The organism is Cyanobium gracile UHCC 0139 (assembly GCF_034931325.1).
Lineage (GTDB): Bacteria > Cyanobacteriota > Cyanobacteriia > PCC-6307 > Cyanobiaceae > Cyanobium > Cyanobium gracile_B.
Genome location: NZ_JAYGHX010000003.1, coordinates 1 through 219,977 on the forward strand (window position 1 = coordinate 1; position 219,977 = coordinate 219,977).

Annotated in this window: 227 protein-coding genes, 5 tRNA genes and 4 pseudogenes (1 of these 236 running past the window's edge); 130 read left to right on the forward strand and 106 right to left on the reverse strand. The window is 70.0% G+C overall.

What is annotated here, in order from left to right:
- Positions 1–130 precede the first annotated feature (130 nt).
- From mtnC to VB738_RS06095, 4 genes and pseudogenes are all read right to left on the reverse strand, one after another.
- Positions 131–838, reverse strand: a complete 708-nt coding sequence (gene mtnC / locus VB738_RS16430; protein ID WP_416233161.1) for an acireductone synthase — start codon at positions 836–838, stop codon at positions 131–133.
- 54 nt (positions 839–892) lie between these two features.
- Positions 893–1,480, reverse strand: a pseudogene (mtnB, locus tag VB738_RS16435) (methylthioribulose 1-phosphate dehydratase); the annotation flags it as partial.
- A 43-nt stretch (positions 1,481–1,523) separates the two neighbouring features.
- The gene (locus tag VB738_RS06090; RefSeq protein WP_323304918.1) at positions 1,524–2,372 is read right to left on the reverse strand and encodes a DNA-formamidopyrimidine glycosylase; all 849 of its coding nucleotides are present in this window, start codon (positions 2,370–2,372) and stop codon (positions 1,524–1,526) included.
- Between the two features lie 43 nt (positions 2,373–2,415).
- Positions 2,416–2,625: a photosystem I reaction center subunit IV gene (locus VB738_RS06095; protein WP_106220233.1), complete on the reverse strand. Its 210-nt coding sequence runs from the start codon at positions 2,623–2,625 to the stop codon at positions 2,416–2,418.
- A gap of 128 nt (positions 2,626–2,753) precedes the next feature.
- On the opposite strand from VB738_RS06095, the gene VB738_RS06100 reads away from it, so the two are divergent.
- Complete coding sequence (locus VB738_RS06100) at positions 2,754–3,797, forward strand: hypothetical protein (protein WP_323304919.1); 1,044 nt, start codon at positions 2,754–2,756, stop codon at positions 3,795–3,797.
- Positions 3,798–3,888: 91 nt separating this feature from the next.
- Positions 3,889–5,385 (forward strand): ATP-dependent DNA helicase RecQ, encoded by a 1,497-nt coding sequence (locus VB738_RS06105; RefSeq protein ID WP_323304920.1) that lies wholly within the window; start codon positions 3,889–3,891, stop codon positions 5,383–5,385.
- Positions 5,386–5,407: 22 nt separating this feature from the next.
- On the opposite strand, the gene VB738_RS06110 is transcribed toward VB738_RS06105, so the two are convergent.
- From VB738_RS06110 to VB738_RS06135, 6 genes are all read right to left on the reverse strand, one after another.
- Complete coding sequence (locus VB738_RS06110) at positions 5,408–6,421, reverse strand: LysM peptidoglycan-binding domain-containing protein (protein WP_323304921.1); 1,014 nt, start codon at positions 6,419–6,421, stop codon at positions 5,408–5,410.
- Positions 6,422–6,479: 58 nt separating this feature from the next.
- Positions 6,480–7,883, reverse strand: coding sequence for an aldehyde dehydrogenase family protein (locus VB738_RS06115; protein ID WP_323304922.1), 1,404 nt, complete (start codon positions 7,881–7,883; stop codon positions 6,480–6,482).
- A gap of 57 nt (positions 7,884–7,940) precedes the next feature.
- Positions 7,941–8,525, reverse strand: coding sequence for a hypothetical protein (locus VB738_RS06120; RefSeq protein ID WP_323304923.1), 585 nt, complete (start codon positions 8,523–8,525; stop codon positions 7,941–7,943).
- 47 nt (positions 8,526–8,572) lie between these two features.
- Complete coding sequence (locus tag VB738_RS06125) at positions 8,573–9,310, reverse strand: GAP family protein (RefSeq protein ID WP_323304924.1); 738 nt, start codon at positions 9,308–9,310, stop codon at positions 8,573–8,575.
- 114 nt (positions 9,311–9,424) lie between these two features.
- A tRNA-Thr gene (locus tag VB738_RS06130) sits at positions 9,425–9,496 on the reverse strand.
- A 10-nt stretch (positions 9,497–9,506) separates the two neighbouring features.
- Positions 9,507–9,588 (reverse strand) — tRNA-Tyr (locus tag VB738_RS06135).
- Positions 9,589–9,659: 71 nt separating this feature from the next.
- Here VB738_RS06135 and aroQ point away from each other — a divergent pair.
- Together aroQ and VB738_RS06145 are read left to right on the forward strand one after the other, a co-directional pair.
- Positions 9,660–10,115, forward strand: a complete 456-nt coding sequence (gene aroQ, locus VB738_RS06140; RefSeq protein WP_323304925.1) for a type II 3-dehydroquinate dehydratase — start codon at positions 9,660–9,662, stop codon at positions 10,113–10,115.
- Positions 10,112–10,720: a tRNA-(ms[2]io[6]A)-hydroxylase gene (locus tag VB738_RS06145; RefSeq protein WP_323304926.1), complete on the forward strand. Its 609-nt coding sequence runs from the start codon at positions 10,112–10,114 to the stop codon at positions 10,718–10,720. Before aroQ ends, VB738_RS06145 begins: the two co-directional genes overlap by 4 nt.
- A gap of 33 nt (positions 10,721–10,753) precedes the next feature.
- On the opposite strand, the gene VB738_RS06150 is transcribed toward VB738_RS06145, so the two are convergent.
- The gene (locus tag VB738_RS06150; RefSeq protein WP_323304927.1) at positions 10,754–11,323 is read right to left on the reverse strand and encodes an acireductone dioxygenase; all 570 of its coding nucleotides are present in this window, start codon (positions 11,321–11,323) and stop codon (positions 10,754–10,756) included.
- A 99-nt stretch (positions 11,324–11,422) separates the two neighbouring features.
- On the opposite strand from VB738_RS06150, the gene VB738_RS06155 reads away from it, so the two are divergent.
- Positions 11,423–12,133, forward strand: coding sequence for a precorrin-2 C(20)-methyltransferase (locus tag VB738_RS06155; protein WP_323305174.1), 711 nt, complete (start codon positions 11,423–11,425; stop codon positions 12,131–12,133).
- A 43-nt stretch (positions 12,134–12,176) separates the two neighbouring features.
- Entirely contained in the window at positions 12,177–12,824 is a 648-nt protein-coding gene (locus tag VB738_RS06160) for a DUF4079 domain-containing protein (RefSeq protein WP_323304928.1), read from the forward strand.
- Here the strand turns inward: VB738_RS06160 and dusB are convergent.
- Entirely contained in the window at positions 12,781–13,836 is a 1,056-nt protein-coding gene (dusB, locus tag VB738_RS06165) for a tRNA dihydrouridine synthase DusB (protein ID WP_323304929.1), read from the reverse strand. The two genes, VB738_RS06160 and dusB, sit on opposite strands and share 44 nt — an antisense overlap.
- 17 nt (positions 13,837–13,853) lie before the next feature.
- Here dusB and VB738_RS06170 point away from each other — a divergent pair, with 17 nt between their 5' ends.
- The 7 genes and pseudogenes from VB738_RS06170 to proC all read left to right on the forward strand — a co-directional run bounded on the left by VB738_RS06170 (position 13,854) and on the right by proC (position 19,212).
- Positions 13,854–14,363 (forward strand): DUF1823 family protein, encoded by a 510-nt coding sequence (locus VB738_RS06170; protein WP_323304930.1) that lies wholly within the window; start codon positions 13,854–13,856, stop codon positions 14,361–14,363.
- A 57-nt stretch (positions 14,364–14,420) separates the two neighbouring features.
- Positions 14,421–15,785 carry a ribosome biogenesis GTPase Der gene (gene der / locus VB738_RS06175; RefSeq protein WP_323304931.1) on the forward strand — a complete coding sequence of 455 codons (1,365 nt, stop codon included), beginning with the start codon at positions 14,421–14,423 and terminating at the stop codon, positions 15,783–15,785.
- Between the two features lie 50 nt (positions 15,786–15,835).
- Positions 15,836–16,789 (forward strand): CbiQ family ECF transporter T component, encoded by a 954-nt coding sequence (locus tag VB738_RS06180; RefSeq protein WP_323304932.1) that lies wholly within the window; start codon positions 15,836–15,838, stop codon positions 16,787–16,789.
- 22 nt (positions 16,790–16,811) lie between these two features.
- A complete protein-coding gene (locus VB738_RS06185; RefSeq protein ID WP_015110514.1) occupies positions 16,812–17,078 on the forward strand; it encodes a PipX family protein in 267 nt (88 codons plus the stop codon).
- Positions 17,078–17,763 (forward strand): annotated as a pseudogene (locus VB738_RS06190) (YggS family pyridoxal phosphate-dependent enzyme). Before VB738_RS06185 ends, VB738_RS06190 begins: the two are co-directional and overlap by 1 nt.
- A 74-nt stretch (positions 17,764–17,837) precedes the next feature.
- Positions 17,838–18,407 carry a cell division protein SepF gene (locus VB738_RS06195; protein ID WP_323304933.1) on the forward strand — a complete coding sequence of 190 codons (570 nt, stop codon included), beginning with the start codon at positions 17,838–17,840 and terminating at the stop codon, positions 18,405–18,407.
- On the forward strand, positions 18,394–19,212 hold the full coding sequence (proC, locus tag VB738_RS06200) for a pyrroline-5-carboxylate reductase (protein WP_323304934.1): 819 nt from the start codon (positions 18,394–18,396) through the stop codon (positions 19,210–19,212). Before VB738_RS06195 ends, proC begins: the two co-directional genes overlap by 14 nt.
- Before the next feature lie 35 nt (positions 19,213–19,247).
- On the opposite strand, the gene plsY is transcribed toward proC, so the two are convergent.
- Genes plsY through VB738_RS06225 form a run of 5 tightly spaced genes read right to left on the reverse strand, consistent with a single transcriptional unit; the run spans position 19,248 to position 23,549 of the window.
- Positions 19,248–19,883, reverse strand: coding sequence for a glycerol-3-phosphate 1-O-acyltransferase PlsY (plsY, locus tag VB738_RS06205; RefSeq protein ID WP_323304935.1), 636 nt, complete (start codon positions 19,881–19,883; stop codon positions 19,248–19,250).
- A 20-nt stretch (positions 19,884–19,903) separates the two neighbouring features.
- Entirely contained in the window at positions 19,904–20,854 is a 951-nt protein-coding gene (locus VB738_RS06210) for a DUF3086 domain-containing protein (RefSeq protein WP_323304936.1), read from the reverse strand.
- 39 nt (positions 20,855–20,893) lie between these two features.
- Complete coding sequence (locus VB738_RS06215) at positions 20,894–21,367, reverse strand: DUF3119 family protein (RefSeq protein WP_323304937.1); 474 nt, start codon at positions 21,365–21,367, stop codon at positions 20,894–20,896.
- A complete protein-coding gene (locus tag VB738_RS06220) occupies positions 21,364–22,113 on the reverse strand; it encodes an ABC transporter permease (RefSeq protein ID WP_323304938.1) in 750 nt (249 codons plus the stop codon). Before VB738_RS06220 ends, VB738_RS06215 begins: the two co-directional genes overlap by 4 nt.
- The gene (locus tag VB738_RS06225) at positions 22,110–23,549 is read right to left on the reverse strand and encodes an MFS transporter (protein ID WP_323304939.1); all 1,440 of its coding nucleotides are present in this window, start codon (positions 23,547–23,549) and stop codon (positions 22,110–22,112) included. Before VB738_RS06225 ends, VB738_RS06220 begins: the two co-directional genes overlap by 4 nt.
- A gap of 119 nt (positions 23,550–23,668) precedes the next feature.
- Here VB738_RS06225 and VB738_RS06230 point away from each other — a divergent pair.
- Positions 23,669–23,739, forward strand: a tRNA-Gly gene (locus VB738_RS06230).
- On the opposite strand, the gene VB738_RS06235 is transcribed toward VB738_RS06230, so the two are convergent.
- Entirely contained in the window at positions 23,694–25,868 is a 2,175-nt protein-coding gene (locus VB738_RS06235; RefSeq protein ID WP_323305175.1) for an isoamylase, read from the reverse strand. The genes VB738_RS06230 and VB738_RS06235 overlap by 46 nt on opposite strands.
- A gap of 70 nt (positions 25,869–25,938) precedes the next feature.
- Between VB738_RS06235 and VB738_RS06240 the strand changes: the two genes are divergently transcribed.
- From VB738_RS06240 to VB738_RS06265, 6 genes are all read left to right on the forward strand, one after another.
- Positions 25,939–26,742: an MBL fold metallo-hydrolase gene (locus VB738_RS06240; RefSeq protein ID WP_323304940.1), complete on the forward strand. Its 804-nt coding sequence runs from the start codon at positions 25,939–25,941 to the stop codon at positions 26,740–26,742.
- Between the two features lie 148 nt (positions 26,743–26,890).
- Positions 26,891–27,166 (forward strand): HU family DNA-binding protein, encoded by a 276-nt coding sequence (locus VB738_RS06245; protein ID WP_015110525.1) that lies wholly within the window; start codon positions 26,891–26,893, stop codon positions 27,164–27,166.
- 23 nt (positions 27,167–27,189) lie between these two features.
- Positions 27,190–28,188 carry a tRNA glutamyl-Q(34) synthetase GluQRS gene (gluQRS, locus tag VB738_RS06250; protein ID WP_323304941.1) on the forward strand — a complete coding sequence of 333 codons (999 nt, stop codon included), beginning with the start codon at positions 27,190–27,192 and terminating at the stop codon, positions 28,186–28,188.
- Positions 28,189–28,607: 419 nt separating this feature from the next.
- On the forward strand, positions 28,608–28,913 hold the full coding sequence (locus VB738_RS06255) for a lactate dehydrogenase (RefSeq protein WP_323304942.1): 306 nt from the start codon (positions 28,608–28,610) through the stop codon (positions 28,911–28,913).
- 96 nt (positions 28,914–29,009) lie between these two features.
- Positions 29,010–29,273 (forward strand): hypothetical protein, encoded by a 264-nt coding sequence (locus VB738_RS06260; RefSeq protein WP_323304943.1) that lies wholly within the window; start codon positions 29,010–29,012, stop codon positions 29,271–29,273.
- Positions 29,274–29,441: 168 nt separating this feature from the next.
- Positions 29,442–29,810, forward strand: a complete 369-nt coding sequence (locus VB738_RS06265; RefSeq protein WP_094587220.1) for an AbrB family transcriptional regulator — start codon at positions 29,442–29,444, stop codon at positions 29,808–29,810.
- Positions 29,811–29,814: 4 nt separating this feature from the next.
- Here VB738_RS06265 and VB738_RS06270 read toward each other — a convergent pair whose 3' ends face one another.
- Positions 29,815–30,306: a hypothetical protein gene (locus tag VB738_RS06270; protein ID WP_323304944.1), complete on the reverse strand. Its 492-nt coding sequence runs from the start codon at positions 30,304–30,306 to the stop codon at positions 29,815–29,817.
- A 95-nt stretch (positions 30,307–30,401) separates the two neighbouring features.
- Positions 30,402–30,473, reverse strand: a tRNA-Thr gene (locus VB738_RS06275).
- A gap of 52 nt (positions 30,474–30,525) precedes the next feature.
- Between VB738_RS06275 and VB738_RS06280 the strand changes: the two genes are divergently transcribed.
- Positions 30,526–30,783, forward strand: a complete 258-nt coding sequence (locus VB738_RS06280; protein WP_323304945.1) for a DUF3493 domain-containing protein — start codon at positions 30,526–30,528, stop codon at positions 30,781–30,783.
- Here VB738_RS06280 and VB738_RS06285 read toward each other — a convergent pair.
- The 6 genes and pseudogenes from VB738_RS06285 to VB738_RS06310 form a co-directional block, all read right to left on the reverse strand.
- Positions 30,700–31,434, reverse strand: a complete 735-nt coding sequence (locus tag VB738_RS06285) for a low-complexity tail membrane protein (RefSeq protein WP_323304946.1) — start codon at positions 31,432–31,434, stop codon at positions 30,700–30,702. The two genes, VB738_RS06280 and VB738_RS06285, sit on opposite strands and share 84 nt — an antisense overlap.
- A gap of 4 nt (positions 31,435–31,438) precedes the next feature.
- Positions 31,439–34,795 (reverse strand): translation initiation factor IF-2, encoded by a 3,357-nt coding sequence (gene infB, locus VB738_RS06290; protein ID WP_323304947.1) that lies wholly within the window; start codon positions 34,793–34,795, stop codon positions 31,439–31,441.
- A gap of 101 nt (positions 34,796–34,896) precedes the next feature.
- Positions 34,897–35,148: pseudogene (locus VB738_RS06295) on the reverse strand (YlxR family protein); the annotation flags it as partial.
- Positions 35,145–36,572, reverse strand: a complete 1,428-nt coding sequence (gene nusA, locus VB738_RS06300) for a transcription termination factor NusA (RefSeq protein WP_323304948.1) — start codon at positions 36,570–36,572, stop codon at positions 35,145–35,147. The pseudogene VB738_RS06295 and the gene nusA, both read right to left, overlap by 4 nt.
- Positions 36,573–36,622: 50 nt before the next feature.
- On the reverse strand, positions 36,623–37,096 hold the full coding sequence (locus VB738_RS06305; protein WP_323304949.1) for a ribosome assembly cofactor RimP: 474 nt from the start codon (positions 37,094–37,096) through the stop codon (positions 36,623–36,625).
- A 141-nt stretch (positions 37,097–37,237) separates the two neighbouring features.
- The gene (locus VB738_RS06310; protein WP_323304950.1) at positions 37,238–37,522 is read right to left on the reverse strand and encodes a hypothetical protein; all 285 of its coding nucleotides are present in this window, start codon (positions 37,520–37,522) and stop codon (positions 37,238–37,240) included.
- An 80-nt stretch (positions 37,523–37,602) separates the two neighbouring features.
- On the opposite strand from VB738_RS06310, the gene VB738_RS06315 reads away from it, so the two are divergent.
- The 4 genes from VB738_RS06315 (at position 37,603) to VB738_RS06330 (ending at position 42,221) form a co-directional block, all read left to right on the forward strand.
- Positions 37,603–38,400 (forward strand): metallophosphoesterase, encoded by a 798-nt coding sequence (locus VB738_RS06315; protein WP_323304951.1) that lies wholly within the window; start codon positions 37,603–37,605, stop codon positions 38,398–38,400.
- Positions 38,400–39,548, forward strand: coding sequence for a trypsin-like peptidase domain-containing protein (locus VB738_RS06320; protein WP_323304952.1), 1,149 nt, complete (start codon positions 38,400–38,402; stop codon positions 39,546–39,548). Before VB738_RS06315 ends, VB738_RS06320 begins: the two co-directional genes overlap by 1 nt.
- Positions 39,549–39,588: 40 nt before the next feature.
- On the forward strand, positions 39,589–40,302 hold the full coding sequence (gene rpiA / locus VB738_RS06325) for a ribose-5-phosphate isomerase RpiA (protein ID WP_323304953.1): 714 nt from the start codon (positions 39,589–39,591) through the stop codon (positions 40,300–40,302).
- A gap of 71 nt (positions 40,303–40,373) precedes the next feature.
- Positions 40,374–42,221 (forward strand): putative bifunctional diguanylate cyclase/phosphodiesterase, encoded by a 1,848-nt coding sequence (locus tag VB738_RS06330; RefSeq protein ID WP_323304954.1) that lies wholly within the window; start codon positions 40,374–40,376, stop codon positions 42,219–42,221.
- Between the two features lie 12 nt (positions 42,222–42,233).
- On the opposite strand, the gene hisD is transcribed toward VB738_RS06330, so the two are convergent.
- Positions 42,234–43,535 (reverse strand): histidinol dehydrogenase, encoded by a 1,302-nt coding sequence (hisD, locus tag VB738_RS06335; protein ID WP_323305176.1) that lies wholly within the window; start codon positions 43,533–43,535, stop codon positions 42,234–42,236.
- Positions 43,536–43,740: 205 nt separating this feature from the next.
- Here hisD and rpsT point away from each other — a divergent pair, with 205 nt between their 5' ends.
- The 8 genes from rpsT to VB738_RS06375 all read left to right on the forward strand — a co-directional run bounded on the left by rpsT (position 43,741) and on the right by VB738_RS06375 (position 56,639).
- The gene (gene rpsT / locus VB738_RS06340) at positions 43,741–44,055 is read left to right on the forward strand and encodes a 30S ribosomal protein S20 (RefSeq protein ID WP_323304955.1); all 315 of its coding nucleotides are present in this window, start codon (positions 43,741–43,743) and stop codon (positions 44,053–44,055) included.
- A gap of 10 nt (positions 44,056–44,065) precedes the next feature.
- Positions 44,066–44,881 carry a TatD family hydrolase gene (locus VB738_RS06345; RefSeq protein ID WP_323304956.1) on the forward strand — a complete coding sequence of 272 codons (816 nt, stop codon included), beginning with the start codon at positions 44,066–44,068 and terminating at the stop codon, positions 44,879–44,881.
- 216 nt (positions 44,882–45,097) lie between these two features.
- Positions 45,098–48,388, forward strand: a complete 3,291-nt coding sequence (rpoB, locus tag VB738_RS06350) for a DNA-directed RNA polymerase subunit beta (RefSeq protein WP_254948498.1) — start codon at positions 45,098–45,100, stop codon at positions 48,386–48,388.
- Between the two features lie 58 nt (positions 48,389–48,446).
- Positions 48,447–50,351, forward strand: coding sequence for a DNA-directed RNA polymerase subunit gamma (locus VB738_RS06355; protein WP_323304957.1), 1,905 nt, complete (start codon positions 48,447–48,449; stop codon positions 50,349–50,351).
- 73 nt (positions 50,352–50,424) lie between these two features.
- Positions 50,425–54,540: a DNA-directed RNA polymerase subunit beta' gene (locus VB738_RS06360; RefSeq protein ID WP_323304958.1), complete on the forward strand. Its 4,116-nt coding sequence runs from the start codon at positions 50,425–50,427 to the stop codon at positions 54,538–54,540.
- Positions 54,533–54,721: a high light inducible protein gene (locus VB738_RS06365; protein ID WP_254976342.1), complete on the forward strand. Its 189-nt coding sequence runs from the start codon at positions 54,533–54,535 to the stop codon at positions 54,719–54,721. The genes VB738_RS06360 and VB738_RS06365 overlap by 8 nt, the downstream gene beginning before the upstream one ends.
- A complete protein-coding gene (rlmN, locus tag VB738_RS06370; RefSeq protein ID WP_323304959.1) occupies positions 54,721–55,779 on the forward strand; it encodes a 23S rRNA (adenine(2503)-C(2))-methyltransferase RlmN in 1,059 nt (352 codons plus the stop codon). Before VB738_RS06365 ends, rlmN begins: the two co-directional genes overlap by 1 nt.
- On the forward strand, positions 55,776–56,639 hold the full coding sequence (locus VB738_RS06375; protein ID WP_323304960.1) for an alpha/beta hydrolase: 864 nt from the start codon (positions 55,776–55,778) through the stop codon (positions 56,637–56,639). Before rlmN ends, VB738_RS06375 begins: the two co-directional genes overlap by 4 nt.
- On the opposite strand, the gene VB738_RS06380 is transcribed toward VB738_RS06375, so the two are convergent.
- Positions 56,612–57,892, reverse strand: coding sequence for an AmpG family muropeptide MFS transporter (locus VB738_RS06380; RefSeq protein WP_323304961.1), 1,281 nt, complete (start codon positions 57,890–57,892; stop codon positions 56,612–56,614). The genes VB738_RS06375 and VB738_RS06380 overlap by 28 nt on opposite strands.
- 78 nt (positions 57,893–57,970) lie before the next feature.
- Here VB738_RS06380 and VB738_RS06385 point away from each other — a divergent pair, with 78 nt between their 5' ends.
- The 6 genes from VB738_RS06385 (at position 57,971) to VB738_RS06410 (ending at position 61,336) form a co-directional block, all read left to right on the forward strand.
- Positions 57,971–58,096 carry a hypothetical protein gene (locus tag VB738_RS06385; RefSeq protein ID WP_254944288.1) on the forward strand — a complete coding sequence of 42 codons (126 nt, stop codon included), beginning with the start codon at positions 57,971–57,973 and terminating at the stop codon, positions 58,094–58,096.
- Positions 58,097–58,160: 64 nt separating this feature from the next.
- Positions 58,161–58,961, forward strand: coding sequence for a HEAT repeat domain-containing protein (locus tag VB738_RS06390; RefSeq protein ID WP_323304962.1), 801 nt, complete (start codon positions 58,161–58,163; stop codon positions 58,959–58,961).
- Between the two features lie 85 nt (positions 58,962–59,046).
- Positions 59,047–59,262 carry a DUF2997 domain-containing protein gene (locus VB738_RS06395; protein ID WP_323304963.1) on the forward strand — a complete coding sequence of 72 codons (216 nt, stop codon included), beginning with the start codon at positions 59,047–59,049 and terminating at the stop codon, positions 59,260–59,262.
- Positions 59,263–59,290: 28 nt separating this feature from the next.
- Positions 59,291–59,683, forward strand: a complete 393-nt coding sequence (locus VB738_RS06400; protein ID WP_323304964.1) for a DUF1257 domain-containing protein — start codon at positions 59,291–59,293, stop codon at positions 59,681–59,683.
- A gap of 4 nt (positions 59,684–59,687) precedes the next feature.
- Positions 59,688–60,110: a ferredoxin gene (locus tag VB738_RS06405; RefSeq protein WP_323304965.1), complete on the forward strand. Its 423-nt coding sequence runs from the start codon at positions 59,688–59,690 to the stop codon at positions 60,108–60,110.
- Between the two features lie 38 nt (positions 60,111–60,148).
- Positions 60,149–61,336, forward strand: a complete 1,188-nt coding sequence (locus VB738_RS06410) for an aldo/keto reductase (RefSeq protein WP_323305177.1) — start codon at positions 60,149–60,151, stop codon at positions 61,334–61,336.
- Here the strand turns inward: VB738_RS06410 and VB738_RS06415 are convergent.
- Positions 61,333–62,109: a 16S rRNA (guanine(527)-N(7))-methyltransferase RsmG gene (locus VB738_RS06415; RefSeq protein ID WP_323304966.1), complete on the reverse strand. Its 777-nt coding sequence runs from the start codon at positions 62,107–62,109 to the stop codon at positions 61,333–61,335. The genes VB738_RS06410 and VB738_RS06415 overlap by 4 nt on opposite strands.
- 71 nt (positions 62,110–62,180) lie before the next feature.
- On the opposite strand from VB738_RS06415, the gene VB738_RS06420 reads away from it, so the two are divergent.
- Together VB738_RS06420 and VB738_RS06425 are read left to right on the forward strand one after the other, a co-directional pair.
- Positions 62,181–62,720 carry a J domain-containing protein gene (locus VB738_RS06420; protein ID WP_323304967.1) on the forward strand — a complete coding sequence of 180 codons (540 nt, stop codon included), beginning with the start codon at positions 62,181–62,183 and terminating at the stop codon, positions 62,718–62,720.
- A 23-nt stretch (positions 62,721–62,743) separates the two neighbouring features.
- Positions 62,744–63,013, forward strand: a complete 270-nt coding sequence (locus tag VB738_RS06425) for a DUF3143 domain-containing protein (protein WP_190610764.1) — start codon at positions 62,744–62,746, stop codon at positions 63,011–63,013.
- A gap of 56 nt (positions 63,014–63,069) precedes the next feature.
- Here the strand turns inward: VB738_RS06425 and bioA are convergent, their stop codons facing one another.
- From bioA to VB738_RS06455, 6 genes are read right to left on the reverse strand one after another with little or no spacing between them, the layout of a single operon-like run.
- Positions 63,070–64,344 (reverse strand): adenosylmethionine--8-amino-7-oxononanoate transaminase, encoded by a 1,275-nt coding sequence (gene bioA, locus VB738_RS06430; RefSeq protein WP_323304968.1) that lies wholly within the window; start codon positions 64,342–64,344, stop codon positions 63,070–63,072.
- 11 nt (positions 64,345–64,355) lie between these two features.
- Positions 64,356–64,511 (reverse strand): hypothetical protein, encoded by a 156-nt coding sequence (locus VB738_RS06435; RefSeq protein WP_216905996.1) that lies wholly within the window; start codon positions 64,509–64,511, stop codon positions 64,356–64,358.
- Positions 64,508–65,131: a dethiobiotin synthase gene (gene bioD, locus VB738_RS06440; RefSeq protein WP_323304969.1), complete on the reverse strand. Its 624-nt coding sequence runs from the start codon at positions 65,129–65,131 to the stop codon at positions 64,508–64,510. Before bioD ends, VB738_RS06435 begins: the two co-directional genes overlap by 4 nt.
- On the reverse strand, positions 65,128–65,901 hold the full coding sequence (locus VB738_RS06445) for a methyltransferase domain-containing protein (protein ID WP_323304970.1): 774 nt from the start codon (positions 65,899–65,901) through the stop codon (positions 65,128–65,130). Before VB738_RS06445 ends, bioD begins: the two co-directional genes overlap by 4 nt.
- Positions 65,898–66,644, reverse strand: coding sequence for an alpha/beta hydrolase (locus tag VB738_RS06450; RefSeq protein WP_323304971.1), 747 nt, complete (start codon positions 66,642–66,644; stop codon positions 65,898–65,900). Before VB738_RS06450 ends, VB738_RS06445 begins: the two co-directional genes overlap by 4 nt.
- Entirely contained in the window at positions 66,628–67,824 is a 1,197-nt protein-coding gene (locus tag VB738_RS06455) for an aminotransferase class I/II-fold pyridoxal phosphate-dependent enzyme (protein WP_323305178.1), read from the reverse strand. The genes VB738_RS06450 and VB738_RS06455 overlap by 17 nt, the downstream gene beginning before the upstream one ends.
- Positions 67,825–68,476: 652 nt before the next feature.
- Between VB738_RS06455 and VB738_RS06460 the strand changes: the two genes are divergently transcribed.
- On the forward strand, positions 68,477–69,154 hold the full coding sequence (locus tag VB738_RS06460) for a hypothetical protein (protein ID WP_323304972.1): 678 nt from the start codon (positions 68,477–68,479) through the stop codon (positions 69,152–69,154).
- A gap of 279 nt (positions 69,155–69,433) precedes the next feature.
- Positions 69,434–70,390 (forward strand): Fic family protein, encoded by a 957-nt coding sequence (locus VB738_RS06465; RefSeq protein ID WP_323304973.1) that lies wholly within the window; start codon positions 69,434–69,436, stop codon positions 70,388–70,390.
- 130 nt (positions 70,391–70,520) lie between these two features.
- On the opposite strand, the gene VB738_RS06470 is transcribed toward VB738_RS06465, so the two are convergent.
- Positions 70,521–71,330 carry a pentapeptide repeat-containing protein gene (locus tag VB738_RS06470; RefSeq protein ID WP_323304974.1) on the reverse strand — a complete coding sequence of 270 codons (810 nt, stop codon included), beginning with the start codon at positions 71,328–71,330 and terminating at the stop codon, positions 70,521–70,523.
- Positions 71,331–72,157: 827 nt separating this feature from the next.
- Here VB738_RS06470 and VB738_RS06475 point away from each other — a divergent pair.
- Together VB738_RS06475 and VB738_RS06480 are read left to right on the forward strand one after the other, a co-directional pair.
- Positions 72,158–73,450 (forward strand): hypothetical protein, encoded by a 1,293-nt coding sequence (locus tag VB738_RS06475; protein ID WP_323304975.1) that lies wholly within the window; start codon positions 72,158–72,160, stop codon positions 73,448–73,450.
- Between the two features lie 167 nt (positions 73,451–73,617).
- Entirely contained in the window at positions 73,618–74,460 is an 843-nt protein-coding gene (locus VB738_RS06480) for a hypothetical protein (RefSeq protein WP_323304976.1), read from the forward strand.
- A 141-nt stretch (positions 74,461–74,601) separates the two neighbouring features.
- Here VB738_RS06480 and VB738_RS06485 read toward each other — a convergent pair whose 3' ends face one another.
- Positions 74,602–75,279: a hypothetical protein gene (locus tag VB738_RS06485; protein WP_323304977.1), complete on the reverse strand. Its 678-nt coding sequence runs from the start codon at positions 75,277–75,279 to the stop codon at positions 74,602–74,604.
- 264 nt (positions 75,280–75,543) lie between these two features.
- Between VB738_RS06485 and VB738_RS06490 the strand changes: the two genes are divergently transcribed.
- Both VB738_RS06490 and VB738_RS06495 read left to right on the forward strand, forming a co-directional pair.
- Positions 75,544–78,333 (forward strand): DEAD/DEAH box helicase, encoded by a 2,790-nt coding sequence (locus tag VB738_RS06490; protein ID WP_323304978.1) that lies wholly within the window; start codon positions 75,544–75,546, stop codon positions 78,331–78,333.
- 100 nt (positions 78,334–78,433) lie between these two features.
- A complete protein-coding gene (locus VB738_RS06495; RefSeq protein ID WP_323304979.1) occupies positions 78,434–79,708 on the forward strand; it encodes an ATP-binding protein in 1,275 nt (424 codons plus the stop codon).
- Between the two features lie 86 nt (positions 79,709–79,794).
- On the opposite strand, the gene purB is transcribed toward VB738_RS06495, so the two are convergent.
- Both purB and VB738_RS06505 read right to left on the reverse strand, forming a co-directional pair.
- Positions 79,795–81,090 (reverse strand): adenylosuccinate lyase, encoded by a 1,296-nt coding sequence (purB, locus tag VB738_RS06500; RefSeq protein WP_323304980.1) that lies wholly within the window; start codon positions 81,088–81,090, stop codon positions 79,795–79,797.
- Positions 81,091–81,141: 51 nt separating this feature from the next.
- The gene (locus VB738_RS06505) at positions 81,142–81,315 is read right to left on the reverse strand and encodes a hypothetical protein (protein ID WP_219904022.1); all 174 of its coding nucleotides are present in this window, start codon (positions 81,313–81,315) and stop codon (positions 81,142–81,144) included.
- Positions 81,316–81,513: 198 nt separating this feature from the next.
- Between VB738_RS06505 and VB738_RS06510 the strand changes: the two genes are divergently transcribed.
- Positions 81,514–82,374 (forward strand): TlyA family RNA methyltransferase, encoded by an 861-nt coding sequence (locus tag VB738_RS06510; RefSeq protein WP_323304981.1) that lies wholly within the window; start codon positions 81,514–81,516, stop codon positions 82,372–82,374.
- A gap of 39 nt (positions 82,375–82,413) precedes the next feature.
- Here VB738_RS06510 and VB738_RS06515 read toward each other — a convergent pair whose 3' ends face one another.
- Entirely contained in the window at positions 82,414–82,752 is a 339-nt protein-coding gene (locus tag VB738_RS06515) for a P-II family nitrogen regulator (RefSeq protein WP_015110582.1), read from the reverse strand.
- A gap of 215 nt (positions 82,753–82,967) precedes the next feature.
- Here VB738_RS06515 and queF point away from each other — a divergent pair, with 215 nt between their 5' ends.
- Positions 82,968–83,384, forward strand: coding sequence for a preQ(1) synthase (gene queF / locus VB738_RS06520; RefSeq protein ID WP_323304982.1), 417 nt, complete (start codon positions 82,968–82,970; stop codon positions 83,382–83,384).
- Positions 83,385–83,399: 15 nt separating this feature from the next.
- Here the strand turns inward: queF and VB738_RS06525 are convergent, their stop codons facing one another.
- The 7 genes from VB738_RS06525 to VB738_RS06555 all read right to left on the reverse strand — a co-directional run bounded on the left by VB738_RS06525 (position 83,400) and on the right by VB738_RS06555 (position 91,504).
- A complete protein-coding gene (locus VB738_RS06525; protein ID WP_323304983.1) occupies positions 83,400–84,719 on the reverse strand; it encodes a cytochrome c biogenesis protein ResB in 1,320 nt (439 codons plus the stop codon).
- A complete protein-coding gene (locus VB738_RS06530) occupies positions 84,716–85,441 on the reverse strand; it encodes a cytochrome c biogenesis CcdA family protein (RefSeq protein ID WP_323304984.1) in 726 nt (241 codons plus the stop codon). The genes VB738_RS06525 and VB738_RS06530 overlap by 4 nt, the downstream gene beginning before the upstream one ends.
- A 24-nt stretch (positions 85,442–85,465) precedes the next feature.
- Positions 85,466–86,692 (reverse strand): putative peptidoglycan glycosyltransferase FtsW, encoded by a 1,227-nt coding sequence (locus VB738_RS06535; RefSeq protein WP_323304985.1) that lies wholly within the window; start codon positions 86,690–86,692, stop codon positions 85,466–85,468.
- A gap of 140 nt (positions 86,693–86,832) precedes the next feature.
- A complete protein-coding gene (locus VB738_RS06540; RefSeq protein WP_106220298.1) occupies positions 86,833–87,033 on the reverse strand; it encodes a phycobilisome linker polypeptide in 201 nt (66 codons plus the stop codon).
- 46 nt (positions 87,034–87,079) lie between these two features.
- Positions 87,080–87,568, reverse strand: coding sequence for an allophycocyanin subunit beta (gene apcB, locus VB738_RS06545; RefSeq protein ID WP_015110588.1), 489 nt, complete (start codon positions 87,566–87,568; stop codon positions 87,080–87,082).
- Between the two features lie 43 nt (positions 87,569–87,611).
- The gene (locus tag VB738_RS06550) at positions 87,612–88,097 is read right to left on the reverse strand and encodes an allophycocyanin subunit alpha apoprotein (RefSeq protein WP_015110589.1); all 486 of its coding nucleotides are present in this window, start codon (positions 88,095–88,097) and stop codon (positions 87,612–87,614) included.
- A gap of 383 nt (positions 88,098–88,480) precedes the next feature.
- Positions 88,481–91,504: a phycobilisome rod-core linker polypeptide gene (locus VB738_RS06555; protein WP_323304986.1), complete on the reverse strand. Its 3,024-nt coding sequence runs from the start codon at positions 91,502–91,504 to the stop codon at positions 88,481–88,483.
- Positions 91,505–91,653: 149 nt separating this feature from the next.
- Here VB738_RS06555 and VB738_RS06560 point away from each other — a divergent pair, with 149 nt between their 5' ends.
- The 9 genes from VB738_RS06560 to VB738_RS06600 all read left to right on the forward strand — a co-directional run bounded on the left by VB738_RS06560 (position 91,654) and on the right by VB738_RS06600 (position 98,809).
- Entirely contained in the window at positions 91,654–92,889 is a 1,236-nt protein-coding gene (locus VB738_RS06560; RefSeq protein ID WP_323304987.1) for a class I SAM-dependent methyltransferase, read from the forward strand.
- A 184-nt stretch (positions 92,890–93,073) separates the two neighbouring features.
- Positions 93,074–93,409, forward strand: coding sequence for an ATP synthase subunit I (locus tag VB738_RS06565; protein WP_323304988.1), 336 nt, complete (start codon positions 93,074–93,076; stop codon positions 93,407–93,409).
- A gap of 74 nt (positions 93,410–93,483) precedes the next feature.
- Positions 93,484–94,212: a F0F1 ATP synthase subunit A gene (atpB, locus tag VB738_RS06570; protein ID WP_106220301.1), complete on the forward strand. Its 729-nt coding sequence runs from the start codon at positions 93,484–93,486 to the stop codon at positions 94,210–94,212.
- Between the two features lie 154 nt (positions 94,213–94,366).
- On the forward strand, positions 94,367–94,612 hold the full coding sequence (gene atpE, locus VB738_RS06575; RefSeq protein ID WP_015110594.1) for an ATP synthase F0 subunit C: 246 nt from the start codon (positions 94,367–94,369) through the stop codon (positions 94,610–94,612).
- 100 nt (positions 94,613–94,712) lie between these two features.
- Entirely contained in the window at positions 94,713–95,195 is a 483-nt protein-coding gene (locus tag VB738_RS06580) for a F0F1 ATP synthase subunit B' (RefSeq protein ID WP_323304989.1), read from the forward strand.
- Positions 95,192–95,719 (forward strand): F0F1 ATP synthase subunit B, encoded by a 528-nt coding sequence (locus VB738_RS06585; RefSeq protein WP_323304990.1) that lies wholly within the window; start codon positions 95,192–95,194, stop codon positions 95,717–95,719. The genes VB738_RS06580 and VB738_RS06585 overlap by 4 nt, the downstream gene beginning before the upstream one ends.
- The gene (atpH, locus tag VB738_RS06590; protein WP_323304991.1) at positions 95,719–96,267 is read left to right on the forward strand and encodes an ATP synthase F1 subunit delta; all 549 of its coding nucleotides are present in this window, start codon (positions 95,719–95,721) and stop codon (positions 96,265–96,267) included. The genes VB738_RS06585 and atpH overlap by 1 nt, the downstream gene beginning before the upstream one ends.
- 60 nt (positions 96,268–96,327) lie before the next feature.
- Entirely contained in the window at positions 96,328–97,845 is a 1,518-nt protein-coding gene (gene atpA / locus VB738_RS06595) for a F0F1 ATP synthase subunit alpha (RefSeq protein WP_323304992.1), read from the forward strand.
- Positions 97,846–97,858: 13 nt separating this feature from the next.
- The gene (locus VB738_RS06600) at positions 97,859–98,809 is read left to right on the forward strand and encodes a F0F1 ATP synthase subunit gamma (RefSeq protein WP_323304993.1); all 951 of its coding nucleotides are present in this window, start codon (positions 97,859–97,861) and stop codon (positions 98,807–98,809) included.
- Here the strand turns inward: VB738_RS06600 and VB738_RS06605 are convergent.
- The 9 genes from VB738_RS06605 to VB738_RS06640 form a co-directional block, all read right to left on the reverse strand.
- On the reverse strand, positions 98,760–99,191 hold the full coding sequence (locus VB738_RS06605; RefSeq protein ID WP_323304994.1) for a PPC domain-containing DNA-binding protein: 432 nt from the start codon (positions 99,189–99,191) through the stop codon (positions 98,760–98,762). The two genes, VB738_RS06600 and VB738_RS06605, sit on opposite strands and share 50 nt — an antisense overlap.
- Positions 99,192–99,211: 20 nt before the next feature.
- Positions 99,212–100,240, reverse strand: coding sequence for an HD-GYP domain-containing protein (locus VB738_RS06610; protein WP_323304995.1), 1,029 nt, complete (start codon positions 100,238–100,240; stop codon positions 99,212–99,214).
- 197 nt (positions 100,241–100,437) lie between these two features.
- Positions 100,438–100,845 (reverse strand): MGMT family protein, encoded by a 408-nt coding sequence (locus tag VB738_RS06615; RefSeq protein ID WP_323304996.1) that lies wholly within the window; start codon positions 100,843–100,845, stop codon positions 100,438–100,440.
- 6 nt (positions 100,846–100,851) lie between these two features.
- Positions 100,852–101,832, reverse strand: a complete 981-nt coding sequence (locus VB738_RS06620) for an NAD(P)-dependent alcohol dehydrogenase (RefSeq protein WP_323304997.1) — start codon at positions 101,830–101,832, stop codon at positions 100,852–100,854.
- Positions 101,829–102,545, reverse strand: coding sequence for a DUF4336 domain-containing protein (locus VB738_RS06625; protein ID WP_323304998.1), 717 nt, complete (start codon positions 102,543–102,545; stop codon positions 101,829–101,831). Before VB738_RS06625 ends, VB738_RS06620 begins: the two co-directional genes overlap by 4 nt.
- A 21-nt stretch (positions 102,546–102,566) precedes the next feature.
- Complete coding sequence (locus tag VB738_RS06630) at positions 102,567–103,187, reverse strand: glutathione S-transferase family protein (protein ID WP_323304999.1); 621 nt, start codon at positions 103,185–103,187, stop codon at positions 102,567–102,569.
- Between the two features lie 1,235 nt (positions 103,188–104,422).
- Positions 104,423–104,977 (reverse strand): type II toxin-antitoxin system RelE/ParE family toxin, encoded by a 555-nt coding sequence (locus tag VB738_RS16440; RefSeq protein WP_416233155.1) that lies wholly within the window; start codon positions 104,975–104,977, stop codon positions 104,423–104,425.
- Positions 104,922–105,233: a hypothetical protein gene (locus VB738_RS06635; RefSeq protein WP_323305000.1), complete on the reverse strand. Its 312-nt coding sequence runs from the start codon at positions 105,231–105,233 to the stop codon at positions 104,922–104,924. The genes VB738_RS16440 and VB738_RS06635 overlap by 56 nt, the downstream gene beginning before the upstream one ends.
- 103 nt (positions 105,234–105,336) lie before the next feature.
- Entirely contained in the window at positions 105,337–106,230 is an 894-nt protein-coding gene (locus VB738_RS06640; protein ID WP_323305001.1) for a sterol desaturase family protein, read from the reverse strand.
- A gap of 148 nt (positions 106,231–106,378) precedes the next feature.
- Between VB738_RS06640 and VB738_RS06645 the strand changes: the two genes are divergently transcribed.
- Positions 106,379–107,101 carry a response regulator gene (locus VB738_RS06645; protein WP_216909479.1) on the forward strand — a complete coding sequence of 241 codons (723 nt, stop codon included), beginning with the start codon at positions 106,379–106,381 and terminating at the stop codon, positions 107,099–107,101.
- Entirely contained in the window at positions 107,098–108,468 is a 1,371-nt protein-coding gene (locus VB738_RS06650) for a HAMP domain-containing sensor histidine kinase (RefSeq protein ID WP_323305002.1), read from the forward strand. The genes VB738_RS06645 and VB738_RS06650 overlap by 4 nt, the downstream gene beginning before the upstream one ends.
- 132 nt (positions 108,469–108,600) lie before the next feature.
- Here VB738_RS06650 and VB738_RS06655 read toward each other — a convergent pair whose 3' ends face one another.
- Positions 108,601–108,777 (reverse strand): hypothetical protein, encoded by a 177-nt coding sequence (locus tag VB738_RS06655; protein ID WP_323305003.1) that lies wholly within the window; start codon positions 108,775–108,777, stop codon positions 108,601–108,603.
- Positions 108,778–109,460: 683 nt separating this feature from the next.
- Positions 109,461–110,375 (reverse strand): annotated as a pseudogene (locus VB738_RS16445) (integron integrase).
- A gap of 97 nt (positions 110,376–110,472) precedes the next feature.
- On the opposite strand from VB738_RS16445, the gene VB738_RS06675 reads away from it, so the two are divergent.
- From VB738_RS06675 to VB738_RS06690, 4 genes are read left to right on the forward strand one after another with little or no spacing between them, the layout of a single operon-like run.
- Positions 110,473–111,210, forward strand: coding sequence for a TIGR02466 family protein (locus tag VB738_RS06675; protein WP_323305006.1), 738 nt, complete (start codon positions 110,473–110,475; stop codon positions 111,208–111,210).
- Positions 111,211–111,251: 41 nt separating this feature from the next.
- Entirely contained in the window at positions 111,252–111,605 is a 354-nt protein-coding gene (locus VB738_RS06680) for a 2Fe-2S iron-sulfur cluster-binding protein (RefSeq protein WP_323305007.1), read from the forward strand.
- A gap of 8 nt (positions 111,606–111,613) precedes the next feature.
- Positions 111,614–111,811, forward strand: coding sequence for a hypothetical protein (locus tag VB738_RS06685; protein WP_323305008.1), 198 nt, complete (start codon positions 111,614–111,616; stop codon positions 111,809–111,811).
- A complete protein-coding gene (locus VB738_RS06690) occupies positions 111,808–112,866 on the forward strand; it encodes a DUF3326 domain-containing protein (RefSeq protein ID WP_323305009.1) in 1,059 nt (352 codons plus the stop codon). The genes VB738_RS06685 and VB738_RS06690 overlap by 4 nt, the downstream gene beginning before the upstream one ends.
- A 6-nt stretch (positions 112,867–112,872) precedes the next feature.
- Here the strand turns inward: VB738_RS06690 and VB738_RS06695 are convergent, their stop codons facing one another.
- A complete protein-coding gene (locus VB738_RS06695) occupies positions 112,873–113,379 on the reverse strand; it encodes a DUF1993 domain-containing protein (protein ID WP_323305010.1) in 507 nt (168 codons plus the stop codon).
- Between the two features lie 182 nt (positions 113,380–113,561).
- On the opposite strand from VB738_RS06695, the gene VB738_RS06700 reads away from it, so the two are divergent.
- From VB738_RS06700 to VB738_RS06710, 3 genes are all read left to right on the forward strand, one after another.
- Complete coding sequence (locus tag VB738_RS06700; protein WP_323305011.1) at positions 113,562–114,134, forward strand: peroxiredoxin; 573 nt, start codon at positions 113,562–113,564, stop codon at positions 114,132–114,134.
- A gap of 127 nt (positions 114,135–114,261) precedes the next feature.
- A complete protein-coding gene (locus VB738_RS06705) occupies positions 114,262–115,521 on the forward strand; it encodes a hypothetical protein (protein ID WP_323305012.1) in 1,260 nt (419 codons plus the stop codon).
- A 339-nt stretch (positions 115,522–115,860) separates the two neighbouring features.
- Entirely contained in the window at positions 115,861–117,942 is a 2,082-nt protein-coding gene (locus tag VB738_RS06710) for a putative bifunctional diguanylate cyclase/phosphodiesterase (RefSeq protein WP_323305180.1), read from the forward strand.
- A gap of 1 nt (position 117,943) precedes the next feature.
- Here VB738_RS06710 and pyrF read toward each other — a convergent pair whose 3' ends face one another.
- The 4 genes from pyrF to VB738_RS06730 form a co-directional block, all read right to left on the reverse strand.
- On the reverse strand, positions 117,944–118,696 hold the full coding sequence (pyrF, locus tag VB738_RS06715; protein ID WP_323305013.1) for an orotidine-5'-phosphate decarboxylase: 753 nt from the start codon (positions 118,694–118,696) through the stop codon (positions 117,944–117,946).
- Positions 118,696–119,925 (reverse strand): tyrosine--tRNA ligase, encoded by a 1,230-nt coding sequence (gene tyrS, locus VB738_RS06720; RefSeq protein ID WP_323305181.1) that lies wholly within the window; start codon positions 119,923–119,925, stop codon positions 118,696–118,698. The genes pyrF and tyrS overlap by 1 nt, the downstream gene beginning before the upstream one ends.
- Before the next feature lie 154 nt (positions 119,926–120,079).
- The gene (locus VB738_RS06725) at positions 120,080–121,504 is read right to left on the reverse strand and encodes a flavin monoamine oxidase family protein (protein ID WP_323305014.1); all 1,425 of its coding nucleotides are present in this window, start codon (positions 121,502–121,504) and stop codon (positions 120,080–120,082) included.
- A 6-nt stretch (positions 121,505–121,510) separates the two neighbouring features.
- Positions 121,511–121,834 (reverse strand): DUF1825 family protein, encoded by a 324-nt coding sequence (locus tag VB738_RS06730; RefSeq protein ID WP_323305015.1) that lies wholly within the window; start codon positions 121,832–121,834, stop codon positions 121,511–121,513.
- Positions 121,835–121,968: 134 nt separating this feature from the next.
- On the opposite strand from VB738_RS06730, the gene VB738_RS06735 reads away from it, so the two are divergent.
- The 5 genes from VB738_RS06735 (at position 121,969) to VB738_RS06755 (ending at position 125,951) form a co-directional block, all read left to right on the forward strand.
- Positions 121,969–122,718, forward strand: coding sequence for a response regulator transcription factor (locus VB738_RS06735; protein ID WP_323305016.1), 750 nt, complete (start codon positions 121,969–121,971; stop codon positions 122,716–122,718).
- A gap of 33 nt (positions 122,719–122,751) precedes the next feature.
- Complete coding sequence (locus VB738_RS06740; protein ID WP_323305017.1) at positions 122,752–123,438, forward strand: hypothetical protein; 687 nt, start codon at positions 122,752–122,754, stop codon at positions 123,436–123,438.
- The gene (locus tag VB738_RS06745; protein WP_323305018.1) at positions 123,435–124,040 is read left to right on the forward strand and encodes a GIY-YIG nuclease family protein; all 606 of its coding nucleotides are present in this window, start codon (positions 123,435–123,437) and stop codon (positions 124,038–124,040) included. Before VB738_RS06740 ends, VB738_RS06745 begins: the two co-directional genes overlap by 4 nt.
- A gap of 48 nt (positions 124,041–124,088) precedes the next feature.
- On the forward strand, positions 124,089–125,591 hold the full coding sequence (locus VB738_RS06750) for a leucyl aminopeptidase (RefSeq protein ID WP_323305019.1): 1,503 nt from the start codon (positions 124,089–124,091) through the stop codon (positions 125,589–125,591).
- 84 nt (positions 125,592–125,675) lie between these two features.
- Positions 125,676–125,951, forward strand: coding sequence for a hypothetical protein (locus VB738_RS06755; protein WP_106220326.1), 276 nt, complete (start codon positions 125,676–125,678; stop codon positions 125,949–125,951).
- 8 nt (positions 125,952–125,959) lie between these two features.
- Here VB738_RS06755 and VB738_RS06760 read toward each other — a convergent pair whose 3' ends face one another.
- The 9 genes from VB738_RS06760 to VB738_RS06800 all read right to left on the reverse strand — a co-directional run bounded on the left by VB738_RS06760 (position 125,960) and on the right by VB738_RS06800 (position 134,579).
- On the reverse strand, positions 125,960–126,163 hold the full coding sequence (locus VB738_RS06760) for a hypothetical protein (RefSeq protein WP_323305020.1): 204 nt from the start codon (positions 126,161–126,163) through the stop codon (positions 125,960–125,962).
- A 113-nt stretch (positions 126,164–126,276) separates the two neighbouring features.
- A complete protein-coding gene (msrA, locus tag VB738_RS06765; RefSeq protein ID WP_323305021.1) occupies positions 126,277–126,903 on the reverse strand; it encodes a peptide-methionine (S)-S-oxide reductase MsrA in 627 nt (208 codons plus the stop codon).
- A complete protein-coding gene (lpxB, locus tag VB738_RS06770) occupies positions 126,894–128,093 on the reverse strand; it encodes a lipid-A-disaccharide synthase (protein ID WP_323305022.1) in 1,200 nt (399 codons plus the stop codon). The genes msrA and lpxB overlap by 10 nt, the downstream gene beginning before the upstream one ends.
- The gene (gene lpxA / locus VB738_RS06775) at positions 128,093–128,899 is read right to left on the reverse strand and encodes an acyl-ACP--UDP-N-acetylglucosamine O-acyltransferase (RefSeq protein ID WP_106220329.1); all 807 of its coding nucleotides are present in this window, start codon (positions 128,897–128,899) and stop codon (positions 128,093–128,095) included. Before lpxA ends, lpxB begins: the two co-directional genes overlap by 1 nt.
- Positions 128,900–128,918: 19 nt before the next feature.
- Positions 128,919–129,347 (reverse strand): 3-hydroxyacyl-ACP dehydratase FabZ, encoded by a 429-nt coding sequence (gene fabZ, locus VB738_RS06780; protein WP_323305182.1) that lies wholly within the window; start codon positions 129,345–129,347, stop codon positions 128,919–128,921.
- Between the two features lie 76 nt (positions 129,348–129,423).
- Positions 129,424–130,296: a UDP-3-O-acyl-N-acetylglucosamine deacetylase gene (gene lpxC, locus VB738_RS06785; RefSeq protein WP_323305023.1), complete on the reverse strand. Its 873-nt coding sequence runs from the start codon at positions 130,294–130,296 to the stop codon at positions 129,424–129,426.
- Positions 130,296–132,704: a BamA/TamA family outer membrane protein gene (locus tag VB738_RS06790; protein ID WP_323305024.1), complete on the reverse strand. Its 2,409-nt coding sequence runs from the start codon at positions 132,702–132,704 to the stop codon at positions 130,296–130,298. Before VB738_RS06790 ends, lpxC begins: the two co-directional genes overlap by 1 nt.
- 43 nt (positions 132,705–132,747) lie before the next feature.
- Positions 132,748–133,506, reverse strand: coding sequence for a phosphoribosylaminoimidazolesuccinocarboxamide synthase (gene purC / locus VB738_RS06795; protein ID WP_323305025.1), 759 nt, complete (start codon positions 133,504–133,506; stop codon positions 132,748–132,750).
- Positions 133,503–134,579, reverse strand: coding sequence for a hypothetical protein (locus VB738_RS06800; RefSeq protein ID WP_323305026.1), 1,077 nt, complete (start codon positions 134,577–134,579; stop codon positions 133,503–133,505). The genes purC and VB738_RS06800 overlap by 4 nt, the downstream gene beginning before the upstream one ends.
- A gap of 205 nt (positions 134,580–134,784) precedes the next feature.
- Here VB738_RS06800 and purD point away from each other — a divergent pair, with 205 nt between their 5' ends.
- From purD to VB738_RS06820, 4 genes are read left to right on the forward strand one after another with little or no spacing between them, the layout of a single operon-like run.
- Positions 134,785–136,143 carry a phosphoribosylamine--glycine ligase gene (purD, locus tag VB738_RS06805; protein ID WP_323305027.1) on the forward strand — a complete coding sequence of 453 codons (1,359 nt, stop codon included), beginning with the start codon at positions 134,785–134,787 and terminating at the stop codon, positions 136,141–136,143.
- Positions 136,140–138,194: an ATP-binding protein gene (locus VB738_RS06810; RefSeq protein ID WP_323305028.1), complete on the forward strand. Its 2,055-nt coding sequence runs from the start codon at positions 136,140–136,142 to the stop codon at positions 138,192–138,194. The genes purD and VB738_RS06810 overlap by 4 nt, the downstream gene beginning before the upstream one ends.
- A 35-nt stretch (positions 138,195–138,229) precedes the next feature.
- On the forward strand, positions 138,230–139,021 hold the full coding sequence (locus VB738_RS06815; RefSeq protein WP_323305029.1) for a hypothetical protein: 792 nt from the start codon (positions 138,230–138,232) through the stop codon (positions 139,019–139,021).
- Between the two features lie 52 nt (positions 139,022–139,073).
- Positions 139,074–139,826, forward strand: a complete 753-nt coding sequence (locus VB738_RS06820) for a hypothetical protein (protein ID WP_323305030.1) — start codon at positions 139,074–139,076, stop codon at positions 139,824–139,826.
- A 24-nt stretch (positions 139,827–139,850) separates the two neighbouring features.
- Here the strand turns inward: VB738_RS06820 and kaiC are convergent, their stop codons facing one another.
- From kaiC to VB738_RS06835, 3 genes are all read right to left on the reverse strand, one after another.
- Positions 139,851–141,395, reverse strand: coding sequence for a circadian clock protein KaiC (gene kaiC / locus VB738_RS06825; RefSeq protein WP_323305031.1), 1,545 nt, complete (start codon positions 141,393–141,395; stop codon positions 139,851–139,853).
- A gap of 92 nt (positions 141,396–141,487) precedes the next feature.
- On the reverse strand, positions 141,488–141,847 hold the full coding sequence (gene kaiB, locus VB738_RS06830; RefSeq protein ID WP_323305032.1) for a circadian clock protein KaiB: 360 nt from the start codon (positions 141,845–141,847) through the stop codon (positions 141,488–141,490).
- Positions 141,848–141,856: 9 nt separating this feature from the next.
- Complete coding sequence (locus tag VB738_RS06835) at positions 141,857–142,705, reverse strand: circadian clock protein KaiA (protein WP_323305033.1); 849 nt, start codon at positions 142,703–142,705, stop codon at positions 141,857–141,859.
- Positions 142,706–142,854: 149 nt separating this feature from the next.
- Here VB738_RS06835 and rplU point away from each other — a divergent pair, with 149 nt between their 5' ends.
- Positions 142,855–143,268, forward strand: coding sequence for a 50S ribosomal protein L21 (gene rplU / locus VB738_RS06840; protein WP_323305034.1), 414 nt, complete (start codon positions 142,855–142,857; stop codon positions 143,266–143,268).
- A gap of 53 nt (positions 143,269–143,321) precedes the next feature.
- The gene (rpmA, locus tag VB738_RS06845) at positions 143,322–143,588 is read left to right on the forward strand and encodes a 50S ribosomal protein L27 (protein ID WP_106220342.1); all 267 of its coding nucleotides are present in this window, start codon (positions 143,322–143,324) and stop codon (positions 143,586–143,588) included.
- Here rpmA and VB738_RS06850 read toward each other — a convergent pair.
- Complete coding sequence (locus VB738_RS06850; RefSeq protein ID WP_323305035.1) at positions 143,585–144,346, reverse strand: queuosine precursor transporter; 762 nt, start codon at positions 144,344–144,346, stop codon at positions 143,585–143,587. The two genes, rpmA and VB738_RS06850, sit on opposite strands and share 4 nt — an antisense overlap.
- 12 nt (positions 144,347–144,358) lie before the next feature.
- Between VB738_RS06850 and truB the strand changes: the two genes are divergently transcribed.
- Entirely contained in the window at positions 144,359–145,282 is a 924-nt protein-coding gene (gene truB / locus VB738_RS06855; RefSeq protein ID WP_323305036.1) for a tRNA pseudouridine(55) synthase TruB, read from the forward strand.
- A gap of 18 nt (positions 145,283–145,300) precedes the next feature.
- Positions 145,301–146,077, forward strand: coding sequence for a YebC/PmpR family DNA-binding transcriptional regulator (locus VB738_RS06860; RefSeq protein WP_323305037.1), 777 nt, complete (start codon positions 145,301–145,303; stop codon positions 146,075–146,077).
- A gap of 33 nt (positions 146,078–146,110) precedes the next feature.
- Here the strand turns inward: VB738_RS06860 and VB738_RS06865 are convergent, their stop codons facing one another.
- Both VB738_RS06865 and VB738_RS06870 read right to left on the reverse strand, forming a co-directional pair.
- A complete protein-coding gene (locus tag VB738_RS06865; RefSeq protein ID WP_416233156.1) occupies positions 146,111–146,884 on the reverse strand; it encodes a glucosamine-6-phosphate deaminase in 774 nt (257 codons plus the stop codon).
- Positions 146,881–148,182, reverse strand: a complete 1,302-nt coding sequence (locus tag VB738_RS06870; protein ID WP_416233157.1) for a SpoIID/LytB domain-containing protein — start codon at positions 148,180–148,182, stop codon at positions 146,881–146,883. The genes VB738_RS06865 and VB738_RS06870 overlap by 4 nt, the downstream gene beginning before the upstream one ends.
- A 146-nt stretch (positions 148,183–148,328) precedes the next feature.
- On the opposite strand from VB738_RS06870, the gene rnz reads away from it, so the two are divergent.
- Both rnz and psbV read left to right on the forward strand, forming a co-directional pair.
- Positions 148,329–149,276: a ribonuclease Z gene (gene rnz, locus VB738_RS06875; RefSeq protein ID WP_323305039.1), complete on the forward strand. Its 948-nt coding sequence runs from the start codon at positions 148,329–148,331 to the stop codon at positions 149,274–149,276.
- Between the two features lie 96 nt (positions 149,277–149,372).
- Positions 149,373–149,945, forward strand: coding sequence for a photosystem II cytochrome c-550 (gene psbV, locus VB738_RS06880; RefSeq protein ID WP_323305040.1), 573 nt, complete (start codon positions 149,373–149,375; stop codon positions 149,943–149,945).
- A gap of 91 nt (positions 149,946–150,036) precedes the next feature.
- On the opposite strand, the gene VB738_RS06885 is transcribed toward psbV, so the two are convergent.
- From VB738_RS06885 to serA, 4 genes are all read right to left on the reverse strand, one after another.
- The gene (locus tag VB738_RS06885) at positions 150,037–150,414 is read right to left on the reverse strand and encodes a hypothetical protein (protein WP_323305184.1); all 378 of its coding nucleotides are present in this window, start codon (positions 150,412–150,414) and stop codon (positions 150,037–150,039) included.
- A gap of 80 nt (positions 150,415–150,494) precedes the next feature.
- Positions 150,495–150,794, reverse strand: coding sequence for a ferredoxin (locus tag VB738_RS06890; protein WP_015110648.1), 300 nt, complete (start codon positions 150,792–150,794; stop codon positions 150,495–150,497).
- 142 nt (positions 150,795–150,936) lie between these two features.
- Positions 150,937–151,878, reverse strand: a complete 942-nt coding sequence (prmA, locus tag VB738_RS06895; RefSeq protein WP_323305041.1) for a 50S ribosomal protein L11 methyltransferase — start codon at positions 151,876–151,878, stop codon at positions 150,937–150,939.
- Complete coding sequence (gene serA, locus VB738_RS06900; protein ID WP_323305042.1) at positions 151,878–153,464, reverse strand: phosphoglycerate dehydrogenase; 1,587 nt, start codon at positions 153,462–153,464, stop codon at positions 151,878–151,880. The genes prmA and serA overlap by 1 nt, the downstream gene beginning before the upstream one ends.
- A gap of 87 nt (positions 153,465–153,551) precedes the next feature.
- Between serA and VB738_RS06905 the strand changes: the two genes are divergently transcribed.
- The 5 genes from VB738_RS06905 (at position 153,552) to VB738_RS06925 (ending at position 157,105) form a co-directional block, all read left to right on the forward strand.
- A complete protein-coding gene (locus VB738_RS06905; protein WP_323305043.1) occupies positions 153,552–154,055 on the forward strand; it encodes a hypothetical protein in 504 nt (167 codons plus the stop codon).
- A gap of 12 nt (positions 154,056–154,067) precedes the next feature.
- Positions 154,068–154,841 carry a photosystem II S4 domain protein gene (locus VB738_RS06910; protein WP_323305044.1) on the forward strand — a complete coding sequence of 258 codons (774 nt, stop codon included), beginning with the start codon at positions 154,068–154,070 and terminating at the stop codon, positions 154,839–154,841.
- Positions 154,842–155,040: 199 nt separating this feature from the next.
- Positions 155,041–155,112: transfer RNA gene (locus tag VB738_RS06915), tRNA-Val, on the forward strand.
- Positions 155,113–155,206: 94 nt separating this feature from the next.
- Positions 155,207–156,625: a UDP-N-acetylmuramoyl-L-alanine--D-glutamate ligase gene (gene murD / locus VB738_RS06920; RefSeq protein ID WP_323305045.1), complete on the forward strand. Its 1,419-nt coding sequence runs from the start codon at positions 155,207–155,209 to the stop codon at positions 156,623–156,625.
- Positions 156,626–156,637: 12 nt separating this feature from the next.
- Entirely contained in the window at positions 156,638–157,105 is a 468-nt protein-coding gene (locus VB738_RS06925) for an EVE domain-containing protein (protein WP_323305046.1), read from the forward strand.
- 10 nt (positions 157,106–157,115) lie between these two features.
- On the opposite strand, the gene VB738_RS06930 is transcribed toward VB738_RS06925, so the two are convergent.
- From VB738_RS06930 to VB738_RS06940, 3 genes are all read right to left on the reverse strand, one after another.
- On the reverse strand, positions 157,116–157,370 hold the full coding sequence (locus VB738_RS06930) for a DUF2811 domain-containing protein (RefSeq protein WP_323305047.1): 255 nt from the start codon (positions 157,368–157,370) through the stop codon (positions 157,116–157,118).
- 294 nt (positions 157,371–157,664) lie between these two features.
- On the reverse strand, positions 157,665–158,090 hold the full coding sequence (locus VB738_RS06935) for a DUF1818 family protein (RefSeq protein WP_323305048.1): 426 nt from the start codon (positions 158,088–158,090) through the stop codon (positions 157,665–157,667).
- 19 nt (positions 158,091–158,109) lie between these two features.
- Positions 158,110–158,337 carry a DNA-directed RNA polymerase subunit omega gene (locus tag VB738_RS06940; protein ID WP_015110657.1) on the reverse strand — a complete coding sequence of 76 codons (228 nt, stop codon included), beginning with the start codon at positions 158,335–158,337 and terminating at the stop codon, positions 158,110–158,112.
- Positions 158,338–158,450: 113 nt separating this feature from the next.
- On the opposite strand from VB738_RS06940, the gene VB738_RS06945 reads away from it, so the two are divergent.
- From VB738_RS06945 to VB738_RS06955, 3 genes are all read left to right on the forward strand, one after another.
- Complete coding sequence (locus tag VB738_RS06945; protein WP_323305049.1) at positions 158,451–160,004, forward strand: Hsp70 family protein; 1,554 nt, start codon at positions 158,451–158,453, stop codon at positions 160,002–160,004.
- Between the two features lie 122 nt (positions 160,005–160,126).
- Positions 160,127–160,954 (forward strand): hypothetical protein, encoded by an 828-nt coding sequence (locus VB738_RS06950; protein ID WP_323305050.1) that lies wholly within the window; start codon positions 160,127–160,129, stop codon positions 160,952–160,954.
- 40 nt (positions 160,955–160,994) lie between these two features.
- Entirely contained in the window at positions 160,995–161,213 is a 219-nt protein-coding gene (locus VB738_RS06955) for a ferredoxin-thioredoxin reductase variable chain (protein WP_323305051.1), read from the forward strand.
- A gap of 33 nt (positions 161,214–161,246) precedes the next feature.
- Here the strand turns inward: VB738_RS06955 and pyrR are convergent, their stop codons facing one another.
- On the reverse strand, positions 161,247–161,807 hold the full coding sequence (gene pyrR / locus VB738_RS06960; protein ID WP_323305052.1) for a bifunctional pyr operon transcriptional regulator/uracil phosphoribosyltransferase PyrR: 561 nt from the start codon (positions 161,805–161,807) through the stop codon (positions 161,247–161,249).
- A 193-nt stretch (positions 161,808–162,000) separates the two neighbouring features.
- On the opposite strand from pyrR, the gene gpmI reads away from it, so the two are divergent.
- The 3 genes from gpmI to msrB are packed head-to-tail and all read left to right on the forward strand — an operon-like array spanning position 162,001 to position 164,361.
- The gene (gpmI, locus tag VB738_RS06965) at positions 162,001–163,569 is read left to right on the forward strand and encodes a 2,3-bisphosphoglycerate-independent phosphoglycerate mutase (RefSeq protein WP_323305185.1); all 1,569 of its coding nucleotides are present in this window, start codon (positions 162,001–162,003) and stop codon (positions 163,567–163,569) included.
- A 52-nt stretch (positions 163,570–163,621) separates the two neighbouring features.
- Complete coding sequence (gene secG, locus VB738_RS06970) at positions 163,622–163,852, forward strand: preprotein translocase subunit SecG (protein ID WP_015110663.1); 231 nt, start codon at positions 163,622–163,624, stop codon at positions 163,850–163,852.
- A 5-nt stretch (positions 163,853–163,857) separates the two neighbouring features.
- Positions 163,858–164,361 carry a peptide-methionine (R)-S-oxide reductase MsrB gene (gene msrB / locus VB738_RS06975; protein ID WP_323305053.1) on the forward strand — a complete coding sequence of 168 codons (504 nt, stop codon included), beginning with the start codon at positions 163,858–163,860 and terminating at the stop codon, positions 164,359–164,361.
- Positions 164,362–165,020: 659 nt separating this feature from the next.
- Here the strand turns inward: msrB and groL are convergent.
- Together groL and groES are read right to left on the reverse strand one after the other, a co-directional pair.
- A complete protein-coding gene (gene groL / locus VB738_RS06980) occupies positions 165,021–166,658 on the reverse strand; it encodes a chaperonin GroEL (RefSeq protein ID WP_015110666.1) in 1,638 nt (545 codons plus the stop codon).
- 57 nt (positions 166,659–166,715) lie between these two features.
- Complete coding sequence (gene groES / locus VB738_RS06985; protein ID WP_015110667.1) at positions 166,716–167,027, reverse strand: co-chaperone GroES; 312 nt, start codon at positions 167,025–167,027, stop codon at positions 166,716–166,718.
- Positions 167,028–167,276: 249 nt separating this feature from the next.
- On the opposite strand from groES, the gene atpD reads away from it, so the two are divergent.
- From atpD to VB738_RS07000, 3 genes are read left to right on the forward strand one after another with little or no spacing between them, the layout of a single operon-like run.
- Positions 167,277–168,743 carry a F0F1 ATP synthase subunit beta gene (gene atpD / locus VB738_RS06990; protein WP_323305054.1) on the forward strand — a complete coding sequence of 489 codons (1,467 nt, stop codon included), beginning with the start codon at positions 167,277–167,279 and terminating at the stop codon, positions 168,741–168,743.
- Between the two features lie 16 nt (positions 168,744–168,759).
- On the forward strand, positions 168,760–169,167 hold the full coding sequence (atpC, locus tag VB738_RS06995; RefSeq protein WP_323305055.1) for an ATP synthase F1 subunit epsilon: 408 nt from the start codon (positions 168,760–168,762) through the stop codon (positions 169,165–169,167).
- A 32-nt stretch (positions 169,168–169,199) separates the two neighbouring features.
- Positions 169,200–170,303, forward strand: coding sequence for a rhomboid family intramembrane serine protease (locus VB738_RS07000; protein ID WP_323305056.1), 1,104 nt, complete (start codon positions 169,200–169,202; stop codon positions 170,301–170,303).
- Positions 170,304–170,321: 18 nt separating this feature from the next.
- Here VB738_RS07000 and VB738_RS07005 read toward each other — a convergent pair whose 3' ends face one another.
- A complete protein-coding gene (locus VB738_RS07005; protein ID WP_323305057.1) occupies positions 170,322–172,640 on the reverse strand; it encodes a transglycosylase domain-containing protein in 2,319 nt (772 codons plus the stop codon).
- 59 nt (positions 172,641–172,699) lie between these two features.
- On the opposite strand from VB738_RS07005, the gene VB738_RS07010 reads away from it, so the two are divergent.
- From VB738_RS07010 to VB738_RS07035, 6 genes are read left to right on the forward strand one after another with little or no spacing between them, the layout of a single operon-like run.
- On the forward strand, positions 172,700–172,984 hold the full coding sequence (locus VB738_RS07010) for a hypothetical protein (protein ID WP_323305058.1): 285 nt from the start codon (positions 172,700–172,702) through the stop codon (positions 172,982–172,984).
- A complete protein-coding gene (locus VB738_RS07015; protein ID WP_323305059.1) occupies positions 172,981–173,724 on the forward strand; it encodes an FHA domain-containing protein in 744 nt (247 codons plus the stop codon). The genes VB738_RS07010 and VB738_RS07015 overlap by 4 nt, the downstream gene beginning before the upstream one ends.
- Complete coding sequence (locus VB738_RS07020) at positions 173,721–175,076, forward strand: protein kinase domain-containing protein (protein ID WP_323305060.1); 1,356 nt, start codon at positions 173,721–173,723, stop codon at positions 175,074–175,076. Before VB738_RS07015 ends, VB738_RS07020 begins: the two co-directional genes overlap by 4 nt.
- A gap of 3 nt (positions 175,077–175,079) precedes the next feature.
- Positions 175,080–175,817: a vWA domain-containing protein gene (locus VB738_RS07025; RefSeq protein WP_323305061.1), complete on the forward strand. Its 738-nt coding sequence runs from the start codon at positions 175,080–175,082 to the stop codon at positions 175,815–175,817.
- Positions 175,814–177,190, forward strand: coding sequence for a protein phosphatase 2C domain-containing protein (locus tag VB738_RS07030; RefSeq protein ID WP_323305062.1), 1,377 nt, complete (start codon positions 175,814–175,816; stop codon positions 177,188–177,190). The genes VB738_RS07025 and VB738_RS07030 overlap by 4 nt, the downstream gene beginning before the upstream one ends.
- Before the next feature lie 5 nt (positions 177,191–177,195).
- Positions 177,196–177,858, forward strand: coding sequence for a transaldolase family protein (locus VB738_RS07035; RefSeq protein ID WP_323305063.1), 663 nt, complete (start codon positions 177,196–177,198; stop codon positions 177,856–177,858).
- An 11-nt stretch (positions 177,859–177,869) separates the two neighbouring features.
- Here VB738_RS07035 and VB738_RS07040 read toward each other — a convergent pair whose 3' ends face one another.
- The gene (locus VB738_RS07040; RefSeq protein WP_416233158.1) at positions 177,870–178,337 is read right to left on the reverse strand and encodes a 30S ribosomal protein PSRP-3; all 468 of its coding nucleotides are present in this window, start codon (positions 178,335–178,337) and stop codon (positions 177,870–177,872) included.
- Positions 178,338–178,400: 63 nt separating this feature from the next.
- Between VB738_RS07040 and VB738_RS07045 the strand changes: the two genes are divergently transcribed.
- Complete coding sequence (locus VB738_RS07045) at positions 178,401–179,198, forward strand: TIGR01548 family HAD-type hydrolase (RefSeq protein WP_323305187.1); 798 nt, start codon at positions 178,401–178,403, stop codon at positions 179,196–179,198.
- Here VB738_RS07045 and VB738_RS07050 read toward each other — a convergent pair.
- Positions 179,170–180,501, reverse strand: a complete 1,332-nt coding sequence (locus tag VB738_RS07050; protein ID WP_323305064.1) for an aminopeptidase P N-terminal domain-containing protein — start codon at positions 180,499–180,501, stop codon at positions 179,170–179,172. The two genes, VB738_RS07045 and VB738_RS07050, sit on opposite strands and share 29 nt — an antisense overlap.
- Positions 180,502–180,604: 103 nt before the next feature.
- Between VB738_RS07050 and VB738_RS07055 the strand changes: the two genes are divergently transcribed.
- Genes VB738_RS07055 through ald form a run of 5 tightly spaced genes read left to right on the forward strand, consistent with a single transcriptional unit; the run spans position 180,605 to position 186,422 of the window.
- On the forward strand, positions 180,605–181,618 hold the full coding sequence (locus VB738_RS07055) for a CNNM domain-containing protein (RefSeq protein ID WP_323305065.1): 1,014 nt from the start codon (positions 180,605–180,607) through the stop codon (positions 181,616–181,618).
- The gene (locus VB738_RS07060; RefSeq protein ID WP_323305066.1) at positions 181,615–182,961 is read left to right on the forward strand and encodes a GTP-binding protein; all 1,347 of its coding nucleotides are present in this window, start codon (positions 181,615–181,617) and stop codon (positions 182,959–182,961) included. The genes VB738_RS07055 and VB738_RS07060 overlap by 4 nt, the downstream gene beginning before the upstream one ends.
- Before the next feature lie 23 nt (positions 182,962–182,984).
- The gene (locus VB738_RS07065; RefSeq protein ID WP_323305067.1) at positions 182,985–183,554 is read left to right on the forward strand and encodes a nicotinate-nucleotide adenylyltransferase; all 570 of its coding nucleotides are present in this window, start codon (positions 182,985–182,987) and stop codon (positions 183,552–183,554) included.
- Positions 183,554–185,230, forward strand: coding sequence for an NAD+ synthase (locus VB738_RS07070; protein WP_323305068.1), 1,677 nt, complete (start codon positions 183,554–183,556; stop codon positions 185,228–185,230). Before VB738_RS07065 ends, VB738_RS07070 begins: the two co-directional genes overlap by 1 nt.
- Before the next feature lie 43 nt (positions 185,231–185,273).
- Complete coding sequence (ald, locus tag VB738_RS07075; RefSeq protein WP_323305069.1) at positions 185,274–186,422, forward strand: alanine dehydrogenase; 1,149 nt, start codon at positions 185,274–185,276, stop codon at positions 186,420–186,422.
- 48 nt (positions 186,423–186,470) lie between these two features.
- Here ald and VB738_RS07080 read toward each other — a convergent pair whose 3' ends face one another.
- Complete coding sequence (locus VB738_RS07080; RefSeq protein ID WP_323305070.1) at positions 186,471–187,199, reverse strand: class I SAM-dependent methyltransferase; 729 nt, start codon at positions 187,197–187,199, stop codon at positions 186,471–186,473.
- 209 nt (positions 187,200–187,408) lie between these two features.
- Positions 187,409–188,182 (reverse strand): hypothetical protein, encoded by a 774-nt coding sequence (locus tag VB738_RS07085; RefSeq protein WP_323305071.1) that lies wholly within the window; start codon positions 188,180–188,182, stop codon positions 187,409–187,411.
- 167 nt (positions 188,183–188,349) lie between these two features.
- Here VB738_RS07085 and VB738_RS07090 point away from each other — a divergent pair, with 167 nt between their 5' ends.
- Both VB738_RS07090 and VB738_RS07095 read left to right on the forward strand, forming a co-directional pair.
- Positions 188,350–189,870 (forward strand): adenylate/guanylate cyclase domain-containing protein, encoded by a 1,521-nt coding sequence (locus VB738_RS07090; RefSeq protein ID WP_323305072.1) that lies wholly within the window; start codon positions 188,350–188,352, stop codon positions 189,868–189,870.
- A 98-nt stretch (positions 189,871–189,968) separates the two neighbouring features.
- Complete coding sequence (locus tag VB738_RS07095; protein ID WP_323305073.1) at positions 189,969–190,115, forward strand: hypothetical protein; 147 nt, start codon at positions 189,969–189,971, stop codon at positions 190,113–190,115.
- Between the two features lie 29 nt (positions 190,116–190,144).
- Here VB738_RS07095 and VB738_RS07100 read toward each other — a convergent pair whose 3' ends face one another.
- Positions 190,145–190,759: a TetR/AcrR family transcriptional regulator gene (locus tag VB738_RS07100; RefSeq protein WP_323305074.1), complete on the reverse strand. Its 615-nt coding sequence runs from the start codon at positions 190,757–190,759 to the stop codon at positions 190,145–190,147.
- Between the two features lie 122 nt (positions 190,760–190,881).
- Here VB738_RS07100 and VB738_RS07105 point away from each other — a divergent pair, with 122 nt between their 5' ends.
- Together VB738_RS07105 and VB738_RS07110 are read left to right on the forward strand one after the other, a co-directional pair.
- The gene (locus tag VB738_RS07105; protein ID WP_323305075.1) at positions 190,882–191,487 is read left to right on the forward strand and encodes a glutathione S-transferase; all 606 of its coding nucleotides are present in this window, start codon (positions 190,882–190,884) and stop codon (positions 191,485–191,487) included.
- Positions 191,488–191,502: 15 nt separating this feature from the next.
- Entirely contained in the window at positions 191,503–192,108 is a 606-nt protein-coding gene (locus tag VB738_RS07110; protein WP_323305076.1) for a pyridoxamine 5'-phosphate oxidase family protein, read from the forward strand.
- Here the strand turns inward: VB738_RS07110 and VB738_RS07115 are convergent.
- Genes VB738_RS07115 through VB738_RS07125 form a run of 3 tightly spaced genes read right to left on the reverse strand, consistent with a single transcriptional unit; the run spans position 192,103 to position 194,089 of the window.
- Positions 192,103–192,483 (reverse strand): cupin domain-containing protein, encoded by a 381-nt coding sequence (locus VB738_RS07115; protein WP_323305077.1) that lies wholly within the window; start codon positions 192,481–192,483, stop codon positions 192,103–192,105. The two genes, VB738_RS07110 and VB738_RS07115, sit on opposite strands and share 6 nt — an antisense overlap.
- Positions 192,480–193,094, reverse strand: coding sequence for an alpha/beta fold hydrolase (locus VB738_RS07120; protein WP_323305078.1), 615 nt, complete (start codon positions 193,092–193,094; stop codon positions 192,480–192,482). Before VB738_RS07120 ends, VB738_RS07115 begins: the two co-directional genes overlap by 4 nt.
- On the reverse strand, positions 193,091–194,089 hold the full coding sequence (locus tag VB738_RS07125; protein WP_323305079.1) for an SDR family NAD(P)-dependent oxidoreductase: 999 nt from the start codon (positions 194,087–194,089) through the stop codon (positions 193,091–193,093). The genes VB738_RS07120 and VB738_RS07125 overlap by 4 nt, the downstream gene beginning before the upstream one ends.
- Positions 194,090–194,539: 450 nt before the next feature.
- Here VB738_RS07125 and VB738_RS07130 point away from each other — a divergent pair, with 450 nt between their 5' ends.
- Positions 194,540–195,061 carry a WbuC family cupin fold metalloprotein gene (locus tag VB738_RS07130; RefSeq protein WP_323305080.1) on the forward strand — a complete coding sequence of 174 codons (522 nt, stop codon included), beginning with the start codon at positions 194,540–194,542 and terminating at the stop codon, positions 195,059–195,061.
- 20 nt (positions 195,062–195,081) lie between these two features.
- On the opposite strand, the gene VB738_RS07135 is transcribed toward VB738_RS07130, so the two are convergent.
- Positions 195,082–195,657 carry a DUF721 domain-containing protein gene (locus VB738_RS07135; RefSeq protein WP_323305081.1) on the reverse strand — a complete coding sequence of 192 codons (576 nt, stop codon included), beginning with the start codon at positions 195,655–195,657 and terminating at the stop codon, positions 195,082–195,084.
- A 31-nt stretch (positions 195,658–195,688) separates the two neighbouring features.
- Here VB738_RS07135 and VB738_RS07140 point away from each other — a divergent pair, with 31 nt between their 5' ends.
- The 6 genes from VB738_RS07140 (at position 195,689) to VB738_RS07165 (ending at position 200,519) form a co-directional block, all read left to right on the forward strand.
- Positions 195,689–195,901, forward strand: coding sequence for a hypothetical protein (locus VB738_RS07140; protein ID WP_323305082.1), 213 nt, complete (start codon positions 195,689–195,691; stop codon positions 195,899–195,901).
- Positions 195,902–196,002: 101 nt separating this feature from the next.
- The gene (locus VB738_RS07145) at positions 196,003–196,776 is read left to right on the forward strand and encodes a PspA/IM30 family protein (RefSeq protein ID WP_323305083.1); all 774 of its coding nucleotides are present in this window, start codon (positions 196,003–196,005) and stop codon (positions 196,774–196,776) included.
- A gap of 35 nt (positions 196,777–196,811) precedes the next feature.
- Positions 196,812–197,162 carry a thioredoxin family protein gene (locus VB738_RS07150; protein WP_323305084.1) on the forward strand — a complete coding sequence of 117 codons (351 nt, stop codon included), beginning with the start codon at positions 196,812–196,814 and terminating at the stop codon, positions 197,160–197,162.
- Positions 197,149–198,360: an aminotransferase class I/II-fold pyridoxal phosphate-dependent enzyme gene (locus VB738_RS07155; protein WP_323305085.1), complete on the forward strand. Its 1,212-nt coding sequence runs from the start codon at positions 197,149–197,151 to the stop codon at positions 198,358–198,360. Before VB738_RS07150 ends, VB738_RS07155 begins: the two co-directional genes overlap by 14 nt.
- Positions 198,361–198,404: 44 nt before the next feature.
- Positions 198,405–199,181: a biotin--[acetyl-CoA-carboxylase] ligase gene (locus VB738_RS07160; RefSeq protein WP_323305086.1), complete on the forward strand. Its 777-nt coding sequence runs from the start codon at positions 198,405–198,407 to the stop codon at positions 199,179–199,181.
- Positions 199,182–199,259: 78 nt separating this feature from the next.
- Positions 199,260–200,519, forward strand: coding sequence for a M23 family metallopeptidase (locus VB738_RS07165; RefSeq protein ID WP_323305087.1), 1,260 nt, complete (start codon positions 199,260–199,262; stop codon positions 200,517–200,519).
- A 7-nt stretch (positions 200,520–200,526) separates the two neighbouring features.
- On the opposite strand, the gene VB738_RS07170 is transcribed toward VB738_RS07165, so the two are convergent.
- Positions 200,527–201,210 carry an ABC transporter ATP-binding protein gene (locus VB738_RS07170; protein ID WP_094587460.1) on the reverse strand — a complete coding sequence of 228 codons (684 nt, stop codon included), beginning with the start codon at positions 201,208–201,210 and terminating at the stop codon, positions 200,527–200,529.
- Between the two features lie 31 nt (positions 201,211–201,241).
- Positions 201,242–202,756 carry an NAD(P)H-quinone oxidoreductase subunit N gene (locus VB738_RS07175; RefSeq protein ID WP_323305188.1) on the reverse strand — a complete coding sequence of 505 codons (1,515 nt, stop codon included), beginning with the start codon at positions 202,754–202,756 and terminating at the stop codon, positions 201,242–201,244.
- 211 nt (positions 202,757–202,967) lie between these two features.
- Here VB738_RS07175 and topA point away from each other — a divergent pair, with 211 nt between their 5' ends.
- From topA to VB738_RS07200, 5 genes are read left to right on the forward strand one after another with little or no spacing between them, the layout of a single operon-like run.
- Entirely contained in the window at positions 202,968–205,712 is a 2,745-nt protein-coding gene (topA, locus tag VB738_RS07180; protein ID WP_323305088.1) for a type I DNA topoisomerase, read from the forward strand.
- Positions 205,712–206,236 (forward strand): hypothetical protein, encoded by a 525-nt coding sequence (locus VB738_RS07185; RefSeq protein ID WP_323305089.1) that lies wholly within the window; start codon positions 205,712–205,714, stop codon positions 206,234–206,236. The genes topA and VB738_RS07185 overlap by 1 nt, the downstream gene beginning before the upstream one ends.
- 4 nt (positions 206,237–206,240) lie before the next feature.
- A complete protein-coding gene (locus tag VB738_RS07190; protein WP_323305090.1) occupies positions 206,241–206,897 on the forward strand; it encodes a DUF2232 domain-containing protein in 657 nt (218 codons plus the stop codon).
- Between the two features lie 11 nt (positions 206,898–206,908).
- On the forward strand, positions 206,909–208,054 hold the full coding sequence (locus tag VB738_RS07195; RefSeq protein WP_323305091.1) for a TIGR00303 family protein: 1,146 nt from the start codon (positions 206,909–206,911) through the stop codon (positions 208,052–208,054).
- Positions 208,055–209,077, forward strand: coding sequence for a twin-arginine translocation pathway signal (locus VB738_RS07200; RefSeq protein WP_323305092.1), 1,023 nt, complete (start codon positions 208,055–208,057; stop codon positions 209,075–209,077). It abuts the gene before it with no gap.
- 15 nt (positions 209,078–209,092) lie between these two features.
- On the opposite strand, the gene VB738_RS07205 is transcribed toward VB738_RS07200, so the two are convergent.
- Together VB738_RS07205 and VB738_RS07210 are read right to left on the reverse strand one after the other, a co-directional pair.
- The gene (locus VB738_RS07205) at positions 209,093–210,253 is read right to left on the reverse strand and encodes an aldo/keto reductase (protein WP_323305189.1); all 1,161 of its coding nucleotides are present in this window, start codon (positions 210,251–210,253) and stop codon (positions 209,093–209,095) included.
- Positions 210,254–210,269: 16 nt separating this feature from the next.
- A complete protein-coding gene (locus VB738_RS07210; RefSeq protein ID WP_323305093.1) occupies positions 210,270–210,821 on the reverse strand; it encodes a bifunctional nuclease family protein in 552 nt (183 codons plus the stop codon).
- Between the two features lie 69 nt (positions 210,822–210,890).
- On the opposite strand from VB738_RS07210, the gene VB738_RS07215 reads away from it, so the two are divergent.
- Together VB738_RS07215 and VB738_RS07220 are read left to right on the forward strand one after the other, a co-directional pair.
- On the forward strand, positions 210,891–211,529 hold the full coding sequence (locus VB738_RS07215; protein WP_323305094.1) for a riboflavin synthase: 639 nt from the start codon (positions 210,891–210,893) through the stop codon (positions 211,527–211,529).
- A gap of 100 nt (positions 211,530–211,629) precedes the next feature.
- Positions 211,630–212,238 carry an HdeD family acid-resistance protein gene (locus VB738_RS07220; protein ID WP_323305095.1) on the forward strand — a complete coding sequence of 203 codons (609 nt, stop codon included), beginning with the start codon at positions 211,630–211,632 and terminating at the stop codon, positions 212,236–212,238.
- A 24-nt stretch (positions 212,239–212,262) separates the two neighbouring features.
- Here VB738_RS07220 and VB738_RS07225 read toward each other — a convergent pair whose 3' ends face one another.
- The 4 genes from VB738_RS07225 to VB738_RS07240 form a co-directional block, all read right to left on the reverse strand.
- Positions 212,263–212,637, reverse strand: coding sequence for an AbrB family transcriptional regulator (locus tag VB738_RS07225; protein WP_323305190.1), 375 nt, complete (start codon positions 212,635–212,637; stop codon positions 212,263–212,265).
- A gap of 121 nt (positions 212,638–212,758) precedes the next feature.
- On the reverse strand, positions 212,759–213,367 hold the full coding sequence (locus tag VB738_RS07230) for a cytochrome c oxidase subunit 3 (RefSeq protein WP_323305096.1): 609 nt from the start codon (positions 213,365–213,367) through the stop codon (positions 212,759–212,761).
- 44 nt (positions 213,368–213,411) lie between these two features.
- A complete protein-coding gene (gene ctaD, locus VB738_RS07235; protein ID WP_323305097.1) occupies positions 213,412–215,079 on the reverse strand; it encodes a cytochrome c oxidase subunit I in 1,668 nt (555 codons plus the stop codon).
- 44 nt (positions 215,080–215,123) lie between these two features.
- Positions 215,124–216,023: a cytochrome c oxidase subunit II gene (locus VB738_RS07240; RefSeq protein WP_323305098.1), complete on the reverse strand. Its 900-nt coding sequence runs from the start codon at positions 216,021–216,023 to the stop codon at positions 215,124–215,126.
- A 345-nt stretch (positions 216,024–216,368) separates the two neighbouring features.
- On the opposite strand from VB738_RS07240, the gene VB738_RS07245 reads away from it, so the two are divergent.
- The 4 genes from VB738_RS07245 to VB738_RS07260 all read left to right on the forward strand — a co-directional run.
- Positions 216,369–217,142 (forward strand): hypothetical protein, encoded by a 774-nt coding sequence (locus VB738_RS07245; RefSeq protein ID WP_323305099.1) that lies wholly within the window; start codon positions 216,369–216,371, stop codon positions 217,140–217,142.
- A 263-nt stretch (positions 217,143–217,405) separates the two neighbouring features.
- Positions 217,406–218,371, forward strand: a complete 966-nt coding sequence (locus VB738_RS07250; RefSeq protein ID WP_323305100.1) for a COX15/CtaA family protein — start codon at positions 217,406–217,408, stop codon at positions 218,369–218,371.
- On the forward strand, positions 218,364–219,359 hold the full coding sequence (locus tag VB738_RS07255) for a heme o synthase (protein WP_323305101.1): 996 nt from the start codon (positions 218,364–218,366) through the stop codon (positions 219,357–219,359). The genes VB738_RS07250 and VB738_RS07255 overlap by 8 nt, the downstream gene beginning before the upstream one ends.
- A gap of 38 nt (positions 219,360–219,397) precedes the next feature.
- Positions 219,398–219,977, forward strand: partial view of an ABC transporter ATP-binding protein gene (locus tag VB738_RS07260; protein WP_323305102.1) — the 5' portion only. 443 nt of this gene lie beyond the right edge of the window; the window shows 580 of its 1,023 coding nt (coding positions 1–580); it begins with the start codon at positions 219,398–219,400; its stop codon lies off the right edge, out of view.

Sequence of the window (219,977 nt, forward strand, 5' to 3'; positions counted from 1 at the left end):
AGGAGGGTGGCTTTTCTGTTGGCGTGTTTTGCGGGCAGCGATCCGAGGACCAGCGGCAGGGGTCAGGGGATAGGTCAAGCCCGCACGCTTGTTGCGGCCCAGTTCTGGATGGCTCTGTCGGTGAACAGAATCAGAGTTCGATCTCGGCAAGGCTCGTGATCGCCTCGAAGGAACCGGGGTCCTGTTCGGGGTTCTCCTGGCGCTGACTGAAACGTGTTGCCATGCCCGCGGTGCGGGCGGCTTCCAGCTCGGCCTTGACATCACTCACAAACAGGATCGCTCGGGTCTCAAGCCCCATGGCGGCGGCGATGGCCCGGTAGCTGGCGGCCTCGCCCTTGGCGCCGGTGGTTGTATCGAACCAATGGCTGAACAGGCCGCTCAGATCGCTGGCGTTGCTGTGCCGATAGAGAAGCTTCTGGGCCTTCACCGATCCAGAGGAGTAGACGGCCAGCTCTACCCCGGCGCCTCGCCAGGCCCGCAGGGCCGGAGCCACATCGTCGAACAGGGGGCAGCGCAGTTCGCCGCTGGCATACCCCTCGTCCCAGATCAGCCCCTGCAGCTCCTTCAGGGCCGGCAGCTTGCGGTCCTGATCGATCAGGCTCTGAAGGAAGCGAACTCTGCTGAGGTGGTTGACGGTCTCGCCTTGGATGCTGTTGCTGTCGGTGGCTGCCATGGCCGCATCGATCGCCGCAATCAGCGGGGCCAGCGCCGGATCGTTGGCCCCCTCCCGAAGAAAGGCATCGAGCCGCTCACGGGCATAGGGGAAAAGCACCTGGCTCACGAAGGGCACCGGGCAGGTGGTGCCTTCAATGTCGAGCAGCACGGCCTGGATGCCGATGGCCCTGGATGGCAACTGGCCCAGGGCCTCCAGCAGCAGCCGGCGCCAGCGCTGCTCCAGAAGCCACTCCAGGATCTCCAAGTGTCGACGGGCTTCGGCGAGGTCGCATCCCCAGGCGTAAAGACCGTGGCCGCCGATCAACAGGCCGTGGGGGGCGTCTCCCAGCAGCGGCCCGGCGCTGGCACTGAGCCGGGCCAGATCCTGGTCGTTGGCCAGCACCGGCAGCGCCACCCGTCGACGATGGCTGTCGATGCCCGCCAGTCCCTTGAGCATTTCCAGGTCCTGCAGCGGCAGATGGCCCGCGTCCCTCCCCTCCCCCAGACACCAGTCGGAAAGGATGGTGGCCGCGTGGGAATGGGTGTGCAGCACGGCACCGGCGCCGGTGCGAGCCACGATCTCCAGATGCAGAAGGGTCTCGGCACTGGCCCGACCCTCGCCCGCCACCACGTGCCCATCGGCGTCCACCTGGATCAGGGCTTCCGGAGCCACCGTGCCCTTGTCGACGCCGCTGGGGGCCATCAGCAGGATCAGAGGATCGCGCGCGAGAACGCAGCTGAAGTTGCCGCCGGTGCCGTCGCACCAGCCGCGCGCATGGATGGCCGCCATGGTCTGGCTGAGCTGTTCGGCGAGGGCGCTGGTCACGCGGGCTTGGGAACGAAGGGAAAGGCGGGGGCGGGCCCCCTGGTCAGCTCTGGCAGCGGGGGCACCAGTGGCTGCTGCGCCCCCCCAGCTTCTCGCGCAGGATCACCGTGCCGCAACGGCGGCAGGGGGACCCTGCGCGGCGATACACCCAGGCCTGGCCGCCGTAGTTGCCATTGGTGCCCTGCAGGTCCCGGAAATCACTGAAGGTGGTGCCACCAGCGCCGATGCTGGTCTCCAGCACCTCCACCAAGGCATCGCGCAGCCGCTCCAGGCGGCTCAGAGGCAGACGGCCGCTGGGCGTCTGGGGCAGAATCCCGGCCGCGAACAGGGATTCATCGGCGTAGATGTTGCCCACCCCCGCCACCAGCGACTGATCGAGCAGGGCGTTCTTGATCGGACGGCGTGAGCCCTGGAGCCGCTGCCGCAGGTGGGCCCCCGTGAACTCCTCCGCGAAGGGTTCGGGCCCCAGGTGTCGCAGGCCACCCATCACAACGTCAGCGTCCACCCCCGGGGGCACCCACCACATCTGACCGAAACTGCGGGTGTCGACAAAGCGCAGTTCTTCGCCGCCCCTGCTCCAGACCCGGACTCGGGTGTGGGAGCAGGGGGGACGGTCCTCCGCCAGCCACAGAAACTGGCCGGTCATGCGCAGATGGACCCCCCAGCGCCCTGCGGGGCTGCCGTCAGGGGCCAGGAGATCGGCCAGGAGGTACTTGCCACGGCGGTGCCACCGGCCCACACAAAGGCCCCGAAGCGCCCTGCAGAAATCGGCAGGGTCTTCGGGGCTGGCAATGGCGCGGGCTCGGAGCACGTCAACCCGGTCGATGACGAGACCGGACGTCTGATGCTCAAGCCCCCGGCGTACGGTTTCGACCTCCGGGAGCTCGGGCATGCCCGGGATCGTAGGGCTGGGCGTGGAGGGCCAGGAGCGAAGCTCAGGCCTTGACGAGTTCGCTTTCAGCGAAGTTGTTGGTGTTGATGCCGCCGTCGGAGCCGCTGTAGCCGTTGTAGTTCACTTTCTCGAAGCGAACCACGACCGGATAGCGGATGCCGGAGGTGTCAATCGAGGCCACCGTTCCCACTTCGTTGAACCAGTAGGACTCGGGACGCTTGATCCGTACTTTGTCGCCGCGGGAGATGGCCATCGCTGGGCTGGAAGGTCGGGTGGTCTGCGCAGCGACCCTACCGGCGATCAGGGGCCCGCGCCCGGACGATGTCACGGTTCGTTGCCGGCCCCGTGGCAGCATCCCCGCACCCACCGCCGGCTCCGCCGATGGTCCCGTCCATGGCCCTGCCCGAGGCCCCCCAGCTGCGCCTGGATCTGCCCGATCCGGAGAGCGACACCCTCAGCACGATGGAATTCCTGGCCCGCCTGGAGGAGGCCTGGGCGGTCTGCGACCGTTTCGATCTGCAGACCGAAATCTGGCGGGGCCGGATCCTGCGTTCGGTGCGCGACCGGGAACGCCGGGGCGGCGAGGGCCGCGGCACCGGCTTCCTGCAGTGGCTGCGGGAGCGGGAGATCAGCAAGACCCGGGCGTACACCCTGATCCAGCTGGCGGAGTCGGCCGACGGCCTGGTGGGCGAAGGCCTGCTGGAGGAGGCCAGCGTCAACAACTTCTCCAAACGGGCCTTTCTGGAGACGGCCCAGGCGGACCCGGAGGTCCAGCTGATGATCAGCGAAGCGGCCAACGAGGGTCAGCAGATCACCCGCAAGCAGGTGCGACGGCTCACCGACGAGTTCACCGCCGCCACGAGCCCCCTGCTGCCGGAGGAGATCCGCCAGCGCACCGCCGACAACCTCCTGCCCCCCCGGGCCGTGGCGCCCCTGGTGCGGGAACTGGCCAAGCTGCCCGAGGAGCAGCAGGACGACCTGCGTCGCGTGCTGCGGGACGAACCCGAGCTGGAGCGGGTCAAGGACGTGACCCTCACGGCCCGCTGGCTCAGCAAGGCGGCCGAGGCCGGCCTGGCGGTGCGGGCCTTCCAGCAGGGGAACCTCGACCTGGAGAAGGCCCTGCAGGAGGCCCAGCGCCTCGATGCCCTCGGCCTCCTGGCCGATGCGGTGGGCCAGGCCCAGGCTCTGGAGAGCGCCGTGCTCAAGCTGCACACCAGCTGGCGGCGGCTGGGGGGCCTGCAGGAGCGTCTCTGGGTGGAGAGCGGCAGCAGCACGCCCCATCTGCGGGAACTGCTCACCGTGCTGCAGAGCCTGAGCGGCACCACCATGCGGGTGTCCCTGGGCGAACTGGCCGGGGGCAAGCGGGTGCGCCTGCAGCTCGTGGAGGAGTCCCCCGACCAGCTGGAGCCGCCCCCGCTGCCTTGACGGGTTGCTGCACTGAAGTGGTGCTGAACTGAAGCGGCGCCCCCACATCTGGTGGGAGCTAGGGTCTGGTGGTACCAGCGGTGGAGTGAGCTTGGGGGCCGATCCCCTCACCGAGAGCCTGCGGCGCCATTTCGGCTGGGAGAGCTTTCGGCCCGGACAGCGGCCTGTGGTGGAGGCCCTGCTCGCCGGTCGCGACTGCCTGGCGGTGCTGCCGACCGGGGCGGGCAAGTCCCTCTGCTTCCAGCTCCCGGCCCTGGTGCGGGACGGCCTGGTGGTGGTCATCTCCCCCCTGGTGGCCCTGATGCAGGACCAGGTGAGCCAGCTGCAGGCCCGCGGCATCCCGGCGGCCTGCCTGCACCGGGGGCTGGACTCCGGGCAGCGGCGCCAGCTGCAGCAGCGCCTGGCGGCCAACCGGCTGCGCCTGCTCTACCTGGCCCCGGAGCGGGCCCAGGCGGAGGCCACCCGTCAGCTGCTCGACGAAGCCCTGGAGACCGGTCGGCTGGTGGCCCTGGCGGTGGATGAGGCCCACTGCATCAGCGCCTGGGGCCATGATTTCCGCCCCGATTACCGGCGCCTGGGCCAGCTGCGGGCCCTCTGTCCGGGGGTGCCGCTGGTGGCCCTCAGTGCCACCGCCGCCCCCCAGGTGCGGGCCGACATCATTCGCCTGCTCCAGCTGCGCCGACCCCTGGTGCAGGTGCGATCGGCCCGCCGCGGCAACCTCGCCTACACCATGCGGCGGCGCCCGGCCGATCCCCTGGCGGAGGTGGTCGCAGCGATCGGCGAGGCCCGCGGGGCGGTGCTGATCTACGCCCGCACCCGTCGCTCGGTGGAGCACTGGGCCGCGCGCCTGACGGCGGCCGGAGTGGAGGCGATCGCCTACCACGCCGGCATGGACCCCGAGAGCCGCCAGCTGGCCCTGCGCCATTTCCAGGAGCATCCAGCACCGGTGCTGGTGGCCACCGTGGCCTTTGGCATGGGGGTCGATCGGCCCGATGTGGGTCTGGTGCTGCACCTCGACCTGCCCGCCAGCGCCGAGGGCTACCTGCAGGAATCCGGGCGGGCCGGCCGCGACGGGCTTCCCGCCCGTTGCCTGGTGCTCTTCGATCCGGCCGATCGCACCAGCCTGGGTTGGGCGATGCGCTCCGCCGGCCAGCAGCTGCCCCCCGACCAGCGGCTGCTGGAGCGCCACCGGCTGGAACTGGCCCAGCAGCAGCTGCGGCGCATCGAGGCGGTGGCCGAAGGGGAGGGTTGCCGGGAGCAGGCTCTGCTCCTGACCGTGGGGGAGATCTCCCCGCCGTGCGGCCGCTGCGACAACTGCCTCTCGTCACCGTCCCGCAATGACTGGGCTCCGCAGGCGGCGGTGCTGCTCTCCGCCCTGGAGGACCGCAGCGGCCGCGACCTGCGCAGCCTGGCGGAGGACCTTGCCGGCGCCCACGGGGAGGAGGAACCCTCCTGGGCCTGGCTTGCCCGCCGCCTCGTACAGGAGGAACTGATCAGCGAGAGCGATGACGGGGCCCAGCGGCTCTACCTGCGTCCGGTGGGCCGCAGCTACCTGCGCGATCCCTGGCCCCTGCGCTGGTCGGCCTGAAGCATCGGCCCCACGCCGCCGCTCAGCTGCCGCGGGCCTTGCAGAGGTCGGAGACCAGCTGCTGCTCGAAATCGGCCTGGGGGTCATCCCAGCTCTTCCACTGCCCGGCCTGGCTGGTGGCATTGAGCTTGCGGGCGCTGCAGTTGACGGCCAGGTAGAGGGATTCCCCCTGGGAATTGAGGGTGGGGGCCACCATGCTGCCGCCCATCGGCTGCCAGTTGGCCCAGTCCACCTGCAGGGGGCCGTAGTTGCGCCAGTCGGGCTTGCTGGGGCTCGCCGCAGCCGTGCTGGCGGGCCGGGGGGCGGCCGCCACCGTGGCGGGCTGGGGCCGGGGCGTCGGCGTCGGGGTGGCCCGGGCGACGCTGGGGGCGGGGCGGCTGGCGGCCGGGGTCTGTGCCGGCGCAGGCTTGGCCGCCGGTTTCGGGGCGGGCGCCGGCTTCGCCGCCGCCGCGGGGCGGGCGGCCGGCCTGGGGGCGCTGGCTGGCTTCAGCCGCAGCCGGGTGCCGGATTCCACCAGATCGGGATCGCTGATGCGGTTGATGGCGATCAGCTGCTTCAGCGGAACCCCATAGGCGTCGGCGATCTGGGAGAGGCTCTCGCCGCTGCGGACCACGTGCTCGGAGGCCTTGCGGTTGACCTTGGCGACCGGGGCGGCGCTGCGGGAGGCGGCGGGCACCACCAGCTTCTGGCCGGCTTCGATGTGGTCCGCCTTGCTGAGGCCGTTGAGCTGCATCAGCCGGCTGACGGTGATGCCGTGGCGCTCGGCGATCTCGGAGAGGGTTTCCCCGGGGGCCACGGTGAGGCTGCCGCCGGAGGCCCGGGGTCGGGCCGCTCCCCCCGGCAACGTCAGGGTGCGGCCCGCTTCGACGAGATCCGGATCGCTGATCCCGTTCATCTTCATCAGGGTGGACACGCTCACCCGGTGGCGCGCGGCGATGTCGGAGAGGGTCTCACCGGGCTTGACGGTCACCTGGGCAGCCAGAGCCGGCAGCGGCAACACCATGGCTAGAGCCAGGGCGATGAGGGGGCGGCGCATGGGCACTAGGGATAGCTGATGGCACGTTAAGGGCCACGTCCAGGCCCGCCCAGCCCCCCTAGCCCATCAGACGACGGACCAGGCCGAGCTTGCCGGCGTAGGGGGGGAAGCGGATCGGGGGATCGGGCCGCAGCGACCGGCTGATCACGCTGCGCCGGTGGGAGAAGGTGAGGAAGCCGGCTTCCCCGTGGTAGGCCCCCATGCCGCTGGGGCCGATGCCGCCGAAGGGCAGGTGGGCCATGGCCCCCTGGATCACCGTGTCGTTGACCACCAGGCTGCCCGAACCGCTGCCCGCCAGCACCCGTTCCCGCTCCGCGGCGCCGCCGCCGAACAGATACAGGGCCAGGGGTGTCGGCTGCCGCCGCACCAGCCTCAGGGCCTCCTCCAGGCCCCCCACCGTCAGCAGGGGCAGGATCGGGGCGAACAGCTCCTCCTGCAGCAGCGGATCGTCGTCGGGATCGTCGACCGCCACCACGGTGGGTTCGATCCTCAGCCCGGCTTCGTCCCAGCGGCCGCCCAGCAGCACCTGGCCCCTGGCCTCGGCCCGGGCCAGCAGCCCCTGGAGTCGCTCGAAGCGGGCCGCTCCCACGAGGCGCCCGAGGTCGGGGCTGGCCAGGGGATCCTGGCCGTACAGGGCCCGGACCTGCTCGCGAAACGCCGCCACCAGGGCCTGCCGCACCCCGTCCGCCACCAGCACGTGATTGGGGGCCAGACAGGTCTGGCCGGCGTTGAGGCATCGCCCCCACAGCAGCCGCCGCGCCGTGATGGTGGGATCCGCATCGGCCAGAACGATCGCCGGGTTGCGGCCCCCCAACTCCAGGGTGACGGGGGTGAGATGGCGGGCGGCGGCGGCCATCACCAGCCGCCCCACCCGCTCGCCGCCGGTGTAGAGGATGTGGTCGAAGCGTTCCCGCTCCAGCAGCCCGGCGGCCACGGCCCCGTCGCCCCCCACCACCTGGACCACCGTGGGCTCGAAGTGGCGGCCCAGCAGCTCGGCCAGCAGGGCCGCGGAGGCTGGGCTGAGTTCGGAGGGCTTGACCACGGCCGTGTTGCCGGCGGCCAGGGCATGCAGCAGCGGGTGCAGGCAGAGCTCGAAGGGGTAGTTCCAGGCGCCGATGATCAGGACGCAGCCGAGGGGTTCGCTGTGCACCGCCCCCTGGCCGGGCCAGGCCCACAGGGGCAGGGGGTGGCGGCGGGGACGCATCCAGCCGGCCAGGTGGCGGCGGGTGTGGCGCAGCTCCTGGCGCAGGGCCCCCAGCTCGAGGCTGCCCTCCATCTCGGGACGGCCCAGGTCGCTGGCCAGGGCCGCCAGCATTTGCGGTTCCGCCGACTCCAGCAGGCGTGCCAGCCGCTGCAGCTGCTCCAGCCGCCAGGCCAGGGGCCGGGTGGTGCCCGCCTCGACGAAGGCGCGCATCGTGGCCACCGGCACCGTCAGGGGCGAGGGACTGGGCGGGGAAGACATGGGATGGCCCCTTTCGGCCCAGGCTGGCAAATCCTGCCCCGCCGGGTGCCCCGGCGTTCAGGGGCTGCCGCACCCGGCGAGGAACACGGCCCGCCGCAGGTTGTCGAGCCTGGGGGAGGCGGGTCCTTCGAGGGCGTAGAGCAGGGCCAGGCCCAGGCTGAGGTCGCCCCGGTCGAAGGTCCGCTGAATGGCGGCCCACCACACCTCCGGATCGGTGCCCAGACCTTCGAGCTCCCGCTGGGCTCGCTCCATCCGCTCGGCCGGATCGCCCTCCAGCAGGATGATGGCGAAGTCGTCCTTGCGGACGCCCAGGGGCCGCAGCAGCAGCACCAGCCGCTGGCCCGGGCGGATCGGGGCCAGCGGCCACGGGATCGGACCTTCAAGGGGCTCGCCCTGGAGGGCCCGCCGCTGCCAGAGCACCTCACCCTCCCGTTCAATCCGCACCTCCTCCAGGGGTTCGGTGCTCAGGATCGTGGGGGCCCCGATCGGGACGGCGGCCACTGCCTCGGCCCGGGTGTTGAGGGCCAGCCTGGGGGTCAGCACGCAGACCGTGGCGGCCAGCAGGCGAGATCCTGGGGGCAGCAGGGCCAGGGCCAGACCGAGACCGATTGCCAGGCAGGGCCGGCGCACGGCGGAGAACAACGGGATACCGAAGAACGGGTTGCTGTGACGCTAACGGTCTCCGTCGCTCAGCCGGCCAGCGTCATCAGGTTCAGCCCATGCAGCCCTTCGAACAGCAGGTAGGCGCCGAGCACAAGGGCGAGGACCCCCACGAGCCACTCGGCCTTGTGCTGCAGCCAGTCCTCCAGGCGCATGATCGGCTCCCGGATCGCACCGCCGCTCACCAGCCAGGCCAGGGGCGGCAGCAGCAGCAGGGAGCTGGCCATCAGGGTGAACAGGCCCGTCACCTCCGCGTCGGCCGTCAGGCCGGGGTCGTTGAGCAGCAGCAGGCCGGCCTCCTTGAGGTAGAAGACCAGGTTCTCCGGGGTGAGCAGGGCGCTGGTGGCACCGATCAGCACAAGGGTGAAGGTGCTGAAGTCGGGCAGCTGGTTCATCAGCCGCAGGGCCATCCCCTCCTCGCCAATGTTGGCCTGGGGCGTGAGCTGGTAGAGCCCCAGCCCGACGAGGGCGCCGGCCCCGAGCAGGTCGATCAGCACCTGCTCCCGCTCACCGTGGCTGAGGCTGATGGCGAAGGCCTCCCCGAGCACCATCAGCAGCACGATGGCCAGGGCATTGGCGGCCGCCCAGCCCGCCACATAGGCCATGGCCCGTTGCAGCGGCGAGCGCCCCAGCAGCAACAGGGTGACCACCGCGATGTGCAGGGGGCTGAAGGCGATGCCGATCCCGAACAGGGACGACTGGGTGATCAGGGCCGGTGAAAGGAGCGCGGGAACGCCGAGGCAGACGGGAGACAACAGGGGCGGCAAACGGACCGCCCGGGCGGCGGAGGTCCCGCATTCTCGGGCATGCTCCCGGCCCACCGCGAATGGAAGCTGGCCGCCACCGCAGGGTCGCCGGAGCGGGGAAGGGGCTGGGGGGAAAGCCCTTGACGAGACTTGAACTCGTGACCTCTCCCTTACCAAGGGAGTGCTCTACCGCTGAGCTACAAGGGCATGTGGAAGGTGGGCCGGGTTGGATTTGAACCAACGTAGGCAGAGCCAGCGGATTTACAGTCCGCCCCCATTAACCACTCGGGCACCGACCCGAACCACACCCTCAGAACTTACCAGCCGACCTTCCCGCCTCCTCCCTGCCCTTCCCCCTATCCCCTCCCCGATGCGCCTGCTCGTGCTCCACGGCCCCAACCTCAACCTGCTCGGCCAGCGGGAGCCGGGCCTCTACGGCAGCAACACCCTGGCGGCCATCGATGCCGCCCTGGAGCAGCAGGCCGCGGCGCTGGGGGTGGAGCTCACCTGCTTCCAGAACAACCACGAGGGGGCCCTGGTGGACCGCATCCAGGAGGCCGGAGGCCAGGCCGGCAGCCCGGCCAGCGACGGGATCCTGATCAACGCCGCCGCCTACACCCACACCTCGGTGGCGATCCGTGATGCCCTGCTGGCGGTGGCCCTGCCCTTCGTGGAGGTGCATCTCAGCAACACCCACGCCCGCGAGCCCTTCCGCCATCGTTCCCTGCTGGCGGACCGGGCCCTGGGGGTCGTCTGTGGCTTCGGCGCCACCAGCTACCGCCTTGCCCTCGAGGGCCTGGTGGCCCATCTGAGGGCCTCGGCGTGAGCGGCGCCCCGCCGGCCGCGGCGGCCCGGGTGAGGTGGCTGGCGGCCCCCAGCAGCGCCGCCTGGCTGGAGCAGGCCCTGGCCCACCCGGAGCTGCTGCTGATCGACCACGCCCACTGCGAGCGCAAGGCGGCCGGCGCCGCCCTGCAGCTGATGTTCCGCTACCCCTCCGACGGGGAGCTGGCGGCCGTGCTCAGCCCCCTGGCCCGGGAGGAACTGGAGCACTTCGAGCGGGTGCAGGCCCTGCTGGCGCGGCGCGGCGTCGGCCTGCGGGCCCTGCCAGCCCCGCCCTACGGCGCCGCCCTGGCCACCCTGGTGCGCCGCGCCGAGCCGGAGCGGATGCTCGACAGCTTCCTGGTGGCAGGTCTGATCGAAGCCCGCAGCCACGAGCGGATGGCCCTGCTGGCCGCCCACAGCCCCGATCCGGAGCTGCGGGATCTCTACGCCGACCTGCTGGCCAGCGAGGCGCGCCATTTCGGCCTCTACTGGGTGCTGTGCGAAAGGCGCTGGCCCCGGCCGCTGGTGGCCGACCGGCTCACGGCCCTGGCCGGGAGCGAGGCGGAGATCCTGGCCAGCCTCCATCCCCAGCCGCGCATGCACAGCTGAGCCCTGCCGTGCAGGCCCAGCTGAGCCGCCCGGTCAGGCCGCGGCGGCCAGGATCTCCTCCAGTAGCGGGAAGCGGGACGCGATCGGATCGCCGGTGAAGCTGGCCACCCAGCCGTCGCTGTTGTCGAAGAAGCGCAGGGCGCAGAAGGACGGGCGCTCGCCGGTGTCGAACCAGTGGCGGGTGCCGGCGGGCACCCCGATCCAGTCGCCCTGCTCACACACCAGCTGGAGCACCGCGTCGCCGATGTGCAGGCAGAAGAGCCCGCGGCCCTCCACGAAGAAGCGCACCTCGTCCTCGGCATGGGTGTGCTCGGAGAGGAACTTCGCCCGCAGCGCCTCCCGGTCCGGATGGTCGGGGCCGAGCCGGATCGCATCCACGGTGCGGTAGCCCCCCTCGGACTGCACCCTTGAGATCTCGGCGGCGTAGGCGGCCAGGATCGCGGCCTGGTCGGCGTCCGCCGCCAGGGAGGCCGGCGTGGCCCAGCGCTCGAAGCGCACCCCCCGGGCCCCGAGCTCCCGGGCGATCTCGTCGGCGTCGCTGCTGTGCAGCAGGGGGGAGCCGTGGCCGTCGCCGGCGGCGGAACGGATCACCAGGTGGGTCATCGGGGCGCTCCCGGGCGGTCGGAGGATCTGCAGCCTAGAAAGGTCTGCAGCGGACTTCCCCCCATCGCCGACCGTGCTGCCTGCGCCGGCCTCACCCTGGTGGGGGTGGGGCCCGGCGATCCCGACCTGCTCACCGTGGCGGCGGTGCGGGCCATCGAAACCGCCGACACCATCGCCTACCCGGTCGCCCGCGAAGGGGCCGAGGGGATGGCGGCCGGCGTGGCCGGCCCCTGGATCGGCGCCGGCCAGCGGCGGCTGCCCCTGGTGTTCCCGATGGTGGCGGCGGCCGAGCCCCGGCGGCAGGCCTGGCATGCCGCCGCCGACCGGCTGGCGGCCGAGGTGGTCGGGGGTCGGTCGGTGGTGCTGCTCTGCGAGGGCGACGTGTCGCTGTTCGCCAGCAGCAGCTACGTGCTGCTGGCCCTGAAGGATCGCCATCCAGCCCTGTCCGTGCGTCTGATCCCGGGCATCAGCGCCGTGGCGGCGGCGGCCGCCGCCGGGGCCTGGCCCCTGGCCCTCCAGCAGGAGGGGTTACTGATCCGACCCACCCCGGAGGAGCCCGGCCAGCTGGAGGACCTGCTGGCCCAGGCGGCGGCCGCTGGCTGGGTGCTGGCCTTGCTCAAGCTGGGGGGGCGCTGGCCCTGGGTGCGGCCGCTGCTGGCCGAGCGGGCCCTGCTGGCGGATGCGTTGTTCGCCCAGCGGGTGGGTTGGCCCGACCAGCGGCTCTGCCCGGCGGCCGAGGTGCCCGCCGCCGAAGTCCCCTATTTCTCCCTGCTGCTCATCCGGCAGGGGTGGCCCCCGGTGCTTCCATGACCGTTCGCGTTACGCCCCGCCCTTGCCGATGCCTGCCGCCGGGATGTCCGCCACCGGGATGACCGTCACCGACTGGTTCGCCTTGCTGCACCCGGTGCTGATCATCCTGTTTGTCTACCCCGTGGTGGGCGCCACCATCCGCCTGGGGATCCTGGCCCGGGAGCGTCGCCTCGACATCAACCCCCTGCCGCCCACGGTGGGGGTGGAGCACACCGACCATGGCCGCTGGGTGACCTCGGGCGTGGTGGTGGCGGTGCTGATCGCCATGGCAGCCACCTATGCCCGGGGGGGGGCCGTCGGCGGCCCCGGCCCCGGCACCGGCGCGGCCCTGCTGCTGGCCGGCGTGGGGTGCCTGGTGAGCTGCCTGGCGCTGTGGCGGGTGAAGGGCCCCTGGTTGCGGGCCGGTTTCGCCCTCATCTGCTGGCTGGGGCTGCTGACCCTGGGCAGCCAGCCGGCCCTGTGGCACCTGGGCCGCAGTCCCTTCGACGGGGGTGTGTGGGGCTCCCACTACTGGAGCGGGGTGCTGCTCTGCGGCCTGCTGCTGTTCGCCATGGCGGCGGCCCCCGAGACCCTGCGCTCCCCCCGGATGCGTCGGCTGCACGTCAGCGCCGCCTTCCTCACCGCCCTGCTGCTGGCGGTGCAGGCCATCAGCGGCAGCCGGGACCTGCTGGGCATGGCTCTGGGGCACTGATCTCCAGCTCCGCCTCCGCCCGATCCAGCAGGCCCAGGGCGCTCTCGAGGCTGGGGGCCACCATCAGCTCCCGGCGCAGCCGGGCGGCGCCGGCGAAGCCCTGGCAGGTCCAGCCGAGGTGCTTGCGGGCGATCAGCAGCCCCTGATCGCCGCGGGCGGCCACTAGGGCCTCCAGGTGCTCCCGGGCCAGGGCGATCCGGGCGTGGCTATCGGGCTCGCTCGGCAGGGGACGGCCGTCGAGGGCCGCGGCGATGCGCCCCACCAGCCAGGGGCGCCCCAGGGTCCCCCGCCCCACCATCACCCCGTCGGCGCCGGTGATCGCCAGGCAGCGCAGGGCGTCTTCCGGGCTGGTGATGTCCCCGTTGGCGATGACCGGAATCTGCAGCGCCGCCTTGACCCGCCCGATCGCGTCCCAATCGGCTTTGCCGGAGAACCCCTGCTCCCGGGTGCGGCCGTGCAGGGTGAGGGCGCGGGCGCCGGCGTTCTGCAGGGCCAGGGCGAAGCCCACCGGATCGGCGCTGGACCCGCACCAGCCCAGCCGGGTCTTCACCGTCACCGGCAGCCGCACCGCCGCCGCCACCGCCGCCACGATCCGCAGGGCCAGATCCGGCTGGCGCAGCAGGCCGCTGCCGCCCCCCTTGCGGGCGATCTTGCGCACCGGGCAGCCCATGTTGATGTCGATCAGCCAGGCCCCGGCGGCCTCGGCCCGGCGGGCCGCCTCGGCCATGGCGTCGGGCCGGTGGTCGAACAGCTGCACCGCGACGGGGCCGGGATCCTGATCGAGGGCCGCCATCTTGGCGACGCCGTGGCCCAGCTCCAGCGCCGTGGCATTGACCATCTCCGTGAACAGGAGCGCATCGGGGGCCCAGCGGCGCACCAAGGCGCGGAAGATCCCGTCGCTCACCCCCGCCAGGGGCGATTGCAGCACCCGGCAGGTGAGCAGCCGGTCGGTGCCATTGCCCGCCAGCTGCAAGGGGCCGGTGGGGCAGGGATGGGGTGCGGGACTGGGCATGCTGGTGTCACTCTCGGATGCCAGACGCCGCTTTGGACGCTGCCGCCGCTCCCCCCTGGAAGCCCGATGGCGCCCCGGGACCGTTTCCCCTCAGCCGCGCCCTGCTGGAGGCGGTGCTGGAGGACCGCACCAGCGATCGCTTCGTCTGCCGGCTGATCTGGGAGCGGCTGGGCTACCTCCCGGACGCCGAGGGCCGCTGGCCGGCCGGGCCCGCCACCCCGCCGCCTTGGGCCGAGGCCTTTCCCGAGGCGCCGCCGCTGATCGCCGAGCGACCCGCGAGCGTGCGGCTGACCCGCTCGATCGCCCCCGAGCACAAGCAGTTGCTCAAGCAGCAGCTGGGCTTCGCCGGCTACCGCATCGGCGGCCTCTACCCCCGCCGCACCCGGCGGGCCACGGCGGTGAACTGGTTGCTGGCCGATCTGGCCGCACGGGGCGAACCGCTGCCGGAGGCGGGCCCGCTGCCGGAGCTCCTGGATCCGCCCGAAGATCCGGTGGCCGGCCATCCCGGCGATCCCCCGGTGGGTTGAGGCGTCGGTGGCTCTGTAGGGTCTAGGTAACGCATCCGTCGTAAGGAATAAGTCAGATTGGCGCTCCCCGTCGTCGCCGTGATCGGACGCCCCAACGTGGGCAAGTCCACGCTGGTCAACAGGCTCTGCCGCAGCCGTGAGGCCATCGTTCACGACCAGCCCGGTGTGACCCGGGACCGCACCTACCAGGAGGGTTTCTGGGGTGACCGCACCTTCCGGGTGGTGGACACCGGCGGCCTGGTGTTCGACGACGACAGCGAATTTCTGCCCGAGATCCGGGAGCAGGCCAACCTGGCCCTGGCCGAGGCGTCGGTGGCGGTGGTGATCGTGGACGGCCAGCAGGGGGTCACCGCCGCCGATGAATCGATCGCCGAGTGGCTGCGGGGCCACAACGTCCCCGTGCTGCTGGGGGTGAACAAGTGCGAGTCGCCTGATCAGGGCCTGGCCATGGCGGCCGACTTCTGGGGCCTGGGTCTGGGCGAGCCCCACCCGATCTCCGCCATCCATGGCGCCGGCACCGGCGATCTGCTCGACCGGGTGATCAGCTTCCTGCCGGCCACGACCGAGAGCGATGAGGCCGAGCCGATCCAGCTGGCGATCATCGGCCGTCCCAACGTGGGCAAGTCCAGCCTGCTGAATGCCATCTGCGGCGAGAACCGGGCCATCGTCAGTCCGATCCGCGGCACCACCCGCGACACGATCGACACCACGATCGAGCGGGAGGGCCACACCTGGAAGCTGCTCGACACCGCCGGCATCCGCCGGCGCCGCAGCGTCGACTACGGCCCGGAGTACTTCGGCATCACCCGCAGCTTCAAGGCGATCGAGCGCAGCGATGTCTGCGTGCTGGTGATTGATGCCCTCGATGGGGTCACCGAGCAGGACCAGCGCCTGGCGGGCCGCATCGAGGAGGACGGCCGCGCCTGTGCGGTGGTGGTCAACAAGTGGGACCTGATCGAGAAGGACAGCCACACCATGAGCGCCATGGAAAAGGAGCTGCGCGCCAAGCTCTACTTCCTTGACTGGGCGCCGATGCTGTTCACCTCCGCCGTCACCGGCCAGCGGGTGGAAAGCATCTTCGCCATCGCCGCGGTGGCGGTGGAGCAGCACCGCCGCCGGGTGAGCACCTCGGTGGTGAACGAGGTGCTGCAGGAGGCCCTGCGCTGGCGTTCCCCCCCCACCACCCGCGGCGGCCGCCAGGGCCGCCTCTACTACGGCACCCAGGTGGCGACACGCCCGCCCAGCTTCACCCTGTTCGTCAACGACCCCAAGCTGTTCGGCGACACCTACCGCCGCTACGTCGAGCGCCAGATCCGCGAGGCCCTGGGCTTCGAGGGATCCCCGGTGCGGCTCTTCTGGCGCGGCAAGCAGCAGCGGGACGCCGAGAAGGAGCAGGCCCGCCACCAGAGCCGGGGCGGCTGAGGTCGATGGGGACGGTGATTCCGGGGGTGATCCAGGGGGGGCTGGCCTGAATGGACTGGTTGCGGCAGCTGCCGATCGGTCAGTACGTCGATGACGGCGAGGCCGGTGAGGGCGGCCCCGGCAGCTGGCTGCGGCGCCTGGACCCCCGGGTGAAGCTGGTGTGGACGGTGGCGTTCCTGGTGACGCCGATCCTGGCCGGGCCCATGTGGCGGCTGGCCCTGGTGGGGCTGCTGCTGCTGATCACCGCCGTCAGCGGCCTGCCCTGGCGCCTCTGGCGGCAGAGTCTGCCGCTGCTGATTGCCCTGGCGCTGCTGGTGGGTCTGCTGGCCGCCCTGCTGCCGGCCGCCGGGGCGGCGCCGGCCAGCCTCCAGCGTCCCCCCGCGGAGCTGCGGCTGGTCCCGGCGCCCCCTGGTGCCCCTCCCCCATCGCGGGCCGGCCTGCCCTGGGAACTGGTGCGCTGGGGCCCCGTGATGGCCGGGCCGCTGGAGCTGGGCCCCCTGGTGGTCACCCGCCGCTCCGCCGAACTCGGCATCAACGGCGCCACCCTGCTGTTCACCGTCATCCACAGCGCCAACCTGCTGCTGCTCTCCACCCCCCCCGAGGAACTGGTCTGGACCATGGCCTGGTGGCTGGGCCCCCTGCGGGCCCTGGGCTGGCCCGTGGAGCGCCTGGGCTTCACCCTGCTCTTGTCCCTGCGCTTCCTGCCCCTGGTTCAGGAGGAACTCCAGAACCTGCTGCGCTCGATCGCCACCCGGGCGGTGAATCTGCGCCGCCTGGGCTGGAAGGCCAGTCTCGGCCTGGTGCTGGCCGTGGGGGAGCGGCTGCTGGCCAACGTGCTGCTGCGCTCCGAGCAGGGGGCCGAGGCCCTGATGGCGCGCGGCGGGATGTGGCTTCCCCCCGACCGCCTGCACCAGCCGTCCGCCACCCCCTCCGGCGCCAGCCTGGCGGCGGTGCTGGCCCTGGCGGCGCTGCTGGCGCTCCGCTGGAAAGTCGGTGCCCTTTAATGGCCCCAGCCTGCAGGGAGTCGTGAGCACGGAGCGCTATCTGAACCACCCGACGTTCGGGATGCTCTATCGGGTAGCGCCGGTGGCCGAGAGCCGCGATCTCTATGCCACGCTCTACGCCCAGCGGATCTTCTTCCTGGTCACCCTGCAGGAGCGCGGCGCCCATTTCGAGGTGATCCCCCTGATGGACGCCCGCCACTTTGCCGAGCAGAACTTGGCCCGCTGCCGCCGCGAGGGGCCCGAGGCCCAGGCCCGCTGGCGCCAGCTCTTCGACCAGACCTTCATCTGATGGCGTTGGCGTCGCCCGGGGCGGCGGAGGCGTTCGGTTCCACCCTGGCGGAGCGGCTGGGGGCCCTCCAGGCGGCGTTGCCACCCTCCACCCGCCTGCTGGCGGTGTCGAAGGGCCATCCGGCCGAACTGGTGCGCCAGGCGGCGGCCCTGGGCCAGCGGAGCTTCGGGGAGAGCCGGCTGCAGGAGGCCATCGCCAAGCAGGACGCCCTGGGTGACCTGTCGGACCTCGACTGGCACTTCATCGGCCGTCTCCAGGCCAACAAGGCCCGCGCCGTGCTGCGCCGCTTCGGCACCATCCATTCCGTCGACAGCCTGGCCCTGGCCGGGCGGCTGCAGCGCATCGCCGCCGAAGAGGGCCTCGCCCCAGGGATCCTGCTGCAGGTGAAGTTCCGCCCCGACCCGGCCAAGACCGGCTTCGAACCGGCCGAGGTGCGGGCCCTGGGGCCCGACCTGGGACACCTGGCGCCCTTGCGCTGCCTCGGTCTGATGACCATCGCCCCCTCGGTCTCACCCCCGGGGAGCGGCTGGAACTGTTCCGGGAGTGTCGTGCCCTGGCCGATGCCCTGGGTCTGCCGGACTGTTCGATGGGGATGAGCGGGGACTGGCGCGAAGCTGTGGCGGCAGGTAGCACCTGGGTGAGACTCGGGAGCCTTCTTTTCGGAACGCGACCGATCCAGACCTGAACGGGCCCAGGGATCTTGCCGGCGGGGATGTGGGACGCTATTCAAGGCCAAGCATCTTTCCCGAGGTCGGCTCCGTGTCGTTGTTCTCCCGCCTGCGTGCCGTCGTCTCCGGTGACGACTATCTCGATGGCGACTTCGACGACGAACTCGACTACGACCCCGGTGACACCACCACGGCCGCGGCCACCTCAACCACCGGCAGAAACACCGGAGCCCTGGCTCTGAGCACCGATTTCTCCACCGACGATCCCTTCGCCGGAACCAACGTCATCGGCATGCCTGGGATCACCAGCGCCGTGGCCGAGGTGTGTCTGATGGAGCCGCGCAGCTTCGACGAAATGCCCCGGGCGATTCAGGCCCTCAGGGAACGTAAGACCGTGATTCTCAATCTCACGATGATGGAGCCGGATCAGGCGCAGCGGGCCGTGGATTTCGTGGCCGGTGGCACCTTCGCCATCGACGGCCACCAGGAACGGGTCGGCGAGAGCATCTTCCTGTTCGCCCCCAGCTGCGTCACGGTCACCACGGCGGGCGGTGAGGAAGCCGCCTCCCCCACGGTGGTCTCCGGGCGCACCGGCCCCGTGGATGATCAGCAGGAGGCCGCCCCCAGCCCCGCCTGGGGCCGTTCAGATGCCATGGTCTGACACCCTCGGGGTGGTGGGGCTCGGCCGCATGGCCCGGGCCCTGCTGCTGCCGCTTCTCGACTCCGGCCTGGTCGAGCGCTCCTCCGTCCGGGCGGCGGTGGCCACCGAGGCATCCGCCCGCCGGCTGAGCGACGAACTCAAGGTTCAGGTCTCCACCGATGCCGCCCCGGCCTGGGCCGCTCCGGTGGTGCTGCTGGCGGTGAAGCCCCAGCAGATCGAAGCGGTGGCCCCCGCGGCGACCGAAGCCCTGGCGGCGGTCCCGTCCAGCGGCGAGCCGCTGCTGATCTCCGTGTTGGCGGGGGTGACCCTCTCGCGGCTGCAGGCCCTGTTCCCTGGACGGTCCTGCGTGCGCGCTGTGCCCAACACCCCAGCCCTGGTGCGGGCCGGACTCACGGGGCTGAGCTGGGGCGAGGGTGTCGGCGAGGCCCGGCGCGAACAGGTGCGCGGGTTGTTCGCCCAGGTGGGGGAGGTGCTGGATCTGCCGGAACACCAGCTCGATCCCTTCCTGGCCCTCACCTCCTCCGGTCCCGCCTTCCTGGCCCTGGTGGCCGAGTCGATGGCCGACGGGGCGGTGGCGGCAGGCCTGCCCCGACCGTTGGCCATGCACCTGGCCCACCGCACCATGGCGGGCACGGCGGCGCTGCTGCAGGGGCAGGAGCTCCACCCCGGCCAGCTCAAGGACATGGTGACCAGCCCCGCCGGCACCACGGCCGCCGGGCTGCGGCAGCTGGAGCGGGCCGGCCTGCGCTCGGCCCTGATCGAGGCCGTGCTGGCCGCCGCAGATCGCAGTCGCCAGCTGGCCTGAACAACTCCCAGCGGCTCCTGCTTCACAGCCCGCCGTCAGCTGCGCCCGGCACCGAGGCGCGGCTCGGTGCCGGCCATCAGCCGCTGCAGGTTGCTGCGGTGCCGCCAGAGCACCAGCGCCGTGGTGAGCAGGGCCAGGCTCAGGTAGGCCGGCCGCAGGCCGTCGGCCCCGAAGGAGCCCAGCATCAGCAGGGGCAGCGACAGGGCCGCGACCACGCTGGAGAGCGACACGATGCGGCTGAGGCTCAGGGTGGTGAGGAAGATGCCGAAACAGGCCAGGCCCACGGGCCAGGTCAGGCCCAGCAGCATCCCCAGGCCGGTGGCCACCGCCTTACCGCCTTTCCAGCCCAGCCAGAGCGGCCAGATGTGGCCGGCCAGGGCCGCCAGGCCCGCCGCCACCACTGCCCAGTCGCTGGCGGCGCTGAAACCAAGGGGCTGGAGCACCGCCTTGGCCAGCAGCACCGCGGCGGTTCCCTTGAGCACGTCGAGCAGGAACACCACCAGGGCCGGACCCTTGCCCAGCACCCGCAGCACATTGGTGGCGCCGGTGGACCCGGAGCCTTCCTGGCGCAGGTCGACGCCGGCGAGCCACTGGCCCGCCAGCCAGCCGAAAGGAATCGAGCCCAGCAGATAACCCGCCGGCAGCACGAGCAGATCGGGGAGGAAGGCCATGGCAGGAGGGGTTGGGTGGGTCAGTAGAGATCGGCTTCGGCGTCGATCTCCCCGGGGCCGGCGGCGAAGGCCAGCCAGAGGGGGAACTGCAGGATCGGGATCTCGATCACCTGCTCGGCCGCGTCGATCACGATGAAGGGCAGCTCCCCCCGCTCCTCGAGTCGGTCGGCCCGCTCGATCAGGGCATCGGGGCGCTCGAACAGCACGATGCCGCTGGCGGGGCCGAAATCGTCGCGGCTCAGCCCCAGGCAGTCCTGCAGCCCCCGGCGCCATTCCCCGAGCCGTTCCGGCTGGCTGGCCAGCACCAGGGTCTGGAAACGCTCGCCGTAGAGCTCCCCCAGGATCGCGATCGCCGCCGCCGCCGCCAGGGCATTGCGGCTGCGGCTGCCGCCGCTGGGCTGGGCGCCCCGGCCCCCCTGGGAGAGGAACCAGTCCTCCAGTCGGGTGGCGGCGGAGCGCTCCAGGGTGCGGCGCAGCTTCCAGGGATCGGCGTAGAAGTCGGGCTGGCCGCCGAACTGCTCCAGCCGTTCCCGGACCAGGTCCGCGTCGTCAGTGAATAGACCGGCGGCGGCAGGTGCCGTGGCGGCCTCCGGGGCGTCCCCGGCCCCCGCGCCCGGCGTTGCCTGGTCGAGTGGGGAGGGCTGCACCACCAGCGGCTGGACCACCAGCTCCATCTGCTCGGCGGCGGCCGCCAGATCCTGCAGGGCCCCCACCAGGTAGTCCTGGAAGCCCTTGAGCCGCCGGGCGATCGCATCCGACTGGCCGGCGAAGCTGCCCGCGATCTCCTGGCGGATCTGCTCCCGGCGGTTCTCCAGCTCGCCGATCTCCCCCAGAAGTTCGGAGCGGCGCTCCCGCAGTTCCGTCAGGGCCAGCTCCAGCAGCCCATCGCTCCCGGCCGCGGCCGCGGCGGGGGGGGGGCCCGGGGTGGGTTCGGGTGGCGTGATGGCGGGCGGTTCGGCTTGGTCGCTCATGGCAGGCGGGAGGGCAAGGCGGCAGGGGCTCAGGCGTGTTCAGGGGGAGCCGGGTTCTGGGGGAGCGGACTCCGGCGGGGACGGGGCCGGCAGGCGCCGCTCGAGCTCCTCCCGCAGGGCCGTGGCGTCGAACAGCATCGGCAGCAGGTGAATGCTCTTCCGTTCCCGGAAATAGAACAGCACCGGCAGGGCCGGCCACCAGACCCGCCAGGCGATCCATTCGTCGTAGGGGAAGCGGCGGATCACCGAGTCGCCCCGGGACACCAGCAGGGCATCGGCCGCGAAACGCAACCGCAGCAGGGCCGTCTGCAGCAGCAGGAACAGCCCCATGACCCCCATCGCCAGGGCCGGCCAGAGCGCGGCGCTCCACAGCGGCCGCAGGCCCAGGCCGGCGCCCGCCAGCGCCAGCAGGCCGAGCGGCACCCAGGCCCTGGGGCGGAGGATCACCGCATCCGCGCAGGCGGCGCCCTCGGGGGCGCCGCTGGCCGGGGGGGAGGAGGGGGAGGAGGTCATTGGCCGAAGAGCAACTGGGTGAGCAGCACGTCCACCAGGGCGACGCTGACGAGAATCATGACCACCGCGCCGGTGGTGCTGGCGCCCACCTCCTTGGGGCCCCCACGGGTGGTGAGACCCCAGCCGCAGGCGATGACGGCGATCATCAGGCCGAACACCACGGCCTTGAGCAGCATCGAGGGCAGGTCGTCGGGCTCCATCCAGACCCGCACCGAGTTCCAGAAGACGGACGGTGGAATGCTGTAGAGGAGGGTGCTGCTCACCTGGCCGGACCAGATCGCCATCCAGAAGAACAGCAGGCACTGCACCGGCGCCATCACCACCATGGCCAGCACCCGTGGCACGACGAGGTACTCCACCGGGTCGGTGCGCAGCATCGTGATGGCGTCGATCTGCTCGGTCACCTTCATGGTGCCCAGCTGGGCGGCGTAGGCGGTGGCCACCTTGCCGGTGAGCAGGGTCGCCGTGAGCAGGGGGGCGATCTCCCGTGAGAGGCCCAGGGCGAGCAGTCCCCCCACGGCGGCGCTGGCCCCCTGCTTGGAGAGTTCGGCCGCCACCTGGATGTTGAACACCGTGCCGGCCGCCAGGGCCGTGATCAGCACGATCAGGAAGCTGCCCGGCCCGGCCTCCAGCAGTTCCTGGACCAGGTCGACCATGCCGATGCGGCCGCGGGCGATGGCGCTCACCGCCTGACCGCCGATCAACAGGCTGGCCCCCAGCCGCTGCAGCCAGCGCGGCATCTTCATGGCACGGAAGCGGGCAGGGCCTCCTGGTGGGGGCCCCGATCCGGCCAGCGCCGCATCACCACCAGGCCCAGCACCACCAGCAAGGCCGGGATCAGGCCCATGCACATCCGGATCGCCAGCAGGGCGCTGTCCGGCTGCAGGATGCCCCGGGCCGCCTGGTAACCGCTGAGGCTCATGAGGTTGCCAAAGAAGAACAGGGCCAGGCTGATGCAGATCTTCTGGGTGAACACCATCCAGGCGCTGTAGAGCCCGGCGGGTTTCTCCGGATCGGCATCAATGGCATCCGGCAGCAGGGCCCAGGGGATCAGGTAGGCGGTGGAGGCCCCAAGGCCGACGATCAGGATCGTCACCACCAGGGCGGTGAGACGCGCCAGGTTGGCGGCGGAGGCGGTGGGGCCGATGGCGGCATCGAGCGGCACCAGCACCATCGCCAACAGGCAGGCGGCGATCCAGAGGGCGGTGCCCCAGTGCAGGGCCGCCAGGCGACCGCGGCGGCGGGCGAAGGCGGTCCAGAGCTGGAGCCCCATCAGGGTGCTGACCTGGAAGGGCAGCAGGATCCAGTTGCTCCAGCCCTCCGGCAGCCGCATCACCACCGGCAGGTAGATCAGCGCTGCCGTCTGCATGATCTGGAGAGCGCACCAGAGCAGCAGGTAGAGCCCAAGCACCATCTGGAAGCGGCCGTTGCTGCCCACCCGGGCCAGGAGCCGCCGGGTGGTGCCCCGCTGGCTGGTGGGCCGCTGGCAGTGCCGCGCCGCCGGCGCGATGCCCCAGCCGCAGATCAGGGTGGAGCAGGTGATCAGCACCCCTGAGAAGATCCCCACCTGCAGGTAGCTGCCCGGGTTCTGGTGATCCTTGAGCAGCACGCCCCCCAGCACGATCCCCACCAGGCCGGCGATGATCGAGCCGGTGAAGCGGGCGCTGTTGAGGCGGGTGCGCAGGTTGACGCTGGTGGTGAGTTCCGCCGCCAGGGCGGAGTAGGGAAGGTTGACGCACGTGTAGAGGCTGTTGGCCACCATCGAGATGGCCACGAACACGGCGAACCGGACCCAGGGGCCCCCCGGCGGCAGCCACCACATCAGGGCCATGGCGAAGCCGAGGGGAACGGCGCTGCCCAGGATCCAGGGCAGACGGGGACCCCAGGAGGTGCGGGTCTTGTCGCTCAGCCAGCCCACGATCGGGTCGTTGATGGCATCCCAGAGCCGGGCCGTCATCAGCACCAGCCCAGCCATCCAGGCCGGCAACCCCGCCGCCGAGGTGTAGAAGATGAAGAGGTAGAAGCCGATCAGGGAGGCCGCCATGCCGGTGCCGGCGTCCCCCATGCCGTAGGCCAGAAGAACCCTGCGGCGCTCACCGGCCGGAAGGTCCGCCGTATCCACCACACCCGACGGCAGGTGCGGCGCTGCCGGTGGCGGGTTGGACGGCGTGGGAGTTGTCAAACCTGGAGGAGCTCCGGTGATGGTCGTCGGGTTGTGGCCGTCCGGTGCAGGTCATAATGCTGCAGCCGGTTTCGGGGAACCAGTTCCAGGAAACCAGTCGCCAGTACCCCTGTACTGCTGCGGGCGTAGTTTAGTGGTAAAACCTCAGCCTTCCAAGCTGATGATGCGGGTTCGATTCCCGCCGCCCGCTTGCTCCTCCGCCGGAGCCGCTCCCCCAGGCCCAGCCTGAACTCCAGCCTGAGCTTCCGTGTCCTCCAGCAGCGGGGTCGCCACCAGCAGCATCAGGCTGCGGCTCTCCAGGGGCGCCGTCGGCAACAGCCAGGGATCGGCTTTCGCCGGCAGGTCGTGGTCGCCGGGAATGGCCGTGTCGATGACCCGCCGCCAGCCGGCAGCCTGGGCCGGCAGCTGGAACTGCATCGGCTGGTAGTAGGCGTTCATGCCGCACCAGAGCAGGGGGCCGAGGCTGGCGTCATGCAGGCTCCAGGCCAGGCAGTGGGACCAGCTCGCCCAGTCGGGCTTGCCCAGCTCGAGGCCGTGCCACTCCCGCCAGAGGGGCTGGCTGCCGGCGCCCCGGGCCGGCCCGTTCGGGGCCGGGGCCAGGGGCAGTTCCTGGTTGAGCAGGGGGGCGAGCCGCTGGCGCAGCTGGATCAGGCGCCGCAGGAAGCGGCGCAGGGCCATGTCGCCGGCGTCCGGCTGCCAGTGCATCCACCCGAGGGGGTTGTTCTGGCACCAGGTGTTGTTGTTGCCCCCCTGGCTGCGCCGCACCTCATCGCCCATCAGCAGCATCGGTACGCCGGGGGCCAGCAGCAGGGAGGCCAGCAGGTTGCGCAGCTGCCGGTCCCGCAGGCCGTTCACGCCGGCGTCGGTGCAGGGACCCTCCACGCCGTGGTTCCAGCTGTTGTTGTGGTTGTCGCCGTCGCGGTCGTTCTCGCCGTTGGCCAGGTTGTGCTTGCGGTCGAAGCTGACCAGGTCCGCCAGGGTGAAGCCGTCGTGGGCGGTGAGGAAGTTGATCGTGCGGCCCACCGGAGAGGGCTGGCCGTTGAACAGATCCGGATTACCTGACAGGCGCTGACTCAGGCTCCAGGTGGTGCGGTCGTCGCCCTTCCAGAAGCGGCGCACGTCGTCGCGGAAGCGGCCGTTCCAGCTGGCCACCCGCCGGGCCGGGAAGTCGGCGAGCCGGTAGAGGCCGCCGCAGTCCCAGGGTTCGCTCACCACCTTCAGATCGCTGAGATCCGGATCCGCCTCCATCTCCTCGAACAGGGGGGGCGCATCGAGGGGGGCCAGGCCCTCGCCCCGGGTCAGGGCGATACCGAGGTCGAAGCGGAAGCCGTCGATGCCCAGCTCCGTGCTCCAGCAGCGCAGGGACTCCAGGATCAGGCGCCGCACCAGGGGGCGGTTGGCGGCGATCGTGTTGCCGCAGCCGCTCACATCGAGGTAGTCGCCCCGGGTGGTCTGGTGGTAGTAGAGGGCGTCGCCCAACCCCCGCCAGCTCAGGGTGGGGCCCTCCTGGTTGCCTTCGCTGGTGTGGTTGTAGACCACGTCCAGCAGCACCTCCAGGCCGGCCTGGTGACAGGCGGTCACCAGCTGGCGCACCTCGTGCCGGCCCTGCAGCGGGTCGCGCTCGACCAGGTAGGCCGGATGGGGGGCCATCCAGCTCACCGGGCTGTAGCCCCAGTGGTTGAACCGCCCGGCAGGGGCGTCCTGGGGATCGAAGGCCATCACAGGCAGCAGTTCGATCGCCGTCACCCCCATCGACTGGAGATAGGGCAGGGTGTCGATCAACCCCAACAGCGTTCCCTGGCGTTCCGCCGGCACCGGGCAGCCGGCGCCACGGGTGAAACCTCCCACGTGCAGCTCGTAGATGACGCTCTTCTGCCAGGAATGGCGAGGCCGGGGAGCGGCGTCGAAGTCGAACCGGTCCCGCTCGGTGACCACCCCCTTGAGGCAGGCCGAAGCGTTGGGGACGGCGCCGACGGCGGCGCCCCGCTGGTAGACATCCCAGCCGGTGATCGCCCGGGCGCAGGGGTCGAGCAGCACTTTGGAGGGGTTGAAGCCATGGCTCCCGGGCTGGATCGGGCCGAACACCCGGTAGCCGTAGCAGCAGCCGATCCCGAGGCCCTCCACCTCCACATGCCAGTGCTCACCGGAGCGGTGGCCGGGGTCGAGTTCGATCACCTCCAGGGGCTCCCGGGCGGCCCCGTCCGCGAAGATCAGCAGCTCGATGCGGGTGGCCAGGGGCGCCACCACGGAAAAATTGACGCCCCGGCGGGTGACGGAGGCCCCCAGTGGCCAGGGATGTCCGATCCGGGTCGCCGACAAATCACTGGCCAGGGTTCCGCCCAGGCTACGCCGGGCCTCCGGAAGCTGCCGCCGGGGGTTCAATGGGGCGATGAACGCGTCCCCCGCCGCCCTGTTGCCGTCCGAGGAGGGCCGAGCGCCCCTGGCGGTCCGGCCAGGGCTTTGGCTGTTTGCCCCCAGCCGCGAGAGCCAGGGGGGCAGCGCCTGGCTGCTGGAGGCTGCCGGCGCCGACCTGCTGATCGACTGCCCCGCCTACACCCGGGCCAACCTGCGCTTCCTGGCGGGTCGCCCCCGCCACCGGACGGCGGGGAACGGGCCGCCCCGGTCCTGGATCCTGCTGACCGGCCGCGGCGGCCATGGCCGCTGCCGCCGCCTGCAGCAGGCCCTGGGATGGCCGGTTCTCGTTCAGGAACAGGAGGCCTACCTCCTGCCCGGTGTGGATCCCCTGCACACCTTCGCCGCCGAGCACCAGCTGGAGCCCGACGTTCGGCTGTTCTGGACGCCGGGGCCCTCCCCGGGCGCCTGCGTCGTGCATGTCGCCCCGGCGGCGGGGGACCGCCTAGGAGGGCTGTTCTGCGGCCGGCTGTTGGTTCCGGTGGCGCCGGCCCGCGTCGCACCCCTGCGGCATCGGGGCACGTTCCACTGGGGGCGCCAGCTGCGCAGCGTGGAGCGAATGCGCCGTTGGCTGCCGCCCGGCTCCCCCGGTTGGATCGCCAGCGGCGCCGGACTGGGGGCCCTGAGGGGAGCGAAGCTGGTGGAGCAGGGCGCCGACCTGCTGGCCGACCTGGATCTGGAGGCCCTGGCGCGGCAGCCCCCCGGGGGCGGGCTGGAGGTCGCCGCTATTAGCACGGACTTCCCCACTGCCGGCCCCATGACCCCCAAACCGCTGTCATGAGTGGACTTCTCCTGTTGCGGCCCTGACGCAACGCCCATACGATTGGCGCGCTGAACGCACCGGGCGGTCGGGGACTTCCGATTCGCCTCCAACACTCGACGACCCGAACCCCCGCCATCGCCACCTACCCGGAGGCTTCCCCCGAACAATGAACAAAGCTGATCTCGTCAACATCGTGGCTGCCCGCACGGAGCTCACCAAGACCGACGTCTCCCTCGTCGTCGATGCCGCCATCGAAACCATCGTCGACTCGGTGGTCGAGGGCAAGAAGGTGTCCATCCTCGGTTTCGGCTCCTTCGAGCCCCGTGAGCGGTCCGCCCGTCAGGGTCTGAACCCCAAGACCGGCGAGAAGATCAAGATCCCTGCCAAGCGGGTGCCCGCCTTCACCGCCGGCAAGCTCTTCAAGGACAAGGTCCAGGGCTGATCCACCGCCGCCGTTCTCCGGCCATGGCGGTAGCCGCAGGGCCTTCCAGTCCACCCCTGCGGCTGCCCCTCCATCTCCAGGAACGTCTCGCCTCGGGTCTGGAACTCCGGCGGCGGGGCTACCGCTCCCGTTTCGCCCCTTCCCCCACCGGTCCCCTGCACCGGGGCAACCTGCGCACCGCCCTGATCGGCTGGCTTGAAGCCCGGCTGAGGCGCGGTGCGTGGCTCCTGCGCATCGATGATCTCGACGGGCCTCGCAACCGGCCGGGCGCCGAGGTTTCGATCCTGGAGGACCTCCGCTGGCTGGGTCTGCACTGGGATGGTCCCGTGGTCCGCCAGAGCGCCCACAGAGGCGTCTATGCCACCGTTCTTTCGGCGCTGCGCCAGGCCGGACGGCTCTATCCCTGCCGCTGCAGCCGCCGCCTGCTGGCCGATGTCTCCGCGCCCCATGGGGCGCTGGCGGTGTATCCGGGCCACTGCCGGAACGGTCCGCCCCTTTGGGGCCCCCAGACAGGGCGGCTGCCCAGCTGGCGTCTGTGCCTTGAGCCCGGTGTCCTGGGCTGGCAGGAGCGCTGCGGGCCCGATGGCCACCAGGACGGTCATGCCGAGGTGGGAGATGTGGTGCTGCGCAGGGCCGACGGGGTGGTGGCCTATCACCTGGCCACGGCCGTGGACGAGCTGCTGATGGGCATCAGCGAGGTGGTGCGGGGGGAGGATCTCTGGCCCTCCACCGGGGCCCAGGTGGCCGTGATGGCCGCCCTCGGCGCCGACCCGCCGTCCTATGCCCATGTGCCCCTGTGGCGGGATGGCCAGGGGGAGCGGCTGAGCAAGCGCGAGGGGGCCGAGGGGCTGGCCGGTCTGCGGCGCCGGGGCCTGGATCCTCCCGGCGTGATCGGGGAGCTGGCGGCCAGCCTGGATCTGGTGCCGCCGGGCAGCCGGCTCAGTGCCCAGGATCTGGTGGAAGGCCTGAGCCTGGAGGGATTGCAGGGTTGCCTGAGCCGGGGCGAGGGCGTCAAGGCTTAAGGAAGATTTCGGGATCCAGGGGGTCTGGGCCAGGCACAGTGAGGAGATGAAAACAAACCCCTGCGAACCGGCCATGGCTGCCCAGGTTCCTGCTTCCGGATCGAGGGGCCAGTCCCTCGGTCAGAGCCGATGTCCCCAGTGCGGCGGCAGTGGCCTGCTGCGCATCGATGATCAGCGTTACCGCACCTGCCTCGACTGCCTGGGCCAGGGTCGTTCCCCGGCCATGGGGGGCGAGGGGATTCTCTTCCGGATGGTCACCTCGAGGTCCGTTTCTTCCGCCAGATGAAGAAGGCCGCGGTGGCCACAACCACGGCCAGGGGTGCCGCCGTGAGCAGCAGCAGGATCACGGCGGTCCAGTCGGTGTACATCGGTGCCTGTGTTGAAGCGGTGCCATCATCCCAGCAGATGCCCCTCCGGTGATGGCCGACGCTCCCCAGCCCAGCGACGTTCTCCGGCCCTCCTTGGGTCTCCGGGCGGGTTCCCTGGTCAGCCTGCTGCTGATCGTCCTGGCGGGGGGAGGGGGAAGGGCACTGGCGAACGTGCAGTTCGAGAATTGCGTCACCGCCGCGGATGGGTCGATCACCTGTGACACGGTGCCCACAGGCAACACCCTGATGAATGACGTGGACGCCCGCTACGGGCTGTTGCAGAACGCCAGTCCTGGCTGGAGTGAATTCGAGCCCTATGAGGGCTATGACGATGACTTCGGCGGCAATGAGACATGAGAGGCCGGGACGAGCAGGTTGCAACGACATGTGGCGTCCCCTCGCGGCCAACGGGTCCTCTGGAGTAGTTCAGAAGGGTCACTCACGGGGGTTGTGATGCATTTCTGGGCACCCGAGATCGATCCGGCCCATCCCTTGGAATGCACCCAGGCCGAGCGCTATGTGCTGCAGCGGCTCTCCGACGGCTCCTACGTCTCCATCCGTCCCGAGGATCAGGGCCTCGGGGACGTGAGCGACCCGACGTCGGCCTATCTCTTCCATACCCATGAGGCGGCCGTGCGCGCCGCCGGTGAACTCAATCGCCTGGGTGGCGACGACTTCGATGTGGTCAAGGTGGAGTGGCCCATCGCCCTCTGCTGAGCCTGCGGCTTCCGGTCGCGGGGCAGGCTCCGGCATCCTGACTGCAGAAGCCCTGAAGGTTCGCGTTGGTTCGTCGCAACATTCGGCAGGTCGTCATCGGCAGATCGTCCAATGACGACAAGCGAAGAAACCTTTATAGTGTGAGTCGAAAGGTCTTTCCTGCTTCCGATGCTTACCGGATCTGATCTCCTGGCCAAGGTCAAGGAACTGGGCGATGTCTCGAAATCCGATCTGGTGCGTGGTTGCGGCTACGTCAGCACCAAGAAGGACGGGGCGGAGCGTCTGAATTTCACTGCCTTTTACGAGGCTCTGCTGGAAGCCAAGGGCGTCAGCCTGGGCGAAGGCGGTGGCAAGGGGGCCTCCAAAGGCGGCCGCAAACTCAGCTACGTCGCCACTGTCCAGGGCAATGGCAATCTTCTGGTCGGCAAGGCCTACACCGCCATGCTGGATCTCCAGCCCGGTGATGAATTCGAGATCAAGCTGGGCCGTAAGCAGATTCGCCTGATTCCCGCCGGCTCCACCGAAGACGACGACTGAACCTTCAGCCCGGCCGTGCGGTTGGTCGCCGTTTCCTCTGGCGATCGCAGGCCACAAGGAAGGCCGTCACCCGGTCGCCCCAGTTCACCACCACCAGAAGGTTTCGGGGTGATCGGGAAAAGCCCTGCTGTGACAGCACGGCGAACTGGTTGAGGTCGTCATGGCTGACCAGGGGCCGCGTTCCCCCCAGGGCCTCCCAGGCACCCAGGAAGGTCTCCCCCTCGACGGCGCGGCATCGGGCATAGGCCTCGCCCACGTCGACCCCCTGGCGCCGCAGCCGCACGAAGGCATCCAGGTCCGGCCCGAGATGTTGGATCCAGCGGCCGAGGTCCCCCACGGCCACCACCTGGCTGAGGAGCGGGCCTGCGGTCCGCAGCAGCAGGGCCGGTGTCGCCAGCGACCATCCCGTTTCCTCCAGCAGACGTTCGGCGGCCTGGCAGAGAGCCCCATGGTGGCTCTCCAGCAGGTGTTCATGGCGGGCCCCCAGATCATCCATAGCCGTTCAAGGCAGCGCTGCAGCAGCCACAGGAAGCCAGGAGCACGGAAGACTGGGGAGGGCCGGCCGGCAACGGGAGCGGGGGTTAGCGAAGAAGCCGGTGATCGGATTTGAACCGACGACCTACTGATTACGAATCAGTTGCTCTACCCCTGAGCTACACCGGCATCGGCCAAGAAATTAGCATTCGTCGGAACACCATCCGCTGGGCACCATTCCATGGGATCCGACCCGAACAGATCCCTGGATCCGGCCCTCCGCCAGCGCCTGCTTAGCGAAGCGAGAACCCCCTGGCGGGGGCTCCGGCGGGCCCTGTGGTTCGCCCTGGTGGCGTCGGCCGGGCTGGGCCTGGCCACCATGGCTCTGCGGGCTTCCGCCGGCTCGGAGGTGGCCTCAGGGGATCTCCTGATCCAGATCGGCGCCGTGGCTCTCTTCGGAGGTCTGCTCTGGTTCGACCGCAACCGCCTCGACGGCTGAGGGTTCACTGCCTGGCGCCTGGGCTGGCGATGACGGCATCGGTTGGGGAGGCACCTCCGCCACGGTCAGCTTCAGGGGCTCGGGCAGCAGCAGGGGCAGGCCCAGGCAGAGGCGCTGCTGTTCGAGTTCCTCCAGGGTCAGTGGGGAGGTTGCGGCCACGACCTCGGGGCTGCGGCTCAGCAGCCACAGGGACTGGATCAGCTGCTGCCACTGCCACAGCATCACCACCAGCAGCAGGGCCGCCAGCAGCAGGGCCACCAGGCGCGGGCAGGAGGCGAAGGGGGTGATCGGCGCGGCCACGGCAGCATGGCCATCGATCCACCACAGCAGGGGCAGGGCGAGGGCGGCGCCGCCAGCCGTGGCGAGGGCCAGCCCGGGGGCCGCCTGGAGCCGGCTGAGCCGCCGCTGCGGCTCCCGACGGCCCCGCAGCGGCGTCTGCAGCAGCAGCAGCGACCAGACGTCGGCGGGACGACGCCCCAGCAGCAGGGAAGGGGCCAGGGCACCGATGGCCCAGCAGAGCAGCCGCTCCAGCCCTGGAAGGGGGCCAGGGGCGCTGTCCGCCAGCACCAGGAGCAGCAGCAGGGCCTCAAGCGGCAACACCCCGAGGGCGATCAGCTGGAGCCAGAGCAGGGGCTCGCTGCGGGGTGTCACGGGATCAGGTGCTGAGGGTGCGGCGCTGGGTGACCAGCTTGAAGGCCTCGACCCGATCCTTCTCCTGCCAGCCGGTGAACCGGTCGCAGCCGATGCCGCACTCGAAGCCGGTGGCCACCTCCTTGACGTCGTCCTTGTTGCGCCGTAGCGAGTCGAGGTCGCCTTCGTAGACGAGCTCCTTGCCGCGGTGCACGCGGATGCGGCAGTTGCGCTGCAGCTTGCCGCTGGTGACATAGCAGCCGGCCACGGCGCTCTTGCCGATCGTGAACACGGCCCGCACTTCCGCCTCGCCCAGGTTCTCCTCCACCAGCTCGGGCTCCAGCAGGCCCTCCATGGCCATCTGGATGTCCTCCAGGAGCTTGTAGATGACGTCGTAATCGCGCACATCCACCCCGGTGGCATCGGCGGCGCGCTTGGCGCCGGAGGCCATCGAGGTGTTGAAGCCCACGATCACGGCGCCCGACGCGGCCGCCAGATCGACGTCCGTTTCGGTGATCTCGCCCGGTGCCGACAGCAGCACCCGCACCTGAACCTCCTCCTGGGGCAGCTGTTCGAGGGATCCGAGGATCGCCTCGACGCTGCCCTGCACGTCGGCCTTGAGGATCAGGTTGAGCTCCTTGAGCTCGCCTTCGCTGGCCTGGCCCGACATCGAAGCCAGGGACACCCTCCTGGAGGCCATCTGCTGGGCCAGGCGGGTGGCCCGGGCCTCGGTGGCCCGGTCGCCGACGACCGCCCGGGCGCTCTTCTCATCGGTGTAGACCTCGAACTCGTCGCCGGCGGTGGGCACCTCACTGAAGCCGAGGGCCTCGACAGCGCTCGACGGGCCGGCCTGCTTCACCCGCTTGCCGGTGTCGTCGACCATGGCCCGCACCTTGCCGAGGATCGGACCGGCCGCCAGCACGTCGCCGGCCTTGAGGGTGCCGTTCTGGATCAGCAGGGTGGCCACCGGACCCTTGGCCTTGTCGAGGTGGGCCTCGATCACCGTGCCCCGGGCCATGCGGTCGGGGTTGGCCTGCAGGTCCTCCACTTCGGTGACCAGCAGGATCATCTCCAGCAGCTTGTCGATGTTCTCGCCCTTGATGGCGCTGACCGGAACCATGACGGTGTTGCCCCCCCAGTCCTCGGCCACCAGATCGAGGCCGGAGAGCTCCTGCTTGACCCGGTCGGGCTGGGCCCCTTCCTTGTCGATCTTGTTGATCGCCACCACGATCGGCACCTCGGCGGCGCGGGCGTGGCTGATCGCTTCCAGGGTCTGGGGACGGACGCCGTCATCGGCGGCCACCACCAGCACGGCCACGTCGGTGACCTTGGTGCCGCGGGCCCGCATGGCGGTGAACGCCTCGTGGCCCGGGGTGTCGAGGAAGGTGATCTTGCGGTGCTCGTCGCCGTGGGGCACGTCCACCTGATAAGCACCGATGTGCTGGGTGATGCCGCCGGCTTCGCCGGCCGCCACGCGGGTCTTGCGGATGGCGTCGAGCAGGCTCGTCTTGCCGTGGTCGACGTGGCCCATGACGGTCACGACGGGCGGGCGCCGGATCAGGTGCGCCATGTCGCTCTCCTCGATCATCTCCACGGTCTTCTTGGCCGCGGCCTCGATGTCGTCCTGGAGCACGGGCACACCGAACTCCTCGGACACCGTCTCGATCGTGTGCAGGTCGAGGGTCTGGGTGACGGTGGCGATGATCCCCTTGAAGAACAGGGATTTGATGATCTCGGAGCTCTCCACGCCGAGACGGTCGGCCAGTTCCTGCACCGTGAGGTTGCCCTCGGGCACGATCAGCATCTCCGGGCGCAGGGCCTTGGCTTCGCGGGAGGCCCGCAGCTCCATGGCGCGGCGCCGCTGACGCTGGCGGGTGGTCTCCTTCTTGCGCTTGCGCACCGCCACGGTGGGCTTGGCCTGGGCGCCTCCGGCGGTGCGGGGCTTGGCCGGCCGGGCCAGGCTGGCCTGGAGCACCAGGGCTTCCTGCTCGCCGGCATAGCCACCGGTTTCGGCGGTGAGCGCATCATCGTTCTCGCCGATGATGTGCACCTTCTGGCGCTGCTTCTGGGGCGTGCGGCTGCGCAGGGCCTCCAGCTTGGCGCTGTCGTCCCAGTCGGGACGCCGGGCGCCGGGGGCGCGGGCGCCTGCCGGGGTGGGCGGCCGGAAGCCGGGGCGACGGGGCGCGGCCGGGGGGGTGGCCGTGGGGCGCGTCACACCCTCGGTTTCGGTGCCGGCCTCGGTGCCGCCCTCGGTGCGGTCGGGGCGCCGCGGTGGCGGAGCGGTGGGGCGACCGGTGGGCTTCTGGAGCTGCATCAGCTCGCCGGGGGCCATCGGCTTGCGCATGCCCGCGGGGATGCCCGGGCGGCCGGGGGCCGCCGGACGGCCCGGCGCTGAGGTGCCGGGACCTGCCGAGTCGCGGCGGATCGGCTTGCCGACCAGTTCAAGTGGGGTGGGGCCAGGACGCCCCGGGGCCGAGCCGGCCCTGGCGCCGGCGCTGCCGGGACGGATCGGTGCGGGGGCACCGGGACGCTGGGGCCGAGCCGAGGGAGGTGCGGGCCGGCTGCTGGTGGGACCGCCCTGGCCGGGCTGGGGCCGCCCGACCAGCTGGGGCCGGGTGGCGGGGGGCCGGGTCGGGGTGCCGGCCTGGGCGGGCCGCCCCGGAGCCGGGACCGGGGGCCGCTGGGGCGAGCCGACCCGCACTGGGGGTTGGGAGGTGCGGTTCACCGGGGCCGGACTGGTGGGCTTCGGTGCCGCCAGGGGTTTGGCCGGTGGGGCCACGGAGGCCGGACGCGCGGGTGCGGCAGGGACCGGCCGGGCTGGTGCGGCCCCGGGGGCGGGCGGCGTGGCCGGCGGACCGGAGGTCGGGGCTGCGGTGCCGGCGGGCTTGGCCATGATCGTGGGCGGCCGGCTGGCCGGTTTGCCAGCCTCCACGGGCCGCGGCCGCGCCGGGGAAGGGGCCGGGGCCCCAGCGGGCCTGGGCCTCGACGCCGGCGGTTCCGGACGGGAAGGGGGTGGAGCCGCCGCCACGGGACGGGGCGCGGGGGGCCGGCTGGCGGGGGGAGCCGGTGAAGCGGCGGCGGCCGGAGCGACTGGCGGAGCGCTGGGCCGGGGGGGGCTCACCGGAGCCGGAGCGGCCTTCTTGACCGCCAGGATCGCCTTGGCGGGGGCGGTGGGTGCTGCCGGTTCAGGCTGTGCCGGCGACGGGCTGGCGACGTTCACACCGATCAGCGAACGGATCCGGGAGGCCTCGTCATCACTGATGGAGCTGCTGTGGCTCTTGGCCGCAATGGAGAGCTTCTCGGCGGCATCGAGCACGTCCTTGTTGTCCAGGCCCAGGTCCTTCGACAGCTCGTAGATTCTCACTTTGCCGCTGCTGGTCATTCAGAAAGGTCTCCGTACGGTGGGGCCGAAAGGACCCCGGGGCCGCGCGCACGTGGCGACCATGGTTCATCTTGCCTCAGAGGTCGCGGGGCCGATCGCTCGAGACGTGCCTCGAGGCTGGCGAGGATGGCCTCGCTGACGGCACACCGCAGGCCGCGCTGGAGACGGCGACGGCGGCGGGCTTCCTCCAGGCAGCTCGGTTGCGGGCACAGGTAGGCCGATCGGCCCATGCCCCCATCCAGGCTCACCGTCCCGTCGGCCTGACGCACCACACGCCAGAGCTGGGCGCGGTCGCACAGACGGCGGCAGGAGACGCAGCGCCGCAGCACCGGCCGCCCTGAGGGGGACGTCACCGGACGTCCTCGCCAGGGGTCTCCTCGGTGGCCGCATCGAGCGGCGGCTCAGCCTGATCGACGGCCTCCGCTTCGGATGGGGCGACCTCCTCGCCGGCCTCCTCGCCATCACCCTCCCCGTAGGGCTCCTCATCCTCCGGCAGGGGGTAGAGCTCCCGCAGGCGGGCGTCCTCCTCGGCGCGGGTGGCCTGCTCGGCCTCCAGACGGGCCTCGGCCTCGGCCTGAAGGGCCTCCTCCTCCTGGCGCTGGGCGATCAGGGTCGCCACCTTCTCGTCCTCGCTGACCTGGTCGTACTCCTGGGCATCCTTGATGTCGATCTTCCAACCAGTGAGGCGGGCCGCCAGGCGCACGTTCTGGCCCTCCCGGCCGATGGCCAGGCTCAGCTGATCGTGGGGCACCAGCACATGGGCGTGGTGGCCTTCAGGATCCACCAGGCGGACCATCTCGACCCGCGCCGGGCTGAGGGAGTTGGCCAGGTACTGGGCCGGGTCCGGAGACCAGCGGATCACGTCGATCTTCTCGCCTCGCAGCTCGTTCACCACCTGCTGGATGCGGGAGCCGCGGGCACCGATGCAGGCCCCCACCGGATCCACTTCCCGCTCCACACTGTCGACGGCCACCTTGGTGCGGGGGCCGACGGCGCGGGAGGGGGGATTGGCCTCGCGGGCCACGGCGACGATCCGCACCGAACCCTCCTGGATCTCAGGCACCTCGTTCTCGAACAGGTAGACGACCAGGCCCGCATTGGCCCGGGAGACGAACAGCTGGGGGCCGCGGCGGGGCACCTCGCTGACCTCCTTGAGGAACACCTTGAAGGTGGCGTTGGCGCGGTAGTTGTCGTTGGGCAGCTGGTCGCGGCGGGGCAGCTCCGCCTCCACCTCCGGCCGGCCCAGTCCGCTGCTGACGGCCATGATCACGCTCTGGCGCTCGAACCGGATCACCCGGGCAGTGAGCACCGGATCCTCCAGGTCGGCGAATTCCTCCTGGATCATGCGGCGCTGCTGGTCCCGCAGTTTCTGGGCCAGCACCTGCTTGGTGGTGGCGGCGGCCATGCGGCCGAAGTCATCCTTCTCCGGTGTCACATCCAGCACCACCGTGTCGCCGATCTGGGCGTCCTCCGCCACCTGGCGCACCTCTTCGATGGCGATCTGGTGGTCGTCGCTCTCCACCTCCTCGACGATGATCTTGCTGGCCAGCACCCGGTAGCCCTCCTCCTCCAGATCGAGGGCGACGTCGAAGTTGCTGAAGTAGTCCTCTTCGAAGGGGTCCTCGCTGATGCCGAGGTAAAGGGTGCGGCGGTAGCGCTCGTAGCCCTTCAGCAGGGCCTCCCGCAGGGCCGCCTCCACCACCTGGGGAGCCAGCTTCTTCTCGTCGCTGATGTCCTCGATCAGGTTGTTGAGACCGGGGAGCAGAACCAGGGCCATGGACTCGGGGGCGTGGGGGCAGGAAGGGAACGGGGGTGAACCGGAGCGGTTCAGGAATCGGGAGGTGCCTGGGTGAGCCGAACCCGCAGCACGTCGTCGCGGGGGATGCGCAGGATGCGGCCGCGCTCGTTGAGCTGGACCACCGCGGCATCACGGCCGAGCAGGAGGCCCGTTCGCCGCACCTCCGCCCCGTCCGCGTCCCGACGGAGCACCTCCACCGGAAAGCCCCGGAAGCTGACGAAATCCCGGTCGGAGTGGAGATCCTCCCCGATGCCGGGGCTGCTCACCTCCAGGACATAGGCCATGGTCAGCAGGCCGGCGGCCTCGATGGCCTCGGCGAGGGGGCCGCTCACGGCGGCGCACTCATCGAGGTTGACATCGGTGCCATCGGCCCTCTGCACCCGCACCACGACCGTCAGGGGGATGCGGTGGGCCAGCACCTCGACGGACTGCACCTCAAGGTGCGCCGCGGCAACCACCGGCCGCGCCAGCGTCTCCAGGTCGTCAGTGAGGGGATGGGGCAAGGACGGGCGGCGTGGGGAGAGGTCTCCCGCTGGCGGGATGGTCCGCCGCGCGCTGCAGTGTTCACTGCCCCCAACCGCCAGGCTTCCACCCGTCAGGGGAAAGGCCAAGCGGAACAAGGGTGAGGCCCGGCGGGCACACCGTCACCCTAGAGGATTGGCCTCCGGCGGCCTGGGCATCTCAAGGATCGGGGCCTCCGCGTAGTAGTCGTTGGCGGTGACCTCGCCCCGCAGGCTGAGGTCCTGGTTGAGGCACTGGCCGCACTGCTCCGGCGTGCGCAGGTACTGACACACCCGGGCCCAGAGCTTGGCGCGGCTGCCCGGAGCCCCCTGGCTGAAGTGGACCAGGTCGTTGCCTCCGGCCATCCCCTGGATCTCCACCTTGCAGAGGGTGCAGCGCTGCCGCGTGCCGGGGGGGATCGGGGCCATGGCCTCGGGGAGGACTGGGGGCAAAGTTAAGCCGTTTCAGGTCGAGCGGTCCCGCCCCGGGCCGGCCGGAGCCGTCTCCGATGCGAATTCTTCAACTCAGCGATCCCCATCTGCTCGCCGATCCGGCCGGTCGTTGCCATGGCCGGCCGGCGCTGGCCCTGCTCCGCCACGGGCTCCACGAGGCCCTCGGCCAGCTCCGCAGCGCCGGGCAGGCTCCCGATCTGGTGCTGATCAGCGGCGATCTCTGCGATGACGAGAGCTGGGGTGGTTACGTCCGCCTCGGGGACCTGCTGCAGGAGATCCCGCTGCCGGTGGCCCTGCTGGCGGGCAACCATGACCACCCGGCCCTGCTCCGGGCCTCCCTGGGGCGCCGCGCCGTGATCGCCCCGGCCCTGATCCGCTGCGGCAGCGGCCAGCTGCTGCTGCTCGACAGCCACCGCAGCGGCGACACCGCCGGTGAACTGGGGCGGACCCAGCTGGACTGGGCGCGGCGCCGGCTGGCCGCCGGATCGGCCGCCGGGGATCTGCCCCTGGTGGTGGCGGTGCACCATCCGCCGCTGCCGATCGGCGATGCCGTCATGGATGCCATCCGCTTGCGGGACGGCGACGCCCTGCTCGATCTGCTGCGGCCGCTGGCCGCCCTGCGGGGGCTGGTCTTCGGCCACATCCACCAGCACTGGCAGGCGGGGTTCCCGGGGAGGCCGGCCGTGCCCCTGCTGGGTTGTCCCTCCACCCTGCGCAGCTTCGGGCCGGTGCAGCCCTGTCCCCTGGGCCGGTCGTCCGACCCCGGCGGGCGCTGGCTGGCGCTGGGGGAGGACGGCGTGCTGCGGCAGCGGTTGCTGCGCTGGGCACCCGTCGACGGTCCTAGCCTCCCCTGATGCAACGCCCCTTCCCCCTGTCTTCCCTGATCCGGCGGCTGCGGGGCCTGATGGTGCTGGCCCTGCTGCTGGCGTTCGCCGCCTTTCCCCTGCCGGCGGCGGCCCTCGAGGAGGCCCCCCCGGTCCTGACCCCCCACAGCTTCGTGGCCGACGCCGCCCGGCGGGTGGGGCCGGCGGTGGTGCGGATCGACACGGAGCGCAACGTGGCCCGGCCCCCGTTCGATCCGGCCCTGCTGGATCCCTTCCTGCGGGATCTGTTCGGCGATCCCTCCGGCAGCACGCGGGAGCGAGGCCAGGGATCCGGGGTGGTGATCGACAGCCGCCGCTCCCTGGTGCTCACCAACGCCCACGTGGTCGACAGCGTGGACCGGGTCACCGTCACCCTGGCCGATGGTCACCAGCTGGACGGGACCGTGGTGGGCACGGATCCGGTGACCGATCTGGCGGTGGTGCGCATCAGCGGCAAGTCACCCCTGAGCGCCGCTCCCCTGGGGGATTCCGAAGCCCTGGAGGTGGGTGACTGGGCCATCGCCCTGGGCAGCCCCTATGGCCTCGAGCGCACGGTCACCCTGGGGATCGTCAGCAGCCTGCATCGGGACATCAACAGCCTGGGCTTCGCCGACAAGCGCCTCGACCTGATCCAGACGGACGCGGCCATCAATCCAGGCAACTCCGGTGGCCCCCTGATCAACGCCGCCGGCGAGGTGATCGGCATCAACACCTTGGTGCGCTCCGGGCCCGGCGCCGGGCTGGGCTTCGCCATCCCCATCAACCTGGCCAGGAAGGTGGCGGAGCAGCTCGGCGACGGCGGCACGGTGGTTCACCCGTACCTGGGCCTCCAGCTGGTGCCGCTCACGGCCCGCATGGCCCGAGACAACAATCGGGACCCCGATGCCCTGCTGCAGCTCCCCGAGCGGGACGGCGCCCTGGTGCAGCGCGTGCTGCCGGAGAGTCCGGCCGAAGCGGCCGGGCTGCACCGCGGCGACCTGGTGGTGGCCATCGCCGACCAGCCGGTGAACACCCCCTCGGCGCTCCTCCAGCAGGTGGAGCGGGCCGAAGTGGGCCAGCCCCTGCCCCTGAAGGTGGTACGGGGCCAGCGGGAGCTGCAGCTCTCGATCCGGCCGGCGGCCCTGCCCCAGGCGGGCTGAGCCCCCTTGCTACGGTCGGCGCCATGTCCGGCAGGCCCCGATGTCCGATCTCCAGGACCGCATGAAGGAGGCCGTGGCCACGGCGGCGGTGGATCAGATCCGTGACGGCATGGTGGTGGGGCTGGGCTCGGGCTCCACGGCGGCCCTGATGATCCGGGCCCTTGGCCGCAAGCTGCAGCAGGGCGAACTCAGCGGCATCGTCGGGGTCACCACCTCCTTCCAGGGGGAGGTGCTGGCTGCCGAGCTGGGCATCCCCCTGCAGGCGCTGAACGCCGTGCAGCGCATCGATCTGGCCATCGACGGCGCCGATGAGGTGGATCCCTCCTTCCAGCTGATCAAGGGGGGCGGGGCCTGCCACGTGCAGGAGAAGCTGGTGGCCCGCCGCGCCGACCGTTTCGTGGTGGTGGTGGATGCCACCAAGCTGGTGGAGCGCCTCAACCTGGGCTTCCTGCTGCCGGTGGAGGTGCTGCCCGGCGCCTGGCGCCAGGTGCGGGATGAACTCACCGCCATGGGCAGCCGCGTCGAGCTGAGGATGGCCGTGCGCAAGGCCGGTCCGGTCGTCACCGACCAGGGCAATCTGGTGCTGGATGTGGCCTTCGACGGCGGCATCGGCGATCCCGCCGCCCTGGAGGCGACGATCAACAACATCCCCGGGGTGCTGGAGAACGGCCTGTTCGTGAACCTCGCCGATCAGGTGCTGGTGGGTGAGGTCGTGGGCGATGAGGCCGGGGTGCGCGACCTCGCGAGGCGCTGAGCCGCTCCTCCGCCGGGACACCTGGCGGCTGGCCTCCAGAATGGAGCCATCCTCTGTGGGCCAGGCGAACCGTGCCCCACGGCGACCTCAGCAAGCTGCTGCTCCAGCTGCTGGCGGAGACGGCTGAGGCGTTCATCGTCGAGCCCACGAGTGAACTCGACGCCACCATTGATCGCACCCTGGCGTCAATCGGCGGCCTCTTCGATGTGGATCGGGCCTATGTGTTCTCCCTGACGCGCCATCCGGGTTTCGCCAGCAACACCCACGAGTGGTGCGCCCCGGGGGTGGAACCGCAGATCCACCAGCTCCAGCACGTCTCGGAGGAGTCCATCGGCTGGTTGATGGGGGAAATGCGTTCCGGGCGGGCGATCAATCTCGAGTCGCTGCTTGATCTCCCCGCCGGGGCCGATGCCGAGCGGGCCCATCTCAGCTCCCAGGGCATTCAGTCCCTGCTGGTCCTCCCCCTGGTGCGGCGGGGCCAGCTGGAGGGGTTCGCGGGCTTCGACCACATCCGCGGCTGCCGCCGCTGGAGCGACCAGGAGGTGGCCGTGCTCTCGATCGTGGTGAGCGGCTTCGCCCAGGGATTCGAACGTCGGCTGATGGACCAGCAACTGCGTCAGCTGGCCTACGAGGATCCGCTCACCCGCTTGCCCAATCGCTCCCTGCTGAGTCAGCGTCTGGGCGAGGAGCTGGAGCGTGCCAGGCGCAACGGCACCCAGCTGGCGGTGGGCTACCTCGACCTCGACAACTTCAAGCCCATCAACGACAGCCACGGCCATGCCGTGGGCGACGAGCTGCTGGTGGCCGTCGGCGAGCGCCTCTGCCGTTGCCTGCGACCGGGTGACACGGTGGGCCGGCTGGGTGGGGACGAATTCGTGGTGATTCTTCCCGGTCTCAGCAGCCTGGCCGAGCTGGAATCGCTGGGTGAACGGCTGCTCAGCGCCGTGGCCCAGCCCACCCTCCTGGGCGAGACGCATAGCGTGGCCTTGAGCACCAGCATCGGCTTCCGGATGGTGCCTCCCGACGCTGCCGATCCGGATACCCTGCTGCGCCAGGCCGACCAGGCCATGTATGCCGCCAAGCGAGCCGGCCCGGGGCGGATGCACCACTTCGACGTGGAGCTGGAACGGCGCCAGTCGCTGCAGCGCTCCCGTCTGGTGAGGGTGCGACAGGCCATTGAAGAGGAGCAGCTTCGCCTGTTCGTGCAGCCGGTGATCGACCTGGCCACCGGCCAGCTGCGCTTTGCCGAAGCCCTGGTGCGCTGGCAGCACCCCCAGCAGGGGCTGCTGTTGCCGGAGGCCTGGCTGGGCTGGATCGAGGATCAACCGGAGATCAGCCTCCTCGGTGACTGGGTGCTCGAGCAGGCCCTGCGCCACTGCTCGGCCTGGATGCGGGCAGGGCCGTGTGTGGCGGTGAGCGTGAACATGTCGGCCTGGGAGCTGCGTGATCCAGGTTTCGCGGAGCGGATCCGTGCGGCCCTGGCCCTCCATCCCGATCTGCCCGCTTCGGCGTTGAGGCTGGAGGTGCTGGAAACAGCCGCCCTGGAGGATCTGGAACAGGTGGCCCAGAACATCGCACGCTGCCGCGAGTTGGGTGTGAGCTTCGCCCTCGACGACTTCGGCACGGGCTATTCCTCGCTCACCTACCTGCGCAGGCTGCCGATCTCCACGATCAAGATCGACCGCTCGTTCGTGGCCAGGATGTTGGTGGATCCAGCCGATCGGGCCATCGTCAAGGCCGTGGTGGATCTGGCCCACGCCTTCGGCCGCACCTGCGTGGCCGAAGGCGTGGAGACGCCTGAGCACCTGCAGGCGTTGCGGGCGATGGGCTGTGAACTGGCCCAGGGATTCGCCATCGCCCGGCCGATGCCGGCGGAGGACCTGCCCGACTGGAACCTCCCGCCCTCCGCAGGCGGATGAGCCCAGGTTCGCTCAGCTCTCCTGGATCCCGAGCCGCTGGCGCACCGATTCCGCGTGGCTGTGCAGCCCCTCGCTTTCAGCCAGGGTGACCACGGCCGCGCCGGTGGCCTCAAGGGCCGCCCGGTTGAAGTGGATCAGGCTGGTGTGGCGCAGGAAGGTCTCGACGCTGAGGGCGCCGGCGAAGCGGGCCGTTCCCGAGGTGGGCAGGGTGTGGTTCGGGCCCGCCAGGTAGTCGCCCACCGCCTCGGGCGACCATTGGCCCAGGAAGATGGCGCCGGCGTGGATGATCCGACCCGCCAGGGACTCGGGATCCTCCACCAGCAGCTCAAGGTGCTCCGGGGCGAACCGGTCGCTGAGGGCCGCCGCCTCGGCGAGATCGTCGCAGACCACGATCAGGCCCCAGTCGTTGAGGGCCTGCAGGGTGATGGCGGCCCGTGGGTGCCGCTCCAGCTGGGCTTCGATGGCGGCCGGTACGGCGGCGGCCAGCGCCTCGCTGGTGGTGATCAGGATCGCCGCCGCCAGGGGATCGTGCTCCGCCTGGGCCATCAGGTCGGCAGCCACCTGGGCGGGTATGGCCGTGTGGTCGGCGATCACCAGCACCTCGCTGGGGCCGGCCAGGGAATCGATGCCCACCGTTCCATAGACGGCCTTCTTGGCCAGGGTCACGTAGAGGTTGCCGGGGCCGCTGATCACATCGACGGCGGGGACCGTTTCGGTGCCGTAGGCCAGGGCCCCGATCGCCTGGGCGCCGCCCACCCGAATCACCTCCTGCACTCCGGCCCGGTGGGCGGCGGCCAGCACGGTGGCATTGGGCTCGCCACCGGGGCCGGGTGGGGTGACCATCACCAGCCGTTCCACACCCGCCACCCGGGCGGGAATCGCATTCATCAGCACCGTGCTGGGGTAGGAGGCCCGGCCGCCGGGGACGTAGATCCCCGCCCGCTGCACCGGGCGCCAGCGGCGCCCCAGCCGCTCGCCGTGGGGGCCCACCACCGCCAGATCCGCCGGCATCTGGCGGTGGTGGAACTCCAGGATCCGGTCGTGGGCCAGATCGAGGGCCCGGCGCAGGGGTTCGGGACAGTCGTGCCAGGCCTGGGCCAGCCGCTCGGGGGGCACCCGCAGGGGATCGGGCCGCAGGCCGTCGAAGCGCTCGCTGAAGTCGAGCAGGGCCGCATCGCCACGCTCCCGCACCTCGGCCAGGATCGCGGCAACCCGCGCCTCCTCCTCGCGCATCCGGCCGCCCTCGGTGCGGCCGGCGATCGCTTGGAGCCGTTCGCCGGCCCGCTGGCGGTCCCGCAGGCAGGTGATCCGCAGCGCCGGCCGGTCTCCGCCTGCGTCACCGGTGGTGGCAGGGGCGACGGCAGGGGCGGGGGTGCTGCCGGCAGGGCTGCTGCCGGTTGGGGTGGAAGCGACCACGGGGCGGTGCCGGAGGCGGAAAGCTGCATTGAAACTAGGGCCTGGAAGCGGCCGGGGCCCACGGGGTAGGATCCGCGTTTGCCGAGTCAGCGCCCCTACGCCTGTGGCCAATAACAAGTCTTCGAAGAAGCGCATTGAGATCGCCGAACGCAATCGCCTGCGCAACCGCACCTACAAGTCCGCCCTGCGCACCCTGATGAAGCGCTGCCTCACCGCCTGCAGCGCCTACGGCCAGCAGCCCGGCGATGAGGCCAAGGCCGCCGTCCAGGCGAGCATGAATGCCGCCTTCAGCAAGATCGACAAGGCCGTCAAGGTGGGTGTGGTGCACCGCAACACCGGTGCCAACCAGAAGTCGCGTCTGAGCGTGGCGGTGAAGCGGGTGCTCGAGCCGACCGCCGCCGGCAGCGCCGGCGCCTGAAGCCCTCCCCATGGCCGTGAGCTCCCACCAGGCCGCCCCATCCCTGGTCGACAGCCACTGTCACATCGTGTTCCGCAATTTCGAGGCGGATCTTGATGAGGTGGCCAGCCGCTGGCGTGAGGCGGGGGTGAAAGCCCTGGTCCATGCCTGTGTGGAGCCCGCGGAGATTCCGGCGATCCGGGCCCTGGCCGATCGCTTTCCCGAACTGCGCTATGCCGTCGGGGTCCACCCCCTCGACACCCAGCACTGGCACGGCGACACCGCCGCCACCCTCGAAGCGGCGGCCCGCGCCGACGACAGGGTGGTGGCGATTGGCGAACTGGGTCTTGACCTGTTCAAAGCCACCAACCTCGACGAGCAGCTGGCGGCCCTGGGGCCCCAGCTGGATCTGGCGGTGGCCCTGGATCTGCCGGTGATCATCCACTGCAGGGACGCGGCCGAACCGATGCTCGCCGAGCTGCGCCGTCGTGAGCGAGTGGGCCGCTGCCCCCGCGGCGTGATGCACTGCTGGGGGGGCACCCCCGGGGAAATGGCCGGCTTCCTTGAGCTCGGCCTGTTCATCAGCTTCAGCGGCACGGTCACCTTCCCCAGGGCCGAGCCCATCCATGAATGTGCCCGGCTGGTGCCGGCCGACCGCTACCTCGTCGAGACCGACTGCCCCTTCCTGGCGCCGGTGCCCCGCCGCGGCAAGCGCAACGAGCCCGCCTACGTGGCCTCGGTGGCGGCCCGGGTGGCCGAACTGCGGGGCGAGACGCTCGAGGAGGTGGCGACGACGACCACCGCCAATGCGGCGCGTCTTTTCCGACTGCCCCTTCAGGTTGTATGATGTCTTATTGGCCTGGAAGCGGAAGCGCTCCTTTTGTCCACGACGGCATCAATTGAGTCGGCAAACCAGCAGCGAGCCCTGTAAGCGCCCCCGCCGGATCGTTCGTCCCTGTTCCAGGGGCGGACGTTTTGGCTGAGCGCCTGTTGGCATGGCCCGTCCAGCCGATCCGTCCCCGTCCAGGTCCGCCCCACCACCTCGTTCCTGCAGGTTCACCGCATGAGCAGCGCGATCCAGGTCGCCAAGACCGTCACTTACCTTCCCGATCTCGTGGAGGTACAGCGGGCGAGCTTCAAATGGTTCCTGGAGAAGGGCCTGATCGAGGAGCTGGACAGCTTCTCCCCGATCACCGACTACACCGGCAAGCTGGAGCTGCATTTCATCGGCGACCAGTATCGCCTGAAACGTCCGCGCCACGACGTGGAAGAGGCCAAGCGTCGCGATGCGACCTTCGCTTCCCAGATGTACGTCACCTGCCGCCTGGTCAACAAGGAGACCGGTGAGATCAAGGAGCAGGAGGTCTTCATCGGGGAGCTTCCCCTGATGACCGAGCGCGGCACCTTCATCATCAACGGTGCCGAGCGGGTGATCGTCAACCAGATCGTCCGCAGCCCCGGCGTCTACTTCAAGGACGAGCAGGACAAGAACGGCCGCAAGACCTTCAACGCCAGCCTGATTCCCAACCGGGGCGCCTGGCTCAAGTTCGAGACCGACAAGAACGACCTGCTGCACGTGCGCGTCGACAAGACCCGCAAGATCAACGCCCACGTGCTGATGCGGGCCATTGGCCTGTCCGACAACGACGTGCTCGACAAGCTGCGTCACCCGGAGTACTACCAGAAGTCGATCGAGGCCTCCAATGAGGAGGGCATCAGCTCCGAGGACCAGGCCCTTCTGGAGCTCTACAAGAAGCTGCGTCCCGGTGAGCCGCCCTCGGTGAGCGGCGGCCAGCAGCTGCTGCACAGCCGCTTCTTCGATCCCAAGCGCTACGACCTGGGCCGGGTGGGCCGCTACAAGATCAACAAGAAGCTGCGTCTCACCATCCCCGATGCGGTGCGCACCCTCACCGCCGAGGACGTCCTCTCCACGATCGACTACCTGATCAACCTGGAGCTCGATGTGGGCGGCGCCTGCCTCGACGACATCGACCACCTGGGCAACCGCCGGGTGCGCTCGGTGGGCGAACTGCTGCAGAACCAGGTGCGGGTGGGCCTGAACCGCCTGGAGCGGATCATCAAGGAACGGATGACCGTCGGCGAGACCGAATCGCTCACCCCCGCCCAGCTGGTCAACCCCAAACCCCTGGTGGCGGCGGTCAAGGAGTTCTTCGGCTCCAGCCAGCTGAGCCAGTTCATGGACCAGACCAACCCCCTGGCTGAGCTGACCCACAAACGCCGCATCAGCGCCCTCGGCCCAGGCGGCCTCACCCGGGAGCGGGCCGGCTTCGCCGTGCGCGATATCCACCCCTCCCACTACGGGCGCATCTGCCCGATCGAGACCCCTGAAGGCCCCAACGCCGGTCTGATCGGTTCGCTCGCCACCCACGCCCGGGTCAACGAGTACGGCTTCATCGAAACCCCCTTCTGGCGCGTGGAGGACGGCATCGTCCTCAAGCAGGGCGATCCCCTTTACCTCTCCGCCGACCTGGAGGACGAGTGCCGGGTGGCCCCCGGTGACGTGCCCACCGACGCCGACGGCCGCATCACCGTCGACCTGGTGCCGGTGCGCTACCGCCAGGACTTCGAGAAGGTTCCCCCCGAGCAGGTGGACTACGTCCAGCTGTCTCCAGTGCAGGTGATCTCGGTGGCCACCTCCCTGATCCCCTTCCTCGAGCACGACGACGCCAACCGGGCCCTGATGGGCTCGAACATGCAACGCCAGGCGGTGCCGCTGCTGCGCCCCGAGCGGCCCCTGGTGGGCACGGGCCTGGAGACCCAGGTGGCCCGCGACTCCGGCATGGTGCCCATCACCAAGGTGAACGGCACTGTCTCCTTCGTCGACGCCACCGCCATCGTCATCCGTGACGAGCAGGGCCGGGATCACACCCACTTCCTGCAGAAGTACCAGCGCTCCAACCAGGACACCTGCCTCAACCAGCGGCCGATCGTCCGCCAGGGCGATCCGGTGATCGCCGGCCAGGTGCTGGCCAACGGCTCCGCCTGCGAAGGCGGTGAGATCGCCCTCGGCCAGAACGTCCTGATCGCCTACATGCCCTGGGAGGGCTACAACTACGAGGACGCCATCCTGGTCAGCGACCGGCTGGTTCAGGACGACCTCTACACCTCGGTGCACATCGAGAAGTACGAGATTGAAGCCCGCCAGACCAAGCTCGGACCCGAGGAGATCACCCGGGAAATTCCGAACGTGGCCGAGGAAAGCCTGGGCCACCTCGACGAAATGGGCATCATCCGCATCGGTGCCTACGTCGAATCCGGCGACATCCTGGTGGGCAAGGTGACCCCCAAGGGCGAGTCGGATCAACCCCCCGAGGAGAAGCTGCTGCGCGCCATCTTCGGCGAGAAGGCCCGCGACGTGCGCGACAACTCCCTGCGGGTGCCCAGCACCGAACGGGGCCGGGTGGTGGATGTGCGCATCTACACCCGCGAGCAGGGCGACGAACTGCCGCCGGGCGCGAACATGGTCGTGCGGGTCTACGTGGCCCAGCGCCGCAAGATCCAGGTGGGCGACAAGATGGCCGGCCGCCACGGCAACAAGGGCATCATCAGCCGCATCCTTCCCCGCGAGGACATGCCCTACCTGCCCGACGGCACCCCCATCGACATCGTGCTCAACCCCCTGGGGGTGCCGAGCCGGATGAACGTGGGCCAGGTGTTCGAGTGCCTGATGGGCTGGGCCTCCTCCCACCTCGACTGCCGGGTCAAGGTGGTGCCGTTCGATGAGATGTACGGCCCCGAGAAGTCGAAGCAGACGGTGCAGGCCTACCTCGAGGAAGCCGCCAAGCTGCCCGGCAAGGACTGGGTCTACAACCCCGCCAACCCCGGCAAGATCCAGCTGATCGACGGCCGCAGCGGCGAACCCTTCGACCAGCCGGTCACGGTGGGCTACGCCCACATCCTCAAGCTGGTTCACCTCGTGGACGACAAGATCCACGCCCGCTCCACCGGCCCCTACTCCCTGGTGACCCAGCAGCCCCTGGGCGGCAAGGCCCAGCAGGGCGGCCAGCGGCTCGGGGAGATGGAGGTGTGGGCCCTGGAGGCCTACGGCGCCGCCTACACCCTGCAGGAGCTGCTCACCGTCAAGTCCGACGACATGCAGGGCCGCAACGAGGCCCTCAACGCCATCGTCAAGGGCAAGCCCATCCCCCGGCCGGGCACACCGGAGTCGTTCAAGGTGCTGATGCGGGAGCTGCAGTCCCTCGGCCTCGACATCGCCGTCTACACCGATGCCGGCGAGGAGGTCGACCTGATGCAGGACGTCAACCCGCGTCGCAGCACCCCCAGCCGTCCCACCTACGAATCCCTCGGTGTCGCGGATTACGACGATGACTGATCGCTTGATTCACCGGCTCTGATTTCTCCGTCTCTCCCGATCACCCTGCGTCCCCGCCATGTCCAACAGCAACCTCCGCACCGAAAACCACTTCGACTACGTGAAGATCACGCTCGCTTCCCCCGAGCGGATCATGCAGTGGGGGCAGCGCACGCTGCCCAACGGACAGGTGGTGGGTGAGGTCACCAAGCCGGAAACGATCAACTACCGCACCCTCAAGCCCGAGATGGACGGGCTCTTCTGCGAGAAGATCTTCGGCCCCTCCAAGGACTGGGAATGCCACTGCGGCAAGTACAAGCGGGTGCGGCACCGCGGCATCGTTTGCGAGCGCTGCGGCGTCGAGGTGACCGAGAGCCGGGTGCGGCGCCACCGCATGGGCTTCATCAAGCTGGCGGCTCCGGTGTCGCACGTCTGGTATCTCAAGGGGATTCCCAGCTATGTGGCGATCCTGCTCGACATGCCCCTGCGGGACGTGGAGCAGATCGTCTACTTCAACTGCTACGTGGTGCTCGACAAGGGTGACCACAAGGACCTGACCTACAAGCAGCTGCTCACCGAAGACGAGTGGCTGGAGATCGAGGACCAGATCTTCGCCGAGGATTCCGAGATCGAGAACGAGCCCATGGTGGGCATCGGCGCTGAGGCCCTCAAGCAGCTGCTGGAGGACCTCGACCTCGAGAAGGAGGCCGAGCAGCTGCGCGAGGACATCAACAATTCCAAGGGCCAGAAGCGGGCCAAGCTGATCAAGCGCCTGCGGGTGATCGACAACTTCATCGCCACCAACGCCCGTCCCGAGTGGATGGTGCTGGATGTGATCCCGGTGATTCCCCCCGATCTGCGCCCCATGGTGCAGCTCGACGGCGGCCGTTTCGCCACCAGCGATCTCAACGACCTCTACCGGCGGGTGATCAACCGCAACAACCGCCTGGCGCGCCTCCAGGAGATCCTCGCCCCCGAGATCATCGTCCGCAACGAGAAGCGGATGCTGCAGGAGGCCGTCGATGCCCTGATCGACAACGGCCGCCGCGGCCGCACCGTGGTGGGGGCCAACAACCGGGCCCTCAAGTCGCTCAGCGACATCATCGAGGGCAAGCAGGGCCGCTTCCGCCAGAACCTGCTGGGCAAGCGGGTGGATTACTCCGGCCGCTCCGTGATCGTGGTGGGCCCCAAGCTGAAGATGCACCAGTGCGGCCTGCCCAAGGAGATGGCGATCGAGCTGTTCCAGCCGTTCGTGATCCATCGCCTGATCCGCCAGAACATCGTCAACAACATCAAGGCGGCCAAGAAGCTGATCCAGCGCGCCGATGACGAGGTGATGCAGGTGCTGCAGGAAGTCATCGAAGGGCACCCGATCCTGCTCAACCGGGCCCCGACCCTGCACCGGCTCGGCATCCAGGCCTTCGAGCCCAAGTTGGTGGACGGCCGCGCCATCCAGCTCCATCCCCTGGTCTGCCCCGCCTTCAACGCCGACTTCGACGGTGACCAGATGGCCGTGCACGTGCCCCTGGCGATCGAGGCGCAGACGGAGGCCCGCATGCTGATGCTGGCGAGCAACAACGTGCTCTCCCCCGCCACCGGCGAGCCGATCATCACCCCGTCCCAGGACATGGTGCTCGGCGCCTATTACCTCACCGCCGTCGACCGGGACAAGGCGCAGCCCGCCTTCGGCGACCGTTCCCGTACCTTCGCCGACCTCGAGGACGTGATCGCCGCCTTTGAGGAGAAGCACCTCACCCTGCACGACTGGGTCTGGGTGCGCTTCAACGGTGAGGTGGAAAGCGACGATGAGGACAACGAACCCATCTCCACCGACACCCTCTCCGATGGCACCCGCGTCGAGCAGTGGAAGTACCGCCGCGACCGCTTCGATGAGGACGGCGCCCTGATCAGCCGCTACCTCCTGACCACCGTGGGTCGGGTCGTCATCAACCACACGATCATCGACGCCGTGGCCGCCTCCTGAGTTCCACCGGCCGGGCCTAGCCCCGCGCCCCGTGTCTTCCGATTCCCTCCAGCCTTCTCCATCGCGCGCCGCCATGACCGCCACCCCCGCCAAGAAGATCAGCAAGAAGAGCGCCAAGGCCGCCGCCGACCTGGCGGCCGCCAATGCCGCCGCGGCCGCGGCCGCCTCGGCCCTCAGCAAGCAGGCGCCGCCGTTCCGCAACCGGATCATCGACAAGAAGGCGCTGCGCAACCTGGTCTCCTGGGCCTACAAGCACCACGGCACCGCGGCCACCGCGGCGATGGCCGACGAGCTGAAGGACCTGGGCTTCCACTACGCCACCCAGGCGGCGGTGTCGATCTCGGTCGACGACCTGCGCATCCCCGGCGACAAGGCGGTTCTGCTGGAGGAGGCCGAGGAGCAGATCACGGCCACCGAGGAGCGCTACCGGCTCGGTGAGATCACCGAGGTGGAGCGCCACACCAAGGTGATCGACACCTGGACCGAGACCAACGAGCGGCTGGTGGCGGCCGTGCGCCGCAACTTCAACGACAACGATCCACTCAATTCGGTGTGGATGATGGCCAACTCCGGCGCCCGGGGGAACATGTCCCAGGTGCGTCAGCTGGTGGGCATGCGCGGCCTGATGGCCAACCCCCAGGGGGAGATCATCGACCTGCCGATCCGCACCAACTTCCGCGAGGGCCTCACGGTCACCGAGTACGTGATCTCCTCCTACGGTGCCCGCAAGGGCCTGGTGGATACCGCCCTGCGCACCGCCGACTCCGGCTACCTCACCCGCCGTCTGGTGGACGTGGCCCAGGACGTGATCGTGCGGGAAGAGGACTGCGGCACCCACCGCTTCATCCCCATCAACGCCGACGAGCGGGGCCGCTTCGGCACCAAGCTGGTGGGCCGTCTGGCGGCCCAGCCCGTCGTCGACAGTGACGGCGTCGTCATCGTCGACCGCAACGGTGAGATCGACCCGGCGATTTCGGCCTCCATCGAGAAGGCGGCGATCGCCACCGTGATGGTGCGCTCGCCCCTCACCTGCGAGGCCTCCCGTTCGGTCTGCCGCAAGTGCTACGGCTGGGCCCTGGCCCACAACGAACTGGTCGACCTGGGCGAAGCCGTGGGCATCATCGCCGCCCAGTCGATCGGTGAACCGGGCACCCAGCTCACCATGCGCACCTTCCACACCGGTGGTGTGTCCACGGCCGAGACCGGCGTGGTGCGCTCCCTGGTGGATGGGGTGGTGGAATTCGGGCCCAAGGCCCGGGTCCGCGACCACCGCACCCCCCACGGCGTCGAGGCCAAGCTGGCCGAAACCGACTTCACCCTCACCCTCAAGCCCTCCGGCAAGGGCAAGGTGCAGAAGATCGACATCACCAACGGTTCGATCCTGTTCGTGGCCGATGGCGATCCCGTCGCCAACGACATCATCCTGGCCCAGATCTCCTCGGGCTCGGCGGTGAAGAAGAGCGTGGAGAAGGCCACCAAGGATGTCATCTGCGATCTGCCCGGCCAGGTGCGCTTCGAGGATGTGATCCAGCCCCGGGAGGTCACCGACCGCCAGGGCAACATCACCCACAAGGCCCAGCGTCTCGGCCGCCTCTGGGTGTTCAGCGGCGACGTCTACAACCTGCCGCCCAACGCCCTGCCCGTCGTCGAGACCGACAAGCCGGTGACCGCCGGTGATGTGCTGGCCGAGAGCCGGCTGCAGAGCGAGTACGGCGGTGCCGTGCGACTGCGGGAGTCCACCGGCGATTCCCGCGAGGTGCAGATCGTCACCGCCAGCCTCACCCTCAAGGACTGCAAGCTGGTGGGCGAATCCAGCCACACCGGCGAGAGCTGGCACCTGGAGGGCAAGGACAACACCCGCTACCTGGTCAAGACCCAGCCCGGAACCAAGATCGGCGCCGGTGAGGTGATCGCCGAACTCACCGACGACCGCTTCCGCACCCAGACCGGCGGCATGGTGAAATTCGCCCCCGGCCTCTCGATCAAGAAGGCCCGCTCCGCCAAGCACGGTTTCGAGGTGAGCAAGGGCGGCACCCTGCTGTGGATTCCCCAGGAAACCCACGAAATCAACAAGGACATCTCCCTGTTGATGATCGAGGACGGCCAGTGGATCGAGGCCGGCACCGAGGTGGTGAAGGACATCTTCAGCCAGACGGCGGGCATCGTCACCGTCACCCAGAAGAACGACATCCTGCGCGAGATCATCGTGCGCTCCGGTGAGCTGCACCTGGTCTCCGATGCCAAGGTGCTCGGCCGCTATGGCGAGGACGGCAAGATGGTCAACCCCGGCGAGGAGATCGCCCCCGGCCTCAAGGCCGAGGCGATGAAATTCGTCGAGAAGGTCGACACCCCCGAGGGCGGCGCCCTGCTGCTGCGCCCCGTCGAGGAATACGCCATTCCCGATGCCGCCCACCTGCCTGAGCTGTCCACCGTCAAGCAGACCGGCGGTCCCTCCCTGGGGCTGAAGGCCACCCAGCGCCTCACCTTCAAGGACGGTGAGCTGATCAAGTCGGTGGAAGGGGTGGAACTGCTGCGCACCCAGCTGATCCTGGAAACCTTCGACACCACCCCCCAGATGACGGTGGATGTGGAGGCGGTGGCCGACAAGCGGGCCAAGACCATCGAGCGGCTGCAGCTGGTGATCCTGGAAACCCTGCTGGTGCGGCGCGACACCCTCTCCGACGCCAGCCACGGCTCCACCCACACCGAACTGCAGGTGGAGGACGGCATGACCGTCAAACGGGGCGATGTGGTGGCCACCACCCAGATCCTCTGCAAGGAGAACGGGGACGGGGTGGTGCAACTGCCCGAGCCCGTCGTCGGTGAACCGATCCGCCGCCTGATCGTGGAGCGGGCCAACGACACCCTCAGCCTGGATCTCGGCACGGCCGCCCCGGCGGTCGCGGTGGGCGACCGCATCGTCGACGGCAAAGAGCTCGCCGACGGGGTTCTCTCTCCCTGCTGCGGCCAGGTGGAGGCCATCAACGGCAAGACCCTCACCATCCGTCTGGGCCGGCCCTACATGGTGTCGCCCGATTCGGTGCTGCACGTCCGGGACGGCGAACTCGTGCAGCGTGGTGATCCCCTCGCTCTGCTGGTGTTCGAGCGTCAGAAGACCGGCGACATCGTTCAGGGTCTGCCCCGGATCGAGGAACTGCTCGAAGCCCGCCGCCCGCGGGAATCGGCGGTGCTCTGCCGCAAGAGCGGCACCGTGCAGATCAAGCAGGGCGAGGACGACGATTCGATCACCGTGTCGGTGATCGAGACCGACGACGTCATCACCGAGTACCCGATCCTGCTGGGCCGCAACGTGATGGTCTCCGATGGCCAGCAGGTGAGCGCCGGCGAGATGCTCACCGACGGGCCGATCAACCCCCACGAGCTGCTCGACTGCTTCTTCGAGGACCTGCGCAGCCGCAAGCCCACCATGGAGGCGGCCCAGGAGGCGATTTCCAAGCTGCAGTTCCGCATGGTGACGGAGGTGCAGAACGTCTACAAATCGCAGGGGGTCTCGATCAGCGACAAGCACATCGAGGTGATCGTGCGTCAGATGACCAGCAAGGTCCGGATCGAGGACGCCGGTGACACCACCCTGCTTCCCGGCGAGCTGATCGAGCTGCGTCAGGTGGAGCAGGTGAACTCCGCCATGGGCATCACCGGCGGCGCCCCCGCCGAGTTCACCCCCGTGCTGCTGGGCATCACCAAGGCCTCCCTGAACACCGATTCGTTCATCTCGGCGGCCTCCTTCCAGGAGACCACCCGGGTGCTGACCGAAGCGGCCATCGAGGGCAAGAGCGACTGGCTGCGGGGCCTCAAGGAGAACGTGATCATCGGCCGCCTGATCCCCGCCGGCACCGGCTTCGGGGGCTTCGAGGAGGAGCTGCGCGCCGAGGCCGGACCCCACCCCGACATCCTTGAGGAGGAAGCCGCCGGCTACCGCCGCAACCAGAACCTGCGTCCCGATTACACGGTCGAGATGCCGGCCCCGGCGGCCACCGCCGCCGTGCTGGATGACCCTTCCGAGGAGGATCTGGAGGCCACCCGCAGCCGCCACGGCATCGAGGCGACCGCCAGCGGCTTCGCCGCCTTCGCCCGTCCCACCGCCGAGGAGGGGCTGGAGGAGGAGCTGATCGCCGATCCGGCGGCCCTCGAGGGTCTGCAGGAGGAGGGGCTGCTCAGCGATGACTGATCCCGCCGTCGCCACCCCTGCGGCTCCCTCCCGGCCCACCCCCGTGCCGGTGCGCCGGCTGCCTCGCTTCGGCTTCCACACCCACACCGAGCGCCTCAACGGCCGCTTCGCCATGCTCGGCTTCATCGCCCTGCTGGCGGTGGAGTGGAAGCTGGGCCACGGCCTGCTCATCTGGCCCTGATGGCCGGGCCTGCCCCCCTGCTGGGGATGGGCCAGGCGGCCCTGGAGGCCTGGGCCGGTGACCAGGGTCAGCCGGCCTTCCGCGGCCGCCAGCTGCACGACTGGATCTACAGCCGCGGGGCCCGCAGCCTCGACGCGATCACGGTGCTGCCCAAGGCCTGGCGCGAGGGGCTGGCGGCGGGCGGCACCGGCATCGGCCGCTCGGCCCTGCTGCACCGCAGCGACGCCCGCGACGGCACCACCAAGCTGCTGCTGGCCACCGCCGATGGCCTCGGCATCGAGACCGTCGGCATCCCCAGCGGTGAGCGGCTCACGGTCTGCGTCAGCAGCCAGGTGGGCTGCCCCATGGCCTGCCGCTTCTGCGCCACCGGCAAGGGGGGCCTGCAGCGTTCCCTGGCGGTGCACGAGATCGTCGACCAGGTGCTCAGCATCCGCGAAGCCATGGACCGGCGCCCTTCCCACGTGGTGTTCATGGGCATGGGCGAACCCCTGCTGAACACCGAAGCGGTGCTGGAGGCCATCGCCTGCCTCTGCACCGACCTCGGCATGGCCCAGCGCCAGATCACCGTCAGCACGGTGGGGGTGCCCCGCACCCTGCCCACCCTGGCGGAGCGGGCCCTGGAGCGGCTCGGCCGGGCCCAGTTCACCCTGGCCGTGAGCCTCCATGCCCCCGACCAGCGCCTGCGGGAGGAGCTGATCCCCACCGCCCACGCCTATCCCCTCGAGGCCCTGCTGGACGACTGCCGCCACTACGTGGCCATCACCGGCCGGCGGGTCAGCTTCGAATACATCCTGCTGGGGGGCGTCAACGACCATCCCCGCCAGGCCGATGCCCTGGCCCGCCTGCTGCGGGGCTTCCAGAGCCACGTCAACCTGATCGCCTACAACCCGATCGCCGAGGAGGACTTCCGTCGCCCCGCCCCGGAGGCGGTGGAGGCCTTCCGCGCCCAGCTGCAGCGGCGCCACATCGCCGTCAGCGTGCGGGCCAGCCGCGGCCTCGACCAGGACGCCGCCTGCGGCCAGCTGCGCCGCCGGCTGATGGACGCCCCGGCAGGGTGAGCGCCATCTCGATTCCGCCGCGCGCGCTCCCGGCCCTGGCGGTCCTCCTGGCCGTCGGACTGGCTTACGGGGCCCTCTGCGGCCTGCTGTTCCTGCGCCAGCGCTCCTTCCTCTACTTTCCCCAGCCCCGCTCCGCCGATGCGCCCGGCGAGCTGCTGGCCCTGCCGATCACGGGCGGACCGCCGGGGGGCCGGGTGCTGGTGACCGTCCGGCGCCGCCCCGGCCCGCTGGCGTTGCTGTACTTCGGCGGCAACGCCGAGGCTGTGGAGGGCCAGCTGCCCCTGCTGACGGCCGCCTTTCCAGAACACTCTCTCTACCTGCTGCACTACCGGGGCTACGGCGGCAGCAGCGGCCGGCCCTCGGAACGGGCCCTCTTCGCCGATGCCCTCGCCCTCTTCGACCGGGTGCGGGCCGACCACGGGCAGATCGCCGTGATCGGTCGCAGCCTGGGCAGCGCCGTGGCGGTGCACGTGGCCGCCCGGCGTCCCGTGGCCCGGCTGGTGCTGGTGACGCCGTTCGACAGCATCGAGGCCGTGGCGGCCCGCCACTACCCCCTGGTGCCGGTGGGGCTGCTGCTCCACGACAAGTACCGCTCCGACCAGGCGGCTCCCCGGGTCGGGGCGCCCACCCTGCTGATCGCCGCCGAACGGGATGAGGTGATCCCGCGGGCCAACACCGACGCCCTGCTCTCCAGCTTCCGGCCCGGGGTGGCTTCCCTGGTAGTGCTGCCGGTCGAGGGGCACAACGCTGTGGAGGCCTCCCCCCGGTACCTGCCGCTGCTGCAGGGGTTCCTTGGGCCAGACATGGCTGGGGAGGCGCCGGGGGCCGCTCCTCAGCCGCCGTCCCGCTCGGCGCTGTAGGCGCCGCGGGCGCCCTGGCCGTTCCAGGGGGTGAGCCGCAGCATCAGCAGGAAGGCCGGCAGGGCCGCGGCGGTGGTGGCTAGGAAGAACCCAGGCCAGCCCAGCCGTTCGGCCACCAGGCCGGCCGGGGCGGCCAGCAGGGAGCGGCTCAGGGCGTAGACCCCCGAGAGCAGGGCGTACTGGGTGGCGGAGAAGCGGGGGTTGCAGAGGCTCATCAGCAGTGCCACGAAGGCGGCGCCCACCATGCCGCCACCGATGTTCTCCAGGGCCACGGCCGTCAGCAGGGCCGGCATGCCGCCGTCGAAGCGGGCCAGGCCCCAGTAGGCCAGGTTGCCCGCCGCCCCCACCAGGGCGAACAGCCACAGGGAGCGGTTCATGCCCAGCCGGCCGAACAGCACGCCCCCCAGCACCGTGCCGACGATGGTGGCGCCGATGCCCCAGCCCGCCAGCACCGACCCCACCACCTCGGGGCTGAAGCCCTTCTGGATCAGGAACGGCACCGCCATCAGCCCGAGCAGCCCGTCGGGCCAGCGGTAGAGCAGCACCAGGGTGAGCAGGGCCGCGGCCCGGGGGCCGCCGCTGCGGCGGAGGAACTCCCGCGCCGGACCCAGCACCGCCTGGCGCAGGCTGCTCACCGGCACGGCCAGGGGTTCCAGCCGCGGCGCCGTGAGGGTGAACGGCACCACCACCAGCATCAGCAGGGCCGAGAACAGGAAGGCCAGGGGCCAGTCGAAGCGGCCGGCCAGGATGAAGCCGCCGGCCCCCACGGCCAGCATCGCCGTGCGGTAGCCCAGGTTGGAGGCGGCGGCCCCGGCGCCCCGCTCCAGATCGGGCAACAGGTCGGTGCGGTAGGCATCGACGGCGATGTCCTGGGTGGCGCTGACCACCGCCAGCAGCACCGCCATCGCCCCGATCGCTGTGAGGCTGGCCGGATCGCTGGAGGGCCGCAGCAGGGCCATGGCCCCGATCACCGCCACCAGGGTGAGCTGCAGCACCAGCAGCCAGCCGCGGCGGCGGTCCGGCCAGGGCAGGGGCCAGCGGTCGAGGGCCGGAGCCCAGACCATCTTGAGCGTGTAGGGCAGCTCCGCCAGGCCGAGCAGGCCGATCAGGCTCAGCGGGATCTGGCTGGCGGTGAGCCAGCCCTGCAGCAGCTTGGTGCCCACCATGTAGGGGGTGCCGCTGGCCACCCCCTCGGCGGCCACCGCCAGGAGGCGCCGCCAGGGGCGGACACTGCTGGAGGCAGGGCTGGCCATGGCCGCTCGCGGATCGCCGAACCCTAGGGGCGACCGGTCGGACCACAATGCAGCCAGCCCCGCCGTCCCGTCTCCCCCATGTCCTTCCTGCGCTCCACGCTGCTGCCAGTCGCCATCGTGCTGCTCTTCGGCCTGGCCCTGTTCGCCGTCAGCGCCCGCATCTGGCTGCCCGGCGACATGGCCGCCCCCGCCCCGCTGGGCTGATCCCGCGCCGCTGGGCTGATCCGGCGCCCCCCGGCTTTTACGATGCCTTCACCTGGATGGCTCCATGCCGGACGACGGCCTGCCCTTTCCCGAAACCACCCACGCGCTGGCCCTCGATCCGGAGGTGCTGGCCCGTGAGCTGGCGCAGGAGCTCCTGGGTGATCCCCTCGATGAGATCGACAGCGCCGCCCCCTCCAGCTCCGATGTGGCCTCCCAGTGTGACCTCGGCATCGAGCTGCTGAAGGGGGGACGGGAGGAGCGTCTGCAGGGCCTGCGCATCTTCTGCGAGCACCGTGACCCCCGGGCCATCCCCCTGCTGCTGCCGCTGCTGAAGGCCGGCTGCCCGATCGTGCGGATGAGTGCCGTCTATGCCCTCGGCCGCAACCCCCACCCCCTGGCGGTGGAGCCCCTGCTGGGCCTGCTGGCGGCCGACGACAACGGCTACGTGCGCAAGGCGGTGGCCTGGAGCCTTGGCAACTACCCCGAGGCCCCGGTGCTCAACCCGCTGATCCGGGCCCTGGAGCTCGACATCGCCGCGGTGCGGCTGTGGGCGGCCAGCTCCCTGGCCGATGCCGGCGCCACCGGCGTGGCCAAGGCCGACCCCGCCGCCGCCCAGCTGCTGCTCAGCCTTCGCATCGACAGCGAGCCGGCGGTGCGCAGCAACTGCGCCTGGTCGCTGGGGCGCCTCTACACCGATCTGGTGGAGCCGCGCCAGCGGGACGTGGTGGAGGCCCTGCTGCACACGATGCTGCACGACGGCGACCCCACCGTCCGCGACGAAGCCCGCATGGCCCTCGAGCAGCTGGAGCAGCCGGAAGTGCTGGAACGGCTGCAGACCCTGGTGGACGAGGGACTGATCAGCTGAAGGGCCTCAGCCAGGGCCGTGCGACGGCCGCGAGCTCCGGAAATCGCGGTTAAGATCCCGGTCTCACCTGTGCAGCCCATCCGGGATGGCCCAACGCACCATCCGCTTCCGCATCCGCCCCGACGGGCGCGTGGAGGAACTCGTGGAGGGCGTGCAGGGCGAGGGGTGTTCCCGTCTCACGGAGCGGATCGAGGCCCGGCTGGGCAGCGTGCAGCAACGACGCAGCACCTCGGAAGCGTTCCAGACGCCCCCCCTCGTTCTCCAGGACCCCCAGGTGGTCGTCCAGCACCACGGGCCCTGAGCCCCCGCTCCCCCTTCCCTTTCGTCCCATGTCGCACTTCAGCACCGTCAAGACCGAGCTGCGCGATCGCCAGGCCCTGGTGGACGCCCTCCGCGACCTCGGCCATCCGCCGGCCGAGGGCTCCTGCCAGGTGCGCGGCTACCGCGGCCAGACGGTGACCGCCGATCTCGCCATTCCCCAGGCCGACGGCGTCGACATCGGCTTCCGCTTCAACCCCGACAGCGGCAGCTACGAGCTGGTCACCGACCTGGAGCTCTGGAAGCAGCCCATCCCGGTGGAGCGTTTCCTGGCCCAGCTCACCCAGCGCTACGCCCTGCGCACGATCCTGGCCAGCACCGCCGAGGAGGGTTTCCAGGTGAGCGAGCAGACCAGCCACCAGGACGGCAGCATCGAACTGGTGGTGACCCGCTGGGACGCCTGATCCCGTGAGCGCGACGGGTCCCTCCGCCGGTCTCGACCCCGCCCTCGCCTTCCGCACCGCGGTGGCTCCGGAGGCGGCGGCGACGGGTCGGGAGCCCGTGCTGGGCGGGGCCCTGCGCCAGCAGGCCGTCTGGGTGGATGAGGCCGTCTGCATCGGCTGCCGCTACTGCGCCCACGTGGCCGGCAACACCTTCGTGGTGGAACCCGACTGGGGCCGCTCCCGGGCCCTGCGCCAGGACGGCGACAGCACCGAGCGGATCCAGGAGGCGATCGACACCTGCCCCGTCGACTGCATTCACTGGGTGCCCTACGAGCAGCTGCCGGCCCTGAGGGCCCAGCTCGACGAGCAGGAGATCCAGCCCCTGGGGCTGCCCTCCCACGGGCGCCGTCGCCGCACCCTGCCCCGCGCCGTCCCGCCGTCGCCGTGACCATCCCCACCCGGCGTTTCGGCCGCACGGGACTGGCCATGCCGGTGCTCTCCCTGGGGGGGATGCGCTTCCAGCAGAGCTGGAGCGACCTGCCGCCCGAGGCGGTGGAGGCCGGCAGCCAGGCCAACCTCGAGGCCACCCTGCGGGCCGCCCTGGCGGCGGGGCTGCACCACATCGAGACCGCCCGCCACTACGGCACCTCGGAACGGCAGCTGGGCTGGCTGCTGCCCCGGCTGCCGGATCCCCGGCGGATCCTCCAGACCAAGGTGCCCCCGGCAGAAGATCCGGCGGCCTTCGAGGCCGACCTGCGCACCAGCTTCGAGCGGCTGGGCCTGGACGGCGAGGGGGGCCCGGGCGGGGGTGGGGGCCGGGTCGACCTGCTGGCCATCCATGGCCTCAACACCCCGGAACTGCTCGATCAGACCCTGCGGCCCGGCGGTTGCCTGGCGGTGGCGCGCCGCTGGCAGGAGGCGGGCCGGATCGGCCACGTGGGCTTCTCCACCCACGCGCCCCTGCCCCTGATCCTGGAGGCGATCGCCAGCGACCAGTTCGACTACATCAACCTGCACTGGTACTTCATCCGCCAGGACAACCGGGCGGCGATCGAGGCCGCCACCGCCCACGACATGGGGGTGTTCGTGATCAGCCCCACCGACAAGGGGGGCCACCTGCACAGCCCCTCCCAGCGCCTGTGCGACCTCTGCGCGCCGCTGCATCCCATCGTCTTCAACGACCTGTTCTGCCTGTCGGCCCCCGGCATCCACACCATCAGCGTCGGGGCCAGCTCCCCGCAGGAACTGGACCTGCACCTGGAGGTGTTGGCGCTGCTGCCGCAGGCCGGGGAGCTGCTGCCGCCGATCCTGGAGCGCCTCGAGCAGGCGCGCCGCCGGGCCCTCGGCGACGACTGGCTGGCCAGCTGGGACCGGGGTCTGCCGGCCTGGGAGGACACCCCCGGCCGGATCAACCTGCCGGTGCTGCTCTGGCTGCACAACCTGCTGGAGGCCTGGGATCTGGAGGCCTACGGCCGCGCCCGCTACGGCCTGCTGGGCCAGGGCAGCCACTGGTTTCCGGGGGAGAACGCCGACGCCCTTGACGGCAGCGTCAGCGAGGCCGAGCTGCTGGCGGTGCTGCAGGCCAGCCCCTGGGCCGCCGAGATCCCAGGCCTCCTGCGGCGTCTGCGGGGGCGGCTGGGGGGCGAAGCCGTCAAGCGGCTGCAGGTGGCCTAGGCCCCCGGCGTGATGGCCCCCGGGGCGATCGGGGTTTTCTGGGGCACCCCCACGGCCCGGGGGTAGGCGGCCGGACAGGGGCCGGTCGGCCGCAGCCAGAGGCTGTGCCGGACGCCCCGGCCCGCCGGCAGGTCGCGGCGCTGCAGGGGATCCACTGACGCCCGCAGCACCCCCACGGCCGCCTCCAGATCCCGCTGGTCGTCGGCGCCCCACTGGCCCCGGTAGAGCAGCGCCAGGCCGTCGGGCTTCAGCAGGGGCACCAGGTACTCGGCCACCACCGGCGCGCTGGCCACGGCGCGGGCCATGGCGCGATCGAAGCGTCCCCGGCAGTCGCTGGAGCGGCCGGTGCGCTCGACCCGCTCGCAGCGCAACCGCAGCCGCCCCTCCAGCCCCAGGCTGCGGGCCATGGCCCGCACCGCCTCCAGCTTGCGGCCCACCGAATCCACCAGGGTGATCCGGGCCGTGGGCAGGGCGATCGCCAGGGCCAGCCCGGGGAAACCGCCGCCGGTCCCCACGTCGATGAGCTCGAGGCCGTCCGGAACGCCGCCCGGGGCCGTGAGCAGGGGCACCCAGGGCCAGAGGCTGTCGAACACCTGGGCGATCCAGAAATCGTCGCCCTCCACCAGCCGGGTGAGGTTGACTCGGCCGTTCCACAGCCGCAGCTGCTCCTGCAGGGCCCCCAGCGCCGCCAGCTGGTCGTCGTTGGGGGTCCAGCCGAGCGCCTGCCAGAGGCCGGCATCGGGAGGGGCGCTGGGGTCGGGGCTGGCGGCCATCCGCTACGGCAGTGGTGCTTCTCCCTAGGATCCCTCACGCCGGGCAGGCTGCCACCGCCGCCTCAGGGACCATGTCCTCCACAGCCAAGCCCTCCACCCCCACCCACTACCAGGTGCTGCAGCTGCAGCCCACCGCCACCGATCAGGAGCTGCGCCAGGCGTTCCGGGGGCTCAGCAAGCGCTACCACCCCGACACCACCGCCCTGCCGGCGAGCGAGGCCGAGGTGGCCTTTCGGCAGTTGCGTCAGGCCTACGCCGTGCTGAGCGACCCGGCCGCCCGACGGCTCTACGACGCCGCCCTGGCCCAGCCGGCGCCCCCGGCGCCGCTGCGGCCCCCCCCGGCACCCGTCGTCCGGCCCGTGCCGGTGCGCCGGGCCCTGTCCGGCGGCGAGTGGTTCGCCCTGCTGCTGCTGGCCGTGGCCCTGGTGCTCAGCCTGGTGCTGGGCCTCGGGGTGGCATGGGCCCGCGGCACCGAACTGATGGCCTGGCCCAGCTGGTGGTCGGAGCTGGAGGCGGCATCGGCGCCCCCGGCCCCCCTGGAGCCAGTGCCCCAGGCCCCGCTGGCTCCGGCCCCTGAGGCCCCCCCGCTGCCCCAGCCGCCTGCCGCCTGACCATCCTTTTCCCTGCCGATCCGATGGCGACCCTGCCCCCCGAGCCCACCACCCCCCTCTACAACCACCCCCTGCCCGCCCTGGAGGACTGGCTGCGGCAGCTCGGGGCCAGCCAGTCGCGCAGCAATGTGGCCCACTGGGACCTGCACCGCCCCGAGTGGAGCGCCCGGATCGAGATGGACGTGGAGGAACTGCGGGTGAGCTGGCACCAGGAGGGCCGCACCACGGCACGCCAGTTCCCCTACGGACTGTCGCGGGCCGATGTGGAGGCGGCGATCCTGGCGGGACCCTGAGGCTGGCCTGGCCTGCGGAGGACCGCCCCGCCGCCCGCCGCCCGTCGCCCGCCGGCTCAGAGGCTTGAGAGGGCTTCCTCGATCACCGCGTAGCACCGGGCCAGCTGGTCGTCGTCGATGCACAGCGGCGGCAGCAGGTAGACCACCTGCCCCAGGGGCCGCAGGAACACCCCCCGGGCCAGGGCCAGCCGCTGCAGCCGCTGGCCGACGGGATTGAGGTAGCCGGGGGCGTCGGTGGCCACCTCGAAGGCGGCGACGCTGCCCAGCAGCCGCGGCCGCCGCACCAGGGGGTGGCGCGCCAGAGTCTCCAGGTGGGGGCGGTGGCGCGCCTCGAACCCCTGGTGGCGCTCCGGCCGCTCTTCCAGCAGCGTCAGGCTGGCCAGGGCGGCGGCGCAGCCCAGGGGGTTGGCGGTGAAGCTGTGGCCGTGGAAGAGGGTGAGGCCGGGGGTGGTGCCGATGAAGCCCTCGAAGACGGCCTCCCGGGCCAGGGTGACGCCCATGGGCAGGAAGCCGCCGGTGAGTCCCTTGGAGAGGGCCATCAGGTCGGGCTGGATGCCGGCCCGCTGGCAGGCGAACAGGTGGCCGCTGCGGCCGAAGCCGGTCATGACTTCATCGGCGATCAGCAGGGCCCCGCTGGCGCGCACCAACGCCTCCACCCGGCGCAGGAACGATTCCCGCACCAGGGCCATGCCGCCAGCCCCCTGCAGCAGGGGCTCGAGGATCACCGCCGCGGTGGGCGTTTCCAGCAGCTGCTCCAGCCGCTCCAGGGCCGCCGCCTCCCGCGCCTCCACCCCGTCGTCGCCCCACCAGGTGGCGGGCCAGGGGGCCCGGGCCACGGCGAACAGCAGCGGCTCGAACGCCTCGGAGAACAGGGAGCGCTCCCCCACCGCCATGGCGCCGAAGGTGTCGCCGTGATAGGCCCCGTCGAAGGCGATCAGCTGCCGGCGCGGTTCGCCCCGGTTGCGCCACCACTGCCAGGCGATCTTGAGGGCCACCTCCACCGCCGTGGAGCCGTTGTCGGAGAAGAACAGCCGCTCCAGCCCGCTGCAGGCGGCCAGGCGCTCGGCCAGCTGCTCGGCGGCCGGGTGGCGGAAATCGGAGAAGCCCACCTGCTCCAGGGTGCGGGCCTGGCGGGCCAGGGCCTCGGCGATGGCGGGCTCGCCGTGGCCGTGCAGGGTCACCCACCAGCTGCTGATGGCATCGATCAGCCGGCGGCCGTCCTCCAGTTCCAGCAGGGCGCCCTCGCCGCGCACCACCCGCAGGGGCGGGTCGGCGGTGGCCACCTGGGTGAAGGGGTGCCAGAGGTGGGGATGCCAGCCGGGGCGAGCCACCGGGCCGTCCCTCAGCGACACACGTCCGAGCGGCGTTCGCCGCCGGTGGCCAGCGGCCCGCAGTTCACCCAGCGGGTGACGCTGGTCTCGATGTCGGTGAACAGCACCAGGATGCCCGCACAGAGCGCGGCCACGGCAGCTGTCACGAGCAGATGCTTGCGGCTCATGGCTGCAGGCTACGGGCCAGGCCACTGCGCTGCCATTGCCGCTCCAGACCCTCCCGGTCGAGGGGATCCAGGGGCGGCAGCTCCGCCAGCACCGGCACGCCGCCGAGGGCTTCCAGGGTGCGGGGATTGTCGGGGTGGGGATCGCCGTTGAGCACCAGCCCGAGCACGGGGATCGAACGCCGGGAGAGGGCCTCCAGAGACAGCAGGGTGTGGTTGAGGGTGCCCAGGCCGCTGCGGGCCACCAGCAGCACCGGCAAGCCCCAGACGGCGATCTGCTCGATCTGCAGCCAGTTGCGCCGCAGGGGCACCAGCAGGCCGCCGGCCGTCTCCACCACCAGGGGGCCGTCTACGGCCGGCAGGGCCAGCCGGGCCGGGTCGATGCTGACCCCGTCCCGCTCGGCCGCCCAGTGGGGGGAGACGGGGGCCGTGAGCCGGTAGGCCTCGGGCAGCACCCGCTCCGGGGGCAGCCCCAGCAGCTGCTGCACCCGGCCCGTGTCGCCGCCCCCCTCCATCCCGCTCTGCACCGGCTTCCAGTAGGTCGCCCCCAGGCCCTGCACCAGCAGGGCGCTCACCACCGTCTTGCCCACGTCGGTGTCGGTGCCGCAGACCACCAGCCTCATGCGATCCTCCGGCCCACCAGCAGCAGCACGTCCCACGAGATTGCCGCACCGCAGGGCCAGTGGCGCAGCAGGCGGCGCAGCTGGGCGGGGCTCAGGGGCGCGGTGCGGCTGCTGCCCGCTCCCAGATCGCGCAGGCGCCGCAGGGTGGCCAGGCCGTTGCCGGCCGGGCGGCTGAAGCGCAGGCGTTGCTGGAGGGTGGTGGCCAGGCCGGTGCTGGCCAGTGCGTGGATCAGGTCGTCGGCGTCGGGCAGCTCCAGGGCGGTGCAGGGCACGCCCGCGGCGGCGGCGGCCTGGTGCCACTGGGGAAAGCTGCCGCGCACGGGCACCGCCAGCGCCAGCCAGCCGCCGGGGGCCAGGGCGCGCCCCCAGCGCTCCAGTTCCCGGGCCGGGGCCTCCAGCCACTGCAGCGCGAAGCTCGACACCAGCAGCCCCGCCGGCTCCAGGGCGGCGGGCAGGCCGCCGTTGAGGTCCCACAGCAGCGGCGGCGGGCCGGCGGTGGCGAGGGGATTGCGGGCCAGCAGCTCGGGGCAGAGATCGAGCTGCAGCAACGGGCGGCCGGCGAGGCCGGGGCAGTGGTGCAGCAGGGCGCGGCTGAGCAGGCCGCTGCCGGCTCCCAGGTCGGCCCGGGGGGCGTCGGGCGGCGGGGCCGGCAGGTCGCGGCAGAGGCGGGCGAGCCGCCAGGCGATCCCCCGCTGCAGGCCGGCCTGGCCCTCGTAATCGGCGGCATGGCGGCCGAAGGCCCCGACCACCTGCAGGGGGAAGGCGCTCATGGGCCGAGGTTGGCGGTGATCCAGCGGCGCAGCTCCGCCGGCAGGGGCGCCTGCAGCAGGCAGTGGCCCGCCCCCTCGAAGTGGAGCACCTCGGCGTGGGGCAGGCGCTCGCGCAGCAGGGCGCGCGCCTCGGGCCCCACGATCCGATCGGCGCCGGCCTCCACGATCAGCACCGGCACCCCCTCGGGAAAGCCGGGCGGCAGATCGGCGCAGGCCGCCAGACGCTCCAGGTCGTCGCGCAGCCGCCGCCGGCCCTCGGGCCCCACCGGCTGGCTGGCGGGGCCGTGGGGCAGGAGCTCGGGCGGATCCGGGGAGGCCGCCTTCTCCAGGAAGGTCTGCAGCATGAGCTGGGCGCGGCGGGCCGTGTCGGACTCGTCTGGCCCTTCGGCGAGCTGGGCCGCCATGCCGGCGAGGGCGGTCTGCAGCCGGCGGCCCTCGCGGCCCGGGGGCAGGAAGCGGGCGAAGCTGGCCAGCAGCACCACGGCCTCGGCCTGCTCCAGCAGCGTGGGGGGCAGCAGGTGGGGGCCCATCGAATGGCCGATCAGCAGCCGCCGGCCGCCGGGGGCCCACTGGGGATGGTCGGGGGTGCGGCCGCCGTAGCCCCGTTCGCCGCACTGCCAGTGCCAGTCCGGCGCGGCGAGGGCCTGGCGCAGCAGGTCCCAGCCCAGGCCGTCGCCGGCCCAGCCGTGCATGGCGATCACCTGCAGGGACGAAGCCGGGGCGGCCTCAGGGGGCGAGGGCATGGCGGGGGGCGAGGGGGCCGGGCCCGAGCGCGGCCAGCAGCCGCTCGAGGGAGCCGGTGGGGAGATCCTGGCGCAGCACCAGCCGCAGCCTGGCGGTGCCCTCCGGCACGGTGGGCGGCCGGATTGCCACGGTGAGCAGGCCGGCCGCCTCCAGCCGACGCTGGGCCGCCAGGGCCTCGGCGTCGGCACCGAGCAGCAGCGGCAGGATCGGCCCGTCGCCGGGGGGCCGGGGCCAGCCCGCGGCTTCCAGGCCATCGCGCCAGCGGGCGGCCCGCTCCGCCAGGGCCAGGCCCACCGACGGCGTGGCCTCCAGGTGGCGCAGGGCCGCCAGGGCACCGGCCGCCAGCGGCGGGGCGAGGGCGGTGGTGTAGCGGAAGGCGCCGCTGCTCTGCAGCAACCAGTCGCCCACCAGGGCGTCGGCGGCGAGGAAGGCGCCACCGCTGCCGAAGGCCTTGCCGAAGGTGCCGCTCACGATCGCCACGGGGCTGACGCCATGGGCCAGGCCGCGGCCGCCGGGGCCGAGCACGCCGAGGGCATGGGCCTCATCCACCAGCAGGGGCGCGTCGTGCCGGAGGCAGAGGGCCGCCAGGGCGGCGACGGGCGCGCTGGTGCCCTCCATGCTGTAGAGGCTTTCGCACAGCACCAGCAGCCGGCCATCGGGCCGCTCGCGCCGGGCGGCGTGCAGGCGGCGTTCCAGATCCGCCGGGTCGTTGTGGGCGAAGCGCCGCAGGCGGGCACCGCTGGCGCGCACGCCCACCAGCAGGGAGTGGTGGATGAGCCGATCGGCCAGCACCAGGGTGTGGCGATCCGCCAGGGACGCCACGGCGGCGAGGTTGGCCTGGAAGCCGCTGGGAAAGAGCAGCACCCGCTCGCGGCCGAGCCAGGCGGCCAGGGCGGCCTCCAGCTGCTGGTGGATGGGCCGGGTGCCGGTGACCAGGCGGGAGGCGCCGGCCCCCAGGCCACCGGCGGCCAGTTCGGCCGCGGCGGCCGCGAGCACGGCGGGGTGGCGGCTGAGGCCGAGGTAGTCGTTGCTGGCCAGATCCAGCAGGGGGAGCGCGTCGTCGGGGGGTGCGGGCTGGAGGCTGGCGGCGCCGGCGGGCTCAAGCGTGCGCAGGGCGCGGCTGCGGGCGGCGGGCAGGGCCGCGAGGGCGTCGCGCAGCTGCTGGCGCCAGGGGGGCAGGGGGGCGGTGGGGTCGCCGCTCTCCGTGGCGGGGGGAGGAGGGATCAGGGCGGCCCGATACCAAGGACAGGGGGCAGTCTCGGATGGGGGGTGGGTGAAGGCTCGATCCGGCCTTCTCTGAACGCTTGGCAGAGCATGACCGGGAGATGAAGACGTGCACCGCACAGGTGTAGCCCGGGATACCGGTGGTTCTCGGGTCCGAGAACCAGGGGCGAGCACTTCATGGGTGGGGTGGATACCTTATGGGCTGATTGTGATTTGGCCGTGCTGATGTTCGGGGCGCACCTGTGGTTCACGGAAAGGACAGGCGACTGGGGCGTGGTTATCGGAACCGTCTAATGCCTTGTTAGACCGCTAGCGAGCTTCTCCCTGAGTTCCCAGGCAGCCTCTCCTCTCGATGAACAGTCGCGACGACTTCACTGCACCAGTCAAACGGCTGCTCGCAGCCCGAGGTGCGCACAAGTGCTCCAATCCGCGCTGTCGTGCCTCAACGAGTGGCCCCCAGCTGGACGAAGCAGGTAGTGTAAATCTAGGAGTAGCTGCTCACATCACTGCGGCATCTCCCAACGGTCCTCGATTTGATTCAAGCCTCACCTCCGAAGAACGCTGTGGCGCTGAGAATGGAATCTGGCTATGCCAGAACTGCGCTAAATTGATTGATAGTGATGTGAAGCGGTTTACGGCTGGAGTGCTTTGGGACTGGAAGGAGCAGGCTGAGAGTGCAGCGAGGGACGAGATGGGCCGGACTTCGGAGGCTGGGTCGCCAAGTCCGCACCTTGATCGCGCCTCTGACATCAAGCGAAATCTCGAGCTACGAGATGCGCTTCAGAAGGCCTTTCTCAAACCGCCTGCGCTTCGACGTACTCAGGGAATCACACATCCGTACGACAACTTCCAGCACAGCCGGGTCATAATCCGTTCGCTAGATGATTCGTCCTATCCCAGCGCTGAGGACTCGCCTGGTATCTCAGGTTGGTTCCGAGTAAGTCTCTACGACTTCTACCACAATGGTATCGAGGTCATGCTCCAAGTCAGCTATGCCATCGTGGATGAAGAAGGGGGTTGGCGGCCCATAAGGCATGACGCGGACTACGACGAGAATGCCTTCAGGAGAATCAAGGTTTGGGTGATAGGCAGGATCCCCTACCAGTTCATAAGAGCGTACGACCTTGATGGCGATGAGTTCTACAACGAGCCACATCTGTACTGCTCGTTTAGCAATGACGGTGAACCATATGAGGAAATCATCTACCGTACCGTAGGTGGTGATACTGACTACGATTGGCTGCTTGACGAGAGTCGGCGCCTCCCTAATCCGCCGACGGTCTAACCAGCCCCTCGAGTGGTCAGGCCACCACCAACACCTTGCTTCGCCTCCTCAAAATCCTTGCCTGCCACTCAGGGGCAGCGTTAGGCATCCCAGAGGTATTCTAGAAGTATGACTACCGAAATTTCTCTCAAGGCTTGGCGATTCGGCCAAACACAAGCCGAGCGATTGGTATGCGCTCTACTGCATATTGAGGGCTTTGAGTCCGTAGATCCCCAGCACCCACTTGGCGGGCCTGACGGGACAAAGGACCTGATTTGCCAAAAGAATGGAGTCCTTTGGGTGGCCGCAGCATATTTTCCGACCACAGAGCCACCTTTTCGACAAATTGAGACCAAGTTTCTAGCGGACTACAAAGGTGTAAGCAAGAACGGTGCGTCAGGTTTTGCCTTCTTCGTTAACCAGTCGCTTACTATTGGTGAGCGCCAGGCACTCCTGACCCAAGTGGGCCAATCTCAGGCAGAGATATACCATTTGGAAAGAATTAGAGGAATTCTGGATGCCCCGAAAGGTTGCGGCGTCCGTCTTGAGTACCTCCGAATTCCGATGACCGAAGAGGAGCAATGGGCGTTCTGGAGCTCAATGAACCAGGATGTTGTGAGACGTCTAGTCGACCATGAGCAACGACGCGATGCACAGTACCAGACGCTGGATGAGAAGCTTGACCAAGTACTTGCACGTACAATCGCTATTGGCTATGCCCTTACCGAACAACGGTCTCACCTTCAGAGAGCACATACTGAAAGCGTAGAGATGCCAACTTTGTCTCTTTCGCTCGGAACCGTTTGTTGGTTGCATCGTGTGATCACCGAGGGCGATAAGTTGCCCGAGGCGACGCGTGGGCGTCTTCGATCGGTTCAGGTATGGATAGGGGCTTCCGAGTCAACTGCAGATACCGCCACCTTTCTCCCAGTTCCACCCGAAGAGGTGGTTGGGCGGCTGCAAACGCTTTTTTCGTGGTGGCAAGAGCAACACGCAGAACTCGTGGGGGCACCGAGAGACAAAGTGATTGCAGGATTAGCCGAGTTCCATCACAGCTTCCTAAAAATCCATCCGTTTCTAGATGCAAATGGAAGACTTGCCAGACTCCTTCTCGATCAGGCAGCTCGTGAGTTACTCAATCAGAGCATAACTTCTGAATTTACAGGGGATCCAATCGCGTACTATGCTGCACTTCGAGAAGCTGACTCTGGCAATCTACATGAATTGATTTCGCGCATCTCCGCCGCACTGAAGTGATGCCGAACATCAAGATGTAGCGGGCGGGATACGGGGCGCCAATAGCCAAGTGCAGGATTTTGCCCGCCGCTAATCTTTATCATTCGGCTTGCAGAGGCTGCCCGAAAGGCTCCCCGAGGTTGAGGTTCGCTTAAGGAAGCCCGATTTGCTTCTTTAGCGCTGTTGGAATCTTTTCTGCGTCCTTGAATCGACTCGCATCGGGCCACTCGGTTTGGTTATTCCATTTAACCCATTCGAGAACGACCCCTGTAAGGTCGGCCGTCGAAAGGTCAGTGTTGCTGAGATTGGCCCAGCTGAGGTTAGCTCCTCTGATGTTGGTCAGTCGCAGGAATGACCCGTTGAGGTTGGTCTCTCTGAGCTCGGCACCGCGGAGGTCGGCACCTAGAAGCATAGCCTCACTGATATTGGCCATGCTTAGGTCTGCCTCTCTGAGGTCGGCACCGATGAGGTTGGCTTCTCTGAGGTTGGCTCCTCTGAGATTGGTCCCTCTAAGGTCGGCCTCTATTAGGTTGGCGCCTCTGAGGTCAGCGCCTCTGAGGTTAGTCTCTCTGAGGTCGGCCCCTCTAAGGCTAAACAGGTTGCCTGGCTTTGAGTTGAGCCCCGAGTCGAGAAGAAACTGCACAGCAAGTCTTTTCCTCTCTGGTGATTTCAGTTGGGATAGCGCCGCAAGAGTCAGGGCTTGAGCTACACCCCTCACCTCTGCACCTTTGGCAGATTCTTTGAGGCCCTTATCAAGAATCAAGGGTTGCATATCCTTGATAAAACCAGCCAAGACATCCGATTCTTTCTGATCAGTAGCAATAGTGTGCTGGCGGCTTGAGCTGAGAATGCTGTAAGATGTTGATAGTACAAGAATTAAGATTGGCACTGACACCTTCAAGCTCAAATCAGCCCAATCCCATCCGCTTCTTTCTTTTTCTCCACTGAAGCGAATCACCATGGGACGCCAGGGCTTCTGCCGCAAGGCTCTCTCAGCTGCGAGCCAGTTCTCTTCTGCTGATTGCCATGCTCTCTGCTTGCTCAGCCGTTCTGCAAGGGGTCTGATTTGCTCCTCCGGAATCGGAATCACTGCTCGGGCCTGATCGTCGGCAGGCGGCCAAGGACCCAAAAGGGGCCAATGCCAAGGTGGTGGTAGCTTCAACGGATTCAAGGAACGCCTCCTCTATTGTGATCGATAGCAAGGAGAGGCAACAACCTCCGTATAGGTTCCCCCTCGGCTTCTCTCAATGCTTCTATGGCTTTTTCTGTGCCATGGCGAAAAGCCACCTATTCATAGTTCTCTTTTCAGCCTTTACTCCAAAGTGGGGGGGCCGACCCATGCCAGGCAGTCTTGGTTATCCGGTGCGTTCTCCAGGCCGGAAGCAAGGCTGATGCCAGCTAAAGCCGCTCGTATGGCGAGAGATCAGCCTGGGATTGCTCTTGATTAGGCTCATAGGATTCAACGAATGTGTTTGGGCTTGCCTGGGGTCGCGGTCATAGATGGCCGTAAGTAGCTGTTCCGCTCAGGGTATCTATGCTGGAATGTTTGCCGAACAAGACGATGCAGCAGTCTGCGCCGCTGATTGGCAGCCTTGGATAGACAGGTGGCCAAGGCCATACTAACTTCTTTAGAGGAAAGACATTCGTAAAATGCACGACCAGTTAGTGGCAAGATAACGTAGCCTCTTCACGATAGTAGAGGAGTTTTTTCTCCGTGCAACTGGTGACAATGTTGTGAAGTTTGCAGCGCGGGGGGACTTCGCCTCAGTGGTACGTGAACGTGCGGAATTGATTGCACCTCGCGGATTTCAAGCTTTTCAGTGGTTTGAAGATAATGTTCGGCCGCTCTACTCAGAGACATGGCGAGAGGTCTTTCAGGCGGCAAAAGCCGTCGGAGGTATGAAGCTAGTTCTGGGTGGCTCTAGCCGCTTTTTATCATCACATCTTGGTTCTGTTCGCAAGATGCTTCTATATGCTGATTCAATCTTGATACCTGATCCGATTCTCCCGTGGCTTGAGAGTGAGCGACAAGAGGAGCGCTTTCGACATGCGCTATTGCTTGAGCAAGCATTCTGGCTGTTGCAATTAAAACCGTTTATTGATTCAGATCTTCCATATCCAGCTGTTATTGTGTTTCCCAGTTGGGAGAAGCAACTTGAGAATAATGATCCCGTAACGCAGCAGAGGGTATTCGACCTTGCAACTACTGTGATCGGACATCATATTGGCAAACGTTTCAGTGGTTTTGACGAGCTTACAAAATTCGCGCTTAAGCGAAGCCAAGAGTTTCTTGAGGCTGTAGATCAGTCGCGCCTGTTGTGGGCACCTGGAGCCAATTCACCCGAACCGCTTGCTGAAGGCATTGCCCGATACTGGCAGCATAATGAAGAGTGGAGACGTGGCGAGCATTTGCAGAAGCTAAGGAAGATTCCTGAGCCGCTAATAGTCCTCAACGCAATAATGGAAAGGATTGCGCCTCAGTACCATGTCTTAGAGAATGCAGAGGAATTGGCCGCACAGCCGATGATGGCAATCCCTTCGCAATGGTATTATCATGAGATAATATCTCGCAGCTTTGAAGGCGAATTGGCTGAGAAAGGAGCTTTGTCGGCAGAAACTGTGGCGATTCTGCGCTCACTAAATCATTCTTCTAGTGAATGGCTCGGCAATGTTCCAACTCCAGCAATGGTAGAACTCAGGCGCAATAACGAGAATGAGCGATTTCGCAAAGCCCTAGCCGAGCACACTTCACAGCTTCACGAGTCAACACTGAATGATCTCGACTTCGTAGCAGCACAAGTTGGTAGAGGAATTGCGAGTCTGATCTCTGAGCATAGGAAGGAAGTTGCAAGAATAGCTGAACAGTATCAGCTAAACTACTCAAAGATCCTGGCGGGTGGCATTGTTACTGCGGCCGCACTATTTGCGCCAGCGCTTGCTCCTTTTGTTGGCGGACTTCACGCACCTCTTGCCATTGCTGGCTCCTACGCCCACGCCAAGCGACAAGAGCTACTAGAGAAAGGGCGCGCATTACGTTCACTGACCGGCGTACTCGCTGTCGCTGATGCGGCAAGCAACTAGGATTGGAAACTCCTATGTACTGACGAGATGAAGCTGCCCAACATCACCATTCACCTGAGCCGCCACCGTTTCCACCTCAAGGGTCCCCACCGCCTCCTTGCGGCCAGGTGATGGCGAGCGTGAGATAGGCTTGGCCTATGATGTGCCAATGATGATTTTAGTCAGCTATGGGCTGGAAGTATGTGATTTGTGGAGCTGTAGTTTTGGTGCTTGTAGTCGCAGGCCCATTTATCACACACGGCAATGCCCTTGCATCATCTCTTTATAGTCTTATCACCGCCGCAGTTGCAACAGGGATTGGAATATGGGCGTCATGGAAGTACTCGAAAAACTCTGACAACGAGAGGCTGACTCGGTATGGGCTTCAAGCATGGAGAAATGTAGATGCATTATCCGTTAAAGTAAGTCAACAGATTCAGGCCGGATCGGCAGGTGCGGAGATACTGCAGTCATGGCTTCTAGATATTGACCAAGCGAAATGGAGTTGGAGAGACTTGCTTCGTGATTTGTTTGAGCTACAAGAAAGGCTCAAGCTGGAACAGGAGGAAGTTGCCCAAAAGTACAAATTCAAAATCGAATCCGCAAAAGACCCAATCGAGAAGCAGAGACTTGAAGACGAAAGTAGGATAGAGATCGCGAAGATCAGCGCGCAAGCCCCGCTGCCTATTTCTGGTTTGCAGAATGCGGAATGCCCAAGTTGTTTAAAGAATGTTTCGTTCCCAATAGGGCCTGAAATTGGCGCAAGCGCTTGGCCTCTCTGCGACAGCTGTGGCGCCACATTCCCTGTCCACAGAAAGGGCGAGTCACACATCCATGTCAATGCAGATGCAGTCAAGATTCCTGTCGCTAGAGAGTGTCCATACTGCAAGCACTCAAATATACTGAAAGTGCCCAAGAACAAATCCGTCAAGTTCAATTCAAGATGCGTCAACTGTTCCCGTTTGTTCCAATGCGAAGGTGATGCTTTTGCCCTCGTGGTTTTTGCTGCGGCAAGTGAGGCCACGATCTAGCGTCAAGACTCATCGGGTGATGGCAACGATAAAATGCAATCGCAGGGCGATCTTATTGGCCGCTGATCTTGAGCTTTCAACTTTCAGCAACCCCGGTATCTTCGTCAGGCCACCGCTGATCAATACAGATCAGGTGTGCCTTCAGGCAATAGGCACATGCTCCACAAACACAAGTCTTCGGCCTGTCTTGGTGCTGGTCATGCTGTGGCGCGGGGCTGGACCATCGATGGCGTATTCCTCGTACTCGGCGATCACCAGCCGTAGCTCTGCGCCGTCCGGCTCGGGCAGGTCGATCCGTCCGTCCCAGAGCGGCGGGCGCAGCCAGAGCTGTTCGGCCCCGACCCCAAGGGCCAGGGCTTCGGCGAAGCGGCGTTCGGCGATCAGCTCGCGGCCCAGAGCCAGCCGTTCCGGCGCAGGCGCGAATGGTCCGATGGCCGGGACCCCGTCGGCGGCAGCGCCGTCGCCGATCCGGACCCAGCCGAAATCGGATCCGAGCGTGGGTTCCAGCCGTTCGTGCCACACCTCCACCACCGGTTGTGGCGACACCGGCGTCACCTGATTCACCTGCCCGCTCAGAACGTCGATTTCGGAGCGCGGCCGCACCTCCCGCGAGCGTCCGCCTACGGCAGCACGCACGACCAGCGAGCAGTCGGCGGCCAGTTGCATCACGTCGGCCAGCACCACCTCGGACAGGTGTGCGCCTTCGGTGGAACAAGGCTGATAGCGCGCCAGCGCCAACCGCACGAATGGCCAGTAGGCCTCACCGGTGTTGACCTCGATGTCGCAGAACCAGAGTCTGCGCTCGGGGTCATAGGTCACGTCATGGGGGGCGACCAGGGCCGGGCGCGACGCCCGGCACGAAGGCCGACGGCCAGATCGGGTCGTTGCGCCGCGCGGTCACCATCCGGCGTCGCGGCTTCGCATCCAGCCCATCTCCTCTTGGCCTTCAAGCGCGATGGCCTTCATCAGGGCCGCAGGCTGATCTCACGGGCAGGCGTGCTGGTGCTCAACCCCTTCTCGCGCACCGGCTCCCACGGCGCCTGAGCCGCGCCACCCGGGGCGGCCGCGCCATAGGATCCCCCGATGCCCTCCAGCCCCACCGTCGGCTCCGCTGACACCACCACCGGTGGCGTGCCGTCGGTGGAGCAGCTGTTCCCCTTCCCCCTCGACGGCTTCCAGCTGGAGGCGATCGACGCCCTGAACCAGGGCCATTCGGTGGTGGTGAGTGCCCCCACCGGCTCCGGCAAGACCCTGGTGGGCGAGTACGCCATCCACCGGGCCCTGGCCCACGGTCAGAAGGTCTTCTACACCACGCCCCTCAAGGCCCTCTCCAACCAGAAGCTGCGCGATTTCCGCCACCAGTTCGGCGACGAGAAGGTGGGCCTGCTCACCGGCGATCTCAGCCTGAACCGGGAGGCGCAGGTGGTGGTGATGACCACCGAGATCTTCCGCAACATGCTTTACGCGGAGATCGACCACGCCGACGACGACCCCCTGGCCGATGTGGAGGCCGTGGTGCTCGACGAGTGCCACTACATGAACGACACCCAGCGGGGCACGGTCTGGGAGGAATCGATCATCCACTGCCCCTCGCGGGTGCAGCTGGTGGCCCTCTCGGCCACGGTGGCCAATGCCGGCCAGCTCACCGACTGGATCGAGCGGGTGCATGGCCCGACCCGGCTGATCCACAGCGACTTCCGCCCCGTCCCGTTGGCCTTCAGCTTCTGCAGCGCCAAGGGTCTGCACCCCCTGCTCAACGACGAGGGCACCGGCCTGCACCCCAACTGCAAGGTCTGGCGCCCTCCAAAGTCCACCCGCCGCAAGGGACCGAAGGAACCGCGGCCGCCCCAGCCGGAGGCGCCGCCGATCGGCTTCGTGGTGGCCCAGATGGCGGAGCGGGAGATGCTGCCGGCCATCTACTTCATCTTCAGCCGCCGCAACTGCGACCGCTCCGTCCGCGACCTGGCCAAGGTGTGCCTGGTGGATGCCCAGGAGCAGGCACGCATCCGCCAGCGGCTCGACGCCTTCATGGCGGTGACGCCGGAGGCGGTGCGGGAGGGCGGCCATGCCGATGCCCTGCTGCGGGGCATCGCCGCCCACCACGCCGGCGTGCTGCCGGCCTGGAAGGAACTGATCGAGGAGCTGTTCCAGCAGGGGCTGATCAAGGTGGTGTTCGCCACCGAGACCCTGGCCGCGGGCATCAACATGCCCGCCCGCACCACGGTGATCTCGGCCCTCTCCAAGCGCACCGAGCGCGGCCACCGGCCCCTGATGGGCAGCGAGTTCCTGCAGATGGCGGGCCGTGCCGGCCGCCGCGGCCTCGACACCCAGGGCTACGTGGTGACGGTCCAGAGCCGTTTCGAAGGGGTGCGGGAGGCCGGGGCGCTGGCCACCAGCCCGGCCGATCCCCTGGTGAGCCAGTTCACCCCCAGCTACGGCATGGTGCTCAACCTGCTGCAGCGCTACGACCTGGCCAAGGCCCGGGAGCTGGTGGAGCGCAGCTTCGGCCGCTACCTGGCGGGGCTGGATCTGGCCGAGGACGAGGCCCGCATCGCCGAGCTGATGGCCCAGCTGGCCAGCCTGGAATCCAGCGGCGGCGAGGTGCCCTGGGACGACTTCGAGGACTACGAGAAGCTGCGCGGGCGCCTGCGGGAGGAGCGGCGCCTGCACCGGATCCTGCAGCAGCAGGCCGAGGAGACCCTGGCCCACGAGCTCACCCTGGCCCTGCAGTTCGCCAGCGAGGGCACCCTGGTGAGCGTCAAGGCGCCGGCCCTGCGCAGCCGGGTCACGCCGGCGGTGATCGTGGCCAAGGTGCCGGGCTCCGGCCAGTTCCCGCTGCTGCTCTGCCTCACCGACGAGAACGTCTGGATCCTGTTGCCCTGCCATGCGGTGGTGACCCTGCACGCCGAGCTCAGCTGCCTGCAGGTCGACCAGCTGGAGCCGCCGGAGCTGCACCACGCCAATGAGCTGCGCCACGGCGACAACGCCAGCGGCGGCCTGGCCCTGGCGGTGTCCTCCATGGCCCGCCGCCACGACATGCACACCCCCCGCTACGACCTGGCCGGCGAGGTGCGCCAGCAGGGCGAGCTGGTGCAGCAACTGGAGCAGGAGCTGGAGGCCCACCCGGCCCACCGCTGGGGCGACCGCAAGCACCTCAAGAAGCACCGCCGCCGCATGGAGGAACTCCAGGAGGAGATCGGCGAGCGGCAGCGGCTGCTGCACCACCGCGCCAACCGCCACTGGGACACCTTCCTCTCCCTGATCGACATCCTGCGCTTCTTCGGCGCCCTCGACGGCGAGGAGGGGCTGGAGCCCACCGAGGTGGGTCGCACCGTGGCGGCCCTGCGGGGCGACAACGAGCTCTGGCTGGGGCTGGCCCTGATAAGCGGCCACCTCGATGCCCTGGATCCGGCCGAGCTGGCGGCGGTGCTGGAGGCCATCTCCACCGAAGTGAACCGGCCCGATCTCTGGTGCGGCTACCCGCCGCCACCGGCCTCCGAGGAGGCCCTCCACGACCTGCGCAGCCTGCGGCGCGAGCTGCAGCGCCAGCAGGAGCGGGCCTCGGTGGTGGTGCCGGTGTGGTGGGAGCCGGAACTCACCGGCCTGGTCCACGCCTGGGCCCGGGGCGCCAGCTGGAACGACGTGATCGCCAACACCTCCCTCGACGAGGGCGACGTGGTGAGGATCCTGCGCCGCACCGTCGATCTCCTGGCCCAGATTCCCTACTGCGAGGCGATCAGCGAGCAGCTGCGCCGCAACTCACGGCTGGCCCTCAAGGCCATCAACCGCTTCCCGGTCTGTGAGATCGAGGATCTGCTGGCCACGGGCAACGGCAAGCTGGACCCCGCGACGGAGCGGCCGCCGGCCGGGTAAGGGGCGGCCGCCGGGGCTGGCAGTGAAGGGCCTTTATTGGTGGAATGGCCAATACGGTGCCAGTATTGGCTTGCGTCGGGACGCTGCCAATACCCTCTCCATGGCACTTCCGAACCTCTGGAGGCTCTACAACCTCCGCTCCTCGCCCTTTTTCCAGGCCACCCTGCGCCAGGACTCGGAGGTCACACCGCTCAGCCTGTTCGTGGGGCGCCGGAACGAGCGGCAACAACTGCTCAACGCGATCGGCGGCTCCCGCAGTTCCCGTCAGGCGGTGGCGGGGAGGCCTGGCATCGGCAAGACCACCCTGGTGCAGGCCGTCAAGGCCGACGCCCTGGCCGCCGGCTACTGGACCTCAGCCGAGATCATCCCGATCACGGCCGATCTGACCAGTGAGGATCTGATCGGCCAGCTGCTCGCCGGCGCCTTTGATGCCGTGCTCGCCTCCTGTCCGCAGGCGAGCGGCTCCGCCGTGGAGGCTGCCCAGCAGTTGGTGCGCACCATCCGTCTGCGCGGTGGAGGCTTCACGGTGTCGGCCGCCGGCTTTGGGGCGGGCGGCACCAGCACCCAGGCGGTCTCCTCGCCCCCTGGGGCCCTGCTGCTGGATGGACCCAGGGTTCTGCGCGATCTGCTGGTCTTTGCCCTGGAGCAGGGCGCCTCCGGTGTGGTGCTGCACCTCAACAATCTCGAGAACCTCAGTGAGGCCGATGCCACCCGTGCGGCCGATCTGCTGCGCAGCATCCGCGACCAGGCCCTGTTGCTCGATGGCCTGCACCTGATCGTGGTGGGCACCACCGATGCCGTTCGCACCGTGGTGCAGAGCCACACCCAGGTGCGCTCGGTGTTCAGCGATCCGGTGGGCCTCGACCCCCTGGCGCCGAAGGAGGTTCACCAGTTGCTGGAGGCCCGCTACCGATCCCTGCGACTGGAACCTGACCTGCCGGTGCAGGCGCCCGTGCAGGGTGAGGTGATCGATGCGCTGCATGAGCTGTTCCGAGGCGATCTGCGCGGACTGCTCAAGGCCCTGGAGGACGGCATCTCTGCCCTGCTGGGTCTGACAGGGGACGGTGAGGGTCCCCAGCCGATTGGCCTGGCCGACCTCACCCTCGTGCTGAGCCGTCGCTACAAACTGGAATGGCTGGACCAGCTCGGCACCACCCTCTGGCAACGGTTGGAGGCCTGGGGCGAGCGGGACGTGCAGGCGGTGCTGACCCAGGCCGACCTGGTGAAGCTCTGGGAGATCAAGCAGCCCTCGGTGTCCCAGACCCTGCAGCAACTGGTGCATTCGGGTGCCGCGGACGTGCTGCCACGCCGGGGAGGGGAACCGCTTCAGTACCTGCTGACAGGCGCGACGCGGCTGGCCCTCAGCCGAAGGTGAGCGTATTGGCAAATCTGCCAATACACAGCCGGTATTGGCTGTTGGCGGTTGTCAGCCAATACCCCACCTGCTCGCCGCCCGGCGCCTCAGATCCCCAGCCGCTCCCAGATCACCCCGAGATTCGCCTGGTGCAGCTCGGTGGCGAAGCACTCTGCCAGTTGTTCACGGCTGAGGTGGGCGCTCACCTCGGGATCGCCCGCCAGGTTGGCGCGGAAGTCGCCGCCCTCGGTGTTCCAGGCGGCATGGGCATGGCGCTGCACGATCCGGTAGGCCTCCTCCCGGCTCAGCCCCGCCTCCACCAGGGCCAGCAGCACCCGCTGGCTGAACACCACGCCGCCGTAGACGTTCATGTTGCGGGCCATGTTCTCGGGGTACACCCCCAGCCCCTCGACCACGGCGGTCATCTCCCGCAGCATGAAGTGCAGGGTGACCGAGCAGTCGGGCAGCATCATCCGCTCCACCGAGCTGTGGCTGATGTCGCGCTCGTGCCACAGGGCCACGTTCTCCAGCGCCGCCACGGTGTAGCTGCGCAGCACCCGGGCCAGGCCGCTGATGCGTTCGCTGCGGATCGGGTTGCGCTTGTGGGGCATGGCCGAGCTGCCCTTCTGGCCCTTGGCGAAGTTCTCCTCCACCTCCAGCACGTCGGAGCGCTGCAGGTTGCGGATCTCGGTGGAGAAACGCTCCAGGGAGGTGCCCACCAGGGCCAGGGTCTGGACGTACTCGGCATGGCGGTCGCGGCCGATCACCTGGGTGCTGGCGGTATCGGGCTCCAGGCCCAGCAGCCGGCAGGTGATCGCCTCCACCTGCGGATCGGTGTTGGCGTAGGTGCCCATGGCGCCGCTGATCTGGCCCACGGCCACCACCCGCTCCAGCCGCTCCAGCCGCTCCCGGTTGCGCTCCGTTTCGGCCAGCCAGCCGGCCACCTTGAAGCCGAAGGTGATCGGCTCGCCGTGGATGGCGTGGGAACGGCCGATCATCACCGTGTCCTTGTGGGCCCGGGCCAGCCGGCGCAGGGCGTCGGCGAGGCCATCGAGCTCGGTGCGCAGCAGGGCCACCGAGGCCTTCAGCTGCAGGGCCAGGCCGGTGTCCAGCACGTCGGAGCTGGTCATGCCCACGTGGATGTAGCGGCCCGCATCACCGACGTGCTCGTTGACGTTGGTGAGGAAGGCGATGACGTCGTGGCGCACCTCCGCCTCGATCTCCAGGATCCGCGGCACCTCGAAGGCCGCCTTCTCCCGGATCGTGGCCAGCGCCTCGGCGGGCACCCGGCCCAGCTCCACGTTGGCGGCGGTGGCGGCGATCTCCACCTCGAGCCAGCTCTGGAACTTCGCTTCCTCGCTCCAGAGGCGGCCCATTTCGGGCAGGGTGTAACGCTCGATCAAGGGCCGGGCGGTGGTGAACGATCCCCAACCTATCGAGCCGCCCTTACCGGCTCAGGCGGCGGCGGTCAGGCGGCGGTAGGGCAGCTCCAGGTGCACCATCGACCCCCAGGCCTGCTGCCGCACCCAGCAGCGGGTGCCGCGGCGCCGGATCAGCTGGAAGGGGGGCAGATCCTCCGGATGGTCCCGCAGCCGCACGAAGCTCCCCGGGTGGAGCAGCTCGACCACGTTGGACCCTGGGGCCGACTTGGATCCCGGGGCAGCAGTGGATCCTGGGCCAGCCATGGGGGGGAACCGGGGGAACAGTGGGGCCATCCTGCGACTGTTCCGCGCCGAACCGTCCGCCCATCGGTTTTTGTTCGGTTTGGATCGCTGTTCGGTGACAACATGCCGGTGGAGCGGCAGGACCCATGGCCGGAACGCAGCATGGCCCGTAAGCAGCGGCTCGATCGCCGGCTGGTGGATCTGGGACTGGTGACCAGCCGCCAGCAGGCCCAGCAGCTGATCCGCGCCGGCCGGGTGCGCGGGGGCGGCGAGGTGCTCGACAAGCCCGGCACCGAGGTGGCCGAGAGCCTGGCGCTGGAGGTGGAGCAGCCGCCCCGGTTCGTTTCCCGGGGGGGCGAGAAGCTGGAGGGGGCCCTTTCGGCCCTGCCGATCCGGGTGGAAGGCCGGGTGTGCCTCGACGGCGGCATCTCCACCGGCGGCTTCACCGATTGCCTGCTGCAGCACGGGGCTGTGCGGGTGTACGGGATCGATGTGGGGTACGGCCAGACCGCCTGGAGCCTGCGCACCGATGAACGGGTGGTGCTGCGGGAGCGCACCAACCTGCGCCATCTCACCCCGGAGCTGCTTTATGGCGAGGGCGATCCCTGGCCCGACCTGGCCGTGGCCGATGTGTCGTTCATTTCCCTCACCCGGGTGCTGCCGGCGCTGCGGGCCCTGCTGACGGGGGCGGGCGAGGCGCTGCTGCTGGTCAAGCCCCAGTTCGAGGTGGGGCGCCAGCGGGTGGGCAAGGGGGGCGTGGTGCGGGATCCGGCGGCCCATGCCGACGCCATCGCCGGCGTGATCGCCGCTGCGAAGGAGCTGGACTGGCACCCGGCGGGGCTGGTGGCCTCGCCCCTCACCGGGCCGGCTGGCAACCACGAGTACCTGCTCTGGGTGGTGCCGAGCGGGGCCAGCGCCGAAGCCCCCACGGAGGGCGCGGACTGGTCCGGCAGGATCGCGGAGCTGGTGACGGGCACCCTGGCCAAGGGCAGCCCAACGAAAGAGACCCCGGCCGGCTCCTGAGGGAACCGCGGCCAGGGTCAGGGCGTCAGGAGCGGGGGGTCAGATGGCGCCGCTGTCGAGGTCGCCGGTGCGGATCCGGATCACGGAATCGACGGTGCTGATGAAGATCTTGCCGTCACCGATCTCGCCGGTGCGGGCCGCATCCTGCACCGCCTGGACCACGGTGGCCACCCGGTCGTCGTCGACGACGATCTCCAGCTTGAGTTTCTGAAGGAACTCGACCGTGAATTCGGAACCGCGATAGCGCTCCACCTGCCCCTTCTGACGGCCGAATCCGCGCACCTCGCTCACGGTCATGCCGACGATGCCCGCATTGACAAGGGCGATCTTCACGTCCTCGAGCTTGAAGGGGCGGATGATGGCCTCGATTTTCTTCATGGCTGTGCTGCGGTCAGGAAGGCGACGGTTGGAGTCTCTCAGAGTCCCCGCCTGAAGGGGGGACGGCTCCATTACCGCCGAGCCTTGCCGGGGTCGTCGTAACGGTTGCTACGCGCGCTCCGGGCCGCTGACGGGCGGGCCGGTTCGTCGCTGGGAGTTCCGCGCCATCCAGCAGTTCCTGTACGGTCAAAATCCGTTTCCCTGTCCCCCTGACCATGGCTTCCGGTGTCGCCGACGAGCCCCAGACCGTGACGCCCCTCTACGGGGAGCGGGCCATCGCCGAGGCCCAGCTGGTCTGCTTCGCCAACCCCCGCGAGGGTCGCGCCTACGAGGTGGCGATCGAACTGCCCGAGTTCACCTGCACCTGCCCGTTCTCCGGCTACCCCGATTTCGCCGTGCTGCGGCTGCTGTACCAGCCCGGCCCCCGGGTGCTGGAGCTCAAGGCCCTCAAGCTCTACGTCAACAGCTACCGCCACCGCTCCATCTCCCACGAGGAGGCGGCCAACCGGATCCTCGACGATCTGGTGAACGCCTGCGATCCCCTCTGGATGCAGCTGGAGGCCGATTTCAACCCCCGCGGCAACGTCCACACCGTGGTGCGGGTCAGCCACGGTGAGCGCCGGCCCTGCTGAGTCAGGCCTGCTGAGTCAGGGCTGGGGTTCCAGCCGCTGCAGCAGCACCGGCAGCTCGGCGGCGAAGGCGGTGAGGTTGCGGTTGCACAGGCCCGCCACGTGCAGCCGGCCGCCGGGGCCATCGGCGATGGCCCAGAGCTGGCGGGTGGCCACCAGGCTCAGGGCACCGCCCGCCAGGGCGATGGCGAAGCCGGTGTAGACGAGGGGCACGCCGGGGTCCCGTTTGAACAGGATGCCGCTGGCCGGCAGCACGCTCGCCACCCGGATCGGCAGCCCCTTCACCTCCTGGGCCTCGCCGCCGGGCACCAGCTGGGCCAGGGCCACGCCATCGGGGCCGAACACCTGCACCGGCCCCTGTTCGCTGGTGAGGCTCAGCAGCACCGGCTCGGTGCCATCGGGGCGGGTGGGCAGCACCAGTCCCCAGAGCTGGTCGCCCAGCTGGGGGAAGGTCTGCAGGGGCAGCTCCAGCACCGGGCTGCGCCCCAGCTGCAGGCTGATCGTCGCCAGGGACCAGTCGGCCTGGTACAGGGTCATGCCCCGGTAGCGCAGCGGGTGGTTGACGCTGATGGCGGCGGCGGTGGTGGGGGCGCCCTCGCCGGGGGAGATCAGCCGCAGGCTGGAGGAGAACTGCTCCGGGCGTCCGGCGGGATCGCGCTGGATGCGGAAGTCGTCGAGGGCCAGGGTCACCTGGGTGCTGCCGCGGCTGTCGAGCAGCTCCAGCTCCCGGCCCGGGGCCAGGAAGCGCTCCAGCCGCTGGCCCCCCAGGGCGCCCCAGGCCGCTCCCACCATCAGCACCACCATGCCGGCATGGACCAGCAGGGGCCCCACCCGGCCGAGCACGCCCCGGCGCGCGGCCAGGCGGTCCTCCTGGCGATGGATCTGCCAGCCCGCGCCGCGCAGATCGGCCTCCAGCCGCTCCAGGCCGGCGACGGGATGGTCGGTGACGAGGGTTTCGGCCACGCTCAGCTTGCTGAGCTGGCGGGGGCTGCGGTAGTCGATCCAGCGCAGGGAGGCCTGCAGGGCGGGCCACTGGCGGCGCCAGCTGCACAGGATCAGCGACAGGCCCAGCCAGGCCAGCAGGGCCAGGAACCAGCCACTGGAATACACATGATCCAGCTGCAGCCGCAGCACCCCGTCGCCGTCCAGCACCCCCAGCCAGGGGGTGGGGTCGTAGAGCCGGTGGTAGAAGCCGGCCTCCTCCTTCTGGGGAACGGCTGTGCCGATGCCGCTGGCCAGGGCGATCACCAGCAGCAGGGCAATGGCCAGGCGCAGGTCGGAGATCCAGGCGGCCAGGCGCTGCAGGGGGCGCCAGGGTGAAGCTGCCGTGCCGGTCATGGCAGCACCGACAGCAGGGTGAGGCCGCCGCTGGCGAGCAGCACCACGCCGCTGATCGGCGGCACCCACTGGCCCAGGCGGCGCAGCTGCAGCAGCCCCGGCAGGGAGGCGGCCACTGTGCCGGCCAGCAGCAGGGGCATCACCTGGCCGGCCCCGAAGCTGGTGAGCAGCGCCATACCCACCAGCGGCTGGCCGGCCTGGGCCATCCAGGCCAGCAGCACGGCCAGCACCGGGGTGGTGCAGGGGGTGGCGGCCAGGCCGAAGGCCAGGCCGGCCGCCAGCGGGGCCAGCGGCGCCGGCACCCGCCGCCGCCAGCGCTCGGGGTCGGGCCCGGCCGGCAACGGCAGCCGCAGCAGGCCCAGCAGGTTGAGGCCCATCACCACGGCCACGACGGCCACCAGCAGCGGCAGCTGGCCGGGAATGCGGCCGTAGAGGCGACCCATCAGGCCGCTGGCCAGGCCGAGCAGCACCAGGGCCGCCACGATGCCGGCCGCAAAGCTGACGCTGCGCTGCCAGGGGGGACGCCCCTGATCCTCAGCGCCGAAGCCGGCCAGATAGGCCAGGGTGACGGGCAGCAAGGAGAGGGAGCAGGGGCCGAGGCTGGTGAGCAGGCCGCCGCCGAACACCACCGCCAGGGTCAGGGGGCCGGGGTGGGCCAGGGAACCCTGGAGCAGCAGTTCGCTGCTGCGGGCCCAGTCGAACGGCAGCCCGGGGCTGAACATGGCCGATCGGAGTGGCAGCAGGGCTCAGCCTATCGGGGCAGGCCGGGGGGCCCGCCGGCGGGGCCGGACCGGCTCGAGTCCGGAGGACTCCAGGGAGCAGCGCAGCAGCAGGCCCGCCAGGAACAGGCTGCTGAGCAGGGAGTTGCCGCCGTAGCTGATCATCGGCAGGGGCAGGCCGGTGGTGGGCATCGAGCCGCTGGCCACGGCGATGTTGAGGATCGACTGGCCCACCAGCAGGGTGGTGCAGCCGATGGCCACCAGGCGGTGCTGGTTGCTGCGGCAGGCCAGGGCCACCCGCAGGCCCACGAACCCGAAGATCATCAGGAACAGCAGCAGCATCACCGAGCCGACATAGCCGAACTCCTCGGCGAAGACCGCGAAGATGAAGTCGGTGGTCTGGATGGGCAGATACTGGAGCTTCTGGGTGGAGAGCCCGAAGCCCGAACCGAGCACGCCCCCCGAACCGATGGCCAGCAGACTCTGCACCAGCTGGTAGCCGTCCCCCTGGGCGACGCGCCAGGGGTTGAGGAAGGAGGTGACCCGGTCGAGCTGGTAGGGGTTGATCATGATGCTGAGGCTGCCCAGCACGATCCCGCCGCCGGCGGCCCCCAGCAGCAGCGTCAGGGGCAGGCCGCCGGCCAGGGCCATGAGCCACAGAAGCAGGCCGAGCAGGGCGGCGGTGCTGAGGTTGGGCTGCTTGAGGATCAGCAGGATCACCACCCCGAAGATGCCGATCCAGAGAAGTTTCTGGTCGAGGGCGATGCGTCGCCAGTGGGAGAAGATCACGGCCCCCTGCAGCACGATGAAGGGCTTGATCAGTTCCGAGGGCTGCAGCTGCACCGGGCCGAGCACCAGCCAGCGGCTGGCCCCGTTGACGGTGGTCCCCACCACCAGGGTGGCGGCCACCATCAGGGCCCCCACCAGCAGGGACGGCGCCGCCAGGTGCAGCCAGCGCCGCATCGTCGTGCGCATGGCCAGCCAGAGCAGGCCCCAGCTGGCTACCAGCCAGATGGCCTGGCGCTTGACGTAGTAGGCCCCGTCCCCCATCTCCCGCTCGGCCACCCACCAGCTGGCGGAGGTGAGCACCAGCAGGCCCACCAGGCTCCAGAGGGCCACCAGGCCCAGCAGCAGGCGGGCTTCCGCGGGCCACTGCTGCCAGGGCAGCGGCAGGAAACCGGCGCCGGGACGGCCGTGGAGCAGGCGGGGGGCAGGGGTGGACAAGGCCGCGGGAGGGTGCCGGGAATGGCCCATTCAGCCGTGACCGGGGTGGGTTTGTCGAGTCGTGGTGAACAATTCGCCGCCTGCGCCGCTGGCGCCGCCGGGGCCGCTCGAAGGCAATAAAAAAGCCCGGCCATGGGCCGGGCGGATGGGTGGGAGCGCCGTGGGCGTCCTCAGTTGCCGCAGTTCTGCTGACGACGGCCGGTGGCCAGTTCCACCTTCAGGATCCTGCCGCCCTGCTTCATGATCCGCTGCTGCTCGGCGAACCAGCTGGAATAGGGCACCCACTTGGTGAAGTAGGTGTTCTGCAGCTCCCTCTGGCTGCGCGCCTTCTCGGGGCAGGGGATGCAGGCCGTGATCTTGAACAGGCGCATGGGGTGATCCTCGGAAAACGTGCCGTGGTGGGAGCGTTGCTGGGGATCAGTTGCCCAGGCCGGAGCTGATGTAGTCGAAGTAGACGCCCATCTCACGACCGGCATCGGGACCGACGAGGGAGGCGGTGGCTTCCTTCATGGCCTGGATCGACTGCACCGTGGCGCCGATGGGCACACCCAGGGAGTTGTAGGTCTCCTTGAGGCCGTTGAGCACGCGCTCGTCGAGGATCGACGTGTCACCGGCCAGCATGGCGTAGGTGGCGTAGCGAAGGTAGTAGTCGAGGTCGCGGATGCAGGCCGCGTAACGGCGGGTGGTGTACATGTTGCCGCCCGGACGGGTGATGTCCGAGTAGAGCAGGGCCTTGGCGACGGCTTCCTTGATGATGGCCGAAGCGTTGGCGCTGATCGTGGCGGCGGCACGCACCCGCAGCTCACCGCTGGCGAAGTACTGCTCGAGGCGGCCCATGGAGCTGCCGTCGAGATAGAGCCCCTGGACGTCGGCCTGGTTGATGACGTTGGTGATGGCGTCTTGCATGGATCCTGGGTTTGATGGCTTTGGACGATAGGGAGGTGAAACCTCAGGAGAGGGCGCCGACCACGTAGTCGAAGTAGAAGCCGGCCTCTTCGGCATCGGAGCCGGTGAGGAGGCCCGTGGCTGCGGTCTTCATCTCGCGCACGGCTTCCGCCATGGCTTCGAGGGGGGTGCCGAGGGCGCGATACATCTCGCGGGCCCCGATGACGCCGATCTCTTCGATCGGGGTCACATCCCCGGCGACCACGCCGTAGGTGACCAGGCGGAGGTAGTAGTCCATGTCGCGCAGGCAGGAAGCCGTCATCTCTTCCCCGTAGGCGTTGCCGCCGGGGGAGACGAGATCGGGGCGCTTCTGGAAAAGCTGGCCTCCGGCCTGCTTCACGATGCGCTCCCGGCTTTCAGCCAGGACCTGGGCGACGCGCAGACGACGCTGACCTCCTGCCACGAACGACTTGATCTGGTCAAGTTCGCCAGGGCTGAGGTAGCGGGCTTCGGCGTCCGCGTTGATGATCGAGTTGGAGACGATGCTCATGCAGTTCTGCCTCGAAACAAGCGGTCACCGTGAAGGAGACCGGTATCCGGTGGGTAAGGGTGATCGGCTTGGCCGACCGTCGCATCATTCTGTGGCAAGGCCCGTCGCTCCCATGGCAGCCGGTAACAGTTCTTCACGGCGGATCCGCCCGCGAGATCCCTTGGCTTGCAACGGCTTTGGCGGGAGTTGTTATCACCGTCGAAGCGCAGCAATTGTTCATCTTTTGAACCCGCCGTCCACGGCGGGACAAGTGCATCGACAGCCCAATTTCTCCGTCTCGTTGTAGAGACGGACCAAAAGAAACCCCCCGGGGCTGACCCGGGGGACCATCGGATGGGCTGGAGGGTCGCCCTCAGGGACGACCCGGGATGGCTGGCAACGGATCAGATCGCGCCCTTCAGGGAGGGGGTGAGCCCCGCGTTGCCGCCGTAGAGGGAAGCGGTGCGGTTCACGGTCGTCAGGGGCACGCCGTCCTCGGTGCCGAGGCCGCGCAGGTAGGGCACGGTGTCCTGGCCGAAGGCGGTGGCGTACTCCCGGGCGTTGAGCAGTTCGGCGACGGCGGCCTGCTGGCCGGCGGTGGCGCGGGTGGCGAGGAACCGGCTGACTTCGCCTGGCATGGCGGCGCGGCCGAGCAGGGCCAGGTAGGCGGCCGAGGCGGCCCGCAGGGGGGCCATCCGCTGGAGCCGCTGCTGGAAGAGCTCGCTGCCGGCGATCTGGGCCACGAACTCGGCCACCGAGAGCTGGCCGTCGCGCAGCTGGGACTCGGGATCCATCTGGCGCTCAGCCGCGAAGGGAACGCGGTTGAGGAGCTGGCGGTAGACCGCCTGCACCACTTCCTGCACCTGGGTCTCGCTGGGGTCGCGCAGCAACTGCACGGGCCGAGACAGGCTCTGACGACGACCGAAGCCCTGGGGAGAACCCGGTCGCAGGGCCTTGGCCATGGCGCCGTCGGGGGCCGTGGCGACGCCGCTCAGGAGGTTGGTGCCCACCAGGGCCTTCCAGCCGCTGGCGACGCCGATGCTGGCGGGGGCCACGTACCCGTTGCCGCCACCGGTGGCGACGCCGCTGCGCCAGACGGGGGCGGCACCACCGCCGGGCTGCCAGGGGGACTGGCTCCAGCTGCGGGTGGGGGCCGGGGGCTGCCGGAGGGTTCCGGGACCGCTCGGTGTGCCCGTGGAGGCTGCGGCACTCTGGCCGCCGGCCACATCCGCCTTCCATTGGCCGCGCACCTTGGGCCTGGCCGGAAGATTGCGGGGGACCAGATCGCCGACGGTGCGGATCTCCTGGGAGACCGGCACGGTGGGCCGCTGCAGGGGCGTGATGGCGGCAACCGTCTCGAGGGTGCGCACCAGGCCCGGGACGCGGCGGGCGTTGCGATCGGCCGGGGTGATGAAGCGCTCGTACGGGACGGTGTCCTCGCCGAAGCAGTCGTTGTACTCGCGGCCCTCGATCATGGCGTCGACGACGCCGTAGAAGCCCTTGCGGGCGGCGGTGTCGAAGTAGGCGTTGATCTCCCAGCGACCGAAGGTGGGCCGGCCGAGGATGCGGCGGTGCATCACTTCGATGGCCTTGGTGATGTAGAGGCCGCTCCAGTAACGACGGCGGAAAGCGTTGGAGCGGGCCACCTGGCGCACGAACTCCCGCAGGCTGATGTCGCCGTTCTCGAGCTTGATCTCCTCGACCTTGTTGCGCTCACCGGCGTAGCCGGCGGTGCCCAGCACCTGCACGTAGACCGCATTGATGACGGCCTGGGTGCTGGACTCGGTGCCGCGGATGCTGGGCTGGCCGCCCCGGCGTGGGGTGGAGCTGCCGCCGGTGGCGATCTGGCGCAGGCGCACCACCTTCGGCCCCACCCGGCGTGGGGTGGCCTTGCGGAACTGGGCGCTGTCCATGGGCCCGGGCTGGGCCATGCCGTTGCCGATCAGGATCCGACGGGTGTCGTAGCTGAAGGGGGCCGGACGGGTGGCCACCGAGGCCGTGCTGGACGGGAAGATCGCCCCGTAGGTGAGGGCCAGGGGATCGTTGCCGCCGCCGTAGGGGTGCTGGTCGGCGAGGGGCTGGCGGTAGGAGGCGTAGAGGGTGATGTACTGGGGCGCCCCCTCGAACGGCGCACTGAAGCGGAAGAGGTTGCGGTTGGATCCCCAGCCGGCGCTCTCCTGGGCCTCTTCGCCGATGTCGCGGAGATAGGGGACGGTTTCCTCACCGAAGACCCGGGCGTACTCCATGCCGTTGACCAGGGCATCGACGAGGCCGTTCAGCCCCTTGGCGCTGACGATGGCGAAGTACTGGCGGAACTCCTCGATCGAGCTCACGCCACGGCCCAGGAAGTGGCGGAAGGCGAGCTCCACCACACGGCTGTTGGAGAAGCGGCCGTAGAACTGGCGCCGGTAGACCTTGCTGCGGCCGAGGGCGCGGATGAACTCCCGCATCGAGAGCTGGCCCTGGCGCACCTGGGTGGCCTCCACCGGGCAGACCACCTGGGAGTAGCCCTTGATGATGTCCCGCTCGAACACCTGGCGGTAGGCGGCACGGATGATCTCGGCCTTCTCGGCACCGGAGAGGCCCGGCTTCATCACGAAGCGCTGGGCGCCTTCGGCGGCGAGGGCGTAGATCGCCGGCAGCTGCAGGCCCTGGTTGACGGGGCTGCCGAGGCGGGCCCGGGTGGAGGGGGTGGGGATCTCGAGCTCCTTGAGGAGCACGTTGAAGCAGTCGATCACCAGCTGGCGGGAGTCGGGCTCCCCCTTGAACAGGCCGGCGGCGGCGGCGCGCATCTCCTGCAGGGCCACGTTGGTGGCGGCCAGGGAGCAGGCCTTCTCGAGCACGTCGCGGAGACCGCGGGTGTTCACCGCCAGGATGCTGGGATCGCCGGCGATCACCGCGTAGCCCACATAGCGGAGGAACCAGGCCAGATCCCGCAGCGACTTGCGCATGCGGGCGTTGCCGTAGATCGCCACCGAGATGGGGTTGAAGCCGCTCGGCAGCACCACCCGCACGTCGGCGTCGGCCTGGACACCTTCAAGGATGCGGCCGAGCAGGCCACTGCCGCCGGATCCCTGGGCGAAGGTGCGCACCGAACGCTGGAAGGCGGCCTGGTCGGCGGCGAGGGCGACGCCGTCAGCGGTGCCGACGGCCGGGGTGCTGAGGGGAGCGTCGAGATAGGAGAGGGGCGTGCCGCCGGTGAAGATCCGGTTGGCGGCCTTGGCCACGATCGCGTCGGCGTTGGCGGAGATCCGTCGGGCGGCTTCGACGCGGATCTGGCCGCTGCGGAAGAAGGTGGTCAGGGCGTCCAGTTCGCCGCCGTCGGGAAAACGGTCCTGCTGCTCCGCTTTCCGGACGCTGGAGAGCGGCAGGGTGTCGTAGCGCTGGGGGGCGACCCTGGTGCTGCCGCTGCTGGCGGTCACGGTCATGAACGAGAGCGAGCCGGGCTGGGTCACGTTACGGCTGGCCCCCTGGCCCCCCGGGGCGGGATGAACAAATGTTTGCAGCCATCCGGCAGGTTCCTGCTGAACGGCGGTGCGCGCCGTGGAATGCTGCCCGGACCTGCACCGCTGCACGGATGGATCACCCACTGGAGGCCCCGCTGGATGCCGCCACCCCGGTGGTGAGCGCCTTCTACGACCGTTTCCCCTACCCGGGGGACCCCCTCCAGGACGGCCCGCCACCGGGATACAACTGGCGCTGGTGCGTGGACAGCGTCGTGGCGGCCGTGGACGGGGCGCTGCCGCCGGAGCCCAGGCCCTGGCGGATCCTCGACGCCGGCTGCGGCACGGGGGTGAGCACCGACTACCTCTGCCATCTCAACCCCGGCGCCGCGGTGCTGGCGGTCGACATCAGCGCCGGCGCCCTGGCGGTGGCCCGGGAGCGCACCGCCCGCTCCGGCGCCGCCGCCCAGGTGGCGGAGCTGCGCATCGAGCAGCGCAGCCTGCTCGACCTGGCCGGGGAGGGCCCCTTCGACTACATCAACTCGGTGGGGGTGCTGCATCACCTCGACCAACCCGAGGAGGGTCTGCGGGCCCTGGTGCCCCTGCTGCGGCCGGGGGGCCTGCTGCATCTCTTTCTTTATGCCGACGGCGGCCGCTGGGAGATCCACCGCACCCAGCGGGCCCTGGCCCTGATGGGGGTGGGCACCGGACCGGCGGGTCTGCGGCTGGGCCGGGAGCTGTTCGCCACCCTGCCCGAGTCCAACCGGCTGCGGCGGCACCACGAGCAGCGCTGGGCCCTCGACACCGCCGCCGACGCCAACTTTGCCGACATGTACCTCCATCCCCAGGAGACCAGCTACGACCTGGAGCGCCTGTTCCGCTTCGTCGACCAGCCCGGGATCCACTTCGCCGGCTTCTCCAATCCCGAGGTCTGGGATCCGGCCCGGCTGCTGCAGGGGGAACTGCTGGAGCGGGCCCGGGCGCTGTCGCCGCGGCAGCAGTGGGCCCTGGTGGAGAGCCTCGATCCCGACATCAGTCACTTCGAGTTCTTCCTGCGGCGCCAGGACGGCGGCGGGGCTCCGGAAACCCTGAGCAGCACGGTGCCGCAGGCGTGGAGCGACGAGGCCCTGCTGGCGGCGGGCGGTGAGCGCAACCGCTGCCTGTGGGGCTGGCCCTCCACGGCGCTGCTGGGTCCCGACCTGCGTCCCCTGACGATCACGGCGGAGGAGCTGGCCCTCATGGAAGCCTTGGAGGCGTCCCCCGCCGGCACGCCGATCGGAGCGCTTCCCCTGGCCCAGGGCCCCGCCGAGCGGGCGGCAGCGGCGCGGCGGCTCCGGGAGGAGCGGGTGCTTCTGTTGCTTAGAGCCTGAACGGGTCGAGTGATAAAGTCCGCACGCCAAGACGGAGCCTCGTCGGTTGCAGGCTGCCCTGACCCCCTCCCCGGATGCCGTCCCCCCCGCGGAGACGTCGACCGAAGAGGTCGCAGTCCATCCAACCATCGAGTCTCCCCCCCAGCCTGAACGCGCCGCCGCTCCGTCGACGGCGACCAACGGCATGGACGGGTACCTGCGGCTGCAGCGCCGGATGCTCCTTTCCACGGTCTGTGCCACCGCTCTTGCGGTGCCCATCACGGCCCTCTGGTTCGACCTCCCCACCGCTTTCAGCCTGCTGGTTGGAGCGCTGGCAGGACTCCTCTACCTCCGGCTCCTGGCCCGCAGCGTGACCCGCTTCGGCGTGGAAACCAAGGGGGTGGGCAAGGCCCAGTTGCTGGTGCCTGTGGTCCTGGTGGTCGCGGCCGCAAGGCTTCCCGTCCTCGAGATCCTTCCCGCCGTGCTGGGATTCCTGCTCTACAAGCCCGCTTTGATCGTTCAGGCCGTCCTCGACACCTGATACCTGTCCAGCCGCTTCGGCGGCCCTTCCCAGCCGCTTCGGCGGCCCCGACGTTCCGCCAGGTCCTATCCCCGATGGCTCCGTTGCCCCTCGCCCTTCCCTTCGCCGCCCTCGAGGTCGGCCAGCACCTGTACTGGCAGCTCGGCAATTACAAGATCCACGGCCAGGTCTTCCTGAGTTCCTGGGTCGTGATCGGCGCCCTGCTCGCCGTGGTGGTGGTCGGCACGCGCCGCCTGGAGCGTGACCCCAGGGGCGTGCAGAACCTGCTGGAGTTCCTCTGGGATTACCTGCGCGACATCGCCCGCGAATACATCGGTGAGAAGGCCTACCGCGACTGGCTCCCCTTCATCGGCACCTTGTTCCTGTTCATCTTCGTGAGCAACTGGGGCGGGGCCCTGATCCCCTGGAAGCTGGTCCACCTGCCCAACGGTGAACTGGGCGCCCCCACCGCCGACATCAACACCACCATCGCCCTGGCGCTGCTGGTGTCGCTGGCCTACTTCTATGCGGGGCTGAGCCGCAAGGGTTTCCGGTACTTCGAGTACTACGTGGAACCCACGCCGATCATGCTGCCGTTCAAGATCGTCGAGGACTTCACCAAGCCCCTCTCGCTCTCCTTCCGTCTGTTCGGCAACATCCTTGCCGACGAACTGGTGGTGGCGGTGCTGGCCTTCCTGGTGCCCCTGGTGGTGCCCCTGCCGGTGATGTTCCTCGGCCTGTTCACCAGCGCCATCCAGGCTCTGATCTTCGCCACCCTGGCGGCCTACTACATCGGTGAGGCCGTCCACGAGGAGCATCACTAGCCCAGCTCCCTGCCGGCCCGTTCCCTCGGTCTGGCAAACTCTCTGCGCGCAGGTCCGGCTCGATCCGGGCCCGCCTTCCCAGGTGTCCCCGGCGCAGGGTTCTCGACAAGGTTCCTTCCGCGCTTCCCCGGCGCCCCACATTTCTAACCCCACCATGGATTCCCTTACTTCCGCTGCGTCCGTCGTGGCTGCTGGTCTTGCCGTCGGTCTCGGCTCCATCGGTCCTGGCATCGGCCAGGGCACCGCTTCCGGCGGCGCCGTCGAAGGCATCGCCCGTCAGCCCGAAGCCGAAGGCAAGATCCGCGGCACCCTGCTGCTCTCCCTGGCCTTCATGGAATCGCTGACCATCTACGGCCTGGTGGTCGCCCTGGTGCTGCTGTTCGCCAACCCCTTCTCCTGATCGGAGAGCGTCTCGGGGAGGACAGGGCCGCCCGTCCGTTGCGGCCCTTCTCCACCCCCGGTCCCATCCACGCCTCCACCACCGCCCGCCTTATTGCCCCATGACCAGCTGGCTTCTGCTTGCCGAGGCAGGTGCGACCGCAGGGTCGCCCGAGGGAGGTCTGTTCGACCTCGACGCCACCCTGCCGCTCATGGCGCTGCAGGTGGTGATCCTCACCTTCATTCTCAACAGCCTGTTCTTCCGACCGGTCGGCAAGGCCGTGGAGGACCGTGAGGGCTACATCTCCACCAGCCGGACCCAGGCCAAGGAGAAGCTGGCCCAGGCCGAGCGCCTCGAGTCCGATCTCAAGGAGCAGCTCAAAGGGGCCCGCCTCGAGGCCCAGAAGGTGATTCTCGAGGCGGAGCAGGATTCCGATCGTCTCTACCGTGAGGCCCTGGCCGTGGCCCAGGCGGACGCGATCGCGAGCCGCGAAAGCGCCCGCAGCAAGATCGATGCTCAGCGCGCCGAAGCCCTGAGCGTTCTCGAGGCCGATGCCGACAGGCTCGCCGACCTCATCGTCGACCGTCTCCTGACCGCCTCATGATGACCTCCACCCTCCCGTCACTGCTGGCGAGCCACGGCAGCTTCGGCCTCAATTTCGACATCTTCGAGACCAACATCATCAACCTGGCGATCGTCATCGCCGGGCTGGTGTGGTTCCTGAGGGGCTTCCTCGGGGGCATCCTGGAGCGTCGCCGCGAGCGGATCCTGGGGGAACTCAAGGACGCCGAGGAGCGGCTGAATGCGGCCACCGCCTCCCTTGCCGAGGCCCAGAAGAGCCTGGGTGAGGCCCGCAACCGCGCCGAGAAAATCCGCGCCGACGGCAAGGCCCGCGCCGAGGCCATCCGTTTCGAGAGCGAAAAGCGCACCGTCGAGGAGATGGCACGCCTGAAGCAGGACTCCCAGTCCGACCTGGATTCAGAGGTTTCTCGTGTCAGCCGGCTGCTGCAGCGCGAAGCCGCCGAGATGGCCATCGCCAAGGCCCTGGTCAGCCTGCCCGGCCGCCTCGACGCCAGTGCCCAGGCCCAGCTGATCGATCAGTCCATTCAATCGATGGGGAACGCCTGATGCCTCTGCTCAACACCATCACCACCCCCTACGCCGACGCCTTCCTGCAGGTGTGCGACGCCAACGGTGACACCGAGGCGGTGATTGATCAGGCCCGGGCGATCCTCGCCCTCTGGCACGACTCCAGCGACCTGCGTGAGGCGATGGCCTCCCCGGTCCTCGAGGTCGAAGGCAAGAAGGCGGCACTCGAGCAACTCTTCGGCAAGGACATCTCCCCCTCCTTCCTCAACCTGCTCAAGCTGCTGGCCGACCGCCAGCGCATCGGCTTCCTCGATGCCGTCCTGGAGCGGCTCCTGGATCTCTACCGCGAGCAGAACCAGATCGCCCTGGCCACCGTGACCTCGGCGAGCCCCCTCAGCGAGGACCAGCAGGCCCTGCTCGCCGAGAAGGCCAAGGCCGTGGCCGGCACCGACAAGGTGGAGATCAGCCTCGCGGTGGATCCTGCCCTGATCGGCGGATTCGTCCTCAGCGTCGGTTCCCGGGTGATCGACGCCAGCCTCGCCGGTCAGGTGCGGCGCCTCGGCCTGACGCTCGCCAACGTGAGCTGACGCCTCCCTCCCTCCCCTCCTCTCCTCACTTCATCGCCTCCCCTCCGGGGACTCCCACCCATGGTTTCCATCCGCCCCGACGAGATCAGCGCCATCCTCAAGAAGCAGATCGCCGACTACGACAAGTCGGTCTCTGTGAGCAACGTCGGCACCGTCCTGCAGATTGGTGATGGCATCGCCCGGGTCTACGGCCTCGAGCAGGTGATGGCCGGTGAGCTGGTGCTGTTCGAAGACGGCACCGAGGGCCTGGCGCTGAACCTGGAGGACGACAACGTCGGCGTCGTGCTGATGGGCGAGGGCCTGGGCATCCAGGAGGGCAGCACCGTCAAGGCCACCGGTCGCATCGCCGCCGTCCCGGTGGGCGACGCCATGCTGGGCCGGGTGGTGAACGCCCTGGGCCAGCCGATCGACGGCAAGGGGGAGATCGCCACCACCGAGACCCGCCTGATCGAGTCGATGGCGCCCGGCATCATCCAGCGCAAGTCGGTGCATGAGCCGATGCAGACCGGCATCACGGCCATCGACGCCATGATTCCCATCGGCCGGGGGCAGCGCGAGCTGATCATCGGCGACCGCCAGACCGGCAAGACCGCCATCTGCATCGACACGATCCTCAACCAGAAGGGTGAGGACGTGGTCTGCGTCTACGTGGCCATCGGCCAGAAGAACGCCTCGGTGGCCAACGTGGTGGAAGTGCTGCGCGAGCGCGGCGCCCTCGACTACACCGTGGTGGTGGCCGCCAGCGCCTCGGAAGCCGCGGCCCTCCAGTACCTGGCCCCTTACACCGGCGCGGCCATCGCCGAGTCCTTCATGTACAAGGGCAAGGCCACCCTGGTGGTGTACGACGACCTCACCAAGCAGGCCCAGGCCTACCGCCAGATGTCCCTGCTGCTGCGCCGTCCGCCCGGTCGTGAGGCCTACCCCGGCGACGTCTTCTACTGCCACAGCCGCCTGCTGGAGCGGGCCGCCAAGCTCTCCGACGCCATGGGCAAGGGCAGCATGACCGCCCTGCCGATCATTGAGACCCAGGCCGGTGACGTCTCGGCCTACATCCCCACCAACGTGATCTCGATCACCGACGGCCAGGTGTTCCTCAGTTCCGACCTGTTCAACTCCGGTCTGCGGCCCGCCATCAACGTGGGCATCTCCGTGAGCCGGGTGGGCGGCGCCGCCCAGACCAAGGCCATCAAGAAGATCGCCGGCACCCTGAAGCTGGAGCTGGCCCAGTTCGACGAACTGGCCGCCTTCTCCCAGTTCGCCTCCGACCTGGACGCCGCCACCCAGGCCCAGCTGGCCCGGGGCAAGCGTCTGCGCGAACTGCTCAAGCAGCCCCAGTTCAGCCCCCTGATCCTGGCCGAGCAGGTGGCGGTGGTCTATGCGGGCGTCAAGGGTCTGATCGACGACGTGCCCGTGGAGCTGGTGCCCCAGTTCGCCCGCGGACTGCGTGAGTACCTCAAGAGCAACAAGCCCGAGTACATCAACAAGGTTCAGACCGAGAAGGTGCTCAGCGACGAGTCCGAAGCCATGCTCAAGGAGGCCATCGTCGAGGTCGCCTCCTCGATGCTGGCCGCCGCCTGAGGAGTCTCCACCCATGGCCAATCTCAAGGCAATCCGTGACCGGATCAGTTCGGTCAAGAACACGCGCAAGATCACCGAAGCCATGCGGCTGGTGGCCGCCGCCAAGGTCCGTCGTGCCCAGGAGCAGGTGCTGCGCACCCGCCCCTTCGCCGACCGCCTGGCCCGGGTGCTCCAGAACCTCGAGTCCCGCATGGGGTTCGAGGGAGCCGATTCGCCCCTGCTGGCCGAGCGCCGGCCGGTGGGCACCATCACCCTGCTGGTGGTCACCGGTGACCGGGGCCTCTGCGGTGGCTACAACGCCAACGTGATCCGCCGTGCCGAGCAGCGCTTCGCTGAGCTCAAGGGCCAGGGCTTCACGGTGGACATGGTGCTGATGGGCCGCAAGGCCATCACCTACTTCACCAACCGCTCCTACCCGATCCGGGCCACCTTCACCGGCCTGGAGCAGGTGCCCACCTCCCAGGAAGCGGGCGAAATCGCCAACGAAGTGCTCGCCGAGTTCCTCTCCGCCAGCACCGACCGCGTCGAGATCGTCTTCACCCGCTTCATCAACCTGGTGAGCTCCCAGCCGGTGGTCCAGACCCTGCTGCCCCTGGATCCCCAGGGCATCGCCAGCTCCGACGATGAGATCTTCCGTCTCATCACCCGCGACGGTCGCCTCGGGGTGGAGATCGGCAAGGTGGAGAACGCTGAGCCCGCCCTGCAGCCGGACTTCGTGTTCGAGCAGAGCCCGGAGCAGCTGCTCAATGCCCTGCTCCCCCTCTACCTGGCCAACCAGCTGCTGCGCTCCCTCCAGGAAGCGGCCGCCAGCGAACTGGCCAGCCGGATGACGGCCATGAACAACGCCAGCGACAACGCCAAGGCGCTCGCCAAGACCCTCACCCTCGACTACAACAAGGCCCGCCAGGCGGCCATCACCCAGGAGATCCTGGAAGTGGTGGGTGGCGCGGCAGCGATGGGCTGACGCTCAGCTCCAGATGGCCGGTGGCGGCATCCCGCTCCCGGCCCAGCTGCCAGCCTTCCGGGCAGAGCAGCAAGATTTCCATCGTCGTCCGCACGCGGCTTCCGTGGCAGAGGTGGCCCCCCACGGTGCGTCCCTCGGCGTCGGCGACCACCAGGTGCAGGTGGGCCCCATCCCTGCTGACGCTGCCCGCCAGCGTGATCACCTCCTGCGGACCGGCCAGCACGACCCCTTCGCCCTGATCGGCGAAGCGCAGCAGCGGACTTTCCAGGCTGCCGATCCCGCAGATGATGAAGCCGCAGAACTGCGGATCCGCCTGAGCCCACCGTTCGAGCTCGCCCCGCAGATCCACGCCCGGTGGCAGTCGGAGGGGGCGAAAGCTCATCGGAGGTTGGCCCTCAGGTCTCAGGATCCGCAGCGGTAGCCCTTCTCGCGGAAGACCCGCAGGCAGGCGTCCACCACGACGGGGTCGTAGAGCAGGCCCCGGTTGGTCTTGATCTCCCTGAGGGCGGCCTCGCTGCCCAGGCCGGCCCGGTAGGGGCGGTGGGCGCACATGGATTCCACCACGTCGGCGACGGCCACGATGCGGGATTCCTGTAGCAGTTGGTCCCCGGTGAGGCCATGGGGGTAGCCACTGCCGTCCATCCGCTCGTGGTGTTCGAGGACGATGCGGGCGATCGGCCAAGGGAAAGCCACGTCCTTGAGGATCTGGAAACCGGCCTCGACGTGTTCCTTGATCAGGTCGTACTCGTGGCGGGCCAGCCTGGTGGGCTTGCAGAGAATCTCCGCCGGAACGGTGATCTTGCCGATGTCATGGACGGAGGCCGCCAGCCGCACGGCCTCCAGCTCCCTGGCCGAGAGGCCCAGATCCGTCCCGATGGCGACCGCCAGGTTGGCCACCCTCTTCTGGTGGCCGGCGGTGTAAGGGTCCCGCATCTCCGCCATCCCCCCCAGCACCGTGACCAGCTGCCTGTAGAGCAGCTCCTGTTCCCTGAGGGTGTGGCTCCACCCCGCCTCCGCGAGCTCCCTGGCAACGAAGCTGCCCAGACGGGTTGCGATCGTGTCGAGCAGCAGCCGCTCCTCCGCCAGGAAGGGTCCTTCGCTGGCCGCTTCGAAAGGCTCGGTGTAGCCCACGTCCACCGTGCCGTAGGCCGTGTCGTTGACCCAGATTTCCGCCGACTGCACCGACGGACAGCGCTCCAGATCGCCCGTCTGGTAGCAGCGGTCGCCCCGCCGGATTCTGGCGACGGTGCTGGCGGGATGCAGCCAGGCCGCGGGGATCGTCGCAACGATCGCCTCCAGCATGTCATCGAGGCTGCCCTGGCTTGTGCTGATGATGGATTCGATCTGCTGAAGACAGTGGAGCTCCTTCATCCGTTCGGTGAGGGCCTGCTCCAACGGCAGCGACAGACCGGTTCCTGAGGGGGGTGCCACGGTGTGGGTGGCCGAGCAGCCGCCACAGGAACAATTCCCATTGTCATGGCTACGCCTACTCCCATTCCCTGTGGCATTCCCTATGGAGGGGCCGATGGATGCGTTCATATCGCCCTCGTTCCCGGAGGAACAGATCAGCACGATGCACCGGCGACGGCGGTCGTTGCCCTTCTGTTTTTCTTTACGCTACTCCTATGTCAGCAACCACGCACGTCCGGTGTCGCTGACGTGTGCTGGACGCGGCGCTCCTGGCGGGGAATCCCGTGGGGCAGCGCGCCGGCCGGGAGCATCACCGTCGCCAGTGGCGACCGCACGGCATGGCCGACCACGTCGACGCCTTCCCGTTGCAGCAGCTGGGCCTGGGTGTCGCCGTTGGGATCGCGCTTGGGCACGCCCAGGCTGCCGTCTCCTGACACGACGCGATACCAGGGAACGTCCAGCTTCGTGCTGTCATCCAGCTGGCTGAGGATGTAGGCGACATGTCTGGGCATCACCGCCAGATGCTCCCCGATGGATTGGTAGGTGGTGACTTTCGACTCGGGAATCGTCGCGACGATCCTGAGCACCTGATCCTTGATGCGCGCAAAAGCCTCGGACTTCGCCATGGGTGACTAGCTCGGCTCGCGCACGGAGATGATGACATTCCCCTTCTTTCGTCCCGTGTCGACATAACGATGGGCTGCCACGATCTGCTCAAACGAATAGATCCGATCGATCACCGGTTTGTACTCCCCCGTCTGGGCCAGGGCGGCAAGTTCGCGCAGATCCTCGAGCTTCACGGACGCCGGTCCGGCGATCACGGTCCGGCCGGATGTCAGCGACACCCACAGCCCCTTCAGCATGTCCGGCAGTCCGGCCAGCACCAGCAGCAGACGCCCCCCCGGCTTCAGGGAGCGCCGGCAGCGCGCGTACGGCGCCGTGCCGACCGTGTCGACGATCACGTCATAGGTCTGGCCGTCGCGGCTGAAGTCGTCCCGGGTGTAGTCGATGGCCTGGGCCGCCCCCAGGGAGCGCACCAGTTCGAGGTTCGCCGTGCTGCACACCCCGGTGACCTCTGCTCCCATGTGCCGGGCCAGCTGGACAACGGCCGTGCCCACCGCTCCGGAGGCCCCGTTCACCAGCACCCTCTCGCCGGGTCGCAGCTTGGCCCGGCGCAGGAAATCCAGGGCCGTCGTGCCGCCGAAGCAGAGCGCGGCGGCCGTTTCGTCCGTGAGGCCGGGTGGCGTGGCCACCACCATGCCGTCCTGGGGCAGGCAGAGGTACTCGGCATGGCAGCCCATGCCCATGTCGCTGAAGGCGAAGACCCGCTCCCCCACCTGAAACCGGCCCACACGCGGGCCCACCGCGGCCACGACCCCGGCCAGCTCCGAGCCGAGGACGGGCTGCCTGGGTTTCCGCAGACCGAACACCAGCCGCATGATCAGGCCGAAGCCCGTCGGCACCGTCTGGCTGCGGAGGCGCCAGTCGGCCGATGTGACCGTGGTGGCATGGATCCGGATCAGGATCTCCTCGGCCTTCGGGGTCGGTGTCGGCAACTCCTTGATGCGCAACACCTCGGGTGGTCCATAGCGCTCGGCGAGGACGGCTTTCATGGCAGGGGGGATCCGAGAAAGGAGGCATAGGACCTGGCGAGGGCTTGCTTGCCGCCCGTTTCGACCACGGCGCCGTGGGCCACGATCACCCGGTCGAAGTCCCACTGCAGGACAACCTGCATGGCCCTGCGCAGCGAAGCCCGCTCGGCGGTGGCCAGGCGCTCGAGAATGGAGGGCTCCAGCCGACCGTAACCGCCGCCGATCCGCGTGAGGCAGCGGGTGAGCCAGGGGGCGGAGGCGTCGAAGTGGAAGGCGCTGTCCGTCAGGACGAGGGTCCGGGTTGGGGTGTGGCAGAAGGCCACCTCGTGCAGCGGCGATGGGCCGGTGGGCCCCAGGGTGTGGAGCCCGCTGAGGCTGCACAGCCGCAGCTCCGGCCATGGCGACGGGGCTGCGGTGTCAAGCAGGTGGTCCAGTTCCAGGTGGGGGCACTTCTGCCTCAGCGCGGGCGGCCCCCAGACGGTGGCCTGGGGAAAGCGCTGCTGGAAGGCCTGGAGATACAGATGGTGGAAGGCGTTGGGCGCCACGATATCGGTGACGACACCGATGGCGGCCAGGTCCTGTTCGAGCTCAGGGGTTGGCTGAATCGGCGAAAGAATCACCAGCCGGTGGCTGTTCTCCAGGCGGAAAACGCTCATCCGGGTGCCGATGCTCAGGCCGAAGTAGGTCTGCGGCGCCTCGGCCACCCAGAGATCCTCGGCGAGGCGCCGCAGCATGGGGGATCCCGACGAGCGGGTTCAAGCTAGGGGAGTCCAGTTGTGGATGGTGATGTGTCCTGGCTGGGAACGCACCCGGGCCAGCCATTCCCGGATGGCGGGATAGGCGCCCAGATCGAATCCTCCCTCCCCGGCCACGTGGGTGTAGGCGTACAGCGCGATGTCGGCGATGCCGTAGCGCTCCTCCACGAAGAAGCCGCGACGGCTGAGGTGCCCCTCCATCACCTGCAACGCGGCATGTCCGAGCGCGTGCTTCTGCCGCAGGAGGTCCGTCTCGAATGGCGTCAACGGGATTCCGCGGATCGACAGCCAGAACCGCGCCGTCGCGATGGCCGGTTCGTGGCTGTACTGCTCGAAGAACATCCACTGCAGCACCTGGGCCTGGGCCAGCGGGCCGCGGGGCCAGTACGCGGTGTCCTGGGCCAGCCAGTGGAGAATCGCGTTCGATTCGAAGAGGAACGTGCCGTCGTCCAGTTCGAGCACGGGGATGCGGCCGTTGGGATTCATCTCCAGGAAGCGCGGAGTTCTGGTCTCCCCCTTGAGAACGTCGACGGGGATGTACCGATAGGGCCGCTCCAGGTGCGAGAGCAGCAGCCGGACCTTGTAGCCGTTGCCGGAGGGCGGATAGTCGAACAGCTTCATCGCCGTGCCGCCGTCATCGGGGTCGCCGATCCAGCGCCATGACGACGATCGCGGTTGGCGGGGAGGTCATCGGGAGCAACGGCAGGAGAGACCACAAGGGGAGCGGACGGTCGTGGCGCCCAACGTACCGGTTCATCCGTGGCGACTTTGTTTTCGATTGCCCCTACTCCTCATCCATCGGGTGCAACCGGGTTGTTGGCTTGCGCTGCTGGGCGCTTGTCCCCCGCCTCTCTGAGCCGCTCCTGGGGTGATTCTCGACAAGACAAAAACGAATGCCTTCTCCCTCAAAACGCTCAAATCAGTCAACATCTAGATTCACGCGACGATTGCAAACCTCTTGCTCTACCTGGCATCACAGAACTTTGTCACAAACGAATCCTAAATCAATTACCCCGTTCATCAGGAAGCAAGCGCAACACTATAAACAATTTGAGAAGCAGTGGCAGTGTTTCGGGCAATTCAACTTCAATAGCCGACCACCCCCACGGTCCTAACCTTCGAATCCGAACCGAACCAAGATCCTGATTATCAGAAATGATACGAGAGTCTTGCCATACATACACTTGATGATCGTACTCTAGGACTTGGGATGGAGGTAGGGACAGCATTTTCAACGTCATGGATGCGACACAGGTTTTACCCTGTCTAAGCTCATAGCGATTGTGGATGGGAAATCCTCTTCCTACCATCCTCAACGTTTTTCTCTGAATCATCAGCCTGCCTTGGGAGGTCCAAAAGCTAAATGTCGCTCTGGCGACTTCCTTGTTGTCGATAAAAATGCGATACCCACACAGACTAGGATGAATTCTGAGCATTTTCAGATGAACTCTGAGCTTGGCCGTAATGTTGAAAAGAAGGCAAGCTCGGTGATTGCGTTTGCGTGATGGAATTCTCCACAGTCTACCCCAAAGGCACCCCTGCACTCAATGTTCGACCACCAAAGATGCCGGTTCCAACGATAAGTTGGCCATGTTCCCCAGCAGGATGGTCATGCAGATACTTTGTTTCCAGAATTTAGAGGAAGCAGCGCAGCTCCGCCATCAGTCGGATACCGATGCAGTTTGCTGGTGAACACGCTGGAGTAAGTCTCCTTCCATGTCCGGTCTTGAACTTCAAAGTATTTTGGCACTTCGTCCAACTTTTGTCACGCTCAAGATCAGAAGCGGGCGAGCCAACTTGCGCATTGCCGACTTCCTCCGCTCCCGTCTTCTGTATCTTGATGTTAGAAGGTCCACTCATCGGTAGACATCTCTTCTATGGCCAGCCTTTACAACTTCGACAACACGCGCCTGATCATCGACGGCGTACATGACCCTATAGTTGCCTTGACGGACACGATAAAGGTTGGGCCTTCCCGCCAGCTTTTCAGACCCTGACGGTCTCGGTTGAGTGGCAAGTGACTTGATCCTATCAATCAATCGAGTGAGCGTCGCCTTGTCAGATATCGCCCGGATGAGGAGTTCATCGTTGGGCTGGGGGCTGCGCTGGAAGTCCTCACCCCCGATGAGCACGACACCCTGATGACGTCTGGATCGCCCTTCGCCATGGAGCTGAGGCGCGATGCGCGCTGGGTGTGGTCTCGGCGGCCGGGAGGGGCAACAGCGACTGAGGCCAAGCTGGGGAAACCCCATGAGAGTGCATCCATGGATCGATATGTTCCATTCGGCTCTCCTTGGACTCCCGAGCATTCCATGCCATTGCGAGGCTGACGCCCATCCATCGTTGCGATGACCACTACTGGGCCTGGGCCTCAATTTCCTGTTTCGAAACGACGCCATCACCGTTCTCATCCGTCATGTTGAAGGCCCGGCTATACATGCCGAAGCGTCGGATCCTGGGCGCCCGGCCGAGGCCTTGGTCTGCGTTGAGATTGACGAAGGTCTTGAATTCAGCGAAATCGAGTTGCTTGTCCTGATTGGCGTCAGCCTTGAGGAAATTCGCCTGGGCCTGGGCGCGTTCGGATGAGGCGGTTGCCGGCAAGACGAGCGCCATCCACAGGGCTGTTGCCGAGGCAAGACGGGTGGCGAAAGACCGTTTGGTGTTCATGGTGTTAACTCCAAGGAGATTGGCTGAGGTTGGCCGTTGGAGGGCGGCAGCCGCTGAGGAAGACAGACTGATCGCCGATGGCTTTGGATGCGAACTCAAACGATTAGATGGAATGTTGTCCAGCACCTGGGGGCCCAAACAGGATGGAAAGCCGTTGTTTCCAGCCGGACTTCGCTGCCCTGAACTCAGCGAACATGGCCAGCCACTCGCCAAACACGATCTTGAAAGGATTGAGCGTTCTGGCTTGGCCGGCAAGTCCGTAGCGGAGCGTTTCCTTGGCCGGCTGCTCCGTGAAGGTGCCGAAGAGCCGGTCAAAGACAATCAGTGTCCCACCAAAATTCTTGTCGAGGCAAGTTTCGTTGCAGGCATGGTGAAGCCGGTGATGGGACGGGCTGTTCAAGATCCATTCCAGGAACCCAAGGCGTGGCAGCCACTCGGAATGGATGAAGAACTGGTAGCCGAGGTTGAGGCTGAGAGCGATCACAATGGCGATCGGGTGGAACCCAATCAGAGCCAGCGGGACATAAATGAGATAGTGACCGGATAATCCCGCCGTCCATCCGAGCCGAATGCCAGCGGTCAGATTGATCCGGGTGGAGGAGTGGTGCACCGCGTGGGTCGCCCACAACCAGCGCACCTGGTGGGAGGCGCGGTGATGCCAATAGTAGACAAACTCCACGATCACAAAGAACGCGATCCAGGCCAGTGGTGACACCAGATCAATGTCGAAAAGTCGATGGTTGTAGGCCAGGAAGAGGGGCACCGAGACGACTGCGGCCTCCATCGTCCGGATGATCTGGTGGCCGAATGCGATCACGAAGGACGCTGCAGTTTCATCGATGTCATGGGTGTCGACACGGGCGAAGCGGCTGGCGGTGTACTCCAGTGCCATGAGCCCGACGACGATGGCGAGTAACAGGGGCCCCAATGCAGTGCGGGCGGCCGCAATCGGACTGGGATCAACCATGGGATTCTCCACGTGGTGCGAGGTGGCCACACCAAGAAGGTAAGAGGCCAACTTGACGGGGGGTTTTCCGTGTGGATGCGTTTTGCGGAGATTTGTGGCCAGACTTTGTCAGTTTGTGCATGAGCCACACCAACGCCTGCCGAACGGCTACAGAGGGTGCACCTCGCCGAGCCTGGGGATGGGCGCAGAGCCAACCAAGATCCTTGTGGTCGATGATGATGACGATATCCGAGGGCTCCTCATCGGCGTCCTGAGCGAGGAGGGGTTTGCCGCCAGGGGCGTTCCCGATGCGGGACGCATGGACGCCGCCATCGCGCTCGAGCGACCCGACCTCGTCATCCTCGATCTGATGCTCCCCGGTGAGGACGGCCTGTCAATCTGCCGGCGGCTGCGCGCGGCCTCGTCAATTCCCGTGATCATGCTCACGGCCCGAAGTGCTGAAGTCGATCGCATCGTCGGACTTGAACTCGGTGCCGATGACTATGTGACGAAACCGTTCTCCAAACGGGAACTGGTGGCCCGGATTCGATCCGTGTTGCGCCGTGGCGGGCCGCCGGCAGGACGCAACCCGCCCCAGGAGGTGCTCCAATTCAATCAATACACGGTCCATGTGAATGCGCGACGTCTTTCGGATTCATCAGGACGTGACATTGCACTGACCAGCGCTGAATTTGATTTGCTTGTCTGCTTTGTCCAGGCACCCCAGCGTGTGCTTTCGAGGGATCTGCTTCTCGAGAAGGTCCACCAGCGCCGTGGGGATCCCTTTGACCGGTCCATCGATACCTTGGTGTCGCGGCTGCGGAAGAAGATCGAAGCGGCCAGTGACAACGAACGGCTCATCGCCACGATCCGAAGTCATGGCTATCTGTTCACGCCAACGGTGCAGGTCGTGTCGGGATGAAAACGTCCCATCTGGTTCGCCTCGGCCTGACCCTTGTGGTCACACTGCTCACGATCTCCGTGATGGCCGCGGCCTATGTGCTGCGGCGGTCGCCCATCAACGCGCAGGCAACGATTCCCTCGCCGGCCAAGGTGGCGGCGATGGCTGATCTGCTCGACGGGCTCTCCGACGAGGCGCGGGCGAAGATCCTGCCGGCGCTGTCGACTCCGACCCTCGAAGTCACGCTTGAACCCCATGCCGGGCCCGCGCTCAGCCCTGCGGCGCCGGCAGAGCGGCCACTGAAAGAGCTCGCAGCTGCCTACCGGGCGGCGATGCCGAACCGTGCCATCGGGCTGGATGTCTGGCGACCCGGGCGGCCGATGGACGACCTGCCACCGCTGCTGCGCAGCGCCGATGAAAGACGCGTTCTGATCACCACCTTGGACCGCAACACGCTGCTCGTTCTGCGATCCCGGGAGCTGTTTCCGGTGACCAATTTCGGCTTACCCCTCGGCTTCGGCGCCGGGCTGGTGGGGACGGTCTTCGCCACGCTGATGCTGGTGTTCCTGTTGCGTCAGATCCGACCGCTGGAAGAGTTGGCGCGTGCCGTCGACAGCATTGATCTGAACGCTGACCCCCAACCGATCAGGGACGTGAGGTCAGCGGCGCCTGAGATCCGCGCCCTCGTGGGAGCCTTCAACCGGCAACAGGAGCGACTGTCGCGACTGTTGCAGGCGCGCCTTGCCCTTGTCGGCGGTCTCCAGCACGATGTAAGGACATTGGCCACCAAGGTTCGGCTGCGTTTGGAGAACGCGCCCACCTCCCAGGGTCTGGACCATGCCATCTCGGACCTCGACGACATGGTTCGCCTGCTGGATGATGCCCTGCTCGCCACCCAAGGTACCGAGACAGCGACGGAGGATGGTCTCGAACTGGTCGACATCCACGCCTTGCTGAGCCTGGAACTGGAGGCTCGACCGGATCAGTGCGTCAGCCTCGACGGGGTTGGGGACGGGCCGACGCCTCGGCTCTACGTGCTTGGGAACCGCCTCGCCCTGCGTCGGGTTTTTGCCAACCTGATCGACAACGCGCTGAAGCACGGTCACCTGGCGCGGATCGGGGTGGCCAGGATGCCGCCTGATCGGGTCGTGGTGACCATTGATGACCGCGGTCCCGGCATTCCAGCGGCGATGCGTGACTTGGTGCGCGAGCCGTTCGTGCGGCTTGAGCGTTCGCGGGCGCGAACGACCGGCGGCTCCGGGCTTGGACTCGCCATTGTCAGCAACCTTGTGGCCCGTCACCATGGCCACTTCACGATTGCGGACGCACCTGGGGGCGGTGCAAGGGTCACCGTGGAACTGCCGCAGTTCCGGGCTGATCGGGCTTGATGCCCACGGTGGTCGGGCGCCATCTGCAGTGAACACGCCCAGTGCACTCCAGCGCCTCGCTTCGTTTAGCTCAGGCCTCGCCCGTCTTCACCCCACTGGACTTGACGTGTATCCCGAGTGCTCAAACAGTCCTCATGAGAACTTCCCTACCAGCCTGATTTTTTCAGGACCAGCCCATTGAAATGCAAGCGCCACACGCCTGATTAGATCCTCCCCAAGCTGCGCACCGCTGAGCAGCTCCTCAACCAGGTCCTGGTGATGTATTTCTTTAACCGCTGATGGCTTAATAGAGAAGCTATAGTCGGCCACTATCTCTTAGGCTTGTGACAAACTGCTCGAAGCTAGAGCTTGACTCAGCTTGCCTTTGATCAGCGTTTTTCAAATCATCAGCATCTTTGGCCAATGTCATGCGCACCGCTTCGTTGACCATGTCCGAAATTGAGCGGTTACATGCTGCAGCTCTTAGGCGCAGTGCACGATGTACTTTCGCGTCAAAGTATATTGGTGCCCCGTTTTCTTTCATACATTCCTTAACCTTAGCGCTTTGACGTCAGAACGTCAGGGCTTCCTGCTTTTCTCTGATCCTTCTAACAACTAAATGGGTGGTTACGTGATGCACGCAAAGGGCTTCGCAGGTTGCCGCCTATGCAGAGGACAGTTAGGCCGTACGTCGGAGCGGGCTTGGCCGTGACTGGGTTCCTTGCCATCCTTGCTCGTTGACTTGCATGCATCTCGTAGCCGTTATGCACCTAGAAAAACTCCTTGGCAAGGGTCGGTGCCTCTGGTGGGTCCAAGCGCTGGCCCTCCGTCTGGAGCGGGTTGCTGGTCTGCTGCCCATGCAGCCACCATTCGCCGTGGATGTCCTTCAAAGCGGTTCCCTGGTCCCTGTTTCGGCATCCCCGGCACGGTGAGTGGCGAGCTCCATGGCTCCGGCGATGCACCTTGCTCGTCCTGGAGGTGGTTTGCCGCAGCGCACGGCAGCGACGTCCGGCTCACAGCAGGTCGGCGGGGCTGCGCACGCCGCAGGGGCCGCGGTTGAGCATGTGCGTGTAGATCATCGTGGTGCGCACGTCGTTGTGGCCGAGCAGCTCCTGAATGGTTCGGATGTCGGCGCCTCTCTCCAGAAGGTGCGTGGCGAAGGAGTGGCGGAAGGTTGGCAGCTCACCCGTTTCGGGATCCTCGTGGCCTGCACCGCCCTGCGCACCTCTTTCTGCACGATGGAGGCATCGAGGTGGTGCCGTCCTTCCCTGCCATTGGATGGATCCCGCCAGCGGCGGCTCTGGGGGAAAACCCATTGCCAGCCCCATTCCCTTGCCGCATTTGGATACTTGCGCTCCAGCGCATGGGGGAGCAGCACCCTCCCCCAGCCGGCGGCGAGGTCGCCGCCATGCACCTGGCGCACCTGCTCCAAGTGCACTCCGAGAAGATCCACCAGCCGCTCCGGTATCAGGGTGAGGCGTTCCTTGTCGCCCTTGCCGCTGCGCACCGTGATCTGCCGGTGGCTGAAGTCGAGATCCCGCTCCCGTACAGCAGCGACACCACGAGGCCCGTGGTGCCTTCCAGCTGGCTGAGCACCAGCTGCACTTCCGCCGGCGTCATCACCACCGGCAGCCGCCGTCGCACCCGGGCGCGCACCACCCCAGATAGGTCGCCCGGATCCGTCCCCAGCACGTGCCGATAGAGGAACAGCAGCGCCGAGAGGGCCTGGGTCTGGCTGGAGGCGCTCACCCCCCCCCCCCTTCCACCGCCAGGTGCGTGAGGAACGCATTGATCTCCTCCTGCCCCATCTCCCGGGGCGGCCGCAGTTTGTGGAAGCGCAGAAACCGTCGCACCCATTGCTCGTCGGTCCCGGCGGTGCGGCGGGCGTAGTGGCGCACGGCCAGTTCTTCCCGCAGCTTCTCCAGCAGGCGCGGCGCTCGTCACGGGGTGGTGGTGGGTGGCGGCTGAATGGCTCGGTGTCGGACCCTTGGGGCAGCATTCCCTGGCCCGGACGCTGCTCCCCCCATGGCTGAGGCCACCACCCCCGCCGCCCTGGCGATCGAGCCCCTGTTCCCGATGGCCCTGGGCCGGGTGCAGCTGGCGCCCGATCCCCTCGACACCGCCCTGCTGCTGCAGCGGGTCCTGGCCCTGCGGGAGCAGGACCCCAGCGAGGAGGGCGTCGCCTGGACCGGGGATGTGCGCGGCGCCGGGGAACTGCACCGTGACCCCCTGTTCGCCCCCCTGATCGGTCGGCTGGCGGGCCATGCCTGGGCGTATATGGCGGCGCTGGGGTTCGATCGCCGGCGTCTGGCGCTGCACGTGCAGCGCAGCTGGCCGGTGGTCAGCGAGGCCGGCGAGCAGGTGGGGCGCCACCACCACCCCAACGCCCATCTCAGCGCCATCTATTACCTCAATGGCGACGGCAGCGGCCGCAGTGGCTGCCTGCGCCTGTTCGCCCCCCGCCAGGTGAACGAGCTGGTGCCGGGGCTGGCGGTGGGCCAGGACGGGCCGATCGGGGCCGATGCCGTCCTCAACCGTCCCTGGCATGACGTGGCGCCCAGGGCAGGGCTGCTGCTGCTGTTCCCCTCGTCGGTCGACCATGCGGTGCTGCCCAACGAGGACCCGGACGACACCCGCTTCTCGCTCAGCATCGACTTCCTGCTCACGGCCCCGGCGAACGCTCCCGATCCGGGCGAGTACCTCGCCCCCCACCCCGGCCGCTGGCTGGCGATCGGGGAAGATGGGATCGAGCCGGGAGCCTGAGCCGCCCTGCCGCCGCCGCCCCTTCCCGACCCCCATTCCCCGTGTCCGAGACCACTCCAGCGACCACCCCAGAGCTCCCCGTCTTCCAGATCAGCGCCAGCCTGGATGGCGCCTCGTACAGCTTTCCCTGCCGCAGCGACCAGACGGTGCTGAGCGCCGCCGAGGCGGCCGGGGTGCCCTTGCCCAGCTCCTGCTGCTCGGGCGTCTGCACCACCTGCGCCGCCCTGCTGCGCAGCGGCATGGTGCACCAGCCCGATGCCATGGGCGTGAAGGCCGAGCTGCAGGAGAAGGGCTTTGCCCTGCTGTGCGTCTCCTATCCCCTCGCCGACCTTGAACTGCTGGCCGGCCAGGAGGACGCCCTCTACGAGGCCCAGTTCGGACAGTTCCAGAAGTGAGGGTCCTGGTGCCCCTCGAACTGTGGCTGCAGGCGTCCCCCGGCCCCCTGCTGCCCCAGCTGCGGCAGGGGCTGGCGCGGGAGGCCCGCCGCCTGGCCGGTGAGGGCGCCGAACCCCTGCGCTGGGCGATCACCGCGGTGGATCCCCGCCGCGGCCTGCGGCTCGAGGGGATCGTGGTGGCGCCGGCCCCCGCTCCCGGCCCTTGAGCGCGGCGGCCCCGCCCCTGCCCACCCTGCTGGTGATCCCCACCGGGGTGGGTTGCGCCGTGGGTGGCTTCGCCGGCGACGGCCTGCCGGCGGCCCGGCTGCTGGCGGCGGCCAGCGGCTGCCTGATCACCCACCCCAACGTGATGAACGCCGCCTCCCTCTACTGGAGCGACCGGCGCCTGCACTACGTGGAAGGCTGGAGCCTCGACCGCTTCGCCGCCGGAGAGCTGGCCCTGGCTCCGGTGCCCAGCCAGCGGGTGGGCGTGCTGCTGGATGCGGGCATCGAAGCGGAGCTGCTGCTGCGCCATCGCCAGGTGATCGACGCCTGCCGCGCCAGCCTGGGGTTGACGATCGGCCCGGTGCTCAGCACGGATGGACCCCTGGAGGTGAGCCTCTCGATCGGGCCCAGCGGCAGCAGCTGGGGCACCCTCGGCCGGCCCGATGCGCTGCTGCGGGCCGGTGAAGCGCTGCGGGACGCCGGGGCCACGGCGATTGCCGTGGTGGCCCGCTTCCCCGACGAGCCCGGCAGCGACGCCCTGGCGGCCTACCGCCACGGCACGGGGGTGGATGCCCTGGCCGGGGCGGAGGCGGTGATCAGCCACCTGCTGGTGCGCCACCTGGGGCTGCCCTGTGCCCATGCCCCCGCCCTGGCGCCCCTGCCGCCCGACCCCGCTCTGGATCCGCGGGCGGCGGCCGAGGAGCTGGGCCACACCTTCCTGCCCTGCGTGCTGGTGGGCCTCAGCCGGGCCCCCTCGCTGCGGCCCGAGCCGGCCAGCGGCAACGGGCTGCTGCACGGCGCCGATGTGGGGGTGGTGGTGGCACCGGCGGGAGCCCTGGGGGGGGAGGCGGTGCTGGCCTGCGCCGAGCGGGGCGTGCCCGTGATCGCCGTGGAGGGGAACCCCTGCCTGCTGCAGGTCAGCGGCGAGGCCCTGGGGCTGTCGGTGATCCCGGCCGCCAGCTACGCCGAAGCGGCTGGGATCGTGCTGGCCCTGCGGGAGGGCCTCGATCCGGCGGCGCTGCGGCGACCCCTGCCCCAGACCATGGGCAGGGGCTGAGGGGGCTCAGGGCTCGCCGAGGAAGTCACGCTTGCCCAGTTCCACGCCGTTGTGGCGCAGGATGTCGTAGGCGGTGGTGACGTGGAAATAGACGTTGGGCAGCACGAAGAACAGCAGGAAGCTCTGGCCATTGAAACGGAGGGTCTCGCCGCGGATCGGCAGTTCGATCGGTTTGGTTTCGGTGCCGTCGATCTGCTCGGCGGAGAAGCCCTCCAGGCTGGCGACGGTCGTCTCGATGCGGCCGATGAGGTCGTCGAAGGAGGCTTCGTGGTCCTCCATCGATACGCTCTCCACCCCCGCCAGCCGGGCCAGGCCGCGGCGGGCGATGTCGGTGGCGATCTGCACCTGGCGCACCAGGGGGAACATGTCGGGGTAAAGGCGGGCCTGGAGCAGCACGTCGGGATCGATTCCCCGGGATTCGGCGTGTCCCGCCGCCTTGGCCAGGATCCCCGCCAGGTTGCGCAGGCTGCGGGCCAGGGGCGGAACGGCCGCCTCGAACATCGAGAGGGACATGGCTGGGGCGAGGGCCGGAGCAGGCGGGTCGGACTGTAGGCCGGTCGACCGGGTGGCCGGGGACCGTCGATGAGCAGAAACACTCAGCCGGTTTCCACCCTAAGGCGGATCGATTATGAGTTAAGCTCTCTTCGATCGCTGCTCCGGGCGGCGCGTCGTCAAGTCGTTCTTCACACATTCACATGGCTGCCATCGAAAAGGTCCCCAGCGTCGTCTTCAAGACCCGTGTGCGCGATGAATCCGTGCCGGGCCCCAACCCCTTCCGCTGGCAGGACCTGACCACCGACGACATCTTCAAGGGCAAGAAGGTGGTGGTGTTCTCCCTTCCCGGTGCCTTCACCCCCACCTGCTCCTCCAACCACCTGCCCCGTTACGAGGCTCTGTACGAAGAGTTCAAGGCCCATGGTGTCGACAGCATCGTCTGTGTGTCCGTCAACGACGCCTTCGTGATGTTCCAGTGGGGCAAGCAGGTGGGCGCCGACAAGGTGTTCCTGCTTCCCGACGGCAACGGTGAGTTCAGCCGCAAGATGGGCATGCTCGTCGAAAAGGGCAACCTGGGTTTCGGTGCGCGCTCCTGGCGCTACTCGATGCTGGTCAACGACGGCACCATCGAAAAGATGTTCGTGGAGCCCGGGCTCGAGGACAACTGCCCCACCGACCCTTTCGAGTGCTCCGACGCCGACACGATGCTGGCCTACCTGAAGGGCACCGCCCCCGCCGGCGTCTCCGCCCCCAGCCGCGAGTTCGTCGGCTGAGCCTCCCCCAGGGCTGAGCTCCCCACCCCCGTTCCGTCCGCGGATCGGGGGTTTTCTCTTTCCTCGACGCTGCCCTGCCGGCGTCGCCTCGCCACCATGAGCCCATCGGACGACGGCGGGCGAAGCAGTGGGCGAGGCAGTGGGCGAAGCAGTGGGCGAGGCGGGGAACAGTGCCATCTCCACGACCACCTTCCGTTTCCGGCCCCTGGGCCCCGGGCGATTCGTGGTGGCGGCGTTCCTCTTGCTGTGGCTCTGCGGATGGCTGGCGGGGGAGGTGTTCGCCCTCTGGATCCTCTGGAAGCTGGTGGGCGCATTTCTCGCCAGCGGTGAAGGGGCCCTGCCGGTGGCCCTGTTCCTGCTGGTGTGGCTGGGCCTCTGGAGTCTCGGTGGCGCCGCCGCCCTGCGTGCGCTGCTGCGGGCGCTGTGGTCGGAGGACCGGTTGACTCTCGCGGCGGACGGGATGCTGGAGCGGCAGGTGCAGCGGGGACCCTTCCGCCGTCGGCGGGTTTTGCCCCTCCGGGAGATCCGCCGCTTCCAGCTGCGACGAGCGGACGTCGGCGGAGGGCCGCTGGTGGCCGAGTTGTCGGGGGGCAGCCTTGACATCACCCGACTCGGCAGCCTGCGGCAGCGGCAGGAGGCTGCCGATCAGCTCAACCGGCGGCTGGGCCTGCGCCCCCTTGCCGAGGACTCCTCCCGCCCGGCCAAGGTCAGGGTCCCGGCGGCGACGGTCCTGCCGGCGGGCTGGCGGGAGATCACCCCTTCCTTTGGCACTCCGCTGCTGGTGCCTGACCCGGCCCTGCGGCAGCGGCATCGGCTGGTGATGGGCCTGGTCAACCTGGTGCTGTGGGGGCTGCTGGCCCTGCTCCTGCGCAGCGGCCCCGCCTGGCCGGGGTTCTGGGCCCTGGGGATTCCGGTGGCGCTGCTGGCCTTGGTCGGTGGCTGGGGCCAGATGTGGCTGGCCTTCGGGCGCCTGGAGTGGCGGCTCGAGCCACGGCTCCTGGTGCTGCAGCGCCGTTTCGGTCGGCGCCTGCGCACCCTGGGGGAAGCCCGGGCCCTGGAGCTGGTTGAGCGGGTCGATTCCGATGGCGACCGCTCCTACCGCCTCCAGGCCCTGCGGCCCCCCGATCCGCCCCTGCGGGTCGACGACCATGCCGCCGATCCCACCCCCCTGCGCCACCTGGGGGCCTGGCTGGCGGCACGCTCCCACGTGCCCTTCGACGACCGGGTGCCCAGCGAGGAGCAGCGGCGGCAGCAACGCCGCGCTGAAACGCAACGACTCCTCCAGCAACTGGCCGGCTCAGGGCGGCTGGGCCGCTGGGCGGCCCGGCAGCTGGAGCGGGCCGAGGCCGCCGGAGCTGACGTGGCGCCGCGGCGGCCGGACATCTGACCGGCCCAGATCCTGCCGGGATGAACCAACCGTTGGCACCAACATCTGCCGGGGATCGATCGCATCTTCCGGTGCCAACGGCGGACCCGTCACGCTGCCTGAAGTGGCAAGAACGGCTAGCATTTTTTGAGTGATCCCTGGAGATTTGCCGCACAATTGCTTCTTGGCCTCAGTGCTTCTGCCCCGGATCTGCATCACGCCCCATGGAGATGGTGAACGTTTTCGATGGGTTTCTCAGACACCTTCCCCTTTCTGCATCCTGTTTCCCGGCAGAGAAAACGCAAAAAGGTGATCAGCGATACTGCCGGTAATTGTGAGCCTCTGCTGGAGAGGTTGACGGTGATTCCTGAGCCCCAGGGGTCCCCACTCCCGTCGGCCCCCCTTGCGGCTCCGGGCGCGGCGGCCTGTCGCCAGCCGATCCTCGATGCCCTGCCGGACCCGTTCCTGATGCTGCGGCCCGAGAGGGGCGTCGCCGGCACCATCACGGACTTCATCTGCACCTACGCCAACGCAGCGGCCTGCCGCTTCCACGGCCACCCGCCGGACCGCATCGTGGGGGCGCGGCTGCTCGATCTCCATCCGTCCCAATGCCCCAGCGACCTCTTCGAGCACGGCCTCCGGGCCTTCGAGGCGGGCCAGGCCGTGGAGGTCCCGGCCTCCGGCCGCCCGGGTGATGCCCCGGGGGCCCCGCGCGCCCTGCGCCTGTTTCCCGCCGGCGGCTGGCTCTGCTGCCTCTGGAGCGGGGCGAATGAACCGGCCGACCTTCGCCTGCGGCTGTCGGAGCTGGAGCGGCGCCATCGCCTGCTGGCCGGCCATGCCTCGGATCTGGTGATCGAAGTGGATGCCGATCACCGGATTCTCTGGGTCTCGGAATCGGTGGAGGCGCTCCTGGGCTGGTCACCCCCCGCCCTTGTCGGTCGACCCGCCATGGCCTTCGTGCACCGGGATGACCGCTGCCGGGCCGTGCGCGCCGGCCTCGGCCTTGGCGACCGGGGCCGCTTCGAGGGCGAGCTGCGGATCCGCCGCGCCGACGACGGCTGGTGCTGGATGGGGGGCTGCGTCCGGCCGGCGCCGGAGGGGGGCGGCGGGGCCTGGGTGCTCTGCCTGCGCGACATCCAGGACCGGGTGACGATCCGCACCGAGCTCGACCACAGCCAGCGCCACGACGCCATCACCGGCCTGGCCGTCCGCAGTGTCGCCCTGGCCCGGATCCGCCAGGCCCTCGATCGCCAGGCGGGCACCGGCTCGATCCTGGCGGTGCTCAGCATCGGCGTGGACGGCCTCACCCAGGTGAACGATGCCCTCACCCATGCCGGCGGCGACCAGCTGATCGCCTTCCTGGCGGGGAGGATCGTCCGGGAGATCGGCGAGCCGGACCGGGTGGGCCGCGGCACCGGCGATGAATTCATCGTCCTGCTGAGCGATCTGGCGTCCACCGCCGAGGCCGCCCACATGGCCGAGCGGATCCTCACGGCCTGCCGGGCGCCGATCACCATCGGTGGCCAGCCCATCGATCCCACCGTGAGCATCGGCATCGCCACCTCCGCCGCCGGAGCCCTCCCGGACGAGCTGCTGCGGGACGCCAGCCTCGCCATGCGTCAGGCCAAGGCCCGCGGCCGCAATTGCTTCGCCCTGCTCGACGACGCGCTGGCGACCGAGGCCCACACGCGCCTGCTGTTCGCCGCTGAGATCCAGCGCGGGCTGGTGATGGAGGAGTTCGCCGCCTGGTTCATGCCGATCGTCTGCTTCGAGACCGGCGAAGTCACCGGCTACGAGGCCCTGGCTCGCTGGGTGAGGCCCGATGGCCTCGAGGTCGGCCCGGCCGAATTCCTGCCCTGCGCCGAGCGCCGTGGCCTGATCGTCCGGATCGACCGGCTGGTGCTGCGGCAGGCACTGGCGGCCCTCTCCCGGCTGCCCGATGGACTCACCATGGCGGTGAACGTGTCGGCGGCCACCCTGGCCCAGCCCGACCACCCCCAGCTGGTGGCCGAAGCCGTGCAGGCCGCAGGGGTGAGCCCGGCGCGGCTGCACCTGGAGGTCACCGAGACGGCCCTGCTCACTGTCACCGACCGGATCCGGCAGCAGATGCAGCAGCTCGCCAGCCGTGGGGTCCGCTGGTATGTGGATGATTTCGGCACCGGCTACTCCTCGATCAGCCATCTGCGCGACCTGCCCATCGCCGGGCTGAAGCTGGACCGTTCCTTCACCTGTGCCATGCGGGCGAAGGACACCAAGAGCCTGCGGCTGTCCCAGGCGCTGGTGGGCGTGGCCGAAGGACTGGAACTCGACACCGTGGCCGAGGGGGTGGAAACCATCGAGGAGGCCCGTCTGCTCACCTCCCAGGGTTGGCTGCGGGGCCAGGGCTGGCTCTACGGCAAGGCGGCCCCCCTGGCGCCGCAGGCTTTCTCCGGACGGCGCTGATTCAGCCCAGTTCGGCGCAGCAGGCCGCGAAGGCCGCCGCCGGGTCGGCGGCACCGCTGATCGGACGCCCGATCACCAGCCGGCTGGCGCCGGCTGCCACGGCTTCCGCCGGGGTCATCACCCGCCGCTGATCGGCCGTATCACTGCCGGCGGGGCGGATCCCGGGGGTCACCAGGGCGAAGGGGCGAGGAAGGGCAGCCCGCAGCCGGGCCACCTCCAGGGGCGAGCACACCGCGCCGTTGAGGCCCGCCGCCGCCGCCAGCGCCGCCAGCTGGCCCGCGTAGGTCTCCAGCGGTGGTTCGATGGCCAGCTCGCGGTGAAAGCGGTCGGGATCCCAACTGGTCAACACGGTCACCGCCAGCAGGGTGGGGGCGCCCAGCCCCTCCTCGGCGGCCCCTTCCTCGGCCGCGGCCTGGGCGGCGGCGAGGGCCTCGCTGCCAGCGCAGGCGTGCACGGTGATCAGTTCCGCCCCCAGCCGGGCGGCGCTGCGGCAGGCCCCGGCCATGGTGGCGGGGATGTCGTGGAACTTCAGATCCAGGAACACCCGCAGGCCCCGCCGCCGCAGCTCCCGCACCACGGCGGGTCCGGCGGCCGTGAACAGCTCCAGGCCCACCTTCACCCAGCGCAGCTCCGGGACCGCCGCCACCAGGGCCAGGGCCGCCTCGGCGTCGCCGCGGTCGAGGGCGAGGATGATCCACTCTGCCGGGTCAAGGGTGGGCTCCATGGCCGTGGTGGTGCGTTCGGCGTCCGCCATCAGGCCACCAGCCGACGGAAGGTTTTCCGGCCCAGCTGCAGCACCTTGCCGTTCAGCTCCTCGGCGCTGGCGAACTCCTGGTTGGGGTCGCTGAGCTTCTCGCCGTCGAGCTTGACGCCGCCCCCCTGGATCTGCCTCCGCCCCTCGCTGCTGCTGGCGCACACCCGCAGGGCACTGAGCAGATAGAACGCCTTGAGGGGGAAGGCCAGCCCGGCCAGGGAGACCTCGGGCACGCCGTCCGCGCTCAAATCCCCCGAAGGCGTTCCAGTGCCGGAGAGGCCGGCTCCCACCAGCCCGGCCGCATCGGCCTGGGCCTGCAGCGCGGCGTCGCGCCCATGGCGGCTGGCGGTGACCTCCAGGGCCATGGCCTTCTGCCGCTCCCGGGGGCTGGTGGGCAGGGCCGCCGTGTCGAGATCGGTGAGCAGGGTGAGGTAGTCCTCCACCACCGCGTCCGGCACCTTCTCGAGCTTGGAGTACATCGACAGGGGGTCCTCCATCAGCCCCACGGTGTTGCCCAGGCTCTTGCTCATCTTCTGCACCCCGTCGAGGCCGGGCAGGATCGGCAGCAGCAGCCCGAACTGGGGCCGCTGGCCGAAATGGCGCTGCATGTCGCGCCCCATGGCCACGTTGAACTTCTGGTCGGTGCCGCCCAGCTCCAGGTCGGCGGCGACGGCCACCGAGTCGTAGCCCTGCAGCAGGGGATAGAGGAACTCGTGCAGGCTGATGGGGGTGCCCGAGCCATAGCGGTTGGCGAAGTCCTCCTTGGCCAGCATCTGGCCCACGGTGCTGATGCCCAGCAGCTCGATCACCTGCGGCAGCGCCAGGCCGGCCAGCCACTCGGAGTTGCGTCGCACCTCCAGTCGGCCGGGGGTCTCGAAGTCGAGCAGGGAGCGCTCGGGGGGCTGGCCCTGGCCCAGCTGGGCCAGGTAGGTGGCGGCATTGGCTTCCACCGCCGCCGCGTCGAGCTGCACACGGGTGCTGCTCTTGCCGGTGGGATCGCCGATGCGGGCCGTGAAGTCGCCGATGATCAGCACCGCCGTGTGGCCGGCGTTCTGGAACGCGCGCAGCTTGCGGAACAGGAGGCTGTGGCCGAGGTGGATGTCGCTGCCGGTGGGATCGATGCCCAGCTTCACCCGCAGGGGGCGGCCCTGGCGTTCCGCCTCCGCCAGCCGGGCCTCAAGACGCTGATCCGGATCGGGAGCCTTGCCGGAGGGGAACAGGTCGGCCATGCCCCTGGCCAGGGCGTCGGCCAGGGGTGGCACCGCCAGCGGTGCTTCCAGCGGCCCCGCCTCATACGCCACCCGATTCACGTGCTCCGCTTCCGCCATCGACACCCGCCGCCTGCCTGGGGGGGATGGTAGGCAGCCGTGCTGCTCCGGTCGCTCAGCCCAGCAGGGCCACCACTTCGGCCGCGGCCCGCTCGCCGCTGGCCACCGCCCCCTCGAAAAAGCCCGGCCAGCGCTCCGCCACCTCCGTGCCGGCCCAGAACACCCGGCCGTGGGGCCGCAGCAGGGCGTCGCCGCTGCCGGTCCACAGCCCGGGGGGCATCCAGCCGGCAAAGGCCCCGCCGACGAAAGGCTCCCGCGGCCAGTCCTTCTCCACATAGTCCAGTGGTTCCAGCGCCATCGGACCGAAGTAGGCGGCGAGATCCTCCAGGACCGCCGCCCGCCGCGGCTCCGGCCCCAGGGCCGACCAGCGCTCCTGGCGCCGGCCCGCCACGAAGGCGGCGATCACCCCCAGGCCGGTTTCGGGATCGGAGCTGTCGGCGCACAGTTCCACCCAGGGGCGATCGCCGATGCCGATCCCGGCCAACCCGGCTTGCCGCCACCAGGGGCTGCGGTAGGCGACCAGCACCTTGGTGCAGCGGCCCATGGCCATGCCCTTGTGGAGGGCGCGCCGATCGGCCGGCAGCGCGGGGCTGAAGCGGATCGCGCCCGCCATCGCCGGCGGCATGGCCACGATCACCGCCCGGCCGTGGTGGCAGCCGTTGTCGGTGGTCACCGTGACGGTGCCCTCCGCACCGGGGCCGGCGGGCCCCTCCGGCTGATGGATGGCCCGCACCGGCTCACCGAGCACCAGGGCGTCCTCCAGGCCCCCAGCCAGCAGCGCCGGCAGCTGGCCGGCACCGCCGTGGATCAGCTCCTCCTCGGGGTGGTCGCCCTGGGGCGCCGTGCGCTGGCCCCAGGCCACGTGCAGCAGCGAGACCTGGTCCGGCTCCGCCGGCCCGAGAAAACCGACGGCCCGACAGAAGTAGGCGAAGTACCAGGCGGCGAAGGGGGTGTGGGTGTGGGCTTCGATCCAGTCCTGGAAGCTCAGCCGGTCGAGGGCGTCGGCGTCGGGATGGTGATGGGGATGGCCCTCCGGCAGGGACGCCACCAGCTCCTGGAAGCGTTCCAGGGCCTGCATCGCGTCCTGCCAGTCCGCTCGGGGCACCGAGGGAGGCTGGCCCTCCGGGAACCCCTGGAAGAAGCCGCTGAAGGTGCAGCGATGCGAGCCGAAGCAGAGGACGGTCTCGCCGTCGTGGGGGGAGGGGAAACGGCGCAGGCCGTGCGCCTCGAGCAGGGAGCGGAAGCGGGAGTGGGTGGCTCCCACCCACTGGCCGCCCAGGTCGATCCAGGCGGGAGGCCGGGCCCCGGCCGGCCCGGCCCCCTCCTGATTCAGGGGTGCCCGCACCATGCGGCCGCCCACGGCCGGTGCCGCCTCGATCACCTGAACCGACAGGCCGGCCCGGCGCAGCTCCCTGGCGGCCACCAGTCCGGCCAGCCCCGCCCCGACGACGATGACGTCCTTCACGATGACGTCCTTCACGCCGGATCAGCCCGCCGCATCGAGCTCGCCCTTCATGCGCTCGAGGGTGAGGGTCATCTGTTCGAACATCTTCTCGGGGGTGAGGCCGAACTGGCCGAGCTGGGTGCGCAGCTGTTCGACGGTGAGCTTGGCCTGGAAGTCCTCGGAGAGTTCGAAGCGCTTCATGAACACCTGATAGCGCTCCATCATCTCCTCCATCCGCTCGATGTAGAGCTTCTTGCCCTCGCGGTCGAACTTGCCGTAGTCACTGCCCAGCTGCATCAGCTGCTGGTAATCGCTGAACAACCGCTTCGCTTCGTCCTGGACGATCTCGGAGTCGAAGAAAGCCATGGGGACGTCTGCTCCGGACTGCTGCAGAGGTTGATTCTGCAGAGACCGGGCACCCCTGGGGAGTGCGGATCCACGTATCGCGGCCCCCGGCCCGCCATGGCGGATACCGAAATGGAGCCCATCCCCTGGCGAGGATGGATCTCCCCCATCGCTGGGGCGTCCCCGCCGCTGTGCCCGTGGACCTCACCCCCCTGCTGCCCCAGGTGCGTGACGACCTCAGCCGGGGACTGGCGCTGCTGAACGGGGTCCGCCTGGTGCTGTGCCTGGGCAGCCGGGCCCAGATCACCCTGCTGATGGGCACGCCGGCCCGGATCCTGGGGGCCACCACCACGGCCGCCGAGGGACTCGCCCAGGTGCGCCGCCATCGACCCGCCCTGCTGCTGGTCAGTGACCGGCTGGAGGAGGGATGCGGCGTGGACCTGGTGGTGCAGGTCAAGGCCCGCCACCCCGAGGTCCGCACCCTGCTGGTGGTGTCCCAGGAGCACCGCCTCGCCCGGATCCGACAGGCCCTGCAGGCGGGCTGCGACGGCATCGTGCCGGAGTCGCGGCTGCTCCACGGCTCCGGCCTGCAGGCCCTGCACAGCGTGCTCGGTGGCGGCCTGTACCTCGACCGGGCGCTGGTGGGGGCGGTCCTGGCGGACCAGGAGCCCGGCGGCGACGCCGCCGAGCCGCTCAGTGCCCGGGAGCGGCAGGTGCTCGAGCGGGTGGTGCACGGCCTGACGAACCATGAGATCGCCCGGGAACTGATGGTGTCGGTCGACACCGTCAAGACCCACGTGCGCAACGTGCTGCTCAAGCTGCGGGTCCGGGGCCGCATCCAGGCGGTGGTCATCGGCCTGCAGCTGGGCCTGGTCGACTGGCCCCGACCCGGAGGCACCCGCTAGCTTCAGGCCCGACGTGCGCGCGCTCGGGCCTCCATGGCAGGACGCCACTGGCTGGATCCCCTGGCCCGCCATCTGCTCGAGGCCACCGGCCAGCTGCCGCCACTCTCGCCACGGCCCGAGGCCACCCCGGCCGGGAGTGGCGACGCCGGGTTGGGGGCCGAGGAGGCCGTCGAACGGGAGCTGCTCGCCCTCAAGCTGGCCCTGAACCCGGCCCTGCGGTTCCAGGATGGGGCCGAGGTGCGCCAGGCGGCCGCCCTGGGCTGGAGCCTCGAGGTCAACCGCGCCGAGGCCGGTGACTGGCTGCGGCTTCCCGGCTGCCCGCCTGAGCTGGTGGATCGGCTGGTCCGCCTCCAGGGCGAGGGTCAGCAGTGGTCCGGCCCCCGGGAGCTGGCGGCGGCGCTCCGGGTTCCCCCCGCCCGGGTGGGCACCTGGCTGCCGGTGCTGCGCTTCCGTCGCCGGCACCATCCCAGGCCTGTGCCGCCGCCGCCGCTGGCGATCAACCAGGCGTCCGAACGGCTGCTGCAGGAGCGGCTCGGCCTGGGGCCGGAGCGCAGCCGCTGGCTGCTGCGGGAGCGGGCCCGGGAGCCTTTCCGGGACCTGGCCGATCTCCAGCGCCGCCTGGAGCTCTCCCCCGGGCAGGTGGAGCGCTGGATCGGCCGGTTCCGCTACGACGCCGCCCCGGGGCCGGTGCTGCCGCCGGCCCGGAGGCGGGCCCGATGAGCCGGCAGGGGGAACTGTTTCCGGTGGCCGCGCTGGCCGGCGCGCCGCCGGCCCCGTCGTTGCCGCTGTGGCGGGAGCAACTGCTCACCTGGCAGTCCCGCCTCGCCGACCACCAGGCGCCGCTCTACGCCGCCGCCGGTGCCGCCGACCCCCTCCAGCAGGGGCTGCTCTTCCCCGTCCCCGCGGACCCGGGCGATCCCCTTGAGCAGGCGCGACGCCTCGATCCCCTCAGCCTCAGCCCCCAGAGCCTGTCCTTCTGGCGCTGGCCCCGGCTGGCCCAGCAGGGGGCGGCGCTGTATCTGGTGATGGACCGCCCGCCCCAGCTGCCGCTGCCCCTGCTGCTCTACGTCGGTGAGACCGGACGGGCCGACCAGCGCTGGAAGGGCGACCACGACTGCAAGGACTACCTGGCGGCCTACGGCGAGGCCCTGGCACGGGCGGGTCTGGAGGCGCGGCCGAGCATCCGCTTCTGGTCGGACGTGCCGGCGGCGGTCGCCCCCCGCCGGGCCCTGGAGCAGGCCCTGATCCGGCGCTGGCTGCCCCCCTTCAACAAGGAGACCCGGGATCGCTGGGCCACCCCGTTCACGGCCGATCCCGACTGAACGCCAGGGCGGTGCTGGCTACGATCACGGGCCGCCTGCGCTGGGTCCATGGAGTTTCGCTGTCTTGCCGTTGATCAAGACAACCCACGTCCCCTCAAGGAGTGCTGGGCGGGGGACACCCTGGTGGTGGGGCTGTTCGCCGGCGGCGGTGGCGGGGGGCGGGGTCTGGTGGAGGAGCTGGTGGGGGACGCCCTCGAGGGCTGGCTCCAGCGCCGCCGCTTCGAAGGCAAGAGTGGCCAGACCCTCACCCTGGAGCGGCCCGGCGGCACCCCGGCCACGCTGATCCTGGTGGGCCTGGGGGATCCGGCCGAGTTCGGGCTCGACGCCCTGCGCCAGGCGGGTGCCGGTGCCGCCCGCACGGCCGTCAGCGCCAGTGTCGAGGAGCTCGGCCTGTGGTTCCCCCTGGAGGGGCTCGAGCCGGCGGCGGCCGCGGCGGCCATGGCGGAGGCGGTGCGGCTCGGCCTCTACGACGATCAGCGCTTCAAGAGCGAGGCCGAGCCCCGCTCCCTGCCGAGCCGGGTGACCCTGCTCGGGTTGGGGGAGGCCGCGGCGGCGGGCCTGGCCCACGTGGCGGCCACCTGCAGCGGCGTGGAACTGGCCCGGCGGCTGGTGGCGGCCCCGCCCAACAAGGCGACCCCCCAGTCGCTGGCCGATGAGGCCGCCGCCATCGCCGACGCCTTCGGTCTCGAGCTCAAGGTGCTGGAGCGGGACGACTGCGAAGCTCTCGGCATGGGGGCCTACCTGGGGGTGGCCCAGGGCTCCGATCTGCCCCCCAAGTTCATCCATCTCACCTGCCGGCCCGCTGGGGAGGTGACCCGGCGGGTGGTGCTGGTGGGCAAGGGGCTCACCTTCGATTCCGGCGGCTACAACCTCAAGACGGCCGGCTCCCAGATCGAGATGATGAAGTACGACATGGGCGGCAGCGCCGCCGTGCTGGGGGCGGCCCGCGCCATCGCCGAGATCCGCCCCGCCGGCCTTGAGGTGCACGTGATCGTCGCCAGCTGCGAAAACATGATCAGCGGCGGTGCCATCCACCCGGGCGACGTGCTCACCGCTTCCAACGGCAAGACCATCGAGATCAACAACACCGACGCGGAGGGGCGTCTCACCCTGGCCGATGCCCTCGTCTACGCCTGCGGCCTGGAGCCTGATGCCATCGTCGATCTCGCCACCCTCACCGGCGCCTGCGTGATCGCCCTGGGCGAGGAGATCGCCGGGCTCTGGTCCCCCAGTGACGGCCTGGCCGAGGCCCTGATCGCCGCCGGCACCGCCGGTGGCGAGGCCCTCTGGCGCATGCCCCTGCACGGCACCTACAAGAAAGGGCTCAAGAGCCACGTCGCCGACATGAAGAACACCGGACCGCGGCCCGGGGGCTCGATCACCGCCGCCCTCTTCCTGCAGGACTTCGTCACCCGGGGGCTGCCCTGGGCCCACCTCGACATCGCCGGCACCGTCTGGAGCGACAAGGCGAGGGGGCTCGATCCTGCGGGGGCCACCGGCTTCGGCGTGCGCACCCTGGTGGCCTGGCTGGTGGCGGGCGCCGCGGCCTGAACGGCAGCGCCGCCGTCCCCGGCGGCTGTGGCGGCCGGAGCTTGCGGCCTAGGTTTGCTCCCAGATCAGACAACGCATCGCCCCATGGCCGTTCACAAGATCCGCTGGTACGTGAAGGCCCAGCTCGGTGTGCTCCTGCTCCCCGCCGGGCTCTGCCTGTTCGGGGAGGGGGTGATCCGCAAGGGCATTCAGACCTGGTCAGCCCTGGCGGCGGCGGCCGACCAGGGGCAGTCACTGCCGGAGGCAGGACCGTGGGTCTGGTACGGGGCCCTCGGCCTGATTCTGATCAATGCCGGCGTCGGGCTGATGGTCGAGAGCGGCCTGCTGCGGGGCTATCCCCGCACCCCGCCCCGGGCCTGAGCAACCGTTCAGACCGCCACCGGTTCGGTGTCTCCCCTGCCGGGGATGCGGGTGTGCAGTTCGGCGGGGGATTCCAGGCGGTGGATCTGCCAGGTGGCCTTGTCACCGCAGCTGGCCTGCAGCTTGTCAAGGTCGTCGGACGCCTGCCTCGGGCTCGCGTAGGGCCCGATGTGGCGCGTCTGCAGACCGTCCCGGATGGTCAGCAGATACATACAGAAGCCCTCCGGTGATGCAACAAACGCTAAGGCATTTTCGCGGTCGCGACAGGGGGCATGGTCCGTTCGGTTTCGCCTGCGCGTGATCGCCATCACAGCCGCTGATGGGCTCAGCCGCCCTTCCAGCGCTGGCTGGTGCGGGCACGCCGGCCCCAGACCGTGTCCAGGCGCCGGTCCCGGCCGCAGGACCAGCGGTAGTAGTTGTACCGGACGCCATTGCGCTTGGCGTAGTTTTGGTGGTACCCCTCCGCAGGCCAGAACTTCGCCAGGGGGCGGATTGTCACCTTGATCGCCGCCGCCGGTTTGCCCAGTTCCCGGGCGGCCGCCACCAGGCTGTTGCGGGCCTCCACGGCCTGGTTGGCGCTGGTGGTGAAGATCACGGGCCGATAGGAATCGCCGCGGTCACAGAACTGGCCGCCGCCATCGAGGGGATCGATGTGGCGCCAGTAGGCCCGCAGCAGGGTGTCGTAGCGGATCTCGGTGTTGTCGAAGCGCACCCGCACGACCTCCTGGTGGCCGCTTCCCCCGGCCGAGACCTGCCGGTAAGTGGGGTTGGCGCCCTTGCCGCCGCTGTAGCCGCTCTCCACGTCGAGGACTCCGGGGAGCACCTCCAGATCGTGCTCCAGGCACCAGAAGCAGCCGCCGGCCAGCACCGCTTCCTCGGTGGCCGCCAGGGCCGGTGCCACCGGCCCGCCGAGGGCCAGCAGCAGACCAAGCACCAGCGCGATCAGTCGCATGGGGGGTGTCCCGGGAAGGGTTCCAGAATCGCCGTCGCGGCCCGGCGGGTGACGCCCGGCTCTCCGAGCTTCTGCCTCAGACGAACGTAGCCCTCCAGCACCCGCTCCCGCGCCCCGGAGGTGGGATCGAACAGGGGCCGCAGGGCCGCCAGGATGGCGTCCGGGGTGAAATCATCCTGGAGCAGTTCCGGCACGAGCCGTTCCTCCAGCACAAGGTTCACCGGGGAGATGTGGGCCACGTTGAAGTGGATCACATGTTTCGCCAGGAACGCCGTCGGCCGGCTCACCCGGTAGCCGGTCACCTGGGGCACCCCCCGCAGGGCCAGCTCCAGGTTGGCGGTGCCCGACTTGGTGAGGGCGGCATCGGCGGCGGCGCACAGCAGCGGCCGCAGCCCGTCGGCCTCCCCGGCCGGGATCACCCGCACCGCCGTGGCTCCGGCCGCCCGCATGGTCTCGGCCAGGACCGCCTCGAACCCCGGCAGGCCGGCGGGAAGCAGCACCTGCAGGTCGGGATGGTCTCGCTGCAGCAGGGCCACAGCGGCGGCCATGGGCGGCAGCACGTAGCGCAGCTCCTGCCGCCGCGAGGCGGGCAGCATCAGCAGCACCGGCGCCTCCGCCGGCAGGCCAAGCCGCGCTCGGGCCTCCTGGCACGTCGGCCGCTGCTGGAGCGTGTCGATCAGGGGATGGCCCACCCAGGTGACCTGGGCGCCGCGTGCGGCGTAGAAGCTGGCCTCCTCCGGGAAGATCGCCAGGATGCGGTCGGTGAAACCGATCAGCCGGGTGGTGCCGCCGTCGCCGAGGCGGAAGGCCCATTCCTGGGGAGCGATGTAATAGGTGATGGGCACATCGGGGTACAGCCGCCGCAGCCGCAGACCCAGGTTGACGTTGGCCCCCATGTAGTCGATCAGCACCACGGCGTCGGGGGGGTGCTGCTTCAGCCAGCGGCGCACCCTGGCCTGCAGCTTGAGGGTGGGAATGACCAGGGGGATCGGTTCCCACAGGCCGATGGCCCCGAGCTTGGTGGTGTCGGCCAGGAGCCTGGCCCCGGCCCGTTCCATGCGGCTGCCGCCGAGGGCCACCACATCGAGGGGCAGCGACCGGCGGGCGGCCTCCTCGTGCAGGGCCTTGACCAGCAGGGAGCCCTGCAGATCACCGGAGACTTCCCCGGTGCTGACCAGCAGTCGCACCATCAGCGCTGGGCCGGCAGCGGTCCGCGCCGGCCCGGCCCCACCGAGGCCTCGAGGAAGGCGCACAGCTCGTCGGCCGCGGCCAGCAGGGGGCGCTCCCTGGCCTGGCGCAGGGCGGCGGCCAGCACCAGATCGCTGCGGTAGATGAGGGTCCAGAGATCCTGGAGCTGACGGAACTGGGCGCCGTCGTCGAGCTGGGCCATGCCGCTGCGGCGCAGCCCGACACGGTTCAGTCCCCGGATGCGGCCGGGGTGGCCTTCCACCGTCATGAACGGGGGCACGTCCCGGTCGATGCGGCTCATGCCGCCCACCATCGCCAGGCTGCCGATGTGGACGAACTGGTGGATGCCGAGCACCCCGCCGATCACGGCACGCTCACCGATCACCACGTGGCCCGCCACCGCCACCCCGTTGGCGATGACGATGCGGTCGGACAGCTGGCAGTTATGGCCGATGTGGCTGTAGGCCATCAGCAGGTTGCCGTTGCCCAGCACGGTGCGCTCGCCTTCGGCGGTGGCGCGGTTGATGGTGACGCACTCCCGGATCGTGTTCTCATCGCCCATCACCACTTCGGTGGGGGCGCCGCCGTACTTGAGGTCCTGGGGCTCGAGGCCGATGCAGGCCCCGGGGAAGATCCGGTTGCCCTTGCCCATCCGCACCCGCCCGTCGATCACGACATGGGGACCGATGCGGCTGCCCTCGCCGATCTCCACCTCGGGCCCGATCACCGCATAGGGGCCGATCTCCACGCCGGGGGCCAGCCGGGCCCTCGGATCGACCAGGGCCGTGGGATGCACGGATGTCGTCATGGCTGCACTCGACATCGCGTCAGTCCACGAGCGAGAACATCAGCTCGCCCGAGCAGACCCGCTCGCCATCGACCGTGGCGGTGGCCTGCACCTTGCCGAAGCGTTTGCGCTTGAGGCTGAGCAGTTCGCAGGTGATCAGCAGCTGGTCGCCGGGCACGACGGGCCGTCGGAAGCGGACGCCGTCGATGCCGGCGAAGACGAACAGGCCCTTGGGCAGATCCGGCATCTGGGTGACGATCAGGCCGCCCACCTGGGCCATGGCCTCCACGATCAGCACACCCGGCATCAGCGGCCGGCCGGGAAAATGGCCCTGAAACTGCGGTTCATTGAAGGTGACGTTCTTGAGGGCCACCGCCCGCTGGCCGGGGACGTACTCCACCACCCGATCCACCAGGGCGAAGGGATAGCGATGGGGGAGCAGGTTGAGGATCTGTTCGCTGCTGAGCACCACGGCCCTGGCCGTGTCGACGGCGGCGGCGGCCGTGGCGGCCTCGGGAGCGGCGGAGGGAAGAACGGTCAAGGATTCAGTGGGTCGGTACGGGTACGGACAGGCGTGGCGCCTGGGCCGCAAGGGCCGCGGCCATGGCGGTGTGCAGGCCATGGGAACCGCGGTAGGCAAAGACGTGGGCCCGCGGCAGGCCCACCAGCGCCAGATCTCCCAGCAGGTCCAGCAGCTTATGGCGCACCGGTTCGTCCACGAAGCGCAAGGGCGGATTCACCCAGTCATCCCCATCACAGACCAGGGCATTGTCGAGGGCTCCGCCGCGGATCAGGCCCGCGGCCAGCAGCTGCTCCACCTGATCCCGAAAGCCGAAGGTGCGGGCCGGGGCGATCTCGGACACGAAGCTCTCGGGGGTGAGATCGAGGGCATAGAGCTGGCGGCCGATGGCGGCCTGGGGAAACTCGATGGCCGCCGCCAGGCGCAGCCGGTCGTTGGGCAGGGCCGCCACGAACCCCAGCCCCTGGCCGAGGGTGAGAGGCAACGGGGGCAGCGCCGGCTCGACGCGCTCACCCCTGTCGCTGAGGCCCGCCTCGGCGATCGCGTCCACCCAGGGCAGGCCGGAGCCGTCGAGCAGGGGGATCTCCTCCCCTTCCACCCACAGTTCCGCCTGGCTCACCCCGGTGCCGGCCAGGGCCGCCAGCAGGTGCTCCACCGTCGCCAGGCGGCGATCGCCGACCTGCAGGCAGGTGCAGAGGCGCGTGTCGCTCACCTGGGTGGGGCCGAGACGCTGAAGGGGGAGATCTGGAGCATCCAGCCAGCCCAGCCAGTAGCCGGGCCGCTCCGAAGGGCCGAGGCGGACCCGGGAGACGGCGCCGCTGTGCAGCCCGACCCCGGAGCGCTCCACACTGGAGCGGAGGGTCCAGGCCTGGCGATAGTCGCTGGGCCAGGTGGTCACTAGAACTTCCAGCCCACGCCGAGGTTGAAGCGCCATTCGCCGGTGAAGTCCTGGCTGGCCACCTCCAGGCGCAGCGGGCCGACGGGGGTGGTGACGATCAGGCCGGTACCGATCGAGAAACCGGAACCGGGCTTGTTGAGCAGGCCGCCGAGGTTGCCCGGCACCTTCGTCTGGCTGCCGAAGGTGGTGCCGCCATCGATGAACAGCTCGCCGCTGACGATGCTGAACAGGGGGAAGCGGTATTCGATCGTCGCCTCGCCGAAGCTGCGGCCGACGCCGAGGTCACAGTCGAAGTAGCCCCGCACCGAGTTGCCGCCGCCCAGGCAGAAGGCCTCGTAGGGGGGCAGGTCGCCGATCACCGTGCCGGCGGACACCTGGAAGGCCAGGGCCTGCTTGCAGTCCTCCGTCTCGCCGGCCTTCGGCCGGCAGCCCTTGTAGAACTTCAGCCAGCGCACCGGGATGTAGTGGGTGAAGCTGCCCCGGATCCGGTTGAAGGTGGGGGAATCGGGGCCCACCGAGAAGAACTGCTCGGTGCCGATGCTGAGGAAGTTGCCCTGGGTGGGGTTGCGGGGATCGTTGAGGGTGCTCATCGTCGCCGCCAGCCGCAGCCCCAGGAGCTGGTTGCGGGCGGCACAGTTGTAGGCCAGGCAGATGACCGAACTGGTGGGGGCGGAGAACAGCGGCGTGGCCTCGTTCGGGGTGGCCAGACCGAAGCGGCGGGAGGTGCCGGAGAAGTCCATCGGCGTGGCCACCTGGCCGGTCAGCCCCAGCAGCACGGTCCAGGGCGCCCGCTTGAAGGGGTTGCCGCCGTTGAGGGGACGCACGAACTGGACGTTGGCCCCGACACGCTGGATCAGCACGCTGTTGCCGTCGAACTGGAACCAGCTGAGGTTCTGGCCGCTGGTCTCGGCGGCGATGCGGGCTGCCGTCACCGACGGGAAGACGTCGAGGAGGGGGTTGAACGGCGAGAAGATGTTGTAGGCGACCTGGGTGCCAGGGGCCTGGTAGAAGTCGGAGACCGTGAAGATGTTGCCGTTGTCCTGGCTCTGGAACACCTGGGGGGCGTCCCGGCTGACGAAGGCCTTGAAGCGGAAGGCGGTGCGGTACTTGTCCCCCTTGATCCAGGGGTCGCTGAAGGAGATGTCGGCCAGGCCGCCGAACTGTCCGTAGGTGAAGCTGGTGGAGAGGTCCCAGGCCCGGCCGAACAGGTTGCTGTCCTGAATCTGGATCTGGCCGAAGACACCCTGGCTCTGGCTGTATCCCAGACCCCCGGAGAGGGAGCCGGTCGACTGCTCGACGACCCCCAGCACGATCACCACCGAGCCGGGATCCTCCGGTTCAGGGCGCAGGGTCACCTTGACGTCGCTGAACAGGCCGGTGCCGTACAGGCGCTTGAGGTCGTCCTCCAGGTTGCGGCGGTTGAAGATCTCGCCGGTCTTGATGGAGATCTCCCGGGTGATCACCCACTCCTTCGTCTTGCCCTTGATCGGCTGGCCCTTGTCGTTGGTGGCCGATCCCTCCTTGTTGAGGAACTGGACCTCCACGCCCTTGACCGTTCCCTGGCGCACCAGCAACTGCACATCGCCGTCGGGCCCGATCCGGGAGGGGCCGGTGACGCGCGCCAGGGAGAAGCCCTGGTCGGCGTACCACTTCTGCAGCTCCTGCATGCGGCCCTGCAGGGTCACCAGGTTGAGGGTCTTGCCGTAATCGCCGGCGAAGGTGTCCTGCACCACCGTTTCCGGCACCTTGGCGTCGGCCGGATCCAGGCTCACCTTGGTGAGCACCGGGTTGGGCACCACCGAGACCACCAGCCGCACCCCGAGGGGGCCGTCCTGGGGCTGGATCCTCACGTCGGAGAACCAGCCCGTGGCGTAGATGGCCTGCAGATCCGTTTCCAGCTCGCTGCGGGTGATGGCGGTGCCGGGGGTCACCGCCATGGCGGCATAGGCCGCCAGTTCGAGACGCTCACGCTCGGGATGGTCGTCCAGGCCTTCGATCACCACCTCGCTGATCAGCACCCGCGGTTCGGACGAGGCCGAAGGGGTGGGCGCCGGGCCCAGGGAAGGCTTGCCGGGCCGGTCGTCGCTGGCGGCGGGGGTGCTGGGCGTGGCGCCAGGGGTGGCGGCCGGTGCAGGCGTGGGGGCCGGGGCGGGGGCCGGGCTGGCTCCCGCCGGCGGGGTGGCCTCCGCCGGGTCCGCGAAGGGATCGGCACCGGCCTGGGCCACCGAACCTGCGGGTGCCTGGCCCAGGGAGCCCGCGGGGGGCTGGCCCTGGCCGGGGGGACTTTCCGCGGCCCGGGCCTGGCCTCCGGCCAGCATCAGGGCCACCAGGAGGGGGAGGGAGGCGGTCGCCGCCCTGGGCGTGACGCTTCGAAGGATGTGGGGCCTGCCGAGGCGAACGCCAATCATGGATGTCGTCTGCAGAGCGGCCTAGCCGCAAATTCCGCTGACCTTACCCGTAGACCCGCGGTTCGGGACAGACCCCTTGGACCCGTTTGAGGACCTCCCCGTAGGCCTCGACAACGCCGCCCAGGTCCTGGCGGAATCGGTCCTTGTCCAGGATCCGCTCCTGGGCGTCGCTCACGGCCCGGTTCCAGAGGCGGCAGGTGTCGGGGCTGATCTCGTCTGCCACCACCAATTGGCCGTCGGCGGTGAACCCCAGCTCGATCTTGAAATCCACCAGTTCGAGCTCCACCCGGGCGAAAAGATCACGCAGGGTGTCGTTGACGCGGAAGGCCAGTTCCCGGACCGCCTCCAGCTGGTCGGGGGTCAGCAACCGAAGGCGATCCAGCCGGGCTTCGCTGAGCAGGGGGTCCCCCAAGGCGTCGTCCTTGTAGTAGAGGTCGAGCAGGGGTGGATCCAGGGGGGTGCCCGCCGGGATCGGCATCTGACGGCAGAGGGAGCCGGCGGCCACGTTCCGCACCACCACCTCCACCGGCACCACCCGCACCGGCCGCACCATCATCCAGTGGTCCCCCTGCAGGCCCTGGTAGTGGGTGGGTACCCCCAGCCGTTCCAGGTGTTCAAACAGCAGGGCGGAGATGCGGCAGTTCAGGGCCCCCTTGCCCAGGAGCTGGGCCTTCTTGAGGGCATTGAAGGCCGTGGCGTCATCCTTGTACTCGACGGCCACCAGGTCGTGCTGGTCGGTGGCGTACACCCGCTTCGCCTTGCCTTCGTAGAGGAGGGGGCCGGTGGCAGGAGAGACGGTCATGGGGCCGGGGAAGGGGTCGGGGTCGGTTCCGTCGCGGGCACCGGAAGATCGGCGGCATGGCCCCCCGGATCCCGGGGGGAGCTCAGCCGGATCTCCAGCTGGCGGGTGCGCGGCGCCGCGGCGGGATCCTCGCGCCGCCAGCGCCACTCGCCGTAGGCGTCGTCGATGCGGCCGCTGAGCCGCAGGCGGCGGGCCACGGCCCGCTCCGAGGGGAGGGCGGCCTGGGTGTCCAGCAGCTCGGCCACCAGCCCCCACGCCCCCAGCGCCGCGGCCTGCTCCAGGGCCGCCTCCAGCAGGGCCTCTCTCTGCGAGGCCGGCAGCTCCGCCAGCAGCCCCACCGCCTGCTGCAGGCGCAGGGCCCCGGCCAGGCCGCCCTGGCGGGCCCGTACCAGCAGTTCGCCGCCGACCCGGGGGAAGCCCCGCGACTCCAGGTGCAGGGCCAGGAGCTCCAGGGCCGGACGGCTGATGACGGTGCCATCCTCCCGGCGCTGCAGCGGCAGGGCGATGGCATCGAGGGAGGTGCCACTCTCCTTCCGCAGCCGCTCCAGGGCCAGGGCCGCCCGGCGGTGGTCGAGCCCGGCGGCGGCGGCCCGCCACTGCAGCTGCAGCCACTGGACCCGCTCGGCTCCGGCGGCCGGCCCGAAGCGATTGAGCACGTCCATGGCCTCGCTGGGTGCCCGGCAGCTGAGCAGCACGTCGGCGTTGGCCAGCACCACCTCGAGGGGCTGGGGGGCCGGATGGAGCGTCAGCAGCCGCTGCTGCAGCGGCCGCAGCCGCTCCAGCTGATCGGCCTCGGCGCTCTGCCGGCAGGCCGCGTCGAGCTGCTCGAGATCCCCGTCGCGAAGCAGGTCGGCGAACTCCGCGTCGGTGAGGAGCGGCGGTGGCTCAGGGGCTCCGGCCGCGGTCTCGGCCGGCCCGCTGGGGCTGCCCTCAGCGGCGGCCGGCGTCGACACGGCCGGGGTGGGTGCCGCCGCTTCCGCCGGGCCGGGGGCCGCGGCATGGGCGGCAGCCGGCCCGAGTCCCGTCGCCACCCCCAGCAGGGCCAGGGCGCCGAGGCCGCCCAGAACGGACAAGCCGCGGCTCCGCCGGGGCGCCGGCGGGTCGGGGGTCGGTCCGGATCCGCTGGGCGGGACGGCGGTCGAGGCGGCGGTCGGGGAGAATGGCAAAGGGGAGTGGCAGCAAGGCTGGTGAGGGCGACCGGTGCAGCACCCGCGCCGGCGCACAACCTAGGGGAGCTCTCCTCTCCGATCCACCCCCGTTCCGCTTCCCCTCCGCCCCATGGCCCCGTTGACCGCTTCCGACGCTTCCCCCCCGTCCCCGGTGCCGGCCCGGATCCTGGTGGTGGGCGGCGGTGGCCGCGAGAATGCCCTCGGCTGGGCCCTGGCGCGCTGTCCGGGAGTCGAGCAGGTGCTGGTGGCCCCCGGCAACGGCGGCACCACCGCCCTGGCGGGCTGCCGCCAGATGGCCATCGCCGAGACCGACCATGACGCCCTGGCGATGGCCTGCCGCGCGCACGCCATCGACCTGGTGGTGGTGGGCCCGGAAGCGCCCCTGGCCGCCGGCCTGGCGGACCGTCTGCGCTCCGAGGGGCTGGCGGTCTTCGGCCCCGGGGCCGATGGGGCCCTGCTGGAGGCCAGCAAGCGCTGGGCCAAGGACCTGATGCGGGAGGCGGGCGTGCCCACGGCGGGGTACTGGGCGGCGACGGATCGCCAGCAGGCCCTGGAGGCGCTCGCACGCCATGGCCGTCCCCTGGTGGTGAAGGCCGATGGCCTGGCGGCGGGCAAGGGGGTGACGGTGGCCGACAGTCTCGAGCAGTGCCGCGACGCCATCGAGGAGGTGTTCGCCGGCCGCTTCCAGTCCGCCGTCGCCGGTGAGCCGGCGGCCGCCCCCTCCCTGGTGCTGGAGGAGCGCCTGCATGGCCCGGAGGTGTCGGTGTTCGCCCTCACCGACGGCCGCTCCATGGTGCTGCTGCCCCCGGCCCAGGACCACAAGCGCATCGGCGAGGGGGACACGGGCCCCAACACCGGCGGCATGGGGGCCTATGCCCCCGCCCGGCTGCTGGATGCGGCCGGGCTGGAGCAGGTGCGTCAGCTGGTTCTGGAGCCGATCCTGGCGGCCCTGCGGGCTCGGGGCATCGACTACCGCGGTGTGATCTTCGCCGGCCTGATGCTCACCGACGCCGGCCTGCGGGTGATTGAGTTCAACTGCCGCTTCGGGGATCCGGAGTGCGAGACCCTGATGCCCCTGCTTGGCCCGGAGCTGGCCCGGGTGCTGCTGGCCTGCGCCGCCGGCCGCCTCGAGGAGGCGCCCCCCCTGTCGATCGAGCCCCGCTGCAGTGCCTGCGTGATCGCGGCCGCCGAGGGCTATCCCGGCGAGGTGCGTCGCGGTGATCCGATCCACGGTGACCTGGGGGACGCCCCTGACCTGCAACTGTTCCATGCCGGCAGCCGCCGCACCGAGGCGGGCTCCGTGGTCACGGCGGGCGGCCGGGTGCTGGCGGTGGTGGCCCAGGCCGACGACTTCGACACCGCCTTCGAGCGGGCCTACGACGGTCTGGGACGGGTGGGTTTCGAAGGCATGGTCTATCGCCGCGACATCGGCCACCAGGTGCGGACGCGACGTCCGGCCCTGCCATGACCCCCTCCTCCGCTTCCGGCCCTACCCCGGGCGGCACCGAGGCCGACGGCTCCTTCAGCGTCTGGCGGGCGCGCCTTCAGCGCTGGTGGGCCGAGTTCAGCCTCCAGACCAAGCTGCTGGCGGTCGCCACCCTCGTGGTGAGCCTGCTGATGACGGGCATCACCTTCCTGGCCCTCAACGGCATCCAGCGCGATGCCCGGATGAGTGACACCCGTTTCGCCCGGGATCTCGGCCTCTTGCTCTCGGCCAACGTCACACCCCTGGTGGCGGAGGGCAACGACCGTGAACTGGCCTCGGTGGCCGAGCGCTTCTGGCAGTCCAGTCGCAGTCTCCGCTACATCTTCTTCGCCGATTCCGACGGGGTGATCTATCTCGGCATCCCGATGGGCGGCAGTTCCGGCATGGGTGAGCGTGTGCTCAGTCGGCGCCTGGAGCTGCCGGCCGACATCCAGCGCCGTCCCGACAACCCCCTGATCCGCCAGCACCTCACCCCGGACGGCCAGGTCACCGACGTGTTCGTGCCGATGGTGAGCGACGGCCGCTACCTGGGGGTGGTGGCCCTGGGCATCAACCCCAACGAGACGCTCCTGGCCAGCGCCGCCCTCACCCGGGAGGTGACGGTGGCGGTGTTCATCTCCATCTGGGTGCTGGTGATCCTGGGCTCGGTGTTCAACGCCCTCACGATCACCCAGCCGGTGAAGGAGCTGCTGCGGGGGGTCCGCTCGATCGCCGGGGGCAACTTCGAGACCCGCATCGCCCTGCCGGTGGGGGGCGAGCTGGGGGAGCTGCTCAACGGGTTCAACACCATGGCCTCCCAGCTGGAGGTCTACAAGGCCGCCAACATTGAGGAGCTCACCGCCGCCCAGGTGAAGCAGCAGTCGCTGATCGCCACCATGGCCGACGGCGCCGTGCTGCTCGACGCCGAGGGGAGGATCGTGCTGGCCAACCCCACCGCCCGCCGCCTGTTCCGCTGGGAGGGCCGCAATCTGGAGGGCAGCGAGCTGGCCGGCGAGCTGCCGGACCGGCTGGCGATGGAGCTGCACGATCCCTTGGAAAGCCTGATCCTGAGCGAGCGGGACACCACCGAGGTGCGCTGCAGCTTCGGTGATCCTCCCCGCACCCTGCGCATCGTGCTCCAGTCGGTGCGGGATGCCAGCGGCGAGACCCTCAAGGGCATCGCCATGACGATCCAGGACCTCACCCGGGAGGTGGAGCTGAACGCCGCCCAGAGCCGCTTCATCAGCAACGTGTCCCACGAGCTGCGCACGCCGCTCTGCAACATCAAGAGCTACGTGGAGACGCTCCATGACATGGGCGACCTGCTCAGTGCGGAGGAGCAGAAGGAGTTTCTGAGCATCGCCAACGCCGAGACCGACCGCCTCTCCCGCCTGGTCACCGACGTGCTCGACCTGTCGCGGCTGGAGTCCGATCGGGTCTGGCAGCTGGAGCCCATGGATCTGGCCCCGGCGATCGAGCAGACCCTGCGCACCTACCGGCTGAACGCCGAGGAGAAGGGGGTGCTGCTGCTCTTCTCCGGGGACCCGCACTTGCCCCGGGTGCGAGGCAACTGGGATCTGCTGCTGCAGGTGTTCGACAACCTGGTGGGCAACGCCCTCAAGTTCACCCGCAGCGGTGGCCAGTTGCTGCTGCGCGCCTATCCCTGGCCCGACCACTGCCCGCTGGATCCCCGCGGTGGACCGGAGGACCATCCCTCCTGCACCCTCACCTCGCGCCTGCCGCGACTGAGGGTTGAGATCTCCGACACCGGCTGCGGTATTTCGGAGGCCGACCAGGCACGGATCTTCGAGCGGTTCTTTCGGGTCGAGAACGCCGTTCACACCGAGGCCGGCACCGGGCTGGGACTCTCGATCGTGCGTGGCATCCTCGAGAAGCACGGCAGCCAGGCGCGGATGGCCAGCGAGCCCGGCGTGGGCACCACCTTCTGGTTCGACCTGCCCCTGGAGGGGGCTGACGGCGATGAACTCCGGGTCCAGGCGGAGCGTTCCGCCTCGATGGCTGGCATCGAGGCGGAGCGAAGAATCCCGGCTTAGAATCGCGTCTGCCATTCCGGCGGCAATCACCGAGAATGCAAGTCTTCATCCATATCGGAACCCATAAGACAGGCACCACATCCCTGCAGGCTTGCCTGAGGACTTGGAGCCCTGAGCTCGCCGCCTCGGGCCTCCTTGTTCCCTCGGCCGGCACCCTCTCCGCCACCTCCGGTCATCACAATCTGGCCTTCCAGCTGGCGGGAGACAGCCGCTATGATCCGGCCCTGGGAGGCCTGAGTGAACTCGTCGCAGAATTGCGTCTTGCCAGCAACTTGCCGCACCCCCGTCGGGCTGTGATCAGCAGCGAGGATTTCTGCTGTCTTGTGGAAAAGCCGGACGGGCTTCATCGTCTGGAATCGACCCTCCGGCGGGAGGGGCATACGGTGACCTGGGTGATGTTCCTGCGCCGTGCCGACGATTACTCGGAATCGCTTTACACCACTCTCTGGGGGTGTGGGGTGCGTCCCCGCTTCGGCTACCCGGGCTTTGTTCTCTCGATCCTGGCCAAGGGAAAGTATGCGCAGACGCAGAGATTCGGCGGCTCAGTTCATTACTTCGACTTCGCCGCCTTCACCCGCCGCTGGCGCCAGCTGTCGGCCTCCCGGCTGCTGCTGCGTGACTACGATCAGGCCGTTGCCACGCAGGGCGTTCTGACCTGTTTCCTGAGCATTCTCGGTGCCCCTGAGGCCCTGATTGCCACCGCAAGCTGTGATCAGCCCCGCCTCAACAGCCGGATGGAGCACATCACACGCCGCTACCGACGGGTCCTGCGTCCGCTGCTGATGGCCCGCTTCCAGCGCCGTCATCGGCGTGTCATCAATGGCTGAACGATCATTGGCATGACAGGTATAGTCGGGCCCGCGGCACGATCCCCCGTCGATGCATCTGTTCCTCCATATTGGTGACCACAAGACGGGGACCACATCCATCCAGGCCTTCCTCAGGCGGCGGGCGGCAGAACTGGAGGCCGTGGGAATCTACGTCCCGACAGCGGGAACCTATTCCCCGGAGTCCGGTCACCACCAGCTTGCTTTCGAGCTGCTTGAAGACAAGCGCTGGAATCCCGCCCACGGCGGACTGTTGGAGCTCCTGGAGGAGCTGCGGCGTTGTCCGCTGCCCCGGGCGGTCATCAGCTGCGAAGACCTCAGCCTTTTGGTCGTGCGGCCCGATCGATTGAGACGGCTGGAGGCCAGCCTCCTTGCGGAGGGTCACACCGTGAGTTGGCTGATGTTCCTGCGTCGTGTGGACGACTATCTGGAGTCGTTGTATTGCGAGCTGATGCGATCGGGGATACGGGCCCGCCTGGGCTATCCCGGTTTCGCGTTCCCCTTCCTTCTGCGGGGAAGGCGTTATTCCAAGTTCTGCGATTACCGTGCCTTTGTTCGCAGGTGGCGAGGCCTTTCCGATTCCCCGCTGCACCTCCTCGACTATGACCGGGCCGTAGGAGCGGAAGGGTTGCTGCCCCGCTTCCTGCAGGCGATCGGAGCACCGGAGTCCCTGATCGAGGCCAACCACGCCGCACCGGTCCTGAACCAGCGCCGCGAACAGATCACGCGCCACTTCAGGAGCGTACTGGGGCCCCTGCTGATGGCCCGCTTCCACCGCTCCAACCAGCGGGCGCTGCATGGCTGAAGATGCTGGGCCTGACGCGGCTGTTCAACTCTCCCCATCCATGCTGCGCATGATCCTGCCCAGGTCGGCCCGTTCGTCGGTGGTGATGCGATGGGGGACGCCGCTGATGATGCGCTCGAAGTTGGCGAAGGAATCCTTGATTTCCGGCCCGTTGCCGGTGATCACAAATTCCCGGATGCCCTTGTCATGCCAGGACCCACGCATCTTGAACACGTTCAGGGCCCGGGCCATTTCGCCGCGGATCTCCACATACTGCAGCAGTAGAATGGTGTCGGTGATGGTGGAGATGTGGGAGTCGGTGATCGAATGGCTCCCCATGAATTCTTCGGACGTATTGGTGAAGAATCCAGCGATCTCTTCCTGCTTCGCATAGCCGGTCACCCCGATCACAAACTGCCGGAAGGCGTTGTGGCTGACCCCCCGAGCCAGGGCGGAGAGGGAATCGATCGCCATCCGGGACGGCTTGAACTGGCTGATCTCCGTCTTGATGATCTGGAGGTGATCCTCGAGGCCCGTGGATTCCGGATAGGCACAGATGATCTTGAGCAGGCCGTCCTGCTCCATCTGCTCGAAATCAATGCCCCAGCTGGTGGCGTTGCGCAGCAGCTGGGAGCGGGATTCCTCGTAGGCGAACAGGATCGCCCGTTCCTTGCTGCGGCACGCATCCTCCACGAACTTGCTGACCAGAAGGGTCTTGCCGGTGCCGGTGGCGCCGGTCGCCAGGATGATGGAGTCCTTGAAGAAGCCACCCCCGCACATCTCATCCAGCCGGGGCACGCCGGAGCTGAGGCGCACGTTGGAGGAGCGTTGGGTGAGGCGCATCGCCCCCAGCGGGAAGACGCTGATGCCGTGGCTGCCCATCGTGAAGGGAAATTCCCCCTTCATGTGGGTGGTGCCGCGGAGCTTGAGCACCTCCACCGTGCGGCGCCGCCGTTCCCCTTCCAGCACGTTGCGCAGGATCACCACGTTGTCGGAGACAAATTCCTCGACGCCGTAGCGGGCGATGGCCCCGTACTCATCGACCCGTTCGGTGGTCATCACCGTGGTGACGCCGATCTCCTTCAGCCTGGCGATCAGCCGGAAGATCTCGCGCCGCACCACGGAGATGGCGTCGTACTGCTGGAAGACGGCGGTGATGGAGTCGATGGCCACCCGCCGCGCCTTGTATTTTCGGATCGCGTAGTGGATCCGCTCAATCAGCCCGGAGAGGTCGAAGCTGCCCGATACCTCCTGACCATCGGGATCCGGGGAGGCATCGAGGACGAACAGCTTGTTCTGTTCGACCATTTCCTGCAGGTTCCAGCCGAAGCTGGAGGCGTTGCGCAGGATGTCGAGGGGGGATTCTTCGAAGGTGACGAAAATTCCGTGCTCGTTGAACTGCCGGATGCCGTTGCAGAGGAAATTCAAGGAAAACACCGTCTTGCCGGTTCCCGATGTTCCGCTGATCAGGGTCGATCGGCCGATCGGCAGCCCGCCATGGCAGATGTCATCGAAACCTTCGATCCCCGTGGGGAGTTTCTGCATCTGCATTCGATTGGCAGCGGCGTCGTGGTCGTTGGGATCCGGCATCGAAGAGATGGAAGGGCGAGGGTTCGGAGGGGAAACGGGGTTGACGCTGGCCTGGCCTGGCCCGGATGGCTTCGGCAGGCCTCGATCAGGGCTCAGGAGGTTTCTGGAGACGTGGGTACACCGCCGGCTTCCAGGTCATCGACGTCGAGCTTGAAGTCCTCGGTGAGCTCTTCGTAGAGGAGATCCAGGCCGATCAGCACCCGGTCCCGGTCGGAGAGATCGCCGATGATCCGCCGCACCGGCGGCGGCAGGATCTTCGCCAGGGTGGGGGTGGCCAGGATCTTGTCCTCCTCCGCAAGCTGGGGATTCTTGAGCACATCGATCACCTTCAGGGCGTAGACGCCGCGAAACTCGGACTCCAGGATGTCGCGCAACGTCTTCAGGGCCCGCATCGAATTGGGGGTGTTGCCCGCCACGTAGAGCTTGAGGATGTAGGTCTTTCGGAACGTCATGGCAGGGTCTCAGGCGGAGGGACTGGAGGATTCGGCCGCGACGGCGGACGCGATGGGGAGGTCCGGTGGGATGGAGCGTCGATACATTTCGCAGAGGTGAGCCATGACGTCAAGGAGGGCCAGCCGGTAGTCCTGGAGGAAGTCGTTCTTCTGTCCTTTGAGCATCAGCAGTTTTCGGAACTCCTCGATCAGATTCACGTGGATTTCGACCATTTTTGTGATTGGAAGATCGGCGAAGAAGGCGGTGTTCACGAAGCTTTCGATCGCCTGGTTGGCTGCGGCGGGGTTCTTGAAGTAGCTGATCAGCAGGTCCCGGTAGGTGCGTCGCAGGGAGTCGAGCAGCTCATTGCGTTCCTCGGCTTCCAGGTTGCGCAGGAAGCGGGAGGGATCCCGCTTGTAGTACACGCCCAGGTACCCGAGCCGCCCGTTGAGTCGGTTCGGCAGTTTCCAGCCGTCGGGCGTGGCGGCCTTGGCCTCGCTGCTGGCCGGAAGGGTGTTGCTGCGCAGGAATCGGGAGACGGCCGCGTCCAGGCTGTAGCTCAGCTGCTCCAGCTGGTCGGGGGGGAGACGGACCTCGGCGTCGTGAAATTTCACCTCGCCGTCCACTGGGCCGATCAGCACGGCCGGCAGCTCCAGGCCCTGGTCGTGGAGGCTGCCGAAGAAGGTCCCGTCGACGGCGCCCTCCTCCAGCAGGATCCCGTCGAAGTCCTCGCGGCGCTGTTCCAGCTGCTCGAGGGGGCCGGCGGTGGGATCCACCGGCACCAGCTGGTAGCGACCGCCCCTGAGCCACTGGCCGCAGGCCTCGGCCAGGGCCGGGGTCTGGATGAGGGAGAGGATGTTGAGAACCGGTTGGGGCATCGACCGCTGCGGCGGGGAGATCCCCTGGCCGAGCTGATTCTTGACGGAAGGGTGGCCCGGACGGGAGGATCTTAGTTCTGTCTTTCGATTCCGTGCGCCCAGGCTCAATGGCGGCTACCTGCCGCCAGCCTGGCCACGCCCCCAGAGCGATGACCCAAGCCCCCCAGAAGGAAGCCCCCGAGCAGGAGCCTCTGAGCACAACCACCACCGGTGCCCAGGGCGATGCCACCGGCGCCTACGCCATCGTCGAGGCCTCCGGCCAGCAGTTCTGGCTCCAGCCCGATCGCTACGTCGATCTCGACCGCCTCAACGCCGAGGTCGACACCACCGTGACCCTGGAGAACGTGCTCCTGGTGAAGGACGCCTCCGGCACGACCCTGGGCCAGCCCTACGTGGAAGGCGCCACGGTGGAGCTCAAGGTGATGGCCCATCGCCGCGGCCAGAAGATCATCGTGTACAAGATGCGTCCCAAGAAGAAGACCCGCCGCAAGAACGGCCACCGCCAGGAGCTCACCCGGGTGATGGTCCAGTCGATCAAGGTGGGCGGCAAGTCGATCGCCTGATCGGGCCCCAGCTTCTTTCCCAGTTCCCCCCGTTCTCCCGTCTCCCCGTCCCCATGGCCCACAAGAAAGGCACAGGTTCCACCCGCAATGGCCGCGACTCCAATTCCAAGCGCCTCGGCGTCAAGCGTTACGGCGGTGAGACCGTCAGCGCCGGCTCGATCCTGATCCGCCAGCGCGGCACCTCCGTGATCCCCGGCGTCAATGTGGGCCGCGGCTCCGACGACACCCTCTTCGCCCTGGTGGACGGCGTCGTCAGCTTCGAGTCCATCAAGCGTGGCCTGCGCAACCGCAAGCGCATCAACATCGCCGTCGGCGCCTAGACCCCGGGTGGGGGGGCGTCCGCCAGTTCGGCCCCGTCCCCCGGCACCTCCAGGTAGCCCCTGAGCCAACCCACCAGCCAATAGAAGGGCAGGGTGTCGGCCAGGGCCGCCACCAGCTTGAAGACGTAGCCGCTGGCGATGAACACCCCCAGCTGGGGAAGCACGGGCTCGTCCGGTCGGATCGGCAGCACATGGGCGGCGTAGTGGCTGATCAGCACCACCGCCGAGGTGTCCACGATCTGGCTGATCAGGGTGGAGCCGTTGTTGCGCAGCCACAGGGCTTTGCCGTTGCTGAGGCGCTTCCAGAAATGGAATAACCGCACGTCGGTGAACTGGGCGGCCATGTAGGCGGCCATCGAGGCCCCCACGGCGCCGAAGGCCAGCCGACGCACCTCGAAGAACACCGGCACCCCTTCGGCCTGGGGGTCGGCCGGCAGGCCCGCCATCCCACCGAATCCGTCCAGGCCCGGCAGGATGCCACCAAGCCAGAGCACCAGGACGATCCAGCCGTTGAGCATCAGACCCACCCACACCACCTGGGAGGCGCGACGTTCGCCCCAGATCTCGCTGATCAGGTCGGTGCAGAGAAAGGTGACGGGGTACGGCAGGGCCCCCACCGCCACGATGATCGGGAAGGAGCCAATGCTGCCCAGGTGGAGGAACCGGGTCAGCCCCAGGATGTTGAGCATGCCCATGGTCCCCAGGAAGATGCCGGCCAGCACCAGAAAGGTCACCTCGCGCCGGTCCTGCAGCGTCATCGGCGCCTGAGCATGGGAGAAGGTCCCTCCAGGCTGCCCCCTTCCCCCCCGTCGCGCCACGGCTGCGGTTTTCTGGTGCTCGACAAGCCCGCCGGCCTGACCTCCCATGACGGCGTCGCCAGGGTGCGGCGCGCCTACGGCCTGCGGCGGGTGGGCCATGGCGGCACCCTTGATCCGGCCGTCACCGGCGTGCTGCCGATCGCCCTCGGCCCGGCCACCCGCTTGCTGCCCTACCTGCCCGGCGACAAGACCTACCGCGGCACCGTCCAGCTGGGCGTGCGCACCGGCACCGACGACCTCGAGGGCGAGGTGCTGCAGCGCTCGGCCGTTCCGCCCCTCGACCCCGAGGCCCTGGAGCGGGCCCTGGCCCGGTTCCGGGGAGAGATCCTCCAGGTTCCCCCCCAGGTCTCGGCTGTGCATGTGGATGGCCAGCGGGCCTACGCCCGGGTGCGGGCGGGGGAGCAGCTGGCACTGGCGGCGCGGCCGGTGCGGATCCATGGCCTCGACCTGCTGGGCTGGGACGCCGAGCGCGGCCGCCTGGAGCTGGAGGTGCGCTGTTCCGCCGGCACCTATGTGCGCGCCCTGGCCAGGGATCTGGGGGAAGCCCTCGGCTGCGGCGGCGCCCTGGCCAGCCTGCGCCGCACCGCCGCCCTCGGTTTCGGTCTGCACCAGGCCATTTCCATGGAGCGCCTGGTCAGCGGCCCCCTCCCCCCCCTGCTGGATCCCCTTGATGTGCTGGTGGACCTGCCGCGCCAGCGCCTCGATCCCGCCCAGCTGTCCCCCTGGCGCTGCGGCCGCTCCCTGCCCCGTACGGTGGAACAGTCGCCCGAGGGAGCGGTCGCCGTGCTCACGCCGGATGGCAATCTGGCCGGCATCGCCCGTGCCGACGGCAAGGGCCTGCTCCTGCCCCGGCTGGTGTTCGACGCCGCCGGTTGAACCCCCTGCGACTTCGCGATGGCCGGCCACAGCAAATGGGCCCAGATCAAGCGCACCAAGGCGGTGGTCGACGCCCGGCGTGGGGCGCTGTTCACGCGCCTGGGGCGGGAGATCACCGTGGCGGCTCGCGGCGGTGCCGATCCGGCCGGCAACTTCCAGCTCCGCACCGCCATCGAGAAGGCCAAGGTGGCGGGGCTCCCCAACGCCAACATCGAGCGGGCCGTGGCCAAGGGAAGCGGCCAGGGAGGTGGCGGGGCCGACCTGTTCGAGGCGGTGCGCTACGAGGGCTACGGCCCGGGGGGCGTGGCCGTGCTGATCGAGGCCCTCACCGACAACCGCAACCGCACCGCCGCCGACCTGCGGCTGGCTTTCGGCAAGCATGGCGGCAACCTCGGTGAGACCGGCTGCGTCAGCTACCTGTTCGAGCAGCGTTCCGTGGTGCGGCTGGTCCTGCCCGGCGCCGACGAGGAGCGCCTGCTGGAGGACCTGCTGGCCCTCGAGGAGCGGGGTGGCCCGGCGGCGGCGGGCTACGAGATCGATGCCGAGGGTGTCGACGTGTTCGGTGCCTATGCCGACCTCGAAGCCCTCCAGGACGGGCTCCGGGACCTGCAGCTGCCGCTGGCCGGGTGGGAGCATCGCTGGATCGCCTCCCTGCCCTGCCGCCTCGAGGACGCCGCGGTGCTGGCCGCCTGCCTGCGCATGCTGGATGTGCTCGAGGATCTCGATGACGTGCGCAGCGTCACCAGCAATCTCGAGGCGGATGAGGCCCTGATGGACGCGGCCCTGCCCGGCTGAGGCGTCCGCCCCGGCCTCCGCGCCGGCAGGCGCTCAGCCCATGGCCTCGGCGTCGGCGATCACCGTGAGGGCAGGGTGGTGCTGCAACCAGCTGGCGGGCAATTCCGGCGTGGGGGGCACCCGCAGGGCGCGGCGCAGGATCGCCGCCTTCGCGCTGCCGGTCACCACCAGCAGCACCCGACGGGCCGCGAGGATCTCGGCCATCCCCAGGGTGATGGCCCGCCGGGGCACGGCGCCGGGATCGCCCCCGAAGGCACCGGCGTTCTGGCGGCGGGTGGGGGCGCTCAGGGCCAGGCAGCGGCAGGCCACCGTCGCCCCCGCGGGGGGTTCGTTGAAGCCCACGTGACCGTTGAGGCCCAGGCCCAGCAGCTGCAGGCCGATGCCGCCGGCGGCGGCCACGGCGGCGCCGTAGCGCATCGCTTCGGCATCGGGATCGTCGGCCCTCCCATCGGGGAGCCGCACCTGCTCCGGGTCCAGGCCGAGGGGCTCCACCAGCTGGTGGGCCATGGTGGCGGCGAAGGAGGCGGGATCCTGGGGCCCCAGCCCCACGTACTCGTCGAGGTTGAAACTGCTCCAGCCCGCACGCACCGTCGTCGCCAGGGCGGGCTCCAGGCGCTTCAGCCGCCGGGCCAGGGCGGCATAGACCGGTTCCATGGTGCGTCCGGTAGCCAGGCCCAGGGGCCGGTCCGGCCGCAGCCGGTCGGCCAGCAGCAGGGCCGCCACCCGCTCGGCCACCGCCGCCGCATCGGCCAGGACGACCGGCGCGATGGTGGCGACGGCCGGGGCGCTGCCGGCGTTGGGTCTCAAAGGGAGGAGTAGGGCTGGATCCTGGCCCCCTGGTAGTAGTGCTGGAGGATCTGTCGGTAGTCCTCGCCACGCAGGGCCAGGGCATAGGCCCCCCACTGGCTCATGCCCACCCCGTGCCCGTAGCCCCGGCCGCTGACCAAAAGGGTGGGCGCTGCCGGCGGGCGGGGGGTCCGCCAGGGGGCCTGCACCAGGCCGGAGGCCAGGGAACGGATCCCCTCGGGGGTGAAGACGCCCTCCAGGGACGGCAGCGGCGGCGGGAAGGGGACGGCCTGGGGCGATGCTTCGAAGTCGAACCGGGCCAGGGTGCTGCGCAGGCCCAGCCGCTGGCGCAGCTCGGCGCCGGAGAGCAGCAGCGAGCCACGGGGGCCCGTCACCCTGGCCTGGCGGATGCGACCGGAGCTGGTGGTGGAGAGCACCTCGATGCGGAAGGCTCCGTCGATCTCACGGAAAGCCCGGGCCAGCTTGTCGGGCTCGACGCGCAGCTGCCAGACATGCACCGGGCTGGCCTGGTCGAAATCGGGCACGCTGACCAGGTAGGGCAGCTGCTGACGCCAGATCTCGCCGCTGTTCTCCGTCAGGCCGCCACTGCTGCTGTGGAAGACCGCGTTGATCAGGGAGGAGCCATGCACCAGCACCTGGGAGCGGGTGCTGCGCACGGCCTCGCGGGTGGAGTCGGTTTCGGCCTCCACCCCCTTGTAGACCTGGCTGGCCACGGTGGCCTTGAGGTCGAAGGGCTCCGCCGGCCGGCGCTGGCGCAGGGCGTAGGTGCGGGCCGCCACCGCCTGGGCCCGCAGGGCCGCCAGCGGCCAGCTGGCCGGCATTTCGCTGCCCACCACGCTCGGCAGGTAGCTCTCGACATCGATGAGGTTGATCGCCTGCAGGCGATCGCCCTCGCTGCGCACCAGCAGGCGGCCGCGGTAACGGCGCTGCTGCAGGGTCAGCACGGCCTCGCCGCCGTTCCCCCGCCCCGGGGCGGGATCGATCCAGGCCTGGCCCGACGGCAGCGCCAGCCGGCGGGGCGACCCGGTCGGTCCCTCCAGCCTGGCCTCCAGGGCCGGCCCGCTGCGCACCAGCTGCAGCCGGGCCCCCGGAGCCAGCTCCACCAGGGTGCGCCCCGAGGCGTCGCCGAGGCGCAGCACGGTGCTGCCGGCCTCCAGCTCCAGGGTGGGGGCTTCCCGCAGCAGCACCCGAACGACGGGAGCCGGTGCCCTCGCCTCCGTGGGGACCGGCGCCGCGACGGCGGCGGGAAGCAGGGCCAGCGAGAGGCCGGCGCGCCATCCGAAACGGAGGAGGGTCACGAGCGTGCGCGAGCGACAACGGCTCATTCTGGACGGGTCTTCCTGGCGACGCCATGGCGCCAGCCAGAGCACCGGCCGGCGCCATGGCGGGCGGGACGACGGTGCGGCCGGCGCCGTGGCAGCATGCGCTCTGAGGCAGCCAGGGTGTGCAGGTCACCTTCCTGGGAACCAGCTCCGGCGTTCCCACCCGCGCCCGCAATGTCTCCGCCGTTGCTCTGCGGCTGCCCCAACGGGCCGAGCTGTGGCTGTTCGACTGCGGCGAGGGAACCCAGCACCAGTTCCTGCGCAGCGACCTGCGGGTGTCCCAGCTGCGCCGGATCTTCGTCACCCACATGCACGGCGACCATGTCTTCGGTCTGCCCGGGCTGCTGGCCAGCCTGGGCCTGGCGGGCAGCTGCGCCGGCATTGATCTCTACGGACCGGACCCGTTGCGCGACTACCTGGAGGGGGTGATGCGCACCTCCTCGACCCGCATCGGCTATCCCCTGCGCACCCACCGGGTGAAGGACGCCGCCGCCCGCGGCACCCTGGTGCTCGACGACGACGACATCACGGTGCGCTGCACGGCGCTCACCCACCGGGTGCCGGCCTACGCCTACCGGGTGGATCAGAAGCCCCGGGCCGGCCGCTTCGACGTGGAGCGGGCCCGGGCCCTGGGCATTCCCCCCGGGCCGGTCTACGCCGAGCTCAAGGCCGGCCGCAGCGTCACCCTCGACGACGGTCGGGTGATCCGCGGCGAGGCCCTGTGCGGGCCGCCCCGACCCGGCTGCAGTGTCGTTTATTGCACCGACACCGTGTTCAGCGAGGCGGCGGTGGCCCTGGCCCGCGGCGCCGACCTGCTGATCCACGAATCCACCTTCTCCCATGGCGAGGCGGAGCTGGCCATCGCCCGCCAGCACTCCACCAGCACGATGGCGGCCCAGACCGCCCTGGAGGCGGGCGTGAAGCAGCTGGTGCTCACCCACCTGAGCCCCCGGTATGTGGCGGGGAATCCCATGACCCCCGACGACCTGGTGGCCGAGGCCCGGGCCATCTTCCCCGAGACGGTGGTGGCGAAGGACTTCCTCAGTCTCTCGGTGGGGACGGCGGGCTGAGCCTGCAACAGTTCGCGTGATTCCGTTCCGGGGAACCCGTCGCCCGTGATACAAGGTCTCAGTTGCGGTCCGACCGCCATTCCGCCGGCTTCTCCCATGGCCCCCCTCCTTCGCTCAGCCGCCCCGCTGTCAGTCGTCCGTCGCAGCGCTGTCCGTCGCACCGCTTCCCTTCGCAGCTCCCTCCGTGCCGTGGTCGGGACGCTGCTGATCCTTCCCCTGGCCCTGCTGGTCTGTTTCGCGGGCCCCGCGGCCGCGGCCCAGTGGAGCGCCGAGGACCTCACCGTGCCCGTCTCCCCCGACGGCACCCTGGTGACCTTCAGCGAGAAGGAGGTCAAGACCGGCCGCAAGCTCTTCAACGAAAGCTGCGGCACCTGCCATGCCGGTGGCATCACCAAGACCAATCAGAACGTGGGCCTGGATCCCGAGACCCTCGCCCTGGCCACCCCGGCCCGGGATTCGGTGGACGCCCTGGTCGACTACATGAAGGACCCCACCTCCTACGACGGGGAGTACAGCATCGCCGACGTCCATCCCAGCCTGCGCAGCAGCGACGTGTTCGTGAAGATGCGCGATCTGGATGACGAGGACCTGCGCCTGATCGCCGGCTACATCCTGGTGGCCCCCAAGGTTCAGGGCGTCCAGTGGGGCGGCGGCAAGATCTACTTCTGATCCTCCCGGCCCACACCGGCCGGCCGGCCATGCACCGGCCGGCTTTTTTGTGTCTGGCCGCCGGCACCTCAGGGGGTCCGTGGCAGGCGGTTCAGGCGGCCGGCGGTGGTGGGGCCAGGTTGCCGGCCTCCAGCGACCCCGGCAGCTTGCTGTACCACCATTCCTGCAGGGCTGGAGCCAGGCGCTGGGGGAACAGGGTGAGCACGGTACGGGTGGGGCGGGCCCCCGGCTGCAGCAGCTCCACGGCGTAGGAGGGGCAGCGGCGGGCGGCCAGGTCGGGCACGAAACGCCGGCCGACCCGGCGCCAGCTGGGTTCCTTGCTGCGCCAGGCCAGGCGGCAGCAGGGCCAGGGGAGCTCCTCCCGATCGAACAGGCGGCAGCAGGGCCCCAGGACCCGGTAGCTGTACTGGCCGCCGGGGCTGGGATGTTCGCTGCCGGAGGCCAGCACGGTGTCCACCTGAGGTGCCATGAAAAAGCCACCCCTGAGGGTGGCGGAGAAGAACGCGGGGTTCAAGGGGGGCGATCCGCCTGGAGCGCCCGGCGAGGAGCTCAGTAGAGCTCTTCTTCGGTGTGGGTCTTGATGGTGCAGTCGGAGGTGGGGTAGGCGACGCAGGTGAGGACGAAGCCGGCCTCGATCTGGTCGTCGTCGAGGAAGCTCTGATCCGACTGGTCGACGGTGCCGGAGGTGAGCTTGCCGGCGCAGGTAGAGCAGGCGCCGGCGCGGCAGGAGTAGGGCAGGTCGATGCCCTGCTCTTCGGCGGCGTCGAGGATGTACTGGTCGTCAGGAACCTCGATGGTCTTGTTCAGGCCCTCGCTCTCATTGACGAGGGTGACCTTGTAGGAAGCCATGGAAGAGATTGGAGCTCACAGACACCCGGCAGCCAGGGCCTGTAGGACCCGCCCTTCCTACATCCGACAGGGGGCTTTCCCGGCGATCTTGGGCCCGCAGGCCGGGAAGCCCAATCAAAGCCAGGACACAGATCAGCGTGCCTTATGCAACATCCGATGCTGAACGGATCCGCAGCAGGCCCCAGCGGTCCTGCTCGACCCGCCCCTCCACCCGCCAGCCCGCCGCCGCCAGATCCCGCTCCAGGCCTGGCGCCTGATCCACCAGCAGACCGCTGAGCAGGCCCACGCCACCGGGGCTCAGCAGCTGTCCGAACCAGGGAATCAGGGCCTCGATCACCGGCGCCAGGATGTTGCACAGCAGCAGCTCCGCCGGACGCCCCCCCAGCAGGGCCAGCAGGGCCTCCGCCGAGCCCGTCGTGACGGCCAGCGCGGAGGGGGCCAGGCCGTTCAGGGCGGCGTTCTGGCGGGTCGCCCGCTCCGCCAGGGGGTCGGTGTCGGCGGCGGCCACGCTGGCCGCCCGCAGCCGCAGGGCGGCCAGGCCCAGGATGCCGCTGCCGCAGCCCAGATCGGCCACCCGCAGCCCCTCCAGGTCCGCTCCACGTCCCGCCCGCGTCCGCTCGCCTGCGAGGGCTTCCAGCGCCTCCAGACAGAGGCGGGTGGTGGGGTGGCTGCCGGTGCCGAAGGCGCTGCCCGGATCGATGCGGATCACCAGCCGCCCGGCCTGCTCGGGCGGCACCTCCAGCCAGGCCGGCAGCACCAGCAGCCGCTCCCCCACCGGATCGGGCCGCCAGTGGCTCTTCCAGCTCAGGCTCCAGTCCTCATCGGCCTGCCGCCGCCAGTGGACCTGTGGCAGCGCCACCTGGAAGGGTTCCCCCAGCGGGGCCAGGGCCCGCTCCAGCTCCTGGCGCTGGTCGGCGGGCCAGTCGCTCTCCGGCAGCCAGGCCAGCAGTTGCCGCTGCTCCGGCGCCTCGGGCGGGTGCTGGAGCGCCACCCGCGTCACGCCCAGGAGCGGCAGCTTCCAGAGCAGGGATTCCTCCAGCTCGGCCGGGGCGGCCATCTCCAGCCGCCACCAGACCAGGCCCATCAGAGGGTGACCGGGTGGGCGGCCTGGATGCCGTTGATGCCGTGGATCACCGCCAGCAGGCTGGGGGGGATCGGGTCGTCGAGGCTCAGCACCATCACGGCGTCGCCGCGCACGATGCGGCGGCCCACCTGCATCGAGGCGATGTTCACGTTGTGCTCGCCGAGCAGCGAGCCCAGCTGGCCGATGATGCCGGGCATGTCCCGGTGGCGGGTGAACAGCATGTGGCGGCTGGGCGTCACGTTCACCGGGAACTCGTCGATGGTGGTGATGCGCAGTTCACCGTCGGTGAACACCGCCCCGGTGACGCTGTGGTTGCCCCGCGGGCTGCGGGAGCTGAGCTGCAGCGAACCGCCGGCGAAGTCGCGGCTGGCGTCGTCCTTCACCTCGAGCACGTGGATGCCGCGCTCCTTGGCCTCCAGGGTGGCGTTGACGTAGTTGATGCTGTCGCCCAGGGCGGCCGAAAGGATGCCCTTGAGCGCCGCCACCACCAGGGGCTGGGCCGGGTGGGAGGCGAATTCGCCCTGCAGGCGCACCTCCAGCTCGCTGATCTGGCCGCCGGCCAGTTGGCTGAGCAGCAGGCCCAGGGTTTCGGCCAGCTGCAGGTGGGGCTTGAGCAGCTCCATCACCTCGGCGGTCAGGCCGGGGATGTTGACGGCACTGCGGGCCGGCAGGCCCAGGAGCACGTCCCGGATCTGCTCGGCCACGTCGATGGCCACGTTCTCCTGGGCCTCTTCGGTGGACGCGCCCAGGTGCGGGGTGAGGATCAGCCGCTCCTTGACCAGGCGCAGGGGGGAATCCGCCGCCAGCGGCTCCTTGGCGTAGACGTCGAGGGCCGCGCCGGCGATGACGCGGTTCTCGACCGCATCGGCCAGGGCCTGCTCGTCGATGATGCCGCCGCGGGCACAGTTCACCAGGCGGGCGGTGGGCTTCATCGTGGCCAGCAGTGCCGCGTTGACCAGGTTCTCGGTGTCCGGGGTGCGGGGCAGGTGCAGGCTGACGTAGTCGGCTTCGGCGAACAGCTGGGGCAGGGGCAGCAGCCGCACCTGCAGCATCTGGGCGCGCTCGGCGGAGATGAACGGGTCGTAGGCGGCCACGTCCATGCCCAGGGCCCGGGCGACACGGGCCACATGGGAGCCGATCTTGCCGAGGCCCACCACGCCGAGGGTCTTCTTGTAGAGCTCGTTGCCGACGTAGGTCTTGCGGTCCCAGCCGCCGGCCATGGTGCTGGCGTGGGCGTGGGGCACATGGCGTGACAGGGAAAGCATCAGCGCCAGCGCGTGCTCGGCGGCGGCGATCGTGTTGCCCTCCGGCGAGTTGACGACGATCACGCCGCGCCGGGTGGCGGCGGGCACATCGACGTTGTCGACGCCCACGCCGGCCCGGCCGATGATGCGCAGATGGCTCGCGGCCTCGATCACGTCGGCGGTCACCTGGGTGCCGGAGCGGATCATCAGCCCTTCGTACTCACCGATGCACGCCACCAGCTGCTCCGGGCTCAGGCCCGTGCGCACGTCCACCTGGGCGACCTGGGAGAGGATGTCGATCCCCGCCTGGTCGATGGGATCGGAGACCAGAACCTTCGTCATGTCCGGCAGCGGTGGGGAGGGCGGGGGGTGCGCCCCCAGGGGGGCAGGCCGGAGGTGCAGTGTAGAGAGCGGTGTGGAGACGAGCCCATGTCCCTGAGTGTGGTGGTCGTGCTGGACGACCGGGACCGCCTGCATGCCCTGCGGGATCGGTTGCAGGCGCTTCAGCCGGCCCTGAGCCGGGTCGTGGTGATCGGCAGCGGTGAGGCGCCCCTCTCCAGCGTCGAGCGACTGGATCCGGCCGCGGCCCGGCGGCGGCGTCAGCGGTCGATGGTGCGCTGGCTCCTGCCTTTCGGCTTCCTGGCCGGGCTCACCTTCACCCAGATCACCGATCTGCACACGTTCAGCTTCGCCGGGGCCTATGGGGAGCCCCTGATCGGCGGTCTGCTGGGCATGGGCTCCGGCTGGATGGGCAGCTTCGCCGCCGCCGCCAGCGTCAGCTCGGAGGAGGACGACCGCATCCGCATCCTGCGCAACAGGCTCGACGAGGGCTGCTGGCTGCTGCTGCTGGAGGCCCCCGCCGGCCGGGAGATCCCCTGGACCACGATCCAGCTGGCGCGACCGACGGCGGTCGTGCGGCTGGACGACACCTGAGGCGCGGCGCCCATGCTTCCACGACGGGACCTGCTGGAGGGGAGTCGCCACCCGGAGGAGCTCGGGGCCCTGTTCAGCCTGGCGGAGACGGCCCTGCGCACCTGGGAGCCCCAGGTCAGCGGCTTTCTCGAGGCGGCGGTGCGGGAGGAAGCCGAGGACCGGCTCGGCGCCCTCAGCGAGCTGAGCCTCGCCAGTGACGGCGGCCACCCCGGTGCCGAGCGCCGCTGCCTGCTGCTGGCACGCACCGGACAGGAGCCGACGGCCCCCACCCTGCTGGGGCTGGAGATCAGCGGCAACTTCCTCTTCGATCCCGCCTCGGCGGCCGACATGGCCGAGGGGCTGGCCGGCTCCGGGGCCACGGCGGCGGAGCGGGGAGACCTGTGGCTGCGGGGCGATCGGGGCGGCCAGGCGATCGTCAGCGAGGCCCTGGCCCGGCGGCTGGACGGGACCGAGGGCCTGGTGCGCACGGTGCCGGTGCGATTCGAGGCCCGGCCCATCGAGGCCCTGCAGCTGCCGGCCCGCCGGCTGCCCCGCCAGCTCACCACGGTGGAGGCCTCCCTGCGGCTGGATGCCCTGGCCTCGGCCGGCTTCGGGCTGTCCCGCAACCGCATGGCCACCCTGATCCGCCAGGGGGCCGTCCGCCTCGACTGGACGGTGGTCAGCAGCCCCAGCCAGCCCCTGGCGGTGGGGGCGCGGGTCCAGCTGGAGGGACGGGGGGAGCTGGAGGTGCTGGCGATCGAAGCCACCAAGCGGGAGCGTTTCCGGATCCGGCTGGAGCGCCATTGAGGGCCCGGCGGCGCAAGTTGACAGGAGGGAAGGCCGGCGAGTAGGAACAGATCCGACGGATCGACTGTGAAAGGTCAGCTGTCGGCGAATGGTTCTTCCCGCCGAGGACCATCCATCTCAACGACAATCCATCTCGGTCTTCATCGGGCTGTTTAAGGTTGTTGTCTGTGGCAGGCGCCGCTTCGGTCATCCCGAACGCGGGCGATTAGCTCAGAGGTAGAGCACTACCTTGACACGGTAGGAGTCACTGGTTCGATTCCAGTATCGCCCATTGATTGATTTTAATTCTCCCGATTCGAGCCCGGTTCGGTTCAGCGATCCCTTCGCTGCTACCCTCGGCCGATCGTGAGTGTGAGTCAGCCAGCGTGAGTCCCGCCGAGGACGTTGCACCTCTGTCCTGCACGGTGGTGGTGGGTCTGGGCCGGTCGGGTCTGGGGGCGGCACGGCTGCTGCAGGCCTGCGGCGAGACCGTGGTGGTCATCGAGAGCGGTGACACGCCGGAGCAGCGCGCCCTGGCGGCCCAGCTGGAGCGCGAGGCCATCGTGGTGCGGCTGGGGGTGCCCCTGAGCCTTGAAGCGTTCCGGGGCCTGCCGCTGCCGCCGGCGGCGGTGGTGGTCAGCCCGGGCATTCCCTGGAACCACCCGGTGCTGGAGGCGCTCCGCTCCCGGGGGGTGCAGGTCCAGGGGGAGATCGTGCCCGCCTGGCAGGCCAGCCGCGACGTGCCCTGGATCGGCATCACCGGCACCAACGGCAAGACCACCGTCACCTGCCTGGTGCATCACCTGCTGCAGCAGGCGGGCAGGGATGCGCCCCTCTGCGGCAACGTCGGCATCGCCGCCGCCGAGGTGGTGCTGCAGCGGCGTCTGGAGCAGGCCCCCCGTCCGGACTGGCTGGTGGTGGAACTGAGCAGCTACCAGATCGAGGCCGCCCCCGCCGTTGCACCGGCGATCGGTGTCTGGACCACCCTCACCCCCGACCACCTGGAGCGCCACGGCACCCTGGCCGCCTACCGGGCCATCAAGAGGCGTCTGCTGGAGAACTCCCGCGTCCGCATCCTCAACGCCGACGATCCCGATCTGCGCCAGCACGCCGACAGCTGGGACCGGGCCGACTGGATCACCGCCGGCCCCAGGACGGCGCTGCCGCCGGGCTTCGATCCGGTGCTCTGGATCGACGACGACGAGCAGGTGCGGGGCCGCCAGGGCCCCCTGTTTCCGGCCTCCGCCCTGGCCATGCCCGGTGCCCACAACCGCCAGAACCTGCTGCTGGCCGTGGCGGTGGGGCTCCAGGCCGGGCTGGAGCCGGCGGCGATGGAGGCCGCCTGCCGCAGCTTCCCCGGTGTCCCCCACCGGCTGGAGCGCCTCCGCAGCCTCAACGGTGTGACCTGGTTCAACGACAGCAAGGCCACCAACTACGACGCGGCCGAGGTGGCCCTGCGGGCCCTGGAGGGTCCCCTGGTGGTGCTGGCCGGTGGCCAGTCGAAGCAGGGGGAGGCCGGGGCCTGGCTGGAGCAGCTGCGCGAGCGGGCCGCGGCGGTGGTGCTCTATGGCGCGGCGCGTCAGGAGTTCGCCGGCCTGCTGGAGTCGAGCGGCTACGGCGGTGTGGTGAACCAGGCGGACGGCCTGGAAGGCGCGGTGGCCCTCGCTGCGACGCTGGCCCCCGCTCTCGGCTGCCGAGGGGTGCTGCTCTCCCCGGCCTGTGCCAGCTTCGACCAGTACACCAGCTTCGAGGCCCGCGGTGACCACTTCCGCCGGCTGGTGCTGGCCCTCGAGACTGACAGCTGAGGCGGACGCACCATGGCCTGGTGGTTGATGAAGAGCGAGCCGGACGTCTACGGCATCCACCACCTGCAGGCGGAGGGCACCACCCTCTGGGACGGCATCCGCAACTACCAGGCCCGCAACTTCATGCGCGCCATGGAGATCGGTGATCGCGCCTTCTTCTATCACTCCAATGCCAGCCCGCCGGGCATCGTCGGCCTGATGGAGGTGGTCGAGACGGGGCTGGTGGACCCCAGCCAGTTCGATGCCGCCTCCAAGTACTTCGATCCGGCCTCCAAGCCCGAGGCACCGCGCTGGGACTGCGTACGCCTGGCCTATCGCGCCACCTTTCCGACGATGCTGAGCCTGGAGGCCCTGCGGGAAGCGTTCAGCGTCGAAGACCTGCCGGTGGTGCGCCGGGGCAATCGCCTCTCGATCCTGCCGGTGAGCGACGCCAGCGCCGCCCGGCTGTTCCGCCTGCTGGGGGTGGAGCCGGACGCCTGAGGCCGGGACCTCAGGCCGCCGGAGCCGAGAAGGCCTGGTGGCCGGGAAACAGGTTGGCCAGGTAGCAGCGGGTCACCCCGCGGTTGCGGATCCCGTTCTGCACAAGAAAGCCCGCCAGGGCGGCCTGGAACAGCCGGTACTGGTCCCAGTTGGGGTGCTGCTCGATGAACTCCCGCATGGCCTCCAGCAGCGGCGCGGGCACATCTGCCCGCAGGCTCACCAGAGACTCGGCCCCGTCCAGCGGCAGTGTTCTCGGGCGGGGCATCGCGGATTCCTGGCAGCGCGTGAGCCACTTCTCCACACCCGAGGGGCCGCGTCAAACGCCGCCACCGGCGGCCATGCCTGCCCTGTCCCAGTCTGAGACACCAGCCGCCGCAAGGGCTGTGGAGCACCTCCGGGGCCGCCGTCGCTGCTCAGGAGCGCTGGCCTTGCCCTGTCAAGCGGCGGTGGCGACGCGGGCCGCTTCTCCCCATCCGGAGCCAGGGGCCAGCGGTGATCGTCGCCGCCCTGGGGAGAAACGGTGCAAAACCGGGGGGCCGGCTGCGGAATCCGCCAACGATCACCAATCCTGATCCCCGCCGCCGTGCTCAGCGGGTCTCAGGCGCTCCAGCGCGGCGCTGAACGCCTCACTGGCGGCGGCGCTCCAGCCCCCCTCGATGCCCCGGATTCCCGGGGTGGGGGTGAGCACCAGCTGCAGCGTCCACTGGTGACGGTCACCCTCCAGGCCCAGCCACAGGCATCCGGCGCCGCCGGCTTCGGGGTCGCCGATCGGCAGCTCCACCTCCATGGCCACGGCCTCCTCCGCCATCAGGACATCGGCCATGGCCCGGTGCTGGGCGGTGAGGCGACTGGCGGCCTGCCGCAAGGCGCGCAATTCGGCCGCGGTCAGTTCACTGGCCCAGCCGTCCCCGCCGATCAGGGCGATGAAGGGGGCCCGGGTGGGATCCACCACCAGCCGCCAGCCGGGGCCTTCGCAGATCTCCACGGCAGGGTGGCGGGGAGCCTCAGCCGGGCAGCAGGTCGGGCTGGTCCTGCTCGTCGCTGAGCTCGATGATGGCCCGCTGGACCGGCTTGATCATCGAGTCGTCGAGCAGGCCGTCGAAATCATCGAAGCGGCGCTGCTTGGCCCGGAAAGCGATGCGAACGGTGGTCAGGTAGCGGTTGCTGGAGTGACGGATCAGGCTCTCCCCCCGCTGGGCCAGTTCCTTGGCGTTGAGTTCGCTGCTCGGCATGCGGGCCTGATCATCAATCTCAACACCCTAGATCAGCCCACCGGCCCGCCCTTTCCGGCCGGCACCGGCCTAGAAGGGGAGCCACCCGTTAACCCATGAGCGGAACCCTCACCATGAGCGGAACCCTCGCCATCGACCTGGGCAGCAGCACCACCGTGGTGGCCTGGCAGGACCGCCAGGGCCCCCCCGGCCTGCTGCCCCTGCCGCCCTACAGCTGCGGCGACCCCTGCGTGGTGCCCAGCCTGCTGTGGCTGGAGGCCCCCGATGCCGAACGGCCCCTGATCGGCCGGCAGGTGCTCGAGGCGGCCCTGGCCGATGGCGATCACCCCGGCCTCTGTCGGGACTTCAAGCGCCAGATCGGAGCCCCGGCGACGGGCCCCTCACCGGGCTGGCTCAGTGCCGAGAGGGCCGGTGCCCTGCTGCTGGAGGGGCTGTGGCGGGCTCTGCCGGCGGAGCTGGTGCCGGAACGGCTGGTGCTCACCGCCCCGATCGAGACCTACCGGGGCTACCGGGCCTGGCTGGAGCGGGCCTGCCGCGACCTGGCCGTGCCCGAGCTGGCCCTGGTGGACGAGCCCACCGCCGCCGCCATCGGCGCCGGCCTGCCCCCCGGAAGCCGGGTGCTGGTGGTGGACATGGGTGGCGGCACGATCGATCTCTCCCTGGTGGCCCTGGAGGGCGGCGAGGGGCGGGCGGCGCCGATCGCCCAGCTGCTGCGCTTCGCCGGCCGGGACCTGACCCGCAGCGGCCAGAGCCTGCGCTGCGCCCGGGTGATCGGCAAGGCGGGGGTGGCCCTGGGCGGGCGGGACATCGATCGCTGGATCGCGGCCCGCCTCTGCCCGGACGGGCCCGCCGACGGCGGCCTGCTGCAGCTCGCCGAACGGATCAAGTGCCAGCTCAGCGACGCCCCCGAAGCCCGGCAGATCCAGGCGGCAGCCGGGTCCTTCCGGGAGCTGACCCTGACCCGGCCGGCCTTCGAGCGGCTGCTGGAGGAGCGCGGCCTGCCGCAGCTGCTCGACGGTCTGCTGGAGGCGGTGTTGGCGGCCGCCCGCCGGGAGGGGCTGGGGCTGGGCGACATCGACGCCGTGCTGCCCGTGGGGGGCAGCAGCCGGATCCCCCTGATCCGGCGCTGGCTCGAGGGCCGCTGCCCCGGCGTGCCCCTGCGGGGCGAACGGCCGGTGGAGGCCGTGGCCCTGGGGGCCCTGGCCCTGACCCCCGGCGTCCAGGTCCGGGACGTGCTGGCCCGCGGCGTCTCCCTGCGCTGCTGGGACCGGCGCAGCGCCGCCCACCGCTGGCATCCCCTGTTCGTGGCCGGCCAGAGCTGGCCGACGGAGCAGCCCCTGGAGCTGGTGCTGGCCTGCAGCCAGGATGGCCAGGAGGAACTGGAGCTGGTGCTGGGGGAGCCCCTGCCCGAGGAGCGGGCCGAGGTGGTTTTCGAGGCGGGGCTGCCGGTGCTGCGCGAGCGGCCGGCGGGGGCAGCCCCGGTACGGCCCTGGTCCCCGTCGCCGCTCACCATCCCCCTGGCCTCCCCCGGTCAGCGCGGCGTCGACCGGCTGCGGCTGCGGTTCTCCATCGATGCCCGGGCCCGGCTCCTGGTGGCCTGGGACGACCTGGAGGCCGCCGCGGACGGGGGGCGAAGCGAGCCGCGCCCGCTGGGTCCGGTGCGCTGAGCGCCCCGTGGGCCGGGCGATGGCGGCCCCCGGTGGTGGACGCCGACCAGGCTGCCCCCGCGACCGGGCGCCGGTCGCTGCCGTTGCATACAACGGAGGGGCACCGTGCTGTTTCTCCCCCCTTGGCCCTCCGCCGGCACAGACTCCCGCGCTTCTGGCTGGCCATCACCCTGGGTTCGGTTGCCGCCGCCATCGGCCTGGGCTACTGGTGGGAGCGCCAGCTCCCCGTGCGCCTGGAGCAGGCTTCCGCCAGCGGCCGCCTCGACGACTGCCTCCGCTACAGCGAGCAGCTGGCGGCCCTCAGCTGGCTGCCCGGCCGCACCCCCTTCGATCGGGGCCGCTGCCTGCGGGCCAAGGCCGACCAGCTCTGGGGGCAGGAGGAGTGGAGCGAGGCCCTGCGGCTGCAGCGCCAGGTGATCAATTCCCGGGCCGGCACCCCCTCCGACCGCCAGCAGCTGGCGCGCTGGCAGCGCCAGCTGCGGACCCTGGCCCGCACCCGCTTCCAGGCCGGCGATCTGCAGGGTGCCCTGGCGGCCCTCGCCCCCCTGGGGGAGGAGCGCAAGGACGACGGCAGCGCCATGGGCGACGACCTGCAGGCCATCTGGAACCGCAACCGCTCCCAGCTGGAGCGGGCAACGCTGCTGGTGAAGCAGAAGCGCTGGTGGGAAGCCCTCGACAGCCTCAACCGCATCGACCATCCCTGGTGGCGCCAGCAGAGCGAGCCCCTGCGGCAGGAGGTGAAGAAGGGCCTCGACCAGCTCCAGGGCAAGGACCGGGAGCACGACAGCCACGGCTCCCTGCCCCACACGGTGTCCGGGCAGAAGCTGGATGCCCTGGTGCAGCGCCGCATCGCCGCCGGCATGGACGAGTGGCAGGCCTTCCAGGAGGCCTGCCGGGAGCTGGGCGGGCGGGTGGTCGAGGCCGGGCCGGAGAGCGCCTGCCAGCGCTGAGCCCCATGACAGGATGTCCGCGCAGAGCGTCCCAGTGGTCATGCAGCCAGGTGATCAGGTCAGGGTGTGCCGCAGTGTGGTCGTCTACAACCACCCCCAGCACCGGGGGGAGGCCTACGACATGGAGGGGCAGCAGGGCGAGGTGCTCAACGTGCTGAACGACTGGAAGGGGCGCCCGATCAGCCCGACCCTGCCGGTGGTGGTGGTCTTCGGCAAATTCCGGGCCCACTTCCGCGAGGACGAGCTGGCCGGCGTCTGAGCTCGCCGCCCTGGTTCGCGGGCGGAGCCCGCCTCAGTCGCGCAGCAGGTAGACCCCCTCCTCGCCGTCGATGGCCTGGAGGCAGAGCTGGATCGTCTCGTGGCGGGCGGTCGGCACCACCCGGCCGCAGAAGTCCGGCTGGATGGGCAGTTCCCGGTGGCCCCGATCCACCATCACCAGCAGCCCCACCCGACGCGGCCGGCCCCAACCCTGCAGGGCCTCGAGGGCGGCGCGCACCGTGCGGCCGGTGAAGATGACGTCATCGACAAGCACCACCTGGCGCCCGTCCACCGGCACCGGCAGCTGGGTGGCCTCCACCAGTCGGGTGCCCACCCGCTCCAGGTCGTCACGGTGGAAGGTGGGATCAAGGCTGCCATGGGCGATCGGATGGCCACAGATCCCCTCCAACCGTCCGGCCAGCACCCGCGCCAGGGCCACACCGCGGGTGGGGATGCCCAGCAGCACCAGGTCCCGGCTGTCGGCCACGGCCTCCAGCACCTGGGAGGCGAGCCTGTCGAGGGTGCGTCCCAGGTCCTGGGCGGAGAGCAGTTCCAGCCGGTCGGAGGAACCCGATTCGACCTGAATTCTGGCCACAAAGCGTATGGCGTGTAACCAAAGCCTGACGCATCCGCGCCGGAAGAAGGTGATGTCGGAAGAGGGCTGTAGGTTGGCGTGGCGTTGAAACGTGCAGTTTTTCTCGCTGGTGAAAGCAGCTCACTCCCAGAAGCATTCCGCCATCGGCACTGGCGAACGCGTCACCTGCGAGACGGCTGCTCCCGTCGCTCCCATGGTTCTGGCGATCCTCGATGGCTGGGGATACAGCCCGGAGACCGACCACAACGCCGTGAGGAAGGCGGACACGCCGGTGATGGATGCTCTCTGGCACGCCTATCCCCACACCCTGATCGAAGCCAGCGGCGCCGCCGTGGGACTGCCCGATCACCAGATGGGCAACTCCGAGGTCGGGCACCTCACCATCGGCTCCGGCCGGATCATCCGCCAGGAGCTGGTGCGGATCGGCCAGGCGGTGCGCAGCGGCAGCATCGCCGGCAACCAGGCCCTCAACGACCTTGGGGACACCCTGCTGGCCAGCGGTCGTCCGCTGCATCTGATCGGCCTCTGCTCCGACGGCGGCGTCCACAGCCATGTTGAGCACCTCGGCGGCCTGCTGCGCTGGGCCGCCGGTCGTGGCCTCACCGACGTCCTGATCCACGTCGTCACCGATGGCCGCGACTCGGCCCCCCATGGGGGGCCGGGTTACCTGGCCCGCATCCAGGAGATGATCGACGAGGCCGGTGTGGGCCGCATCGTCACGCTCTGCGGCCGCTACTGGGCCATGGACCGCGACCAGCGCTGGGAGCGCACCCAGAAGGCCTACCGCCTGCTCACCGAGCCATCCGAGATCTGCCCCTTCACCCCGGAGGAGGTGCTCCAGGGCTCCTACGCAGCGGGCATCACCGATGAATTCCTCGAGCCGGTCCGGCTCAGCGAGGGGCTGCTGGAGAGCGGCGACGGCCTGGTCTGCTTCAACTTCCGCCCCGACCGGGTGCGCCAGATCATCCGTGCCCTGGTCCTGCCGGAGTTCGACGGCTTCCCCCGGGAGTGGATCGGTCCCCTCCACGTGGTCACCTTCACCCAGTACGAGCAGGGCCTGCCCGTGAAAGTGGCGTTCCCGCCCGAATCCCTCGACGGCCTGCTTGGCCAGGTGGTCTCCGAGCAGGGCCTGCGCCAGTTCCGCACCGCCGAAACCGAGAAATACCCGCACGTCACGTACTTCATGAACGGCGGCATCGAGCAGGCCTTCCCCGGCGAAGACCGCCACCTGGTGCCCTCGCCCCGTGTGGCCACTTACGACCAGGCGCCGTCGATGTCGGCGGAGAAGCTCACCGACAGCTGCATCGCCGCCATCGGCAAGGGGATCTATTCGCTGGTGGTGATCAACTACGCCAACCCGGACATGGTGGGCCACACCGGCCAGATGGAGGCCGCCACCGAAGCCATCGCCACGGTGGACCGCTGCGTGGGCCGTCTGGTGGAAGCCACCACCCGCATGGGCGGCAGCCTGCTGATCACCGCCGACCACGGCAACGCCGAGGTGATGCAGGGCCCCGATGGGCTCCCCTGGACCGCCCACACCACCAACCCGGTGCCGGTGATCCTGGTGGAAGGTGAGAAGCGCAAGCTGCCGGGCCATGGCAACGACGTCACCCTGCGGGACCACGGCGGCCTGGCCGACATCGCCCCGACGCTGCTGGAGATCCTGGGCCTGCCCAAGCCCTCCCGCATGACCGGCACCTCCCTGGTGGTGCCCGCCTCCGTGCCCGCCGCCCGCATCCCCCAGACCCTCGGAGCCTGAGGCGGCGGGCCTGCGGCGGCTAGGCTGGCCCAATGGTCAACAACCAGGCCTGATGGTCAAGAACATCGTCTCCTCGCTCTGGATGCTCAGCGGTGCGCTGCTGATCGTGAGCGTGCTGCTGCACAGCCCCAAGGGGGATGGCATGGGGGGCCTGGCCTCCAGCGGCGGCTCGATGTTCAGCAGCGCCCGCAGCGCCGAGAACACCCTCAACCGCATCACCTGGACCCTGCTGTCCCTGTTCCTGGGGCTGGCCGTGGTGCTGAGCGCCGGCTGGCTGGGCTGAACCGGATGGACCGCCGCAACTTTCTCTCCAGCCTGCTGGCCCGGCTGGGGGCACCCCTGGCGGGGCTGCTGCCCTTCCTGCCGGCATCCAGGGCCCTGGCAGCCGCCAAGGCCACCGATCCCGCCTGGCAGCTGAGCCCGGCGGAATGGCGGAAGCGCCTCACTCCGGCGGCCTACGCCGTGCTGCGCGATGAGGGCACCGAGCGTCCCTTCAGCAGCCCGCTCAACAAGGAGAAGCGCAGCGGTACGTACGTGTGTGCCGGCTGCCGCCTGCCCCTGTTCTCCTCCAAGGCCAAGTTCGACTCGGGCACGGGGTGGCCCAGCTTCTGGCAACCCCTACCCAACGCGGTCGCCACCAAAACCGACTTCAAGCTGATCCTGCCCCGCACCGAATACCACTGCCGCCGCTGCGGCGGCCACCAGGGCCACGTGTTCGAAGACGGGCCCAAACCCACCGGCAAGCGCTACTGCAATAACGGTGTCGCCCTGGCCTTCGTGCCAGGCGGCTGAGCCGCCGCCCGCTTCAGTCGCGACGCCCTGCTCTGGACCATCGGCTTGGGGGGTGCTGACCGGCTTCGCTGCCGAGGTCCTTTGACAGTTTGCAGCGGCCCAGCCGCTCGAAGATGCGGCGGGCGTGGAAGCAGGCGGTAAGGGGACCAACCAGGGCGAAGCGCTCCACCCGCCCGGCCTCTTCCAGGAGCTCATGCCACGGCTCGGCGATCAGGGCGACCTGGGAACCGCATGGCCTGATAGCGATGGCGACCCTGGAGGGACTCCACCCGGTCAGCTTTGACCAGATAGACACAGCGGTGCTCCCGCGCGTCCTGCGGCTGGGAGGCCCGTTCGGCCATCAAGTCGTCGGGAACACTGGGGACGCTGGGGGGGAAGCTGTCCCAGCTGCTGCCCATTGGGGCAATGATGCGCTCGCAGCCCCGCGCCCGCACCTCCCCTGCTTGACGCTGTCGGGAAGTCGCAGCTCGGCAGGGATGCGCACCGCCTGGCTGCGGTTGTTCAGGAACAGGCGCGTGATCGCCAAGGCTGGCTAGCGATGGATATCCCATGGGGATAGCCCGCAATCGGAGATCGCGACAGCACAAAAAAGCGCCCCCGCAGGGGCGCTTGGTGCTGAAGGCGAAGGAGTGGTGATCCGACGCTGACCGCAGACGCGATCAGTAGTCGAAGTCGCCGCCCATGCCACCACCGCCACCGGCGGGAGCCGCTTCCTTCTTCTCGGGCAGGTCGGCCACGATGCACTCGGTGGTGAGCACCATGCCGGCGATCGAGGCGGCGTTCTGCAGGCCGGAGCGGGTCACCTTGGCGGGATCGACGATGCCGGCGGCCAGCATGTCGACGTACTCGCCGGTGGCGGCGTTGTAGCCCTCGTTGAAGGGCTTGTTGCGCACGTGCTCGGCGACGACGGCGCCGTTGACGCCGGCGTTCTCAGCGATCCGCTTGAGCGGGGCGGTGAGGGACGAGGCCACGATGGTGGCGCCGATCAGCTCCTCGCCGGAGAGATTGGCGGCCGCCCACTCCTCGAGGGCCGGGGCCAGGTGGGCCAGGGTGGTGCCACCGCCGGGGACGATGCCTTCCTCAACGGCCGCCTTGGTGGCGTTGATGGCGTCTTCCAGGCGCAGCTTCTTGTCCTTCATCTCGGTTTCGGTGGCAGCGCCCACCTTGACCACGGCCACACCGCCACTCAGCTTGGCCAGACGCTCCTGCAGCTTCTCCTTGTCGTAGGAGGAGTCGGTTTCGTCCATCTGCTTGCGGATCTGCTCGCAGCGGGCCTTCACCGCCGCCTCGTTGCCTTCGGCGACGATGGTGGTGGTGTCCTTGTTGATGGTGATGCGGCGGGCGGTGCCCAGCATCTCCAGCTTGGTGTTCTCCAGCTTGAGGCCGGCGTCCTCGGTGATCAGCTGACCATTGGTGAGAACGGCGATGTCCTCGAGCATGGCCTTGCGGCGGTCACCGAAGCCGGGAGCCTTGACGGCGGCGACGTTCAGGACGCCACGCAGACGGTTCACCACCAGGGTGGCGAGGGCTTCCTTCTCGATGTCCTCGGCGATGATCAGCAGGGGCTTGCCGGTGCGGGCGATCTGCTCAAGCACGGGCACCAGATCCTGCACGAGGCCGATCTTCTTGTCGGTCAGCAGGATGTAGGGCTCGTCGAGCACCGCTTCCATCCGCTCGGTGTCGGTGGCGAAGTAGGGCGAGATGTACCCCTTGTCGAAGCGCATGCCTTCGGTGACCTCCAGTTCGGTGGTCATCGACTTGCCTTCCTCGAGGGAGATGACCCCCTCCTTGCCCACCTTGTCCATGGCGTCCGCGATCATGCGGCCCACCTCTTCGTCGTTGCCGGCGGAGATGGTGCCCACCTGGGCGATGGCGTTGGAGTCGGAGATCGGCTTGGCGTGCTCCTCGATCTTGCCGACGAGGAACTCGGTGGCCTTGTCGATGCCCTTCTTGAGGGTGATGGCGTTGGCGCCGGCGGCCACGTTGCGCAGACCCGCCTTGACCATGGCGTGGGCCAGGACGGTGGCGGTGGTGGTGCCGTCACCGGCGGCGTCGTTGGTCTTGGAGGCGGCCTGACGGATCAGGGCCACACCGGTGTTCTCGATGTGATCCTCCAGCTCGATCTCCTTGGCGATCGTGACGCCGTCGTTGATGATCTGGGGTGCGCCGAATTTCTTCTCCAGCACCACGTTGCGGCCCTTGGGACCCAGGGTGACGGCAACGGCTTCGGCAAGGATGTCGATGCCCCGTTCGAGCGCCCGGCGGGCTTGCTCGTTATAGATGATGCGTTTGGCCATGGAAGGCAGGGAATGACGGAGTTGGTGTTCGATGCAGACGGGTGAAGAACCGTCGGCTCAGTTGACGACGGCCAGGATGTCCTTCTCGGACAGGAGGACGTACTCGTCGGTGCCGAGCTTGATGTCGGTGCCGGCGTACTTGCTGTAGAGGACCTTGTCGCCCACGCCCACTTCGGGGGCCTGGCGGGAGCCGTCGTCGTTGCGCTTGCCGGGACCGATCTGGACCACTTCACCCACCTGGGGCTTTTCCTTGGCGGTGTCGGGCAGGAGGATGCCACCGGCGGTTTTCTCCTCCGATTCGGACACCTTGATGAAGACGCGATCTCCGAGGGGTTTGACCGTGGAGACGCTGAGAGAAACGGCAGCCATGAATTGACGCGATGGATGGACGCGAAGGCAGCGACGGATGACGACCGGGGCCGGCGCGTCGCTGGGATGGGGCGAGTTGGCACTCGCGCCCTTCGACTGCCAACCTAGGTGGCGCCTTTGCTGTGACGCCATCCCCGGGCTGTGCGGGTGACCGAACCCCAGGCGGCCAGGCCCCCTGCAGTGGTAAGGTTGCGCCGCTTCAGACGGGTGGTCGGATCCCGCTGGGCGAACCACGTTCCCTCCTTCCCTATGGCTGCTGCCGCTCCCGCCGTCCCTGGTACCAAAGGCACCGTGCGCCAGGTGATCGGCCCCGTCCTCGACGTGGAATTCCCTGCGGGCAAGCTGCCCAAGATCTTCAACGCCCTTCGGATCGAAGGCACCAACTCCGCCGGCCAGCAGGTGGCCCTCACCGCTGAAGTGCAGCAGCTGCTGGGCGACCACCGCGTCCGCGCCGTGGCCATGAGCAGCACCGACGGCCTGGTGCGCGGCATGAGCGCCCTCGACACCGGCGCCCCCATCTCCGTGCCCGTGGGTGAGGCCACCCTGGGTCGCATCTTCAACGTGCTGGGTGAGCCCGTCGACGAGCAGGGCCCCGTCAGCAGCACCATGACCGCCCCGATCCACCGCCAGGCCCCCAAGCTCACCGAGCTGGAGACCAAGCCCCGGGTCTTCGAGACCGGCATCAAGGTGATCGATCTGCTGGCCCCCTACCGCCAGGGCGGCAAGGTGGGCCTGTTCGGTGGCGCCGGCGTCGGCAAGACCGTGCTGATCCAGGAGCTGATCAACAACATCGCCAAGGAGCACGGCGGCGTCTCCGTGTTCGGCGGCGTGGGCGAACGCACCCGCGAGGGCAATGATCTCTACGAGGAATTCAAGGAGTCGGGCGTGATCAACGCCGGCGACCTCTCCAAGTCGAAGGTGGCCCTCTGCTACGGCCAGATGAACGAGCCCCCCGGCGCCCGCATGCGCGTGGGCCTGTCGGCGCTCACCATGGCCGAGCACTTCCGTGACGTGAACAAGCAGGACGTGCTGCTGTTCATCGACAACATCTTCCGTTTCGTTCAGGCCGGCTCCGAGGTGAGCGCCCTGCTGGGCCGCATGCCGTCGGCCGTGGGCTACCAGCCCACCCTCGGCACCGACGTGGGTGAACTGCAGGAGCGCATCACCTCCACCCTGGAAGGCTCGATCACCTCGATCCAGGCCGTCTACGTCCCCGCTGACGACCTCACCGACCCGGCGCCCGCCACCACCTTCGCCCACCTCGACGCCACCACCGTGCTCAGCCGCGGTCTGGCCTCAAAGGGCATCTACCCGGCGGTGGATCCCCTCGATTCCACCAGCACCATGCTCCAGCCCGCCGTGGTGGGTGATGAGCACTACCGCACCGCCCGGGCCGTGCAGTCCACCCTGCAGCGCTACAAGGAACTTCAGGACATCATCGCGATCCTGGGTCTGGACGAACTTTCCGAAGACGACCGCCGCACGGTAGACCGGGCCCGCAAGATCGAGAAGTTCCTCTCCCAGCCGTTCTTCGTGGCGGAGATCTTCACCGGTCAGTCCGGCGAATACGTGAAGCTCGACGACACCATCAAGGGCTTCAACATGATCCTGGCCGGTGAACTTGATGATCTGCCGGAAGCTGCTTTCTATCTGGTCGGCAACATCGACCAGGTGAGGGCCAAGGCCGCCAAGATCCTCGCCGCAGCCAAGTCCTGATCCGGGAATCTTCTCCATGACCCTCACCCTGCGCGTCCTCGCCCCCGATCAGAGCGTCTTCGACGGCACCGCCGACGAAGTGATCCTGCCCGGCACCACCGGCCAGCTCGGCATCCTCACCGGCCACGTCTCCATGCTCACCGCCCTCGACAGCGGTGTGCTGCGGGTGCGGGAGGGGGGCAACTGGCAGTCGATCGCCCTGATGGGCGGCTTCGCCGAGGTGGTGGCCAATGAGGTCACCGTGCTCGTCAACGGCGCCGAACTGGGCAGCAGCATCGATGCCGCCGCCGCCCAGAGCGACTTCGAGGCGGCCCAGCAGGCCGCTGTGGCCCTGGAAGGCTCCGACCCCAGCCCCGAGAAGGTCAAGGCCCAGCAGGCCCTGGCCCGCGCCCGCGCCCGTCTGCAGGCCAGCACGGCCGCCTGAGTTCTCCTGCGGGCCGGGAGGCTGCGGCGGCCATGGGCAAGGGTCGGGAACTCGGTCTGCAGCTGCGCCAGTGGATCGCCACCGGCTCCGTCAGCCTGGACAACCCCCAGGCGCTTGCCAACCGCCTGATCGACGCCCTCGGGGCGGAAGAACATCTGCGCGGACCCGTCCGGGACCTGGCCACCCAACCCCTGTTGCAGCGGGTGCTGCAGCTCCAGGGTGGTCCGCAGCGCAGCGCCGTCGCCGCCCTCAGCAGCCATCTGGCCGGGATCTATGCCCCCGGGGTGCTAGCCGAACTCCTCGACCTGCTGGAGGCTTCCTCCGGCGTGGCCCCCCCCAGGCCCGGCTTCGATGCGTCAGCCGCCGGCTCCCCTGCCGCCGCCGTGCCCCTTCCCCTGGGCCGGCTGGAGAACCTGCGGCCCCTTGGGCCGGGGCTGGCCCTGGCCGCCGCCTCAGCCCCGGTGCTGTTCTGGGCCGGCGGGGAGCTGGAGCAGTGGTTTTTTGATCCCTGGGGCTGGAGCAGCGGCCTCGTCCTGGTGCTGGCCCTGGCCCTGATCCAGGCCCTGGCCCTCGGCCCCCTCAAGGCCCTGCGACGCCGCTGGCCCCTGACCCTCGAGGCCAGCGGTGATCCCCACCGCGCCTGGTGCTGGATCACCGCCCCCTGGATCCATGCCGCCAACGGCGAGGCCCTGCTCAACCTGGGGATCCTGGTGATCGTGCTGGGCGCCTCGCCGCTGCCGCTCTCCTCCCTGCTGCTGCGCTATGCGCTCGTCGCCCTGGCCACCACGGCGCCGGCGGTGCTGGTGGCCCGCCGGGCCCGGGTGCTCCGCCAGTGGGACGGCGCCTCCGGGCCCATTGCCGGCCTGATCGCCCTGGCCAGCACCCTGAGCGTGCTGCACTGGAAGGCCCATCCCTTCGTGGTGGGGGCGGTGGACATCCCGGCCTGGGTGCTGCTGGTGGTCTATGGCGGGCTGCAGCTGGGCTGGCAGCTGCCCCGCCGTGATCCCCGGGACACCAGCATCCCCCTGGCCCGGCTCCTGAGCAGCCCCTGGTGCTGGGGCACCCTGGCGGGCATCGCCTGGGCTCTGGTGACCCGCGCCCAGGAACTGGGCAGGGGCCTGGGCTGGCTGGGCTGAGCGGCTCGACTGGGCCCCTCAGCCCGCCAGGGCGCGCATGTATTGCCCCCAGAGCTTGGCCACCAGCGCCCCGGAGGCGGCCTCGGCCGGGCGGTTGTCGTCGTTGCCCATCCAGATGCCGGTGAGGATGCGGCTGGAGGGGGAGTAGCCCACGAACAGCACATCGACGCCGTTGTCGGTGGTGCCGGTCTTGCCGCGGGCATCGGCCACCACCCCGGCGGCGCGGCCGGTGCCGTCGCTCACCACCCCCCGCAGCAGGGCATCCATCTCGGCGGCCACCGCCGGTTCGATCAGCTGCTGGGGTCGCTCGCCGATCGGGGTGGTGACCCCGGCGGCCGGACAGGTGGCCAGGGAGCGCACCGAGCCGCAGATGCCCAGGTCGTAGATGCGCGTCACGCCGTGCAGGGGCACCGAGCGGCCGCCGTTGGCCACCACGGCATAGGCCCGGGCCAGCTCGTAGAGGAAGGTCTCCTTGCCGCCCAGCACCATCGAGAAGCTCTCCTCCATCGGCGTGCTGATGCCCAGCTGGCGCGCCTTGGCCACCACCTTGCCCAGGCCGGCCTGCTGGGCCAGCCGCAGGGCCACCACGTTGTCGGAGCTGGCGAAGCCCGCCGCCACGCTGGTGCTGCCACCCCCGCCCCGGCAACCGGCCACATACGAGAGGGGGGCGCAGGAAATGGCATCGCCGGGCTTGGCCCCGGCCTCCAGGGCGGCCAGGAAGGCGAACAGCTTGAAGGTGGAACCGGGCTGACGCAGGGCCTGCACCCGGTCAAAGCTCGAGCGGCTGTAGTCGCCGCCGCCGACGTAAGCCAGGATCGCGCCGGTGGCGTAGTCGATCGAGATCAGGGCGCCCTGGGTGAGCCCGGCCCGGCCCCCCGGCCCCTCGAGGAACGCCTTCAGCTGCTTCTGGGCGATGGCCTGCAGGCGCGGATCGATGCTGCTGATCACGGCGTAGTTGCCCCGGGCCTCGGGGCTGCTGAGGTCGAGGGCGAAGCGCCGTCCCTCCAGCTCGCCGATCACGTAGTCGCTGAAGAAGGGGTAGCTGGAATAGGTGGAGGCGCGGCAGGCGGAGGGGTCGATGTTGAGCGGCCGGCGGCGGGCGTCGATCAGCGCCTGGTCGGAGAGGTAGCCCTCGGCGTGCATCCTCCCCAGCACCAGGTCGCGGCGTTCCCGGCCCCAGGTGGGGTTCTCCCGGTTGCAGGGGCTGTAGCTGTTGGGGCTCGGCAGCAGGCCCACCAGGAACGCCGATTCCGCCACGTCCAGGGCGCTGGCCGATTTGCGGAAGTAGAGCTGGGCCGCCTGCTCGAAGCCCTCCGCCCCCAGGCCCAGGTAGGCCCGGTCGAGGTACATCTTGAGGATGCGGTTCTTGCTGAAGCCCGCCTCCAGCTGCCAGGCCACCCACAGCTCCCGCAGCTTGCGGGCCACCGACACATCCGTGCCCACGGCCGGGTAGACCATGCGAGCCACCTGCTGGGTCAGGCCGCTGCCGCCGCCGGTGCCCTGCACCAGGGAGCGCAGGGTGCCGAACAGGTCGATGCCGCTGTTCCAGCCGAAGCGCGAATCCTCCGAGGCGATCAGGGCCTGGCGCAGGTGCAGCGGGTAGTCGGCGAGGGTCGGCAGGGCGGTCGAGGAGCCCTCCGCGGCATCGATCTGGCGGCCGTCGGTGGAGAACACCTTCACCGGCCCGCTCACCGAGCGGATCGAGGAGCCGCCGGCGACGGTGGTGGCCAGCAGCAGGCCCCCCAGGGCGACGCCCGAGCCCACCAGGGCACCGATGGCGCCCCAGTGCACCAGCTGCCCCAGGGGGCTGCGGGGATGGCGGTACACCAGGGTGGGCGCCTCGCCCTTGAGTGGCGAGCCAAGCTGGAGCCGGTCCCCGTCCCGCAGGCGGAGGGCGCGGATGCGGCGATCCCGGTGGAACAGGCCGTTGGCCGAGCCGAAGTCCTCGCCCACGTAGTCCCGATCCCCGGGCCGTTCCTGCTCCACGATCGCGTGCACCCGACTGACGCCCGTGGCGTCGGCCTGCAGTTCGCACAGGGGATCCCGGCCGACGCGGTAGCGGCCCCCCTCCAGTGCCAGCCGCCGGCGACACTGACCGCCGACCCAGAGTTCCAGCCAGGCGTCGTGGTGCCTCAGCCCCCCCAGGGCCGCCGTCAGGTCCCGGCGGCGGCCGCCCGCCGCTGGGGCGGTCAGGGCCCGCCAGAGGCCGGCCCAGCCGGCGGCCCCGGCCGGAGCGCCGGGGGAATCCGAGGCAGGTGCGGACTCAGCAGAGGTGGCAGGGGCGGTACTGGCTGGGGTACTGGCGCCAGCCGACGCCTGCTCGGTCGTCCCCACCATCCCCGGCCCGTCCGCCTTGCTCCCATACGCTACCCGCAGCGATCGGAGCGGCCGGCCAGGTGGAGCAACGCCGGGATCCATGGGCACCCTTCCGCATCTGGACCGCCCTGACCATCGGGGTCTATGCGGTGCGGGCCAGCTTCGCCGCCACCTGGTTGGGGGCGATCCCCGGCTGGGTGCTGCTGGTCCTGCTGCTGGTGGCCCTGCTGCTGGCCAGCTGGGCACTCCTGTTCCCCGGACGGATCGTCCCCTGGCGGGAGGGGGAACCCGTGGGCTGGTGGGGCCGGTTCCTGGCCGATCGCCGTCTCGGCCGCCGCGGCGGTGCGGTGGACGATCCGCCATGAGCGCCCTGCCCCGCCTGGTGCTGCGTGACGATCCCGGCCGGAGCGTGCCGCTGGATCCCCGCACGCCCCTCTCCATCGGCCGGGATCCGGTCTGTGGCCTCTGCCTGGCCGAGGCCCGGGGCGTCTCCCGCCACCATGCGCTGGTGCGGGTGTCGCGCACCCGGGCGGGCCAGTGGCTGCTGTGCGATACGGGCAGCGCCAACGGCACCTGGCTCGAGGGGGCCCGGCTGAAGGACTGCCGCCCCCTCTCCGACGGCGACGAGATCCGCCTGGGCCTGAACGGGCCGGTGCTCCAGTTCCGTGCCAGCGGCAGCCCACCCACCAGCGCCCCGCCGGCGGCCCCTGCCGCCTCCCCAAGGGGGCGACCGGCGCCGGCGCCGGTGCCGACGGCGGTGGCCGGACGGCTGGATTTCGCCGGCCGTTCCCTGCCCCTCGATCGGATTCGCTCGGCCTACGTGCGCAGCCGCCGGCGCCATCCCCAGGCCTTCAGCTGGTGGCTGCTGCTCTGTCTGGGCGGGCTGCTGCTGCTCCCCTTCCCCTGGCTGTTCTGGCCGCTGCAGGCGGGGGCGCTGGCGGGCTGGATCGTGCTGGGCTCCCGCTGGGAGCACCTGCTGGAGGTGACGCTCCAGGACGGGCTGGCCTACCGGCACCGCTTCGACAGCCTGGCGACGGCCCTGGCGCACCGCAACGGCATCCGCCGGGCGATGGCGGCGGTAGCGCCGGCCGGGAGGCGGCCATGAACTGGATCCTGCCGGAGGGCGCCAGCCTCGACTTCGAGGGGCTGGCCGCACCGCTGCGGATCGTCCGCGGCCTCGGGGGCGGCACCCAGGGCCAGGTGTATGAGGTGGAACTGGAGGGGGAGCGGCTGGCCCTGAAGTGGTATTTGCCGGCCTGCATCGCCCGCGACGCCGGCCTGGAGCGGCGCCTGGCGGCCAGCATCCGCTCGACCGCGCCGAACGACGCCTTCCTCTGGCCGATCGCCCTGCTGCGGGCCAGCCCCGCCAGCCGGCCCCTGATCCGCATCCGCGAGGAGAGCTTCGGCTACCTGATGCCCCTGCGGCCCGCCGCCTACGTGGGGGCCTGCGAGCATGCCGCCGGCCGGCTGGCGATCGGTCTGCGCCAGGTGCTGCGCGCCTGCTTCGGCCTGGCTGACGCCTTCCACGCCCTGCACCTGGCGGGCCTCTGCTACAAGGACGTCTCCCTGGGCAACCTCTTCCTGGAGCCCGGCGGCGGCGGCATCCTCATCTGCGACAACGACAACGTCGCGGTGGACGGGGCCGAGCCGGGCGCCGTCCTGGGCACCCCGGGCTTCATGGCCCCGGAGGTGCTGCTGGGGCAGGCCCGGCCCGGGGCCGACAGCGACCTCTTCTCCCTGGCGGTGCTGCTGTTCCGGCTGCTCACCCGCCACGACCCCCTCAAGGGGCAGATGGAGCTGGCGATCCGCTGCCTCGACGAGCCGGCCCGCCGGCGCCTCTGCGGCGAGGACCCGGTGTTCATCTTCGATCCGGTCGACGCCCGCAACCGGCCCGACCCGATCGAGCACGCGGCCGCCCTGATCACCTGGCCCATCTATCCCCGCCCCCTCCAGGCCCTGTTCGAGCAGACCTTCTGCCGCGGCATGAAGCAGCCCTCGCGCCGGGCCCTCACCGGCCAGTGGAAGCAGGAGCTGGCCCGCACCCTCGATCAACGCAGCCTCTGCCCCGCCTGCGGCCAGGAGAACTTCCAGGCCGCCGGCGCGTCGGCCCTGTGCTGGAGCTGCGGCAGCCCCCTGCCGGAGCCGATCACCCTGGCCCTGCCCCGGGGCCTGGTGCTGGCCGCTCCGGACAACGAGCTCCATCCCCACCACTTCGATGCCCTGGTCGGGGAGGATCTGCGCCGACCACTGGCCCGGGTGGTGGCCCATCCCCGGGAGCCCCGTCGGCTGGGGCTGTGCAACCTCTCGGTCGCCTCCTGGAGCGCCGAGGCCGCCGATGGCCGCAACTGGCCGGTAGGACCTGGCGAGAGCTGTAGCCTCGCGGCACTCACCCGGATTCTCACCCCGGCCGGTCCGATCGCCGTGCAGCGCCCCATCCCGCCAGCCCCCGCCGCCTGAGAGATGCCGTTCCCCGACGTCAAGCTGGCCAACCGGCCGCTCCATTTCCTCTACCTCTGCGACTGCTCCGGCTCCATGGCGGCCTCGGGCAAGATGCAGGCCCTCAACCAGGCCATCCGCCAGTCGCTGCCGGGCATGGCGGCGGTCGCCCGGGACAACCCGGAGGCGCGGGTGCTGGTGCGGGCCGTGAGCTTCGCCGACCATGCCGCCTGGCACATCGAGACCCCCACGCCGGTTGATCAGCTGGAGTGGCGTGATCTGCAGGCGGGCGGCATCACGGCCATGGGGGCCGCCCTGCAGCTGGTGGCGGCGGCGCTCCAGACCCCGCCGATGGAGGTGCGCGCCCTGCCGCCGGTGCTGGTGCTGATCTCCGATGGCCAGCCCACCGATGACTTCGCCGGCGGTCTCGAAGCCCTGCGGCGGGTGCCCTGGGCCCAGAAGGCGGTGCGGCTGGCCATCGCCCTCGGCCACGACGCCGACCTGGAGGTGCTGCAGCGGTTCATCGGCACCGAGCCGGCGACGGCGGGCCGATCCCCTCGCCGTCCGCTGCAGGCGGGCAATGCCACCTCCCTGGCCCAGTACATCCAGTGGGCCTCGACGGCGGTGGTGGGGGCGGCCTCGATGCCGGCCAGCCGGGTGAGCGAGACGCCCCTGGAAGCCGCGGCGGGCAACATCCCCCTGCCGGATCTGCCCCCCACCGTGCTCGATCCCACCGACGACGTCGGTCCCGTGGTGTGGTGAACCGCTGGGTGGCGCCGATCGGTGCCAGCCGGACCGGGGCCGCCCACCGCCGCGCCGGCCGGCCCTGCCAGGACGCCGTGCTCTGCCGTGAGCTCCGGGGCCTCGATGGGCAGCCGGTGATGGTGATGGCGGTGGCCGACGGCCACGGCGGGCGCCGCTACCGGCGCAGCGAGGTGGGCAGCCGCCTGGCCTGCGAAACGGCCCTGGCGGCGGTGCAGGGCGCCCTGGCCGCCAGGGCCCTGGATGGGGGGGAGGAGGGCTGGAGCCGCTGGCTGGAGCGGGACCTGCCCGAGGCGATCCAGCGCGGCTGGCTGGAGGCGGTGGCGGCCCACTGGCAGAGCGATCCGGGCGAGGGCCGCTTCGAGTCCCTGCTCTATGGCAGCACCCTGGGCCTGGTGGTGATGACCCCCCGCTGGTGGGGCCACACCGGCCTGGGCGACTGGGATCTGGTGCGGGTGGAGGCGGACGGCCCGGCCCGGCTGCTGGAGGAGGAGAACGAGCCGACGGCGCTCGGGGAGGCCACCTGCAGCCTCTGCCAGCCCCGGGCCGCTTCCCTGTTCGCCCGCCGGGCCGGCCTGCATCCGCTCGAAGGCGGCACCGGCGACTTCGCCCTGGTGCTCTGCACCGACGGCATCCGCAAGTCCTGTGCCACCGATGGCGACTTCCTCACCCTGGCGGCCTGGCTGGCCCGCGGCGACGGCGAAGCGGACCCCGAGGTGGCCGGCAGCCTGTCGGCGGCGCTGGACCGGATCAGCCGCGAGGGCAGCGGCGACGATGTGACCGTGGCGGTTGGTCGTGTCTGGAGCCCAGGCGGCGGGCCGCCACCATCCCCGCCCCCGCCGCCCGTCGCAGGGGTCGCCCTGGCACCCCCGGCGGCGCCCTGCCCGCCGGTGCCCGAGGCGCCCCATCCCCGGCAGCGGCGCCCGGCGATTGGCGGTGCCGTGGCCATCGGCCTGGCCCTGGCTGGCGTGGGGTGGAGCTGGCTGGCCCTGAACTGGCCCCGCGTCCCGCCGACCCTGCCGGCGGCGCCGGGCTCACCGGGGCTACGGGCCGCCCGCCTCGAGGTGGAACGGCTCTGCGGCCAGCCGGCCGCCATTCCCCTGGAGCTGCGCCGCCGCCGCGAGCTGTTCGTGGCCCTGCGCCAGGGCCGCCAGGATCCCGCCCCCCTGAAGGCCGCGGCCGCCGCCGATCCCCTCGCCGCCCTGATCGCCGCCGATCTCCCGGCGGTCGATCAGGGTGGCGGGAAACCCCCGGCGGCCCAACCTGCCGCCGCCGAACCCCGCCGCCCCCTGCGGGCGCTGGGCGCCTGCCCCGCCCTGCTGAAGGCCCTCGACCGGCAGTGGGCCGTCGCTCCGGCCGCCCCCACCCCTTGAACCCCATGGCCCTGCGTCTGCTGCTCGACTGCGCCGATCCCCTGGAGTGGGAGCGCTGGCTGCCCAGCGGCCTGTTCCAGGGCGTCACCACCAACCCGACCCTGCTGCGGCGTGCCGGCCAGCCCTGCACCCTCGACCACCTGGCGCAGCTGAGCGCGCGGGCCGCGGCCCTCGGCTGCCGGGAGATCCACCTGCAGACCTGGGGCGGCGATGCCGAGCAGCAGCTGGCCAACGGCCGGGCCCTGGCCGCCCTCGATCGCCAGCGGGTGTACGTGAAGGTGCCGATCACCCGCCAGGGGGTGGCGGTGGCGCGGGACCTGATCGCCGAAGGTGTTCCGGTCACCTTCACGGCCTGCTACGAGGTGGCCCAGGTGCTGGTGGCCGCCGCCCTCGGGGCCGATGGCATCGCCGCCTACGTGGGGCGGATCAGCGATCTGGGCCGTGATGGCCACGGCGAGCTGATCGCCATGCAGCGGGCCCTGGAGGGGGTGGGCTCCGGCACGCGGCTACTGGTGGCCAGCCTGCGCCAGCCGCAGGATCTGGCCCGGCTGGCCGCCGCCGGCCTGGCCCACCACACGATCAGTCCGGCGATCGCCGCGGCCCTCTTCGGGAGTGCGGACACGGCCGCGGCCGCCGAGGGCTTCGAGCGTGACGCGGCCGGGACCTGAGGCCCCGGAGATCAGGCGGTCCCGCAGAAGGTGACGTCGGGGAACTTGACCTTGGCGTCCTCAAGGGATTTGCCGCGCCCTTCCTCCTGCCAGTAGTTGATCACCTCGGTGGCCTTGTTGAGGATCTCGACCCGCTCGTTGTCGGTGATCCAGCTCTTGGCCTCCAGCTCGCCCTTGAGGGTTTCCCAGGCGTCTTCCCGGGGCCAGAAGAAGTACGCGGTGAGGGGGCTGGGGCCGCCACCGACGATCTGATCCACCGCCAGGGCGACGTTGTCGGGCAGCCAGAGGATCTTCACCAGGAAACGGCCCTCGTCGGCCTTGGGGGTGTAGCCGGAAGGGACCCCGTCCTCGTCGATGGTGGCGGTGGCCAGGGCGGCACTGCCGCCGCGCAGCACCGGACGCCCTTCGGTCGTGTCGGCTGCGATGGCCGCCGGGATGGCGCTCAGGGCAGCGGCCTCGGCACTCTCAGGGGCTGTCACGGTTTCGGCGCTCAAGGAGAAACGGCAATTGCCTAACCTACCAGCCGATTCGCAGCAACCCCACTGGCCGCCTCCGCCGCCCCCCGCGCCGTCCTCCTCTTCGACATCGACGGCGTGATCAGGGATGTGGCGGGCAGCTACCGGCGCGCCATCGTCGAGACCGTGCGCCATTTCAGCGGCTGGGGCCCGGAGAGCGCCGTGATCGACGCCCTCAAGGGGGAGGGCCGCTGGAACAACGACTGGCACGCCTCGATGGAGCTGCTGCGCCGCCACGGCACCGATCCCCTGCCCGCCTGGGATCGGCTGGTGGCGGTGTTCAGCGACCACTACTTCGGCGGCGACCCGGAAGGAGACCCCTCTCTCTGGCGCGGCTTCATCGGCAGCGAGCCCCTGCTGGTGGACAGCGCCTTCTTCGCGGCCCTGAGTGCCCAGGGGATCGCCTGGGGCTTCGTCAGCGGCGCCGAGCCCCCCTCCGCCCGCTTCGTGCTGGAGCAGCGGCTGCAGCTGACGGCGCCGCCCCTGCTCGCCATGGGTCAGGCCCCTGACAAGCCCGACCCCACCGGTCTGCTGGCCCTGGCGGCCACCCTGGCCCGCGTGCCCCTGGGGGCCGGAGCCCCGCCCGTGGCCTACCTGGGCGACACCGTGGCCGACGTGGAGACCGTGCGCCGGGCCCGCCTTGAGGTGCCCGGCCAGCGCTTCGAGGCCCTGGCCGTGGCGCCGCCCCACCTGCAGCAAACCGGCCGGGAGGCCGAGCGCCGCCGCTACGAGGACCAGCTGCGCCAGGCGGGGGCCGACCGCCTCCTGGGTTCCACCCGCCAGGTGCTGGCGCTGTTCAGCGCTCCATCGCCGCCGGCGCCTTGAGGGCGGCGGCCGTGAGCACCTCGTGGCCGTGGTCGGTCACCGCCACGTCATCCTCGATGCGGATGCCGATGCCCTTCCAGCGCTCCTCGATGGCGGGCTGGCCCTCCGGCACTGCCAGCCGGTCGCTGACGTAGAGGCCGGGCTCCACTGTCAGCACCATGCCCGGCTCGAGGGCCACGTGGTGCTCGCCCAGCCGGTAGGCGCCCACGTCGTGGACATCCAGCCCCAGCCAGTGGCCGGTGCGGTGCATGTAGAGATGGCGGTAGGAGCCCTGCTCGATCAGACCGTCCACGGCGCCGCTCAGCAGGCCCAGCTCCACCAGCCCTTCCACCAGCACCCGCACGGCGGTGTCGTGCACCCCTTCGGCGGTCTGGCCCGGGGCCACCGCCGCCACCGCCGCCTCCTGGGCGGCCAGCACCAGCTCGTAGAGGGCCCGCTGCTCGCCGCTGAAGCGCCCGTTGACGGGGAAAGTGCGGGTGATGTCGCCGTTGTAGTAATCGCTGAGGCTGCAGCCGGCGTCGATCAGCAGCAGGTCGCCATCCCGGAGCCGGCCGCTGTTGGCGGTGTAGTGCAGCACGCAGGCATTGTCGCCCCCGGCCACGATGGATCCATAGGCAGGCCCGCGGGCCCCCTGCTCAAGAAAATGCTGCTCGATCACGGCCTGCACCTGCCGTTCGCTGAGGCCGGGACGGGCCACCTGGCGGGCCAGTTCATGGGCCTCGGCGGAGATGCGGGCGGCCTCCCGCAGGCGGGCCAGTTCCTCGGGTTCCTTGCGCAGCCGCAGCTCGTGCAGCAGCGGGCAGGGGGCCACCAGGCCCAGGGCGGCCTTGCCGCTGCGGGGGGCCCGATCAAGCTGGCGCCCCCAGGCGGCCAGCACCAGGGGCTCCACCTGGGGATGGCGCCCCACCCGGAAGGCGATCCCCTCGGCGCCCTCGAGGTACTCCGCCAGCCGCTCGGCCAGCTCGCTGCGGGGATGGGCCAGATCGGCGCCGAAGTGGCTGACGGCCCCGTCACAGCCCCAGCGGAAGCCGTTCCACACCTCGGCCCCGGGATCCTTCGCCTCGACGAACAGCACGAAGGGGGTCTCGGGCCGGTGGGGCAGGAACAGGGCCACGGCACCGGGCTCATCGAAGCCGGTGAGGTACCAGAAGTCGCTGTTCTGGCGGAAGCTGTGCTCCACGTCGGCGTGGTGGGTCACCAGCGTCGCCCCCGGGATCACCGCGGCCGCGCCGCCCAGCTGCTGCAGAAACCGCTGGCGACGGCGGGCCAGCAGGGCGGGGTCGATCGGGGGGGTGAGGGGCATCGAAGCGAAGGGACGGACAGCGAGAAGATGGCACAGCCGATTAAATACACGTGATCCCCCTGAACCTGCACGTGCCGCTCCTGTCTGTCTCGATCAGCCGCGGATGAACGATCTCCTGCTCCTGGTGCTGGCGGTGGTCGGGATGCTGATGGGGTCCTTTCTGTGTTCAGGGGTGGAGGCGGCCCTGCTCACCGTCAACCCGGTGAAGGTGCAGGAACTGGCGAGTCGCCCCCGGCCGGTGGCGGGGGCCCGGCGGCTGGCGGCCCTGCGTCAGCGCCTCGGCCGCACCCTGGCGGTGCTGGTGATCGCCAACAACATGTTCAACATCTTCGGCAGCCTGATGGTGGGAGGCTTCGCCAGTGCCGTTTTCGCCCGTCACGGCATCAGCGGCCCAGCCCTGCCCCTGTTCTCGGTGGCCCTCACGGTGCTGGTGATCCTGCTGGGGGAGATCCTGCCCAAGGCGATCGGCAGCAAGCTGGCCCTGCCCGTGTCCTTGGCCGTCGCCCCCGGGCTGGGACTGTTCACCACATTGCTGCTGCCCCTGGTGCTGCTGCTGGAGCGGATCCTGCCGGCGATCACGGCCGAGAACGAGATCAGCACCGACGAGAACGAGATCCGCCTGCTGGCCCGCCTCGGTTCCCAGCAGGGTCAGATCGAGGCCGATGAGGCCGCCATGATCGCCAAGGTGTTCCAGCTGAACGACCTCACCGCCCGGGACCTGATGCTGCCCCGGGTGTCGGCCCCCACGCTGGCCGGGCACCAGAGTCTCGACGAGCAGCGTTCCACCCTGCTGCGCCACACCACCGCCTGGTGGGTGGTGCTGGGGGAGGAGGTGGACGAGGTGCTGGGGGTGGCCAGCCGCGAGCAGTTGCTCACCGCCCTGGTGGAGGGGAGGGGGGGAAGCCAGGCCGCTGACCTCTGCGAACCGGTGGAGTTCGTACCGGAGATGATCCGGGCTGACCGGCTGCTCACCAGCTTCCGCCGCAACGGTTCCGGGGTGCGGGTGGTGGTTGATGAGTTCGGCGGCTTCGTGGGGGTGATCGGGCCCGAGGCGGTGCTGGCCGTGCTGGCGGGCTGGTGGCGCCGGCCCGCCTCCGCTGCGGAGACCGCCCCGTGACGACGGCGGCACCGTCACCGGCTCCGGCGCTCGCCGCCCCCCCCGCCGCCGAGCGCTGCCGCCAGCTGCTGGCCCGCTGGCGCGCGGGGCTGGTGCTCAGCGGGCGGGAGCAGGCGGCCCTGGCTCCGGAGCTGGCCAGCCTTGACCGCCAGCTGGAGCGCCTGCGCCGCCGTCGGCCGCGGGTGGCGGTGTTCGGCCGGGTGGGGGTGGGCAAGTCGAGCCTGCTCAATGCCCTGCTCGGCGAGGACCACTTCGCCACCGACGTGGCCCATGGCTGCACCCGCCGCCAGCAGCAACGGGCCTGGGGCCAGCCCGTGGCTGGCCTGGAGGGGGTCGACCTGGTGGACACCCCCGGCATCGACGAGATCGCCGCCGCCGCCCGCTCCCGCCTGGCGGCCCGGGTGGCGGTGGGCGCCGACCTGGTGCTGCTGGTGATCGACAGCGATCTCACCGTGATGGACGCCCAGGCCCTCGACGACCTGCTGGCCTCCGGCAAGCCCCTGCTGCTGGTGCTCAACCGCAGCGACTGCTGGCCGGAGGCCGAGCGGGACGGCCTGCTGGCCAGCATCGGCCGGCGCCTGCCGCCGGGGGCCCGCCAGCTGCGGCCCCTGCCCGTGGCGGCTGCTCCCCGGGAGGCCCGTCTGCGCCCCGACGGCCGCGTGCGCAGCGAGGCGGCCCCGCCCCGGGTGGAGCCCCTGCGCCGGGAGCTCACCGGCCTGCTGGAGCGCCACGGGGAGCTGCTGCTGGCCCTCAACGCCCTGCGGGCCGCCGACCGCTTCAGCCAGTCCCTGCACCGCTGCCGGCTGCGCCACGGCCGCCGCCAGGCCCAGGGCCTGATCGGCCGCTTTGCGGCCCTCAAGGCCACCGGGGTGGCGGCCAACCCCCTGATGCTGCTCGATCTGGCCGGTGGTCTGGCCTGCGACAGCGCCCTGGTGGTGCAGCTCTGCCAGCTCTACGGCCTGCCGATGACCCGCAGCGGCGCCCGCTCCCTGCTGGCCCGTCTGGGCGGCCACAACGCCCTGCTGGGGGGCGCCCAGCTGGGCCTGCAGTTGCTGCTGGGCGGCCTGCGCCAGCTGCTGCTGGTGGCGGCGCCCCTGAGTGGCGGGCTGAGCCTGGCGCCGGCGGCGCCGGTGGCGCTGGCCCAGGCGGCCCTGGCGGTGCATACCACCCGGCGCACGGGCCGGCTGGCCGCCGCCGAGCTGCTGCGCGCCGCCACCGCCGCGGGCCAGCCGGGGGCCCTGTTGCGCCGGCTGGTGCGGCAGGATCCGGAGACCCGGCGCTGGCTGAGCGAATGGCAGCAGCAGGGGGGTCAGGGCAGCGCCGGTGGCGGCCTGCAGCCGTGACGAGCGCCAGCGGTGACGCCCCGTTGACCTGTCTCGCCCTGTTCGGCACCAGCGCCGATCCCCCCACCCGCGGCCACCGGGCCCTGCTGGAGGGGCTGCTGGGCCTGTTTCCCCAGGTGCTCACCTGGGCCAGCGACAACCCGCTCAAGCACCACGGCGCCCCCCTGGAGGTGCGCTCGGCCCTGCTGGCTGCCCTGGTGGCCGCCATCGACGACCCGCGGCTCCGCCTGGACCAGGAGCTCAGCAGCCCCTGGGCGGTGGAGACCCTGGAGCGCGCCCGGGCCCGCTGGCCCGACCGGGAGCTGGTCTTCGTGGTGGGCAGCGACCTGGCCGGTCAGATCCATCGCTGGCGGCGGGCCGAGGAGCTGCTGCGCGGCTGCCGGCTCGGCATCGCCCGCCGCCAGGGCTGGCCGCTGGAGGTGACGGATCTGGAGCGGCTGCGGGGGCTGGGGGCGACGGTCGACCTGCTGCCCCTGGCGATCCCCCCCAGCGCCAGTTCCCGGATCCGGGCCCAGCCCGATCCGACCCAGGTACCGTCCGAACTCTGGCCGGTGCTGCTGCAGCACAATCTCTACGGCCTCTCCGAGCCCTGATGCGCCTCGCCCTGGCCCAGCTCAATCCCCTGGTGGGCGACCTGGAGGGCAACGGCCGGCGGATCCTGGCGGCCGCCGAGCGGGCCCGCGCCGGCGGCGCCGACCTGCTGCTCACTCCTGAGTTGTCGCTGTGGGGCTACCCGCCCCGGGACCTGCTGCTGCGGCCCGCCCTGATCCAGCGCCAGGAGCGGGTCCTGGCGTCCCTGGCGGCGGCCTGCCCAGACGGACTGGCCCTGCTGGTGGGGGTGGCCGAGCCGGTGGCCGGCCGGCGCCAGCCCGGGCTGCACAACGCCCTGGCCCTGGTGGAGCGGGGCCGCTGGCGGATCGTCTGCCGCAAGCGCCTGCTGCCCAGCTATGACGTCTTCGACGAACGCCGCTACTTCCTGCCCGGCGACGCTCCCGCGGTGCTGGAGCTGGAAGCGGGAGGCCGCCCCTGGCGCCTGGGGCTGACCATCTGCGAGGACCTCTGGGTGGAGGAGAACCTGCGCAGCCGCTGGCCGGATGCGGTCGACCCGATCGCCGACCTGGCGTCCCGGCCGATCGACCTGCTGCTCAACCTCTCGGCCTCCCCCTTCGGCCGCGGCAAGGGGGAGGTGCGTCAGGGGCTGGCGGCCCGGGCGGCGGCCCGGCTCGGGGTGCCGGTGGTCTATCTCAACCAGGTGGGCGGCAACGATGAGCTGGTCTTCGACGGCGCCAGCTTCGTGGTGGACCGGATCGGCCAGCCCGTGCTGCGCCTGGCCTGCGCCGCCGAGGACCTGGCCTTCTGGCCGGCGACCCCCGCCCCGGTGGCGCCGCCGCCGGACCCCTGGGAACAGCTGCTGCGGGTGCTGGTGCTGGGGGTGAGGGACTACGCCGCCAAGTGCGGCTTCCAGCGGGCCCTGCTGGGGCTGAGCGGCGGCATCGATTCGGCCCTGGTGGCGGTGATCGCCGCCGCGGCCCTTGGCCCCGCCCGGGTGGAGGTGCTGCGCATGCCCTCCCCCTTCAGCTCGGCCGGCTCCCTCGACGATGCCGACGGCCTGGCCCGGCGGCTCGGTCTGGCCACCGCCACCCTGCCGATCGCACCGCTGATGGAGGCCTTCGCCGCCGCCCTTCCGCCCGCCCTGGGGGCGCCCCCGGCCGGGGTCACCGAGGAGAACCTGCAGTCCCGCATCCGCGGCACGCTGCTGATGGCGGTGGCCAACCAGAAGGGGGGCCTGCTGCTCTCCACCGGCAACAAGTCGGAGCTGGCGGTGGGCTACTGCACCCTCTACGGCGACATGAACGGCGGACTCTCGGTGATCGGCGATCTCTACAAGACCACCGTCTTCGGCCTCTGTGAGTGGCTGGATGGCGAGGCCTCCGGCCCCTGCCGGGCGGCCCTCGGCCTGCCGAGCGACGGCGAGCTGATCGGCGCGGCGATCCGCAGCAAGCCCCCCAGCGCCGAACTGCGTCCCGACCAGCGCGACAGCGATTCCCTGCCCGATTACGGGGTGCTCGACCCCCTGTTGAAGGCCTCGATCGAGGAGCTGCGCACCCCGGAGGAACTGGTGGCCGATGGGGCCGATCCGGCGCTGGTGGCCCGGGTGGCCGGACTGCTGCGACGGGCCGAGTTCAAGCGGCGCCAGGCGGCTCCGGTGCTCAAGGTGAGCGACCGGGCCTTCGGCACTGGCTGGCGGATGCCCATCGCCTCGGCCTAGGGTTTGCCGACGATCGCCTCCGGGCGGCAATCCTTCCTGCCCCATGCCAGCTCCCGGCCCGGCACCCCTGGCCTCCCCGATGGCGAGCATCGGTGTGCCCACGGAGATCAAGCGCGACGAACAGCGGGTGGCCCTCACCCCCGACGGCGTCCATGAACTGGTGTCCCAGGGCATGGAGGTGCGCGTCCAGGAGGGGGCGGGCCTGGGGGCCGGCATCAGCGACGACGACTACCGCGCCTCCGGGGCCCGCATCGTCAGCTGCGAGGAGGCCTGGGCCGCCCACCTGGTGGTGAAGGTGAAGGAACCGCAGCCACAGGAATTCGCCTTCCTGCGCAGCGACCTGGTGTTGTTCACCTACCTGCATCTGGCGGCCTACCCCGAGGTGGGCAGGGCCCTGCTGGAGGCGGGCACCACAGCGGTGGCCTACGAGACGGTGCAGCTCGAGGACGGGAGCCTGCCCCTGCTGGCCCCGATGAGCGAGGTGGCCGGACGGCTGGCGGCCCAGGTGGGGGCCCACCTGCTGGAGAAGCCCCATGGGGGACGGGGTGTGCTGATGGGGGGGTGCACCGGCGTGCGGCCGGCCCGGGTGGTGGTGCTGGGGGCCGGCACCGTGGGCTGGAACGCCGCCCGCATCGCCGCGGCGATGGATGCGGAGGTGTTCCTGCTGGATCGCTCGCCCCACCGCCTGCGGGGCCTGGAATCCGATCGCCGCGGCCGCATGACCAGCCTGGTCAGCAGCCGCAGCCTGATCGAGCGGCTGGTGCCGGGGGCCGACCTGCTGATCGGCGCCGTGCTCCTGCCCGGTGGCCGGGCCCCCACCCTGGTGAGCGAGGAGCTGGTGCAGCGCATGCGGCCCGGGTCGGTGATCGTGGATGTGGCCATCGACCAGGGCGGCTGCATCGCCACCAGCCGCGAAACCACCCACACCGATCCGGTGGTCACCATCCATGGGGTGCAGCACTACGCCGTGGGCAACATGCCCGGTGCCGTTCCCTTCACCTCCACCGAGGCGCTGGTGAGCGTCACCCTGCCCTACATCCTGGTGATGGCCGGACGGGGCCTGCTGGAGGCGGTCACCGACCGGCCTGAGCTGCTCAGCGGCCTGAACACAGTGGATGGGGCGGTGTGCCACCCGGGGGTGGCCAAGGCCCTGGGGGTGGCGCCGCGCCATCCGATGGCCTGCCTGCGCTGAACCGGCGGGCGGCGGTGAGTCGGGCGTCGGTCCAAACGGTTGCCTGGGTCAAACGGTGGCGCGGAAGATCACCGAGGCGGGCTGGCCGCTGAGGGGATCGATTGGCTCGCGCAGTTCCCGCACGACCAGGCCATGGCGCTGGAACAGCTGCACCCAGGATTCCAGCGTCCGGAAGAACCAGGGTGCGGGCGTGCGGAAGGACGGGGAGAAGCCAGCCCAGACGCCCTCCCGCCAGCCGTCCTTGTAGGGGTGGTCGGGGCAGATCAGCATCGGGTGCAGCGTCTGGACGAGGACGCTGCCTTGGGGGGCCAGCAGCGCCGGCAGCGCCGCGAACAGCTCATCGAGGCTGCGATTCCCGAGCAGGGAAAAGTTGGCCACCACCACGTCGAAGCGCTCCTTGAGGACGCGGGCACCGATCTGCTGGTAGGAGAGTGTCTGGAAGCGGGAGCCGTTCGGGGCACCATCGGCGGCGGCGGTGGTGAGCTCGGCCACCGCGTCGGTGCCGAGCACGGCGATGCCCTGGCGGGCGCAGTGGTTGGCCAGCCAGCCCTCGCCGCAACCCAGATCAAGCAGGGTGGCAGGGGCGCAGTCGGCGATCGCCTCCAGGATCGCCCCGTTGGTCACCCGCACGCGGCTGAGGATCTCGCCGCGGCGCACGGCCCGGGTCCAGGCGCCGGCGTTCACGACCCACGACGCCAGAATCTGCTCTTCCATCAAGGCCGGCGGCGGTTCCTGATCGGTGGCCTCGTCATCGCCGGTGTGAAGGGGAAGGAGCATGGGCGAGCTCGGAGGAGATGCAGAACGGAGGGGCTGGAGGGTCCTGGTCGGGTCAGCGGAATCGCCGGCGATGGTTACGCGACCCACAGGAGGCCGCCGCCGTCAACCTCCCTGGCCTAGGGAAGCGTAGTCAGGGCGGATTCGGCCGCAAGCAGCCGACCACCATTCGCCCATCCGTCCGCAGGCATCGGCCCCCAGCATCGCCGGGCTCAGGCCGCAGGCTCCGCCAGCAGGCCGGTGAGATCCTCGCTGCCGAACACCTGGCGGTAGGCGGCCGTGCTGGTGCACAGGACCACGGGCACCGCCACCAGCAGCCCCACGAAACAGGCCAGCAGGCCCACCAGCACGATGGCGAATTCCACCAGGGCCAGCAGCAGCACCGAGCCCCACTGGGGATCGAGCAGGGTGCGGCCCCGGGTGATGGAGTCGATCGGCCCGCGGCCCTCCAGCAGGGCGATCTGGGCCAGGAACTTCTGGTTCACCGCCAGGTAGATCAGCACCGTGAAGGCCGCCAGGAACGGCAGCACCGCCAGGATCTGGTTGAGCTGGGCGGCGGCGACCCCCACCAGGGCCGCCACCATCAGGATCGCGATCATCAGGATCCCCAGCGCCAGGCCGTTGCGGAACAGCCGCCAGCTGGCCGCCCCATCCCAGCGGGTGAAGGTGCCCAGGGCCGGCTTGCCGCCGGAGAGGGCGCTCCAGGCGCCGCGCACCAGGCCCGTGGTGCTCCACAGGCTCACCAGCACGCTCAGGATTGAGCCCACCACCAGGCGCACCAGCTGCACCGTCGTCATCACGGCGGCCTCGTCGGGATCCACCTGGCCCTGGATCAGCGAGCAGACGCTGCTCAGCGCCCCTGCCAGCAGGGTGAAGCCGATGAACACCCAGGGTGCCCGGGCGAAGGCCTGCCAGCCCTCCTTCACGGCCTCGATCACCTTCAGGGAGGATCCGCCGCTGGGATCCTGCATCAGAGAGACGGCCATGGCTCGGGGGGAGTTGCCGGGACATTAGGCAGCGCCCGACGGGGGGCCACCCCATCGGTGCGAAGCGTTGCATCTGGCTGGCCGGCCGGCCTCCGGGTGGCCGCGCGTCTGCTCGGGTGCCGGAGCGCCGATGCCACCATGGTCTAGGCACGTCTCTCCCCTCAGCCATGGCGCGACCTGTTGTGCGGGTGCTGGCCATGGCCCGGTCGCGGCTGTCGCGGCGGGTCGCCTTCTGGATCTTCCTCAACTTCCTCGTGGTGGAGGCGGTGGTGCTCATCCCCTCGGTGCTGCGCCAGGCCGGGCGTCTCGGCGACCAGCTGGCCGCCGTCACGAACGCGAAGGTCGAATGGCTGGTGGCCAACGACCAGGCGGGCTCCTCATCGGATCTGCTGGACGCCGTGCGCCGGTTGCAGGGGCCGACGATGGTGCGGGCCATCGAGGGCGCGGCCCTCTACCGGGACTCCACCGGTGAGCTGCTGGGCCGATTCGGCATGGCCCCGGAGTTCTCCCCGGCGGGCGCGGGGCTGGAGGGGGCCACGGGGCGATGGTTTCCCCTGAGCGGCGCCTACGACGCCGCCTGGGGGCCCGCCAGCCTGCGGGGCGATCACCGGCTCGTGATCCGCCATGCCGACGACAGCGTCCTCGAGGGGTTGCGGGGCTACATCCTCAACATCACCCTGATCGTGCTCGGGATCGCCGCCTTCCTCACCCTGATCACGATGCTGGTGATCCATCGGCTGGTGATCGGCCCGATCCTCGCGTTGCGCGATCGGCTTGATCGGGCCGGAGAGGCCCTGGGTCAGGGCGGCTCGCCGGACCCGGAGCACGTCCTGCTGCCGCCCGGACGACAGGATGAAGTGGGGGAGGTGGAAGCGGCGTTCAACCAATCCTTCCTGCGCACCTCGGCGGAGATGCAACGGCGGGTGACGGCCGAGCGCAGTGCCCAGATCGAGCGCGACCGTGCCGACAGCCTGTTGCTGAATATCCTGCCGGCCCCGATTGCCGAGGAGATGAAACGGGGCCGACAGACCATTGCCGAATCCCACGAGGATGTGAGCGTGCTGTTCGCCGACATCGTCAGTTTCACCGAACTGTCGTCACGGCTGTCGTGCCACGCCCTGGTGGATCTGCTCAACCGTGTGTTCACCGCCTTCGATCAGCTGAGTGATGACCACCGGCTGGAGAAGATCAAGACCATCGGCGACAACTACATGGTGGTGGGGGGTGTGCCGTCCTCCTCGTCCCACCACGCCGAAGCGATCGCCGCCATGGCGCTCGACATGCAGGCCTGGGTCGCCGGGTTCCGATCGCCGGAGGTTGGGCGGCTGTCGCTCCGCATCGGCATCCACAGCGGGCCGGTGGTGGCTGGTGTGATCGGCAGCAGGAAGTTCATCTACGACCTCTGGGGCGACACGGTGAACATCGCCAGCCGGATGGAGAGCCATGGTCTGCCGGGCCGGATCCATGTGAGTGAAACCATGGCCCAGCGACTGCAGGACCGCTATCGCCTGGAGGAGCGAGGACAGTTGCCGATCAAGGGGGTCGGGGCGATGACCACCTACTGGCTGGAGAACGAAGATCCTCTGGGACCCATCGATGATCTCCCCGGCGTGGACCCGAAGTCGCGCCCACCGACGCTGCGCACACTGGGAACCGGAGGGTTCGTCGAGGGTCTCCCTGAGCGCTGAGCTGACCTCCATTGGCTTCCTGGCCGCACCGATGGCGCTGTTCAGCCTTCGGTGTGGGCCCCTGGGGCCGTCGTGGCGGTCGGCTCCTCGGCGATCAGATGAAGATCCACGTGGCGGCCGACCAGCCGACGCTGCAGCTTCTCGGCGAGGGATCTGCCCAGCAGGGCCCGGCCGCCAGCAGGACCTGCCAGCGGTGGCGGTTCCTGGCCATCAGCGCAACGATCCTGGCGGTGCCCCGGTTGTAGGGCGCCTGTAGGGCGCCCGCCACCGCGTGTCAGCGCTGGCCCCCACCGGCCTGGCCCGCTGGCGGGGCGGAAGCCAGCAGGGCTTCGGCGGCCCGGCGGGCATCGGCGGCGGCCAGGGGGGTCCGCTGCAGGAAGGCCACCACCAGGGCGCCTTCGAACAGCAACTGCAGCTGGCGGGCCAGACCCTCGGGGTCGGCGACGGCGAGATCACGGCTGAGCCCTTCCAGCAGCTCGCGGCACTCCCCCTTGAAGGCCTCGGCCGCCTGCCGAGGCAGATCCTCGGCGGCGGGGTACTCGCTGGCGGCCTTGATGAACAGGCATCCGTGGAACTGCGGCGAGCGCACGGCCTGCTCCAGCCACTCGAACACCGCCAGCAGCCGCGCGCCAGGGTCATCCGGCGCCGCGGCGATCCGCTCGGCGAGCCCCCCTGCGATGGTGTTGCCGCGGCGCTCCAGCACGGCGGCGATCAGCTCCTCCTTGGATCGGAAGTGCTTGTAGAGGGTCATCTTGGCCACCCCGGCCGCGGCCAGCACCGTGTCGATGCCCACGGCCCGGTAGCCATGGCGGGCGAAGAGCCCTTCGGCCGTGTCCAGCAGCGCGTCCCGCTTGGCGGAGGACCTGGCGGTGGCGCCGCTCGCTGGCATGGATTCCGCTGCAGTCCGCCCAATCTAATGAGTAGACAGAAAGGTCTGCTACCTTTGGGCATGCAGACCGGTCTGTCTGCTCAGGCTTTCCAAGGACTTTGTCCCCCCACCACCTGGCGCCCATGTTCAAGCTCCACGGCCACGAACTCTCCGGCAACAGCTACAAGGTGCGCCTGCTCCTGGAACTGCTCGGATGCGACTACGCATGGATTCGCGTCGATCTGACGGCCGGTGAGCACAAGGGGGAGGCCTTCCTTGCTCTCAATCCCTTCGGCCAGGTGCCCGTGCTCCAGGAGGACGGCACCACCCTCTCCGACGCCCAGGCGATCCTCTTCTACCTGGCGGCCCGCCAGGGGGACGGCCAGTGGCTGCCCGCCGATCCCTTCGGCCAGGCCCGGGTGGTGCGCTGGCTTTCCACCGCCGCGGGCGAGGTGCGGCAGGGCCCGGAAAGCGCCCGGCTGCACCACCTGTTCGGCGTCAAGGCGATCCCCATCGAGCGGGCCACCGAGAAGGCCGCCTTCCTCCTCGACCAGCTGGAGCGGCACCTGACCCCGCGGCTGTGGCTGGAGCTCGAGCGCCCCACCATCGCCGACATCGCCGTCTACCCCTACGTGGCCCTGGCCCCGGACGGCGGCATCGACCTGACCCCCTACCCCCGGGTGCGGGACTGGATCGGGCGGATCAAGGCCCTGCCCGGCTACGCGCCGATGAAGGGCCTGGAGGCCTGAACGGAGCCATCCCCCATGAGCCAGCACTACCTGCATCGCCACCTCACCCCCGCCGTGGGTGAGGCCCAGCTCCAGGCCTATGGCCAGAGCCAGGGCGTGCCCCCGGCCCCGGCGTCCGATCGCCTCAGTGCCAGGGAGATCGCCTTCATCAGCGCCCGCGACAGCTTCTACCTGGCCAGCCTCACCGAGGCGGGTGCCCCCTACCTGCAGCACCGGGGCGGGCCGGTGGGCTTCCTGCGGGTGCTCGACGAGCGCACCCTGGGGTTCGCCGATTACGGCGGCAATCGCCAGTTGCTCACCGTCGGCCATCTGCGCCGCGATCCGCGGGTGGCCCTGTTCCTGATGGATTACCCCGCCCGTCGCCGGCTCAAGATCGACGGGGAAGCGCAGGTGGTGCCGCTGGCTGATGATCCCCAGCTGGCGGAGCAGCTGGGACCGCAGGCGGCGGGGGAGGTGGAACGCCTCTTCCGCATCCGGGTGGAGGCCTTCGACTGGAACTGCCCCCAGTTCATCACCCCCCGGCTCACCGCCGCGGAACTGGAAGCCCAGCTGCGGCCGTTGCAGCAGCGGATCGCTGCGCTGGAGGACGAGCTCCAGAGGCTGCACCCGCCCCCGTCATGACGATCCTTCCCCACCCCGCTGGGGAAAGGACACATCCAGCACCAGGCAGCCCGCCCCATCGGTGCGGAAGGGGCCATGCACCTCCCCCGGCGGCCGGCTGGCGTAGTGCCCGCTCTCCAGCCACAGGCCGAAGGCCCCATCGAACAGGCGCCCCGCCACGATGAAGATCTCCTCGGGGAAGGGGTGGGCCTTGCCCCCGAGAGCGCTGGTGTCGACACCGGGCAGGAAGCGGGTGAGGCGGGTGATCTCCCCGGTGTCTGGATCCTCGCTGAGCACCAGCTCCTGCACCTGGTTCTCCAGCCCCTCGATCCAACGCCAGCGATGGGCCTGCTCCGGCGCCAGCGGATTCCAGTACGTGCTGGTGGTCTTGCTCATGGTGGGGTGAGGTGGGCGTCGACCAGCGGCGCCAGCCGTTCGGCGTGATGCCGGCCGAGATCATGGTCGCCTCCGTTGATCACGTGCAGTCGGGCCTCGGGCAACAGCATGGCCAGGCGCTCCCCGGCGGCCACCGGACTGAACGGGTCGGCATCGCCCCACAGCAGCAGGGTGGGTGCCGCCACCTCCCTCAGGCGCCCGGAGAGGTCCGTCGTTTCCGTCGCGAACCAGTCGGGGAGATGGGACAGGCTGGTGTGGAAGCCGGCCCGCCAGTCGGCGGCCCCCAGGTCCGCCATCGGCAGGCCGCCGGAGGTGGCGCACAGCACCAGGTGCGTCACCTGCCGGGGCCGGGCCAGGGCGGCCCGCAGGGCCAGCACCCCGCCCATCGATTGGGCGATCAGGGCGCAGGGGCGATCCAGCGGCTCCAGCACCAGGGTCAGCAAGTCATCGAAGCCCTTGACCCCCGGCCGGGGCGGGGTGTCGCCGAAGCCCGGCCAGCCCAGGTGCAGCCGCTCGGCGGGGCAGGCCAGCCGCTGCTCCAGGGGATGCCAGAAGGAGGTGTCGCCCGAGGCGCCGGGGAGGAACAGCAGCCGATCGGGCCGGCCGCTCAAGGCTGATCGGCCTCCACGCCCACCAGGGCCGCACTCGCCTCCCAGAGCCGCCGGGCCAGATCAGGGTCCTGGCCTTCGGGGCTGGTGGCGCTGGCCTCGAACACATGCCGTCCTGGAGCCGTGACGCGGTTGCGGAGGTAGGTGAAGCCACTGGTGGCGTAGGCGTCATCGACGGCCAGGGCGGCCAGCAGCGCCCCGGCGTTCTCGACGCTCTCGGTGAGGCGCAGCAGCGAGCGGGCCGCCAGGGCGAACAGGCGCTGGCCCAGCTCGTTCGACTGGCGGCTGTAGCGCCAGAAACCACCCTCGCTGGTGGGCGGGATCACCAGCCCCGGGCTCCAGGCGATCACCGGAGCGGGCGTTCCCCGCGCTTCCAGGCGCCGGGCGAATTCCCGGGCGAACAGCACGTTGCAGAGCTTGCTGTCCTTGTAGGCCTTGTCGGCGTTGAACGGAGCCGCGCCGTTCACCATCGTGGTCCCCTGGCCCGGCACCAGGCCCGCCAGCTCGCCCAGCCCCGCCGCAGCCCCCACCTTGCCCCCCGCGGTGGCCGGGTCGTGCACTTCGCTGGCGGTGACCACCAGCCGCGGCGATCGGCCCGCCGCCAGCAGGGGCCCCAGCTGATGGGCCAGCAGAAAATGGCCCAGGTGGTTCACCCCGAAGCTGAGCTCATGGCCCTGGGCCGTGCGGCGCGGCTCGCTGGCGCCGGCGTACTGGAGGCCGGCGTTGAGCACGAGGGTGTCGATGGGAATCCCCCCCCGGGCCCGCAGGGCGGCGGCACAGGAGCGCACGCTCTCCAGATCCGCCAGGTCGCAGACCTCGGGAACGGGGGCTGTGCCGGCGCCGGCCCGCTCCAGCACCCGGCGCCCGGCCGCCTCGGCGCTGGCCCGGTCCCGGCAGGGCAGGGTGAGCCGGTGGCCGGCCCGGCAGAGGAGTACGGCGGCCTCAAAGCCGATGCCGGAGTTGCCGCCGGTGAGGAGGATGTGGCGCGCTGCAGCCAAGGGCGGACTCCTGCGGGTGCCGGAAGGGTGCCGAGCGGGCCAAGGCTACGGACCCCGCGACCTCGGCCGCCGGCTCCGGCCCTGCCAGTGGGCTGCCCGTGCCCCGACTCCCCCGACGCTCCTGCCTGGCGCTGGCGACGGCGGCGGGCCTGACGGCGGCCATCGGCGCCGGCGTGGCGTTCCGGGACCACACCCGCAACGCGCTCACGATCAGCAACCGGAGCGGCCGCATGATCACGGCCCTGGAGGTGTCCCTGCCCTGGGAGAAACCGCTGTCGGCCCTGGGCAGCTCGCTGGAGGTCCACCTCACGATGTCCGCCCTCCTGGAGCCCCGTGCCCGTGGCCGCCTGCCACCGAGCCCGCGGACCAGCGCCCATGACGTCCATGCCGTTGGAGGGACGCACAATCGATGGGCCGCCGCCGAACCCACGGGCGGTCGCCGCCCCTGCGATGGACTCCGCCTCCCCCTCCCCTCTCCAGCGCATCGACCAGGACCTCTTCGCTGCGGTGGCCGCCGCCGCCGCCGACTCCCCTCGCCGGCGCCGCAACCACAACTTCCACGCCCCCACCGACCGGGTGCAGCGCTTCCTGAATGTGCTGCAGCCCGGTACCTACGTGCGGCCCCACCGCCACCGGCGCGCCGAGCCCGGCGAGGGTTTCGAGTGCTTTCTCGTGCTGCAGGGGGCGGTGGGGCTGCTGCTGCTCGATGCCAACGGGCGGGTGCTGCAGCGGGAGCGGATCAGCGCCGAAGGCCCCCTGCGCGGCATCGAGCTGGCCGAGGGCGTCATCCACACCCTGGTGGCCCTCTCGCCCGACGCCGTGATGATGGAGATCAAGCAGGGGCCCTACGACCCCGCCGCCGACAAGGACTTCCTGGTCGGATTCCCCCTCGAGGGAAGCGAGGCCGCAGCGGAGCAGGAGGCGGCCTGGCGGGCGCTGTTCGGGCCCGGCGCGGATCCCCACCTCCCCTGAGCACCACACCCAGGGGGGGATCAGGCCAGATCGGCTCGGCGGCAGAAGCTGCAATGGCCCCAGCGGGCCATCTCCCCGGCCGGCGCCGGCCGGCCGCAGGCGGGGCAGTCGGCCATCCCGTGCACGTCGCAGCGGCTCGGATGGGCGGCCCACACCTCTGCCTCGTTGAGACTCCCCGGCGTGGTGGGGGCGCTGGGGTGGTGCTGCTGCACCCGCACGTCCCGGACGCTGAAGCCGGCGCCCCGCAGCGACCCGAGCAGTTGGTGGCGGTTGTACTGGAGGGCCTGCAGCCAGGGTCCCGGCGCAGCGCCCACGGTCAGCAGGCCTCCCTGCAGCTGCAGGGGACGGCAGTGGGGGGCCAGCTGGGGCCCGGCGATCCGCGGCCATTCCCGCCACAGGGCGGCGAGATGGCCCTCGCGGCGCCACTCCTGCTGGAGGTTGTCCAGGCAAGCGGCCAGGGCACTGGCTGGTGGCCGGGCCGGCGGCATCAGCAGGGCGACGTTGCCCACCTGCCGCGTCTGTACCGCCTCACTGCTTCGGCGGCGGGATCTGGTGCGCTCGGCGGCGCGGCGCCGGCTGGACCGGGAAGGCTCCATCCACCAACGCTAAGGGGTGGATCGCCCGGTGATGGCCACCGGCTCCCGGGTTGACGGGGCGACGCCCAACACCTTCGACAACCGCCTGCCGGCCCTGCTGCGGAACTGCTTCGGCCACACCCATGCCGGCAGCGTCGTGGTCCGGAGATTCCTCCCCAACAGGGGCAACGCGGTGATCCCCACCCCTTCCGTGGGCGACGACGCCCTCACGCTGCAGGCCGACCCCCGGCGCCGCCACACCTGAGCACCGCCTCGTCGGGTGTGGGTGCGGCAATCCGCTGAAGGGTGGGGAAGACCGGACGGCAGGTTCTGGCTACGCTCATTTCCTGCACTGGCCCCGCCTCCATGGGTTTCTTCGATCGGCTGAGCCGTCTTCTGCGCGCCAACCTCAACGATCTGGTGAGCAAGGCGGAGGATCCGGCCAAGATCCTCGACCAGTCCGTGGCCGACATGCAGGCCGATCTGGTCAAGCTGCGCCAGGCCGTGGCCACCGCCATCGCCAGCCAGAAGCGGCTGCAGAACCAGGCCGAGCAGGCCGAGGCCCAGGCCCGCACCTGGTACGAGCGTGCCGAGCTGGCCCTGAAGAAGGGGGAGGAGGATCTGGCCCGCGAATCCCTCTCCCGCCGCAAGACCTACCAGGACACCGCCACCGCCCTCAACGCCCAGCTCAGCGGCCAGGCTTCCCAGGTCGACACCCTCAAGCGCAGCCTCACCGCCCTGGAAGGCAAGATCGCCGAGGCCAAGACCAAGAAGGACATGCTCAAGGCCCGCGCCCAGGCGGCCCAGGCCCAGGAGCAGCTTCAGAACGCCGTGGGCAGCCTGAGCACCAACAGCTCGATGGCCGCCTTCGATCAGATGGAGGAGAAGGTGCTCAACATGGAGGCCCGCAGCCAGGCCGCCGCCGAGCTGGCCGGTGCCGACCTGGAAAGCCAGTTCGCCGCCCTCGAGGGCAGCGACGTTTACGACGAGCTGGCGGCCCTCAAGACCCGCCTCGAAGGTGGCAAGACCCCCATCTCCCTTCCCATGGAGGGAGGCCCGGCCCCCCAGCTGGAGCCGGTGAAGGTGGCCGAGGTGAACGCCGAGCTCGAGGAACTGCGCCAGTCCATCGACAAGCTCTGAATTCATACAATCGGGCCACCGCTCCCCCCAGTGCCGTGCCCGCCGACGTCGACTCCCCCGTTCTCGACCTCACCGATGCCAACTTCCAGGCCTCGGTCCTGGAGGTGCCGGGCCCGGTCCTGGTCGATGTCTGGGCGCCCTGGTGCGGCCCCTGCCGCCTGATGGCTCCCCTGATGACCTGGGCCGCCACGGCCTATGCCGAGGCCCCCGGCGGACCCCTCACCGTCGGCAAGCTGGAGGCCGACCCCAACCCCGTCAGCCGCGACAGCCTCAAGGTGCAGGGTCTGCCCACCCTGGTCCTGTTCCGCGGCGGCCAGGAACTGGCCCGCCATGAAGGGGCCATGGCCCAGTCCCAGCTGAAGGCTTTTCTGGATGCCCATCTCTGAGCGCCTGTCGCGGCTCGGCAGCGGCGTCTTCGCCCGCAACGACCAGCGCAAGGCCGCCTACAGCGCCCGGGCCGCCGCCGGCCACGGCCAGGACGGCTCTCCCCTGCCGCCGCTGCTGGATCTCTCCCTCGGCTCCACCGACCTGCAGCCGCCGGCCGTGGCCCTCGAGGCCATCGCCGCCGGCCTGAGCCGGCCCGAGAGTGCCTCCTACTGCCTCCATGCCGCCACCCTGCCCTTCCGGGAGGCGGTGGCCGCCTGGGCGCGCCGCCGCTTCGACGTGGCGGTGGATCCCTACACGGAGGTGCTGCTGCTGGTGGGCTCCCAGGAGGGCACGGCCCACCTGCCCCTGGCGGTGCTCAACCCCGGCGATCGGGCCCTGCTGCTCGACCCCTACTACCCGTCCCACATGGGCGGGCTGCACCTGGCCAGCGCCGAACCCGTGCTGCTGCCCCTCGATGCCGAGGCCGGCTGGCGGCCCGATTACGACCGCCTGTCCCCCAGCCAGTGGCAGGACCTCTCGCTGATGGTGCTGGGGTTCCCCCACAACCCCACGGCCACCACCGGCACCCAGGCCTGGCTGGATGGGGCGGTGGAGCGGGCCCTGCGCCACGACGTGGTGCTGGCCCACGACAACCCCTACGTGGATCTGGCCCTGGAGGGGGAGGCCCCCGCCCTGCTGCGCCACCCCGACTGGCGGCGCTGCGGCATCGAGTTCTTCTCCTTCTCCAAGAGCTGGTGCCTCGGCGGCTACCGGCTCGCCTTCGCCATCGGCGCCGAGCAGCTGATCACCGCCCTGCGCCAGCTCAAGGGGGTGGTGGACTTCAACCAGTCCCTGGCGCTGCAGGCCGGGGCGATCGCCGCCCTGGAGCAGGCCCCCCACTGGCCCGAGCAGCTGCGCGGCGTCTACCGCGAGCGCCGCGACCGCATGGCCGCCGCCCTCGAGGCCCAGGGCTGGCCGGTGCGCCTGCCGTCGATGGCGCTCTACCTGTGGCTGCAGATCCCCGAGGTGGCCCGTGCCCGGGGGCTGGATTCGGAACGCTTCTGCGCCGCCCTGCTGGAGGGCACTGGCGTCTGCCTCACCCCCGGCAACGGCTTCGGCCCCGGCGGTGAGGGCTGGCAGCGGCTGGCCCTGGTGCACCCGGCTGCTGAACTGGAGGCCGGTGCGGCCCGCATCGGCGACTGGCTGCGGCGGTTTTGATCGGCGCGATCGGAGCCCGGCGGCGGCGGCTCCCCCAGGCGCCCATGGAGGTCCAACTGGAGCCGGCCCCCTGGCGGCTGCGGGGCCTGCCGGTGTGTGCCAGCACCGAAACGGAACTGGATCGCTGGCTGGCCCGGGATCCGCGGCTGGTCGGTGACGCTCCGCTGCGCGCCCCCCGGGCGGTGATCGCCCGCCGGCAGCGCTTCGGCCGCGGCCAGCAGGGCCGGCCCTGGAGCTCTCCGGCCGGAGGGGTCTGGCTGAGTGCGGCCATGCCCTGGCCGGCGTCGGTGGCGACGGCCGCGGCGCCCGGGCTGGCGGTGGCGGTCGGGCTCTGCCTGCGGCTGGAGGCCCGGGGGCTGCCGGTGCGGCTCAAGTGGCCCAACGATCTGCTGCTGCCCGGCGGGGTCGTGGGGGGTGGCGTGGGGGGCGGTGGGGGCGGGCCCAGGAAGCTGGCGGGACTGCTGCCCCGCCTGCGGCTGCGGGGGGGCACCTGCCGCTGGGCCCGGGTGGGGGTGGGGCTCAACGCTGCCAACCGGGCGCCGGCCGGCGCCGTGGCTTTGGCGGAACCGCTGGGAGCCGGGCGTGCCGATCCCCTGCTCTGGTGCGGGGAGGTGTTGACGGCTCTGGAGTGGGCCATGGCCTGGGCCGGGCGGCCCCAGGAGGTGTGCCGGCAGGCGGAGCAGCGCCTGCATCTGCCCGATGGCCCGATCCACCTCGACGGCATCGACTGGTGGCCCGCCGGGCTGGCGGCCGACGGCGGGCTGCGCCTGGTGGCCGGCAGCGCCCAGCGGGTGCTGCACCGTGGGTTCGGCGCCGGATGAGCACCGCCCGTACACTGTCGTTCGGCAATCCCGGCGCCGGGACGTCCCCCTGCACGCCCCACGGCGCTCCTTCCTGACATGGCTCCCCAGCCCCTCACCGTCCTGACGGCGCTCGGCGCCGGCGCCACGGCCTCCTGGCTGGCCATGCCGCTGGTGCTCGCCCAGGCCGTTCCCGTCCTCGAGCCGACGGACCAGCCGGACCTGGCACCGACGCCGGTCCAGCGTCCCTCGGTGAGGATCGCGGCGCCGGTGACCCGCCCTGAGTTCCAGGCGCCGGTGCAGCCCCTGGCCCCCCCGCCCCCGGTCACGGGGGAAGCACCTCCACCCACCCTGCGGCCCGGAACGGCGGAGCGCCGGCCCGAGCCTCCCCGCCGCTTCGATGCCTCCCTCGATGCCCTGGTGCGGGAGGGGGTCGTCACCCCCGCCGAGCGGGTGCGGGTGCGCGGCTCACTGCTGTCGCCGCAGGAGGCCGCCACCCGCAGCCGGGCCTGCAAGGCTGGTGCCCTCTCGGCTCAGGAGTGCAGCACCGGGGTGATCATCATCGGCCGCGGCCGCAAGGATGGCCTCAGCGACGGACTGGGCGAGGGGGATCTGGTGGCTGGTGGCCGCGGCGCCGGTTTCGGCGGCTTCGGCTTCGATGCCTCCCCCCTGCCCCCGATCACCGTGCCCGTCAGCGCCCTGCTCACCGGCGCCGGCGGCAGCTTCCGGCTCACTGACGTGTTCCGCGTCACCCCCCGGCCCGCCCCGATCGTCGGCAACGGCAACCAGCGGCTGCTCTTTCCCCTGATCGGCTCGGCCGTCACCACCAGCGGCTTCGGTTATCGCCTGCATCCGGTTCTGGGCAGCTGGCTGATGCACGCCGGCCGTGACCTGGCGGCGCCCGAGGGCACACCGGTGGTGGCCGCCCTCTCCGGGCGTGTCGTCAGCAGCGGCCTGGCCGGCGGCTACGGCCTGGCGGTGGAGCTGGAGCACGACCGGCCCCGGCGCCGCACCCTCTACGGCCACCTCTCCGAGCTCTACGTCAAGGACGGCGAGATGGTGCGCCAGGGCGAGGTGATCGGCCGGGTCGGCAGCACGGGCCTGAGCACCGGGCCCCACCTGCATTTCGAGCTGCGCCTGCCCCAGGACGGCGGCTGGGTGGCCACCGATCCCGGCGATCTCGATCCGGGCGGCGGCCTGTTCGCCGGCCTGGCCGGAGCCGACGGCAGCGGCCCCACCGACGCGGTGGCCCTGCTGATGGGTCAGCTGATCGCCACCCTCGAGCGTCCCCGCTCCCCCCTGCCGCTGCCCGGCGAGAAGCTGGGCCCACCACCCGCCTCCCGGCCGACGCCGGGCTGAGGGCGCCTCAGGCGCTGATGCGGCCGTCGCGGAAGTGCACCACCCGGTCGGCCCTGGCGCCGACTTCGGTTTCATGGGTCACCAGCAGGATGGTGATGCCCTGGGCGTTGAGATCGCCGAACAGGCTCAGCACCTCCTCGGTGGTGTGGGAGTCGAGGGCGCCGGTGGGCTCGTCGGCCAGCAGCATGGCCGGATCGTTGATGATGGCCCGGGCCAGAGCCACCCGCTGCTGCTGGCCCCCGGAGAGCTGGTTGGGCTTGTTCTCCAGCCGGTGGGAGAGGCCCACCCGATCGAGGGCCGCCAGGGCTCGCCGTCGCCGCTCCTCCTTGGGGACGCGGGCGTAGATCATCGGCAGCATCACGTTGTCGATCGCGCTCAGCTGGGGCAGCAGGTGGAACTGCTGGAAGACGAAGCCCAGCTGCTGGTTGCGCAGGTCGGCCAGCTCGTCGTCGTCGAGGCTGTCGACATCGGTGCCGTTGAGCCGGTAGCTGCCGGAGCTGGGGCGGTCCAGGCAGCCGAGGATGTTCATCGCCGTGCTCTTGCCGGAGCCGCTGGCCCCCATCACCGCCAGGTAGTCACCCTGCTGGACCGTCAGCGACAGGTCGTCGAGGGCGCGCACCTCGGTGTCGCCGCTGCCGTAGACCTTCGACACGTGGACCAGTTCGGCCACCGGTGGGGGGAGGGACTCCATGGCCGCCAGGCTAGGGAAATCTGCTCCCGACTCAGCCCAGGGGGGCGATGGCGCTGGCCGCGATGGCCTGCTGCAGGATCGGGGTGCCGGCCACGGTGGAGCTGGCCCAGTCGAACAGGGGGCTGGAGAGCACCCCACCCACGGCGGTGATCACCACGCAGCCCACCAGGGCCGCCCGCAGGGGCTGCATGCCGGCCAGATTCCAGGTGATGGCGGGGTAGGACTTGACCACATCGGAGGCCTCCTGGGGTTCTTTGACCACCATCATCTTGATCACCGAGATGTAGTAGTAGATCGACACCACCGAGGTGACCAGACCCACCACGACGAGCAGGTACTGGTGGTCGGCCCAGCCGGCGAAGAAGAGGTAGATCTTGCCGAAGAAGCCCAGCATCGGCGGGATGCCGCCGAGGGACAGCAGGCACAGACTCAGCCCGAGCGTGATCAGCGGATCTTTCTGATAGAGACCGGCGTAGTCAGCGATGCGGTCGCTGCCGGTGCGGAGCGAGAACAGGATGATGCAGGCGAACGCCCCCAGGTTCATGAACAGATAGGCGGCCATGTAGAGGACCATCGCCGAGAAGCCGTCCTCGGTGCCGCACACCAGGCCGATCATCACGAAGCCGGCCTGGCCGATGGAGCTGTAGGCCAGCATCCGCTTCATCGAGGTCTGGGCCAGGGCCACCACGTTGCCCAGCACCATGCTCAGCACCGCCAGCACGGTGAACAGGAACTTCCACTGGGCATCGAAGCTCTCGAAGCAGCCCACCAGGAGCCGCACCGCCAGGGCGAAGCCGGCCGCCTTGGAGCCCACCGAGAGGAAGGCCACCACAGGGGTGGGGGACCCCTCATAGACGTCAGGCGTCCACTGGTGGAAGGGCACGGCGGCGATCTTGAAGGCCACGGTGGCCAGCACGAACACCAGGGCCAGGGCGGTGATCGGCGAGGCGCTGGTCTGCAGGGACAACCCGATGGTGGCCAGGCTGGTGGCGCCGCCGCTGAGGCCGTACAGAAGGGAGGCGCCGTAGAGGAACACCGCCGCGGCGGCCGATCCCACCAGCAGGTACTTCAGGGCCGCCTCGGAACTGCGGGCGTCCCGCTTCATGTAGCCCGCCAGCAGGTAACTGGCGACCGAGAGGGTTTCCAGGGAGATGAAGATGCTGACCAGATCGGTGGAGCCGCACAGGAACATGGCCCCCAGGGTGGCGGCCAGCAGGATGGCGGCGTATTCGCCCATCGGTGTGCCGCTGCGCTCCACATAGCGCCAGCTCAGCAGCAGGGAGATTAGGGTGGAGGCGGCCACCACCGCCCGGAAGGCGATGGCCAGGTTGTCGGCCAGGAAGGAGCCGAGGAAGGAAGGCTCCAGGGGGCTGTTCCACTGCAGGGCCAGCAGCACCAGGGAGGCGCCCAGACCGCCGTAGCAGATGGGCGGCACCCAGCGGCTGGCGGCTTTTTCGCCGGCGAGGTCGACGACGAGACACACCACCAGGGTCAGCAGCACGGCCGCCTCCGGCGCGATCGCTCCGGCGTTCAGCTGCAGGGCCATGGCGCTGGTTCCCAGGCCCGAGGCGATGGCCTCGGCCGCCGTGGCGGCAGTGGTGGCGGCGGTCGCTGCTGCCAGAAACAGGTCGGCCACAGGGTTCGGGTAGGCGCGCAATGTGGCGGACTGTAGCCGCCATCTGGAGGGGAGGTCTGGTGCCCGGATACCCGCCGGGCCCGTCGATGCGATAAAGAAGGAAGCGGTATCGCGCCTTCCCGTGGCCCACACCCTGGTCATCGTCGAGAGCCCCACCAAGGCCCGCACCATCCGGGCGTTCCTGCCCAAGACCTTCCGGGTGGAGGCGTCGATGGGCCACGTGCGCGATCTTCCCAACAACGCCAGCGAGATTCCGGCCGCCCACAAGGGCGAGAAGTGGGCCAACCTCGGCGTCAACACCGCCAACGGCTTCGAACCGCTTTACGTGGTGCCGAAGGACAAGAAAAAGGTGGTCAAGGAGCTCAAGGACGCCCTCAAGGACGCCGACCAGCTGCTGCTGGCCACGGATGAGGACCGCGAAGGCGAGAGCATCAGCTGGCACCTGCTCCAGCTGCTCGGGCCGAAGGTGCCGGTGAAGCGGATGGTGTTCCACGAGATCACCAAGGAGGCGATCGGCCGCGCCCTCGACCAGACCCGTGATCTGGACATGGAGCTGGTCCATGCCCAGGAGACCCGGCGGATCCTCGATCGGCTGGTGGGCTACACCCTCTCGCCCCTGCTCTGGAAGAAGGTGGCCTGGGGCCTCTCTGCCGGCCGGGTCCAGTCGGTGGCGGTGCGGTTGCTGGTACAGCGCGAGCGGGCCCGGCGGGCGTTCCGCAGCGGCAGCTACTGGGATCTCAAGGCCCGCCTTGAGCAGACGGCCTCGCCCTTCGAGGCCAAGCTCACCCACGTCGGGGCCGAGCGCATCGCCGGCGGCTCCGACTTCGACGAGACCACCGGCGGCCTGAAGCCCGGCAGCAAGGTGAAGCTGCTCAGCGAGGCGGAGGCGTCGGCGCTCAAGGCCGCCGTGGAAAGCTCGCCCTGGCGGGTGGCGGCGGTGGAGGAGAAGCCCACGGTGCGCAAGCCCGTGCCCCCCTTCACCACCAGCACCCTGCAGCAGGAGGCCAACCGCAAGCTGCGGCTCTCGGCCCGCGACACCATGCGCACGGCCCAGGCCCTCTACGAGCGGGGCTTCATCACCTACATGCGCACCGACTCGGTGCACCTCTCCGACCAGGCCCTGACGGCGGCGCGCAACTGCGTCGGCGCCATGTACGGCAAGGAGTTCCTCAGCCCGGCGCCGCGCCAGTTCAGCACCAAGGCCCGCAACGCCCAGGAGGCCCACGAGGCGATCCGGCCCGCCGGCGAGAGCTTCCGCACGCCCAAGGACACCGGCCTCGACGGCCGCGACCTGGCGCTCTACGAACTCATCTGGAAGCGCACCGTGGCCAGCCAGATGGCCGATGCCCGGCTCACCCTGCTGGCCGTCGACATCGAGGCAGCCGGGGCCACCTTCCGGGCCAGCGGCAAGCGCATCGACTTCGCCGGCTTCTTCCGTGCCTACGTGGAGGGCAGCGACGACCCCGATGCGGCCCTGGAGGGGCAGGAAGTGCTGTTGCCTTCGCTCGCCGTCGGCGATGCGCCCCTCTGCCGCGGCGTCGAGGCCCTCGGCCACCAGACCCAGCCCCCCGCCCGCTACAGCGAGGCGGCTCTGGTCAAGACCCTGGAGAAGGAGGGCATCGGCCGCCCCTCCACCTACGCCAGCATCATCGGCACCATCGTCGACCGGGGTTACGCCACCCTGCAGAACAACTCCCTCACCCCCAGTTTCACGGCCTTCGCCGTGACGGCCCTGCTGGAGGAGCACTTCCCCGACCTGGTGGACACGGCCTTCACCTCGAAGATGGAGCACACCCTCGACGAGATCTCCACGGGCAAGGTGTCCTGGCTGCCGTACCTGGAGGGCTTCTACAAGGGGGAGAAGGGCCTGGAGACCCAGGTGCAGCAACGGGAGGGCGACATCGACCCCGGCATCTCCCGCACGGTGGTGCTGGAGGGCCTGCCCTGCGTGGTGCGCATCGGCCGCTTCGGCGCCTACCTGGAGACCAAGCGGGTGGCCGACGACGGCAGCGAGGAGCTGCTCAAGGCCACCCTGCCCCAGGAGATCACCCCGGCCGACCTCGACGCCGAGAAGGCCGAACTGCTGCTGCGCCAGAAGGCCGAGGGGCCCGAATCCCTCGGCGAGGACCCCGAGACCGGCGAGCAGGTCTATCTGTTGTTCGGCCAGTACGGCCCCTACGTGCAGCGAGGCCAGGTCAGCGAGGAGGTGCCGAAACCCAAGCGGGCCTCCCTGCCCAAGGGGGTCAAGCCCGAGGACCTCAGCCTCGAGGATGCCCTGGGGCTGCTGCGGCTGCCCCGCCTCCTGGGCGAGCACCCCGACGGCGGCAAGGTGCAGGCCGGGCTGGGACGCTTCGGTCCCTACGTGGTTCACGACAAGGGCAAGGGCGAGAAGGACTACCGCTCCCTCAAGGCCGAGGATGACGTGCTGGCGGTGGGGCTGAGCCGGGCCCTGGAGCTGCTGGCGATGCCCAAGAAGGGCCGCGGCGGCCGCACGGCCCTCAAGGATCTGGGCGTGCCCGAGGGTTCCGATGAGGCCATCCAGCTCTTCGACGGTCCCTACGGCCTCTACGTCAAGCAGGGCAAGGTGAATGCCTCCCTGCCGGAGGGCACCACCGCCGAGACCATCAGCCTGGAGCAGGCGGTCGAGCTGCTGGCCGCCAAGGCCGCCGCCAAGCCCGCCGCCAGGAAATCTGCTGCCAGGAAATCGACTGCCAAGACGGGAACCGCCAAGGCTCCGTCCACCAGGAGCGCGGCCGCCAAGTCCACCGGCGCGACAGGCGCCGCCGCCAAGAAGCCCCCCGCCACCACCAAGTCCGGTCGCCTGAGGGCCAGCTCCGTGCGGGTGATCAAGCCCGCGGCGAGCTGATGGCCGCGCCCCGCCTCCCCCTTTTGCTGGCGGGACCCCTGCTGACCCTGCCCCTGCTGCTCTCCGCCTGTGGCGGCACGGCGTTCGGCGACGCCCTCTCCCGCAGTTTCTCGGGCGCCCCGGTCGCTCCCACCGCCCCGGTCGCACCCGCCCGGACCACCGCCCTGGCCCAGCCGGCGCCCACCCCGGCCGCCCCGAGCCCTGCGGCCGGCAAGGAGCCTCCGCCGACCGGAGCCACGCCGCCGGCCCGCCCGGCGCCCGATGCCACCCCGGCGGCCCCCGTCGCCCCGGCCGTCCGTCCGGCCCCCTATCGCGTCACCATCCGCCTGCCCCAGGCGGATCCCTCCGCCCCGGCCGAGGTGGTCACCAGGGCCCTGCGGGCCGCCGGCGTGCCGTTCGAGGTGGAGACGATCGAACGCATGCCCGCGGCCGGCTCCGGGGCCGCCGAGACTCCTGGGGCCCCCGCTGGCGCGGCCAATGGCAGTGCCCCAGCCACCTCCCGGCCGGCGCCGGCGCCGCGCTGACCCGATGACCCCTCCCCTCCGGCGCCAGCTGAGCCATCGCCAGGCGCGCCAGCTGATGGACACCGCCTACCTCGCGGCCGCCACCGCCCTCCTCTGGGTGGCGCTCTACTACCTGCCGGTGGGCAGCCCCCTGTTCCGCCTCGCCCTGCCCCTGCCCCTGGCCCTGCTGCAGCTGCGCCATGGCGGGCGCTGCGCCCTGGAGGGCGTGGTGGTGACGACCCTGCTGCTGGTGGCCCTGATGGGCCCGATCCGCGGCCCCCTGGTGCTGTTCCCCTACGGCCTGCTCTCCCTCTGGCTGGGCTGGGGCTGGCGACGCCGCAGCAGCTGGTGGCTCACCCTGGGGGTGGGGGGCCTGATCGGCGCCGCCGGCTTCCTGGTGCGGGTGGCCGTGCTCTCGGTGCTGGTGGGGGAGAACCTCTGGGTGGTGATCACCACCGCCGCGGCCAACCTGCTCGATCGCGTGGCGGGGGTGGTGGGTCTGGCGGGCGGGTTCGATCTCGACCAGGTGCAGGTGGCTGCCGTGCTGCTGGTGCTGCTCCAGAACCTGATCGTGGTGCTGGCCCTCCATGCCGTGGCCTACTGGATCTTCCCCCGGCTCGACCAGCCCATCAGTGAGCCGCCGCCGGCCCTGCGCGGCCTGGTGGCCCTCGACCCCCTTTGAGCCTGCCGGGGTTGATCATCGGTTCCGCGTCTGCCGCCGAGGCCTGGGGCCGGCCCTGGTGGCAAGGGTGGCGCGACGCGGAGGTGCTGGTCCTGCTGGCGGGCACCGACACGGCCGCCGTGCCGGGCATCTCCGCCGCCGGCGCCACCCCCGTCTCCCGCCGCCGCACGGCGGCGGCCGATGCCGAGCTGCTGCTGCTGGGCCCCGCCGGCGAGCTCCCCCATGCCCTGCCGCCCCTCCCGGCCGGGGTGTCCCCCGCCCTGATCAGCCATGTGGTGCTGCGGGAGCTGGGCCTGGTTCCCCTGCTGGTCGACCTGGGTTGCCCGGTGGCCCCGGCGGTGCCCCACCTGCGGCTGCCGGCTCCGGCGGGGGCCGGGCCGGCCCGCTGCCTGAGCGGCGGTGCCGCCCTCGATCCGGGGCGGCTGGAGGCCCTGCTGGCCCTGGGCCGGCGCTGGGGGGAACGCTTGCCGCCAGGGCGCCCCCTGCTGCTGGCGGAATGCGTGCCCGGGGGCACCAGCACCGCCCTGGCGGTGCTGACGGGGCTGGGGGTGGCGGCCGATGGGCTGGTGAGCGGCAGCCTGCGCCACCCCGACCACGGCCGCAAGGCGGCCCTGGTGGCCCGGGGGCTGGCGGCGGCGGGCCTGGCCGTGGCCGGAGCGGGAGATCGGAGCGATGCGGTGCGGGTGGTTGCTGCCGTGGGGGATCCGATGCAGCCCCTGGCCGCCGCCCTGGTGCTGGCCGCCGCCGCCGGCGGCCGGCCGGTGCTGCTGGCGGGGGGCAGCCAGATGGCGGCGGTGCTGGCCCTGGCCCTGGCCCTGGCGCCCCCCGCCCTGCGCCCGGCGGTTGCCGCCGCCGCGGCCGTGGGCACGACCGCCTGGGTGGCCCACGAGGCCGGCAGCGACCTGGCCCTGCTGCTGCGGCGCATCGGCAAGCGCTGGGGGGTGGAGCCCCTGGCCTTCGCGGCCGACCTGCGCTTCCCCGAGCCCTGCCACCCGGCCCTGACGGCCTATGAGCAGGGTTATGTCAAAGAAGGGGTGGGGGCGGGGGGCCTGTCCCTGCTCTGGCAGCTCAGCGGCCGCTCCGCCCCGGCCCTCGCCCGCCTGTGCGACCAGGCCTGCGCCACGCTTCTGGGGCCGCCGCCGCCTACGGTCCGCTGAATGGGTGCCCCCTTCCCCCCACCGCCGACCCCGGCCCTCAGCCGCCGCACCCTGCTGCGTCTCGGGGCCGCCTCCGCCCTCACCCTGCTGGCCGGCTGCGAACGCCAGGAGCCGCTGCTGCTGGCCAGCCGGGGCGACCTGCCCCCCGCCTGGGCCCGGCGCCTGCCGAAGCCCTGGCGCAGCCAGCTCCTGGAGGATCCCGCCCAGGTGCTGGCCCGGGCGGCCGCTCCCCGGACGGGTCTGCTGCAGCTCAGCGATGGCTGGGCCGCCGAGCTCAGGCCCGCCGACCTCCAGCCCATCGGCACCCCGGCCCTGATCGAGCGGCTCACGCCGATGGCGGCCCCGCTGGCCCACCTCCATGGCCCGCCCGGCGCCGGCCCCCTGGCCTTCCCCTGGTCCTATGGCCCCTGGGTACTGGTGCTGCGCAGCCGCCCGGACCTGGCCCGGCGCCGCGCCGAGGGCTGGGATCTGCTGCTCGACCCCAGCCTGGCCGGCCGGCTGGTGCTGCCCTCCTCCCCCCGGGTGACGATCGCCCTGGCCGGGGAGGACCTGGAGCGCCTGCGGCGGCTCCGGCGCGCCGCCCTGGCCTACGACGACCGTGACGGGCTCAGCCTGCTGCTCACCGGCGAGGCCGAGGCCGCCGTGCTGCCCCGCCAGCGGGTGGTGGGCCTGCTGCGCCGGGATCCCCGGCTCCAGGTGCTGCTGCCTGAGAGCGGCTCCCCCCTCACCTGGAACCTGCTGCTGCGGCCGGCTGGGCCCCATCCGGAGCCGCCCCTGGAGTGGCTGGGGGAGGCCCTGGAGCCCCCCCTGCTGCCGGCCCTGCTGGCGGCCGGCTGGGTGCCGCCCCTGCCCAGGGACCAGCTGCAGCGGGCCCTGACGGACTTCCCGGCGGCCGTCGCCGCCCTGCTGCTGCCTCCCCAGGCGGTGCTGGAGCGCTGCTTCAGCCTGGCGCCCCTCAACGCCGCCGAGCGGGCGGCTCTGCAGCAGCTCTGGGATGGGGCGGCCCCGGTTGCCGCCACCTGATCCACCGGCCCGGGCTCAGCCCCACAGGCGCCGTCGCGGGGCGGCGGCCAGCCGGCGGTGGGTGTCCGCCAGCAGGTCGGGGATGGGCAGCTGCAGCGGACAGCGGGGCAGGCAGGCGCCGCAGCGGCCGCAGGCGGAGGCATCCACCGCCTCCCACCAGTGGCCGGCCCGGCCGATCAGGTTGTAGCGCTCCGTGGCGAAGGGCTCCATGCCATGGCCGACCGCCAGGTTGCGCAGCCGCAGCAGGGCCGGGATCGGCACGGCGTTGGGGCAGGGCAGGCACTGGCGGCACTGGCCGCAGCGGTCGGCCCCGAGCCGCTCCCGGCCGGCGGCTTCCAGGCGGGCCAGCGCCGCCACCAGCTCCCGCCCGTCCGTGGCCGCGGGGGTGGCCGTGGCGGGGGGGCCGGCGTCGGCCAGGCGCACCGCCCAGGCCAGGTCCTCCGGCACGGCGGCCCCCAGGGTGAGGGTGCTGATCCCCTCGGCCAGCAGGAAGCGGTAGGCCAGCTCCAGCGGCGCGAAGGGGGCGCAGTCGGCGACCAGCTCGCCGGAAGGGTCATGGAGACGGCCGCCCTTGTCGGCCGGGGAGATGGCCATCACGCCGATCCCCGCCGCCAGGGCGGAACGGGCCAGGGGCAGCCGCTCCTGGTCGAACAGATGCACATGCAGGCTGCAGAAGCCGAAGCGGCCGCTTTCCAGGGCCGTCGCGATCAGGGCCGTGTCGCCGTGGCTGCTGAAGCCCACCTGCCCCACCAGCCCCTCGCCTGTGGCCCAGGCCAGCAGCTCGGCCCCCGGCCCCGTGAGGGCCCAGGCCAGATGCTCCGGCCGGTTGAGGCCGTGCACAGCCAGATTGTCGAGCCGCTCCACCCCCAGCCGCCGCAGGCAGGCCCGCAGCTGGGCCCGGCCGTCGTCCAGGTCCGGTCCCGGCAGCAGCTTGCTGGTCAGCACCAGGGCCGCTCGGCCGGCGGGATCCCGCTCCCCCAGCCGCGCCAGGGCCCGGCCGAGGAAGGCCTCGGCCGGGCCGTAGGCGGGGGCCGTCTCGATGTGGTTGATGCCCGCCGCCACGGCCGCGTCCAGCACCGCCTCCATCACCGCCGGGGCGTCGAGGGCCCGCATCGTGCCGAGGGTGAAGGCCGACACCGGCCTCCCCTGTCCGAAGGGCCGCCGTGCCGCCGCCAGCGGCGCCACCGGCGGCTCAGAGGCCAGGACCGCCGCCCTCGGGGCCGTCCTCCGGGCCCGGATCGGCCTCGGCGACGGTGCGGCCGATGTGGCGGATCAGGTCGGCCGGGGTGGTGCGGTCCAGGAAGCGTCGGAAATCCTCCTGGTCCTCGGCATCGGCCTCCGCATCGACGGGTATCGAGGCGTCGGCGACCACCTCCTCCAGCATCCAGATGCCGCTGTCGGTGCGCAGGGCCAGGGCGATGGCATCGCTGGGTCGGGCGTCCAGTTCGAGGGCCCGCTCGCTGCCGCTCTGCAGCTTGAGGACGGCCCGGAACGTGTTGTCCTCGATCGTGTGGATGATCACCCGCTCCAGCCGCAGGCCGCCGGCCTCCAGCAGGCTGGCCATCAGGTCGTGACTGAGGGGCCGGGGCGGCCGTTCCCGGTTGAGGCCCGAGAGGATGTTCTGGGCCTGGGCCTGGTCGATCCAGATCGGCACCTGCCGGCGGCCGGAAGGGTCGCGCAGCAGAACGATGGGGCTGCGGCTGGCCGCATCCAGGGCGATCCCGGCGACACGCATTTCAACCATGGTCGGGCCCGTTCCTCGTGCGTGTTGGTCCCCGTGAAACGATTATGGCCAGTGCCGCCGCCTCAGGGGATGTTCACCGGACTGGTGCAGGCCATCGGCAGGCTGGAGCGGAGTCCCGCCGGTGTGCGGGTGCGCACCGACCTCGGCCCCCTGGCTCTGGGGGACAGCGTCGCCGTCGACGGGGTCTGTCTCACCGTGGCCGACCTCCTCGCCGACGGCTTCCGGGCCGACGTCAGCGAGGAGACCCTGGGCCGCAGCACCCTGGCGGAGCGGGCCGCCAGCGGCGGACGGGTGAACCTGGAGCCGGCCCTGCGCCTGTCCGACCGGCTCGGGGGCCATCTGGTCAGCGGTCACGTCGATGGTCTCGGGGAAATCACCGCCATCGAGCGACAGCCCGGGTCCTGGCGGCTGGAGGTGGCCTGGCAGGAGCCGGCTTACGGGCGCTACGTGTGCGAGAAGGCGAGCGTGGCCCTCGACGGCATCAGCCTGACGGTGGCGGGCTGCGAGCCCGATGGCAGCCACTTCTGGATCGCCGTGATTCCCACCACCTGGAGCGGCACCACCCTGGCGGGCCGCCGCGTGGGGGATCGGGTCAATCTGGAGGCCGACCTGCTGGCCAAGTACACCGAGCGGCTGCTGCGACCAGCAGCGACGTCGCCCCAGGCCACCCTCTCCTCCGCCTGGCTGGCGGAACACGGCTGGGGCTAGGCGCGCCGGGACGGGCATCGCGGCGGATGCTGCGACAGATCACGTCTCGTTGTCAGTGGTGGGCGTCACCGTCACGCTGGCCACAGTCCGCCCGGTGCCGATGTTCACCCCCGAAGCCCCCTCCTCCCGTCAGGCCATGGGCACGGCCCTGCGCGCCTTCACCCTGGCCGAAGGGGTGATGCTGATCGTGCTGGGGGTGCTGGCCCTGGTCTTTCCCGTGCTCGCGACCAAGTGGGTCACCGCCGTGGTGGCCATTGCCTTTCTGGTGGGGGGATTGGTGGGCTGGATCAGTTCCCTGCTGCGCTCCCCGGGCCTGAGCCGGGCGATCACGTTCTGGCGCCTGGTGACCTCCACCCTGTTCCTGGTGCTGGGGGTCTGGATGATCCAGCAGATGGCGTCCGGCCCGGCGGCGGCCGCGATCCCGATGGCGGGCCTGGCCCTGGCCATCGGCGTGGTCTTCATGGTGGAGGGGATGGTGGAGGTCCTGGTGGCGACCTCCCACCGCCACATCACCGGCTGGCGCTGGGGACTGGTGAACGGCCTGGTCACCCTTGCCCTGGGGCTGCTGATCCTCACCATGAAGTTCTGGAGCCTGCTGTGGGTGGTGGGCACCCTGGTGGGCATCAGCTTCCTGTTCAGCGGCATCGATCTGCTGCGCTTCAGCGCCAGCTTCCATCCGGAACTGGACGGAGGGCCCGAGCGGGAGTGAGGGCGCGGAGGCTCTTGGCCGGCCTCAGGACGGGCCGTCCGTGCCCGCGCCGTCGAGGGGCAGCAGCCAGATCGAACCGGTCTCCTTGTGGATCTCGATCCGGAACTCCTGGCCGGGCTCCAGGCCCATGCGCCGGGTGTAGGCCTGGCCGATCAGCAGGTTGCCGTTGCCGTGCACCCGTGTGCGGAATTCGGCCTGGCGCCCCTTGCCCACCCCCGCCGAACCGCCGCCGGTGCTCGACGGCACGGGGTAGCCCTTGGCGGCCACCAGGGCGCGATAGAAGTTCTTCCGGAGCACCCGTCCACTCGGCCCCACGTAGCCGCAGGCCCGGGCGATCTGCTCCTCCGGCCGGTTGCTGAGGGAACGGGCCCTCTCCAGCAGGGCCTGACCCTCCAGCATGACCCTGCCGGCAGAACTGTCCTCGTTGGCTGGTCCTTTCTGGGCACCCATCAGCCGGTCAGACGGAGACATCTGAATGAATTGTGCCGATCGTTGTGCTGAACGGGCAACAGTCAGCGAATCAGAGCAGGTAAAGAATCCCGTAAAGGACCACCCAGATCCCGTCGACGAAGTGCCAGTAGAGCTCGGCGGCCTCCAGTCCGAAAGGATCGGCGCTGGTGACGCGGCCACCGTTGCGGGTCTGCACCCAGACCAGCAGGATGCAGATCACCCCGAGGGTGACGTGCAGGCCGTGGAAGCCCGTCAGGGCATAGAACGTGCTGGCGAAGAGGTTGTCGGTGAGGCCGAACGGGAGGGTGAAGTACTCCACCATCTGGCCCGCCAGAAACGCCGCCCCCAGGCCCGCGGTGAGCAGCAGCCAGCTGCGGCAGGGCCCCATCCGACCCAGCAGCAGATTGCGGCCGGAGCGGTGGAAGGTGTAGCTGCTGACCAGCAGCAGCATGGTGTTGATCGAGGGCAGCAGCAGTTCCAGCTCGTAGGTGGCGCCCGCCGGCAGGGGATTCACCGCCCGGAAGGTGAGATAGGCGGCGAAGAAGCCGGCGAAGGTCATGCCGTCGGCCACCAGGAAGGTGGCCAGGCCGAAGAGCCTCAGATCGGCATGGCCGCCATGGTCCTCGGTGGCGGCCGCTTCGGCGGCGGTGGCGCTGCTGCTGGTGGCGAGGCTGGTCATGGCGGCCGGAGGGTGGAGGGGGGAAAGCGGGTGTGGGGCGACGATCAGCGACGGCCGGCGCCAGTCCAGAGGTCCCGGCCAGTGGCGGCCTCCAGACTCAGGGTGTCTTCGTCGACCCCGTAACCGTAGGGGTGCTGGACCAGGGGCGCCTCCCCGATCCAGTTCTCCACCGGCGGCGGCGAGGAGGTGAGCCATTCCGGCGTCAGGGCGTTCCAGGGGTTGTCGCCGGCCACCTGGCCCCGGAAGGCACTCACGATCACGTTGTAGAGGAAGGGCAGGCTGCTGACGGCCATCAGCAAGGCCCCCACACTGCTGATCTGGTTGAGGGTGGTGAAGCTGGGGTCGTACTCCGCCACCCGCCGCGGCATGCCGTTCAGGCCCAGCCAGTGCTGGGGGGCGAAGCAGAGGTTGAAGCCCACGAAGGTGAGCAGGAAATGCAGCCGGCCGAGATCCTCGTTGAGCATCCGCCCGGTGAACTTCGGATACCAGTGGTAGATCGAGGCGAAGATCACGAACACCGTGCCGCCATAGACGATGTAGTGAAAATGGCCGACGACGAAGTAGGTGTCGTGGACGTGGATGTCGAAGGGCACCTGGGCCAGGGCCACGCCGGTGATGCCCCCGAACACGAAATTGACGATGAAAGCGCAGGAGAACAGCATGGCGCTGTTGAGGGCCAGTTTGCCGCCCCAGAGGGTGGCCAGCCAGTTGAAGAACTTGATCCCCGTGGGAACGGCGATGAAGGAGGTGGCGATCGTGAAGAACAGCCGCATCCAGGGCGGGGTGCCGCTGGTGAACATGTGGTGGGCCCAGACCACCAGGCCCAGCACCACGATGGCCAGGATCGAATACACCATGGTGGTGTAGCCGAAGAGGGGCTTGCGGGAGTGGATCGGCAGGATCTCGCTCACCAGGCCGAAGGCCGGCAGCACCATGATGTAGACGGCCGGGTGGGAATAGAACCAGAAGAGGTGCTGGTAGACCACCACGTTCCCGCCCAGGGCCGGGTTGAAGAAGCCGGTATGGGCGACGATGTCGAAGCTCAGCAGCAGCAAGGTGCCCGCCAGGACGGGGGTGGAGAGCACCACAAGGATGCTGGTGCCGAGCATGGCCCAGCAGTACATCGGTAGCTGCATCAGCTTCAGGCCGGGCCGGCGCAGCTTGAGCACGGTGGCGATGAAGTTGATGCCGCCGAAGATTGAACTGCCCCCCAGGAGCAGCACGCTGACGATCCAGACAACCTGGCCCAGGGCCGGGGTGGTGATGCTCAGGGGTGGGTAGGCCGTCCAACCGGACTGGGCCGCCCCGGTGATGAAGTAGCTGCCGATCAGCAGGATCCCGGCCGGCGGAATCATCCAGAAGGCGACGGCGTTGAGCCTGGGGAAGGCCATGTCCCTGGCGCCCACGTAAAAGGGAATCAGGTAGTTGCCGAAGGCGCCATTCACCACTGGCACGATCCACAGGAAGATCATCACGGTCCCATGGAGGGTGAGAACCTCGTTGTAGGTTTCCCGGCTCACGAAGTCCGAGATCGGGCTGGCCAGTTCGGCGCGGATCACGCCGGCCAGGGCCCCGCCGATGAAATAAAAGAGGAATCCGGTCACCAGATACTGCAGTCCGATCACCTTGTGATCCAGGCTGAAACTGAAGTAGCGCAGCCAGCCCTGGGGCTGGAGGCTCTCCTGGAAGTCGTTGGGGGAGGCGACGGTCATCGGGCGGGTGGGTGCGGGCGGAGTCGGTATCTGGGGACGGGGCGTCAGGCGGTGGGGTTGCCCGCGGCGACCGCCACCGTGGCCGTCACGGGGCTGTTCTTCTGCAGCCAGGCGTCGTAGGCCTCCGGCTCATGCACCACGACGGTCGAGCGCATGCCGCCGTGGTAGGGCCCGCAGAGCTCGGCGCAGATGATGGGATAGCTGCCCGCCTTGGTGGGGGTGAAGGTGAGCACGGTGGGCTGGCCGGGGATCACGTCCTGCTTGAGCCGGAACTGGGGCACCCAGAAGGCATGGATCACGTCGTTGGCCTTCATGCGCAGTTCCACCGGCCGGCCGTTGGGCACATGCAGCTCACCGCTGGTGATGTCGCCTTCCGGGTAGTGGAAAATGAAGGCGAACTGCATGGCCGTCACCTCGACCGGCAGGACATTGGCTTCGCCGGCCGCCGTGCCAATGCCGCCCCAGACCCGGGGGGCCTTCAAAGGGCCGCTCCCCGTGGCATCCAGGGCGGGGTCTGCCGTGGTGACGGAGGCCTCCATCGTTTCCATCGACGGCATCCGGTGCATGGCGGAGTGGTCGTTGAGGCTGCTCATGCCACCCATGCGCTCGTAGATGTCGTAGCTGTAGATGCCGACGAACAGCACCACGACCGCCGGGATGGCGGTCCAGACGATCTCGAGCAGCAGATTGCCCTCGATCGCCAGGCCGTCGGTGTGGTCGCCGCTGCGGCGGCGGAAGCGCACCAGGCTGAACACCACCAGTCCGACGATGCCCAGGAACAGGATCGTGCCGATGCTGAACAGCACCCGAAACAGGGAGTCGTAGACCGGCGCGTTGGCGCTGGCGTCGAGGGGCAGCAGGTCGACGTTGTAGCCCACCCAGAGGCCGGACAGCACGAGTGCCATGCCCACCAGCAGGGTGACGAGGGAGGAGGGAATCGGCACGGGGACGGCGGCGGGACGGAGTGCGGAAGGGTGGCGAGCCCCTGAGGCCAACAGCTTATGGACGGCCGTTCGCGCGCCGCGCGTTCGTTGTAACCAGAGACGCGATTTCGGGGAAATTTCACATTCACTTCGGGCGATGTGCTGATTCGCACATCTTTCAAGGCCGCCAAACTTCCTGGCCCATCGGGGCGTACGCCTGGGCCCCCGCCGCCCGGGCCCGCTGCCGCGGCGGAAGGTCACTGCGAGCATGAAGCTCACCCATGCCCGGCTGTGGTGCGATCGGTCGCCGGGATCCCGGGGTTCCGAGGCTCCCCACACCCCAGGCTGCATCTGAGCGGAGCTGCGGTGCCCTTCACCCACGAGCAGATCCAGAGGCTTCGCCACCGCCATCGCGGCTACATCCTCACCCTCGCCACCGAGGTGCTGCTGATCCTGATGCTGCCGTTCTGCCAGTCCCACGTCTGGCTGCTCTCGGTGCTGCTGATCGGCCTGGCGGTGGTGCTGGTCATGACGGTGACGCGCTACTCACCCCTGGTCAGCACGCGGCCCGTGCTGTACGGCCTCTGTGGCCTGGCGCTCGCCCTGGAGGGGGTGTGGCATCTGGCCCTGGCCTTCGATCCACCCCTCGGGCGCCTCGTCACGGTGCCCCATGTGATCGCCTGGCTGCTGTTCTTTCTGGTGGCGTTGATGCGCAAGGTGAAGACCCTGGTGCGGGAGCCCTTCGTGACACTGGCCGTGGTGATGGGCGCCACCTCCGGCTACCTCCTGGTCGGCATCGCCGGCGGGGTGATGCTGGTGGCCCTGTGGGTCCTGCATCCGGGCGCCTTCGACCTCTCCGCCCTGCCGGTGCTTCAGGACCTGAACGCTGATGCCGTGGCGATGGCGCCGGCGCTGATGGCCGCCTCCTTCACGATCCTGACCAGTGTGGGATCGGAGGTGCTGCGCAGCAGCGACGTGACCGGGCAGGTGATCACGGTGGTGATCACGATTTCGGGGCAGCTGTACATCGCCATTCTCATTGCCCTGATCCTGGGCCGCTTCCACAGCAGGCCCCCCAGGGGGAGGCCCTTGCCGCCGTCCCGTTCCCATGGGGAGGACCGGCAGCCCTCCAGTCGCTGACCAGGAACCACCGGAGCTTCGGATCCACCCTTTCGATCAGGGCCCGTCGGCGTCGCTCCTTTCCCGCGGCAATCGCCAGCGCTGATGGGGCAGAGGGCTGGCTGGCGAAGGGGCATCCGGTGATGCAGGGACGCTCGTGCAACGCGCTTTCGTTGTAGCCAGCGCGGCAATTTCGTAGAAATTTCACATTCACGTCGGGCGATGTGCTGATTCGCACATCTTTCAATGCCCGCTAACTTGGTCACTCGGAAGAGCATTCATTCATGGCCGTGGCGCCGTCCGCGCAACCCCTGCCCCTGTCCCGGTCCGCCTCCGGTGAGAGCTGGCCCGTGCGCCTGGTGCCCCTGCTCACCGCCCACCTCGTTGTTGCCCTGGTGGCCCTGGTGGCCATCGGTGGTGCCACCCGGGTGATGCAGGCCGGCCTGGCCTGTCCCGACTGGCCCCTCTGCTACGGCGTGCTCTGGCCAGGCCGCCAGTGGAACCTGCAGGTGTTCCTGGAGTGGTTCCACCGCCTCGATGCCTTCCTGGTGGGTGTGGCCCTGCTCCTCCTGTTCGCCCTCAGCCTGCGGTTCCGCTCCCGCTTCCCGCGCTGGCTGCCCTGGAGTGCCGGCCTGGCCCTGCTCCTTGTGGCGGTTCAGGGCGGCCTGGGGGCCCTCACCGTGCTCAGCCAGCTGGCCGCCCCCACCGTCACCCTGCACCTGGCCGCAGCCCTGAGCCTGGTGCTGCTGCTGAGCGCCATGCACCAGGGTCTGGAGCGCCACTCCGCCATCGTGGCCGCCCCTCCCGCGGGCGATCTGCCGCGCTGGTGGTCCCCCCTCCCCGTCCTGGTCGCCCTGCTCGTCGGTGGCCAGTGCCTGCTCGGCGCGGCCATGGCCAGCCGCTGGGCGGCCCCGCTCTGCCTGCAGGCAGGGGAGGGCTGCCGCTGGCTGCTGCTGCACCGGCAGGGGGCCTATCCGGCGGCGGTGGCGGTGCTGCTGCTGGCCGCCGCCTCCCTGGCCCTGCCTGCCGGCCTCGGCCGGGCCAGGGGACTGGCCTTCGCCGCCGCCGGCCTGGTGGTGGTCCAGGTGGTGCTCGGGGTGCTCACCCTGCGTCTCCAGCTCGCCGTCCCTGCCGTCACGATCGCCCACCAGCTCACCGCCGCCCTGCTGGTGGGGGTGCTCGGTGGGCTCTGGGGACTCGCGTTCCCGTCCCCGTCCGTTTCCGTCCGTCTTGAGGTGGCCCATGGTTAGTGTCAGCGCCGTGGCGGCCATTGCCGCACCCTCCGCGCCGGCGGCGATCCGGCCTTCGGTGAAGCTCCCCGCCTGGCTGGAGGTGGCCAAGCCGCGGCTGATCCCCCTGCTGCTGGCCACCACCGTGGGCGGCATGGCCCTCACCGCCGCCTGGCCGCTCGATCCGGTGCGCCTGCTCTGCACGCTGGTGGGTGGTTCGATGGCCTCGGCCGCCGCCGGGGTCCTCAACTGTCTCTGGGAGCAGGAACTCGACGGCCGCATGCAGCGCACCAGCCGCCGTGCCCTGCCCTCGGGCCGCCTGGCCCAGCGCCAGGCCTTCGGCCTCGCGGTGGCCCTCACCATCGGCTCGGTGCTGGTGCTCGTCCTGGGGGTCAACTCCCTGGCCGCCTCCCTGGCCCTGCTGGGGCTGTGCAGTTATGTGCTGCTCTACACGGCCCTGCTCAAGCCCCGCACCACCCAGAACATCGTCATCGGCGGCATGGCCGGGGCGATCCCGCCCCTGGTGGGCGCGGCGGCCGCCACCGGCCACCTGGGCTGGAGCGGCTGGTGGCTGTTCAGCCTGGTGATGGTGTGGACGCCGGCCCATTTCTGGGCCTTGGCCCTGCTCCTCCGTGAGGACTACCGCTCCGTGGGCATTCCGATGCTGCCGGTCGTGAAGGGTCTGACGGTGACGGCCCGGGCCATCGGCCGCTACAGCTGGGCCACGGTGGCCATGAGCCTGGTCGGTGTCGTTGCCCTTCCCAGCGGCGGCTGGCTCTACGGCCTGCTGGTGCTCCCCTTCAACGCCCGTCTGCTGCAGCTCAGCGCCAGCCTGGCGGAGGACCCAGGCGATCCCCGCCGGGCCCGCAGCCTGTTCCGATGGTCGATCTTCTACCTCTTCGGCATCTGCCTGCTGCTGGTTCTGGCGCGCACCCCCCTGGCCAGCGCCGTCCACCCGGCCGCCCTGATGGCCGCCGTCCTCCATCTGTCTCCAGCTGCGGCTGCCTAGATTGGCCTGGCTTCCAGCCCTTCGCGATTGATCCCGGCTTGATCGAGCTCGAGCACCTCAGCAAGCGTTTCGGTGGCCGCAAGGTCGCGCCCGTCCAGGCCCTCGACGACCTCTCCCTTTGCGTGCCGGCGGGTTCCCTCTACGGTCTGCTTGGCCCCAACGGTGCCGGCAAGACCACGGCCCTGCGGATCCTCTGCACCCTGCTGGCCCCCGATGCGGGCCAGGTCCGGGTGGCGGGGGTGGATGCCCTGGCCGAGCCCCGCGCCGTCCGACGTCTGCTCGGCTACGTGGCCCAGGAGGTGGCCATCGACAAGATCCTCACTGGCCGGGAGCTGCTCCATCTCCAGGCCGCCCTGCACCACATGGGGGCCGCCGAGCGTCTCGAGCGCACCAGCGAGCTGATCGAGCTGCTCGCCATGGGTGAGTGGATCGACCGCCGCTGCGGTGGTTACTCCGGCGGCATGCGCCGGCGCCTCGATCTGGCGGCTGGCCTGCTGCACCGCCCCAGGGTGCTGGTGCTCGATGAACCCACGGTCGGCCTCGACATCGAGAGCCGCGCCACCATCTGGCAGGTGCTGCGCCAGCTGCGGGACCAGGGCACCACGGTGCTGCTCAGCA

What these genes read in the sequence shown, in the direction of transcription:
- VB738_RS06355 (WP_323304957.1), top strand. Translation starts at nt 48,447, where the DNA reads ATGTCCAACAGCAACCTCCGCACCGAAAACCACTTCGACTACGTGAAG.
- VB738_RS06940 (WP_015110657.1), bottom strand. Translation starts at nt 158,337, where the DNA reads ATGCCGAGCAGCGAACTCAACGCCAAGGAACTGGCCCAGCGGGGGGAG.
- VB738_RS06620 (WP_323304997.1), bottom strand. Translation starts at nt 101,832, where the DNA reads ATGAAAGCCGTCCTCGCCGAGCGCTATGGACCACCCGAGGTGTTGCGC.
- VB738_RS07250 (WP_323305100.1), top strand. Translation starts at nt 217,406, where the DNA reads ATGGCCGTGGCGCCGTCCGCGCAACCCCTGCCCCTGTCCCGGTCCGCC.
- rpoB (WP_254948498.1), top strand. Translation starts at nt 45,098, where the DNA reads ATGAGCAGCGCGATCCAGGTCGCCAAGACCGTCACTTACCTTCCCGAT.
- VB738_RS07155 (WP_323305085.1), top strand. Translation starts at nt 197,149, where the DNA reads ATGCCCATCTCTGAGCGCCTGTCGCGGCTCGGCAGCGGCGTCTTCGCC.
- VB738_RS06510 (WP_323304981.1), top strand. Translation starts at nt 81,514, where the DNA reads ATGGCCCGTAAGCAGCGGCTCGATCGCCGGCTGGTGGATCTGGGACTG.
- groL (WP_015110666.1), bottom strand. Translation starts at nt 166,658, where the DNA reads ATGGCCAAACGCATCATCTATAACGAGCAAGCCCGCCGGGCGCTCGAA.
- VB738_RS06180 (WP_323304932.1), top strand. Translation starts at nt 15,836, where the DNA reads ATGGACTGGTTGCGGCAGCTGCCGATCGGTCAGTACGTCGATGACGGC.
- VB738_RS06675 (WP_323305006.1), top strand. Translation starts at nt 110,473, where the DNA reads ATGGCTGAGGCCACCACCCCCGCCGCCCTGGCGATCGAGCCCCTGTTC.
- VB738_RS07215 (WP_323305094.1), top strand. Translation starts at nt 210,891, where the DNA reads ATGTTCACCGGACTGGTGCAGGCCATCGGCAGGCTGGAGCGGAGTCCC.
- VB738_RS06515 (WP_015110582.1), bottom strand. Translation starts at nt 82,752, where the DNA reads ATGAAGAAAATCGAGGCCATCATCCGCCCCTTCAAGCTCGAGGACGTG.
- VB738_RS06540 (WP_106220298.1), bottom strand. Translation starts at nt 87,033, where the DNA reads ATGCGCCTGTTCAAGATCACGGCCTGCATCCCCTGCCCCGAGAAGGCG.
- VB738_RS07110 (WP_323305076.1), top strand. Translation starts at nt 191,503, where the DNA reads ATGAGCCAGCACTACCTGCATCGCCACCTCACCCCCGCCGTGGGTGAG.
- VB738_RS07015 (WP_323305059.1), top strand. Translation starts at nt 172,981, where the DNA reads ATGAGCGCCCTGCCCCGCCTGGTGCTGCGTGACGATCCCGGCCGGAGC.
- VB738_RS06445 (WP_323304970.1), bottom strand. Translation starts at nt 65,901, where the DNA reads ATGAGCGCCTTCCCCCTGCAGGTGGTCGGGGCCTTCGGCCGCCATGCC.
- VB738_RS06930 (WP_323305047.1), bottom strand. Translation starts at nt 157,370, where the DNA reads ATGCCCCGCCCGAGAACACTGCCGCTGGACGGGGCCGAGTCTCTGGTG.
- kaiC (WP_323305031.1), bottom strand. Translation starts at nt 141,395, where the DNA reads ATGCCGGATCCCAACGACCACGACGCCGCTGCCAATCGAATGCAGATG.
- VB738_RS06850 (WP_323305035.1), bottom strand. Translation starts at nt 144,346, where the DNA reads ATGACGCTGCAGGACCGGCGCGAGGTGACCTTTCTGGTGCTGGCCGGC.
- VB738_RS06255 (WP_323304942.1), top strand. Translation starts at nt 28,608, where the DNA reads ATGGCCGACGCTCCCCAGCCCAGCGACGTTCTCCGGCCCTCCTTGGGT.
- VB738_RS06160 (WP_323304928.1), top strand. Translation starts at nt 12,177, where the DNA reads ATGTCCGCCACCGGGATGACCGTCACCGACTGGTTCGCCTTGCTGCAC.
- pyrF (WP_323305013.1), bottom strand. Translation starts at nt 118,696, where the DNA reads ATGGCGGACGCCGAACGCACCACCACGGCCATGGAGCCCACCCTTGAC.
- VB738_RS06420 (WP_323304967.1), top strand. Translation starts at nt 62,181, where the DNA reads ATGTCCTCCACAGCCAAGCCCTCCACCCCCACCCACTACCAGGTGCTG.
- VB738_RS06605 (WP_323304994.1), bottom strand. Translation starts at nt 99,191, where the DNA reads ATGAGCTTTCGCCCCCTCCGACTGCCACCGGGCGTGGATCTGCGGGGC.
- VB738_RS06490 (WP_323304978.1), top strand. Translation starts at nt 75,544, where the DNA reads ATGCCCTCCAGCCCCACCGTCGGCTCCGCTGACACCACCACCGGTGGC.
- VB738_RS07135 (WP_323305081.1), bottom strand. Translation starts at nt 195,657, where the DNA reads ATGGAGCCTTCCCGGTCCAGCCGGCGCCGCGCCGCCGAGCGCACCAGA.
- VB738_RS16440 (WP_416233155.1), bottom strand. Translation starts at nt 104,977, where the DNA reads ATGAGAACGGTGATGGCGTCGTTTCGAAACAGGAAATTGAGGCCCAGG.
- VB738_RS07140 (WP_323305082.1), top strand. Translation starts at nt 195,689, where the DNA reads ATGGCCACCGGCTCCCGGGTTGACGGGGCGACGCCCAACACCTTCGAC.
- dusB (WP_323304929.1), bottom strand. Translation starts at nt 13,836, where the DNA reads ATGCCCAGTCCCGCACCCCATCCCTGCCCCACCGGCCCCTTGCAGCTG.
- VB738_RS06395 (WP_323304963.1), top strand. Translation starts at nt 59,047, where the DNA reads ATGGCCCAACGCACCATCCGCTTCCGCATCCGCCCCGACGGGCGCGTG.
- rpiA (WP_323304953.1), top strand. Translation starts at nt 39,589, where the DNA reads ATGTCCGATCTCCAGGACCGCATGAAGGAGGCCGTGGCCACGGCGGCG.
- VB738_RS06740 (WP_323305017.1), top strand. Translation starts at nt 122,752, where the DNA reads ATGGCAGGACGCCACTGGCTGGATCCCCTGGCCCGCCATCTGCTCGAG.
- VB738_RS06945 (WP_323305049.1), top strand. Translation starts at nt 158,451, where the DNA reads ATGAGCGGAACCCTCGCCATCGACCTGGGCAGCAGCACCACCGTGGTG.
- VB738_RS06095 (WP_106220233.1), bottom strand. Translation starts at nt 2,625, where the DNA reads ATGGCCATCTCCCGCGGCGACAAAGTACGGATCAAGCGTCCCGAGTCC.
- atpA (WP_323304992.1), top strand. Translation starts at nt 96,328, where the DNA reads ATGGTTTCCATCCGCCCCGACGAGATCAGCGCCATCCTCAAGAAGCAG.
- VB738_RS06425 (WP_190610764.1), top strand. Translation starts at nt 62,744, where the DNA reads ATGGCGACCCTGCCCCCCGAGCCCACCACCCCCCTCTACAACCACCCC.
- queF (WP_323304982.1), top strand. Translation starts at nt 82,968, where the DNA reads ATGGCTTCCGGTGTCGCCGACGAGCCCCAGACCGTGACGCCCCTCTAC.
- VB738_RS06565 (WP_323304988.1), top strand. Translation starts at nt 93,074, where the DNA reads ATGGACGGGTACCTGCGGCTGCAGCGCCGGATGCTCCTTTCCACGGTC.
- atpH (WP_323304991.1), top strand. Translation starts at nt 95,719, where the DNA reads ATGCCTCTGCTCAACACCATCACCACCCCCTACGCCGACGCCTTCCTG.
- VB738_RS07170 (WP_094587460.1), bottom strand. Translation starts at nt 201,210, where the DNA reads ATGGAGTCCCTCCCCCCACCGGTGGCCGAACTGGTCCACGTGTCGAAG.
- VB738_RS06170 (WP_323304930.1), top strand. Translation starts at nt 13,854, where the DNA reads ATGCCAGACGCCGCTTTGGACGCTGCCGCCGCTCCCCCCTGGAAGCCC.
- lpxA (WP_106220329.1), bottom strand. Translation starts at nt 128,899, where the DNA reads ATGACGACATCCGTGCATCCCACGGCCCTGGTCGATCCGAGGGCCCGG.
- plsY (WP_323304935.1), bottom strand. Translation starts at nt 19,883, where the DNA reads ATGGCCTTCCTCCCCGATCTGCTCGTGCTGCCGGCGGGTTATCTGCTG.
- VB738_RS06905 (WP_323305043.1), top strand. Translation starts at nt 153,552, where the DNA reads ATGTCCCTGAGTGTGGTGGTCGTGCTGGACGACCGGGACCGCCTGCAT.
- VB738_RS06890 (WP_015110648.1), bottom strand. Translation starts at nt 150,794, where the DNA reads ATGGCTTCCTACAAGGTCACCCTCGTCAATGAGAGCGAGGGCCTGAAC.
- VB738_RS06910 (WP_323305044.1), top strand. Translation starts at nt 154,068, where the DNA reads ATGCTTCCACGACGGGACCTGCTGGAGGGGAGTCGCCACCCGGAGGAG.
- VB738_RS06555 (WP_323304986.1), bottom strand. Translation starts at nt 91,504, where the DNA reads ATGACCGTGACCGCCAGCAGCGGCAGCACCAGGGTCGCCCCCCAGCGC.
- VB738_RS06580 (WP_323304989.1), top strand. Translation starts at nt 94,713, where the DNA reads ATGACCAGCTGGCTTCTGCTTGCCGAGGCAGGTGCGACCGCAGGGTCG.
- VB738_RS06635 (WP_323305000.1), bottom strand. Translation starts at nt 105,233, where the DNA reads ATGAACACCAAACGGTCTTTCGCCACCCGTCTTGCCTCGGCAACAGCC.
- VB738_RS06365 (WP_254976342.1), top strand. Translation starts at nt 54,533, where the DNA reads ATGACTGATCCCGCCGTCGCCACCCCTGCGGCTCCCTCCCGGCCCACC.
- VB738_RS06820 (WP_323305030.1), top strand. Translation starts at nt 139,074, where the DNA reads ATGCATCTGTTCCTCCATATTGGTGACCACAAGACGGGGACCACATCC.
- VB738_RS06090 (WP_323304918.1), bottom strand. Translation starts at nt 2,372, where the DNA reads ATGCCCGAGCTCCCGGAGGTCGAAACCGTACGCCGGGGGCTTGAGCAT.
- VB738_RS07095 (WP_323305073.1), top strand. Translation starts at nt 189,969, where the DNA reads ATGAAGATCCACGTGGCGGCCGACCAGCCGACGCTGCAGCTTCTCGGC.
- msrA (WP_323305021.1), bottom strand. Translation starts at nt 126,903, where the DNA reads ATGCGACTGATCGCGCTGGTGCTTGGTCTGCTGCTGGCCCTCGGCGGG.
- truB (WP_323305036.1), top strand. Translation starts at nt 144,359, where the DNA reads ATGGGAGAAGGTCCCTCCAGGCTGCCCCCTTCCCCCCCGTCGCGCCAC.
- tyrS (WP_323305181.1), bottom strand. Translation starts at nt 119,925, where the DNA reads ATGGCCGACCTGTTCCCCTCCGGCAAGGCTCCCGATCCGGATCAGCGT.
- VB738_RS06400 (WP_323304964.1), top strand. Translation starts at nt 59,291, where the DNA reads ATGTCGCACTTCAGCACCGTCAAGACCGAGCTGCGCGATCGCCAGGCC.
- bioD (WP_323304969.1), bottom strand. Translation starts at nt 65,131, where the DNA reads ATGAGGCTGGTGGTCTGCGGCACCGACACCGACGTGGGCAAGACGGTG.
- VB738_RS07115 (WP_323305077.1), bottom strand. Translation starts at nt 192,483, where the DNA reads ATGAGCAAGACCACCAGCACGTACTGGAATCCGCTGGCGCCGGAGCAG.
- VB738_RS07255 (WP_323305101.1), top strand. Translation starts at nt 218,364, where the DNA reads ATGGTTAGTGTCAGCGCCGTGGCGGCCATTGCCGCACCCTCCGCGCCG.
- VB738_RS06410 (WP_323305177.1), top strand. Translation starts at nt 60,149, where the DNA reads ATGCCGGTGCTCTCCCTGGGGGGGATGCGCTTCCAGCAGAGCTGGAGC.
- groES (WP_015110667.1), bottom strand. Translation starts at nt 167,027, where the DNA reads ATGGCTGCCGTTTCTCTCAGCGTCTCCACGGTCAAACCCCTCGGAGAT.
- VB738_RS06955 (WP_323305051.1), top strand. Translation starts at nt 160,995, where the DNA reads ATGCAGCCAGGTGATCAGGTCAGGGTGTGCCGCAGTGTGGTCGTCTAC.
- VB738_RS06755 (WP_106220326.1), top strand. Translation starts at nt 125,676, where the DNA reads ATGGCCGTTCACAAGATCCGCTGGTACGTGAAGGCCCAGCTCGGTGTG.
- VB738_RS06280 (WP_323304945.1), top strand. Translation starts at nt 30,526, where the DNA reads ATGGGATCCGACCCGAACAGATCCCTGGATCCGGCCCTCCGCCAGCGC.
- VB738_RS07000 (WP_323305056.1), top strand. Translation starts at nt 169,200, where the DNA reads ATGGGCAAGGGTCGGGAACTCGGTCTGCAGCTGCGCCAGTGGATCGCC.
- VB738_RS06315 (WP_323304951.1), top strand. Translation starts at nt 37,603, where the DNA reads ATGCGAATTCTTCAACTCAGCGATCCCCATCTGCTCGCCGATCCGGCC.
- VB738_RS06385 (WP_254944288.1), top strand. Translation starts at nt 57,971, where the DNA reads ATGTCCTTCCTGCGCTCCACGCTGCTGCCAGTCGCCATCGTGCTGCTC.
- VB738_RS07210 (WP_323305093.1), bottom strand. Translation starts at nt 210,821, where the DNA reads ATGGTTGAAATGCGTGTCGCCGGGATCGCCCTGGATGCGGCCAGCCGC.
- VB738_RS06560 (WP_323304987.1), top strand. Translation starts at nt 91,654, where the DNA reads ATGGATCACCCACTGGAGGCCCCGCTGGATGCCGCCACCCCGGTGGTG.
- VB738_RS06210 (WP_323304936.1), bottom strand. Translation starts at nt 20,854, where the DNA reads ATGAGCGACCAAGCCGAACCGCCCGCCATCACGCCACCCGAACCCACC.
- rplU (WP_323305034.1), top strand. Translation starts at nt 142,855, where the DNA reads ATGACCCAAGCCCCCCAGAAGGAAGCCCCCGAGCAGGAGCCTCTGAGC.
- VB738_RS06525 (WP_323304983.1), bottom strand. Translation starts at nt 84,719, where the DNA reads ATGACCGGCACGGCAGCTTCACCCTGGCGCCCCCTGCAGCGCCTGGCC.
- VB738_RS06450 (WP_323304971.1), bottom strand. Translation starts at nt 66,644, where the DNA reads ATGCCCTCGCCCCCTGAGGCCGCCCCGGCTTCGTCCCTGCAGGTGATC.
- VB738_RS06645 (WP_216909479.1), top strand. Translation starts at nt 106,379, where the DNA reads ATGGGCGCAGAGCCAACCAAGATCCTTGTGGTCGATGATGATGACGAT.
- VB738_RS07225 (WP_323305190.1), bottom strand. Translation starts at nt 212,637, where the DNA reads ATGCTGGAGGGTCAGGCCCTGCTGGAGAGGGCCCGTTCCCTCAGCAAC.
- VB738_RS07035 (WP_323305063.1), top strand. Translation starts at nt 177,196, where the DNA reads ATGGCCCTGCGTCTGCTGCTCGACTGCGCCGATCCCCTGGAGTGGGAG.
- VB738_RS07070 (WP_323305068.1), top strand. Translation starts at nt 183,554, where the DNA reads ATGCGCCTCGCCCTGGCCCAGCTCAATCCCCTGGTGGGCGACCTGGAG.
- VB738_RS06745 (WP_323305018.1), top strand. Translation starts at nt 123,435, where the DNA reads ATGAGCCGGCAGGGGGAACTGTTTCCGGTGGCCGCGCTGGCCGGCGCG.
- kaiB (WP_323305032.1), bottom strand. Translation starts at nt 141,847, where the DNA reads ATGACGTTCCGAAAGACCTACATCCTCAAGCTCTACGTGGCGGGCAAC.
- psbV (WP_323305040.1), top strand. Translation starts at nt 149,373, where the DNA reads ATGGCCCCCCTCCTTCGCTCAGCCGCCCCGCTGTCAGTCGTCCGTCGC.
- VB738_RS06630 (WP_323304999.1), bottom strand. Translation starts at nt 103,187, where the DNA reads ATGAAGCTGTTCGACTATCCGCCCTCCGGCAACGGCTACAAGGTCCGG.
- VB738_RS06530 (WP_323304984.1), bottom strand. Translation starts at nt 85,441, where the DNA reads ATGTTCAGCCCCGGGCTGCCGTTCGACTGGGCCCGCAGCAGCGAACTG.
- VB738_RS06650 (WP_323305002.1), top strand. Translation starts at nt 107,098, where the DNA reads ATGAAAACGTCCCATCTGGTTCGCCTCGGCCTGACCCTTGTGGTCACA.
- serA (WP_323305042.1), bottom strand. Translation starts at nt 153,464, where the DNA reads ATGACGAAGGTTCTGGTCTCCGATCCCATCGACCAGGCGGGGATCGAC.
- VB738_RS07100 (WP_323305074.1), bottom strand. Translation starts at nt 190,759, where the DNA reads ATGCCAGCGAGCGGCGCCACCGCCAGGTCCTCCGCCAAGCGGGACGCG.
- VB738_RS06925 (WP_323305046.1), top strand. Translation starts at nt 156,638, where the DNA reads ATGGCCTGGTGGTTGATGAAGAGCGAGCCGGACGTCTACGGCATCCAC.
- VB738_RS07050 (WP_323305064.1), bottom strand. Translation starts at nt 180,501, where the DNA reads ATGCCCCTCACCCCCCCGATCGACCCCGCCCTGCTGGCCCGCCGTCGC.
- gluQRS (WP_323304941.1), top strand. Translation starts at nt 27,190, where the DNA reads ATGGCGGTAGCCGCAGGGCCTTCCAGTCCACCCCTGCGGCTGCCCCTC.
- VB738_RS06730 (WP_323305015.1), bottom strand. Translation starts at nt 121,834, where the DNA reads ATGGCTTTCTTCGACTCCGAGATCGTCCAGGACGAAGCGAAGCGGTTG.
- VB738_RS06735 (WP_323305016.1), top strand. Translation starts at nt 121,969, where the DNA reads ATGGATCTCCCCCATCGCTGGGGCGTCCCCGCCGCTGTGCCCGTGGAC.
- VB738_RS06150 (WP_323304927.1), bottom strand. Translation starts at nt 11,323, where the DNA reads ATGACCCACCTGGTGATCCGTTCCGCCGCCGGCGACGGCCACGGCTCC.
- atpE (WP_015110594.1), top strand. Translation starts at nt 94,367, where the DNA reads ATGGATTCCCTTACTTCCGCTGCGTCCGTCGTGGCTGCTGGTCTTGCC.
- VB738_RS06810 (WP_323305028.1), top strand. Translation starts at nt 136,140, where the DNA reads ATGACCCCCTCCTCCGCTTCCGGCCCTACCCCGGGCGGCACCGAGGCC.
- VB738_RS06495 (WP_323304979.1), top strand. Translation starts at nt 78,434, where the DNA reads ATGGCACTTCCGAACCTCTGGAGGCTCTACAACCTCCGCTCCTCGCCC.
- VB738_RS07085 (WP_323305071.1), bottom strand. Translation starts at nt 188,182, where the DNA reads ATGGCCGTCTCTCTGATGCAGGATCCCAGCGGCGGATCCTCCCTGAAG.
- aroQ (WP_323304925.1), top strand. Translation starts at nt 9,660, where the DNA reads ATGCGCCTGCTCGTGCTCCACGGCCCCAACCTCAACCTGCTCGGCCAG.
- purC (WP_323305025.1), bottom strand. Translation starts at nt 133,506, where the DNA reads ATGACCGTCTCTCCTGCCACCGGCCCCCTCCTCTACGAAGGCAAGGCG.
- VB738_RS06320 (WP_323304952.1), top strand. Translation starts at nt 38,400, where the DNA reads ATGCAACGCCCCTTCCCCCTGTCTTCCCTGATCCGGCGGCTGCGGGGC.
- VB738_RS06390 (WP_323304962.1), top strand. Translation starts at nt 58,161, where the DNA reads ATGCCGGACGACGGCCTGCCCTTTCCCGAAACCACCCACGCGCTGGCC.
- rpmA (WP_106220342.1), top strand. Translation starts at nt 143,322, where the DNA reads ATGGCCCACAAGAAAGGCACAGGTTCCACCCGCAATGGCCGCGACTCC.
- ald (WP_323305069.1), top strand. Translation starts at nt 185,274, where the DNA reads ATGCCAGCTCCCGGCCCGGCACCCCTGGCCTCCCCGATGGCGAGCATC.
- VB738_RS06265 (WP_094587220.1), top strand. Translation starts at nt 29,442, where the DNA reads ATGCTTACCGGATCTGATCTCCTGGCCAAGGTCAAGGAACTGGGCGAT.
- VB738_RS06760 (WP_323305020.1), bottom strand. Translation starts at nt 126,163, where the DNA reads ATGTATCTGCTGACCATCCGGGACGGTCTGCAGACGCGCCACATCGGG.
- VB738_RS07160 (WP_323305086.1), top strand. Translation starts at nt 198,405, where the DNA reads ATGGAGGTCCAACTGGAGCCGGCCCCCTGGCGGCTGCGGGGCCTGCCG.
- VB738_RS06695 (WP_323305010.1), bottom strand. Translation starts at nt 113,379, where the DNA reads ATGTCCCTCTCGATGTTCGAGGCGGCCGTTCCGCCCCTGGCCCGCAGC.
- secG (WP_015110663.1), top strand. Translation starts at nt 163,622, where the DNA reads ATGGTCAAGAACATCGTCTCCTCGCTCTGGATGCTCAGCGGTGCGCTG.
- VB738_RS06435 (WP_216905996.1), bottom strand. Translation starts at nt 64,511, where the DNA reads ATGAGCCGCAAGCATCTGCTCGTGACAGCTGCCGTGGCCGCGCTCTGT.
- VB738_RS07105 (WP_323305075.1), top strand. Translation starts at nt 190,882, where the DNA reads ATGTTCAAGCTCCACGGCCACGAACTCTCCGGCAACAGCTACAAGGTG.
- VB738_RS06220 (WP_323304938.1), bottom strand. Translation starts at nt 22,113, where the DNA reads ATGAAGATGCCGCGCTGGCTGCAGCGGCTGGGGGCCAGCCTGTTGATC.
- VB738_RS06700 (WP_323305011.1), top strand. Translation starts at nt 113,562, where the DNA reads ATGGCTGCCATCGAAAAGGTCCCCAGCGTCGTCTTCAAGACCCGTGTG.
- VB738_RS07025 (WP_323305061.1), top strand. Translation starts at nt 175,080, where the DNA reads ATGCCGTTCCCCGACGTCAAGCTGGCCAACCGGCCGCTCCATTTCCTC.
- VB738_RS06215 (WP_323304937.1), bottom strand. Translation starts at nt 21,367, where the DNA reads ATGACCTCCTCCCCCTCCTCCCCCCCGGCCAGCGGCGCCCCCGAGGGC.
- VB738_RS06860 (WP_323305037.1), top strand. Translation starts at nt 145,301, where the DNA reads ATGGCCGGCCACAGCAAATGGGCCCAGATCAAGCGCACCAAGGCGGTG.
- VB738_RS07005 (WP_323305057.1), bottom strand. Translation starts at nt 172,640, where the DNA reads ATGGTGGGGACGACCGAGCAGGCGTCGGCTGGCGCCAGTACCCCAGCC.
- VB738_RS06310 (WP_323304950.1), bottom strand. Translation starts at nt 37,522, where the DNA reads ATGGCCCCGATCCCCCCCGGCACGCGGCAGCGCTGCACCCTCTGCAAG.
- VB738_RS06885 (WP_323305184.1), bottom strand. Translation starts at nt 150,414, where the DNA reads ATGGCACCTCAGGTGGACACCGTGCTGGCCTCCGGCAGCGAACATCCC.
- VB738_RS07175 (WP_323305188.1), bottom strand. Translation starts at nt 202,756, where the DNA reads ATGGCCCTGCAGCTGAACGCCGGAGCGATCGCGCCGGAGGCGGCCGTG.
- VB738_RS06790 (WP_323305024.1), bottom strand. Translation starts at nt 132,704, where the DNA reads ATGATTGGCGTTCGCCTCGGCAGGCCCCACATCCTTCGAAGCGTCACG.
- ctaD (WP_323305097.1), bottom strand. Translation starts at nt 215,079, where the DNA reads ATGACCGTCGCCTCCCCCAACGACTTCCAGGAGAGCCTCCAGCCCCAG.
- VB738_RS06345 (WP_323304956.1), top strand. Translation starts at nt 44,066, where the DNA reads ATGGCCGTGAGCTCCCACCAGGCCGCCCCATCCCTGGTCGACAGCCAC.
- VB738_RS06600 (WP_323304993.1), top strand. Translation starts at nt 97,859, where the DNA reads ATGGCCAATCTCAAGGCAATCCGTGACCGGATCAGTTCGGTCAAGAAC.
- nusA (WP_323304948.1), bottom strand. Translation starts at nt 36,572, where the DNA reads ATGGCCCTGGTTCTGCTCCCCGGTCTCAACAACCTGATCGAGGACATC.
- VB738_RS07145 (WP_323305083.1), top strand. Translation starts at nt 196,003, where the DNA reads ATGGGTTTCTTCGATCGGCTGAGCCGTCTTCTGCGCGCCAACCTCAAC.
- VB738_RS06260 (WP_323304943.1), top strand. Translation starts at nt 29,010, where the DNA reads ATGCATTTCTGGGCACCCGAGATCGATCCGGCCCATCCCTTGGAATGC.
- atpD (WP_323305054.1), top strand. Translation starts at nt 167,277, where the DNA reads ATGGCTGCTGCCGCTCCCGCCGTCCCTGGTACCAAAGGCACCGTGCGC.
- VB738_RS06550 (WP_015110589.1), bottom strand. Translation starts at nt 88,097, where the DNA reads ATGAGCATCGTCTCCAACTCGATCATCAACGCGGACGCCGAAGCCCGC.
- gpmI (WP_323305185.1), top strand. Translation starts at nt 162,001, where the DNA reads ATGGTTCTGGCGATCCTCGATGGCTGGGGATACAGCCCGGAGACCGAC.
- VB738_RS06245 (WP_015110525.1), top strand. Translation starts at nt 26,891, where the DNA reads ATGAACAAAGCTGATCTCGTCAACATCGTGGCTGCCCGCACGGAGCTC.
- VB738_RS07020 (WP_323305060.1), top strand. Translation starts at nt 173,721, where the DNA reads ATGAACTGGATCCTGCCGGAGGGCGCCAGCCTCGACTTCGAGGGGCTG.
- VB738_RS07200 (WP_323305092.1), top strand. Translation starts at nt 208,055, where the DNA reads ATGGGTGCCCCCTTCCCCCCACCGCCGACCCCGGCCCTCAGCCGCCGC.
- VB738_RS06110 (WP_323304921.1), bottom strand. Translation starts at nt 6,421, where the DNA reads ATGCGCCGCCCCCTCATCGCCCTGGCTCTAGCCATGGTGTTGCCGCTG.
- rlmN (WP_323304959.1), top strand. Translation starts at nt 54,721, where the DNA reads ATGGCCGGGCCTGCCCCCCTGCTGGGGATGGGCCAGGCGGCCCTGGAG.
- VB738_RS07090 (WP_323305072.1), top strand. Translation starts at nt 188,350, where the DNA reads ATGGCGCGACCTGTTGTGCGGGTGCTGGCCATGGCCCGGTCGCGGCTG.
- VB738_RS06240 (WP_323304940.1), top strand. Translation starts at nt 25,939, where the DNA reads ATGAACGCGTCCCCCGCCGCCCTGTTGCCGTCCGAGGAGGGCCGAGCG.
- VB738_RS06360 (WP_323304958.1), top strand. Translation starts at nt 50,425, where the DNA reads ATGACCGCCACCCCCGCCAAGAAGATCAGCAAGAAGAGCGCCAAGGCC.
- VB738_RS07080 (WP_323305070.1), bottom strand. Translation starts at nt 187,199, where the DNA reads ATGCTCCTTCCCCTTCACACCGGCGATGACGAGGCCACCGATCAGGAA.
- VB738_RS06535 (WP_323304985.1), bottom strand. Translation starts at nt 86,692, where the DNA reads ATGGGCCATTCCCGGCACCCTCCCGCGGCCTTGTCCACCCCTGCCCCC.
- VB738_RS07190 (WP_323305090.1), top strand. Translation starts at nt 206,241, where the DNA reads ATGACCCCTCCCCTCCGGCGCCAGCTGAGCCATCGCCAGGCGCGCCAG.
- VB738_RS06115 (WP_323304922.1), bottom strand. Translation starts at nt 7,883, where the DNA reads ATGTCTTCCCCGCCCAGTCCCTCGCCCCTGACGGTGCCGGTGGCCACG.
- VB738_RS06750 (WP_323305019.1), top strand. Translation starts at nt 124,089, where the DNA reads ATGGAGTTTCGCTGTCTTGCCGTTGATCAAGACAACCCACGTCCCCTC.
- infB (WP_323304947.1), bottom strand. Translation starts at nt 34,795, where the DNA reads ATGACCAGCAGCGGCAAAGTGAGAATCTACGAGCTGTCGAAGGACCTG.
- atpC (WP_323305055.1), top strand. Translation starts at nt 168,760, where the DNA reads ATGACCCTCACCCTGCGCGTCCTCGCCCCCGATCAGAGCGTCTTCGAC.
- VB738_RS06615 (WP_323304996.1), bottom strand. Translation starts at nt 100,845, where the DNA reads ATGGCGAAGTCCGAGGCTTTTGCGCGCATCAAGGATCAGGTGCTCAGG.
- VB738_RS07130 (WP_323305080.1), top strand. Translation starts at nt 194,540, where the DNA reads ATGGACTCCGCCTCCCCCTCCCCTCTCCAGCGCATCGACCAGGACCTC.
- prmA (WP_323305041.1), bottom strand. Translation starts at nt 151,878, where the DNA reads ATGGGCCTGGTCTGGTGGCGGCTGGAGATGGCCGCCCCGGCCGAGCTG.
- proC (WP_323304934.1), top strand. Translation starts at nt 18,394, where the DNA reads ATGCCATGGTCTGACACCCTCGGGGTGGTGGGGCTCGGCCGCATGGCC.
- apcB (WP_015110588.1), bottom strand. Translation starts at nt 87,568, where the DNA reads ATGCAAGACGCCATCACCAACGTCATCAACCAGGCCGACGTCCAGGGG.
- VB738_RS06625 (WP_323304998.1), bottom strand. Translation starts at nt 102,545, where the DNA reads ATGCTGCGGCGCCTCGCCGAGGATCTCTGGGTGGCCGAGGCGCCGCAG.
- VB738_RS06835 (WP_323305033.1), bottom strand. Translation starts at nt 142,705, where the DNA reads ATGCCCCAACCGGTTCTCAACATCCTCTCCCTCATCCAGACCCCGGCC.
- VB738_RS06100 (WP_323304919.1), top strand. Translation starts at nt 2,754, where the DNA reads ATGGTCCCGTCCATGGCCCTGCCCGAGGCCCCCCAGCTGCGCCTGGAT.
- VB738_RS07165 (WP_323305087.1), top strand. Translation starts at nt 199,260, where the DNA reads ATGGCTCCCCAGCCCCTCACCGTCCTGACGGCGCTCGGCGCCGGCGCC.
- VB738_RS06480 (WP_323304976.1), top strand. Translation starts at nt 73,618, where the DNA reads ATGGGCTGGAAGTATGTGATTTGTGGAGCTGTAGTTTTGGTGCTTGTA.
- VB738_RS06815 (WP_323305029.1), top strand. Translation starts at nt 138,230, where the DNA reads ATGCAAGTCTTCATCCATATCGGAACCCATAAGACAGGCACCACATCC.
- VB738_RS06415 (WP_323304966.1), bottom strand. Translation starts at nt 62,109, where the DNA reads ATGGCCGCCAGCCCCGACCCCAGCGCCCCTCCCGATGCCGGCCTCTGG.
- lpxB (WP_323305022.1), bottom strand. Translation starts at nt 128,093, where the DNA reads ATGGTGCGACTGCTGGTCAGCACCGGGGAAGTCTCCGGTGATCTGCAG.
- VB738_RS06270 (WP_323304944.1), bottom strand. Translation starts at nt 30,306, where the DNA reads ATGGATGATCTGGGGGCCCGCCATGAACACCTGCTGGAGAGCCACCAT.
- VB738_RS06585 (WP_323304990.1), top strand. Translation starts at nt 95,192, where the DNA reads ATGATGACCTCCACCCTCCCGTCACTGCTGGCGAGCCACGGCAGCTTC.
- VB738_RS07185 (WP_323305089.1), top strand. Translation starts at nt 205,712, where the DNA reads ATGGCCGCGCCCCGCCTCCCCCTTTTGCTGGCGGGACCCCTGCTGACC.
- VB738_RS06380 (WP_323304961.1), bottom strand. Translation starts at nt 57,892, where the DNA reads ATGGCCAGCCCTGCCTCCAGCAGTGTCCGCCCCTGGCGGCGCCTCCTG.
- VB738_RS07220 (WP_323305095.1), top strand. Translation starts at nt 211,630, where the DNA reads ATGTTCACCCCCGAAGCCCCCTCCTCCCGTCAGGCCATGGGCACGGCC.
- VB738_RS07230 (WP_323305096.1), bottom strand. Translation starts at nt 213,367, where the DNA reads ATGACCAGCCTCGCCACCAGCAGCAGCGCCACCGCCGCCGAAGCGGCC.
- purD (WP_323305027.1), top strand. Translation starts at nt 134,785, where the DNA reads ATGGCCCCGTTGACCGCTTCCGACGCTTCCCCCCCGTCCCCGGTGCCG.
- msrB (WP_323305053.1), top strand. Translation starts at nt 163,858, where the DNA reads ATGGACCGCCGCAACTTTCTCTCCAGCCTGCTGGCCCGGCTGGGGGCA.
- VB738_RS06470 (WP_323304974.1), bottom strand. Translation starts at nt 71,330, where the DNA reads ATGGTGATTCGCTTCAGTGGAGAAAAAGAAAGAAGCGGATGGGATTGG.
- atpB (WP_106220301.1), top strand. Translation starts at nt 93,484, where the DNA reads ATGGCTCCGTTGCCCCTCGCCCTTCCCTTCGCCGCCCTCGAGGTCGGC.
- VB738_RS07055 (WP_323305065.1), top strand. Translation starts at nt 180,605, where the DNA reads ATGAACGATCTCCTGCTCCTGGTGCTGGCGGTGGTCGGGATGCTGATG.